192 protein-coding genes and 1 other RNA gene (2 of these 193 only partly in view) are annotated in these 230,686 nt (G+C 39.4%); 105 read left to right on the top strand and 88 right to left on the bottom strand.

Annotation, left to right across the window (positions count from 1 at the left end; genetic code table 11):
* Positions 1-467: the final stretch of an ABC transporter permease gene (locus tag AC07UV_RS03575; RefSeq protein ID WP_495182749.1), read on the top strand. 1,939 nt of this gene lie to the left of the window's left edge; the window shows 467 of its 2,406 coding nt (coding positions 1,940-2,406); the start codon falls outside the window, past its left edge; the stop codon is at positions 465-467.
* A gap of 194 nt (positions 468-661) precedes the next feature.
* On the opposite strand, the gene AC07UV_RS03580 is transcribed toward AC07UV_RS03575, so the two are convergent.
* Positions 662-1,345 carry a hypothetical protein gene (locus AC07UV_RS03580; protein ID WP_495182750.1) on the bottom strand — a complete coding sequence of 228 codons (684 nt, stop codon included), beginning with the start codon at positions 1,343-1,345 and terminating at the stop codon, positions 662-664.
* Between the two features lie 136 nt (positions 1,346-1,481).
* Between AC07UV_RS03580 and AC07UV_RS03585 the strand changes: the two genes are divergently transcribed.
* The 5 genes from AC07UV_RS03585 to AC07UV_RS03605 all read left to right on the top strand — a co-directional run bounded on the left by AC07UV_RS03585 (position 1,482) and on the right by AC07UV_RS03605 (position 8,885).
* On the top strand, positions 1,482-1,706 hold the full coding sequence (locus AC07UV_RS03585) for a helix-turn-helix domain-containing protein (RefSeq protein WP_282250221.1): 225 nt from the start codon (positions 1,482-1,484) through the stop codon (positions 1,704-1,706).
* A 418-nt stretch (positions 1,707-2,124) separates the two neighbouring features.
* Positions 2,125-4,563, top strand: coding sequence for an ABC transporter permease (locus AC07UV_RS03590; RefSeq protein WP_495182751.1), 2,439 nt, complete (start codon positions 2,125-2,127; stop codon positions 4,561-4,563).
* Between the two features lie 212 nt (positions 4,564-4,775).
* The gene (locus AC07UV_RS03595) at positions 4,776-7,178 is read left to right on the top strand and encodes an ABC transporter permease (RefSeq protein WP_495182752.1); all 2,403 of its coding nucleotides are present in this window, start codon (positions 4,776-4,778) and stop codon (positions 7,176-7,178) included.
* 99 nt (positions 7,179-7,277) lie between these two features.
* The gene (locus tag AC07UV_RS03600) at positions 7,278-7,937 is read left to right on the top strand and encodes an ABC transporter ATP-binding protein (protein ID WP_120261602.1); all 660 of its coding nucleotides are present in this window, start codon (positions 7,278-7,280) and stop codon (positions 7,935-7,937) included.
* A 96-nt stretch (positions 7,938-8,033) separates the two neighbouring features.
* Positions 8,034-8,885: a transglutaminase-like domain-containing protein gene (locus AC07UV_RS03605; protein WP_495182753.1), complete on the top strand. Its 852-nt coding sequence runs from the start codon at positions 8,034-8,036 to the stop codon at positions 8,883-8,885.
* 15 nt (positions 8,886-8,900) lie between these two features.
* Here the strand turns inward: AC07UV_RS03605 and AC07UV_RS03610 are convergent, their stop codons facing one another.
* Positions 8,901-10,055 carry a hypothetical protein gene (locus AC07UV_RS03610; RefSeq protein WP_282250225.1) on the bottom strand — a complete coding sequence of 385 codons (1,155 nt, stop codon included), beginning with the start codon at positions 10,053-10,055 and terminating at the stop codon, positions 8,901-8,903.
* A gap of 177 nt (positions 10,056-10,232) precedes the next feature.
* Between AC07UV_RS03610 and AC07UV_RS03615 the strand changes: the two genes are divergently transcribed.
* The 12 genes from AC07UV_RS03615 to AC07UV_RS03670 all read left to right on the top strand — a co-directional run bounded on the left by AC07UV_RS03615 (position 10,233) and on the right by AC07UV_RS03670 (position 20,353).
* Positions 10,233-10,883 (top strand): epoxyqueuosine reductase QueH, encoded by a 651-nt coding sequence (locus tag AC07UV_RS03615; RefSeq protein WP_282250226.1) that lies wholly within the window; start codon positions 10,233-10,235, stop codon positions 10,881-10,883.
* Positions 10,884-10,985: 102 nt separating this feature from the next.
* Positions 10,986-11,522 carry a YceD family protein gene (locus AC07UV_RS03620; RefSeq protein WP_282250227.1) on the top strand — a complete coding sequence of 179 codons (537 nt, stop codon included), beginning with the start codon at positions 10,986-10,988 and terminating at the stop codon, positions 11,520-11,522.
* 14 nt (positions 11,523-11,536) lie between these two features.
* Positions 11,537-11,728, top strand: coding sequence for a 50S ribosomal protein L32 (gene rpmF / locus AC07UV_RS03625; RefSeq protein WP_077437804.1), 192 nt, complete (start codon positions 11,537-11,539; stop codon positions 11,726-11,728).
* 106 nt (positions 11,729-11,834) lie between these two features.
* On the top strand, positions 11,835-12,773 hold the full coding sequence (gene plsX / locus AC07UV_RS03630; RefSeq protein ID WP_077437805.1) for a phosphate acyltransferase PlsX: 939 nt from the start codon (positions 11,835-11,837) through the stop codon (positions 12,771-12,773).
* 6 nt (positions 12,774-12,779) lie between these two features.
* Positions 12,780-13,769 carry a beta-ketoacyl-ACP synthase III gene (locus AC07UV_RS03635; protein ID WP_120261596.1) on the top strand — a complete coding sequence of 330 codons (990 nt, stop codon included), beginning with the start codon at positions 12,780-12,782 and terminating at the stop codon, positions 13,767-13,769.
* 75 nt (positions 13,770-13,844) lie between these two features.
* Positions 13,845-14,324, top strand: a complete 480-nt coding sequence (accB, locus tag AC07UV_RS03640) for an acetyl-CoA carboxylase biotin carboxyl carrier protein (RefSeq protein WP_282250229.1) — start codon at positions 13,845-13,847, stop codon at positions 14,322-14,324.
* Between the two features lie 71 nt (positions 14,325-14,395).
* Positions 14,396-15,751, top strand: coding sequence for an acetyl-CoA carboxylase biotin carboxylase subunit (gene accC, locus AC07UV_RS03645; protein ID WP_282250230.1), 1,356 nt, complete (start codon positions 14,396-14,398; stop codon positions 15,749-15,751).
* 76 nt (positions 15,752-15,827) lie between these two features.
* A complete protein-coding gene (tatC, locus tag AC07UV_RS03650; RefSeq protein ID WP_223583945.1) occupies positions 15,828-16,688 on the top strand; it encodes a twin-arginine translocase subunit TatC in 861 nt (286 codons plus the stop codon).
* A gap of 13 nt (positions 16,689-16,701) precedes the next feature.
* Complete coding sequence (rpiB, locus tag AC07UV_RS03655) at positions 16,702-17,148, top strand: ribose 5-phosphate isomerase B (protein WP_495182754.1); 447 nt, start codon at positions 16,702-16,704, stop codon at positions 17,146-17,148.
* Between the two features lie 272 nt (positions 17,149-17,420).
* Positions 17,421-18,995 (top strand): M28 family peptidase, encoded by a 1,575-nt coding sequence (locus AC07UV_RS03660; protein WP_495182755.1) that lies wholly within the window; start codon positions 17,421-17,423, stop codon positions 18,993-18,995.
* Between the two features lie 127 nt (positions 18,996-19,122).
* Positions 19,123-20,058 carry a DnaJ C-terminal domain-containing protein gene (locus AC07UV_RS03665; RefSeq protein ID WP_495182756.1) on the top strand — a complete coding sequence of 312 codons (936 nt, stop codon included), beginning with the start codon at positions 19,123-19,125 and terminating at the stop codon, positions 20,056-20,058.
* A gap of 4 nt (positions 20,059-20,062) precedes the next feature.
* Positions 20,063-20,353: a chaperone modulator CbpM gene (locus AC07UV_RS03670; RefSeq protein WP_495182757.1), complete on the top strand. Its 291-nt coding sequence runs from the start codon at positions 20,063-20,065 to the stop codon at positions 20,351-20,353.
* A gap of 36 nt (positions 20,354-20,389) precedes the next feature.
* On the opposite strand, the gene AC07UV_RS03675 is transcribed toward AC07UV_RS03670, so the two are convergent.
* The 5 genes from AC07UV_RS03675 to AC07UV_RS03695 form a co-directional block, all read right to left on the bottom strand.
* Positions 20,390-21,283 (bottom strand): hypothetical protein, encoded by an 894-nt coding sequence (locus AC07UV_RS03675; RefSeq protein WP_495182758.1) that lies wholly within the window; start codon positions 21,281-21,283, stop codon positions 20,390-20,392.
* A 12-nt stretch (positions 21,284-21,295) separates the two neighbouring features.
* Positions 21,296-23,350: an energy transducer TonB gene (locus tag AC07UV_RS03680; RefSeq protein WP_495182759.1), complete on the bottom strand. Its 2,055-nt coding sequence runs from the start codon at positions 23,348-23,350 to the stop codon at positions 21,296-21,298.
* Positions 23,351-23,379: 29 nt separating this feature from the next.
* Complete coding sequence (locus AC07UV_RS03685) at positions 23,380-23,748, bottom strand: BlaI/MecI/CopY family transcriptional regulator (protein ID WP_282250238.1); 369 nt, start codon at positions 23,746-23,748, stop codon at positions 23,380-23,382.
* Between the two features lie 149 nt (positions 23,749-23,897).
* Positions 23,898-24,302: an alternative ribosome rescue aminoacyl-tRNA hydrolase ArfB gene (gene arfB, locus AC07UV_RS03690; protein ID WP_282250239.1), complete on the bottom strand. Its 405-nt coding sequence runs from the start codon at positions 24,300-24,302 to the stop codon at positions 23,898-23,900.
* A complete protein-coding gene (locus AC07UV_RS03695) occupies positions 24,299-25,018 on the bottom strand; it encodes a DUF1003 domain-containing protein (RefSeq protein WP_282250240.1) in 720 nt (239 codons plus the stop codon). The genes arfB and AC07UV_RS03695 overlap by 4 nt, the downstream gene beginning before the upstream one ends.
* A 208-nt stretch (positions 25,019-25,226) precedes the next feature.
* On the opposite strand from AC07UV_RS03695, the gene bshA reads away from it, so the two are divergent.
* The 4 genes from bshA (at position 25,227) to AC07UV_RS03715 (ending at position 28,978) form a co-directional block, all read left to right on the top strand.
* Positions 25,227-26,369 carry an N-acetyl-alpha-D-glucosaminyl L-malate synthase BshA gene (bshA, locus tag AC07UV_RS03700; protein WP_495182760.1) on the top strand — a complete coding sequence of 381 codons (1,143 nt, stop codon included), beginning with the start codon at positions 25,227-25,229 and terminating at the stop codon, positions 26,367-26,369.
* Positions 26,370-26,443: 74 nt separating this feature from the next.
* Positions 26,444-27,148 (top strand): UMP kinase, encoded by a 705-nt coding sequence (pyrH, locus tag AC07UV_RS03705; RefSeq protein WP_075991132.1) that lies wholly within the window; start codon positions 26,444-26,446, stop codon positions 27,146-27,148.
* A 28-nt stretch (positions 27,149-27,176) separates the two neighbouring features.
* Positions 27,177-27,740, top strand: coding sequence for a ribosome recycling factor (gene frr, locus AC07UV_RS03710; protein ID WP_495182761.1), 564 nt, complete (start codon positions 27,177-27,179; stop codon positions 27,738-27,740).
* Positions 27,741-27,994: 254 nt separating this feature from the next.
* A complete protein-coding gene (locus AC07UV_RS03715) occupies positions 27,995-28,978 on the top strand; it encodes a sugar phosphate isomerase/epimerase family protein (protein WP_495182762.1) in 984 nt (327 codons plus the stop codon).
* 43 nt (positions 28,979-29,021) lie between these two features.
* Here the strand turns inward: AC07UV_RS03715 and purE are convergent, their stop codons facing one another.
* The 8 genes from purE to glyA form a co-directional block, all read right to left on the bottom strand.
* Positions 29,022-29,531, bottom strand: coding sequence for a 5-(carboxyamino)imidazole ribonucleotide mutase (gene purE / locus AC07UV_RS03720; RefSeq protein WP_495182763.1), 510 nt, complete (start codon positions 29,529-29,531; stop codon positions 29,022-29,024).
* 7 nt (positions 29,532-29,538) lie between these two features.
* A complete protein-coding gene (locus AC07UV_RS03725) occupies positions 29,539-30,681 on the bottom strand; it encodes a 5-(carboxyamino)imidazole ribonucleotide synthase (protein ID WP_282250247.1) in 1,143 nt (380 codons plus the stop codon).
* Between the two features lie 32 nt (positions 30,682-30,713).
* A complete protein-coding gene (locus AC07UV_RS03730) occupies positions 30,714-31,217 on the bottom strand; it encodes an NADH-quinone oxidoreductase subunit B (RefSeq protein WP_223583930.1) in 504 nt (167 codons plus the stop codon).
* 2 nt (positions 31,218-31,219) lie between these two features.
* Positions 31,220-31,807, bottom strand: coding sequence for an NADH-quinone oxidoreductase subunit A (locus tag AC07UV_RS03735; protein WP_495182764.1), 588 nt, complete (start codon positions 31,805-31,807; stop codon positions 31,220-31,222).
* A 126-nt stretch (positions 31,808-31,933) separates the two neighbouring features.
* On the bottom strand, positions 31,934-33,274 hold the full coding sequence (gene ffh, locus AC07UV_RS03740; protein ID WP_259186461.1) for a signal recognition particle protein: 1,341 nt from the start codon (positions 33,272-33,274) through the stop codon (positions 31,934-31,936).
* 135 nt (positions 33,275-33,409) lie between these two features.
* Entirely contained in the window at positions 33,410-34,105 is a 696-nt protein-coding gene (locus AC07UV_RS03745; RefSeq protein ID WP_282250250.1) for a zinc metallopeptidase, read from the bottom strand.
* A 232-nt stretch (positions 34,106-34,337) separates the two neighbouring features.
* Complete coding sequence (locus AC07UV_RS03750) at positions 34,338-34,928, bottom strand: RNA polymerase sigma factor (protein WP_077437828.1); 591 nt, start codon at positions 34,926-34,928, stop codon at positions 34,338-34,340.
* Positions 34,929-35,524: 596 nt separating this feature from the next.
* Entirely contained in the window at positions 35,525-36,796 is a 1,272-nt protein-coding gene (glyA, locus tag AC07UV_RS03755; RefSeq protein ID WP_495182765.1) for a serine hydroxymethyltransferase, read from the bottom strand.
* 297 nt (positions 36,797-37,093) lie between these two features.
* On the opposite strand from glyA, the gene AC07UV_RS03760 reads away from it, so the two are divergent.
* From AC07UV_RS03760 to AC07UV_RS03790, 7 genes are all read left to right on the top strand, one after another.
* Positions 37,094-37,444: a HesB/IscA family protein gene (locus tag AC07UV_RS03760; protein ID WP_495182766.1), complete on the top strand. Its 351-nt coding sequence runs from the start codon at positions 37,094-37,096 to the stop codon at positions 37,442-37,444.
* Positions 37,445-37,780: 336 nt separating this feature from the next.
* A complete protein-coding gene (gene ileS / locus AC07UV_RS03765) occupies positions 37,781-41,194 on the top strand; it encodes an isoleucine--tRNA ligase (protein WP_495182767.1) in 3,414 nt (1,137 codons plus the stop codon).
* A 3-nt stretch (positions 41,195-41,197) separates the two neighbouring features.
* Positions 41,198-41,584, top strand: coding sequence for a TraR/DksA family transcriptional regulator (locus AC07UV_RS03770; RefSeq protein ID WP_046674049.1), 387 nt, complete (start codon positions 41,198-41,200; stop codon positions 41,582-41,584).
* 54 nt (positions 41,585-41,638) lie between these two features.
* A complete protein-coding gene (locus AC07UV_RS03775) occupies positions 41,639-42,289 on the top strand; it encodes a lipoprotein signal peptidase (RefSeq protein ID WP_282250257.1) in 651 nt (216 codons plus the stop codon).
* A gap of 129 nt (positions 42,290-42,418) precedes the next feature.
* The gene (locus AC07UV_RS03780; protein ID WP_495182768.1) at positions 42,419-43,363 is read left to right on the top strand and encodes a M20/M25/M40 family metallo-hydrolase; all 945 of its coding nucleotides are present in this window, start codon (positions 42,419-42,421) and stop codon (positions 43,361-43,363) included.
* Positions 43,364-43,488: 125 nt separating this feature from the next.
* Positions 43,489-44,403 carry an SDR family oxidoreductase gene (locus AC07UV_RS03785; protein WP_282250259.1) on the top strand — a complete coding sequence of 305 codons (915 nt, stop codon included), beginning with the start codon at positions 43,489-43,491 and terminating at the stop codon, positions 44,401-44,403.
* Between the two features lie 14 nt (positions 44,404-44,417).
* A complete protein-coding gene (locus tag AC07UV_RS03790; protein WP_120261652.1) occupies positions 44,418-44,945 on the top strand; it encodes an acyl-CoA thioesterase in 528 nt (175 codons plus the stop codon).
* A 116-nt stretch (positions 44,946-45,061) separates the two neighbouring features.
* On the opposite strand, the gene AC07UV_RS03795 is transcribed toward AC07UV_RS03790, so the two are convergent.
* The 4 genes from AC07UV_RS03795 to AC07UV_RS03810 form a co-directional block, all read right to left on the bottom strand.
* Complete coding sequence (locus AC07UV_RS03795; protein ID WP_495182769.1) at positions 45,062-45,472, bottom strand: EVE domain-containing protein; 411 nt, start codon at positions 45,470-45,472, stop codon at positions 45,062-45,064.
* 27 nt (positions 45,473-45,499) lie between these two features.
* Positions 45,500-45,850 (bottom strand): gliding motility protein GldC, encoded by a 351-nt coding sequence (gene gldC, locus AC07UV_RS03800; RefSeq protein WP_088160288.1) that lies wholly within the window; start codon positions 45,848-45,850, stop codon positions 45,500-45,502.
* Between the two features lie 88 nt (positions 45,851-45,938).
* Positions 45,939-46,184: a hypothetical protein gene (locus AC07UV_RS03805; protein WP_495182770.1), complete on the bottom strand. Its 246-nt coding sequence runs from the start codon at positions 46,182-46,184 to the stop codon at positions 45,939-45,941.
* 8 nt (positions 46,185-46,192) lie between these two features.
* Complete coding sequence (locus tag AC07UV_RS03810) at positions 46,193-47,563, bottom strand: DEAD/DEAH box helicase (protein WP_495182771.1); 1,371 nt, start codon at positions 47,561-47,563, stop codon at positions 46,193-46,195.
* Between the two features lie 176 nt (positions 47,564-47,739).
* Here AC07UV_RS03810 and AC07UV_RS03815 point away from each other — a divergent pair, with 176 nt between their 5' ends.
* Positions 47,740-49,878, top strand: a complete 2,139-nt coding sequence (locus AC07UV_RS03815; RefSeq protein WP_495182772.1) for a S46 family peptidase — start codon at positions 47,740-47,742, stop codon at positions 49,876-49,878.
* Positions 49,879-49,996: 118 nt separating this feature from the next.
* On the top strand, positions 49,997-50,176 hold the full coding sequence (locus tag AC07UV_RS03820) for a BF3379 family histone-like protein (RefSeq protein ID WP_045753606.1): 180 nt from the start codon (positions 49,997-49,999) through the stop codon (positions 50,174-50,176).
* A gap of 75 nt (positions 50,177-50,251) precedes the next feature.
* Here the strand turns inward: AC07UV_RS03820 and AC07UV_RS03825 are convergent, their stop codons facing one another.
* The 7 genes from AC07UV_RS03825 to AC07UV_RS03855 form a co-directional block, all read right to left on the bottom strand.
* Positions 50,252-51,040, bottom strand: a complete 789-nt coding sequence (locus AC07UV_RS03825; protein ID WP_495182773.1) for a GLPGLI family protein — start codon at positions 51,038-51,040, stop codon at positions 50,252-50,254.
* A gap of 1 nt (position 51,041) precedes the next feature.
* Entirely contained in the window at positions 51,042-53,759 is a 2,718-nt protein-coding gene (locus tag AC07UV_RS03830) for an outer membrane beta-barrel protein (RefSeq protein WP_495182774.1), read from the bottom strand.
* A gap of 296 nt (positions 53,760-54,055) precedes the next feature.
* Entirely contained in the window at positions 54,056-54,844 is a 789-nt protein-coding gene (locus AC07UV_RS03835) for a GLPGLI family protein (RefSeq protein ID WP_495182775.1), read from the bottom strand.
* Positions 54,845-54,861: 17 nt separating this feature from the next.
* Positions 54,862-57,606: an outer membrane beta-barrel protein gene (locus AC07UV_RS03840; RefSeq protein ID WP_495182776.1), complete on the bottom strand. Its 2,745-nt coding sequence runs from the start codon at positions 57,604-57,606 to the stop codon at positions 54,862-54,864.
* A 185-nt stretch (positions 57,607-57,791) separates the two neighbouring features.
* Positions 57,792-58,142, bottom strand: coding sequence for a hypothetical protein (locus tag AC07UV_RS03845; protein ID WP_495182777.1), 351 nt, complete (start codon positions 58,140-58,142; stop codon positions 57,792-57,794).
* A complete protein-coding gene (locus tag AC07UV_RS03850) occupies positions 58,135-58,686 on the bottom strand; it encodes an RNA polymerase sigma factor (protein ID WP_495182778.1) in 552 nt (183 codons plus the stop codon). Before AC07UV_RS03850 ends, AC07UV_RS03845 begins: the two co-directional genes overlap by 8 nt.
* A 7-nt stretch (positions 58,687-58,693) precedes the next feature.
* Entirely contained in the window at positions 58,694-59,008 is a 315-nt protein-coding gene (locus tag AC07UV_RS03855) for a hypothetical protein (protein ID WP_282250289.1), read from the bottom strand.
* A gap of 107 nt (positions 59,009-59,115) precedes the next feature.
* On the opposite strand from AC07UV_RS03855, the gene AC07UV_RS03860 reads away from it, so the two are divergent.
* The 16 genes from AC07UV_RS03860 to AC07UV_RS03935 all read left to right on the top strand — a co-directional run bounded on the left by AC07UV_RS03860 (position 59,116) and on the right by AC07UV_RS03935 (position 76,418).
* Positions 59,116-60,486 carry a dipeptidase gene (locus AC07UV_RS03860; protein ID WP_495182779.1) on the top strand — a complete coding sequence of 457 codons (1,371 nt, stop codon included), beginning with the start codon at positions 59,116-59,118 and terminating at the stop codon, positions 60,484-60,486.
* A gap of 62 nt (positions 60,487-60,548) precedes the next feature.
* A complete protein-coding gene (locus AC07UV_RS03865; RefSeq protein WP_120261560.1) occupies positions 60,549-61,451 on the top strand; it encodes a LysR family transcriptional regulator in 903 nt (300 codons plus the stop codon).
* 80 nt (positions 61,452-61,531) lie between these two features.
* On the top strand, positions 61,532-62,512 hold the full coding sequence (locus tag AC07UV_RS03870; protein ID WP_495182780.1) for a c-type cytochrome: 981 nt from the start codon (positions 61,532-61,534) through the stop codon (positions 62,510-62,512).
* A 1-nt stretch (position 62,513) separates the two neighbouring features.
* On the top strand, positions 62,514-62,987 hold the full coding sequence (locus tag AC07UV_RS03875; RefSeq protein ID WP_282250295.1) for a DsrE family protein: 474 nt from the start codon (positions 62,514-62,516) through the stop codon (positions 62,985-62,987).
* A 4-nt stretch (positions 62,988-62,991) separates the two neighbouring features.
* Entirely contained in the window at positions 62,992-63,906 is a 915-nt protein-coding gene (locus AC07UV_RS03880; RefSeq protein ID WP_495182781.1) for a substrate-binding domain-containing protein, read from the top strand.
* Between the two features lie 66 nt (positions 63,907-63,972).
* A complete protein-coding gene (locus AC07UV_RS03885; protein WP_495182782.1) occupies positions 63,973-64,764 on the top strand; it encodes a lysophospholipid acyltransferase family protein in 792 nt (263 codons plus the stop codon).
* Positions 64,746-65,504 carry an ABC transporter ATP-binding protein gene (locus AC07UV_RS03890; protein ID WP_282250299.1) on the top strand — a complete coding sequence of 253 codons (759 nt, stop codon included), beginning with the start codon at positions 64,746-64,748 and terminating at the stop codon, positions 65,502-65,504. Before AC07UV_RS03885 ends, AC07UV_RS03890 begins: the two co-directional genes overlap by 19 nt.
* A 122-nt stretch (positions 65,505-65,626) precedes the next feature.
* On the top strand, positions 65,627-65,848 hold the full coding sequence (locus AC07UV_RS03895; protein ID WP_028072584.1) for a DUF2795 domain-containing protein: 222 nt from the start codon (positions 65,627-65,629) through the stop codon (positions 65,846-65,848).
* Positions 65,849-65,928: 80 nt separating this feature from the next.
* On the top strand, positions 65,929-66,396 hold the full coding sequence (locus AC07UV_RS03900) for a hypothetical protein (protein WP_495182783.1): 468 nt from the start codon (positions 65,929-65,931) through the stop codon (positions 66,394-66,396).
* Between the two features lie 387 nt (positions 66,397-66,783).
* A complete protein-coding gene (gene trpD, locus AC07UV_RS03905) occupies positions 66,784-67,773 on the top strand; it encodes an anthranilate phosphoribosyltransferase (RefSeq protein ID WP_495182784.1) in 990 nt (329 codons plus the stop codon).
* Between the two features lie 28 nt (positions 67,774-67,801).
* Positions 67,802-68,401: a phosphoribosylanthranilate isomerase gene (locus tag AC07UV_RS03910; RefSeq protein WP_495182785.1), complete on the top strand. Its 600-nt coding sequence runs from the start codon at positions 67,802-67,804 to the stop codon at positions 68,399-68,401.
* The gene (gene trpB, locus AC07UV_RS03915; protein ID WP_495182786.1) at positions 68,398-69,582 is read left to right on the top strand and encodes a tryptophan synthase subunit beta; all 1,185 of its coding nucleotides are present in this window, start codon (positions 68,398-68,400) and stop codon (positions 69,580-69,582) included. The genes AC07UV_RS03910 and trpB overlap by 4 nt, the downstream gene beginning before the upstream one ends.
* Positions 69,583-69,585: 3 nt before the next feature.
* Entirely contained in the window at positions 69,586-70,347 is a 762-nt protein-coding gene (gene trpA / locus AC07UV_RS03920; protein WP_495182787.1) for a tryptophan synthase subunit alpha, read from the top strand.
* A gap of 144 nt (positions 70,348-70,491) precedes the next feature.
* On the top strand, positions 70,492-72,957 hold the full coding sequence (locus tag AC07UV_RS03925; protein WP_495182788.1) for a phosphocholine-specific phospholipase C: 2,466 nt from the start codon (positions 70,492-70,494) through the stop codon (positions 72,955-72,957).
* Between the two features lie 350 nt (positions 72,958-73,307).
* Positions 73,308-73,727 carry an HYC_CC_PP family protein gene (locus tag AC07UV_RS03930; protein WP_495182789.1) on the top strand — a complete coding sequence of 140 codons (420 nt, stop codon included), beginning with the start codon at positions 73,308-73,310 and terminating at the stop codon, positions 73,725-73,727.
* A gap of 102 nt (positions 73,728-73,829) precedes the next feature.
* Positions 73,830-76,418, top strand: a complete 2,589-nt coding sequence (locus tag AC07UV_RS03935) for a TonB-dependent receptor domain-containing protein (RefSeq protein ID WP_495182790.1) — start codon at positions 73,830-73,832, stop codon at positions 76,416-76,418.
* Positions 76,419-76,457: 39 nt separating this feature from the next.
* Here AC07UV_RS03935 and AC07UV_RS03940 read toward each other — a convergent pair whose 3' ends face one another.
* On the bottom strand, positions 76,458-77,039 hold the full coding sequence (locus AC07UV_RS03940) for a Maf family protein (protein WP_495182791.1): 582 nt from the start codon (positions 77,037-77,039) through the stop codon (positions 76,458-76,460).
* Positions 77,039-77,557: a KdsC family phosphatase gene (locus tag AC07UV_RS03945; RefSeq protein WP_282250318.1), complete on the bottom strand. Its 519-nt coding sequence runs from the start codon at positions 77,555-77,557 to the stop codon at positions 77,039-77,041. Before AC07UV_RS03945 ends, AC07UV_RS03940 begins: the two co-directional genes overlap by 1 nt.
* A 603-nt stretch (positions 77,558-78,160) precedes the next feature.
* Between AC07UV_RS03945 and AC07UV_RS03950 the strand changes: the two genes are divergently transcribed.
* The 7 genes from AC07UV_RS03950 (at position 78,161) to AC07UV_RS03980 (ending at position 87,452) form a co-directional block, all read left to right on the top strand.
* Entirely contained in the window at positions 78,161-81,592 is a 3,432-nt protein-coding gene (locus AC07UV_RS03950; protein WP_495182792.1) for a GAF domain-containing hybrid sensor histidine kinase/response regulator, read from the top strand.
* Between the two features lie 17 nt (positions 81,593-81,609).
* On the top strand, positions 81,610-82,419 hold the full coding sequence (locus AC07UV_RS03955) for a CheR family methyltransferase (protein WP_336044285.1): 810 nt from the start codon (positions 81,610-81,612) through the stop codon (positions 82,417-82,419).
* Positions 82,420-82,425: 6 nt separating this feature from the next.
* The gene (locus AC07UV_RS03960; protein ID WP_282250323.1) at positions 82,426-82,986 is read left to right on the top strand and encodes a chemotaxis protein CheB; all 561 of its coding nucleotides are present in this window, start codon (positions 82,426-82,428) and stop codon (positions 82,984-82,986) included.
* Positions 82,987-83,008: 22 nt separating this feature from the next.
* Positions 83,009-84,610 carry a response regulator gene (locus AC07UV_RS03965; protein WP_495182793.1) on the top strand — a complete coding sequence of 534 codons (1,602 nt, stop codon included), beginning with the start codon at positions 83,009-83,011 and terminating at the stop codon, positions 84,608-84,610.
* Between the two features lie 55 nt (positions 84,611-84,665).
* Positions 84,666-85,199, top strand: a complete 534-nt coding sequence (locus AC07UV_RS03970; RefSeq protein WP_282250327.1) for a plastocyanin/azurin family copper-binding protein — start codon at positions 84,666-84,668, stop codon at positions 85,197-85,199.
* 374 nt (positions 85,200-85,573) lie between these two features.
* Positions 85,574-86,980, top strand: a complete 1,407-nt coding sequence (lpdA, locus tag AC07UV_RS03975; protein WP_495182794.1) for a dihydrolipoyl dehydrogenase — start codon at positions 85,574-85,576, stop codon at positions 86,978-86,980.
* Between the two features lie 67 nt (positions 86,981-87,047).
* Positions 87,048-87,452, top strand: coding sequence for an acyl-CoA thioesterase (locus AC07UV_RS03980; RefSeq protein WP_282250329.1), 405 nt, complete (start codon positions 87,048-87,050; stop codon positions 87,450-87,452).
* 152 nt (positions 87,453-87,604) lie between these two features.
* On the opposite strand, the gene AC07UV_RS03985 is transcribed toward AC07UV_RS03980, so the two are convergent.
* Entirely contained in the window at positions 87,605-87,904 is a 300-nt protein-coding gene (locus tag AC07UV_RS03985; protein ID WP_495182795.1) for a DUF3817 domain-containing protein, read from the bottom strand.
* 244 nt (positions 87,905-88,148) lie between these two features.
* On the opposite strand from AC07UV_RS03985, the gene lpdA (AC07UV_RS03990) reads away from it, so the two are divergent.
* A complete protein-coding gene (gene lpdA, locus AC07UV_RS03990) occupies positions 88,149-89,537 on the top strand; it encodes a dihydrolipoyl dehydrogenase (RefSeq protein WP_335996174.1) in 1,389 nt (462 codons plus the stop codon).
* 76 nt (positions 89,538-89,613) lie between these two features.
* On the opposite strand, the gene AC07UV_RS03995 is transcribed toward lpdA (AC07UV_RS03990), so the two are convergent.
* The 4 genes from AC07UV_RS03995 to AC07UV_RS04010 form a co-directional block, all read right to left on the bottom strand.
* Positions 89,614-90,618, bottom strand: coding sequence for a LacI family DNA-binding transcriptional regulator (locus tag AC07UV_RS03995; protein WP_282250332.1), 1,005 nt, complete (start codon positions 90,616-90,618; stop codon positions 89,614-89,616).
* 131 nt (positions 90,619-90,749) lie between these two features.
* A complete protein-coding gene (locus tag AC07UV_RS04000) occupies positions 90,750-91,280 on the bottom strand; it encodes an HAD family hydrolase (RefSeq protein WP_282250333.1) in 531 nt (176 codons plus the stop codon).
* A gap of 74 nt (positions 91,281-91,354) precedes the next feature.
* A complete protein-coding gene (locus AC07UV_RS04005; RefSeq protein WP_495182796.1) occupies positions 91,355-91,834 on the bottom strand; it encodes a hypothetical protein in 480 nt (159 codons plus the stop codon).
* A gap of 103 nt (positions 91,835-91,937) precedes the next feature.
* Entirely contained in the window at positions 91,938-92,588 is a 651-nt protein-coding gene (locus AC07UV_RS04010; RefSeq protein ID WP_282256144.1) for an ABC transporter ATP-binding protein, read from the bottom strand.
* 172 nt (positions 92,589-92,760) lie between these two features.
* Here AC07UV_RS04010 and sucC point away from each other — a divergent pair, with 172 nt between their 5' ends.
* From sucC to AC07UV_RS04025, 3 genes are all read left to right on the top strand, one after another.
* Complete coding sequence (gene sucC / locus AC07UV_RS04015; RefSeq protein ID WP_120261531.1) at positions 92,761-93,954, top strand: ADP-forming succinate--CoA ligase subunit beta; 1,194 nt, start codon at positions 92,761-92,763, stop codon at positions 93,952-93,954.
* A 249-nt stretch (positions 93,955-94,203) separates the two neighbouring features.
* Positions 94,204-95,649: an asparagine--tRNA ligase gene (asnS, locus tag AC07UV_RS04020; protein WP_495182797.1), complete on the top strand. Its 1,446-nt coding sequence runs from the start codon at positions 94,204-94,206 to the stop codon at positions 95,647-95,649.
* Between the two features lie 153 nt (positions 95,650-95,802).
* Positions 95,803-96,423, top strand: a complete 621-nt coding sequence (locus tag AC07UV_RS04025; protein WP_495182798.1) for an L-threonylcarbamoyladenylate synthase — start codon at positions 95,803-95,805, stop codon at positions 96,421-96,423.
* A 374-nt stretch (positions 96,424-96,797) separates the two neighbouring features.
* On the opposite strand, the gene AC07UV_RS04030 is transcribed toward AC07UV_RS04025, so the two are convergent.
* From AC07UV_RS04030 to tilS, 7 genes are all read right to left on the bottom strand, one after another.
* The gene (locus tag AC07UV_RS04030; RefSeq protein ID WP_495182799.1) at positions 96,798-97,232 is read right to left on the bottom strand and encodes an SRPBCC family protein; all 435 of its coding nucleotides are present in this window, start codon (positions 97,230-97,232) and stop codon (positions 96,798-96,800) included.
* A gap of 249 nt (positions 97,233-97,481) precedes the next feature.
* Positions 97,482-98,045 (bottom strand): Crp/Fnr family transcriptional regulator, encoded by a 564-nt coding sequence (locus AC07UV_RS04035; RefSeq protein ID WP_495182800.1) that lies wholly within the window; start codon positions 98,043-98,045, stop codon positions 97,482-97,484.
* 15 nt (positions 98,046-98,060) lie between these two features.
* Positions 98,061-98,390 carry a DciA family protein gene (locus AC07UV_RS04040; RefSeq protein WP_077437878.1) on the bottom strand — a complete coding sequence of 110 codons (330 nt, stop codon included), beginning with the start codon at positions 98,388-98,390 and terminating at the stop codon, positions 98,061-98,063.
* The gene (gene recF / locus AC07UV_RS04045) at positions 98,383-99,486 is read right to left on the bottom strand and encodes a DNA replication/repair protein RecF (RefSeq protein ID WP_282250338.1); all 1,104 of its coding nucleotides are present in this window, start codon (positions 99,484-99,486) and stop codon (positions 98,383-98,385) included. The genes AC07UV_RS04040 and recF overlap by 8 nt, the downstream gene beginning before the upstream one ends.
* 34 nt (positions 99,487-99,520) lie before the next feature.
* A complete protein-coding gene (locus tag AC07UV_RS04050) occupies positions 99,521-99,841 on the bottom strand; it encodes a DUF4834 family protein (protein WP_454879463.1) in 321 nt (106 codons plus the stop codon).
* An 88-nt stretch (positions 99,842-99,929) separates the two neighbouring features.
* On the bottom strand, positions 99,930-100,424 hold the full coding sequence (locus tag AC07UV_RS04055; RefSeq protein WP_282250340.1) for a hypothetical protein: 495 nt from the start codon (positions 100,422-100,424) through the stop codon (positions 99,930-99,932).
* A 35-nt stretch (positions 100,425-100,459) separates the two neighbouring features.
* A complete protein-coding gene (gene tilS / locus AC07UV_RS04060) occupies positions 100,460-101,791 on the bottom strand; it encodes a tRNA lysidine(34) synthetase TilS (RefSeq protein ID WP_495182801.1) in 1,332 nt (443 codons plus the stop codon).
* 99 nt (positions 101,792-101,890) lie between these two features.
* Between tilS and AC07UV_RS04065 the strand changes: the two genes are divergently transcribed.
* Positions 101,891-104,395, top strand: coding sequence for an OstA-like protein (locus AC07UV_RS04065; protein ID WP_495182802.1), 2,505 nt, complete (start codon positions 101,891-101,893; stop codon positions 104,393-104,395).
* 100 nt (positions 104,396-104,495) lie between these two features.
* Here the strand turns inward: AC07UV_RS04065 and AC07UV_RS04070 are convergent, their stop codons facing one another.
* On the bottom strand, positions 104,496-105,071 hold the full coding sequence (locus AC07UV_RS04070; RefSeq protein ID WP_495182803.1) for a non-canonical purine NTP diphosphatase: 576 nt from the start codon (positions 105,069-105,071) through the stop codon (positions 104,496-104,498).
* A 163-nt stretch (positions 105,072-105,234) separates the two neighbouring features.
* On the opposite strand from AC07UV_RS04070, the gene AC07UV_RS04075 reads away from it, so the two are divergent.
* Positions 105,235-105,849 carry a hypothetical protein gene (locus AC07UV_RS04075; protein ID WP_495182804.1) on the top strand — a complete coding sequence of 205 codons (615 nt, stop codon included), beginning with the start codon at positions 105,235-105,237 and terminating at the stop codon, positions 105,847-105,849.
* A gap of 78 nt (positions 105,850-105,927) precedes the next feature.
* On the opposite strand, the gene AC07UV_RS04080 is transcribed toward AC07UV_RS04075, so the two are convergent.
* The 6 genes from AC07UV_RS04080 to AC07UV_RS04105 all read right to left on the bottom strand — a co-directional run bounded on the left by AC07UV_RS04080 (position 105,928) and on the right by AC07UV_RS04105 (position 113,240).
* The gene (locus AC07UV_RS04080; protein WP_495182805.1) at positions 105,928-106,575 is read right to left on the bottom strand and encodes a hypothetical protein; all 648 of its coding nucleotides are present in this window, start codon (positions 106,573-106,575) and stop codon (positions 105,928-105,930) included.
* A gap of 128 nt (positions 106,576-106,703) precedes the next feature.
* A complete protein-coding gene (locus AC07UV_RS04085; protein WP_046674101.1) occupies positions 106,704-107,684 on the bottom strand; it encodes a deoxyhypusine synthase family protein in 981 nt (326 codons plus the stop codon).
* A gap of 142 nt (positions 107,685-107,826) precedes the next feature.
* A complete protein-coding gene (locus tag AC07UV_RS04090) occupies positions 107,827-110,043 on the bottom strand; it encodes an outer membrane beta-barrel protein (protein WP_495182806.1) in 2,217 nt (738 codons plus the stop codon).
* Between the two features lie 20 nt (positions 110,044-110,063).
* Positions 110,064-111,539: an N-acetylmuramoyl-L-alanine amidase gene (locus AC07UV_RS04095; protein WP_495182807.1), complete on the bottom strand. Its 1,476-nt coding sequence runs from the start codon at positions 111,537-111,539 to the stop codon at positions 110,064-110,066.
* Positions 111,532-111,903 carry a BlaI/MecI/CopY family transcriptional regulator gene (locus tag AC07UV_RS04100; RefSeq protein WP_495182808.1) on the bottom strand — a complete coding sequence of 124 codons (372 nt, stop codon included), beginning with the start codon at positions 111,901-111,903 and terminating at the stop codon, positions 111,532-111,534. The genes AC07UV_RS04095 and AC07UV_RS04100 overlap by 8 nt, the downstream gene beginning before the upstream one ends.
* Positions 111,904-112,142: 239 nt before the next feature.
* Complete coding sequence (locus AC07UV_RS04105; RefSeq protein WP_282250350.1) at positions 112,143-113,240, bottom strand: mandelate racemase/muconate lactonizing enzyme family protein; 1,098 nt, start codon at positions 113,238-113,240, stop codon at positions 112,143-112,145.
* 306 nt (positions 113,241-113,546) lie between these two features.
* Between AC07UV_RS04105 and gltB the strand changes: the two genes are divergently transcribed.
* Together gltB and AC07UV_RS04115 are read left to right on the top strand one after the other, a co-directional pair.
* Positions 113,547-118,061: a glutamate synthase large subunit gene (gene gltB, locus AC07UV_RS04110; RefSeq protein ID WP_282250351.1), complete on the top strand. Its 4,515-nt coding sequence runs from the start codon at positions 113,547-113,549 to the stop codon at positions 118,059-118,061.
* 17 nt (positions 118,062-118,078) lie between these two features.
* Entirely contained in the window at positions 118,079-119,542 is a 1,464-nt protein-coding gene (locus AC07UV_RS04115) for a glutamate synthase subunit beta (RefSeq protein WP_495182809.1), read from the top strand.
* Between the two features lie 170 nt (positions 119,543-119,712).
* On the opposite strand, the gene AC07UV_RS04120 is transcribed toward AC07UV_RS04115, so the two are convergent.
* Together AC07UV_RS04120 and AC07UV_RS04125 are read right to left on the bottom strand one after the other, a co-directional pair.
* On the bottom strand, positions 119,713-120,732 hold the full coding sequence (locus AC07UV_RS04120; protein WP_495182810.1) for an RNA-binding domain-containing protein: 1,020 nt from the start codon (positions 120,730-120,732) through the stop codon (positions 119,713-119,715).
* A 235-nt stretch (positions 120,733-120,967) separates the two neighbouring features.
* Complete coding sequence (locus tag AC07UV_RS04125; protein ID WP_495182811.1) at positions 120,968-121,444, bottom strand: helix-turn-helix domain-containing protein; 477 nt, start codon at positions 121,442-121,444, stop codon at positions 120,968-120,970.
* A gap of 1,016 nt (positions 121,445-122,460) precedes the next feature.
* Here AC07UV_RS04125 and AC07UV_RS04130 point away from each other — a divergent pair.
* The 3 genes from AC07UV_RS04130 (at position 122,461) to AC07UV_RS04140 (ending at position 124,381) form a co-directional block, all read left to right on the top strand.
* Positions 122,461-123,273 (top strand): RNA polymerase sigma factor, encoded by an 813-nt coding sequence (locus AC07UV_RS04130; RefSeq protein ID WP_495182812.1) that lies wholly within the window; start codon positions 122,461-122,463, stop codon positions 123,271-123,273.
* Positions 123,274-123,285: 12 nt separating this feature from the next.
* The gene (locus AC07UV_RS04135) at positions 123,286-123,816 is read left to right on the top strand and encodes a hypothetical protein (protein ID WP_495182813.1); all 531 of its coding nucleotides are present in this window, start codon (positions 123,286-123,288) and stop codon (positions 123,814-123,816) included.
* Positions 123,817-123,880: 64 nt separating this feature from the next.
* A complete protein-coding gene (locus tag AC07UV_RS04140) occupies positions 123,881-124,381 on the top strand; it encodes a hypothetical protein (protein WP_495182814.1) in 501 nt (166 codons plus the stop codon).
* A 149-nt stretch (positions 124,382-124,530) separates the two neighbouring features.
* Here AC07UV_RS04140 and AC07UV_RS04145 read toward each other — a convergent pair whose 3' ends face one another.
* Both AC07UV_RS04145 and AC07UV_RS04150 read right to left on the bottom strand, forming a co-directional pair.
* On the bottom strand, positions 124,531-126,285 hold the full coding sequence (locus tag AC07UV_RS04145) for a BSAP5a family pore-forming toxin (RefSeq protein WP_495182815.1): 1,755 nt from the start codon (positions 126,283-126,285) through the stop codon (positions 124,531-124,533).
* Between the two features lie 287 nt (positions 126,286-126,572).
* A complete protein-coding gene (locus AC07UV_RS04150; protein WP_495182816.1) occupies positions 126,573-127,871 on the bottom strand; it encodes an esterase-like activity of phytase family protein in 1,299 nt (432 codons plus the stop codon).
* Between the two features lie 245 nt (positions 127,872-128,116).
* On the opposite strand from AC07UV_RS04150, the gene AC07UV_RS04155 reads away from it, so the two are divergent.
* A complete protein-coding gene (locus AC07UV_RS04155; protein WP_495182817.1) occupies positions 128,117-131,164 on the top strand; it encodes a DUF2135 domain-containing protein in 3,048 nt (1,015 codons plus the stop codon).
* Positions 131,165-131,311: 147 nt separating this feature from the next.
* On the opposite strand, the gene AC07UV_RS04160 is transcribed toward AC07UV_RS04155, so the two are convergent.
* The 3 genes from AC07UV_RS04160 to tgt all read right to left on the bottom strand — a co-directional run bounded on the left by AC07UV_RS04160 (position 131,312) and on the right by tgt (position 134,642).
* The gene (locus AC07UV_RS04160; RefSeq protein WP_346085821.1) at positions 131,312-132,223 is read right to left on the bottom strand and encodes a DMT family transporter; all 912 of its coding nucleotides are present in this window, start codon (positions 132,221-132,223) and stop codon (positions 131,312-131,314) included.
* A gap of 109 nt (positions 132,224-132,332) precedes the next feature.
* A complete protein-coding gene (locus AC07UV_RS04165) occupies positions 132,333-133,412 on the bottom strand; it encodes an LptF/LptG family permease (RefSeq protein ID WP_282250356.1) in 1,080 nt (359 codons plus the stop codon).
* A gap of 99 nt (positions 133,413-133,511) precedes the next feature.
* The gene (gene tgt / locus AC07UV_RS04170; RefSeq protein WP_495182818.1) at positions 133,512-134,642 is read right to left on the bottom strand and encodes a tRNA guanosine(34) transglycosylase Tgt; all 1,131 of its coding nucleotides are present in this window, start codon (positions 134,640-134,642) and stop codon (positions 133,512-133,514) included.
* A 223-nt stretch (positions 134,643-134,865) separates the two neighbouring features.
* On the opposite strand from tgt, the gene AC07UV_RS04175 reads away from it, so the two are divergent.
* Positions 134,866-136,029, top strand: coding sequence for a glycosyltransferase (locus tag AC07UV_RS04175; RefSeq protein WP_495182819.1), 1,164 nt, complete (start codon positions 134,866-134,868; stop codon positions 136,027-136,029).
* Between the two features lie 22 nt (positions 136,030-136,051).
* Positions 136,052-136,687, top strand: coding sequence for a 16S rRNA (guanine(527)-N(7))-methyltransferase RsmG (gene rsmG, locus AC07UV_RS04180; RefSeq protein WP_495182820.1), 636 nt, complete (start codon positions 136,052-136,054; stop codon positions 136,685-136,687).
* On the opposite strand, the gene AC07UV_RS04185 is transcribed toward rsmG, so the two are convergent.
* Positions 136,688-137,278 carry a hypothetical protein gene (locus tag AC07UV_RS04185; protein ID WP_495182821.1) on the bottom strand — a complete coding sequence of 197 codons (591 nt, stop codon included), beginning with the start codon at positions 137,276-137,278 and terminating at the stop codon, positions 136,688-136,690. It lies immediately after the preceding gene.
* A 68-nt stretch (positions 137,279-137,346) separates the two neighbouring features.
* Entirely contained in the window at positions 137,347-137,580 is a 234-nt protein-coding gene (locus tag AC07UV_RS04190; RefSeq protein ID WP_259186365.1) for a hypothetical protein, read from the bottom strand.
* A 377-nt stretch (positions 137,581-137,957) separates the two neighbouring features.
* Between AC07UV_RS04190 and dprA the strand changes: the two genes are divergently transcribed.
* From dprA to accD, 5 genes are all read left to right on the top strand, one after another.
* Positions 137,958-139,079, top strand: coding sequence for a DNA-processing protein DprA (dprA, locus tag AC07UV_RS04195; RefSeq protein WP_495182822.1), 1,122 nt, complete (start codon positions 137,958-137,960; stop codon positions 139,077-139,079).
* 85 nt (positions 139,080-139,164) lie between these two features.
* Positions 139,165-140,667 carry an MFS transporter gene (locus tag AC07UV_RS04200; protein ID WP_495182823.1) on the top strand — a complete coding sequence of 501 codons (1,503 nt, stop codon included), beginning with the start codon at positions 139,165-139,167 and terminating at the stop codon, positions 140,665-140,667.
* A complete protein-coding gene (locus tag AC07UV_RS04205) occupies positions 140,660-140,887 on the top strand; it encodes a DUF6814 family protein (protein WP_495182824.1) in 228 nt (75 codons plus the stop codon). The genes AC07UV_RS04200 and AC07UV_RS04205 overlap by 8 nt, the downstream gene beginning before the upstream one ends.
* Before the next feature lie 150 nt (positions 140,888-141,037).
* Positions 141,038-141,135: signal recognition particle sRNA small type (gene ffs, locus AC07UV_RS04210), an RNA gene on the top strand.
* A gap of 225 nt (positions 141,136-141,360) precedes the next feature.
* Complete coding sequence (gene accD, locus AC07UV_RS04215) at positions 141,361-142,203, top strand: acetyl-CoA carboxylase, carboxyltransferase subunit beta (protein ID WP_282250364.1); 843 nt, start codon at positions 141,361-141,363, stop codon at positions 142,201-142,203.
* A 91-nt stretch (positions 142,204-142,294) separates the two neighbouring features.
* Here accD and AC07UV_RS04220 read toward each other — a convergent pair whose 3' ends face one another.
* On the bottom strand, positions 142,295-142,630 hold the full coding sequence (locus AC07UV_RS04220) for a hypothetical protein (protein WP_495182825.1): 336 nt from the start codon (positions 142,628-142,630) through the stop codon (positions 142,295-142,297).
* A 296-nt stretch (positions 142,631-142,926) separates the two neighbouring features.
* On the opposite strand from AC07UV_RS04220, the gene AC07UV_RS04225 reads away from it, so the two are divergent.
* On the top strand, positions 142,927-143,262 hold the full coding sequence (locus AC07UV_RS04225) for a MerR family transcriptional regulator (protein ID WP_077437903.1): 336 nt from the start codon (positions 142,927-142,929) through the stop codon (positions 143,260-143,262).
* Positions 143,263-143,417: 155 nt separating this feature from the next.
* Positions 143,418-143,777, top strand: coding sequence for a DUF488 domain-containing protein (locus AC07UV_RS04230; RefSeq protein WP_495182826.1), 360 nt, complete (start codon positions 143,418-143,420; stop codon positions 143,775-143,777).
* Positions 143,778-143,875: 98 nt separating this feature from the next.
* Here AC07UV_RS04230 and AC07UV_RS04235 read toward each other — a convergent pair whose 3' ends face one another.
* Entirely contained in the window at positions 143,876-144,370 is a 495-nt protein-coding gene (locus tag AC07UV_RS04235) for a metallophosphoesterase family protein (RefSeq protein ID WP_495182827.1), read from the bottom strand.
* Positions 144,371-144,373: 3 nt separating this feature from the next.
* A complete protein-coding gene (locus tag AC07UV_RS04240) occupies positions 144,374-145,081 on the bottom strand; it encodes a tRNA1(Val) (adenine(37)-N6)-methyltransferase (protein WP_495182828.1) in 708 nt (235 codons plus the stop codon).
* Between the two features lie 95 nt (positions 145,082-145,176).
* Between AC07UV_RS04240 and AC07UV_RS04245 the strand changes: the two genes are divergently transcribed.
* Entirely contained in the window at positions 145,177-146,334 is a 1,158-nt protein-coding gene (locus AC07UV_RS04245; protein WP_495182829.1) for a hypothetical protein, read from the top strand.
* 219 nt (positions 146,335-146,553) lie between these two features.
* Here AC07UV_RS04245 and mutS read toward each other — a convergent pair whose 3' ends face one another.
* A complete protein-coding gene (gene mutS / locus AC07UV_RS04250) occupies positions 146,554-149,160 on the bottom strand; it encodes a DNA mismatch repair protein MutS (protein WP_282250370.1) in 2,607 nt (868 codons plus the stop codon).
* A gap of 144 nt (positions 149,161-149,304) precedes the next feature.
* Between mutS and AC07UV_RS04255 the strand changes: the two genes are divergently transcribed.
* Positions 149,305-150,831, top strand: a complete 1,527-nt coding sequence (locus tag AC07UV_RS04255; RefSeq protein WP_495182830.1) for a TlpA family protein disulfide reductase — start codon at positions 149,305-149,307, stop codon at positions 150,829-150,831.
* A gap of 52 nt (positions 150,832-150,883) precedes the next feature.
* A complete protein-coding gene (gene mtgA / locus AC07UV_RS04260; protein ID WP_495182831.1) occupies positions 150,884-151,648 on the top strand; it encodes a monofunctional biosynthetic peptidoglycan transglycosylase in 765 nt (254 codons plus the stop codon).
* A gap of 162 nt (positions 151,649-151,810) precedes the next feature.
* Here mtgA and AC07UV_RS04265 read toward each other — a convergent pair whose 3' ends face one another.
* The 16 genes from AC07UV_RS04265 to AC07UV_RS04340 form a co-directional block, all read right to left on the bottom strand.
* Positions 151,811-152,269: an ABC transporter ATPase gene (locus tag AC07UV_RS04265; protein WP_495182832.1), complete on the bottom strand. Its 459-nt coding sequence runs from the start codon at positions 152,267-152,269 to the stop codon at positions 151,811-151,813.
* 25 nt (positions 152,270-152,294) lie between these two features.
* The gene (locus tag AC07UV_RS04270) at positions 152,295-152,840 is read right to left on the bottom strand and encodes a DUF420 domain-containing protein (protein WP_495182833.1); all 546 of its coding nucleotides are present in this window, start codon (positions 152,838-152,840) and stop codon (positions 152,295-152,297) included.
* Positions 152,841-152,844: 4 nt separating this feature from the next.
* Positions 152,845-153,576, bottom strand: coding sequence for an SCO family protein (locus tag AC07UV_RS04275; protein ID WP_495182834.1), 732 nt, complete (start codon positions 153,574-153,576; stop codon positions 152,845-152,847).
* 12 nt (positions 153,577-153,588) lie between these two features.
* Positions 153,589-153,966, bottom strand: a complete 378-nt coding sequence (locus AC07UV_RS04280) for a cytochrome C oxidase subunit IV family protein (protein WP_112373816.1) — start codon at positions 153,964-153,966, stop codon at positions 153,589-153,591.
* A 27-nt stretch (positions 153,967-153,993) separates the two neighbouring features.
* On the bottom strand, positions 153,994-154,728 hold the full coding sequence (locus AC07UV_RS04285) for a cytochrome c oxidase subunit 3 (RefSeq protein WP_120261491.1): 735 nt from the start codon (positions 154,726-154,728) through the stop codon (positions 153,994-153,996).
* A gap of 9 nt (positions 154,729-154,737) precedes the next feature.
* The gene (locus AC07UV_RS04290; RefSeq protein WP_108635990.1) at positions 154,738-155,319 is read right to left on the bottom strand and encodes a cytochrome c oxidase subunit 3; all 582 of its coding nucleotides are present in this window, start codon (positions 155,317-155,319) and stop codon (positions 154,738-154,740) included.
* Positions 155,319-156,224 (bottom strand): heme o synthase, encoded by a 906-nt coding sequence (gene cyoE / locus AC07UV_RS04295; protein WP_282250381.1) that lies wholly within the window; start codon positions 156,222-156,224, stop codon positions 155,319-155,321. Before cyoE ends, AC07UV_RS04290 begins: the two co-directional genes overlap by 1 nt.
* A gap of 73 nt (positions 156,225-156,297) precedes the next feature.
* Positions 156,298-157,341 carry a COX15/CtaA family protein gene (locus AC07UV_RS04300; RefSeq protein ID WP_495182835.1) on the bottom strand — a complete coding sequence of 348 codons (1,044 nt, stop codon included), beginning with the start codon at positions 157,339-157,341 and terminating at the stop codon, positions 156,298-156,300.
* Positions 157,342-157,421: 80 nt separating this feature from the next.
* Positions 157,422-159,293 carry a cytochrome c oxidase subunit I gene (locus tag AC07UV_RS04305; protein ID WP_181390647.1) on the bottom strand — a complete coding sequence of 624 codons (1,872 nt, stop codon included), beginning with the start codon at positions 159,291-159,293 and terminating at the stop codon, positions 157,422-157,424.
* Between the two features lie 28 nt (positions 159,294-159,321).
* Positions 159,322-160,659, bottom strand: coding sequence for a cytochrome c oxidase subunit II (locus AC07UV_RS04310; protein ID WP_282250384.1), 1,338 nt, complete (start codon positions 160,657-160,659; stop codon positions 159,322-159,324).
* A 43-nt stretch (positions 160,660-160,702) separates the two neighbouring features.
* Positions 160,703-161,938 carry a quinol:cytochrome C oxidoreductase gene (locus AC07UV_RS04315; RefSeq protein ID WP_120261486.1) on the bottom strand — a complete coding sequence of 412 codons (1,236 nt, stop codon included), beginning with the start codon at positions 161,936-161,938 and terminating at the stop codon, positions 160,703-160,705.
* Between the two features lie 19 nt (positions 161,939-161,957).
* A complete protein-coding gene (locus AC07UV_RS04320) occupies positions 161,958-162,473 on the bottom strand; it encodes a c-type cytochrome (protein ID WP_495182836.1) in 516 nt (171 codons plus the stop codon).
* A 106-nt stretch (positions 162,474-162,579) separates the two neighbouring features.
* Positions 162,580-163,116 (bottom strand): DUF3341 domain-containing protein, encoded by a 537-nt coding sequence (locus AC07UV_RS04325; RefSeq protein ID WP_120261484.1) that lies wholly within the window; start codon positions 163,114-163,116, stop codon positions 162,580-162,582.
* A gap of 6 nt (positions 163,117-163,122) precedes the next feature.
* On the bottom strand, positions 163,123-164,607 hold the full coding sequence (gene nrfD / locus AC07UV_RS04330; protein WP_077437920.1) for an NrfD/PsrC family molybdoenzyme membrane anchor subunit: 1,485 nt from the start codon (positions 164,605-164,607) through the stop codon (positions 163,123-163,125).
* Between the two features lie 29 nt (positions 164,608-164,636).
* On the bottom strand, positions 164,637-167,651 hold the full coding sequence (locus tag AC07UV_RS04335) for a TAT-variant-translocated molybdopterin oxidoreductase (RefSeq protein WP_495182837.1): 3,015 nt from the start codon (positions 167,649-167,651) through the stop codon (positions 164,637-164,639).
* Positions 167,652-167,688: 37 nt separating this feature from the next.
* Positions 167,689-168,951, bottom strand: coding sequence for a cytochrome c3 family protein (locus AC07UV_RS04340; protein ID WP_495182838.1), 1,263 nt, complete (start codon positions 168,949-168,951; stop codon positions 167,689-167,691).
* Between the two features lie 339 nt (positions 168,952-169,290).
* Between AC07UV_RS04340 and AC07UV_RS04345 the strand changes: the two genes are divergently transcribed.
* Entirely contained in the window at positions 169,291-169,761 is a 471-nt protein-coding gene (locus tag AC07UV_RS04345) for a methionine-R-sulfoxide reductase (protein WP_495182839.1), read from the top strand.
* Here the strand turns inward: AC07UV_RS04345 and AC07UV_RS04350 are convergent.
* Entirely contained in the window at positions 169,751-170,761 is a 1,011-nt protein-coding gene (locus AC07UV_RS04350; RefSeq protein WP_495182840.1) for a LacI family DNA-binding transcriptional regulator, read from the bottom strand. The genes AC07UV_RS04345 and AC07UV_RS04350 overlap by 11 nt on opposite strands.
* A gap of 143 nt (positions 170,762-170,904) precedes the next feature.
* On the opposite strand from AC07UV_RS04350, the gene AC07UV_RS04355 reads away from it, so the two are divergent.
* Together AC07UV_RS04355 and AC07UV_RS04360 are read left to right on the top strand one after the other, a co-directional pair.
* Positions 170,905-173,187, top strand: coding sequence for a GH92 family glycosyl hydrolase (locus tag AC07UV_RS04355; protein WP_495182841.1), 2,283 nt, complete (start codon positions 170,905-170,907; stop codon positions 173,185-173,187).
* A 77-nt stretch (positions 173,188-173,264) separates the two neighbouring features.
* Positions 173,265-173,591 (top strand): DUF493 domain-containing protein, encoded by a 327-nt coding sequence (locus tag AC07UV_RS04360; protein ID WP_495182842.1) that lies wholly within the window; start codon positions 173,265-173,267, stop codon positions 173,589-173,591.
* 38 nt (positions 173,592-173,629) lie between these two features.
* Here the strand turns inward: AC07UV_RS04360 and AC07UV_RS04365 are convergent, their stop codons facing one another.
* Positions 173,630-174,085: a hypothetical protein gene (locus tag AC07UV_RS04365; RefSeq protein WP_495182843.1), complete on the bottom strand. Its 456-nt coding sequence runs from the start codon at positions 174,083-174,085 to the stop codon at positions 173,630-173,632.
* Positions 174,086-174,178: 93 nt separating this feature from the next.
* Entirely contained in the window at positions 174,179-176,365 is a 2,187-nt protein-coding gene (gene pnp, locus AC07UV_RS04370) for a polyribonucleotide nucleotidyltransferase (RefSeq protein WP_495182844.1), read from the bottom strand.
* Between the two features lie 612 nt (positions 176,366-176,977).
* Here pnp and AC07UV_RS04375 point away from each other — a divergent pair.
* Positions 176,978-177,304 carry a DUF6266 family protein gene (locus AC07UV_RS04375; RefSeq protein WP_495182845.1) on the top strand — a complete coding sequence of 109 codons (327 nt, stop codon included), beginning with the start codon at positions 176,978-176,980 and terminating at the stop codon, positions 177,302-177,304.
* On the top strand, positions 177,205-177,504 hold the full coding sequence (locus tag AC07UV_RS04380; protein ID WP_495182918.1) for a hypothetical protein: 300 nt from the start codon (positions 177,205-177,207) through the stop codon (positions 177,502-177,504). The genes AC07UV_RS04375 and AC07UV_RS04380 overlap by 100 nt, the downstream gene beginning before the upstream one ends.
* Before the next feature lie 112 nt (positions 177,505-177,616).
* Here the strand turns inward: AC07UV_RS04380 and rpsO are convergent, their stop codons facing one another.
* Together rpsO and AC07UV_RS04390 are read right to left on the bottom strand one after the other, a co-directional pair.
* Positions 177,617-177,895, bottom strand: coding sequence for a 30S ribosomal protein S15 (gene rpsO, locus AC07UV_RS04385; RefSeq protein ID WP_120261475.1), 279 nt, complete (start codon positions 177,893-177,895; stop codon positions 177,617-177,619).
* 102 nt (positions 177,896-177,997) lie between these two features.
* Positions 177,998-179,212 carry an acyltransferase family protein gene (locus AC07UV_RS04390; protein ID WP_495182846.1) on the bottom strand — a complete coding sequence of 405 codons (1,215 nt, stop codon included), beginning with the start codon at positions 179,210-179,212 and terminating at the stop codon, positions 177,998-178,000.
* A gap of 319 nt (positions 179,213-179,531) precedes the next feature.
* Here AC07UV_RS04390 and AC07UV_RS04395 point away from each other — a divergent pair, with 319 nt between their 5' ends.
* The 8 genes from AC07UV_RS04395 to AC07UV_RS04430 all read left to right on the top strand — a co-directional run bounded on the left by AC07UV_RS04395 (position 179,532) and on the right by AC07UV_RS04430 (position 197,345).
* Complete coding sequence (locus AC07UV_RS04395; RefSeq protein ID WP_495182847.1) at positions 179,532-182,837, top strand: SusC/RagA family TonB-linked outer membrane protein; 3,306 nt, start codon at positions 179,532-179,534, stop codon at positions 182,835-182,837.
* 18 nt (positions 182,838-182,855) lie between these two features.
* Positions 182,856-184,610: a SusD/RagB family nutrient-binding outer membrane lipoprotein gene (locus AC07UV_RS04400; RefSeq protein ID WP_495182848.1), complete on the top strand. Its 1,755-nt coding sequence runs from the start codon at positions 182,856-182,858 to the stop codon at positions 184,608-184,610.
* A 155-nt stretch (positions 184,611-184,765) separates the two neighbouring features.
* Positions 184,766-185,929 (top strand): ROK family transcriptional regulator, encoded by a 1,164-nt coding sequence (locus tag AC07UV_RS04405; RefSeq protein ID WP_495182849.1) that lies wholly within the window; start codon positions 184,766-184,768, stop codon positions 185,927-185,929.
* Between the two features lie 26 nt (positions 185,930-185,955).
* The gene (locus AC07UV_RS04410; RefSeq protein ID WP_495182850.1) at positions 185,956-189,327 is read left to right on the top strand and encodes a SusC/RagA family TonB-linked outer membrane protein; all 3,372 of its coding nucleotides are present in this window, start codon (positions 185,956-185,958) and stop codon (positions 189,325-189,327) included.
* A gap of 12 nt (positions 189,328-189,339) precedes the next feature.
* Entirely contained in the window at positions 189,340-190,941 is a 1,602-nt protein-coding gene (locus AC07UV_RS04415; protein WP_495182851.1) for a SusD/RagB family nutrient-binding outer membrane lipoprotein, read from the top strand.
* 199 nt (positions 190,942-191,140) lie between these two features.
* Positions 191,141-192,307, top strand: coding sequence for an ROK family protein (locus tag AC07UV_RS04420; protein WP_495182852.1), 1,167 nt, complete (start codon positions 191,141-191,143; stop codon positions 192,305-192,307).
* Positions 192,308-192,331: 24 nt separating this feature from the next.
* Positions 192,332-195,427 carry a SusC/RagA family TonB-linked outer membrane protein gene (locus tag AC07UV_RS04425; protein WP_495182853.1) on the top strand — a complete coding sequence of 1,032 codons (3,096 nt, stop codon included), beginning with the start codon at positions 192,332-192,334 and terminating at the stop codon, positions 195,425-195,427.
* A 19-nt stretch (positions 195,428-195,446) separates the two neighbouring features.
* Complete coding sequence (locus AC07UV_RS04430; RefSeq protein WP_495182854.1) at positions 195,447-197,345, top strand: SusD/RagB family nutrient-binding outer membrane lipoprotein; 1,899 nt, start codon at positions 195,447-195,449, stop codon at positions 197,343-197,345.
* Positions 197,346-197,532: 187 nt separating this feature from the next.
* On the opposite strand, the gene AC07UV_RS04435 is transcribed toward AC07UV_RS04430, so the two are convergent.
* Positions 197,533-197,976: a hypothetical protein gene (locus AC07UV_RS04435; protein ID WP_495182855.1), complete on the bottom strand. Its 444-nt coding sequence runs from the start codon at positions 197,974-197,976 to the stop codon at positions 197,533-197,535.
* A gap of 463 nt (positions 197,977-198,439) precedes the next feature.
* Between AC07UV_RS04435 and AC07UV_RS04440 the strand changes: the two genes are divergently transcribed.
* From AC07UV_RS04440 to AC07UV_RS04465, 6 genes are all read left to right on the top strand, one after another.
* Entirely contained in the window at positions 198,440-199,486 is a 1,047-nt protein-coding gene (locus tag AC07UV_RS04440) for an ROK family protein (RefSeq protein ID WP_495182856.1), read from the top strand.
* 24 nt (positions 199,487-199,510) lie between these two features.
* Entirely contained in the window at positions 199,511-202,735 is a 3,225-nt protein-coding gene (locus AC07UV_RS04445) for a SusC/RagA family TonB-linked outer membrane protein (protein WP_495182857.1), read from the top strand.
* Between the two features lie 12 nt (positions 202,736-202,747).
* Entirely contained in the window at positions 202,748-204,331 is a 1,584-nt protein-coding gene (locus tag AC07UV_RS04450) for a SusD/RagB family nutrient-binding outer membrane lipoprotein (protein WP_495182858.1), read from the top strand.
* Between the two features lie 71 nt (positions 204,332-204,402).
* On the top strand, positions 204,403-205,839 hold the full coding sequence (locus tag AC07UV_RS04455; RefSeq protein WP_495182859.1) for an alpha-L-fucosidase: 1,437 nt from the start codon (positions 204,403-204,405) through the stop codon (positions 205,837-205,839).
* Between the two features lie 282 nt (positions 205,840-206,121).
* Positions 206,122-207,081: a sialidase family protein gene (locus tag AC07UV_RS04460; protein ID WP_495182860.1), complete on the top strand. Its 960-nt coding sequence runs from the start codon at positions 206,122-206,124 to the stop codon at positions 207,079-207,081.
* Positions 207,082-207,136: 55 nt separating this feature from the next.
* A complete protein-coding gene (locus tag AC07UV_RS04465; protein WP_495182861.1) occupies positions 207,137-207,547 on the top strand; it encodes a hypothetical protein in 411 nt (136 codons plus the stop codon).
* Here AC07UV_RS04465 and AC07UV_RS04470 read toward each other — a convergent pair whose 3' ends face one another.
* On the bottom strand, positions 207,548-209,911 hold the full coding sequence (locus tag AC07UV_RS04470; RefSeq protein WP_495182862.1) for a glycoside hydrolase family 3 N-terminal domain-containing protein: 2,364 nt from the start codon (positions 209,909-209,911) through the stop codon (positions 207,548-207,550).
* Positions 209,912-210,284: 373 nt separating this feature from the next.
* Entirely contained in the window at positions 210,285-210,785 is a 501-nt protein-coding gene (locus AC07UV_RS04475) for a hypothetical protein (protein WP_495182863.1), read from the bottom strand.
* A 427-nt stretch (positions 210,786-211,212) separates the two neighbouring features.
* Between AC07UV_RS04475 and AC07UV_RS04480 the strand changes: the two genes are divergently transcribed.
* The gene (locus AC07UV_RS04480; protein ID WP_495182864.1) at positions 211,213-213,603 is read left to right on the top strand and encodes a TonB-dependent receptor; all 2,391 of its coding nucleotides are present in this window, start codon (positions 211,213-211,215) and stop codon (positions 213,601-213,603) included.
* A 459-nt stretch (positions 213,604-214,062) separates the two neighbouring features.
* On the opposite strand, the gene AC07UV_RS04485 is transcribed toward AC07UV_RS04480, so the two are convergent.
* Positions 214,063-214,413, bottom strand: a complete 351-nt coding sequence (locus tag AC07UV_RS04485; RefSeq protein WP_495182865.1) for an outer membrane beta-barrel protein — start codon at positions 214,411-214,413, stop codon at positions 214,063-214,065.
* 255 nt (positions 214,414-214,668) lie between these two features.
* On the opposite strand from AC07UV_RS04485, the gene AC07UV_RS04490 reads away from it, so the two are divergent.
* The 5 genes from AC07UV_RS04490 to AC07UV_RS04510 all read left to right on the top strand — a co-directional run bounded on the left by AC07UV_RS04490 (position 214,669) and on the right by AC07UV_RS04510 (position 224,168).
* A complete protein-coding gene (locus tag AC07UV_RS04490) occupies positions 214,669-217,872 on the top strand; it encodes a SusC/RagA family TonB-linked outer membrane protein (RefSeq protein ID WP_495182866.1) in 3,204 nt (1,067 codons plus the stop codon).
* Between the two features lie 13 nt (positions 217,873-217,885).
* A complete protein-coding gene (locus AC07UV_RS04495; protein WP_495182867.1) occupies positions 217,886-219,589 on the top strand; it encodes a RagB/SusD family nutrient uptake outer membrane protein in 1,704 nt (567 codons plus the stop codon).
* Between the two features lie 2 nt (positions 219,590-219,591).
* Positions 219,592-221,514: a heparinase II/III domain-containing protein gene (locus AC07UV_RS04500; RefSeq protein ID WP_495182868.1), complete on the top strand. Its 1,923-nt coding sequence runs from the start codon at positions 219,592-219,594 to the stop codon at positions 221,512-221,514.
* Positions 221,511-222,773 (top strand): DUF2264 domain-containing protein, encoded by a 1,263-nt coding sequence (locus AC07UV_RS04505; protein ID WP_495182869.1) that lies wholly within the window; start codon positions 221,511-221,513, stop codon positions 222,771-222,773. The genes AC07UV_RS04500 and AC07UV_RS04505 overlap by 4 nt, the downstream gene beginning before the upstream one ends.
* A 138-nt stretch (positions 222,774-222,911) precedes the next feature.
* Positions 222,912-224,168 (top strand): glycoside hydrolase family 88 protein, encoded by a 1,257-nt coding sequence (locus AC07UV_RS04510; RefSeq protein WP_223583804.1) that lies wholly within the window; start codon positions 222,912-222,914, stop codon positions 224,166-224,168.
* A 152-nt stretch (positions 224,169-224,320) separates the two neighbouring features.
* Here the strand turns inward: AC07UV_RS04510 and AC07UV_RS04515 are convergent, their stop codons facing one another.
* Both AC07UV_RS04515 and AC07UV_RS04520 read right to left on the bottom strand, forming a co-directional pair.
* Entirely contained in the window at positions 224,321-226,420 is a 2,100-nt protein-coding gene (locus tag AC07UV_RS04515) for a polysaccharide lyase 8 family protein (protein WP_495182870.1), read from the bottom strand.
* A 22-nt stretch (positions 226,421-226,442) separates the two neighbouring features.
* Complete coding sequence (locus AC07UV_RS04520) at positions 226,443-227,852, bottom strand: sulfatase-like hydrolase/transferase (protein ID WP_495182871.1); 1,410 nt, start codon at positions 227,850-227,852, stop codon at positions 226,443-226,445.
* Between the two features lie 122 nt (positions 227,853-227,974).
* On the opposite strand from AC07UV_RS04520, the gene AC07UV_RS04525 reads away from it, so the two are divergent.
* Together AC07UV_RS04525 and AC07UV_RS04530 are read left to right on the top strand one after the other, a co-directional pair.
* Positions 227,975-228,586, top strand: coding sequence for a barstar family protein (locus AC07UV_RS04525; RefSeq protein WP_495182872.1), 612 nt, complete (start codon positions 227,975-227,977; stop codon positions 228,584-228,586).
* A gap of 51 nt (positions 228,587-228,637) precedes the next feature.
* Positions 228,638-229,723, top strand: coding sequence for a Gfo/Idh/MocA family protein (locus tag AC07UV_RS04530; RefSeq protein ID WP_495182873.1), 1,086 nt, complete (start codon positions 228,638-228,640; stop codon positions 229,721-229,723).
* 124 nt (positions 229,724-229,847) lie between these two features.
* Here AC07UV_RS04530 and AC07UV_RS04535 read toward each other — a convergent pair whose 3' ends face one another.
* Positions 229,848-230,686, bottom strand: the 3' portion of a protein-coding gene (locus AC07UV_RS04535; RefSeq protein ID WP_495182874.1) for a YdcF family protein. It continues 406 nt past the right edge of the window; the window shows 839 of its 1,245 coding nt (coding positions 407-1,245); its start codon lies beyond the right edge, outside the window — the gene reads right to left on this strand; it ends in the stop codon at positions 229,848-229,850.

Consider the following 230,686-nt stretch of genomic DNA (forward strand, 5'->3'; position numbering starts at 1 on the left):
GGAAAGAATTAATGCCTGATGCACCATTTAAATATCAATTTATGGATGACCGCATCAAAGGTTTATATGTAACGGAACTGCAACTGCATCGGGCAGCACAGATCGCCAGTGCTGTTTCACTTTTGATCGTTGTACTGGGATTGACCGGTCTAATCTCCTTATCGATTCATCTCCGTAACAAGGAAGTAGGTATCCGCAAAGTGCTGGGCGCCTCATTATCACATTTGATGCTGTTATTTTCAAAGGAATACTATGGCATATTTCTATTGGCGGTTTTGGTTACAGTCCCATCTAGCTATATGCTGATGCAACATTGGCTACAGAACTATATAATCCGGATAGAAATCAATGCTTCTACCTACCTTTTACCACTGGGCATACTGCTGAGCATACTTAGCCTACTGGTAGGCTTCATCGTATTTCGGGCGACCCGGTTTAATCCTGTTGAAAAATTAAGGGATGAATAATGTATTTCAAATTGCCCTTATCAATCCCATCAATAGTTTACGGGATGATAAGAAAAAATAAGCCGTAGGTTATCGAAGCTAAAAAGTGTATCTATTATTAACCGATTGGGAATGAAAGTTTATAATTGGTGTACCTACGGCTTAGGATCTTTGATGCAATTTTTAGCTGTTCACAGTGAACAGTTAAAAATTGCTTATTTATTTTCAGTCGATTTTGCGTGTGCAGTTAAAACATAGCCGAAACCGTATTCAGTTTGATGACGAACAATCCTTGCGTCCTCGCTACCTTGAAGCAATTCATCTAAAACTAACATCAGATTTTTAGGCTGCATGTATTGTTTGAGTTCAACACAACACAGTGCGTGGATTTCATACGGTTGTCTTTCTTCATTAAAAAATCCTGCACCAATTTTCTCATTCAAAAAGAGCCTTATCTTTTCAACCTCATCCGCTGTTGAAACTTTATAATGATCAATATCATGACGGATATCGATTAACTTAAATTCGATTATTTTTTGATCCTGCTCAACATCAACTTTATACATGTCGTAAATAACCCTGTCAGCCAATGTAGTCACATGTAATTCATATAAGTTTTTTTGTGATGATAGTTCTACTCCAAAAGGCATCATGGAATCCATACTATTTACCTCTAAAACACGATACATAGAAAATAAATCAAAAGCTAGAATTGATTTAATCTTAAACGTTTCAATTCCAGTCATAAAATCCAATGGTTTGCCCATTAAAAAGGAAACTTCTTCGGGTGACAGGTGTCGCGAAATACGTTGTAGCAGCATGCGATAATAGATTAGTATATCTAACTCTTCACATCTTCTCCTATACACTTTTGTTTTTTGATTTTTCGCTGTTTTCATAATTGGCACATTGAATTAATATAGATTTTCAATACAAAGAAATAGAAAATATTCTAAAAATAAAAACATTTGTATAAATAAAAATAACATTATATATATTTATCTATACAAAACGATGAAATATTAAGATAACACAATGACCAAACTAGGCGAATTTTTAGCGAAGAAGTCTGTAAATAAGTCTCAGATTGCGCGCAGAACAGGACTAAGTAAAGCCAGGATCAATGAATTAACAATGACCGAAACATCCAAATTGCGTTTGGATGAAATGTATTTAATCGCTTTGGCTATCGATACCGATCCTGCTAAAATGATGTCCGAATTATGTGAACATCTTCAATTGAAAGAGATTGAGGATTAAGTTCCGCATCTCGTAATTTTATGCACTTTTGAGCAAAAAGCTACGAGATGCTATTGTTTCGCCGTATTTCATACAAATTCAGCAGTACCTCTTATAAATTGCATCCATAAAAATCTGAAAAACCGAACCATTCGAAAAGATAAAGCCAAAGTCAATATATTGGGGAACATAATTATTGCTAGCACAAATCATCTGATGCCTATGGATATTGAAAAAAAGAAGGGATATAACATCGCACGAATAATCTGTGCGGTATTGGACGTAAAACTGTTCGATATCGTACAGAAATAAAATCCAATAAATAAATCAAAAACCTATAAACCAGCAACTTAATAAAGTGGCAATACAATTGACTTCAGTCTAATGTCTAGATTGACCGGTCGATTACGGATCAATAAGACCTTAAAAAAGTATTGTTATGATAGGAAATAGTCTTAAAATCGCTTGGCGAAATATGGCAAAAAATAAACTCTATTCTTTTATAAAGATCGGAGGATTTGCTTTTGGTATTGCAATCTGTATTCTCATCGTACTTTATATCAAACAGGAGACCAGTTACAACAAATTTTATCCAGCGATGGATCGAATTTATCGTCTGGTCGTTCAGCTTCCGATCGAAGGTAAGATACAGCGTTGGGTGTCACTTTCGGCACCCGTTGCCCCAACGCTTAAAGCTGAAATTCCAGCTATAGAACAAACGGGCCGCATTCTCCCCAATCCTTTGTTTGGCGCGGGCAGCAACCAGCTCTCCCTGAACGACAATCCGCAGAGCTTTTACGATGATGGTTTTGTATACGTTGATCAATCTATTCTGGACATGTTTCCGACACCTATGATTTCAGGAAGACTTGCTCACGCATTAGATCAACCCAACACATTGGTCATTACGAAAAGTAAAGCGGAAAAATATTTCAAAACTGATCCTATCGGACAGACCATCTATCTGAACAATAACAAATCCAAGCTATATACCATCACTGGTGTGATTGAAGACATACCTCAAAATTCTACGCTGGCCGGTTATAGCTTCTTTATCTCTCTTGCGGGTGAACCTTTCTATCCCGGCGAGCAAAACCAATGGCTCAGCAATAATTATACGGTCTACGTTAAATTAAAACCACAGGCCAACATTGAACAAACAGAAAAAGAGATCCTAAAGAACTATAAAGAGCATTATTTGCCGGAATACAAAAAATCGGGTCGAAAGCTCAATCCTTTATTCGAACAGGTAAAAATCAACTTACAAAATGCACTGGATATCCATTTAAAGTCTGCTGATATTGAAGACGATAAAGTCAGTACACTTAATAGAGGCGATATCCGTCTGGTTTGGACATTTGCCACCGTAGCGTTATTTATTCTTCTGATAGCCTGTATCAACTTTATCAACCTGTCCACGGCCAATGCCGCTACACGAGCCAAAGAAATCGGTATCCGCAAAACAATTGGTTCGACAAGGACATCATTGATCGGACAATTCTTGCTCGAAGCAATTTGCTATAGTGTATTATCTTTATTCATTGGTCTATTGCTGAGTTGGTCTTTGTTGCCTATATTCAACAATCTCGCCAATAAGTCCTTGACGATTCCCTGGACATCCATATACTTTTTTCCATCTTTATTGGTGGCGATAATTTTCATCGGCAGCTTGGCCGGAATCTACCCAGCCTTGTATCTATCCCGATTTAAACCAATTGCTGCCTTGAAAAATAAGACCACCGGAGCCAAATCCTCGTTATTCAGAAATGGTCTTGTTATTTTTCAGTTTGCAACTTCCATCATCCTTATTGTAAGCGCCCTGGTGACCAATCAGCAGATACGCTATATCCTGGAAAAAGACCTGGGCTTTAAAAAGGAACAGGTGATTGTCCTGCGTGGCGTGGGTACATTGGGAAATCAGATCCCTAGTCTTAAGAATGAATTAAAGTCCATTCCAAATGTCAGCTCCGTTTCCCTAGGTGATTTTCTCCCTGTCCCCATTGATGGTGCCAAAAGAAATGGTAATCCCTTTTGGAATGAAGGTAGACGAGAGGTCGATATGGCGACACAGGGACAGTTCTGGGAGATTGACCAGGATTATCTTTCTACCTTCGGATTACAATTGACCAAGGGTAGAAATTTCGATCCCAAAATGGCCACGGACAGTACCGCTGCGATCATCAACCAGAAATTGGCGGATGACCTGGGATTAAAAAATCCGATCGGGGCAAAAATAACCAATGGCAATACCTGGACAGTCGTTGGTGTCGTGGACAATTTTATTTTTGAGTCACTGAAGGGTAAAGGGTACGCTGGTCTATGTATGGTACTGCGGGGTTATCCATCACTCCTCTCTATTAAAGTTAAGCCCGAAAACCTACAGCAGACCCTGGACGGGATTAACACTGTATGGAATAAATTTTCACCTAATCAAAAAATCAATTACAGCTTTTTGGATGAGGGCTTTGCTTCCCTTTATCAAGATGTTGAACGGACGAAAAATATATTCAGCTGTTTTGCTATCGTCGCCATTTTTGTGGCAGCCCTTGGTCTCTTTGGACTGGCCACCTATGTGACACAACAGCGGACAAAAGAAATCGGTGTACGGAAGGTACTTGGCGCGAGTACCCTCAGATTACTGAAACTGCTGTCTGGAGACTTTATAAAATTGGTGTTTGTTGCCTTGGTCATTGCCTCACCTGTTGCGTGGTGGGCAATGAACCAATGGCTAAGAGACTTCAACTATAAAATAGATATCAACTGGATATACTTTATTCTGGCGGGTATGGGCGCTGTCCTCATCGCCTTAGGTACCATTAGTTATCAAACATGGAAGGCTATCCGAACCAATCCAGTCGATAGTCTAAGGGATGAGTAAAGTCAGAAGATCTTAAAAATTGGTGTTTGTTGCCTTGGTCATTGCCTTGCCTGTTGCGTGGTGGGCAATGAACCAATGGCTAAGAGGGGGATAAATGTTCGATTGCGAACGAAAACTGTCCGAAATCGAACATCAAAAACGAAACAAAGCCACCTAACAAACTCATAATAAAAGCATTAAAACAATGGCAAGGGGATTGTATTTTTTATTGCATGGCACAAAATGATTTCAAACTGGCTTGGCGTAAACTCTTAAAAAATAAGGGGTTCACGTTCTTGAACATTATCGGACTGACGCTTGGTTTTACCGGTTTTATCCTTTCCTATCAATACATCAATCGGGAAACAAGCTTTGATAAATGGAATCCAAACTATAAGGAAATCTATCAAATTGGTCTGGAAGTCGAAGGTGCTTTTACAGACGAAACCTCTCCTTCCCTGGCTCCGTTGCTAAAACAGAATTTACCAGATATCGTCTATGCCGGTAGAAAAATGGTCTACAACTATGGTAGCTACCCGCTCTTTGGGGAGAAGACGGTACTTATCAAAAATACCGCATTAATTGATTCTTCTTCTGCCCGGATCTTTCAGGTAGAAAATGCCAACGGACCACTCTACAAAAACAAAGATCAAAAGGATGCGACCATGGTCAAAAGTCCTATTGCGGAACTGCTTTTCAAAAAGGAGGATTTAACATTTGACAGCCCCCATTCCATTCCGTCTATGAGCCTTGATCTGGGTATGCGCGAGACGATTTATGGCACCATCAAAAAGCAAGGTCTATCCATGATTGATTACGATCTTCTTTTTATCCGTGAACTACAGGATATCTTTGCTGAAAATAATCCTTTTTTATACCAGACTTTTATTCAGGTCAGACCGGGTACAGATATCGCTAAGTTGAACGATCAGATCAACACAATCTACCACAAGGAAATCGCACCAAAAGATAAAATACGCTCTTCCGGTTATGCCAAGGGAAAGATCTACCTAGATCCATTGGCTAACTTGCACCTGCGGCCAAAAACCGGAAGTAACACCGCCTATATCATGACATGGATTATCGGTATTCTTTCCCTGTTGATACTCCTGCTCGCATCCGCCAATTTTGCTAATATGATTATGGCGCAAGCCGATCAACGTCTGAAAGAACTTGCGCTTAAAAAAATATTGGGAAGTTCGCGTTGGGCTATTGTCAGACAATTATCACTGGAAGTATTTATACTCACCAGCGGTGCGGCAGTATTGAGTTTAATTACCGTGGCGCTTACGGGCAATATATTACAGAAATGGTTCAATGATGATCTCAGAAATTATATTTTAAGTTCTGAAACCATTATCCAGCTCTGTGTCGCTGTACTATTAACAACGATCCTTTCCGCAATATACCCTGCCATAGTTCTTTCAGGTTTCAAATCCGTCAATCTGCTCAAAGGCGGATTAACTTCCATACTAAAAAAAGGAACATTCCGAAATGCCTTACTAACTTTTCAGATCAGTATGGCGATTTTGTTTATTTCAGGTATGCTGGTCATTAGGACCCAGCTTCAGTACATGCAGCATACAGATAAAGGGTTTGAGCCAGCGCAAGTGGTCAATTTCAAGGGAGTGGGCATGTATTACGACAACAAAATTGATGGCTCTTTCTACCAATTGAAACGGCGATTAGAAAATGATCCGAGCATTGCTGCAGTGGCTTCTGCAACAAATATCCCGGGAGAGGGGGAACAACCTCCCAAAATGGAGTTCTCCTATGCACAAAAGAATATTTCTTTTGCGCATGTCGGTATCGATCCAGGCTATTTCAAAACATTAAATATCCCCAATCTACAAGGGAATATCAATCTGTCAATGGATCAGTTACTCCGTGATTCCCTTTCCAACTATGCGGTCATCAATGAATCTGCTGCTAAAAGTTTGGGACTTTCGAATCCCATTGGCACGAAAATTAGTGGCTGTGACACAGACTTCGAGATCGTTGGCCTAGTCAAAGATAGTAAGGCCTATGGTTTTGAAAATGCCGTTCAACCTACCCTCTATTCTTTTAAAAATGAGTGCGGGAGCATGCGCATTCAGACGACGCTTATGGTGAAAACAAGATCTGGAATGGTTGATCAGGCAATTGAGACAGTCAAGAAAGAATGGACAAAAAATACATCTGCAAAAGATCTGCCTTTAGACTACTCTTTTATGGATCAGCAATATGCTTTGCAGCATAAGAAACAACAAGAACTACAGCTTGCTTTTAATAGCTTCACGAGCCTTTCGGTTATTATCGCCGCATTGGGCCTGTTCAGCATGGCCGCTTATCAGGCAGCATTGCGCAAAAAAGAAATGAGTATCCGGAAAGTACTCGGTGCCTCGGCACAGCTGCTCTTTGTCCAATTAAATAAACCGCTTTTCAAGCTATTTCTGATAGGTATCGGCCTTGCCCTTCCTGTAGCTTATTTACTCATGGACAAATGGCTGTCCAATTTTGCATATCATGTCAATATACAATGGTGGTCGTTTTTGATCCCGATATTTTGCATATTTATCTTAATATTGATTTCCATTAGCTTCCAATCGTTGAAAGTTGCAAGAACAAATCCGGTAGATAGCCTACGGGATGAATAAGTAAAAATTAAAAGACAAAATAAAAAAGAGATACAAGGTAAGCCCAGGCTTGTACAACCAAAATCTCAATACTCAATACTAAAATCTCAATACTAGAAAATGATACAATTAAAACATTTATTCAAGTGGTATAACGTAGGTGGTACACGCTCATTTGTTCTCAAAGATGTCAGTTTAGATATAGCAGAAGGTGATTTCATATCCATTATGGGCCCTTCGGGTTCAGGCAAATCTACCCTGTTGAATATTATCGGTATGCTGGACGAACCGGATGAAGGTGAATATATCTTTATGGATGAAAATGTATTGGAGATGAAAGCAAAAAAACGGTCGCAACTCTACCAATCTCATATTGGATATGTATTTCAGGCTTACCATTTACTGGATGAATTAACAGTATATGAAAATATAGAAACACCACTGATCTATAAAGACATTTCCAGCAAAGAGCGTAAAGCCATTGTGGCCGATATGCTTGACCGCTTTGGTATTGTGGGAAAGAAAGATCTATTTCCGGCTCAGCTGTCCGGTGGGCAACAACAGATCGTTGGTATCGCTCGCGCATTGGCGGGATCTCCGAAACTCCTGTTGGCAGATGAACCGACGGGTAACCTCAATTCCAAACAAGGCGAAGAGATCATGGAACTGTTCAAACAATTGAATGATGACGGTGTCACAATCATACAAGTTACCCACTCCGAAAAAAATGCGGAGTACGGCAAAAGAATTGTCAATATGCTGGATGGCCAGCTCAAATAATTGTATACCAATTTAACCTGAATAATCCCTACCTGGTACATGAATACTGTAGGGATTTTTTTGTATCATTTCTCAATTCATTTTTTTAACTTCGTTATGATGAATGAGAGAGAGCTGAAATCGTTAATATTCCTGTTGGACGATACTGATCAACAGATTATTCAGGAAGTGGAGCATCAGTTAAAAAGCCAAGGTCCTGAAATTGTTCCTTATTTGGAAAAATTTTGGGAGTCGAGCTTTGATCCAAGAGTCCAGGGGCGGCTGGAAAACATTATTCATGAAATTCAATTCGACCAGACCAAAAATGAATTGCAGATCTGGAATCTGAGCAATTCCTTCAATCTACTGGAAGGACTTATCATCCTCAATAACTATCAATATCCTTCTTACGAAGACCATAAAATCGTGTTGAAGATCGAAGATCTGAAAACAGAAGTGTGGCGCGGACTACAATACGATATGAGTCCATTGGAGAAGGTGAACCTGCTGAACCATGTGTTATTTGGTTCCTTTGGACTATCTGGCAACACAAAGGATTATCACCATCCGCAAAACTCCTATATCGGTCAGGTTTTGGACACGAAGCAGGGGAATCCGTTGACCTTATCCTGTATCTATAGCATTATTGCGCAAAAACTGGATATCCCGATCTATGGGATCAATTTACCCAAGCATTTTATTCTGGCTTACATGGAATCGGATGAGGAAGGAAATGAAAATGTTTTGTTTTACATCAATGCATTTAACCGTGGGCAGATCATGCAAAAAAGTGATGTTAATTCGTTCCTGAAGCAGTTAAACCTAGGTCCGGACAGGGAATTTACATTTCCCTGCGACAATGTGACTATCATGAAGCGCGCTTTGCGGAATCTCCTGTCAGCGTATGAAGCACATGAAAGTTCAGGCAAGCAACAGGAAATCAGAGAACTGTTCGAATTGCTTGCTTGACACAGTCTTTATCAATTAAAAATTTGGTCTTTCTCTGGCGTCCAAAAAGATATAATTTGGTGTCATTGTGCCATATGTTTTTGTTAATTCTGGTGCTGTATTTCCTTGATCCTCCAGTTTAAACCGGCTGATTTTCCTATTCTTCGTATCTGAAATATAAAGAAATTTACCATTTTCAATACGATCATCAATGGCAACTCCCGTAGGCTCCTCCAACCCAGTAGCGGAACCACCGATCACATAATCGGGACGGACAGTTTTTTCTCCGGTTCCAGTAAACAATTCCTTCGGATTTCTAAAGAACAGGACCTCCTTTTCTGTTGTTGCAACGGCGAATAACTTTTTGTTGGGAGCATAAGAAACAGCCCCTAAACCTGTTTTTCCTTGCACATAGACTTTCAGTGTCGGTACGAATCTTGACTCCGCAACAATCGTATCCCGAGGCCTGTCAATCAATTCTTGTTTAAGCAATGTAAAAACAGCAAAACCGTTCCCCTTACTTGTACCATCACTTTCAAATCCTACAAGTAACAGTTTGTCATTTTTATCATCTGTATTTCCCTGTAATAAGGTCAAGGAAGTTGGAACAATTTTTCCGAGACTAATCTGTTTATCAATGATCTTGGAACCTCCCGTCGATCCGCCTTTTCCTTCCGGACGGCTTACCGCATATAACATGTTTCCGCCGGTTGCCGCAAGCAGAAAATTGGTCACACTTGAACCTGTATTACCAACTTGTTGCGCATAGGTGTAATAGGCCAATCCTCTTACGTTTCTAAACCCTGTATAGCCAAGTGCACTTGCATTACCGGGGATCCCGTAAGCATCGTTGTCAAGAGAAATCCGCTGAATAAAGGTATCCTGAGCAATGGATCCCTCACTGGCCTGAAAAATTGCCTTCGCATTGGGATCAAAGATAACCGCTCCCCCGCCCTTTGTCGGAGAAAGATATTGATAGATATTATCCAGATTATTGGTATCAGCAGGATCAACAATAAAGAGATTCTTGATAGAAGAACTATTCGGTTGATAATCCCGGAAAGAAATATACAATCTTGAAACAAGTGATACTTCACCAACATCGGGTTCATCGTCCAATTTTTTACAGGAAGCAACGCCTATCAAACTGGCGAATAATACAATAACACAGGTTTGAAATGAAAATTTCATATTTTTTTATTATAAATAGCTTATTGCGTCAAACATACAAATCTACTAATATATGCAGAATATCAATGAATTTATCTCATTCTTTTAGACAGATATTATGATGTCTAAAACGGAAAAATTTGCCATTTCGCTACTTTTTGATTAAAATTGCCTTTGTTTTTGATATCACATACGATTATGGAAAAGAAGGAATTTGTACGGGAGAAGTTGACATTACCGGGAGAAGGCAAAAAATTGCTTTTACATTCCTGCTGTGCACCTTGTGCCGGAGAAGTCATGGAAGCATTAATTGCTTCGGATATCGATTTTACGATTTATTTCTACAATCCAAATATCCATCCACGCAAGGAGTATGATCTGCGCAAAGAGGAGAACATTCGATTTGCGGAGAAGCATAATATCCCTTTTATTGACGCGGATTATGATGTAGACCATTGGTTTGATCTGGCTAAAGGCATGGAACAGGAACCTGAGCGAGGAATCCGTTGCACCATGTGTTTTGATATGCGCTTTGAGAAAACAGCGGAATATGCGGCGGCTAATGGCTTTGATGTGATCTCTAGTTCATTGGGTATTTCCCGTTGGAAAAACATGGAGCAGATCAACGACTGTGGCTTACGTGCAGCTTCTCGCCATGAAGGTATGGAGTACTGGACGTTCAACTGGCGCAAGAAAGGCGGTTCGGCAAGGATGTTAGAAGTCTCCAAAAAAGAGAAATTCTACATGCAGGAATATTGCGGCTGCGCCTATTCGCTACGTGACACCAATAAATGGCGCATGGCAAATGGACGCGAAAAGATAGAGTTAGGTAAAAATTATTATGAATAAGTCGTGCGCTATGTATATATAAAGCATTCGACTGGAATATTTAAAAAAATATTTCGATCCTAATGATTTTATACATACCTTTGCAGGCTCAAATGCAAGATTGTGAAACATCTAAAACAATACAGAATTCCCTTTTCGGGGCTCAACGCTGGAAAGCACAATTTTGAATTTGACGTTAATAAAAAGTTCTTTGACTGCTACGAACATTCGATTGTAAAAGATGGCAATCTGAAAGCAGAAGTTGAATTGCAAAAACAGGAGAACCTGTTGATTTTGCATTTTGATATCCAAGGCGAGATTCAATTGACTTGTGATACCTGCTTAAAAGAGTTTATGTCACCGATTTCAATTCAAGAACGGATATTGGTCAAATTCACGGATGAAGATTGGACAGACAATACCGAAGAGGTGTTGATCTTATCAAAAAGCGACCATGAGTTGGATATAGCTGAATTATTGTACGAATACATCAATTTGGCAGTTCCCTATATCGTGAAATGTGAAGAGCAGGGAGAAGGCATACAATGCGATCCTGAGATGTTGGCTTTATTTACAAGCGAGCCGGATTCAGAGGAGCAAAAAGAAGAAGAAATTATCGACCCACGTTGGGAAGCATTAAGAAATATTAAAAATAACTAAAACAAAAATACGAGATGGCACATCCAAAACGTAAAACTTCTAAATCAAGAAGAGACAAAAGAAGAACACATTATAAAGCTGAAGCTCCTAGCTTGACAGTATGTAAAGAAACTGGCGCAGTTCATTTACCTCACCGTGCTTACAAAGTAGACGGAAACTTGTACTACAACGGTAAATTGATCATTGAAAATACAGCTGTTGTCTAAGGTAAACCTTTCATAACACCAAAACATCCCAAACAAGCAATATTTTAGAAATTTGCTTTATTTTGGGATGTTTTTTGCGTATTATTGATTTACTAAATAATAACGGATGAAGATTGGTTTAGATATTTTAGGAGGAGATTATGCTCCTAAAGCAACGATAACAGGTGCGATTGAAGCACAAAAACAGCTTACTGGAGACCAAAAAATAGTCCTTTTTGGTAAAACTGAAGAGACTAAACAATTAATCGATCAAGCCGGAGGAAATTCATCTGACTTTGAATATGTGGAAGCTCCAGAAGTCATTGCGATGGGTGAACATCCAACCAAAGCAATAACTCAAAAACCCAACTCAAGTATTGCGAAGGGATTTGAATATTTAAAAAACAAAGAAATCGACTCATTCGCATCCGCCGGTAACACCGGAGCCATGCTCGTGGGATCGATGTTCAGCGTGAAAGCTATCCCAGGCGTATTACGCCCAGCCATAGCATCAATTGTTCCAAAATTGAAATCAGGATTCGGGATCTTACTGGATGTCGGTGCAAACGCGGACTGTAAACCAGAGATGCTGAACCAATTTGCAATGTTGGGCAGCCTCTTTGCCGAGCATGTATTCAATGTATCCAACCCTAAAGTGGGATTATTGAACATCGGAGAAGAAGAAGAAAAAGGAAACATCCTGACAACCTCTACCTACCCCCTACTTAAAGCCAACGACAAGATTAATTTTATCGGAAATGCTGAAGGCCGCGACCTGTTCAGTGACCATGCCGACGTATACGTATGCGATGGATTTACAGGCAATGTGGTCTTGAAACTTGCAGAATCATTTTATGTAGTGACCCTGAAAAAAGGTTTTAAAGATGATTTCTTCGACCGATTCAACTACGAGCAGTACGGCGGTAGCCCAATCTTAGGAGTTAACGCTCCTGTCATTATTGGTCATGGTATTTCAACACCTGAGGCCATTAAAAATATGGTTTTATTTTCAAGAGATATGATCGAGTCTAAATTCATTGACAGCATCAGATCTATTTTCAATTAAATATTTATGTCAAAGATTCATGCCGCGATTACGGCTGTAAATGGTTACGTTCCGGATTACATCCTCACCAACAAAGAGTTGGAAACAATGGTCGATACCAACGACGAGTGGATTGTATCACGAACAGGAATCAAAGAAAGACGCATCTTAAAGGGCGAAGGACTTGCTACATCAGATCTTGCTGTACCTGCCGTTCAGGGTTTATTGAAAAAGAGAGGAATAGAAGCGACGGATATCGATTTAATTATCTTTTGTACCAGTACACCTGATATGCTGTTTCCCGCTACAGCAAATATTTTGGCCGATAAAATCGGAGCGACAAATGCATGGGGCTTTGATCTACAGGCAGCTTGTTCGGGCTTCTTGTTCGGACTGAATACCGGAACACAGTTTATCAAAGCAGGTACGCACAAAAAAGTGCTTGTCATCGGTGCTGATAAAATGTCATCGGTAATCAATTATCAAGACCGTAATACCTGTATCCTTTTTGGAGATGGTTGTGGTTGTGTGTTATTGGAGCCAAATGAAGAAGGATTGGGTATACAGGATGCGATTTTGAAAACAGATGGTTCTGGTGGCCAATTCCTCAATATTAAAGGTGGTGGTTCATTAAACCCTGCTTCACATGCTACTGTTGACGCAGGATTACATTATGCCTACCAAGAAGGCCGTACAGTATTCAAATTTGCAGTGACAAATATGGCTGATGTTGCTCATGATGTCATGGTGAAAAACAATTTGAAGTCAGAAGACATTGCTTGGTTGGTACCACATCAGGCCAACAAACGTATCATCGATGCAACAGCAGAACGTGTAGGTCTTCCGGAAGAAAAAGTGATGGTGAACATCCAAAAATATGGAAATACAACTAGTGGAACAATCCCTCTATGCTTGTGGGAATGGGAATCTCAATTGAAAAAAGGAGATAACCTGATCCTTGCTGCTTTCGGTGGTGGCTTCACCTGGGGATCCATCTATTTAAAATGGGCGTATTAATTGTCCATTTTATGGTATAATTTATTACTTTTGACAGTTAGAATTTTTTAAGAAACAAACAAAACCTAGAATACTATGGGTATGGATATCAAACAAATTCAAGACTTGATTAAATTCGTTTCAAAATCAGGTGTGAATGAAGTCTCGATTGAAGAGCAAGATTTTAAAATTACAATAAAGACAAATCAAGAGCCTACGTATGTAACAGCTTCTGTTCCAGCTGTAGCACCAATTGCTACTGCACCTGTTGCTCAAGCTGCAGCTCCAGCTCCGGTAGCTACACCTGCGGCACCAGCTGCTAGCGCTGATGCGAACTTGATTACAATCAAATCACCAATGATCGGTACATTCTACCGTTCAGCGGGACCTGGTAAACCATCTTTCGTTAATATTGGTGATGATATCAATACAGGTAATGTATTGTGTATTGTTGAAGCGATGAAATTGTTCAACGAAATCGAATCTGAAGTTTCTGGTAAAATCGTTAAGATTTTGGTAGAGGATGCTCAACCTGTTGAGTATGACCAACCATTATTCTTAGTTGAGCCTAAGTAATTTACAAACGTAAATGAATACTATGTAGCCTCCAAAGGGCTACATTTTTGTAAACTTCATAATTCAAGACAATGTTTAAAAAAATATTAATTGCAAATAGAGGAGAAATTGCCCTGCGCATCATCCGTACCTGCCGTGAGATGGGTATCAAAAGTGTTGCAGTGTATTCAACCGCAGATCGAGACAGCTTACACGTAAGATTTGCTGATGAAGCGGTTTGTATTGGCCCTCCACCGAGTAAAGATTCTTACTTAAACATTCCGAATATTATTTCTGCGGCTGAATTGACAAATGCAGATGCTATTCATCCAGGATATGGATTTTTGTCTGAGAACGCACGTTTTTCGGCAATTTGTGCAGAGTATGGCATCAAATTTATTGGTGCTACCGCTGAGCAGATCGAAAAAATGGGCGATAAGTCCCGTGCGAAGGATACCATGAAAAAGGCTGGTGTACCTACTGTACCGGGATCAGATGGCTTGATCTCAAACGTAAAAGAAGGTATCGTATTGGCTAATGAAATAGGTTACCCTGTTATTATCAAAGCTACGGCCGGTGGTGGTGGTCGTGGTATGCGCATCATCTGGAAAGACGAAGAGTTTGAACCAGCTTGGGACTCTGCTCGTGTTGAATCTGCTGCTGCATTTGGTAATGATGGTATCTACCTTGAAAAATATGTTGAGGAACCCCGTCACATTGAATTCCAGATTGTAGGTGATCAGTTTGGTACAGTATGTCACTTGTCAGAACGTGACTGCTCGATCCAACGCCGTCACCAAAAATTGATCGAAGAATCCCCTTCACCATTTATGACGCCTGAATTAAGAGCTGAAATGGGTGAAGCTGCTGTGAAAGGTGCAAAAGCCGTAAACTATGAAGGTGCCGGTACAATCGAATTTTTGGTTGACAAACACCGCAACTTCTACTTTATGGAAATGAATACCCGTATTCAGGTAGAGCATCCCGTAACAGAAGAAGTGATCAACTTCGATCTGATCAAAGAACAGATCAAGGTTGCTGCTGGCATTCCGATCTCCGGAAAAAATTATGAACCGGAAATGCACGCGATCGAATGTCGTATCAATGCAGAAGATCCGTTCAACAATTTTCGCCCTTCACCGGGAAGAATCACTAACTTTCACTCTCCGGGAGGTCATGGCGTGCGCGTAGATACACACGTATACTCAGGCTATACCATTCCGCCAAACTATGACTCTATGATCGCTAAGTTGATCACTGTTGCACAAACACGTGAGGAAGCGATCTGTACCATGGAGCGTGCATTGAGCGAGTTTGTGATTGAAGGCATCAAAACTACCATTCCTTTGCACCTGAGATTAATGCGTGACCCTAACTTTAGAGCAGGCAATTTCACAACAAAGTTCATGGAAACATTTGACCTAACTGAATATCCTGTAGAAGATTAAATAAAATTATCTTTACATACATAAAAAATACCATTCTTTACAATAAGAATGGTATTTTTGTTTCCAAACAATTTTTATGAGTACACCAAATTCGAAAGATCTAATACAAGCTATCAAAAATAAAGGGAAGAATATAGAAGCCGAGATGTCTTTCTTTGACCATCTTGAGGTCTTAAGATGGCATTTGGTTCGTTCGGCTATCGCCATCTGTATCTTTGCAGGTATCGCGTTCACATTCTACGATTTTGTCTTTAAAGATATTATCATGGGTCCCAAAAATCTGGATTTTTGGACCTATCGTATGATGTGTAAAGCCGCTGAGGTATTCAATTTAGCTGATTTCTGTGTCAAGAAGATACCTTTTAATATTATCAATACGGAATTGGCGGGGCAATTTATGCTCCAGATCAACTCCTGCTTGTTGATGGCTTTGATGATGGGTTTCCCTTATCTCCTTTTCGAAATTTGGTTGTTTGTAAAACCTGCATTGACAGACGTAGAAAGACGTTCTGCCCGGGGGTTTGTATTTTACGCTACAGTATTATTTGTTTTGGGCGCTCTTTTCGGATACTATATTGTCGTACCATTATCCATCAACTTCCTAGCGAATGTATCCTTAAGTGATGAAATCGTCAACCAGATTACGATAGACAACTACCTATCTACTATTGCGACATTGACATTAGGCTGTGGGATTGTATTCCTGCTGCCAATCATGGTATTTATTCTGTCTAAAATAGGTATTATGACGCCCGAATTTATGCGTGCCAGCCGTCGTTATGCAACAGTAATTATTTTGCTTATAGCAGCCGTAATTACACCTTCTGCAGATATTATCACCATGTTGACCGTTGCTGCGCCGATGTTCTTATTATATGAAATAAGTATCATGGTCTCCGCGGATGTCAAAAGAAAAAAATTAGCACAAGAAAAATAAAATAAAAATAGAAATGAGCAGTGTAAAGAAAATTGCGATTGGAAGTGACCATGCAGGTTTTGAATACAAAACAGCATTGGTTAGCTTTTTAAATGAATTGGGTTATGAAGTAACCGACTTTGGAACAAACTCCCCAGATTCAGTCGATTACCCAGATTTTGCACATCCGGTCGCAACGGCGGTAGAGAATAAAGAGGCTGATGCTGGTGTATTGATCTGTGGCAGTGCCAATGGTGTTGCGATCACAGCCAATAAACATCAAAATATCCGTGCCGCAATCTGTTGGTTGGAAGAAATTTCTGCATTAGCACGTCAACATAACGATGCCAATGTCGTATGTGTCCCAGCCCGTTTTATCGATCTTGATCTCGCTAAAAAGATCGTATCAACTTTTATGACAACCGAATTTGAAGGTGGACGTCATGCCAATCGTGTCAATAAAATAGCTTGCAGCTGTTAATAAATTAACATATTTTAAGAAGCGGATGAAGGGTAGAATATACTTTTCATCCGCTTTTTTAGTTATATTGTGTACTGATCTAAGGTGGTAAAGGTTAGCATTGCTATCACATCATATTGTTATGAACATAATAATACGCTGTGTCAATTGCTAATTGTTATTCAGTGATCATCTTATATTATTTTAAACAATAACAAAGTATTGCGTATAGCGCAGCGCCAAAGCTTACAGCACCAGGATCTCGATAGGCAATACTACATACTAAATACGAAATGAAGAAAATACATAACCTGATTTGGGTAGCGTTTTCTGTGGTGAGTTGTGCTCAGGCACAGGATGTCAATACCAAATATGCAAATGAAATCACTGTAGAATCGACACAAAAGCATCTACGAACGCTTGCTTCGGTGGACTTTGAAGGAAGAGGAACAGGACAGAAAGGCGGTCAGTTGGCCGCGGATTATATCGCAAATGAGTTCAAAAAATATGGACTTTCAGCACCTGTAAATGGATCGTATTTCCAGCCCCTACAGCTTATACATAATAGTTTTAAGGTCAAACAGTTTACGATCAATGACCGGCCTTTTCAAAATGGGAAGGATATTTTTGTCATTGGAAACAACGAAGAGAAACTTTTTGAAAGCAACGAAATAATATTCATTGGCTATGGAATTGATGATCCAAAGTATTCCGATATCACGGGCTTAGACCTGACCAATAAAGTTGTCCTGTTATTGAACGAAAGTGAACCTACGGATGATAAGGGAAATTCATGGATCACCGGGAAGAAGACTCCATCTGACTGGTCGACGAGCAGGAATAAGAAAATTAAGGAAATTCTCAAGAAGAAACCAAAATTGATATTAGCTGTCAACAGCCAGCTATCCCAATTGCTTGAAGAGGCAGGAGACCGCGCGACAGAAGGACGTTATAACTTGGCTATAGATCAGCCCGCACCCGAAAAATCGCCCATGATCCCAGTCGTCAACATAACGGATCATGCTGCGAATTATATCTTTAATCTTGCACGTACAAATCTGGCCGCTGTTGTCGGCAAAATCAACCGCTCTGGACAAGCAAATTCTTTTGCGATTAACACCAATTTCAAGGCCGACTTCGGTACAAATGCTAAACCTTTAGCTGACCCGAATATCCTGGGATACCTGGAGGGAACCGACAAAAAAGACGAAATTGTTGTCATTGGTGGACATTACGATCACGATGGCAAAGATTCCAAAGGAAACATCTTTTTTGGTGCTGACGACAACGCCTCCGGAACAACCGCTGTGCTGGAACTTGCCCGCAGTTTTTCCCGTGCAAAAGCCGCTGGTAATGGCCCAAGACGCAGTATCCTGTTTATAACCTATGCGGCTGAAGAAAAAGGTTTACTAGGTTCTAAATTCTATACCGAAAATCCAATCTTTCCACTGGCAAATACTGTTGCCTGTATCAACATCGATATGATTGGCCGTGTAGATGATAAGCACCTCAAGGGTAATCATGACTATATCCATGCGATCGGTTCAGATAAACTGAGTTCTGAACTTTATCAGATCAATAAAGATGAAAATGAAAAAAACACCAAACTGGAAATAGATTATATGTATGATAATCCAAAGGATCCAATGCGTCTGTATTACAGATCAGACCATTATAACTTTGCAAAGAAAGGTATACCGTCGATCTTCTATTTTTCGGGCCTTCATCCCGACTACCATACACCCGCCGACACCTATGACAGAATTGATTTCCCATTAATGGTCAAACGGGAGAAGTTGGTCTTTTTCACGGCATGGCAGATCGCCAATAGAGATGGGCGATTAATTATTGATAGTAATAAAGAATAACAAATCAAATTTACCGCAAAAAAGGAAGTCCCAGATATCAAACCCTGGGACTTCCTTTTTTTTGGTTGACAAGCAGAACAAACCGCTTAAAAATTTGTTATATTTATTACAAGACAGCAAAATACATATGGCTTTTGTAGATTACTATAAAGTGCTTAACATTGATAAAACAGCTTCGGCAGATGATATCAAAAAAGCATATCGCAAATTAGCGCGTAAATACCATCCTGATGTAAACCCGAATGATAATGAGGCAAAACAGCGTTTTCAGGAGATTAATGAAGCAAATGAGGTATTGTCCGATCCAGAAAAACGCAAAAAGTATGACCAATATGGCGAACATTGGCAGCATGGGGAGGAATATGAAAAAGCGCAGCAACAATACAGACAATCCCAATCTGGTGGCGGCAACCCATTTGGTGCTGGAGGTAATCCATTTGCTGGTAGTGGCGGTTCGCAAGATTATACCGGAAATTTCGATGATGGCCAATTCTCAGATTTTTTCGAACAGATGTTTGGAAGCCGACGTGGCGGTGGCAGGCAAAGTACTTTTCGCGGACAGGACTTTAATGCCGAATTGAGTTTAAGCCTTCAACAGGCCTATACAACCCATCAACAAACCTTTAATATCAATGGTAAGAGTATTCGTATTACAATCCATGCCGGCGTAGAGGATGGGCAGAAAATCAAATTAAAAGGCTATGGTAGTGACGGGATCAACGGAGGCCCTAAGGGCGATCTGTATATTACAATCAATATCACTCCCGATGCAACCTTCAAACGACAGGGAAATGACCTATATACTTCGCTGGATATCGATCTTTATACGGCTATTTTAGGGGGCGAGGCGACACTCGATACCTTTGGCGGTAAGATCAAATTAAAGGTAAAACCAGAAAGTCAAAACGGTGTAAAAATGCGGCTCAAAGGCAAAGGTTTTCCAATCTATCGGAAAGAAAGTGAATTTGGGGATCTCTACGTCAGCCTCAATATCAAAATGCCCAGCAATCTTTCCAACGAGGAAAGAGCATTGTTTCAGCAACTGAAGGATTTAAAACAATAATCTCATGAAAACGACACTCATAAAAGTTATTGATTTCTGCCAATCCAGAAAAGTTGAAACAACTTTTCTGCAGACCATGGAGGAGTATGGCCTTATTCACATTATCATACAACAAGAAGAACAATTTATTGACGAAGATGAACTCAAGAAACTCGAACGTTTCTCAAATCTATATTATGACCTGGAAGTAAATCCACAAGGAATTCAGGTGGCCAATCATCTATTGGATAAGGTAGAGCAACTTCAGCATGAAATTCTACAGCTCAAAAATAAATTTAAAGCCCTGGATTATTAATCCAAGGCTTTAATACTTGTTCATAAAATAGAATAATTAGAATACCACATCCTTCTCTGTATTGATTTTGGTCTGCCAGACGATTTTATCTTGCAGCGTTGTATAAAGAATTTCATAGTCTCCTTTACAAACGACGAAGGATCCAAAAAAATCATTTGGTTTCATTAGCCGATAGACTACCAATGTGCGCTTCCCGTCAACCTCTCCGTATGCTTTCATCAGCATATATCCAGTTTTATTAATCTTCTCTTCAGGAATCTTATAGTCCAGATGTGAACGACTGCCATCATCAGGGCATTGTATCTCCGTCCTGCTCGGCGTAAAAACATAGCGGTCCCGATACATCGCTACATTGGATTGCACAATATCCTTCGCCCAGGCTATATCATTAAAATCAGTGGGAAGCAGAAAGATCATACTGACCATCTTTTCCTTCCAAAGCCGATCATTGAACGGAATGACAAAATGCAATAACTGCTGTCCTTTAAATTCACTTATGCTGTAGAAATAGCGCCCTTCCTTGTTTTCCTCCCGTTGGAAAGTACTTAAGTCCAATAAATGACTTTTCTGACCTTTAACATTCGGATAGTTGTTCATCACAGCAAGCATATCATAGCTATACTTCCCTTTCAGTCTCCCTGTAAATAATACCTTGTAAGCTGTATCCTGGTAATTTAGATGCTTGAGTACATTTTTGTATTTGGCATTGACCTTGCTCACATTGATCGGTCCGGTATTCGCATCCCAATTTTCCTCCTTTAAAATATCATTCCCGAGAAATACAGCGAGTTCCTTATCAATATTGATAAAATATTCATCCCCTTCCACCGTATAACCATTAGGTACAACCTGATAGGACTTGCAGGACAATAAAACAAAACACAGAAACAGGACAATAAATACAAGCAATGTTCTCTCTTTTCTAAACATCCGATCGATCTCCTACGATTTAAACTTTTGCACCTTTACCCCCTCCCAACGATAAACATTATAAAGATCTGCATTCCTCTTCATTACCCTTAACGTCAGTTCATATTGATTTTTAATTGGACTACCATCAAGAATACCGGGTTTCCACTTTGCTCCACGCTGCAACAATTTAACAAGCTCCTGCCCCGCCTTTGTATCTGGTGTTTTAACTACTTTAAAGTTATTCAACGCACCATCTTTTTCAACCATAAACTGTACAACAATATTTCCATCCTCCCCTGTCGAATTAGGCGCATAATGCTTTAAGACATAATCTCGATAGTCAATCATCCCGCCCACAGGTTCCGAATTCACATCGACCCGGGTATAATTTTTCACATAGCCTCCATCAGGAGTAAACTTCATTCTGAAAAGGCCAATGGATTCCACAGATTTTCCATCTTCAAGAGCAGGAATCCATCTGGATTTTTCTAAAATTGCGACTGCCTCCTTTGCAAATGCAGGTCCTAAATCCGAATTGGCTAACACCGACTTGATGGTACCATCTGCATTAATTGTTAAATATGCTTGAATTACAGGGTCAAGATCTTCTTTGGTAACCTTTCTTGGGAACTTAAAGTTTTGGACGAACCATTTTTCAAGTCCTTCTCGTCCTAAAGCTGGACTTCCAGTTGGAGTCCCGCGCACTACCTTATTTTCTTTCCCATCACTTAGATTTAAACGGATAGGTAAAGTATAGGCAACACGAACAAGACGTCCATTTTGAATTCCCGGTTTCCATTTTTTTGCTTTTTTCATTAAGTCCAAGGCGGCTTCTTTGGTTCCATAACCTAAATCCCGCTTCACGTTGAAATCGGAAAGACTTCCATCTTTTTCTACAATAAAGGAAATTTCAATGATCCCATTCAACTTCCTATCAAGTGCTTCCTTAGAATAGGTATAATTCGTGGATACCCAATTCATAAAATTTACCATTCCACCCGTTGGTTCTGGGACAATCTCCACTGCTGTAAATATTGCATTGAAATTTGGGTTAAGCGAATCGAGGCTAGTGTCTCTATCCTTCATCTCTTTATCCGCACTAACTCGCTCAGCATCCCATTTAGCCTGTTTTCTTTCAGCAAGCTTTCTATTTTTAGTTGTATCTGATTGAAGCTCGTTATTGTTGGTAAGGAAGCCAGCCTCCTCTTTTAACATTTCCGTTGGACTTGTTAACTCCACCTGATTGATCGAACTTTCAACATCTGAAACAATATCCTTTGCACGCGTGGTATTGAATACCAGTGTAGACCCAACTACAACTAGCAGCATTGGCAATACAGCGGTATATAACAAACGCTTTTTCCGTGCTGATTTATTCTTAAATAACATCATAATTCTTTTCTTTAAAAATGAATGATTAGAAAACTCATGCGTCAGTGGTAAATGATCCACCTGCAACGCATGAGCGACCAGCATTTCAGCATAGGCCACCTTATCTGTCGAACAGATTTCGTCGGCAATACATTCATGCTGGAACTTTAACTCCTTTTGAAAGAAATATAAAATCGGATTAAACCAGTTGAAAATTTTCAACAGCTCCATCACAAGCAAATCATAAGAGTGCCCCTGATCGACATGAACACGCTCATGTGATTCAATACTACTTTTCTCCTTGATAGACTCTCCAATGATGATTTTATTGAAAAATGAGAAACTTAGATAATCATGTTCATCCCGTAATGCACGCACCAACTTTATCACCCGAAATAGCAACAACGTGAAAGCAATTGCAACACCTAGCCAATATACATAAGTCAAGATGTCTATCAAGTAAATTGTTTGCTCTTTGGGGCTATTGATGGCGATCTCCATATAGCCACTCAAATCCACCATAGGTATGGAGTACGCGATTATCTCTGCTTTCGGTAATTCTATAAATATCCCGATGGGTGCCAATAGCGAGAAAAATATCATCCCAATCAAATAGACGCGATTCCATTGAAAGAAGGTGAGTTTTCGAAAAATCAGCCTATAGAGCGCAAAGCTGATAATCAATGAAACATTGACAATCAATAAGTAAATCATAATCAAAAGTTTATAAGAGGTGGTTGTTATTATTTATTCTGTTGGATGATCGAAAGAATATCGTTTAATTCTTTGACATCCAATTTATTCTCTTCCAGAAAATAAGAAAGCATACTTTTGGGAGAATTATCAAAATAATTATTCAACAACTTACCAGTGATTCCTTTTTTATATTCCTCTTTTGAGATCTTCGGCAAATACTGATGGCTTTTACCAAAAGACTCATGCGACACAAAACCCTTGGTTTCGAGAATACGCACTATCGTTGAAACTGTATTGTAAGCAGGTTTCGGTTCAGGTAGTCGGTCAATGATATCTTTGACAAAACCACGCTCCATTTCCCAAAGCTCCTGCATGATCTGTTCTTCTGCTTTAGTCAATTCTTTAAAATCTTCCATAACTCCTTATTATTAACAGTACTGTTGTAATCGATTACAACACAAGTATATAACTAAAGAAATAGTTTTACAACTATTTCTTTAGTTATATACACAAAACATTGATTATTAATATAATAAAATTTAACCAAACACTTTTTGATAACGAATTAATCCTCAAAACTTCGTTTACGTGAAGCTTTCAATTGGGATTGTTGCTTCTTCCGATCCAATCTTTTTAGCACACTGGAATAAGGTATTTTGGTTTTCTTTCTTGGTTTGGAGGGCACAAGCGCATCTTTCAATAAGTTAAGAAAACGACCTATGGCTATTTCTTTATTTCGTACTTGTGAGCGGTCCGTATCCGATTCCAATTGCAATACTCCCTCTTTATTGATACGATTCGAAAGCTTCTCAGCCACCACAGCCTTTTCTTCTACCGAAAAAATTGCAGACTGCTCCACATTCCATTGTAGGGTAACTTTAGAGGATACCTTATTAACATGTTGTCCCCCTGCTCCTCCCGATCTTGAAAATTTAAAGGTCAGCTCCCCTATTAATCCTGTTATATTCATTTGTTTTTAAACGCTTCTTCTATTTTTTCCATTTTCTGCAACAGGAAGCCCAATTTTTCTACTTGGTCACGCTGCACATCAACGAGTTCCTGCTCTTTTCTAATAATGAGGTGATCAATTTTCTCATGTAGTTCCCTGATTTCAAGCTCGGCCTTCAGATTAACCATATAATCATTCCGCGCCCGCTCGCGATCCTTGGCTTCTTGCCTATTTTGGCTCATCATGATCACCGGGGCCTGCAGCGCAGCCACACAGGACAAGATCAGATTAAGCAAAATAAATGGATAAGGGTCAAAACCTTTATTATTTAACCAATACATATTGACCGCGATCCAGATCAGCAAAAATACAACGAAAGAAATAATGAACGTCCAACTTCCTCCAAATTCAGCGACTTTGTCTGCGACACGTTCACCTACTGAGGCTGCTGTTGCTCCATCGTTATCCATGCTAGCGCTAATGACCTTATTGTCCTTAAAGCTCTGTATAACTTGTTGATCCAGTTGGCTGAGTTGTCCCGACTCATCTTTTAAAAATTCAGTAATATAAGCTTCCTTAAACCGTGTCAGTTCTGTCGCGGCAATATATTTATCTTTCCCAAAATTTGGATATTCCTTCCGGATTAATTTAAAAATGGGTTGTCGAATAGAAGCTCCCAAAATACGTTGTTCCAAAGGGAATTGTTGCCCTGAGATAGCACTGATAAAATTGTCCATATACCGCTTAAATGTCTACTTAAAGATAATGCTTTTTAAGTAATCAAAAAATTCACAAAACTATGGCAATTGGTTTTTGTTATTTTAGGCATAAATAGTCGAAATTTGCAACACAAAAATTAGAGATGAAACCATCTTGATTTATTCCGTTCAATAAAGGCTGATTAAATCTGGTTGCTTCATCTGCTTTAAAAATCAATTCATAAAGATGAAAATAGGCATTGTTTGTTATCCCACGTTTGGTGGCAGTGGTGTTGTGGCAACGGAATTAGGAAAGGCTTTGGCAGCCAATGGACATGAGATCCATTTTATAACCTACCGACAACCTGCACGCCTAGATTTCTTTTCGGAAAACCTTTATTACCACGAAGTTGCAGTATCTCAATATCCACTTTTTGACTTTTTACCTTACGAATCAGCGCTGGCCAGTAAACTGGTTGATGTCGTACGTTTTGAGAAGCTGGATCTGATCCATGTGCATTATGCCATTCCCCATGCTTCAGCTGCATTCATGGCAAAACAAATATTACTGACGACTTATGGTATTAATATTCCTGTGGTAACCACTCTCCATGGTACAGATATTACACTGGTTGGAAAAGATAAAAGCTTTAGTCCTGTCGTCACCTTCTCTATCAATCAGTCAGACGGTGTAACCGCAGTTTCACAAAATCTAAAAGATGAGACACTCCGGTATTTTGATATCTCTAGAGATATTAAAGTGATTACCAACTTCATCGATCTCGATCGATTCAGCAACAGGGACCGCTCCCATTTCAAAAAAGCGATTGCTCCGGGCAATGAGCGTATCTTGGTTCATACTTCCAATTTTAGAAAAGTAAAAAATACAGAAGACGTCATCCGTATATTTAAGAAAGTACATGATGTCATCCCCTCCAAACTATTAATGGTTGGTGATGGTCCTGAACGTCGCAACGCGGAGGAACTGTCCAGAGAATTGGATGTATGTATGGATGTTCGTTTTTTAGGTAAACAGGATGCTGTTGAAGAAATCTTGTCCGTTTCCGACCTTTTCTTGATGCCTTCGAGCTCCGAGAGCTTTGGTTTGGCGGCCCTAGAGGCAATGGCTTGCCAGGTTCCGGTTGTTTCATCCAATACAGGTGGATTGCCCGAACTGAATGAAAACGGTGTAACGGGATTTTTGAGCAATGTGGGCGATGTGGATGATATGGCCAAGAATGCGATCTATATTTTGGAAGATGCTGACAGATTGGAGAAATTTAAAGAAGCAGCATTAAATCATGCAAAAAAATTCCAATTGTCCAATATCATGCCTTTATACGAACAATATTACCGCGAAGTGATGGATCAAACAACAAAAGCGCAATAAATATCATTTTTGACCTTAAGGGTTGAAAAAAAAATTTTATCTTTGACCTTTGGAAAATTTCCAAAAAAACAATTATGAAATACAAACGTATCTTATTAAAACTTAGCGGTGAATCCTTAATGGGTGACCAAAGCTATGGTATCGATATTAACCGTGTATCACAATACGCTAATGATATCAAAGAAATTCACGATCAAGGTTTAGAAATAGCAATTGTTATCGGTGGTGGTAACATTTACCGCGGTTTGAGTGCTGAAAAATCAGGGATGGACCGTGTTCAAGCAGACTATATGGGAATGCTTGCCACTGTAATCAACAGTATGGCACTTCAAGATGCTCTTGAAAAAGTAGGGAAAAAGACACGTTTGCTAACGGCTATCAAGATGGAGCAGATCTGTGAACCATTCATTCGCAGAAGAGCTGTACGCCACTTGGAAAAAGGCCGTATTGTTATTTTCGGAGCTGGTACCGGAAACCCATATTTCACAACGGATACAGCAGCTTCTTTGCGCGCAATTGAAATCAACGCGGATGCTGTACTAAAAGGAACACGTGTAGATGGTATCTATACTGCTGACCCAGAGAAAGATCCTAGCGCAACAAAATTCGAAGAAATCTCATTCACGGAGGTATACGAGAAAGGATTAAATGTAATGGATATGACTGCCTTTACCCTTTGTCAAGAAAACAAATTACCAATCATTGTATTTGACATGAACAAACCCGGCAATTTATTGAAACTTGCCAATGGTGAACATGTTGGAACTGTGGTAAAATAATTAATATCTGTAAAAAACGTAATCTTATATGAACGAACTAATTTCAATTGAATTGGACGATTGTAAAGACAAGATGTCCAAAGCAGTTGCTCACACGGAGTCAGAATTAACAAAAATTCGTGCCGGTAAAGCTTCTCCATCTATGTTAGATGGTATTTCAGTCGATTATTATGGTAGTGCTACTCCACTTTCACAAGTAGCTAACATCAATACTACTGACGCTCGGACTATTGTCATCCAACCTTGGGAAAAATCGCTCATCAACGCAATTGAAAAAGCAATTACGGATGCTAATCTTGGTGTCAACCCACAGAATGATGGTATTGTGATCCGTTTGAATATCCCGCCTTTGACAGAAGAAAGAAGACGTGACTTGGTGAAAAAAATAAAGGAAGAGACTGAAAGAGGCCGTATAGGTATCCGTAACATCCGCAAAGACACCAATGAGTCCATCAAAAAATTAAAAAATGATGGTGCCTCAGAAGACGAAATCAAAACCGCTGAAGGGGAGGTCCAAAAATTGACTGATGCATACATTGTAAAAGTTGATAATCTGTCTGAACTGAAAGAAAAAGATATCATGACTGTTTAAGTCCTTATTCTTAAACACACAAAACGAGGATGTTCAAAAGCTTCGACATCCTCGTTTTTTTTATTGCTGTTTGTATCCTCCCCCCTCCCTTTAGTAAATGTGCAATTTTCAGCGGGTTTGTTTTAACTTTTTACACAAGCTCTTTCTTGTTTTCTGATAATTCAATATTATCCTTTCACAAAAATATTCCACCATGTTTTATTGATTTTTGAACAAAATAATTGTACATTGTACACTAACACATAATCAGTTATATGATGAACAATTCTCGCCGTCAATTTTTAAAGCAAGCTGGAATAGGTCTTTCGGCAGCTTATCTGATGCCCAACTTGATATCTTGTCAAAATAAAACGGGTGCTGTCAGTGACAATCCATTGCAAAATATAGGGGTACAGCTGTACTCCATACGTGATTTGATGGATAAAGATCCGAAAGGTTCTTTGGAGCAGGTCGCAAAAATTGGCTACAAACATGTCGAGCTTTATGGCATAGATCCTACTGCCAAACAGTTCTGGAAATTATCCTATAAAGAGTTAAAAAAGATTCTGGATGACAATGGCCTAAAAACGCACTCAGGTCACTATGATATGTCTAAATATCTCAGTAAATCACATACCGATAAAGAAGATTTAGCAGTTTACTTTGATGCAGCAAAAGAACTCGGACAGGAATATGTGATTGCGCCAGTGACACCAATGTTCGACATTAATGCGCTTAAAAAAGATGACTATCTTTATGCCGCCGAACAGCTCAATAAGGCCGGTGAACAAGCAAAAAAGATGGGGCTAAAGGTTGCTTACCACAACCATTTTTGGGAATTTAGGGACTTAGGAAACAATGCTACAGGTGAAGATGTCATGTTGGCTTTTACGGAACCTGATCTTGTCGATTTTGAGCTTGATCTTTTCTGGGCTGAGAAAGCTGGGAAAAACCCTATATCCATATTTGAAAAATTCCCCAATAGATTTAAACTATGGCATGTGAAGGATATGGACCGTACAAAATCTAATCCGATCGAATGGCCTAAGGATGGTAAGTTACCTGTTGAACAGATCTTTAAAGATATCAAATATACCGAAGTTGGTACCGGAAGTATCCCTTTCCCCGAAATTGTCAAAGAAAAGGTTAAATCGGGTCTGAAATACGCTTTCGTAGAGCAAGACGACATCTACATGCCGAACAAGATGGAAAGTCTTAAGAAAAGCTACGATTACGTTCAGGCAAATCTTATCAAATAAAAAAGGGAAGCAAATGCTTCCCTTTTTTATTTGATAAATCCCCTTAGAATTGTGTATCCTCTACTTCGACCGCAGTTTCAATCACTTTCCGTGCTAATTCCTCTTTAAAATCAATAATGTTTTTACTTATTGTCTCATCATAAGTGCCCAGGATCTGAGCAGCTAATATACCTGCATTTTTTGCAGCATTTAGTGCGACTGTTGCTACAGGGATACCATTAGGCATCTGCAAGATGGATAGTACCGAATCCCACCCATCAATAGAGTTGGATGATTTTACAGGTACACCGATCACAGGCAAATGTGTGATTGAAGCCACCATTCCTGGTAAATGCGCAGCTCCACCAGCTCCCGCAATAATTACTTTTAAACCACGAGATGCAGCATTTTTAGCATAATCAAACATACGTTGCGGCGTACGGTGTGCCGAAACGATTGTGACCTCAAATTCTACTCCAAGGACTTTCAGGACATCGATGGCATCCTGCATAACAGGAAGATCAGATTTACTTCCCATGATAATGCCTACCTGGGCCTTATTATTGACTGACATAGTATTATTAAGCTTTAACTTTTAATATTTCTTGTACTTTTCTTGCGTTGGAGATTGCTTTATCCCGATCATCATTGATGATGCAGATATGCCCCATCTTGCGGAATGGCTTTGTATACTTCTTGCCATACAGATGTAAATAGACTCCTTCCATCGCCAACACCTCCTCTACTCCATCATATTTTGCCAAGCCCTCATAACCATCTTCACCCAGTAGATTGATCATGACAGCGTTTGTCCGACATCGTGTATCACCCAAAGGTAAATTGAATATCGCTCTTAGATGTTGTGCAAATTGAGAAACATAATTTCCTTCGATGGTTTGATGGCCGCTATTATGTGGGCGCGGTGCCAGTTCATTCACCAGAATATCACCATTTTTCGTTAGGAACATTTCCACTGCAAGCAAACCGACGATCTGCAGATCATCCGCGATTTTCTTCGCAATTGCTTCTGCACGTTGCTGGATCTCTACACCATATAATGATGGCGCGATAAGAAATTCCACTAAATTAGCTTGAGGATTAAATTCCATTTCTACCATTGGAAAAGTGGAGACATCACCTCTATCGTTACGTGCAACAATAACAGCGATTTCCTTTTCAAAATCTACCCACTCTTCAATCAAACTCGGCTCTTCAAAAGCATCCTGAATATCCGCTTCAGTAACGATCTTCTTTACGCCTTTTCCATCATACCCATCTCTACGTAGTTTTTGAATGTAGGGTAAACTCAACGAAGCATTTGTTAAATTATCTTTAGTTGATATCAACTGAAACGCAGAAGTCGGGATATCATTTTGTTTAAAAAACTGTTTCTGTAATCCCTTATCCTGGATCAGGCGAATAATACGCGACTGCGGATAAACGATTACCCCCTCTTCTTCCAGTTTCTCCAATGCATCAACATTTACTTTTTCGATCTCGATAGTAATCAAATCTAGGTCTTTACCAAAATTATATACTGTCTCAAAATCGCTCAATGAACCACATTCAAATTTATTGCACAGTTTACGACAAGGAGCATTCTTATCGGGATCCAGTACATGAACGTTTACATTGTAATTAATGGCTTCCTGGATTAACATTCTTCCGAGTTGACCACCACCAAGAATGCCTAATTGCAGTTCGCCATAAAAATCTTTTGCCATAATTGATTCTAAAATCTTATAAAATTTATCTTTTAAGCTTTTTCCTTGAACAACAGTTCGCCCAATAAGCTTTCTTTATCTATTTTTTTTTGCAGTTCAATAAAAGCACCTATCAGTGCTTCCGGACGTGGTGGGCATCCTTGCACATACACATCCACTGGGATAATTCGATCCACCCCCTTCACTACGTGATAACCATGCTGCCAATAAGGTCCTCCACAATTAGAACAGGATCCCATTGAGATTACGTATTTAGGATCAGGCATCTGTTCGTATAGTTTTTTTATACGGTCTGCCATTTTAAATGTTACAGTACCAGCAATAATAATAACATCTGATTGTCTCGGTGAAGGTCTAGGAAAAACACCCATCCGATCTAGATCATAAGTTGAAGCCATAGCTCCCATCATTTCGATCGCACAGCAGGCAATACCAAAACTCATCGGCCACATCGAGGAGAGTCTTGCCCAGTTTAGCAGATCATCCAATTTGGCAACAACGACACCATTATTTTGCAGTTGACTATCTAAACTCATGCTTACTCAGGTTTTTTAAATTGAGGTTTAAAAGCAATCTTTGGCGCAGCTGTCACCTCTTGCGCAACAGTATTCTCTACGACCGAAACCGCAGGCTCCCTGTAGTCCCGCACTTGATAGCTGCTATTGTTCAATGTTGAATAAGCACTTTGAGGAATATTTACAGGAACCTTTGGGAGAGATACATTGGGTTTCACCCATTCTAAATCACCTTTTTTCCAGACAAAAACCAATCCCAAGATTAAAATACCGATAAACATCGCCATTTCAATCATCGTAAACCATCCCCATCTGTCGTCTGCGGCAATGTATTCTGATTGTCCAAATACTGTAGCCCAAGGAAAAATAAAGATGAGCTCAACATCAAAAAGCAGGAACACTAAAGCGATGACATAAAATCGAGGATTGAATTGTACCCAAGAGGAACCGATAGGATCTTCGCCACATTCGTAAGTACCAGATTTAATGGGATTATTCTTTTTGGGAGAGATTAAACGTGCTAGAAAAATGGTCGCACAGACTAACAATGCCCCTATCAGCAGAATGATAAGGATTTTGCCGTATTCCGATAATTGTGCGGGGTCATCCATAATAATTACAAATTTAACAATTATTTCGTTTACTCTAGCGAGGAACTTGAAATTACAAATTATTTATTAAAAAAATGGGGCATTGTATGCTTACAATGCCCCACCGTATATAACAATATATTAAAATTACATTTTCCCAGGCATTTTAGGCATATTGCGCATCAACTTAGCGGCCATTGCAGGATTGGACATTTGTTTCATCACTTTACGCATGTCACCAAATTGCTTCAACAATTTGTTCACTTCATTAACGTCAGTTCCCGAACCTTTCGCAATACGCAAACGACGTTTTTGATCTATTACATCCGGATTTTCTCGCTCAAAAGGTGTCATCGAATCAATGATGGCTTCAATAGGTTTGAATGCATTATCATCGACTTCAATATCTTTCATCGCTTTTCCTACGCCAGGAATCATGCCCATCAAATCTTTCATATTACCCATTTTTTTGATCTGTTGGATCTGGGATTTGAAATCATTGAAATCAAATTTATTCTTACGGATTTTCTTTTGAAGCTCCGCAGCTTGCTTTTCGTCGAACTGTTGTTGCGCACGCTCCACCAAGGATACCACGTCACCCATGCCCAAAATACGGGACGCCATACGATCTGGATAGAAAACATCCAATGCATCCATTTTCTCTCCGGTACCGATAAACTTAATTGGTTTATTGACAACAGATTTAATCGATAGCGCAGCACCACCACGTGTATCACCATCTAATTTGGTCAATACAACACCTGTAAAATCAAGACGATCGTTGAATGTTTTCGCTGTATTCACAGCATCCTGACCAGTCATCGAGTCAACGACAAATAAGATCTCATCTGGTTTTGTCGCTTCCTTAACAGCAGTGATCTCCACCATCAAAGGCTCATCTATGGCCAGACGACCAGCGGTATCGATGATTACAACATTATGGCCATTGCGCTTTGCCTCTTCAACACCTGCTTTCGCAATAGCAATTGGATCTGTTGACGCTCTATCAACATAAACAGGAACACCAACTTGTTCAGCCAATACCTCCAATTGATCAATTGCTGCTGGACGATAAACGTCACCTGCGACCAATAATGGTTTTTTATTCTTTTTATCTTTCAGGAATAATGCCAGCTTACCAGAAAAAGTTGTTTTACCAGCACCATTCAGACCTGCGATCAAAATAACAGTAGGATTTTTACCAATCTCCAACTCTGTGACAGACCCGCCCATCAATTCTGTCAACTCATCATTCATGATTTTAGTCAACAACTGACCCGGAGAAATACTTGTCAATACATTCTGCCCTAAAGCTTTTTGTCTAACATCATCTGTAAAAGTTTTAGCAGTCTTATAATTCACATCGGCGTCCAACAATGCTTTGCGAATTTCTTTCATCGTTTCAGCAACGTTGATTTCGGTAATACTGCCTTGTCCTTTTAATACCTTAAAGGCCCTATCTAGCTTATCTTGAAGATTTGAAAACATAAAATCTGAATCTTATTCTATATAAACAGCAAAGTTAAAAAAATTGTCTGTAGTAACCTCATTAACACCCCATAAAAAATGCGACTATTAAAAATAATCGCATTTCTTTGTATACTCGAGTTATACGACTACTCATTAGTCGCTCCTACGCCCACCAAATAAGATGGAAGCATAGTATAAAAGTGTGACCAGGGCACTCAAAGCCGCGACAACATAAGTCATAGCAGCCCATTTTAACGCATCTTTTGCACCGTCATGCTCCTCACCATTGTAAGTAACACCGGCATGGTTCAACCATTCCAAAGCGCGGTTTGAAGCATCGAATTCCACAGGAAGTGTGATGAACGAGAATATTGTTGTGATCGCCAATGCACCTACACCTACCGCTAACAACCATGGATTGCCGCCTTTAGAAAATGCAAATAACATCACACCGAGCATCAATACCCATGAGGTTAGTTTGGAAGCCGCATTGACCATTGGTACCATCGCTGAACGGAAACCTAACCATTTATATGCTTTCGCGTGTTGTACAGCATGACCACATTCATGGGCCGCTACCGCTGCTGCCGCAACACTGCGACCACTATATACTTCAGGACTCAAGTTGACCGTTTTATCCGATGGATTGTAATGATCTCCCAAGCGATCAGGAATCGACAATACCTTCACATCATATATACCATTATCATTTAGCATTTTCTGCGCAATCTCACCACCAGACATTCCATTCCCCAATGGCATCTCTGAATACTTCTTAAATTTGTTTTTAAATCTCGTCTGGACAATTAGGCTTACCACCATTATTCCAATAAATAAAATCAAGTACATAGCTTTTTATATTTTTATCGTTATTCTCTTTTTAATAGTTTCAATATAATCATCAAACCTCATTCCAATTCCTATAAATTGATAAAGGCATGAACTTCTAAGATAGTAAAAAGCGCATAACTGACAAAAAGAACAATTTCTTCTGATGCCGACATGACATTGTAGCATAAAAAAGGGAGTGAAAAACTCACTCCCTTCGATTGTTATTTTCTAATTTATACTACTTATTCGATTATCCCATCTGAAAGACCAAATCAGAGCCTTCTATCATTTTACGTAAATTGCTCAATGCATAGCGCATTCTTCCTAAGGCAGTATTGATACTCACTTCTGTTATCTCAGCAATATCTTTAAAACTCATATCACAGAAGTGACGCATAATTAAAACCTCTTTCTGATCATCGGGCAGTTTCTGGATCATTTTCTTTAAGTCGACATCGACCTGTTGTTTCAGCATCTTAGATTCAGCACTTTCATCACTGAATTCCAATACTTCAAAAATGTCAAAACCATCAGCATTCACAATATTTGGGGCCCGTTTGGCTTTTCTAAAAAAGTCAACGATCATATTGTGGGCAATACGGATAGCCCAAGGCAAGAATTTCCCCTCTTCATTGTACTTGCCCGATTTTAATGTGTTGATGATTTTAATGAAAGTCTCCTGGAAAATATCTTCAGCAAGATATTCGTCTTTTACTTTCATATATATAGAGGTGTAAATTTTCGATTTATATCGATTCAACAATGCCTCTAGGCCGGACTCTTGGCCCCCGACATACATTTGGATCAATTCTTGATCACTCTTACTTTTCAAAAGTCTCATACGTCACTTACTTTTTTAGCAGTTCGCAAATAAATTATCAGTTCTGTTGTAAAATGTAAATGTTTAGCGTATAGTGTTCCTTTCTTATTGTAAAACAATCAATTAATAGTATTTCAAAGTACCGTAAAATTATTGAGTAATCAAATTATTACATTTCATTTTAAGATTTTTTAACATTTAGAAAGGTAAAAACGCCCTTCTCTTAACCAAAAAAAGCACTTGACAAAATACTTGAGGCTGACTCAATTTACGAAGTGATTAACTTTGAGACAAATTCGAAACTAACAGGGACTTTATAGGGACCTCACTCGGACCTTGTCCGGACCTCATTCGGATAAAGGCGTATAAAGTGCCTATTAATCCCCTATTATATTAGGATAAAATCCCTTTTAATTAGAAGGTTGGTATACAGTTGCCCGCAAGATAGTACGGCCTTACTTCATAGCAGATGCGGAGCATAAAACTTAAAAAACAAATGCATTAATGGTTCGCGTGTGGCAGAGCAAGTACGCGGTGGGTATCGTATAAGATCAAAAACGAAAAAAGCGGAATCACCCTAAGATGATTCCGCTTTTCTATATGATAAAGACAGCGTCTTATTTATACAACGGGAACTGGGCCATCATGGCTCTCACTTTACCATGGATTTTATCCAATTCAGCATCGTTGGAAGCATTTTTCAATGCCTCATCAATTAACTCTCCGATTTGAATAATATCATTTTCTTTGATACCACGAGTAGTGATTGCGGCAGTACCGAAACGTACACCTGAAGTTACAAAAGGAGAACGTGTATCAAAAGGAACCATATTTTTGTTGGTTGTGATACCTGCTTTACCCAATACGGCTTCAGCTTCTTTACCAGAAATATCTTTGTTACGTAGATCGACCAACATCAAGTGGTTATCTGTACCACCAGAGATAATCTTATAATCTCTCTCAACGAAGAACTGTGCCAATGCTGCTGCATTTTTCTTCACCTGAACAATGTACTCCATATACTCATCTGATAAAGCCTCACCGTAAGCAATTGCTTTTGCAGCTATTGTATGCTCCAAAGGACCTCCTTGCGTACCTGGGAAAACAGCTAAATCTAACAACTGAGTTATCGTACGGATTTCACCTTTAGGCGTTTTGATACCCCAAGGGTTTTCAAAATCCTTACCAACCATAATCATACCCCCACGTGGACCGCGTAGGGTCTTGTGTGTTGTAGTTGTAACGATATGACAATGAGGAAGTGGATCATTCAATAAACCACGAGCGATCAAACCTGCAGGATGAGAAATATCAGCCAAAACAATCGCACCGATTTCATCAGCAACTTTACGGATGCGTGCATAGTCCCAGTCACGGGAATAAGCTGAAGCACCGCAGATAATCATTTTTGGTTTTTCACGAAGTGCCGTTTCTTCCAACTGTTCGTAATCAATCAGACCTGTATCTTCTTTTACACCGTAAAATAATGGTTGATAGATCTTACCAGAAAGGTTTGCCGGTGATCCGTGAGTCAAGTGTCCACCATGAGATAAATCAAGACCTAAAATTTTGTCTCCAGGTTTGATTGTCGCCAAAAAAACAGCCGCATTTGCCTGTGCTCCAGAGTGAGGTTGAACATTTACCCATTCTGCGCCAAATAATTGCTTTGCACGATCAATTGCGATGGTTTCAATTTCATCCACAACTTCACAACCTCCATAGTAACGTTTTCCTGGGAGGCCTTCTGCATATTTATTTGTCAACACTGAACCAGCAGCTTCCATCACTTGTTTTGAAACAAAGTTTTCCGAAGCAATTAATTCAATACCTTCTTCTTGGCGTTTCAGCTCATCAGCTATTAAATTAAAAATGGCTTGATCTCTTTCCATTGTTTTTAAATGTTGTAAAGTAAATTTTGTAGTTTATTTTAATGCCTCAAAGATAGCATATTCCATAAAGAATATCGACAAAAAGCCATATTTTATTAAATGTTCCTAGAAAAATGGGCTTATTTATGCGAATTAGCTAATTAACGAGGTACTCTTGAGGCATTCTTTTAACTCCTATTTGGAGCCCCCAAATCCAATAAAAATTGAATGTTTTGTAAATGTCAAAAAATCTACGGCGGGCGATTTGCAATTAAAAATATGTATTTTTGTTAAAGAATTGGCTAAAACATTATCAAAATGAGCACAGAACATACAGCAATTGCTCCTGTTACCTTAACGCAAGGGGCAATCAAGGAACTCAATAAATTAAAAGATCAACAAGAAATTTCTAATGATTTTGGTTTACGTGTCGGTGTAGAAGGTGGAGGTTGTTCAGGTATGAGTTATATCCTTGGTTTTGACCAGAAAAAAGATGGAGACAGCGAGTACGAAATTGAAGGAATCCGCATTTTTATGAACAAAGCACATGGCTTATATCTTGCAGGCATGGAAATTGACTTCAAATCAGGACTTGACGCAAGAGGTTTTACTTTCAATAATCCAAATGCAAGTAGCACTTGTGGTTGTGGAAGTAGTTTTTCAGCATAAGTTGAAATTTACACATATTTCAATGAAAAAGGGGATTGCGGGTAGCAATCCCCTTTTTGTCCTAGCCCTCCGTAACAACAAACCTAATCAACTATTTAGGAAAATTCAATTATCCTTTATTCAACTTATTTCTGCTACGATCGCCCCACCTCCTAGCTTTCGGTTCGACTTCATCTGCCACCATTATCGTATAATCTCTGATCAGTGACAGTGATGGGGATTTTCAAAAATATTTTGCCCATCATATAATGATACTACAGCAACAAAGCCCTCTTTCTTTTTCCATCATAATTCACTAAATTAGCGACCTTTAGAAAAGAAGCATACAACAGTCTGATGTACAAAGAATATAAGCAGTTAAATTTACCGGAGATTGGTAAAGAGATTTTGACCCGTTGGGAACAGGAAAAAATATTCGAAAAAAGTATCAATAATCGCCCTGAGAGCAAGTCATATACATTTTTTGAAGGGCCACCTTCTGCGAATGGAATGCCTGGGATCCATCACGTGATGGCTCGTACGATTAAGGATATTTTCTGTCGCTACAAGACATTGAAAGGCTACCAGGTAAAACGAAAAGGAGGCTGGGATACCCATGGCCTTCCAATTGAACTTGCTGTCGAGAAAGCTCTTGGTATTACTAAGGAGGATATTGGCAAAAAGATTACCGTAGAAGAGTATAACGACGCTTGCCGCAAGGAAGTGATGAAATATACCGATGTATGGAATGACCTAACCAACAAAATGGGGTATTGGGTCGATCTAGAGCATCCTTACATCACATATAAAAATGAATACATTGAAACATTATGGTATTTGTTAAAAGAGCTATATAAAAAAGGCTTATTGTATAAGGGTTACACCATTCAACCTTATTCACCTGCTGCAGGTACAGGATTGAGTTCGCATGAGCTTAATCAACCGGGTACGTATAAAGATGTGAAGGATACAACAATTGTTGCTGAATTTAGATTGATCAAAAGCCAGCTCCATCCAGCAATTGAAAAATTAGTAGACGATGAAGCCGAAGATGTTGCATTTATCGCCTGGACAACTACGCCTTGGACCTTACCGTCCAATACAGCCTTGGTAGTTGGTAAGAAAATAAACTATGTCAAAATCAGAACTTTCAATAAATATACAGGTGCACCGATATCTGTTGTATTGGCAAAAGATCTGATCAGCAAGCATTTTAAGGCAGAGGGACAAGATGCCTCGTTCCAAGACTATAAGTTAGGTGATAAAGTTATCCCTTGGGAACTTGCAACAGAATTTGTAGGCGAAGAGCTTGTAGGCTTGCGTTATGAACAATTATTGCCTTATATCACCAATGAAGATTTACAAGAGAATGCTTTTCGTGTAATCCCTGGTGACTTTGTGACCACCGAAGATGGTACTGGTATCGTACATGCTGCGCCGACTTATGGTGCGGATGACTTTCGTGTAGCGAAAGAACACGGTGTACCGGGTATTTTGGTGAAAGACGAAAATGGAAAAGATGTTCCTACGGTAGACCGTACGGGTCGCTTTGTGAATGAAATCACCGATTTCGCAGGACGATTTGTGAAAGAGGAATACTACAGTGCAGAAGAGCGTGCGAAAGAGGACTTCAAACCTACTGACGTCTTAATCTCGATCAAACTAAAAGAGGATAATAAAGCATTTGATGTAAAAAAATACGAGCACACCTACCCACACTGTTGGCGCACAGACAAACCAGTTTTATACTATCCATTGGATAGCTGGTTTATCCGTACTACTGCGGTAAAGGAAGATTTGGTAGCTTTAAATAAAACAATCAACTGGAAACCGGAAGCAACTGGAACAGGGCGCTTTGGAAACTGGTTGGAAAACCTGGTTGATTGGAACCTTTCCCGTTCTCGTTACTGGGGAACACCACTTCCAATCTGGCGTTCAGAAGATGAGAATGAAGAGGTTTGTATCGGTTCGCTACCTGAATTAAAGTCTTTGTTAGAGGCTTCCCTGATTTCGGATGTTCTATCCGCAGATGAGAAAGCGAAAAACCAAGCCTACCTAGACAAATTTGACACAGAAAAACTGGATTTACACCGCCCATACGTTGACGACATCGTTCTTGTTTCTGACGCTGGTCAAAAATTATTCCGTGAGCCTGATTTAATTGACGTATGGTTCGATTCGGGAGCAATGCCTTATGCACAATGGGGATTGGATCACGAAAAATTGGCAAGAGGTGAAGAGTTTCCATTTAAAGATGGATTCAATCATGCATACCCAGCAGACTTCATTGCGGAAGGAGTTGATCAGACTCGTGGATGGTTCTTTACGCTACATGCTATCTCCACGATGATGTATAAATCGGTCTCTTTCAAAAACGTTGTTTCCAATGGATTGGTATTGGATAAAAACGGAAATAAGATGTCCAAACGCTTAGGCAATGGCGTTGATCCTTTCTCGACGATCGATCAATATAGTGCTGATGCTACCCGTTGGTATATGATCAGCAATGCAGCTCCTTGGGACAACTTAAAATTCAACATGGAAGGATTGGATGAGGTACGCCGCAAATTCTTTGGCACGTTATACAATACCTACGCATTTTTTGCACTTTATGCCAACATTGATAAGTTCTCCTATGCAGAACCAGATATTGCATTAGAAAACCGTCCTGAAATCGACCGCTGGATTATCTCGTTACTAAATTCACTAACGAAAGAAGTGGATGAATATCTAGCGGATTACGAACCGACAAAAGCTGCACGTGCAATCCAAAACTTTGTGGACGAACACTTGAGTAACTGGTACGTTCGTTTGTGCCGTCGTCGTTTCTGGAAAGGAGAATATACCGAAGATAAGATTTCTGCATATCAGACATTATACACTTGTTTGGATACAATTGCGAAATTAATGTCACCGATATCGCCATTCTTCTCGGATAGACTATTCCTGGATTTGAATACTGCAACCAATAAGGAACAAGTCGAGTCAGTTCATTTAGCCAACTTCCCGGTATACGATGAAAAACTAGTGGATAAAGATCTGGAAGAACGCATGGCCCTGGCGCAGGATATTTCGTCGTTGACACTTTCACTACGTAAGAAAACGTCGATCAATGTGCGTCAGCCATTAAACAAAATCCTCGTTCCTGTATTGGACAGTGCTTTTCAAGAGAAGGTAGAAAAAGTAAAAGATTTGATACTTTCGGAAACCAATATCAAAGATATTGAGTTTATTACGGATACAACTGGTATAATCAAGAAAAAAATAAAACCAAACTTCAAAGCTCTTGGCGCGAAAGTTGGTAAGGATATGAAGTTAGTTTCTTCATCTATCCAATCGTTGACTATAGATCAAATCAGTACATTGGAATCAGCAGGTGAATTGGCCTTAACGGGCACACCATATACTATTCTATTGAGCGATGTAGAAATTATAGCAGAGGATGTGGAGGGATGGCAAGTTGCTAATCTGGGTAAATTGACCGTAGCATTGGATGTCCATATTACCGAAGAATTGAAAAAGGAAGGTTTATCAAGAGAATTGATCAACCGTCTACAAAATTTACGGAAGGAAAAAGGACTTGAAGTGACTGATAGAATTAACGTAAAGTTAACAGCAGCCTCAGAAGTAGTCAATGCAGCGAAAGAAAATTTATCTTATATTTGCACCGAAATTCTAGCCGATTCATTGGTATTTGAAGATTCACTAACTGAAGGAGAGACCATCGAGATCGATGGCAAAGAACTTAAGGCATTAATCCAAAAAAATTAAATTATGGCAAACAACAACGAGAAAACACGCTATAGCGATTCAGAATTACAAGAATTTAAAGATATTATCTTGGACAAGCTTAGAATAGCAAAAGAAGAGCTTTCCTCGTTGACAGCAACGCTCAATAACAGCAATGCGAATGGTACAGACGATACTGCGGGTACATACAAGACCTTAGAAGATGGCTCTGCAACTTTGGAGAAGGAACAAACCAACCAACTGGCTGCACGTCAAAAGAAGTTTATCGACAACCTGGAAGCAGCGTTGGTGCGCATCGAGAACAAAACATATGGTATCTGTAGAGAAACCGGAAAACTGATCCAAAAAGAACGCTTGAAAGCTGTTCCGCACACGACGTTGAGCATCGAAGCGAAAAACAAACAATATTAATTTTAGGCAAAAATATATGGTCTTTGCGCGGGCAAAGACCATTTTTATAGCAAAATGAAGGGGTATACGAAACCAGTCGCACTAATTGTCGCGATTCTTTTAATAGACCAATTGTCAAAAATATGGGTTAAGCTCTCTATGACAATTGGACAAAGTCATCACATTTTAGGTAAATTCTTCCAAATCCATTTTATTGAAAACAATGGAATGGCCTACGGAATGGAATTTGGTGGTGATTACGGGAAATTGTTCCTGACCGTGTTTCGGATACTGGCCGTAGCCGGTATCGGGTATGGTCTACATTACATGATCAAGAATAAATACAACCGTGGCTTTATATTAAATGTAGCCCTGATTCTTGCCGGTGCTTTGGGAAACATCATTGATTCAGCATTTTATGGTGTGATCTTCAGTGAAAGTACCTTTTACGAAAAGGCATCTTTATTTCCGGCGGGTGGAGGATATTCATCCTTCCTGCATGGAAAAGTAGTTGACATGCTTTATTTTCCTTTAATTGAAGGTACTTTCCCTACTTGGGTACCTTTTTGGGGCGGTGAGGAGTTTCTATTCTTCCGGCCAGTATTCAACATTGCAGACTCAGCTATTTCAGTGGGTGTGGTGCTGATACTATTATTCCAAAAACGGTATTTCAAAACGGAAAAAGAAGAGAAATCGAGTATCCATAGTGAAATCGTTGAAGATTAACGAAATATCTTACAAAGCCTTGTTAATCACAAGGCTTTTCTTTTAAAACTTAAAAACGGGGATTGTAATCCGATTATCAAGCAATCTGGTAATATAGGTTATGACGATTTCCATACTAAATACCAAAAAATGAAAAACATAAATTTATTTCTAATCGTCTGCGCACTTTTTGTGACAAAATTGGCACAAGCACAACAAATTGAAATCCCGAATCTAAAAAAACATATCTACTACCTAGCGGATGACAAAATGCTAGGTCGCGGAACAGGTAGTAAAGAAGTGTTCAAAGTAGCTGACTATATCGAAAAGGAGTTTAAAAAATATAAATTACAACCCAAGGGTGAAAAAGGCTATCGCCAATCTTTCAAAGCAAAGGTATGGAAGGTAAAAGTAGCTGACAGTATTCGCAATGCTGACAATATTATTGGTTTTATCGATAATGGAGCAGCGTTGACAGTTGTGATAGGTGCGCATTACGATCACTTGGGAACAGGTCACCAAGGTAGCTCCAAAGATTCTCTAGGTGTTGGTAAAATCCACAATGGGGCCGACGACAATGCTTCGGGTACTGCAGGTTTATTGGAACTCGCCCGTTATTTTAGCAGCAATAAGGAAAAAGAACCTTATAATTTATTATTTATCGCTTTCGGGGCCGAGGAACTGGGATTGGTGGGATCCAAATATTTTACCGAACACCCTACCCTACCGTTGGAAAAAATAACGGCAATGCTTAACATGGATATGATAGGCCGCTACAATCCCGACAATGGTCTTGCCGTCATCGGATATGGAACAAGCAGTCAATGGCCGGCTATTTTCAAAGATATCCAAGCACCTATCAAGTTCAATTTAAGCAAAGACGGTAACGGAGGGTCGGATCAGACTTCATTCTACAAAAAGAATATTCCAGTATTATTCTTCCATACCGGCGGACACCCCGACTATCATATGCCAACGGATGACGCAGACAAGATCGATTACAATTCGTTAAAATCTATTCTGGATCTAGAGAAATCGGTGATTGAGAATATCATGAAACAATCGAGTAAAATGGACTTTATCTGGACCAACTAAAACGGATAAAATAAACCATCGAAGACCTTTCAAAATATAACCTAGCTCAAAGGCAAACGTGAGCGGATTTATTAAGGTACTGTAGATACCCTCGAGATTAAAACACAAAAAAAATAAGTATACGGATGAAAAAAATTCTTGTCACAGGATCCAATGGCTTTTTGGGTCAAAAGGTCGTCGACCTACTTGCTGGAAATGATCTTTATGAAGTTACAGCCATTTCGAAAGGCCCGAATAGAAACCCTAATCAAGCGGGATATATTTTCTATCAGGTCGATTTGTTGGATCGGACCCTATTAGCGGATTTTTTATCCAACCATATTTTTGATGCGATTATACACACCGCTGCCATGACCAGTGTGGAAGCATGTGAAGCCGATAAAGCGGCCTGCCAGCTGATTAATGTAGATCTGGTACAAACACTAGCAAGTTACTGCGAAAAAAATAAGACACAGTTGGTGCATCTCTCTACTGATTTTGTATTTGACGGCAAAAAAGGTACAGCCTATAATGAATTGGACGCACCCACCCCACAAAGTGAGTATGGAAAAAGCAAATATGCCTCTGAGCAAGTACTCATGCAGTCTTCCTGTCATTATGCGATCCTACGTACAATTTTGGTTTATGGTATCAACGGAGATCCGAATCGTTCCAACTTAGTCCTTTGGGCAAAGGCAAAGCTCTCCCAAAAAGAAGCTATAAAAGTGGTTAATGACCAATGGAGAATGCCTACCTTTGTAGATGATTTAGCGCATGCTTGTCAATTGGCTATTGAACGACAAGCTCAGGGAATATTTCATATCTCTGGAGCGGAGTTGATGTCCATCAATGAGGCGGTTTATAAAATCGCAGATTATTGGAAACTGGACAAAACATTGATTTCAGAAATCAGCGCGTCAAGTATTGGACAAGCGGATAACAGGCCGCGCCAGACAGGTTTTGATCTCAGTAAATCAAAAAATGAACTGGGCTATGTACCAACAGCGTTTATGAAATCTTTGGAAATAATTGATAGCCAATTCAAAGAATTTGGACGATAATGACAACAAACGATATGATAGAGAAATTTGCGAGAGAGTCATACACAGAGATGAACGAATTGGTCCTGCCTAACGATACCAACACATTTGGAAATCTAATGGGCGGCCGTTTATTATACTGGATGGATATCTGTTCAGCTATTGCTGCACAAAAGCATTGTAGCAATGTGGTCGTTACGGTATCTGTGGATAATGTATCTTTTAAGCGTTCAATCAAATTGGGTGAAGTGGTCACCATACAAGCGCAAGTGACACGTGCATTTAACAGCTCCCTGGAGGTACGCATGGAAATTTTCGCGTCTAATCTGCCCGAGGGCACACGCGTAAAAACCAATGAGGCATATTATACCTTTGTTGCTGTAGACGCCGACAACAACCCTAAAGCTGTTCCTGTATTGATACCTGAGACAGAGTCAGAACACAAAGCTTACGAAGATGCCCTGCAACGGCGAGAACTTCGCCTTATTCTTGCGGGAAAACTGAAACCGGAAAATGCAAAAAAATTAAAAGCATTGGTCAGTTTATTCAGTCAAAAGAACTGATACTATAGGCTATAATTGCAATAAATAAAAAGAGAGAACATGAACATGTTCTCTCTTTTTATTTATTGCATTAGCCAAACAATGCAGTACCTGGGCCTATCATTCGTCTGAATCAACTAGTCCTCGTTGCCTAAGGCTAAGATTCGATCAAATTCTTCAGGTTTTAGCGGCATTACTGATAAACGGCCCTGTCTTACCAAAGCGATATCCTGTAACTGCTCATCCGCCTTGATCGTCTCCAGGGTGACAGATCTCTTCAATGTTTCAACGGGAGCTAAATCTACGACAACCCAACGCTCATCATCCGTTGTTGGGTCCTGATAAAATTCTTTCACAACCTTAGCGACACCAACCACATCCTTTCCTTCGTTGCTATGATAAAAAAGAACCAAGTCCCCTTCTTTCATCGCTTTCATATTATTCCTAGCCTGGTAATTGCGTACACCATCCCAAAACGTCCGTCCATCTTTATTGAATTGTTCCCAACTATATTTAAATGGTTCAGATTTTACTAAGAAATATTGCATAGTCAAATATTTGTTAAGCGTTAAAAACTATTGTTGCGGCATTAATACTTCCATTTTATCTGCAAAATGCGCACAGTAATCACGCAAGTCGCCAATAACCTTCTCAGCCATGGGGTCCCCGCCTGAAGAACGGATAAATGAATCGCCTAAGGTTTGTAAGGTTTCGTAAAAAAAACGCTTCATCTCATCATAAGGCATATCTTTGGTCCAAAGATCAATACGCATTGAATTTTTATAATGTGAATCCCATAAGGCTAAAAACATTGCTTTAGCAGGTAATTCTTCTGCATTATTCCCATCTGTGGAGGACCACATGATGTTTTCAGGAACATTGTTTTCGTCAAGCTCTACTTGTAATTTTATTTCCGCTTTTTTCATTTTAGTATTGAGTATTGAGATATGAGTATTGAGATTTTACCTCAACAAGCCTACGGCTTATCCACCATCTCCATTTTTTAATTTTCCGCTACGCGAATGTCACTTTAACGATCAAGCTGGCAACGCAGACCACGACCAAAAATGCTAACTGCAACATCCACATTTTTTTATTCTTTTTGATAAGTACTCTAAACAAAATATCGACTGCCGTCAGTAGTACCATCAAGGCTATAAATGCTCCCCATGTAAATAGTGCCTTTTCGTCATTGGAATTTTCCATAACAAACCAAGCTACCAAGCATGCACTCGCGATATTTAATGGGGTAAACCGCATTTTTTTAACTATCGTTTCTTGAAACTACGATTTGATCCTGTTGCCTTACCGCCGCCAGACTTCCCTTTGCTCTTAGCCTTCGGCTTAAAGCCTGAGGCACGTTGTGCTTCTCGTACTTCCTTTTGTTTGATCACATATTTCTTTTCATGGAAGGCTCCTTGATAATCTGGGTTGTCTTTTTTCTTTTGATTATCAATATCACGGGCTATATCCTGTTTCTCCTGAAAAGGTGTTTTCTCTACGAATACCTCCTCTGGCATTGGATACACCGGAATACTCTGCTTAATCAATTTCTCAATTTTTCGGACATAATATTTCTCGGCTTCATTGCAAAAAGTGATTGCATCCCCTTCATTGAAAGCTCTACCAGTACGTCCGATACGATGCACATAGTCCTCTATAACAATAGGAACTTCAAAGTTGATAACATGGCTCACGTTGGAAACATCAAGTCCCCGTGCTGCGACGTCCGTTGCAACTAGGATACGGATATTTCCCTCCTTAAATGCATTGATCGAGTTTATACGGGTATTCTGCCCTTTATTGGCATGAATGACACGAACTTCATCTTTGCCATATTTACGCTCTAGAAAATGAAAAACGTTATCTGCAACTTGTTTTGTTTTACAAAAAACAATCAATCTACTAAAAGCTTCATCATCTTTCAATAGATGCTGTAGTAAATTCAGCTTCGTTTTTTGGTTAGGAACAAGATATAAAGCCTGACTGACCGTTTTTGCTGGTGTAGCTTGCTCAGACACCTCTATAACAGTAGGAAAAGCAAGAAAATCTCCAGCGATCTTACGAACAAGCTCACTCATCGTTGCTGAAAACAATAGATTTTGACGTTTGCGCGGGACGATTTCCAATACCCGGTGAATTTTGCTGATAAATCCCATATCCATCATCTTGTCCGCTTCGTCCAAAACTAAAAATTTGAGTGATTTAACAACGATATGTCCTTCTAAGTACAAATCAAGGAATCGACCCGGTGTAGCAACGATAATATCAACTCCTTTTTCAAGTGTTTCTATTTGAGTTTTTGGGCCTAAACCGCCATACAATACAACAGAACGTAAATCGAGATAAGTAGAAAATAATTTGATGTTCTCCTCGATCTGCATCGCCAACTCTCTGGTTGGTGTCAAGATCAGGGCACGCGCATCATTTCCTTGTGCATACTTCAATTTCATCAACATGGGCAATACAAATGCAGCCGTTTTTCCGGTTCCGGTCTGGGCTATTCCCATCACATCCTGCCCCGCCAATATCGGTGTAATTGCCTTTTCTTGGATCTCAGTCGGTTGTTCATACCCCGCTTCTGTGATCGCATTTAAGATCTGTTTATTGAATTTAAAATTTTCAAATGATTGCTGCATCCGACAAAGATAAGGAAAAGAGTCCATTTGACTTTCTTCGATGAACATTCCGGCACACATTTACTTTTAATTGACATAAAAATTGGGAAAAAGAACAATATAAAGTCTAATATTTTGGTTTTTAATAGAATTAAAGCATTTTTGTACGGTATAAACAAACTTTTTATCAGGTTGATATGAAAAAATTATGGATGTGTTTGTTGTTGATAACAACAAGCTTTGCTGCATTTGCCGATGAGGGAATGTGGTTTTTAATGTATCTGAAGCGTCTAAATGAGGCAGATATGCAAAAAAAGGGGCTTCGTTTGAGTGCCGAAGAGATCTACAGCATTAACAACTCTAGCTTAAAAGACGCTATCGTGCAATTCGCTGGTGGCTGTACAGCGGAAATTGTCTCAGATCAGGGCTTGGTATTCACCAATCACCACTGTGGCTACGGAGCAATTGCTGAATTGTCAACACCAGAAAACGACCACTTAACAAATGGTTTTTGGGCAAAATCGAAAAGTGAGGAATTGAAACCTAAATCGCTATCTGTACGCTTTTTTGTACGTATGGATGATGTTTCAAAACGTATCTTAGGTTTGGTTAACAATAAAATGACTGAAGATGAGCGCAACAAAATCATAGCGGCTGAGATTGCAAAAATCCAAAAGGAAAACAGCGAAAATGGTAAGTATATTGTTGAGGTAAAATCTTTCTACCAAGGAAATGAGTATTATTATTTTGTGTATCAAGATTATAATGACGTACGTTTAGTGGGAACTCCACCAAATAGTATTGGTAAATTCGGTGGCGACACGGACAACTGGGAGTGGCCTCGTCACACTGGTGACTTTTCAATTTTCCGCGTCTATGCAGACAAAAACGGGAACCCTGCCGAATATGCACAGGACAATGTTCCGTTGAAACCAAAACATTTCTTACCTGTTAGCTTAAAAGGTGTTCAGGAAGGTGATTTTGCCATGATCCTTGGTTATCCTGGTCGTACCAATCGTTGGATGCCTTCAGGAGGAATCAATCAAAACGTGAAATTTGCGTACCCTGCTTGGGTTGAAGCTTCCAAAACAGGTATGGATGCCATGAAGAAATTCATGGATCAGGATCAAGCGGTCAAATTAAACTATGCTTCGAAATATTCTCAAGTAGCCAATTACTGGAAAAATCGTCAAGGTATGATTGATGCGTTGACCTTACATAAAACGGCGGCATCTAAAGCAAAAGATGAGGTCAAATTTGACAAATGGGCAAATAGGGCTGCCAATAAAGCGGAATACGGTGATGTGATCAAAACAATCAATGCATTCTATACCGCAACCAACGAGCAAGCGAAACACGATAATTACTTGATGGGTATGATCCGTTCTAGTGCGATCGCTACTTTACCGTACTCCATCGGTTCTGGTTTAGAAGTTTATGCTACAGCTGATGAAGCGCGGAGAAAAGATATCCTTCCACGTTTAAAATCAGCGATTGATGCTGGCTACGAAAAAATGTATATGCCACTAGAAGAACAGGTATTGATCGACGAGCTGAATCTATACGCAAAAAAGGCCGGAAATATCGCACCTTATGTTGCTGAATTAGCGACTAAAAACAATAACGATTTTACAGCCTATATCAAAGAATCCGTAAAGAACAGCATTTTTGCTTCTGCAGAGCGTTTAAACAATTACTTGGAAAACCCAAATGCTGAAATTTTAGCAAATGATCCATTGTATAAGTTATCTTCGGCGTTGATCAGCAAATACCGTCAGGAAGATCCTAGCGCAAAAGCTGAGCATGACAAATTTGACGGAGCTTACCGCAAATATGTTGCTGGCGTATTGGCTTCCAATCCAAAAGGTAAATTCTATCCAGATGCAAACAGCACATTGCGTCTTTCTTATGGCACTATCAAAGGCTTACCAAAAGACCCACGTAACGACGCTGATAAGAACTTCTATACAACCCTAAAAGGTACTGTTGCGAAATACAAAAAAGGTGATGAAGAGTTCGATTTGCCACAACGTTTGATGGATTTGTACAAAAATAAGGACTATGGTCGTTACGCTGACAAAAAAGGATATTTACCAGTAAACTTCCTAAGTGACAACGATATAACTGGTGGAAACTCCGGTTCTCCAGTAATAAATGGCAATGGCGAATTAATTGGCCTAGCTTTTGATGGTAATATCGAGGCGATGGCTGGTGATGTGATCTTCGACCATAAGCTACAACGTACAATTTCAGTTGACATCCGTTATGTATTATTTATCATCGATAAATTTGCTGGCGCAACTAACATTATTGACGAACTTAAGATTGTTGAATAGTTTTTTTTAAGCTTTTTCGATAAAAAAAAACGAAATTTATTTTCAAATTGATTCGTTTTTGTATATTTAGGGAGTGTTTAGGAAAAACCATAAAAACTAAAATTATAATTATAAAAAAATGGAAAACTACGTAAAATTAAAAGAGTTAGTAGCTTCTATCGAAGCTGATGCAGACAAGTTCTTCAACAATGGTAATTCTGCTGCTGGTACACGTGTACGTAAAGGATTACAAGACATCAAAACCTTAGCACAAGAAATTCGTAACGAAGTTACTGCTAAGAAAAACGACGGAAAATAATCTTTCTTGAGTTTACATAAAAAAGGCCTTTCAAATGAAGGGCCTTTTTTATGCGTTAATACGACCTAAAACTTGTTACAAGTAGTAACAGCCCATCAAGAGGTTATACACCTTCACACCGAGATAATCACCCAATACAGCATTTAGTTTGTCGTAAACTTGCTTTCTATTCAAAGGTTTGTCTTTTTTCTTAAGAAACTCGTTAGAAGAAATCGTCACAGGACTCAGCTCTACTTTGGTGGCAAACATATTATAGTGGAGCTCTGGAACAGCCAAACCCAAAATCATCCCAGGTAGACCATTGAATGCAGATGGCCCGCCAGATACGGGAATTTGATCTGTGTAAAATGCAACAGCATAGATTGAATCAAGTACAAGACCATTTGCTCTGCGGCATTGGTATCCTGCGATCTCCCTGTACTCGTTCGTAATTTTCCACTTAATCTTAAGGGTAGAATCGGCTATCACAATCCGTTCTCCTGCCAATTCAAAAGTAGATTTGAATTCCTTTGTTTTCAAATTCTGATAACTGCTGATTCCAGACTCAAAAATTCCCATCCGCATCAGTTGCTGAACAGCCTCAGGATAATCTTCAGGAATATGTTCGCAAAGGACTTCATTTGCAGAAAATTTCAAGGTCTTTCTAAGCACCTGATTTTCTGGCGCCCCTTCCACTATTCCCTTTAATGCATTTCGGCTCTCTTCATCCTTAGAATAAGCCGCATAGCGCTTGATCAAATTTTTAAGAAATACGGTTTTCTCAAAAGTAATCGTTCCCTGATCTGGAAAATAAGCATATTGACTCTCCGCCTTTCCCAAACACAGTATTAAAAATAGGGTTATTATATTTCTGATCGTTCTCATTCTATTTTGATTTGACTAACATCTTGTTGATTTCCCAGCTCAGTTTTACCATATAATACCTACCGATCGTATTAAATCGGCGCTCGGTCAAAAGTGTTCCATTTTGATTTCGCTCAAAGCCAACATTTTGGTTCAATACGTCATTGATCATAAATGTCAGTTCCAACTTCTCATCTTTCATAAACTTTTTTGACAGCCCAGGACTCAAGACAAAACGCTCGAATTTCTTACTATAAACTGCAGTTGGTGCCTGATATCTATAATTAAAATCTGTCCGTAATACAAATTTGGCTGGCAGGAAGTATTTAAATTCTCCATTAGAAGAGAATGTAAAACCTTTACTATCTTCCATCATTCCAATTGAATTATCCTGGATGACATATCCCGGTGAAACTTCAAGTCCAAAATCCAAGCCTTTTGTGGAGGACTTTTGAAGTCCATAACTCAATGAATAGGTCTGAAACTTTGCATTGGCCAAAACATTATTCACGTAATTATAATTATTACCAATAGAAATAGTAGGTCCCCCACCGTGTCTCAATTGATACTTTTTCCATAAAATCCCATAATACATTGGTCTTATACTAATCTGATTATTGGCATTATGGTTTAAGTTATCCCAGATAAAGGTCGTTTTGCCGACAGAGTCTATTGTCGTGTTTTGTACCAAAGCATTATTCGTTCGGGAAGCATTAATGTAAATACCATAAAACTCACCTGTAAGAATTGAAAAAGATCTAAAATTTAAATTCAATTCATTCGTATAAGATGGCTTTAAATTTTCGTTTCCTAAATATTCGTTCAATGGATCAAGATTTGACCGTAGTGGCTGAATCTGATTGAGCGAAGGTAATCCATTTGTTCCTCTATAGATCACGGAAATAGATCTATTTTTTTTAATCTCATAGTTTAAATCCAAAATGGGATTATAAACAAAGAAAGATCTGGACAAATGTGCGTCGTCCACTCTGTTCAATTGTGACAAATCACTATTTTCAAACCTGTTGGCTATGTTAACAACAAATTTTTCCATCGGCTTATAGTTGATCGAAAGATTATAGGTGTTCTTCGTGGTTTTATACAGAAAGTCATTACTATATACATCATCCAAATCATCGTAGTCTCCTGTTTTTGGATTTTTATTCAGAGACTTTACCGAATTGCTATTGCGGTCAAAATTAATACCATATTCAAAAGCTAGTATGACCTTTTTTGATAACGGCTCAGAATAAGACAGTTCACCACCGACTGCAAATGTATTGTTATCGATAACTTTTTTCTGATCCAAGGTGGTATTTCCCACAGAATCTCCATTTCTATAGTAAACTAAGCTGGAATATAGCTGTTGGTCTCCATCCTGCTTACTTCCTGAGGTGAAATAATTGACTGTTAATGACCGGCCCTTTTTCTTAAATCGTTTCACATAAAGTGCTGAACCATTATACTGCTCCGACTTGGTATCATTTTGAAAATCTCGGGTATTTCCATTAACCATCTGATCAAATTGGTTGACTGTATTTGAGATCGTTCTCGAAGAACTGATATCCCGTCTCCTATTTGCGCCTGCCCATACAGTCAAATCGGATAAAGAATCAATTTTAAATTCATATTTCAGTCCAACGTTATGTCTTTTATTATCACTGGAAGCAGCTGTATTGTTATTGCTAATCAGAATGGTATCTCTTGCTGCATTTCTGCTAAATATACTTCTATCCAGATCAACATTTGACTGGCTATATTTATAGTCAATCCGCCAGGAATGCTTCTTATTTGCGGTTTTATCCGAATATAAGAAACCCGTATTGAGGGACTTAGGAATTCCTTCGCCCTCAAAATTTCCGGAACCGTCTCCATCACCGCCTATACTTGAAGCTTCCTGACCATTCAATCCTGTTTTGCCTGTATTACTCGCGATCAAATAAGTTGAAACCCGAAAAGATTGGTTAAAATAATTCAAAAATCCCTGACCAAGATAAAATTTATTGTTTCCTCCTCCAGCATCGACTTTTCCAAAAATACCACGTTTCGCTTCCTCTTTTAGCTTAACATTGATGGTCTGTGTACGTACGCCATCATCAATACCTGTTTTCTCCGCTTTATCAGATTTTTTCTCATAGACCTGAATCTTATCCACCATATCCGAACGGATATTTCGGCTTACCAATTTTGGATCGTCACCAAAAAACTCCTCCCCATCAACAAGCATCTTTTCGACTGTTTTCCCTTGTGCGGTAATCTTTCCAGAGGCATCTACAGTGATCCCCGGCAAAACTTTCAGAAGGTCCTCAACCTTCGCATTCTTTTCCACCTTGAAACTACGGGCATCGTACTCCGTTGTGTCTCCCTTTATTGTTATCGGAATCCGGCCCGTTACGATTACCTCCTGCAATAAAGTAGCACTATTTGTAAGCCCGATCGACAGGTCTGTATAATCCCTCTTTGGCAAGATATTGGCATAATATTCGCCATATTTTGGATAGGTTACGATAAGTATATATTGGCCAGTATCTGGTTGTAGTAAAGAGAACCTCCCATCTTCATCGGATCGGGTGAAGTCTGTCAGAATAGAATCTTTGGCAGTTAACAACATAATCGTCGCATTATGAAGTTTAAGCTTATCTTTTGCGTCGTTAATTTTTCCCTCGATTTTGGATTGCGCCTGAACTATTCCGCATAAGCAAAGTAGAAAAAGTAAAAGTGATAACCACACTCTTTTCATAAAATTTATTAAATGGTATTTAGTGACAAATTGTAATAGCAGGCAAAACTACTATTTTACTGGATGTTTTTTGCTTCGTCATAAAAAAAAATAACTATGTAATGAAAAAATCACCAACAAACTCAGGATAACTCAATATAAGTCAGATGATATCAACAAAATTTCATGTAAAATCATCAATAATAACATTGATTTTATTTTGCTACCATCGACAAAGGGCTACCATGGATGGCCCTTTGTCGATCAGAACAGCTAGTATTTTTAAATCACATTGTCTATTGAATAAGACGATCCTCCTATAAATTGCCTAGCTCCATAATAAATTGAACCGTTTCCTTATTCATGTGCTGTGATAATACGCCCGAAATCTGATCGGTCATTGTCTTTCTCGTCATCCGTTTCACTTTGCTTTTTTCGAATCTCTTTTTATCCATGACCACATCATTGCTTAATTCGACTTTAGTGGCAAAATAGGAAACATGCTGGCTGGGCACCACCAATCCAAGAATCATCCCGGGAAGCCCGTTGATAGACTCAGGTCCACCACTGATCGGAATCTCGTTACAATAATACCCGATCACATAAATCGAATCAGCTGTAAGACCATTGGCTCTCCGGCAACTGTAACCTGCAATTTCACGATATTCATCAGTAACTTTCCATTTGATACGTTTCATTGTATCCTCCACAATAATCTTTTCACCTACGATATCATTATACCTTAGAAAAGAGCGGGTCGTCATATTGGACAAGGTAACCCCTTCAAAATCCAGCGCAAAGGTCATAATATACTTTTTAACCATCTCATCTAGATTATCATCTTTGACAGGTTCAAACAAAGTTTCATTGGCATTGAATTTTAAGGACTTTTTCAATACGGCATTTTCAGGCAGCTTGGGTAACACCTGTTCAAAAAATATTTTTGATTTATCATCAGCCTTGGCCAAGAATTTCTTACCCACAATATTCTTCATGTACATGGTCTTATCGTAGGAAATGCTCCCGGACCTTCCGAATAGTGTGTACTGCGCCTTGAGGCTTAGAACAGTACAACAGAAACATAGGAAAACGATATATTTTAGCATGGTATTTATCTTAAATTTTATAAAAACATTTTTGTGAAGTCCCAAGATAGCTTGAGCATATAATATCTACGGATCGTATCATAACGACGTTGTGTAAAAATTGATGTTGATGCCGAACGACTGAAACCTTTATTTTGGTCAAGCACATCATTGATCATAAAATCCAACATGAGCGATTCATTCTTCAGGAATTTTTTACTTACCCCGGGGTGTAACAAAAATTGTTCAAATTTTTGATCAAAAGCCTTCGTTGCTGCTTCGTAGGTATAGCTATAGTTTGTATATACTTTAAAGGTTTTGCCAATAAAATATTCTACACTTCCATTCGATCCAAATACAAAGCCGTTACTATTTGTGTTGCGCTCCAAGCTTGATTTCATTAACCGATATTGGGGGCTGAAGTTCAAATCAAAATTCAATCCAGTCTTCGTATCTCTTTTAAAATTGTATGTAAAATTAAAATTCGTTGTATTGACTTTGTTTAGTTGCTGATTGAATAGATTATAATTGTCACTCATATTCAGATAGAACTGTGGCGAATTGGACAAGCCTAATTTTTTGCTCAATTTAAAATGATAGCCAGACCAGATGTTCACAGAGGTATTTGTTTTACCTTTTACATTATTCCAGGTATAGATATTGAGTCCTTTTACAGTATCAATATTTTGCGTGATTGGATTTTTATCCAAAGTGATATTCCCACCCGCATAGACATAACTTCCAGTCAGAATACGAAAGGAGTTATAATTGATATTTAGAGAGTTTCTAAAAGAAGGTTTTAAATTTTCATTTCCCAAATAACGGTTGATCTGATCCGAGTTATCCAGAATAGGCTGAATCTGAGTCATGGAAGGGAGCTGATTCTTTCCTGTGTAATTCAACCATAACCCCTTGGTTTTTGTAAAAGAATATCCCGCACTTACATTGGGATTATACGTAAAATAACTTCTGGACAACCCTTGCTTACTATTGTTGTTATATTGCTCCAGTTTATCGTTATTAAAATTATTGGCAACGGTAAACTTAAACTTGTCCGTCGTATGCACTATGGCTAATTTATACCTGCTGCTCCGTCTATCAAAATCGTAATTGTTACTGAAACGAGTGTCTAGGTCATTATATTTCCCTTCAGCATCTTTATTGAATGATTCAACACGGGAGGAGTTATTACTACTTTCTATGCCAGTTCCGACAACAAGATTCCAAACTTTTGACAACGGTTCTGTATACGATACCGAAGCGCCTAACACGTCATTTTTATTATTGCGTTCTTTGCGTTGATCTGTAGAGTCTATTGGTGTATAACCTGCGGTATCCTTCTTAGCTAAACTATTTTCAACAGTTGAGAATAGATAACCATCTCCTATCATTTCACTTCGTCTGAATTGACCATCAAATGTAAATGAACGTCCCTTTTTCTTAAATTTATGTGTAAAATAAGTACTAAAATTCAATTCGTTGATTGTATTCTTGATGGTCTCATGAGTTTTTTCAGCTACAGTTGTATCCATATTCTGAGTAAACTGATAGCCTTCACGTCTGTTGTCCGACCAAAGATTTTTGCGGGAAGCTCCGCCCCGGATGGTCAAAGTATTTAATGAATCAAAATTCAGATCATATTTTAAATTGGCGCGATGCTGATCGTTCTCCGTATCTATGGATTTAGTTGATTTATTATTGATCAGGCCAGTACTAATTGTCTCATCATCTCCATCACTGCTTAATCTTCCGTATTTATAGTTGATATTGACATTATGTTTATCCTTGTTGAATTTATCCGAAAAATTGACACCAGAATTGATCGCACGTGGTATACCGATAACACCTTGTCCAGAAAAAGGATCCGTAAAATTCGTCCAGGACATGGATCCGTCATCCCCATATGAAACACCCGAGTCACCACCATATTTCTGTGCATCCTGCCAGTTCATACTTGTCGTCCCATTATTTCCAAAAAGACCATAAACAGAGATCTTTTGAGATCCCTTGAATTTGTTTAACATCAACTGCCCCATGTAATAGTCACTGGTACCGCCACCCAGCAAGGCTTTTCCGAACATGCCATTTTTGGAACCATCTTTTAGTTTGACATTAATAGTCTGTTCGCGTTGACCGTCATCTACACCTGTTCGTTCTGCCTGCTCGGATTTCTTTTCATAAACCTGTACCTTATCAACCATATCCGATCGAATATTGCGGGTCACCAATGTCGGATCATCACCAAAAAACTCCTCACCATCCACGAGTACCTTTTTGACAGTTTTACCTTGTGCGGTAATTTTTCCGGACGCATCGACAGTAATCCCCGGCAAGACTTTCAACAAATCTTCAACCTTCGCATTTTTCTCTACTTTAAAACTACCAGCGTCATACTCTGTGGTATCCCCTTTTATAGTAATGGGAATTCGACCAGTAACAATAACTTCCTCTAATAAAGTGGCCGTTTTGGTCAGTCCAACAGCTAACTTGGAATAATCCCTGTCTTTAGAAATCTCTGTATAATAATCACCGTATTTGGGATAACTTACGATTAATAGATAGGATCCTGTATCTGGCTTTGATAAAGAAAAAAGTCCATTTTCGTCTGATCTCGTAAAACCTGCCAATATGGAATCTTTAGCGGTTAGCAACATGACTGTTGCATCAGATAGCTTAATCTGATCTTTTACATCACTTATTTTTCCGGCAATTTTGGACTGCCCTAGTGCTATTCCATGAACACCGAAAACGAAAAACAAGAGAATTTGCAAAACTCTTTTCATAAAATTGTTGGATAGTATATGAATATCAATATAACATTAGTATATAAAACCAATGTTTTGTTACAGTAAATTTAATTTTATTTCTCAAAAAGTATTTTTAAACGGTCTACGGCTAATTGAGACGAAATAAAAAGGCTATATAATCAGGATATAGCGATCGGATAAATTCCACAAAAGGTTCGGAATTATTGATAGCTCTTATCGCGTTGTATCTTGATCAATTTCCATAATTGATGACAGAAAGAGCAGATTAATACCACAAAAACAATTTGGGAGAGTATCATTATATAACTGCGGTATGTAGCCATCGTTTCCATCACCTCTAATCGATTCATCCAATAGTTATTGAGTAGAATACCACAGATTGATCCCAACAGAAAAAATATAATGGCATATTTTCTATCTGAAAGAGCTTTAGATTTTGCATTTTCTAAATCTGCAATCTGGCCCATAATACGTTGTTCAAAGTCATCAAAGGGCATGTTTACTTTGCTCATTTGCATGGCCTGTTTCATTTTCTTGTGTTTGTTATCCATGATATTCGGATTTTTTCATCAATTGACTCAATACTAGTTGCATATTTTTTCGTGCCCGATGTAGAATAACTTTCGTATTAGCGAGCGTCCAGCCCATTATTTCCTGGATTTCTTCCATTGATTGTTCCTCCAAATAGAATAGGCGTAGGGCGACAGATTCTTTGGGTGATAAAATAGCAAGGGCGTCATTAATCATTTCTCTTCGTTCATTGTCGATAATTTCATCAAGAATAGATTCATCATAGGCTTGGTCATGATCTGTCAGATCAAAGTCGATCAGTGTCAATTTCTTATACCTTATGCTATTAAAAGCAATATGAACAACGATACGATAAAACCAGGTACTAAATTTTGATTTACCTTTAAATGAGGACAGCGACTGATAACATTTTATAAAAGCATCTTGAACAACATCCTCAGCCAAATGTTCCTGCTTGACAATGGAAAGCGCAACAGAAAAGGCCATATCCTGATAGGTTTTTATAAAATACCGGTATGACTCTACATCCCCGGACAGTACTTTTCGAATATAGATTTCATCCATTGAATGGCTAAATATCGCGTTTTTTATCCAGTTTATTCGCTACAATCATTGCCACACCGGCAGCTATGATCAAAATTGCGACCGCGAGTGAATCAGGCAAATCGGCACTGACATAGTTTTGTATTACGCCCACGATAAACAACCCAATACCTATTCCTAATACCAGAATCCCCGGTTTTTGCCAGTCAGCAGGCTGTCTTCTTCTTTCCTCTCCCGGGATATTGATTGCGGTACTGCGATAACGCATGACAAAATAAACACAAAGTGTGATACAGGTGAATAATCCCACAGCCATAACTGCTGCCATTGTCTGTTTTTCCATAATGATTTGATTTAGTTTTAACATTAGTCACTATCACTTCCGAAAAGGTTACAACAAATTGAGTTAAATGTGTCTATTTGTGTAGATTTGTTTCAAATACAAACAATATGCAAAACATTAAAGAATATGTAGAAGCAAACAAGCAACGTTTTTTAGATGAGTTGTTTGATTTATTGCGTTTACCTTCCGTCAGTGCCGATCCTAAATTTAAGGGCGACGTACAGAAGACTGCTGAATTTGTTGCTCAAAAGTTGCGTGAAGCAGGTGCTGACAACGTAGAAGTCTGTGTCACTGCTGGTAATCCAATCGTTTATGGTGAAAAAATTATTGATCCTTCATTGCCAACTGTACTGACTTATGGTCACTACGATGTACAGCCAGCAGATCCATATGAGTTGTGGGATACCCCTCCTTTTGAACCGACTATCCGCGATGGCAAAATATATGCCCGTGGTTCGGCAGATGACAAGGGACAGTTTTATATGCATGTGAAAGCTTTCGAATATATGATGCAAAACAATGCTTTGGCATGTAACATCAAATTTATGATCGAAGGTGAAGAAGAAGTTGGTTCTGTTAACCTAGGTACATTTGTAAAAGAAAACACCGAAAGACTTAAAGCGGATGTAATCGTGATTTCGGATACGTCTATGATCAGCATGGCGCAACCGTCTTTGGAGACAGGTCTCCGTGGACTTTCTTATGTCGAAGTTGAAGTCACTGGACCAAATCGTGATTTGCACTCAGGTGTATATGGTGGTGCTGTTGCAAACCCGGCTACAATTCTCGCAAAACTCATTGCTTCTCTGCATGATGAAAACAATCATATTGCAATCCCTGGATTTTACGACGATGTCGTTGAATTAACGGTTGAAGAACGCAAAGCATTAAATGAAGCTCCATTTGATATCGAAGAATACAAATCAGATTTGGGTATTCAGAATATCTGGGGAGAGAAGGGATACACAACTTTAGAACGCACAGGAATCCGTCCTACTTTGGAGGTCAATGGTATCTGGGGTGGATATATCGGTGAAGGTGCCAAAACCGTGTTACCTTCCAAAGCAAATGCAAAAATCTCGATGCGCCTTGTTCCAAACCAAAATTCTGAACGCATTACTGAACTATTCAAAAAACATTTTGAAGGTATTGCTCCAGATTATGTTAAAGTAGAAGTAAAACCGCATCACGGCGGTGAACCAGTAGTCACACCAACAGATAGTGTTGCCTATAAAGCTGCTGAAAAAGCATTACATGAAACATTTGGCGTAAAACCAATCCCTACACGTGGTGGTGGATCTATTCCAATTGTTGCTTTATTTGAAGACGTTCTAGGACTAAAAACAGTGCTCCTTGGATTTGGACTTGACAGTGATAACCTGCATTCACCAAACGAGAAATATGGAATAGAGAATTACCTAATGGGTATCTCTACAATTCCTTTATTTCATAAATATTACGCAGAACTAAGCAAATAATTTAGTTTTTCATTAGATAAAGGGTTATTTTTAAATTTTAGAAATAACCCTTTATCGTTTTTATGGATTTTGATTTTCGTCTCATCGTTTTTTATACTGCAGCTCAGCATCTTAATTTCACCAAGACAGCTTCGGCACTTTTCATCTCACAACCTGCAGTCAGCAAAAACATTCAGGAACTGGAAAAAAAACTCGGCGTCCCTCTTTTTGAGCGGAAAGGCAATAACCTTGACCTGACTGAATCGGGGCAAATTCTCTATAAATATGCCCAACAGATTATCAATCTCTACAATCAGGCAGGACAGGAAATACAAGAACTACAAACAGGACGTAAAGGGAATCTTGTATTAGGGGCCAGCACGACAATCTCTCAATATGTACTTCCAACGTTACTGGCAGATTTCTTATCTCAATATCCAAACAACCGTATCCAATCTTTTCAATCCAATAGTCGAAGCATTGAAGAACAGCTTATTGACAAGACCTTAGACCTCGGAATCACGGAGGGATCAACTGACAATAGGGCTTTAAAGTATATCCCTTTCATGAAAGATGAACTTGTATTGGTCACCAATAGCGAAAACCCGCTATTAAAACAATTAAAAAATCCTATTCTCTCAGATATAACGCGTTTACCTTTGGTTCTTCGCGAGCAAGGTTCGGGTACCCGTACCATTATTGAGAATGCATTAAAAGAACAACGGATCAGTCTTGCTGAAATCCAGATCGAAATGATATTGCCATCAACAGAAAGTATCAAAGGATATCTGGCCCGCCGTCATAGTTTTGCCTTTCTTTCTATTCATACCGTTCAGCGGGAGGTCTTAAATAATCAATTGACCATCGTCGATATTCCTCATTTGTCTATCGAACGTTATTTCTATTTCACACATCTATATGGTGGCCTTGCGGGTACTCCCAACCAATTCCTGCAGTTCTGTCTGAGACAAAATTTCAAGATATAACATTTGGTTATGTCTCATAAAGAAACATCGTTTTAATCCTTGTCGATAGGCTGGTAGATTTGTACAAACGAATTAGAGGCATGGAATACAAAAAACTAACAAATTACCTAAAAGCGCTCAGTTGGATCATTGTCGCATTGTTTATTACCTGTACAACACTATGTGTGTTTCCGCTTAAGCATGCAACCAATGATAACTCAACGGATTCACTTCCGCTCTCCAATGATTCATTAATTACACATGTATCACAATTCAAAGCCGTTTCTTTCAAAGACAATCCTGAAGGGGAAATGGCTAGTTATGGTGAAAAGCTGATCAAAAATACCTATGACTACTTTTACGATGGTGACATAAAAATCGGAAATAAATTGGCTTGCAGTAGTTGTCACCTCAACGGTGGGACCAAGGCATTCGCGGCTCCTTATGTTGGCCTCACAAATGTTTTCCCAGTTTACATTGGACGGGAAAACAAAGTAGAATCTCTGGAGGAACGCATTAATGGTTGTTTTGAAAGAAGTATGAATGGTCGTGCTATTCCAGAAAACAGCAAAGAAATGCGCGCTATTGTTACCTATATAAAGAACATCAGTATCAATACAGTCAATAAAGGAAGATTAGCCGGCCAGGGTTTTGTCAAAATGGAGATCCCAAACCGTGCCGCAGATCCAAAACACGGTCAGTTGGTATTTGAAGGCAAATGTACAAGCTGTCATGGAAAAGATGGACAAGGCATGGCACAGCCCACTGGCAAGGGATATTTATATCCGCCACTCTGGGGGGAAGACAGCTATAACGATGGAGCCGGAATGGCACGATTGCTTACAGCAACACGTTTTATCAAAGCTAACATGCCCTTAGGAGCAAGCTACGACGCGCCTCAGCTCAGCGACGATGAAGCCTATGATGTCGCCGCCTATATCAATTCTTTTGACCGACCTAAAAAAGCAAACAAGGAGCTCGATTACCCAAATTTGGCAAAAAAACCAAAGGACAGTCCCTATCCACCGTACGCAGATAACATTAGTTTAGAACAACATAAACACGGACCCTATAATTTTTAATATGATGAAAAAACAACTGACAATCGCTTGTATCCTCTTAGCGATGACAACGATTCAAGCGAAGGCACAAAGCAATAAATTATTACTCAACAACCATCAATATACGGGTGCTGTTGCCAAGAAAAAAGTGTATAAAGCGATCTATCAATTGGATAGTAATGATCCAAAAACAATTGAGAAGGCTATTCGAAATATCAACAACGTTTTGAAAGATCCGCGATTAAAAGGGCATCTTCAAATTGAACTGGTTGCTTTTTCAGGCGGAACAGAAGCTTATTTAAAGAAGAATAGCCAGTATGAAAAACCACTTCAGGACCTCGTAGAAAAAGGAGTTATTGTCGCTCAGTGCTTAAATACATTGGAAGAAAAACATATTGCAAAAGAAGAATTATTCGATTTTATCGGGTACGTCCCCAGTGGGAATGGTGAGTTAATCTTGAGGGCTAATGAAGGTTGGGTCATTGTTAAACCATAGCACGATGAAAAAGCTAGTCCCCTTCACCCTCGCTATGGCCTTGTTCGTATCGACAAAAACTATGGCGCAAGAACATCGTTTTGATCCCCCTTGGAACACCCCACCAGAATCGGCGCTGAATTTTACAGTTCCCGGGATCGATAATATTCCAGATCTATATGGCGATATTGAAAATCCACAGCTAACAGTTTTCTTCGCTGGTAATCAGTTTATGGTCGTTGATGATTTATTAACATCTTTCAAAAAGGAATATCCGCAGTACGAACGTATTTTTGTGGAAACATTGCCTCCCGGAATTCTAGCAAAACAGATTAAAGGGGGCTCCATTACCGTCGGTAACCTACGCATTACGCATAAACCCGATATCTATACCGCAAGCAAACGCGCGATTAATGACATGGCTGATTATTTCAGTCATACCCAGACCTATTGTTACAACAATATATGTTTGATGATTCCACAGGGAAACCCTGCAAATATCAAAACATTGAACGATCTAGGCAACTCCAATGTGTGCATTAGCATGCCCAATCCGCAATGGGAAGGCATAGGAGAGCAAATCAAAGCATCGTATAAAAAAGCAGGGGGCGAACAACTGGTCAAGAAAATCATGGAAGATAAAGTAAAGGATGGAAGCACGTATTTAACAAAAATACATCATCGCGAAAGCCCGATGCGTATCCTTTATCGTCAAGCCGATGTCGCACCGGTCTGGACATCTGAGGTTGTTTATCAAAAACTTATTGGCCATCCGGTGGAAGGTATCACAATTCCGGACAGTCAAAACACCACAGCAACATATGTGGCTGCAAAACTAAAAAATGCACCACATCCACAGGCGGCAGATGATTTTCTGAAATTTATGAACTCCCCTACAGCCAAGCAGATTTACAAGAAATATGGCTTTACAATAGACTAAAAAAGAAAATGGATAATTAATTATCCATTTTCTTTTTTTACTTTAGGTCAAAATTAGTTGAATTGTATGGTACTATTGCTCAAAAAACTCCATCGTTACTGGTATTTTATTAGCGTTCTACTTGTTTTCATCGTATTATTCCCCTATATCTATTTTTTGGCCCAAAATCCAGAAAAGAACTATGCGCGGATTGCACGTATGAGGCGTTGGGTCTCAATTGGAGGATCGGCATTGGCGGGTGTATTTTTTAAAGTAACTTACGAATCAAAAATAGACTGGAACAGACCGATGGTGCTATGCCCCAATCATACTTCAGTGCTCGATATCACAGCACTGACCTATCTATGTCCTGTCCCGTTTTCATTTATTGGTAAGGCTTCACTTCTTAAAAATCCCGTTACCCGTATATTTTTCAAAACCATAGATATTCCTGTCACACGAAGGAGCAAAGTATCATCATTTAAAGCATTTCAACGGGCTAACGAGCTTGTTCAGAGTGGCCGAAGTGTCGTTATTTTTCCGGAAGGAAAGATCGATGATGGATTTCCACCTCAAATACATGCATTTAAGTCTGGTGCTTTTCGTATTGCTGTCCAAAATGATGTGCCTGTAGTACCTATTATCATTGAGAATGCATGGGACATTTTCTTTGATGACGGCGCAAAAAGAGGGTCTCATCCAGGAATTGTTAAAGTACATGTTTTTTCACCTATTGAAACAAAAGACTTTGACGACAACAATGCAACCGACTTAGAGAAAATTGTATATGACAAAATGCATTCCTATTGGATTATGAAGAATAAATCGTATTTTCATCAACCAGAGAACGTCCAAAAAATATGTCAGGAAAGATATTAATCGAAATCAAAGATATTGCGCGGGAATACCAAATAGGCTCAGAAACAATTCATGCGCTCAGTTCGGTTACCCTCAATATCAATAAAGGAGAATTTGTAGCACTTATGGGGCCCTCAGGGTCAGGGAAATCTACATTGATGAATATTCTAGGTTGCTTGGATACCCCCAGTAGAGGTGAATACATTCTCAATGGGATCAATGTAAGTGACATGTCAGAAGATGAACTCGCTGAAGTAAGAAACAAGGAGATAGGATTTGTTTTTCAAACGTTCAATCTACTTCCTAAAAGCACCGCGCTGGAAAATGTGGCACTGCCCCTAATCTACGCTGGATATAATAAAGCCAAGCGTGAAGAAAAAGCTACTGGCGCATTGGAAAGTGTTGGGTTGGGACACCGTATGGATCACAGACCCAATGAGCTATCTGGTGGACAACGTCAGCGGGTGGCTGTCGCAAGAGCACTGATCAATGATCCTTCCATTATATTAGCCGATGAGCCTACGGGAAATCTTGACACAAAGACATCCATTGAAATCATGGGCTTGCTCGAAGAGATCCACTCCAGAGGAAACACCATTATCTTGGTCACACACGAAGAGGATATTGCGCTACATGCTCATCGCATTGTACGCATGCGCGATGGACTAATTGAAAACGATTATCCCAATGCTGATATCAAATCCGTATCACCACGACTAAGTGCATTGAATGAAAAAGGGAGTGACTTTGAGAATATTTAAAAATATTATTTCATTATAAATCAAACACTTATATTATTGACACAAAAATAACAGTTGATTTACTTGTTTAAGTTAAATTAAATGATAGTTTTGCGAAAATAGAGAACTTAAATTGTTTTTATATGTATTGGACATTAGAATTAGCTTCGCATCTAGAAGATGCACCATGGCCAGCAACAAAAGATGAATTAATCGATTACGCTATTCGTTCGGGTGCACCAGTTGAGGTAATTGAAAACTTACAATCTCTTGAGGATGACGGTGAGCCATATGAAAATATTGAAGAAATTTGGCCCGACTATCCAACAAAAGATGATTTCTTCTTCAATGAAGATGAATACTAGAAAATAAAAAACGCCTTTAGTTAAAGGCGTTTTTTATTTCAGGAAATTAATCCATTGCTATGAAGTTCAGTCTTAAGCTTATGAAGATAAAAGTAAAGGTATTGTTGTTAACATTTCTAAGTTATATGCTATGTATTCCCCTATTTGCACAGGAAAAGCCGGTCACTTCCGAAAATGTTACTGTTTTAAAACAATTTGTACATCGTCTCAATGATATCAATCTCGCAACGGACATCATTTTAAGCCAGGATATATTAACAGAAAAAAATCTAGATGAAGACCAACAGGAATATCTTCTAGCTAGCATAGATGAGATGCGAATTAATGTACAGAGTAAGGATATCAGCAAATTAGAGTATATCAACTTTATACAAGCTGGTCGGAAAGAGACCTTCGATATTGACCTTGAAGGAATAGATCCAAAACAGGTCTATTTCGTTAGGCATCTCAATCGTTTTGTTTTTGCTACTGTTATTCGGGACAAAAAAATTGCCTCCTTTACTTTAGTTTCTAAAGGGAACAATAAAGCACATTTCGTATTCTATTAGTCTTTTATCAGCTTTATTGTTTGTCCGTACAAGTACCTATACCTTCTATGGTATTCAAGCAAATCTGATGGGCAATCTTTCTATTCTCGAAATAAATAAGTACAATCCAACCGTCTTATTCTCGGCTTCTACAATGGTCGGTTTGAAAGCAATTTTAAACGCAAGGAGCTTTCTTAAAAATTTTTCAATAAAAACACTTGCATTTTAAAATTCTATCAACCATATTTGTATTAATAAAAACGGAAATGATAATAACTGTATTAAATAAAGCTTGGTGGTGGCATGACGAATAACGTTGTGGCAAACTCCTATTGCATTATTTGATATACATCAAGATATGATGGGCTTGCCTGAATAAGGTAAGCCCTTTTTTATTTAAAAATAATTATGAAAGAAATTTTAGCCCATTTATTTGAATACAAGTCTTTTTCGCGAAAAGAAGCTTATGAGATCTTGACCAACATTGCCAAAGGTAAATATGACAGTCATCAAATCGCTGCTTTTATGACAGCTTACGGCATGCGTAGTATTCGGGTGGAAGAACTTGGTGGATTTAGAGATGCTATGTATGACCTATGTCTCCAATTGGATTTTGATGGCTACGATCTGATCGACCTATGTGGTACGGGTGGTGATGGCAAAAACACGTTCAATATTTCTACAATTGCTTCTTTCGTTACAGCCGGTGCGGGCTATCAAGTTGCCAAACACGGCAATATAGGTGTATCGTCGAGCTGCGGGTCTTCGAATGTAATGGAGTATTTGGGCTATCAATTTACGAATGACAAAGCTGAATTACAGCGTCAGCTTAACGAAGCCAACATATGCTTCCTACACGCACCATTGTTTCACCCAGCTATGAAAACAGTTGCGCCAATACGTCGTGCCCTGGGTGTAAAAACATTTTTTAACATGTTGGGGCCATTAACAAATCCAGCCAACCCGAAATTTCAATCTGTAGGTGTATTTAGCTTAGAGCTTGCACGCCTGTATGGTTATCTATACCAAAATACAAACAAACAGTACTCTATTATCCACGCGTTGGATGGCTATGATGAAATATCGATGACAGGAGATTTCAAGGTCATCAACAATCAGGGTGAAAATTATTATAATATGGAGGAACTAGGCTTTAGCCCTATTCTTCCCCAGGAACTTGCTGGTGGAGAAAGCGTGGCTGAAGCAGCACAGACGTTTTTATCTATCTTGAATAATGAGGGCACAGATGTACAGAACAATGTAGTGTTGACAAATGCGGCATTTGCCATAAAAACATTTCATCCTGAAAAATCTTTCGGTGACTGTTTCTATGAAGCAGAAGAGTCACTCATGACAGGAAAAGCGTTCAAAAGTTTCAAAAAAGTAACAAACCAGTAAAATGTCAATTAAGATAAAAGTTTGTGGCATGAAATACCCCGACAATATCGTCGCAACGACCGCTCTTGCTATTGATTACATCGGCTTTATATTTTATGAAAAATCCAAACGATTTGTTGGCGATGCCAACCGTGAATATATAAAAGGGCTTAAGAGCGTCAGAAAAGTTGGTGTTTTTGTGAACGCAAACCTGACGGAAATTTATGATAAAATAGACAAATTCAATTTAAATGCAGTTCAATTGCACGGAGATGAAAGCCCTCAATTTTGTGAGGAACTTAAGCAACATACGGCCGTAACTGTGATCAAAGCTTTTGGTATAGACCAATATTTCGACTGGACAGTATTGGACGCCTATGTTGGGGCAATTGATTATTTTCTATTTGACACCAAAAGTAACTCCTATGGTGGTACAGGCATACGATTCGACTGGTCTTTATTGCATCAATACAAGCTCGAGTACCCTTATTTCCTCAGTGGCGGATTAGATGCGGACAACATCAAAGACGCTTTACAAGCAAATGATCCCAGGTTATATGCCTTGGATCTCAATTCAAAATTTGAAGTAGAACCGGGGTTAAAAGATATCGATCTTTTGGCCCACAGCATAAATAGTATTAAACAATGAGTATATACCAAGTCAATGAAAAAGGGTATTACGGTCCATTTGGTGGTGCCTATATCCCCGAAATGCTCTATCCCAATGTAAAAGAGCTACGTGAAGAATATCTCAAGATAATCGGAGAAAAAAGTTTTCAGGAGGAATTCAATCAACTACTCAGTGACTACGTAGGGCGCCCCTCCCCTTTGTACCATGCGAAGCGACTGTCTGAAAAATATGGTACAACGATCTATCTCAAACGTGAAGATCTCAACCATACTGGCGCACATAAAATCAATAACACCATCGGTCAGATCCTTTTAGCTGAGCGTCTAGGAAAAAAAAGGATCATCGCAGAAACGGGTGCTGGACAACATGGTGTAGCTACAGCTACTGTTTGCGCATTAAAGGGGATACAATGTGCCGTCTATATGGGAGAAATTGACATTCAAAGACAGGCACCCAATGTTGCGCGAATGAAAATGATGGGTGCGGAAGTTATTCCTGCAACATCTGGTTCAAAAACGCTCAAAGATGCGACCAATGAAGCTTTGCGTGATTGGATCAATAATCCGGTCGATACACATTACATTATTGGATCTGTTGTGGGCCCACACCCGTACCCTGACATGGTCGCCCGCTTCCAATCCATTATCTCCGAAGAGACCAAAAAGCAGTTATTAACAAAAACCGGTAAAGAGAATCCAGACATCGTATTAGCCTGTGTGGGTGGCGGATCCAATGCCGCCGGTATGTTCTATCATTTTCTGGATGAGGAATCTGTACAGTTATATGCTGTAGAAGCTGCTGGACATGGTGTTGATTCAGGTGAATCTGCAGCGACAACAGCTTTAGGAAAAGAAGGTGTACTGCATGGTAGTCGATCCATATTAATGCAAACTGAAGATGGTCAGGTAATAGAACCTTACTCTATCTCTGCCGGACTTGATTACCCTGGCATCGGACCGCAACATGCTTGGCTGTTTAAATCCGGAAGAGGAAAATATGTTAGTATCACAGATGATGAGGCGATGCGCGCGGGACTGGAACTCACTCGACTGGAGGGTATTATCCCCGCAATCGAAAGCTCACATGCACTCGCTTATTTAGGAAAAATCCCTTTCAAGGGTGATGAAACCGTTGTCGTTTGTTTATCAGGACGCGGCGATAAGGATCTCGATAACTATATGAAATACTTTGATTTTTAACGCATGAATACGATTGAAAAAAAAGAAGGTAATCCCCTTCTATCTATATATTTTACAGCGGGATATCCCGAACTGGACAGTACAATCCGTATAGCCAAGAAATTGGAAGAAGCGGGTGCCAACTTTTTGGAAATAGGTTTTCCTTACTCTGATCCTGTTGCAGACGGACCTGTTATCCAACACAGTTCGGAAGTTGCTCTGGCCAACGGAATGACTGTCAAAAAATTATTTGAACAATTACGTGAGCTACGCCAACATGTACAAATCCCGGTCTTTTTGATGGGTTATGTAAATCCCGTAATCCAATTTGGCGTAGAGAAATTCTGTGAAGAGTGCAAAAATGTAGGTGTAGATGGGGTGATTATTCCCGACCTACCAATGTATGAATACGAGGATCTCTATAGGGAAACTTTTGAGAAAAACGGCATCGCAAATATCTTTATCGTAACGCCACAGACTTCAACTGAAAGAATCCGAAAAATAGATAGTCTATCCAATAGTTTTATCTACTTATTGTCCTCCAATGCCACAACGGGAAAAACACTAGATGTAGGCGAGGATACCAATGCTTATTTCAAGCGGATACATGATCTTCAGCTGACAAACCCTTTAATCGTTGGGTTCGGAATTTCAAACAAAGAAGCATTTCAAAAAGCAAGTCAATATACTGCTGGTGCAATTATCGGTAGTGCATTTGTAAAAAGATTGACGGAGCAAGATTATATGGATCAGATCCCTGATTTTATAAAATCAATAAAAGGGTAAAAATCCGTTTGATAATTCAGATAAGCGTTCAGTCGAAGGTAACAATTCCTTCACTGAACGCTTATTTATTTTATAATCACGCTGTAAAAGCCAATATTTGAAAAAACATACGTTTCGATAATGACCAACCAAATAAACTAAAACATGGACACAAGAAGAGATTTTCTAAAAAAAGCGGCAATGCTTGCCGGAGGAGCCTCACTTTCGCAGGTTATTCCTTCTGCTATTGCAAAAGCAATGGCCATCAACCCCGCTTTGGGGAGCACCTTTTATGATGCTGAACATGTGGTTCTACTGATGCAGGAAAATAGATCCTTTGATCATGCTTTTGGTACACTACGAGGAGTGCGGGGTTTCAATGATCCAAGGGCAATCCGCCAGCCAAACAGAAACAAAGTGTGGTTACAGACGCAGAAGACAGGTGAGACATACGCTCCTTTCCGATTGGATATTAAAGATTCAAAAATTACGTGGATGGGATGTTTACCGCATAATTGGACCGATCAAACCGATGCCCGAAACAAGGGAAAGATGGACAAATGGCTGGATGTCAAACATTCTGGATTTAAAGAGTTCGCAGACCTTCCACTGACCATGGGACATTATACACGAGAAGACATTCCATTCTACTATTCGCTGGCAGATTCTTTCACGATCTGCGATCAACATTTCTGTTCAAGTATTACAGGTACAAATCCCAACCGGCTCTATTTCTGGACAGCTAATATCCGGGAAAACCTGAACGGAAAAGCCCTCGTCTGGAACGGTGACTCAGAATTTAGTGGTAAAGCAAACTGGAAGACCTTCCCAGAACGTCTTTCGGCACTTGGCGTAGACTGGAAAATATATCAAAATGAGATTTCTTCAAGTAGTGCTGGATACAGTGGTGAAGCCAATAGCTGGTTAGCGAATTTTGGCTGTAACCCCATGGAATATTTCCCACAGTATCAAGTCAAATATAGTCCTCGCTACAGAGAGCTGCTCGCACGCAAAAAAGAAGAACTGGAAAAGAAAATAGTCACAACAACGGCGAAAGATACGCTTGAAAAGTTACATAAGGAACATCAACATGTGCTGGAAGAGCTACAACAATACACGACGGAGAACTTTGAAAAACTTGATGAACAAACGAAAGATATTCATCGTCGTGCATTTGTAAATAACAGTGCTCAGGCCGATTACATGGATCTAGAAACGATGCATTATCAGGAAGGCGACAATCAACGGGAATTACAAATCCCAAAAGGTGATGTGTTATATCAATTTAGAAAAGATGTCGAAGCAGGTAAACTACCAACGGTATCCTGGCTTGCTCCACCTCAACTTTTCTCGGATCATCCAGACTCTCCTTGGTTTGGTGCCTGGTATGTGAGCGAAATTATGGATATCCTAACACAAAATCCAGAAGTCTGGAAAAAGACAATCTTTATCCTTACCTATGATGAGAATGACGGTTATTTTGATCACTTCGCTCCTTTTACAGCTCCTAATCCTTATGAAGCAGATAGCGGTAAAGTGTCCCCAGATATTGACCCAAAATTGGAATTTGTGCGTCGCGACGAACAGTATTACCCCGAAAGTGGAAGAGAAAGCAACATCGGCTTGGGCTATCGTGTCCCTCTGATCATTGCTTCTCCCTGGACAAGAGGTGGCTGGGTAAACTCACAGGTATTTGACCATACCTCAAGCTTGCAGTTTTTAGAGAAATTCATTAGCCACAAAGTAAACAAAGAAGCAAAGGAAACCAATGTGAGCAGCTGGCGACGTGCGGTCTGCGGAGATCTCACTTCTGCTTTTAGACCTTATAATGGAGAAGTAATTAAAAAGCCATTGGTATTAGAACGTCAGCCATTTATCAAAGAGATTCACCAGGCAAAATTTAAAGGTCTTCCGATGGGATTCAAGGCATTAACTGCAGATGAGATCAAGCAGATTGAGCAAGATCCTACCCATTCACCCTATTTTCCGAAACAAGAAGAAGGGCTTCGTGACTCCTGCACTCTTCCCTATGAGCTTTATACACATGGAGAATATCTATCCGGTGGAAGATATCAACTAACATTTGAAGCTTCAAGCAAGACATTTGGAAAACATTCTGCGGGTTCACCGTTTACAGTATATCATAGTACTCCTTATAAGGGTGAGATTGGAACTTCCCGTAACTATGCCGTATCCCCAGGAGGCAGTTTGTCAGACAACTGGGCTATCAATGCGTTTGAAAATGGATTATTTCAACTTGATGTACATGGACCAAATGGATTTTATCGTATGTTTAAAGGCGACACTAAACATCCAAATATCAAAATCCGTTGTACTTATGAAAAGAGCAGAGATGAAAAATCATTTACGGGTCGTCTGTTGTTCACTTGTATAAATCAAGACAGTAAAAATCACCAGCTTTTACTTGAAGACATCAGTTATGGACAGGGCAAAAAAGAAGTCCAACTCAAAAGCGGTGAGACAACAACAATTCAGTTTGATCTTTCCAAACAAAGTTTTTGGTATGATTTCCGTATCAGCTGCAAAGATGACAATACATTCCAAGAGCAATATGCGGGCCGTATAGAAACTGGGGAAAGCGGAAAAAGTGATCCACTATTAAGCCGATAATAAAAAATTGAGTCGGGGTTATTTTCGAAAGGAGATAACCCCGTCTATCTATGATTCTTGCAACAAATAGTCAATACGTCTGAAATCGTTTATTTTCAGAAATCATCACACGACAAACCATACCTTTCGATATTATTCCTGTATGCGACGAATAACGTGGTTGAATCCTTTATACAGTAAAACTGCACCAACGATCAAAAAAACAGCCAATAAATATAAACTGATGGAGTTAATAAATAATAGACACATCATAACGGTAATTTTTGGTTTTTCATTTCTTATCTACAAGTTATAACATTTATCCAAAATATTACAAATAAAAAATACAAATTTTATCTACATTTGTGGAAATGAGGAAAATTGCATTGTTCATCGGCTTATTTTTTTATTTGCTTGCAGCAAGCGGTGCAACCCTCCATTTCCATTTCTGTCAAGGAGAAGCACAAAGTGTATCATTAAGCCAAAATCAAACGGCTCATTGTCCGATGTGTGCCAAGTCAGAAAAAAAACATCAAAACCACTGTCATCAGGAAGGTAGTTGCAAGGACGTAACCATTGCTGCCCAAAAAGTAGATGATTTCAACAGATTATCTCAGACACTTAATTTCAATAATTTTTCACCGGCGATTATTACCCTTCACTGGATACATAATTATTACCAATTTTCCACAGATGAGGATAGTTCATCCAAATTAAGTACAAATCAGAACACCTTCCTAAAGAGATACAGCCCTTCTGTATTTATTCTAAATCAGAGTTTCAGAATTTGATTTCCTAATTTTTTGATTTTTAATCAAAATAAACGTCGAAGATATTACCTTCGACCTTACATGCTATGCACGTTTTTTTAGTCCGTACATTATCAAAAAACTATGAATCAAATTTTAAAACAACTATATACTACAACCCTCTTATTGTTATTTTCCTTCGCAATTGCGCAGGCACAAAGCGACAGCACAAGAACGCTTACTGTAGCCGGTAACTGTGCGATGTGTAAAAAAAGGATCGAAACTGCTGCAAAATTACAAGGTGTCGAAAGCGCTGTATGGAACGCGAGTGATAATTTGCTACATCTTAAATACAATGCAAAAAAAGTTGAACTGGAAACAATCAAAAAGAATATTGCCCAAGTCGGACACGATGTAGACAATCTGGTTGCAAGTGACGAATCCTATGCAAAGCTTCATGAATGTTGTATGTATCCCAGATTGGAAAATGGAGAGGTTCCTGAAAAAAAGGCAGTACCTACCGAAGCTGGACATCATGATCATCCACATACCGTGACAGGTGTTGTTGTCGAAGAGAATGAAAAGGGAGATCTAAAACCTATTGTTGGAGCTAATTTACATTGGGCAAATTTGCCAAGCAGAAATACCCGAAGCAATGAGAATGGTGTATTTAAGTTAGAACACAAAGAAGGTTTTGACAAGCTTGTTGTTAGTTACGTTGGTATGAAATCCGATACGATTACAATTAAAGACTTACATGAGGTCGTCATGATTACAGCCAAAGGTAATGTGCTAATGGAGGTCGAAGTCAAAGGAACGCGTAAATCCACTTATATTGATCGTATGACACCTGCAAGACTGGAGGTTCTGACTGGGAAAGAATTATTTAAAGCGGCCTGTTGTGATTTAAGTGAGAGCTTTGAGACCAATGCCTCAGTGGATGTGATAAGTGCTGATGCTGTAACGGGTAGTAAACAGATTCAGATGCTGGGTCTAAGTGGTATATATACCCAATTGACGGTCGAAAACTTACCAGGACCGCGTGGTCTAGCTTCACCATTGGGATTAAATTCCATTGCTGGTACTTGGATCGAATCCATTCAAATTGCAAAAGGAGTTGGTTCCGTAGCTAATGGGTACGAAAGTATGGCCGGTCAGATCAACGTTGAACTGAAAAAACCTCAAAACTCCGAAAGGCTGTTTTTTAATGCCTATGCCAATAATATGGGACGTACCGATGTGAATTTGAATCTTTCACAAAAAATAGGTCAACATTGGTCCACATCAGTGTTATTGCACGACAACTTTATGTACAATAAATCCATGAATTTTAGCCACAATGGATTCCGGGATGTTCCAGTTGGTAATCTCTTCTCTGGTGTAAACAGATGGCTCTATGAGAATGGTAAAGGTTTAATGGTACAATTTGGCGTGAAGTATTTAAATGATGATCGTACCGGTGGACAGATAGATTTTAACAAAAAAACAGATAAAGGAACAACCAATCGTTATGGTCTTGGTTTTGACATCGAACGTGTTGAAGGCTTTGCTAAAATCGGTTATGTATTTCCAGAAAACAAACACCGCAGTATTGGCTTACAGTTAGCCGGTTCCAACTACAATCAAAAAAGTTATTTCGGATTAAAAAACTACAATTCTGAGCAACAGAATGGCTATGCTAACCTATTGTTCCAGGATATTATAGGTACAGTAGCCCATAAATATCGTGTAGGTGCCTCTATCAATTACGATAACTACGATGAATGGTATTTAACAGATCAAAATTTCAAACGTAAAGAAGTCGTTTCCGGTGCTTTTGCAGAATATACCTTCAGTCCATCCGAAAAATTTGATGCAGTAGTGGGTCTACGTCAAGATTACAACTCATTGTATGGATGGTTTACCACACCACGATTAAATTTACGCTATGCTCCTATTGCTGGAACTACATTTCGTGCAAGCTCAGGACGAGGTCAGCGTACAGCAAATATCTTTGCGGAGAATACAGCCGTTTTGGCTAGTAGTAGAAGACTGATCATTCAGTCCCAGGATATTTATAATAGAGCCTATGGCCTGCAACCAGAAGTCTCTTGGAACACAGGGATTGCGGTAGATCAAAACATGCGCGTATTTGGAAGAGAAGCCTCTGCCTCAGTTGAATTTTTCCATAACAGCTTTTCCAATCAGGTTGTGGTCGATTACGAGAATCCAAGAGAAATCAGTTTTTACAACTTAACAGGAAAATCATTTTCCAACAGTTTGCAGACAGAATTTAGATTTATGCCTGCCCCACATTTTGAAACGAGATTAGCTTACCGTCTATTGGATGTCCAGACCGACTTTCAGAGTGGAAGAAAAACTAAACCCTTGTTAGCTAAACACCGTGGTTTTGTCAATTTAGCCTATAATCATCATTCCGGATGGAGCTTAGATTATACATTAAATGTTGTTGGACCAAAGCGTATACCTTCAACCATGGACAACCCAGTTGAATACCAGATGCCAACCGAATCAAAAACGTATGCTACAATGAATGCGCAGATCAGCAAAACATTTGGAAAGGATAAAAACTTCACTGTTTATTTAGGAGGGGAAAATCTTTCAAACTATTTCCAGAAAACACCAATCCTTGCAGCGGATCAACCCTTCGGAAATTACTTCGATACCTCCATGCTATGGGGCCCTTTAACAGGACGAATGTTCTATACAGGTGTACGCTATTTCATAAAATAGTACTGAGTTAATATAAAAAAAGCGGCTAAGCCGCTTTTTTTATATTAACTTTTTCAGTTCCTGATATAACCGTGCTGTTGGAAGCCCCACCACATTATTATATTCACCTTCTATCTTCTCTATGCCAATTAAACCAATCCATTCCTGAATACCATAAGACCCAGCTTTATCAAGTGGAGAAAAATTAGTAACATAATAGTCTATCTCATCCCGATCCAAGACATGGAAATAGACTGTTGTCGTTTCCACAAAGGAATGTACTATACCTTGCCACTGTGTAGCGACAGCAGTGATAACCAAATGCTTCCTTCCGGATAAATTCTCTAAAGTCTGCATGGCTTCAGTCTCAGTCTTTGGTTTTCCCAAAATCTCACCAGCTGTTGAAACAACAACGGTATCTGCACAGATAACCAAACAGTCCGATTTATCCGCAAAAGCTTTCACTTTTTGCAATGCGATCTGACGAACTGCTTCAGTGGCAGAAAGACTCGGATCAACATACTCATCAGTCTCCCGAACCTCTACCTCAAACTCGATTCCTAATCCTGATAATAACTGTTTCCGTCTAGGCGATTGAGAACCCAAGATAACCGTTTTATTCTTTAAATTTTTCAACATCATTAAATGCTTTTTATCGTTTCATCCTCATACCAATTCCCTTGTATTTTAAGTACTTTTTCGATCAGTTCCCGTACGACTCCTTTTCCACCATTAAAACCAGAAATGTAATGCGATATCTTCTTAATTTCCTCCACAGCATCCGCAGGCGACACAGCCAAACCAACAGATCGCATGCAACTAAAATCAGGAATATCATCCCCGATATACATCAATTGATCAAGTCCAAGATTATACGTATTAGCCAATGCTTTCAATAGCGAAAGTTTATCTGAAACACGGGAGTGAATTTCTTTAACCCCCAACCCATGAAGACGCAGTTCCACCCCTTTTGAAGCTCCACCAGTAATGACAAAGATTGGATAGCCTTTTTTTATAGCCAATTGCATCGCATATCCATCTTTGATATTAAAAGTTCGCAGCTGTTCTCCCCTCTCGTTAACTTGTACAGTTCCATCTGTCAATACGCCGTCCACATCCAATACAAATCCTTTTATCGTTTTAAATTCAGTCAATACCATCGAAATATATTTTTGTAAAAATAAGGCATTTCAATTAAATATACGATTACACTTATATGGTCTTATTTATTGGATTTCTGTCAGAAAATTATTCAAATAAGCCAAAATATCATTTATTTGTCACAACATAGTTGTATTAGCAACTTATTATAAAAAACATTTGGATGAAACCTGTTATTTACCGTATCTTTGTAGAAGATAATTAAAGGTTATCTCGCTATGAAAACACTAACAGCGCTATTGAAACAGGTAATTCTGTTGAAAGTTGCATAAGATTAAAAAAAACAATCAACTTAGTTTTTCAAAGCAAAAAACACGGCAACTAATTTAGTTTGGTCGCCCTTAAAAAGTCTTTTCATAATTTAGGTTTATAATTGGTTAGTAACAAACCCTGGTGCCCATCATCAGGGTTTTGTTTTATTAGGACTTTTTCTTCCATTATTTACAATATTGTATCTATTCGTATTTGTGACTATTTTAGGAATAGCAAGTTTTTTTGTTATTTTACATATATCTTTTTTTCCCCAGGTAATATCAGGAAAACTACCTACAGAAAAATGAACGATAGTTGGGCGACCAAAAATTCATTAAACTCATTCTCACATGGATCAAAAAAATTATAGAAAGCAAATTACCATAGGAGTGATAATTTCTTTTTCGCTTATTTTTATTTCCGCCCTATATTTTTTTATTTCTTTGCATCACATCCTTGATAATGAACGTAATATTGTTCGAATAGCCGAAAATAGATTTAATATAATTAATGAAATTAGATCAAACATAGATGATGTCAATGACATTAAACACCATTATTTCGCCAAAAGAGATCCTGCGCTGTTTATTCCTTACCAACTCGAACGAAAACAAACAGATGAGTTATTGAGAGCTATTAGTAAAGTGGACGAAATGTATGAGGTTTCACCACATGTGATCGAAACTTTGCGCAATGAAATTGTACTTTTCTACGATTTTGATAAAGATATCGCCTATGCCAAAACTAACAATGACACTTCAGCACCATACATTCACGAACAAAAAACAGCAATTTTCAATCAGATTGATATATTATCCAGGGATCTGCTCGATCAAAGAGCAAATCGACTGGAAAACTCCAGAAACGATCTTCAGCTCGCACAAAACATTACTTATCTCTTCATTGCGATCGGTTTAAGTGGATTTTTCTATATTCTGGCTAAAATTTTCTCGATTTCAAAAGTGTTAAGGTCAACAGTCAAAAGTCAACAAGAATCAAACAACCGTCTTCAACTCCTGCAAGATCAGACCAATAATGATAACTGGATTTTAAATGCGATCAATCATATTGATGAACAGCTACGCGGTGATTATAGCGATAAAAAAATAGCAGCGATCAGCCTAAATGCTATTACGGATATGACGAAAGCATTGGGAGGTACAGTTTATGTTTTTGATGATACTTATCAGGAGTATCAATTATGCCATAAAATAGGAATTGCTTCCACACAGCAGGTAAAAAAGAGCATTAAGGAAAATGATGGTATTTTAGGCGAAGTAGCTAACAAACATGTTGTTGTGAAAATCAAGGATATTGATCATGCTCATCTCGTTTTAGAGACTTCTTTATCCAAAAGGATCGAGACTGAAATTTACATTATTCCATTTACTTATGAAAATCATTGTGTTGGGCTGATGGAAATCTGTTGCCCGCTGGTAAATGAAAAAGAGGAACAGTTGCGATTCAATTTCTTGGATAAAGTAAAAGGTAACATCGCTATTATTCTTAAAGTTGCGCAGACTCATGGCAAACTCGCCGATCTCTATGAAGAACTTCAACAGCAAACCGAGGAACTGGAGGCACAACAAGAAGAATTAAGGACGACTAACGAAGAATTAATCCATAAAACCCATTTACTAGAAGCTTCCGAAGAAGAGCTACGGGTACAACAGGAAGAGCTCATCCAGACGAACAATGAATTGGATGAGAAGGCAAAATTACTCTTTGCTCAAAATGAAGATCTAGAGAAAGCAAGACAGGCAATCGCTCAGAAAATAGAAGAAGTTGAATTATCAAGCAAGTATAAGTCTGAGTTCATGGCAAATATGAGTCACGAATTAAGGACTCCACTTAACAGTATTCTTATACTTGCCAAATTGTTGCAGGATAACAAAAAGGAAAACTTGAATGACGATCAGATAAAATATGCCTCGGTCATTCATAGTGCAGGTTCGGACCTCCTTCACTTGATCAATGAGTTGTTGGATTTAGCAAAAATAGAATCTGGAAAAGTCGAAGTTCAAAAAGAGCATATCAACACGAATTACCTGGTCAATTATATTAAAGACTTTTTTCATGATACCGCTGAATCAAAGATCATCAAATTCAATGTCGAAATTGATGGAGATACACCGCAGGAATTTATTGGTGACGAGCATCGCATACAACAGGTGCTAAAAAATTTATTGTCCAATGCTTTTAAATTTACTGGTGAAAATGGTACCGTATCACTCAAGATAAATGTCGAGGATGGAACCATATATTTCACAGTCCAAGATAATGGTATTGGGATCGCTCCAGAAAAACAAGAACTTATCTTCGACGCCTTTAAGCAGGAAGACGGTTCCACAAGCCGCAAATATGGTGGTACAGGACTTGGCTTGTCCATATGCCGTGAAATAGCAAGTCTATTAAAGGGAAGAATCACACTAAACAGTAAAGTTGACGAAGGCAGTGTGTTTATTTTCAGTTTGCCATTAGAAGCGGGCGCTCAAGATGGAAAAATCTCCGAATTACCCGTCATTGAAACAAATACAACAATTGCATATCCTCAATTAGAAGATATAACGATCGGAAAAGACCAATCAATTGACAATAGTAGTAAAAACAATAAACTGTTAATTATCGAAGACGATTTCATCTTTGCGGATATCCTCAAAGATTATGCAGTTCAAAATGGTTACGATGTCTATATTAGCTACGATGGACAGGATGGGCTCAACAAAGCACGAAACTTAATGCCTGCAGCAATCATATTAGATATTATGTTGCCAAAAATGGATGGGTGGGAGGTACTACGTAATCTTAAAAAAGCGACTTCGACAAAGGATATCCCCGTACATATGATGTCCGCAGGAACATTTCTCCATGATGAACCAATATCTGCTGGCGCTATCGGGTTTATGTCCAAACCTGTATCTGAAGAATCTCTCGCCGAAACTTTCCTGAAGATCAAAGCTTCAACAAGTCATCCTATTAAGAAAATTCTACTGGTAGAGGATCAAGAAATTCAAAGTGATTTTATCAAGCAATCTCTTGAAGAACAAAATATTCAAATATTTCAGGCATTCGATGCACAACAGGCGCTCGATCTATTGATTCAGGAAAAAATCTTCGACTGCATCATTATGGATCTAAATCTACCTGATAAATCTGGTATTGAACTGCTCAATGAGATCAAGTCGAATAGTGAATTTAAGGATCTGCCGATTATTATTAATACCGCAATGGAGTTAAGTCCTGAACAAACATCAGAAATTTTGCAACATAGTCAGGCCATGGTATTAAAATCAGCCAAATCCAACAATAGATTAATTGACGAAGTCAATTTATTCTTAAATAAAATCCGAAGTAGCAAAACGGAATATCATTCATTTAATAATAGTTCATCTGTACTTGTGGAGAACAATTTAGCTTCCAAGACAGTATTGCTGGCAGATGATGATATGCGAAATATATTTGCTTTAAGTACCGCGTTCGAGAGCTATGACATGAAAATAGAGATCGCCAATAATGGTCAGGAAGCATTGGATATCTTAGCACGCAATGAGCATATCGATCTTGTTTTAATGGACATTATGATGCCCGTTATGGACGGCTATGAAGCTATCGAAAAAATAAGGGAGAACAAGAAGTTTTCGAATCTTCCCATTATCGCTGTTACAGCAAAAGCTATGAAAGGTGACCGGGAAAAGACAATCGCAGTAGGAGCAAACGATTATATTAGCAAACCAGTTGATGTGGATAAATTGATATCTTTAATGCGTGTATGGTTGAGTTAAGCAATAAAATAGCAGCAATGATCACTTTTGAAGAGTTGGAGGAAATTATTGACATTATCAAAAACCTCCACGGCTACGATGTTTCCGGATATACAAGGTCATCCTTAAAGCGGCGTGTTACCAGAATTATGGAGCTCAATAAGCTAGATCTGGTCGAATTAAAATCCAAATTAATTAACCAACCAGGCTTCAGTACTTATCTTTTACAGGAAATTACGGTCAATGTGACTGAAATGTTTAGAGATCCGGAATTTTACAAAGCGTTAAAAAATGATGTCTTCCCTTATCTGGCCACCTATCCTCATATCAAGTTGTGGAGTGCAGGTTGTTCCACAGGGGAAGAAGTTTACTCATTGGCAATTCTACTAAAAGAAGCTGGGCTCTATCAGCGTTCGTTTATCTATGGAACGGATATCAACACAAAAGTATTGGAAAAAGCCAAAAGAGGCATTTATTCTTTAGCAAAGGTGAAAGACTACTCTGAGAATTTCATTAAAACGGATCCCAAAAGTTCTTTATCCGAGTATTATACCGCGATGTACAATGCCGCCACGATAAATAATAGCCTCAAGAAGAATGTTCTTTTTTCCCAACACAGTTTGGTTTCCGATCGGGTATTTAATGAATTTCAGTTGATCACATGCCGTAATGTGTTGATTTATTTTGACACAAACCTCCAGGAAAAGGTGTTGGATTTATTTTATAATTCACTCTGTCACCTTGGTTTTTTATGTCTGGGTTCAAAAGAATCTCTGATTAACTACAAAAATGCAGCAAAATTTAAGGTCGTAAATAAAAAGCACAACATTTATCAAAAAATAGGTTAGATCAAGATGGAACGGAAAATTCTTTTATTAGCGGGATCTGCAGGCGGGTTTAGCGTTATTTTAAACATCCTAAAAGCCTTGGAACGTCCTATTCAAATACCGGTCATCGTTATTGTGCACAGAAACCCTAAATATGCATCGAGCATCGAAGATACATTATCAAAAGCGTTATTGCAGAAAATAAAAACAGCAGATGATAAAGAAACTATAGCAGATGGAACAATCTATTTTGCCCCCGCGGGTTATCATTTGCTCATCGAGCCTGATTATAGCTTTTCTTTAGATATCTCTGAACCCGTTCAATATTCAAGACCATCAATTGATGTAACCTTCGAATCTGCAGCCGAAGTCTATAAAGAAAACTGTACCGCTATTTTATTTTCTGGAGCTAATCAGGACGGCGCGGAAGGGTTGTTGATGATTAAAAAATATGGTGGCAGCACTTTTGTACAAGATCCACTGGATGCTGAGGTCCCAATTATGCCAAAGGCGGCCATAGAATTAAATGCGCAAGATAAGATCTTAACAATAGCCGAAATAAAAGATTACATCATGCAATTAACCTAAAGTTGTATTTAGATTTGATATAATGAAGAAGATTAATATATTGATCGTCGATGATAAAATTGAAAATATTATCAGTCTCACAGCTCTGCTGGAGGATATCGAATATGTAAATATAATTAGTAGTACGGATCCCAACGAAGCCTTAAAAATCTGTTGGAAAGAGGAAATAGATCTTGCCTTAGTCGATGTACAGATGCCCGAAATCAATGGATTCGAATTTGTTACTTTTTTGAAGAAAAACCCAAAAACGAATCACATTATTCCGATCATGGTAACGGCTATTTCGAAAGAGGATAAGTACCTTATTCAAGGACTTAACAGTGGAGCTGTAGACTACCTATATAAACCTCTTAATCCAGAAGCTACCATAGCAAAAGTCAAATCTTTTGTTCAGCAACTATTGATACAACAGGAAATTAAAGAGAAAAATATCGCTTTAGAAGAATCGAAGCAAGCGATTCTTAAAGCGAAAGAGGAAGCTGAATTAGCAAGAAAATCAAAGGAAACTTTCTTAGCTAATATGAGCCATGAAATCCGTACCCCTATCAATGGCATTATGGGGATTACCCAAATGCTAAAAAACTCACAGCTTAGTCTCGAACAAGAAAACTGGATCAATAAACTCGATTCAGCATCTCAGAACCTACTAACAATTATCAATGATATATTAGACTTGTCCAAGGTCGATTCTGGCATGATGAAACTTAACATGGAATCCACTTCAGTACATGATATTACAGATGATTTGAATAATCTATTTATTGATAAGGCAAATTATAAGGGATTAAATTTTTATATAGATGTGGACGACCGGATAAACAGTTATTTTTTAACTGATCCACTTCGTTTAAAACAGATTCTAACAAACTTTATCTCCAATAGTTTCAAATTTACCTCAACGGGCTCAGTCATTTTAAAAATTCAACTTCTAACAGAAAGTGATTTGCAAATTGGTTTGCAGTTTCAAGTCATAGACACAGGCATCGGCATCGTCGAAGAAGCTTTGGAAAAAATATTCATTGCTTTTGAGCAAGGGGAAGACAGTATCACAAAAAAATTTGGTGGTACAGGTTTGGGTTTAGCAATTGTAAAACGTATCGCTGCCCTTCTCAATGGAAAAGTATTCGCATCAAGCGAATATGGTAAAGGAAGCATATTTTCTTTTGAATGTGCCTTTGACAAAATAGAAGATAAACCCCTAGAAAAAGAAACACAAGTGCTTTATACCGAGTTACCGAAATTTAATTCGCCGATGATCCTTATTGCCGAAGACAACGAATTAAACAGTTTTATGTTAGCGAATATTCTGAAAAGTTGGAACTGCGAAATTACACTGGCAACAAATGGACAGCTTGCATTAGAGGAAATAAACAGAAAAAAAATAGATTTGGTATTTATGGACGCACATATGCCCCTTATGAGTGGTTTCGAAGCAATTAAAGAAATACGTCGCCATCCTAATCCAACAATTGCGAATATGCCCATCATATCCATTTCGGCTTCGGTTTTAAAGGCCGAACAACAAGAAGCTATGGATGCAGGTGCAAACGAAGTCGTTGGGAAACCATTTGATCCTATCAAATTATATAAAACAATTGAAGCTTTATTGTCAAAATTGAAATGATTGTTTCTATTTACCAATGAAATCATTAATTTTAAAGAATTAACAAAACGTAATAATGAAAAAACTTTTTATGATACCAGCAGTTGCAGTTGCTTTGTCAATTGCATCTTGTGGCGGAAACAGTGAGAAGTCTGGCAAATCAGCTAGTACAGAATCGACAACTTCAACAGAAAATCAAGCGACAGAAACAATACCTGGAATTGAAAACGTGGCTATTTCTAACAGCTTATCTTTAGAAGGTAACGATCAGATGAAATTTGACAAGGATTTATTCCGTGTTAAAGCTGGCGAGCCAGTAGAATTATCCTTCAAAAATGCGGGTACCATGCCAAAAGAATCTATGGGACATAATGTTGTCATCCTTAAACCAGGTGTAGATCTTCCAACTTTCGGTGCTGAAGCTGCAGCAGCGGTTGCTGACGAGTATATTCCAAAATCAGCATTATCCTCTATCGTTTCCCACACAAAATTATTGGGTCCCGGTGAAACAGATAAAATTACATTTACACTTGAAAAAGGAGTATATTCTTTCATCTGTAGTTTCCCTGGTCATTACGGTGTAATGCAAGGAAAAATCGTTGCAGAATAATAAAATAAAAGTAAAAAGGATATTCAAATCTGGATATCCTTTTTGTTAACCTATCCTTTGCTCTTGTCTAGGACAGAAAAAAATCCTCTCAAGTAATCTTTCAATATCTATTATTGCCTATATCCCGTTGCTCTTCATAAGCACACCCTTTCAATATTGATGCATCAGTATACTTTACTTCTAGAAGCTTCGCCTCTATATATATTTTTCTTCCATACAAATTATCGAACTTAGATTATTTTAAAAGGGATAAGCCGCACTTCTTTTATCAAAAAAATGTAAAGTAAGTCTATTCGATTACAAATCGCAAGTTTTGATTTCCTATCCCATTAATAATCATTAAATTTGTACTACTAAAAATTAAAACGTAATCAATGCAATACGACGTAATTGTAATCGGAAGTGGTCCAGGCGGATATGTAGGAGCTATCCGTTGTGCCCAATTAGGATTAAAAACAGCTGTTATTGAAAAATATAGCACATTTGGTGGTACTTGTCTTAACGTTGGATGTATTCCTTCAAAAGCGCTTTTAGATTCTTCGGAGCATTACCACAATGCTGCCCATAATTTTGATGCATTTGGCATCAGTTTAAAAGATCTTAAGGTAGATATGGCAAAGATGATTGCTCGTAAAGACGATGTCATTGCGCAAAATACTGCCGGTATTACTTTCTTATTTAAGAAAAACAAGATTGACAGTTTCCAAGGTGTAGGTTCATTTGTGGATAAAAACACCATTAAAATAACGAAAGCAGATGGTTCTACAGAACAGATTACTGCCAAAAATGTCATCATAGCAACAGGATCAAAACCGACTTCGTTACCATTCTTGCCAGTTGACAAAAAGAGAATTATTACTTCTACTGAAGCCCTTAATTTAAAAGAGATCCCAAAACACCTTATCGTCATTGGCGGTGGTGTAATCGGTCTGGAATTAGGCTCAGTATATGCTCGTTTAGGCTCAAAAGTTTCCGTAGTTGAATTTGCGAAATCTATCATTGGCACAATGGATGGTGGCTTAGGAAAAGAATTACAACGTGTTTTGAAAAAATCATTGGGTATGGAGTTCTACTTAGGTCATAAAGTAACAGGTGCTGCAGCAAAAGGTAAAACTGTAAAAGTAACAGCTGAGGATCCAAAGGGACAAGAAATCACATTGGATGGTGACTACTGTATCGTTGCAGTTGGACGTACAGCTTATTCTGAAGCTTTAGGCTTAGAGAATATTGGCATTACATTAGAAGAAAGAGGCAAGAAAATCCCTGTAAACGCACACTTAGAAACTTCTGTTCAGGGCGTATTCGCAATTGGTGATGTTATCACTGGAGCGATGTTGGCGCACAAAGCGGAAGACGAAGGAGTATATGTTGCGGAGTATATTGCTGGACAAAAACCACATATCGACTACAACTTGATCCCTGGTGTAGTGTACACATGGCCCGAAGTAGCTTCAGTTGGAAAAACTGAAGAGCAACTTAAAGAGGCTGGCGTGAAATATAAAGCTGGATCTTTCTCTTTCAAAGCTTCTGGCCGTGCAAAAGCATCCGGTGATACAGATGGTTTCGTAAAAGTACTGGCTGACGCTACAACAGACGAGGTATTAGGCGTGCATATGATTGGTCCACGTGCAGCTGACATGATCGGTGAGGCTACTGTAGCGATGGAATATCGTGCTTCCGCAGAAGATATCGCGCGCATCTGTCATGCTCACCCAACCTATACTGAAGCTATTAAAGAGGCTGCGTTAGCTGCAACTGCAAATAGAGCAATACACGCGTAAGCGTTAAACAGAATAAACTTAAGGGGAAAAGGAAACTTTTCCCCTTTGTCATAAATACCTATATCAGATGAATTTTTATACAAGAAAATGGGTCAAACCCGAAGACCTTAACCCCAATGGAACATTGTTCGGCGGAACACTTTTACGTTGGATAGATGAAGAGGCGGTCATTTACGCCATAGTACAATTAGGGAATCCAAAGGTGGTTACAAAGTTTATATCTGAAATAAACTTTGTAAATTCCGCGAAGCAGGGAGATATTTTGGAATTAGGTATTGAAGCGATCAATTTCGGAACAACCTCTTTGACAATGCGTTGTGAAGTCAGAAATAAAATCTCAAAGAAAACAATCCTATCCATCGACAAATTGGTGTTTGTCAATTTGGACGAGGATGGAAATCCCACCCCACATGGAAAAGATAGTATAACCTATGCTTATATGGGGATCGAGAAAACAGGGCGGGAAGACTAAACATCTCCCCTGCCCCTATGGTATAAATATGTATTTTTTATAAAGCTTTATTTGGAAATTTGCGATCGCAAATTATCAAGTACGATGTGGCATGCTTAGGCATGTAAGCCTAGGGCTTACACTATTGGGATCTCTATGCGAATATCTCAATATTAGGATTTCTGTCTTTTGCCATCGATTTCCTTCTTTAGATCCAACTCTACCCAAAATCCAAGGATTGGAACCAAAGAAGCCAAAAAGTACTTTGTAGCTTTTAAAATAGGCCACTTATATTCGACAGTAGACATGATGAGCATCACAACGAATATAACGACAAAAAAGCCATGAATGGATCCTGCGATCTTAACAGCCTCTGGTATTCCAGCAAAATATTTCAGTGGCATTGCAATGAAAAACAAGCAAATCGTGGAAATAGCCTCCCACAACGCAATCTGTCTAAATATTCTTAACATAATGATAAACTGTGTATTGTGAACTTCAAAAATAAGACTCTAAATACAGTTGAGCCATTATTTTTTGCCCTTTTACCAAGACGTGACATTATCCATTATACAATGACATTGTTTTATCAAAAACCGCCAATTTTACAATAAATAGTTCATATTCATCAGAAAAAATACGTACTTTTGATTGAATATAAGGTTCGATACCTTGGTATTTGAAGCTATAACACTCAACTACAGAATATTTATTTATATGAATTACGACATCATTGTAATCGGTAGTGGTCCAGGCGGGTATGTTGCTGCCATTAGAGCCGCTCAGTTAGGGTTCAAAACAGCGATTATTGAACGCGAATCATTAGGCGGAATTTGTCTAAACTGGGGCTGTATCCCTACAAAAGCATTATTGAAAAGTGCTCAAGTATTTGAATATTTAAACCATGCCGCAGATTACGGCATCAATGTTCAAGGTGGTGAGGCTGATTTCGAAGCTATCGTCAAAAGAAGCCGCGGCGTAGCTGAAGGAATGAGTAAAGGTATTCAGTTCTTGATGAAAAAGAATAAAATTGATGTCATCAATGGAACTGCAAAAATTAAAAAAGGTGGTAAGATCGATGTGAAAGGTGCAGACGGTTCTACCAAAGAATATGCAGCAAAACACACCATCTTGGCGACAGGTGCACGTTCACGTGAATTACCTAACTTACCACAAGATGGCAAAAAGATTGTTGGCTACCGCCAAGCAATGACATTACCTAAACAACCAAAATCTTTAGTTGTTGTTGGTTCTGGTGCTATCGGTGTTGAGTTTGCTTATTTCTATAATGCAATTGGAACAAAAGTGACTATCGTTGAGTTTATGGATAGAATTGTTCCGGTTGAAGACGAAGAAATCTCAAAACAACTAGAAAAAAGCTTAAAGAAACAAGGTATTAATATCCTTACTAAATCAGAAGTTCAATCTGTTGACACATCTGGAGAATTGAGCAAGGTTTCTATTAAAACTGAAAAAGGTATTGAAGTAATCGAAGCAGAAGTTGTATTATCTGCAGTAGGTATTGCTCCTAATATCGAAAACATAGGCTTGGAAGAGGTTGGTGTAAAAACTGATCGTGGCCGTGTTGTCGTAGACGATTTCTACAAAACAAATATTGAAGGTGTATACGCTATCGGTGATATCGTTAAGGGTCAAGCTTTAGCACACGTTGCTTCGGCAGAAGGTATTACTTGTGTTGAAAAAATCAAAGGTCTTCATGTAGAACCTATTGATTATAACAACATCCCTGGATGTACTTATTGTTCTCCAGAGATTGCTTCTGTCGGTTACACTGAAAAAGCGGCAAAAGAAGCTGGATATGAAGTTAAAGTAGGTAAATTCCCATTCTCTGCTTCAGGAAAAGCTTCTGCAGCTGGAGCAAAAGACGGTTTCGTCAAAGTTATCTTCGATGCAAAATATGGTGAATTCCTAGGTGCACACCTTATTGGTGCAAATGTTACCGAAATGATCGCAGAGGTTGTTGTTGCCCGTAAATTGGAAACAACAGGACATGAAATGATCAAAACAATCCATCCGCACCCAACAATGAGTGAAGCTATCATGGAAGCATGCGCCGATGCATACGGTGAAGTGATCCACTTATAGTTACATATAATCATAAAAAAGAGGGGAAAATCATTCGATTTTCCCCTCTTTTTTATGATATTCATTTAGGTGAAAATTACATCACCAATCTCGACTTAAAAACAATTTGTTGATCCGCTACATCTGAATTCTCGATTCTTTCGAATAGAATTTCGGCTGCCTTACGCGCTTGCATACCTGGAAACTGTTCGATACGGCCCATTGGAGGATTTTCCATATACTGCCAAAGTGGATAATTAGCATAACTAATGAAGAAGATATCTTGATTTAAGACCAGTCCTTTGTTGCGCGCTGCTTTCATCAAATCCAGTGTAACAAAGTCATTGAAAGAAATAATCGCTGAAGGTCGTTCGGACATCGCAAATATGCTATCCATTGCTTTTTCATTTCCTTCCGTACTCAGGTCCGTTTCAATAATATTCTTTTCCAAGATATCCATCCCATTTCGCTTCATTGCAGATAAATAGGCTACTTTTCTATCCTCACTTGCAGGCAAAGTCTTTGGCCCGTTGACCAAAGCAATGACTCTATGACCACGGGCAACAAAAGCATCAACAGCCTCATTCATTCCTGTGGATAAATCGCTTTGAACTTTATTGATATTTGGCAAACTAGGGACACAATCAAAAAAGACAACTGGGATTCCAGATGACTCCAATTTTTCTATAAACTCCAAATTGGTCGTCTTCTTCCCGATAGACATCAAGATACCATCTACCCGATGGTTTTTAAATGTTTTTAGAATCTGTTCTTCCCGATCAGGATCATCCAACGACTGTCCCATTAAAACAGTGTACCGCTGTGCCGAAGCAACATTTTCGATTTCGCTTATTGCAAACGAAAAAAATGGTTCTGAAAGACTGGGTAAAATCACAGCTATGGTAAATGTTTTACGCTGTTTAAAAAAAATAGCTGTCTGATTGGGTTCGTAGTTCAATTCTTCGGCCATTTTTTTTACACGCATTGTTGTTACCAATCCAATACTTGGATGATCATTCAATGCTCTTGACACCGTGGAAGGACTGATTTTCAGCTTCTTGGCAATTTCCTTAATCGTGGCAGGCTTGTTCACTTTATTCATAAATCCAAGGGCTTTATATAAAAATAGGGCTTTTATATCCCTAATCATAATTTTTTTTCAACAATGTTTATTCTGTATATTTTATAGTCAAAACACTGTTAGTAGATAATACAAAGATAATCAATGCAAACTTAGTCCACAAATTGAATCGCAGTGATATCCACCGCAAATTCCTGTACTAAAAATTGAGCAGGGTCTATCTGCCGGAAAGCAAGCTCGTCCTGAAAATAAATTTTTATCCGATTGCTAAACTCACCCCAGTCTACAAATTTCACCTTGTTCAATTGCTCCAGTGGATTCCCCTTTGTCAAAACACATATTTTCTTACCTTCCGCACTCAGTTGCGAAAATAACGCAGTAATATGTTCAAAAAGATGCAATTTAAGTGGTAATACAGCGTTTACATGTAATCGTTCAAAATGCTCCTTGTACTTCATATCAAATCCAAATGTCGCTTGTGCATGTTCAAATAGGGATTCCTCCCCTTGATTTTCCAAATGGTTTTTCATAAAGTTGACCAAATCACCCTGCGGAGGAAAGGTCTCCGTGAATTCTATAAAGTTGGCAAAGAGATAATAAACTTGGAGTAAGTAGTCTTTTTTCGGAAAAAGAACATCGTCCAATTCAAAGACATATACTTTTTTTTCTTCTGGAAACATCATCACTAATAGATCTTTAAATTAAAAAAGTTGAACAGATTATGCCCAACAGATAACGAATAGAGAATCGGATCATATTACTTCGACACACAGACTAATGCAAACTCTTCAGCAGAATCCGAAGTGACCAAAAGTCCATCCAATGTATTTTCGTATATCTCCTCGCCCAATAAATTATTGCCCTTTGAAAGCAAAACATAAGGAAGATCAGCCGGAGGGTTCTCAATGATAGAAAATGTTTCAAGGATATCCTTATCTGGAACAAGAACTGAGATCTGATATTCATCAAATAAAACTTTGGCTTCGGCCAATGGTTCCAGTTCGAAACCACCTAAAGGTAACACATAATCAACCTGTTGATCTAAACTCAGTTTTAGCACCTCATGCGCAAAAGTTGGTAGCAAACCCTTTGGAATGGCTGCATAATTCCCAGATTTTAAAAGCAACTCGGGAATCTCTTCCGAACTTGCATACAAAACTTCAAAACTATCTGAAAGTTTTCTAGCAATACGCATTGCCAGAGGTCTAGTTCCGAAAGTTATCAATATTTTCTTCATCAAATAAAATGTTATTCATCGGCAATTAAGCCCTCAAAGATTCGCCCAATAAATCTTTCTTATACCCTGATCTATAAGCACAATAGCTTTCCTATGAAATAGGTTATACAACCAATCCATCACGCATATGAATTGTTCGATCCGATATACGGGCCAATTCTTCATTATGGGTGACGATGATAAATGTTTGCTGGAATTTGTTTCTAAGATCAAAAAACAACTGATGTAAGGCTGCTGCATTTTCGGAATCTAAGTTCCCAGAAGGTTCGTCAGCTAAAATGATTGAAGGATCATTCATCAGAGCCCTAGCCACAGACACACGTTGTTGTTCACCTCCAGACATCTCAGCAGGCTTATGATCAATACGATGTGAAACCCCAAGTAGCTCCAATAGTTCTTTCGCTTTCGCTTCGGCTTCGGCTCGTCCCTGTCCTCGGATAAATGCAGGAATACACACATTTTCCAATGCGGTAAATTCAGGCAATAAGTGATGAAACTGAAAAACGAAACCAATATGCTCATTACGAAATGCACTCAGCTTTTTGGCACTCAGTTTATGGATATCGACACCATCAATAAAAATCGAACCTTGGTCAGGTTTGTCCAATGTTCCGATAATATGCAAAAGTGTACTTTTACCTGCCCCCGAGGCTCCGACAATACTTACAATTTCACCTTTTTCCACGGTTATGTCGACGCCTTTCAAGATGGGCAATGCCCCATAAGCTTTGTGAATTCCTTTGGCTTGTAACATCATAGGGCAAAGATAAATAAATTTACGATATCACACCTTTGAATAAATAAGCAGTTATTTCTCTATTTCAGCCATTTTATTTTTCACAAATGTCAAAAAATAGATAAAAGAGCAATTTATCCCTTGTCTTATCCCTCAAAAAAGCATATTTTTACGCCAAATATTTTTGCAAATGAACATTCACGAATATCAAGGAAAACAAATACTAAAGAGCTTTGGTGTGCGCGTACAGGAAGGTATCGTAGCAGATACTCCAGAGCAAGCTGTGGAAGCGGCTAAAAAAATGAAAGAAGACTACAATTCCGACTGGGTTGTTGTCAAAGCTCAAATTCACGCTGGTGGCCGTGGTAAAGGTGGTGGTGTCAAGTTAGCTAAGAACTTAGATGAAGTCAAACAAAAAGCAACTGACATCATTGGTATGCAATTAGTAACGCCTCAAACTGGACCTGAAGGTAAAAAAGTAAACAAAGTTTTGGTCGCTCAAGACGTTTACTATCCAGGTGAAAGCGAAACAAAAGAATTCTACATGTCTGTATTATTAGACCGCGCTACAGGACGTAACATTGTTATGTACTCTACAGAAGGTGGTATGGACATCGAAGAAGTTGCAGAAAAAACACCGCACTTGATTTTCAAAGAAGAAATCGATCCAAAAGTAGGCTTACAAGGATTCCAAGCACGTAAAATTGCTTTTAATCTAGGTCTTTCTGGTGCTGCACACAAAGAAATGGTAAAATTCGTTGCTGCACTTTACAAAGCATACGATTCTACTGACTCTTCTATGTTCGAGATCAATCCGGTATTAAAAACTTCTGATGACAAGATCTTAGCAGTTGATGCCAAAGTAAATCTTGACGAGAATGCATTGTACCGTCACCCTGATTACGCAGCTATGCGCGATGTAACAGAAGAAGATCCAACGGAAGTTGAAGCTGGTGAATCAAACCTTAACTATGTTAAACTTGACGGTAACGTAGGTTGTATGGTAAACGGTGCTGGTCTTGCAATGGCAACAATGGATATCATCAAATTAGCTGGTGGTGAACCTGCAAACTTCTTAGATGTTGGTGGTACTGCAAATGCTGAAACTGTAAAAGCTGGTTTCAATATCATTTTGAAAGACCCTAATGTAAAAGCAATCTTGATCAACATCTTCGGTGGTATCGTTCGTTGTGACCGTGTAGCGCAAGGTGTCATTGATGCTTACAGTGAAATTGGTAATATTCCTGTTCCTATCATCGTACGTCTTCAAGGTACAAATGCCGAAGAAGCGAAAAAATTAATCGATGAATCAGGCTTACAAGTTTATTCTGCAATCTTATTGAAAGAAGCTGCTGAACTAGTAACTAAAGTATTGAAAGGTTAATTCCTTCAATCATCATAAAGCTTAAAAGCGGAACAACTGAGTTGTTCCGCTTTTTTTTGCTCCCAAGGCAGCTATTTTTTGCTGAGTTTGACGCAAATAGTGGTCGGATAAAACTAGGTTTAGAAGCTTATTGATCCTTCATTCAGCGAATTAAATCAACATTTATACCCAATAAACCAATAGAATAGCTTATTTTTGTATTGCTTTTTTAACAAAGCATCTTTTACAAGTCATTCTCCAAAAATTAAGATGGAACACACAAGAATAAAGGAACTATTGAATGCCACAGAATTCGGCAAAGAGGTCGTTGTTAAAGGTTGGGTAAGAACTTTCCGTAACAATCAATTTATAGCAATTAATGACGGTTCGTCAATCAATAATATTCAAGCAGTAGTCGATTTTGAAAATACACCTGAAGATATCCTAAAGCGTATCACTACCGGAGCTGCAGTTCGTGTAAAAGGTCAATTGATAGAATCGCTAGGTAAAGGACAAAAGGTAGAAGTTAAAGCTACTGAAGTAAGCATTATAGGAGATTCAGATCCTGAAAAATACCCTTTACAACCGAAAAAACACAGTTTGGAATTTCTACGTGAAATTGCTCACCTACGTTTTCGTACAGGCACATTCAATGCGGTATTCAAAGTACGTAACGCTTTAGCTTTCGCCGTACATAAATTTTTTCAAGAAAATGATTTTGTGTACATGCACACACCGATTATCACAGGTTCTGATGCAGAAGGTGCCGGTGAAATGTTTCAGGTGACTACCTTAGATTTGAACAACCCGCCGCGTAAAGAAAATGGCGAAATTGATTTCAAGGAAGATTTCTTCGGAAAATCGACAAATCTTACTGTATCTGGTCAATTGGAAGGTGAGCTCGGTGCAATGGCTTTTGGGAACATCTACACTTTTGGGCCAACCTTTAGAGCTGAAAACTCGAATACAACGCGTCACTTGGCTGAATTCTGGATGATTGAACCAGAAATGGCTTTCTATGAATTGGAAGACAATATGGATTTAGCCGAAGCTTTACTGAAATACGTGATTAAATACGCTTTGGAAACTTGTCCTGAGGAAATCGAATTTTTGAAAAGCCGTTTGTTAGAAGAAGAGAAATCAAAACCAGCAGCAGAACGTTCGGAATTAAATTTGGCTGAAAAACTGAACTTTGTCTTAGAAAATAATTTCGAACGTGTAACTTATACTGACGCTGTTGAAATACTAAAACGTAGTAAGCCAAACCAAAAGAAACAATTCAAGTATCTAATTGATGACTGGGGAGCTGATCTACAATCTGAACATGAACGCTATTTAGTGGAAAAACACTTCAAAAAGCCTGTTATCCTAACTGATTACCCAAGAGAGATCAAATCTTTCTACATGAAGCAGAATGAGCCTGATGCTCAGGGTCGCAATACTGTTCGTGCCATGGATATTCTTTTCCCAGGTATCGGTGAAATGGTCGGCGGTTCACAACGTGAGGAAAATCTGGACCGTCTATTAGCGCGTATGGCCGAAGTAGGTATACCAGCAGAAGAAATGGAATGGTTCTTGGATACACGCCGCTTTGGTTCGGTGCCACATTCAGGATTTGGTGTAGGCTTTGAACGCTTGGTCTTATTCACGACCGGAATGACAAATATCCGCGACGTAATACCATTTCCTCGCACACCGAAAAACGCAGAATTTTAATATAAAGAACAACAGCCAAAACAAAATATTTTGGCTGTTGTTCTTTAAGAGATATTAGATTTGAGTATTGAGATATTCGATTTTAAACACTAAACATAAGCCTTTGGCTTACGAATGTCTCTATTTTTTAATTTTGACTTTTTAATTTACTACATGCTCATCAAAATATATAACGACAATCCCAATCCAAAAGCCATAGCGCAGGCCGTTGACATCCTGAGACGTGGAGGTGTAATCATTTACCCTACAGATACCGTTTACGGTATAGGCTGTGATATCACACAACAAAAGGCAATTGAACGTGTCTGTGAGATCAGAGGCTTAAAACCCGATAAAGCCAACCTCTCTTTTATCTGTTACGACCTGACCGATATTTCACAATACACCAAATCTTTCGACACCGTCGTCTTTCGTGTCCTTAAGAAGGCATTACCCGGACCTTTTACATTTATCTTCAACGCTACCACCAAAGTTCCCAAATTATTAAGTTCGAAGAAGAAGACTGTGGGTATTCGTGTGCCAGACAATAACATCGTTCGGGAAATTGTGAAACAATTAGGTAATCCGATTGTGACGACTTCCATCCACGATGAAGACGAAATTATTGAATACTCTACGGATCCCGAATTGATCTATGAGAAATACCAAGATCTCGTGGATGCCGTTATTGACGGAGGCTATGGGGACAATGTCGCTTCAACAGTAGTAGACCTTACAGAGGGAACCTTTGATGTTATTCGTGAAGGAAAAGGTGATTTGGAACAATACTTATAGTATTTAGTATTCTTCAAATAGCGCAGGACTATTTAACATTTCAACAAACATCTTAACAAACCAACAAAGATCAGCCTAGATTAGATTGTTGGTATTTTGTGTATAAGATCTACTTTCCGATATTTCAACACTCACTTTTCCACAAAAACAACCACTTATTAACACCTGAAATGTTAATAAGTGAAACATACATATGTAACCATTGATCCAAAATGTGTACAACTCTACACTTATCAACAGCTAAATGTGAATAAGATAAATAAGCAAATCTAAAGGGTTATCAACACAAAAATGTTTATAACAAGCTTAAAAGCTCTTTGCCATCGAAATACGATGTGTATAACAGATCCAAATTCACATAACAATGTTGAAAGTTAACAATTCAACTCCACACGTTGTTTCAATGCTGCATTGAAAAGTTCAAACCCCTGCCTCGTTGTCAACAATAACTTTCCGCAGAATGGGATTAATAAACCCGAAAACAGCTCACCTTGAATAAGTCGAACCTGCCCCTCCTCCATTTGCTCCAATATAAAATAATGTTCGCCATCAAAGATTCCAGGAATAATTAGCTCACCTTTCCAACGCAGCTCACGGTTGGAGTCAATACGCAAAAAACGTGGGTTCATCTTTATTTTAAAACCATCGGGTTGTTCTAGCATGACTGAACAACGCTGTCCCAATACGGGGTCCTTTTCAAAGCTTTTAATCGTTGGACTCCACACTGGATAAGTTTTGAAATCTGTCAATACTTGCCATACTTGTGCGACTGTCGCTCTAATCATGGTACTTGTCTCAATCTTTTTCATTGTTTTATAAATTTATTATCCCTGTTTAATGATGCCCACATGCTTACCCGAATGGCCTTTATTGGTTGCTATACCCAAGATGGATTCATTGGATTGAATTACTCCAGAAAACAAGTGTGCACAAGGCATTTTCAGATTAAATACCTTATTACAGAAATTCTGGCGCAATTCAAAGCCCAAAGGCCCCTCATTTACTATTGGAGATAAAACAAAACTAGGATACGAAATGGAGACAGCTCTTGACTTTTATCAAGAACTCATTTTTGCACGGATACGACTGAGTGTTTCGGGGCTCATACCCAAAACTGAGGCAATATATTGAAGTGGTACTTGATGGAATAGGAATTTATGTTGCTCAAAATACTGTTGATAACGTTCTTCCGCTGTCAAACAAATAAAATCTGAAATTCGTTGCTCCATCGCTCCGAAACATTTTGCTAAAAATGCCTTTTCAAATTTATTCCATTCAATAACCTCAGATTCCATCTTTTGATAATCTAATTTTGATAAACGGTACAAATAACAGTCACTGATACATTGAAAATTCCATTTAGAAGGGGTATCAAAAATAAAAGAAGAGAGATCTGTAACAAAATGATTAGCAGTACCGATCCACTGTGTAAATTCTCCTTTTTTACTCCATGCGTATTGACGAATCAGTCCTGATTCAATAACAAATAAATTGGAAGAATAGTCTCCTTCTTTGATAAGATAATCTCCTCTTTTGAGTTTAATTTGTTCGAAACTTGCGAACAATTTTTCTTGAGTGGTTTTGGGAGGAGGAAATAGGTTTTCAAACAATTGATTAAACATAGCTACGAAAGCAAACTACAAGATCACGACTTCTTCGATGATGACGTGTCCTACATACTCGTTTACCCTTCCGAGGATTTGCCGACGCATTAATGCCAGTTCGTTTTTAATAACGGCAGACTCCACACGCACAAATAACTTTTTGTCTCGCACATAAAGCTGTTGCGTACGGTTGGCAATTGCTTTACCAATCAACTGAGGCCATACCGAAGCGATTGAGGTCTCATCAAATTTTCGACGCAGCTTGTAAGCTTCAAGGAGGCGTTCTACCCCCTGCTTAATGGTCATATCATCACTTGACCGAATAAATTCTAGGCTCTTTTTCGTTGGTTGCTTCTTATACATTCACTTGTCCTCCTTCGATACCAAATATACGAACAGGGCGGTTGATTTCGTTAAAGATTCGTTGAATTCTTTTCGAATCTGTATCCGTTAGAAAAATTTGCCCAAAATCATCCTCAGAGACCATCTGCATTAATTTATGGGTACGACGATCGTCGAGCTTATCAAAAATATCATCCAAGAGCAGCAAAGGTTTGAATCCCTTTTTCTGTTGTAGATAAGAATATTGAGCAAGTTTTAAAGCAATGAGAAATGATTTTTGTTGGCCCTGTGAACCAAATTTTTTCAGTGGCATTCCACCATGAATAGTAAATATCAGATCATCCTTATGAATTCCCTGACTGGTGCGTTCCAGCATACGGTCACGCTCAAGGTTCTTCTCCAAAATATTCAAGAAAGAATCTAACATTAAAGGAGATTCATACTGTAGTTGGACCGATTCAGCATCTTCGGTCAGGAATTGATAGTGTCGATCAAATTCTGGTTGGAACTCTGCCATAAATGATCTTCTCTTTTCAAAGATAATATTGCCGACTTCCTCCAGTTGAAAGTTAAGAATTTCGATTAAGCCTAGATCCAAGATATTGGTCTGACGGGCTTGCTTCAGCACGCTATTTCGTTGGGTCAGAAACTTATTGTAGATAATTAAGGTATCTAGGTATTTATTGTCAGTTTGTGAAATCACATTATCCACAAACTTTCGGCGTTCTTCGCTGCCATCTGTAACGATTACACTATCATTGGGTGATATCATGACCAAAGGGAAAAGTCCGATATGATCAGCCAATCGCGGATAATCTTTTTTATTTTTTTTAAACTGTTTTTTTTGATTCTTTTTTAGGCTGCAGGAAATAACATCACTATTCGATTCCTTATCAAATTCTCCCTGCACCATAAACCAATCATTACCGGATTTGATATGTTGCGAATCAATAGGATTAAAATAGCTCTTACAAAGTGATAAGTAGTGGATTGCATCCAATAGATTGGTTTTACCAACACCATTATTCCCTGTAAAAGCATTTACTTCAGGGAGAAATTCCAAAGAAGATTCTGAGTAATTCTTGAAATTTAGAACAGAAAGTTGCTTGAGCCACATAGCCACAAAGATACGCTATTTGGACCGCTAAAAATTATTTTATTTCCTCAAAATCGACAAACTCACCAGCTGTCTCTGTCCCCTTACGCTCGGGAGTTTCCTTCGGTGGAATATAGTCAACCTGAATTTTCCCCTCTGGTTGGGATCTTTTATTTTCTTGCTGTCCTTGACCAGTAAATTCGTAATAGAAAGTACCACCTTGTCCCTGACCGCTATATGCTCCCCCCTGTTCCTGCGCCTTTTTCATCAACTTTTCAGCTGCTTTGCGCATCGCAAACGGTAAAAATAATTTGAATAAGAATCTTACTACAAAGTAAACAGCGACTGTAATAAGTATAAATTTTAAAAATGCCATAGTTAATTCGTTGCTATTTTCTCAAATTTAACCAATAACTCGATAAACTGTTGTCTTTAAATTGTCAGATAAGAAATATTAACAAATTTTAAGACTTTCCCAATTTCCCTTTTGTGTCCATGATGGTGCGGTATAACTCTTCTTGCCGTTGAGTCCCCAACACATAAGTTAACCCATCTTTATCTGTTAGATATACAGCATTTTTCCCACCCGCAAAAAACTTAATCTTTCCTTTGGTATGCAGATTATAAACAGGATTATTAAAAAAGAATGTACTATAAGGAGCCTTTTCAACCTTCGAGATGGAGGCCAGATCAATTTTCACAACTCGCGTTGACCAAAGACCGCTGATCAAGATATGATCCTGAAATACCTCAATTCGAAACAAGACCATATACATCATCACAATAGATGTAATAATAATCCCAACTCCGACGATGAAAAACAATTGACTGGAGATCAAATGATCCAAGTTTAGATAAAATGCCGTAAAGCAGAATAGCACAAGTACCAAACGCACGCTTATCCAAACACGGTCACGTCCTAAATATTGATTTTCCGAATAGAGTACACCTTCTTTCATTTCTTTTATTAGTATTGGGATAGTAGACTTAAGCCTTAATCACATTTACAGACTAAAGTAAGGACTTTTTTTGTATTGCTGGTAATCTTATAACGATTATCCATACGATAATTGGCTAGCCAAAGGATATCGCCATTACCGTTCACCACAATGGGAATATTTTCCTTTTCGAATAAGCTGATTTTTTTATTGATGAAAAAATCGCTCAGTTTTTTCCTACCTTCCATGCCTAAAGGATAAAAACTATCCCCGACCTTCCATGAACGAATTGTTAAAGGAAAGACAAGCAGATCGTAATCGAGTTTTGCGATCTCTTTATTGTTGGTGATGGTAAGCTCGGTAGATACCCCAGCATGGAAACAATAATGCTTCCACTCTACGGTTGATGTTTCCGAAGTGATTATTGCTTCGTCCGAAGATATAAATTCCTTTTCTCTGATAAAAAGTTCATTTCTATCCAAAAGCATATTGTAACAATCGGATTGAAAAATACGACCTGATTCCTTGGCCCAAGCCTGTTGCAAATCACTTAACACTGCTTTTGAAAAATTAAAACCAGAGAACAATTCGTATAATAAAGGTAAATTATTCAAATATTCTTCCAGGTCCTCCTTACGTACTACCCAACCATCGCCCGTTGTCTGAAAAAGTTTGTTACGAATGGGTTCGACAAATTGTTGTAACAAGAGATATGATTCCTTAAAGTGTGTAATATTCTGTTCAAAAATCTGTTCAAAATCAGGTTGTAGTTTTTTGAAATGAGGAATAATATCTATTCGTATCTTATTGCGAGCATACTTTGTCGAAAAGTTAGATTGATCATCCCGATAAGCAATAGCATATTCCTGAACGTAATATTCAATTTCACTTGCTTTGAGAAATAAAAGTGGTCTAATGATACGATCTCTTAGGGGTAAAATTCCCTGAAGACCTTGTAATCCAGTTCCACGTGAAAGATTTAACAGTACGGTTTCAATGTGATCATTGAGGTGTTGGGCCACAGCAATTCGGTCAAACTGAAGTTCCTCCCTAAGCTGCTCAAACCAGGTATAACGGAGTTCACGTGCAGCCATCTGGATAGAAATTTGGTTTTCCTTGGCATAGGTCTTAGTATCAAATTGATTGACAAATATTGGAATTCCATTATCAGAAGCAAACTTTCTAACCAAGGCTTCATCCAACTCAGAGTCTTCCCCACGCAACTGAAAGTTACAGTGTGCGATAGCGATCCTAAAGCCCGCTTTTGCAAATAAATGTGCCATCAACATCGAATCTTTCCCACCACTTACTGTAAGCAATATTTTGTCATGAGGCATCATTAAATGCTCCTTTTCAATATATCCCTTTAATCTTTCCAGCACATTCATATAACAAAGTTACGGTATATTTTGTCCGAATGACAAATTCAGATCTTAAAATTTGTGAAATCCAATAAAGTAGCAATTAAAATCCATATTTTTGCCCTTGTGAGACAATACATTTTTACCCTTATTGTATTAATTTTAACTGCCTTGACGGTCCAAGCGCAGAAACAGGACGAATTAAAGTTACTTTCTTCGTCGCATATTATTACTGGAAAAAACGGTAACGTTGTTTTCTATCGTCCAGTTTATGAGCATGTTGGTTCGACGCTATCGTCTGACAGTGGGTATTTACATAATGATAAACTAGGTCGTCAATTCTTTGAAGCGTATGGAAATGTAATCATCACCCAACCTGATGGCACACAGATATTTTCCAATAAACTGCATTATGAAGCTGCCATGCAGTTAGCCACATTGACGGGAGCTGTCCGTATGGTCAGTACTAGTGGATCGATATTGACCACCGACCATCTGGTTTATAACATGCGTAGTAAAATTGGAAACTATTATAGTGGTGGACGTATTCTCTCCGGAAGTGACACCATCACCAGTCAACGCGCGACTTATTTCGAAAATACTGGCGAATCCTATTTTAATCAAAAAGTTGTTGTCCGATCAACCAATGTTAAAGTCTATACAGACTCCATGAAATACAATGGCAACACCCGCATAACGGATTTCTACGGCCCTACAAATATGAAAGGAAACAAGGGTGAAAATCTATATACTGAAAAAGGTCGTTATCATATGGCAACTGGTCAGGCTTATTTTTCAAAAAACAACCTATATACAGAAGGCACTAAATTCCTTAAGGGGGACAGCCTTTTCTATGACAGACAAGTCGGTATCGGCAAGGCCGTGAAAAACGTTGTCTTTGTAGATACGCTGGATAAATTCTATGCTTATGGTGGATATGGACTCTATAATGGAAAAAACGAATCCATCACCATGACCGATAAACCTCTGGTTGTTTCGGTGGTAAAGAAAGATTCCACCAAAAAAGATTCTGTCTCATCCTTGTCGGCGGTGCAGCAAAAGTCCGAAAAAGAGCTAAAAAAAGAAGCCAAGGAATTAAAGAAAGCTGAAAAAGAAGAGCAGAAGGACAAGGAAAAAAACAATAAAACTGAAATTGTTGCTAATAAGGATTCTAAAAAGAGCTTAACGGAAAATAAAAATATCATCGGAAAGGATGAAAATTTAAAGGAAAACGCCGAAATGGACTCTGTCTTTATGACTGCTGATACCCTATTCTCCCAAATGATCTTCCGTCGAGATTATGTTGCCCGAGATTTTAAATTAAACCGTGAAGGGGGAGCCATCGAAGAAGACGATGAGGTCGATTATGGCGATAAAGATTCCATTTCTTCGGATGTAGATTCAACCAATACCCTACAACAAGCAGCAGATAGTCTTAAGAAAGGCATAGATAGTTTGCACGATAAGGAAATCAAGAAACCAGTCCTTGACAAGGTGGGCAAGAAATTACCGGATACGGTTACAACCAACAGGCAGAATATTCCGAAAAAACAACCGGTAATAGCGGGGGATCAAAATCGCATCGAAATTGAAAGAAACCTGAAGGCCGATAGTATCTTGCGTAAAAAAGCAATCATTCCTAAAGGCGGGGAATCAGATAAGATTATGGGTGCAGCACTAAAAAATGCACAAGAAGGAAAAAGAGATTCCCTATCACAAGATACTGCTAAAACAAGGATTCTAAAAGCCTACTATAATGCGCGACTATTTAAATCCGACCTACAAGCCGTTGCTGATTCTATGTATTATGGCATGCAAGATTCGATGTTTAGGTTAATGGGAAAACCGATGATGTGGGCTGAGAATTCGCAGATATCGGGCGATACAATATTCCTACAGGTGAAAAATCAGAAACTGGATAACTCCCTATTGGTTGGAAATGCATTTATGGTCAATGCTACTAGTGATTCATTGAAATTTAATCAGATTAAAGGACGAAAAATCACCAGTTTCTTTACCAATAACCGTATGGAGCGCCTCTTTGTTGATGGGAATGCCGAAAATATCTTCTATAACATCGATGAGAAAACCAATGTAACGACAGAACTCGTTCATGACCGAAGCAGCCGTTTCAAAATTCTGATGGAGAATAATAAACTTCAAGAATATGTTTCTATCCGAAAAGTCGATGGAAAAGTCTATCCGATTGCAGAAGTTACAGCGGATAAAGAATTTTTACCAAACTTTACATGGCGCCCTGAAGACCGTCCTAAATCCAAGGATGATCTATTAAATAGGAAACGTGATCTTTCCAAATCCTCTTTTACAGCTCCAACAGAAAAGGACAGCGATGACAATGGAAAAATGAAATCCAAGCCTAAAGAGGACAAAGGAAACTCTCAAAAAAAGACCAGCGATGCTAAATCTGAGGCAGACGTTACTACAAACAAAACAAACGGTAGTGCTAAAGCAGCCAAGCCCGAAGCAACAACGACTAAATCGCCAATAAAAAAGGACATTGCTTCTACAACAGATAAAAAAACTGTTAAACAGGATTCAACGAATCTAAAACCATCAATACTACCAGCACAAGATAGTACTCAAATATCCAAAAAGAAAGAAGTAAAATAATCTGTATATAAGATAAAAGCAATCGGGGCAAAATTGATATTTTGCCCCGATTGCTTTTATCGTCAGAAATAAAGTTTATCGACCAAACCTTATCTCAGTATTATTTAGTTTTTAAATAAGTGGCAAGCTTGCCTACGGCAATCGCACGATGACTGATAGCGTTCTTTTCTTCAGCACTCATCTCCGCAAAAGTTGTATCGTACCCATTTGGAATAAAAATCGGATCATACCCAAATCCATCCACTCCTCTACGCCCTTTAGTGATCTGCCCTTCGATACTTCCCTCAAAAAAATGTTGTTGTTCATTCAGGTATAAAGAAATGACAGTTTTAAATCGAGCGGTTCGGTTGGGGTTGTCCCCAAGTCTTTCCAAGACCAGATTAATATTTTTTTCCATATCCCTAGAGCCCGAATAACGTGCCGAATACACACCTGGTTCGCCATTTAATGCATCAATTTCTAGTCCAGAATCATCCCCAAAACAATAAAGTCCATATTTGTTTACCAAATAATCCGTTTTTTGCTGTGCATTTTCCTCAAATGTAACTCCAGTTTCCGGTATATCATCCTGACAATCGATATCGTTCAAACTTTTGATAACAAAAGCATTCCCCACAATTGCTTGGACCTCTTCCAATTTATGGGCATTATTTGTTGCAAATACAAGTTCTAGCATCTTCTTCAAATTTAAAAGTTCATTTGTTATCTCCCTCCAGCTAATAGTTTGTCCCTAATTGCACTATCCGCCTGTTGAATCACAATGACCAAAAATAAGCATTAGGATATAGATAAGCATAAATAAACCTATATTTGGCAAATATTAACCCAATAAAAAAATAATGAAAAAGTTTTCTACAGTCGTAAAAGTACTGTTTATTCTAATGCTGGTGTCACCTTACACCTTATTTGCACAAAAAATGAAAGTCATTACAGGAAATTTTGATTTCTTAAAAGGACAGCAGGAATTGAATGTTATATTTGATTATGCCCCCATGACCTTTTATAATGAAAAAATGTCCGAAAACGATTATTTAGAAAAACGAAACAAAGATATCAGCTCCAATAAAGGTACAGATGAGGCTGAAAATTGGAAAAACGACTGGGATTATTCAAAATCTACGGCGTTTCCAAATAAATTTTTTGCTTCGATGAACAAAAACTGTGATATCGTCACCGGTAAGAAAGAGTTGGCTCCATATACTTTAATAGTTCAAACGACATGGATTTATCCCGGTTGGTTTGCAGGTGTAATGAAACAACATGCAAAAGTTAGTACACTATTAAAATTTATTGAAACAGCTAATCCTTCTAATGTACTTCTTGAAATCAACAGCGAAAAAGCACCGGGCGATTTTGATTTTGTTGGAATACCAAATACGAATGATCGAATAGCTGAAGGTTATGCAAAAACGGGAAAATCCCTAGCCAAGTTTCTAACAAAGAAGATTAAATAACAGGATAACTACAAGGGATTTAAGAGCCTACATTACCTCTTGAATCCCAATGTATGATCTAATCGACCATCCAATAATCTAAGAAACAATAAATGTTTTAAACTCGTTCCAGAACAGTTTCTTTTTATTGACATCGGCAAACATCTCTTCAAAACTGAAGGTATTGAACACCGTTGCTATGCGCCCCTTCATATAGGAATTATGTTCGATTGGTGGAAGTTTTAACGATGCGGGTTCCACGCCTAATAGAATAATCTTCGTCGGTTGAAAAAATTGCATAATCTGTTTAAAGTCGTTCGGATTATGAGTATTGGCCAAATTAACCACCGCAACCGTTTCCTTCGTTAATTTTAGGGCGCCAATCGTTTTTTCAAATGCTTCGAGTGCCGCCGGAGAGAAATAGGGATATTGTACATAGCGCAGGATAAAAAGTATCCCCTGATCTTTGCTACCCTGATAAATAAACTCTCCACCTAATACTTCAAGGGCATTGACAACTCCAACAGAATCTTTTTCATTACCTACAACACTTGATTCGTTGCTTTTTTCTATCATCGCTGGTTTAGCTAGCTGATCAGTAGCAGGAATTCCAACAGCGACATATTCTGTATCCTTTGCTTTAGACACAGCTTCCAGCTCTGATTGAAAATCAAAGCCATTGGCAAAAATCGTCTCATCCATCAAGGCTTGTAGGGCGACAGGATTATCTGTTGTTAAATTGCTCATTGTTTGAAAAGGAAATAGTAGAAAGTAAAGATAAGCAAGAAAAGAGTAAAAGAAAAAGGGAGTAAAGAATAAAGAAATTGCCTGAGACAAATTCTTCGTTCCTCACTCCCTTTCGTATATCGAAAAGATTAATGTCCTAAGATATAAGAGAAAATCAAAGGTGCTACGATTGTAGCATCAGATTCTACGATAAATTTAGGCGTATCAATATCCAATTTACCCCAAGTGATTTTTTCATTTGGAACTGCTCCAGAGTACGAACCATAAGAAGTAGTTGAATCAGAAATTTGACAGAAATAAGCCCAGAAAGGTACTTCTTCCCACTCCAGATCCTGATACATCATCGGAACCACACAGATTGGGAAATCACCGGAAATACCACCCGCAATCTGGAAGAAACCTACGCCTTTACCGGCGGAATTGTTACGATACCATTCAGTCAAATAAATCATGTACTCAATACCTGATTTAACGGTGCTTGCTTTCAATTTACCTTTGATCACATTTGACGCGAAGATATTACCTGTAGTCGAGTCTTCCCATCCCGGACATACAATCGGCAAATTTTTCTCAGCAGCAGCAACAATCCATGAGTCTTTTGGATCAATTTCATAATATTGTTCCAATACACCAGAATTAACTACTTGATATAAGAATTCATGTGGTAAGTAACGCTCGCCTTTCGCTTCTGCGGCATGCCACACATCTTCAAGATGTTTCTGCAAACGACGGAAAGCTTCTTCTTCGGGAATACAAGTATCTGTTACACGGTTATAGTGATTATCCAATAATTCTCTTTCTTGTTCCGCTGTCAAATCCCTATAATTCGGAATTCTTTTGTAATGTGAGTGAGCAACTAGGTTCATCACATCCTCCTCCAAATTAGCACCAGTACAAGAAATAAAATGTACTTTATCTTGACGGATCATTTCTGCCAAAGAAACACCCAATTCAGCAGTAGACATTGCTCCTCCAAGAGAGATCAACATTTTTCCACCATCCAAAAGATGTTCCTCGTAACCTTTTGCAGCATCTACTAATGCCGCTGCGTTAAAGTGACGGTAATTATGCTCAATAAATTGAGAAATAGGTCCTTTTTGAGTACTCATGATATTTTCTAACTTTTATAAAATAATAAGTACGGCAAAGGTACTGAATATTATCTATTTCAGGTTCCCTCTCCCACCAAAACAGCTATTAACTGCTTATTTTTTAACAAATGTAAAAAGAATGCTAACACCATAAATAGAATTACATTCTTGAAACTTCCGTTTCGAGCGAAGTTTTCTTAGTTCTTTGTTTCTGATAAAGCCCAAATGTATAATTGAAATTTAAACCAAAAATTCGTGAATCATTTATTGTTTTAGAACGGATGTCGAATCGCTCCCCAGCAATTTCACGCTTGATCACATTTGTATGAAACAGATCTCGTGCCGTTAAAGCCAGACTGAGATTATTGGAAAACTGCTTATTGATCGCCAGGTGCATTTGGTACAACGGCTTAATAATTGTCTGTGCATAAAGTACATTCGTCCGATACGAATTGGTCCAATTTATTGTCAATTTATGCGGTAGCTTTACCTGCATCATCAAATTACTTTGAAAAGACCAAAGATTTCGATCAATCGATAGGTCATTTAGCTCATCAGGCATATTTTTATAGTGGATATATTGGGCCTGGCCAAAACCGTACAGGGTTAAGTTCCTAAAAATTTCCTGGCCCACATTCAAGGAAATAGCAGCACTCCGAACAGCCTCAATATTTTGATAAGTCTGTGTATAATTCTTTTCATTAAGCTGATGGATCATGGATATATAATTTCGATGGTTAAGGAAAGTTACACCAATATTCCAACGCTGGCCATGCACATATTTTAGCTCCATATTATCGGTCAGTTGTGGTACCAAATGAGCATTGCCCTGGTAGCTCGTATTGGCATCAAAAAAGAATATTGCAGGATTCAGATCCTGATAGTTGGGACGCACGATCCTTCGTCCATAAGCAATTTGTATGGCTTTGTTATTTTCTTTGTTGATTTTGTAAATGCCAAACAAAGTTGGGAAAAGATATAAAGTTTGTTTACGCTTACCCTGTCCCACATACACATCGTTAATTTCAGTATGAAATTGTGAATATTCAGTCCTTAACCCCAGCTTAAATTCCCACTGTTTTAATTTCACCTGAAAATCTGTATATAGTGCTTCGAGATACTCCACTTGCCTAAATGCGCTTTCAAGTGCGTCTGCATCCCGCAGATCTTGGTCAGTTTTCCCTTTTTTGTAATATCCACGTGAGCTACGTGCCGATCGGCTTAGCTGGAACCCAGCATCCAGCGCAAATCGTTCTTCAAATTTTCGCTGGAAATCGGTCTTAAGTCCAAAAAGCTCAACAGCAAAAGGATTGTTGGAATATAGCTCATCTTTACGCTGATGTGCAGCTCTCTGCATGATCATTGTTATTAGATCTTGCCACCTATTGCTTGTATATTTTAGGTAATCGACATCCCATTGAATTGATGTCTTTTTGTTTTCAGCTGCAAAATCGTAGTGTAGGTTAGCACTATTTTTATGAACAGGATTGCGCAGGTTACTCCATGATGACGTGGATTGAAACAAGTCACCTGCGTTGGAAAAACCGGTCTTATAATCCCCTAATTCCTTATAGTTATTTTGAAGAAAATTCCAGTTCAATTCGATCGAAGAATTCTTGCTTATCCGATAATCAAGTCCGATTCGTGCATTCAATTCCAATGCATGATTACGCTCTTGGTTATGCTGAGTAATTGTATTGATCACATGGTCCTCCACTACCAATTTACGTTCGCGAGTGACATCGAAATAATTGGAAGACCGCGCAATTGAAAACCCCGAGTTGATGGTCCATTTTTTTGTGCCATATTGGATCAGCATACCATTGTTGTATTTCCACAGCTGGCCCTTTGATCCTCCCAAAAATACAGTTCCTTTCAACCCTTTTAATACATCCCTTTTTGTTCTAATATCAATTACTCCAGCATAGCCTTCAGCACTCCATTTTGCTGGCGGTATCGACATTAAATCAATGTTAGCGACTGATGTCGCCGGTATAGATTTCAGATAACTTATCAATGCTATCCCATTGAGATGAGTTTGTTTACCATCTACAGTAACTAGCACACCCATTTTGCCTAAGAAAGATAGATTCCCTAATTCATCGATCTGTAAACTCGGAATATTATTCAATACATCAAATGTATTCCCATTTAATAAAACAGGATTGCTTCTAAGGTTGATCCGTACACGATCTAGAAGTTGCTGTTCAAGTGCTGTGTTTCTCTTTACTTCAACCGTATCTATTTTTTGTGGCTCCAGACCAAGTGGTTTCAATATGACACTATCCCGCGATTGTACCTTTTTCTTCGGCTTTACCTGTGCCAATAAAAGACACGGCAAGCCCAGGGATAACCATAATAGTATCCTAAATCTCATGCTGTTTTATCCGTTAAAATTTATTGATCGAAGCTTTGATCTATTGCATTGGCTAATTTTTGGACAAAATAAAGTTTTACATTTTTATCTATTGCATTGATATTGTCCAGATCAAGTAAGAGTGCAGGTATTTTTGCATTACGTAGAACAGCGTGTTTCGTACTAATCTGAGGCCGGCTTACCTGCAATCCATTTTGTTGAAGTTTCTGATCTAGGCTAAATGCAAACCTATGATTATGCTGTTCAAGCACATTATTAGTAACCCCTGATTGGTACAAAATCCGAATCGGGAGCATCTCTTTTGTTTCTATGCGATCAAAATGAATGGAAAGAAATAAATCCCCTTCCAAATTGGATCGTTCCTTCAACGTTTTAAACTCGTCACCTGCACGCGATAGTAACACTTTATATCCTTTACGCTCTAATTCCTGTTTCAAAAGCAAACAAGTCTCCCAAGCCAACGACTTTTCCGTCAATCCAGAAAAGGCTGTGGCTCCCACATCTTTTCCTCCATGTCCTGGATCTAAGACAATAGTTTTTATAACTCCTCCTTTTTCGGAATGAAAAATGGAGTACCACGAGCTCCGCGGTGGATTGATAAACGAATAAAACAATAGTAAAAAACATAAGACTGGAACAGCCAATATGTATCTCCATTTTGATCGGGCGGAGGATGGTTTAGTCATCATTACCTGGATACGTTCAACCAACTCATGCTGGTTATTAAACAAACTGCTCTGCAATCCAATCGGCTTTTCCTCCTGCGAAAAGGCAAGTAAAAAACGAGCATACCTGCTTTGACTGTACTTATTAGCCAAAATACGATCAACTTGGTATTCATGTGTTAAGTACAATTGACTGCGCAACCAATAAACCAATGGATTCACCCAGAAAAGACAACGGAAGAATTCCATAACCCATTTATCTACCCGATGCTTGAATAGAATATGTTGGCTCTCATGTTCAAAAATTAATTGTCCCGCTGCTGTGTCGAGCAACCGCTCCTCCATGACAATAACATGTTGTACAGAACAGTTTACATATTGATCAAATGGATCTACGACAATAAATCCCTCGCGTTCATGCTGATCTAACTGCCTAATTTTCCTACTTAATGTCATGTAGCGGACAATACAACGCAGTAACAAAAAGACTGTGACGAACACATAGAAATATGCAAGCCAATGACCAAGCGAAAGTGAGCTCCACAGCGAATCAGTCATTTCTTCTTCCGCGATCAGATCTCCGTCCATTTTTGCTGTATTTAATACTGGTTCGATCTGCCCTATTCCTGAAGCCGTTGCTACCGACGAAAAGAATATTTCCCCTATACGGACCTTGCCAAAGGGCAATAGCACGCTAAACAGGCAAAGACCAATTAAAAAATAGCGGTTCCATTGGAAAAAAGAAAGACGATTGATGACAAGGAAATAGAGTGCCGCACCCAACATCAGACTACAATTGACCTCAAGCAGATAGTAAAGTAAATTATTCATGATCTTCATTCTTTTTGATGAGCTCTTCTATCTTCTGTATATCTCCAGAGGACAATTTCTTTTCCTTTACCATAAAAGACAAAAGATTTTCGACCGAGTCGTCGAAGTAGTTATCCAGTACCCTCGAAAATGAAAATTTTCTATACTGCATTTTTGAAATCAATGGATAGTATTGATAAGTCTTTCCAAAAGCCTTATAACCTACATAACCTTTCTTTTCCAGTATTCGAACAATCGAGGAGATTGTATTGTAGGGAATTGAATTAGTTGGGTCTAAATGCTCAATGATATCTTTAACAAAGACTTCTTTTAGATGCCAGATCACCTGCATGACCTCTTCTTCTTTTTTTGTTAGTTCTTCCATAACATAAAGCTATAACTTATTCTTCAGTTATACAACTTATTTTTCAGTTTAAAAACTGAAAAATAAGTTGTATAACGAATTTCAATAAAAAAAAGAATACTAAGTCTTATTTCTACTTCTTTAGCACTCTCGAAAAGAAGAAATATGCAGCCACTAAGAAAATGATAATAACAATAAGGACGGCAACCTCTTGGCCACCTATCCCCCAGTTCATACTATTCATACCTTCTTTATAAAAGTTAAATTACCCATTGCTCACAGCGATCCAAAAATACTTGGTCCATATCCGCGCCGATACCCGGTTCATCCGAAATATGGATTTTGTAGCCATCATATTGGATCCCCCCAATCACAGGGTCTTCCAGATGACCAACCATGCAGGTATCTAAATCAAAAAATTTGACATTGGGAGCCGCATAGGCGAAATGAACTTTTGCAGCCAATGCTAAACGAGACTCCAGCATCCCCCCAATCATACAGTTAATACCATACTCCGAAGCAACTTTATTGATTCTCAAGGCTTCTTGAATCCCCCCTGATTTTGAAAACTTAATATTGATGTAATCGCAAGCATCTGCTTTACAAAGTCGTTCGGCATCATGATGCGAATAGACCGACTCATCAGCCATAATTGGGACGATTGTCTCTGCGCGCAACTGAGGTAACAATTCATCATTCCAGGTCCGCATAGGCTGCTCACAAAATTGAATTTTAAACGGTTCTAACCCCTGTAAGGCTTCTACCGCATCTTCATAGGACCAACCTTGATTTGCATCGATCCGAATAGGCATCTCAAATCCTACCGCTTTACGTATTTCACGGATACGAGCCACATCTGTTTTCGGATCCTTGCCCAATTTTACTTTCAACATCACAGCCCCCCCTTCTTGCAGACGCTTAGCTTTCATAGCCATTTCCGCTGGAGACGCTATACCTAGAGTCATATCCGTTGTTATCTCACGTTTAGCTCCACGCAAAAACTGATACAGTGGAATACCCGCATGTTTGGCGGCTAAGTCATGCAATGCGATATCAAAAGCAGATTTGATCGTTCGATTTCCTGCGATATACAAATCTAGCTCAGCCAATCGTTCATCGATGGCCAGTGGATCCTTCCCTTTCCAAATCTTGGCAAAATCACGAGCCAAAACCAGACAGGTATCCTGTGTTTCTCCCACAATCATCGGAAAGGCAGAGCATTCACCGACACCGTAAATAGTTGTATCGGTAAGTACACGTATAAAGGTATTTTGCGCATAATCCATGGTTCCGGTTGCGATAACAAATGGTTCCATCGGGATGCTTAGCCGGTATATCTCAATTTCAGTTATTTTCATCTTATTGTCTATAAATTAAGTCATTTTGATAGCGCACCAACGATGTGCAATACTTTGCCTAATTTATACATATTATTGCAATCCCACGATGCTTTTTCCATATCCAATAAAAATTTATCGCCAAATGATGCATTATTCGAGGATCGAAAAAGCGTGTTTACACAATAAAACAATAAATACAATATACATAACAAAAACAACAAAAAGAAACAATAAAACCAAAACAAACACATTTTTATTAGAATATTTATAATTTTATTCATTTTTATTCCTATATTAGCAATGTATAATATTTGAAAAGGAAAGATGATTCAACAAAGACCGAAAACGGAGGGCCTTTACGACCCTAATTTTGAGCATGACGCCTGTGGAGTAGGCTTTGTCGCCCATATCAAAGGGAATAAATCACACGCACAAGTAAAAGACGCCTTGACCATGTTGGAGAACATGGAACATCGTGGTGCCTGTGGTTGTGACCCCGAAAGTGGTGACGGAGCCGGTATCATGATTCAGCTGCCACACGAATTTTTATGGGAAGAATGTATCAGCTTAGGAATACAGTTAGAGGAACCGGGTTATTATGGAACAGGAATGGTATTTCTTCCTAAAGAAGAAGGCATGAACAAAATATGTCGGGACTTGATTGAGGAAGCGGCAGCCGAAAGGGGTATGAAATTCCTTGGCTACCGTCCAGTACCAGTCAATCGTGAAGGTATTGGACCAACAGCGCTCAGTGCCGAACCTGAAATCGTCCAGTTTTTTGTTAGCAGACCGGATGGAGTTTCAAACACGGAAGAATTTGAACGCAAACTTTTTGTTCTACGTCGCCTGATCATTCAAAAAGTTAAACAACAACAAGAATACCCTCTCCCACTTTACTTTGCATCACTTTCTTGCAAAACTATCATTTACAAAGGTCAATTAACAACATACCAAGTCGGCACCTATTACCTTGATTTACGCGATCCTCGTGTGGTATCCGCATTTGGATTGGTACACTCACGCTTCTCGACCAATACTTTTCCTTCCTGGTCACTAGCACAACCGTTCCGTATGTTGGCTCATAATGGTGAAATCAACACCCTAACAGGTAACCTCAATTGGTTTTACGCTGGAATGCGTGCCCTTTCGTCACCTTATTTCACCGAAGACGAAATGGAAATCCTGCTTCCTATCGTTGATCGAGGCCAGTCGGATTCAGCCTGTCTTGACAATGTTGCCGAACTCCTTTTACACAGTGGCCGTAGCCTGACACACGTCATGTTGATGTTGGTCCCTGAGGCATGGGATGGTAATACCCAAATGGATCCATTGAAACGTGCATTCTACGAGTACCATGCAACCTTGATGGAACCTTGGGATGGACCTGCAGCACTGTGTTTTACTGATGGTAAACATATCGGGGCAACACTAGACCGTAACGGTTTACGCCCATTACGTTATGCTGTAACCTCTGATGATCGTGTTGTCGTTGCTTCCGAAGCCGGCGCACTTCCAATCGAAGAATCTACCATTATTAAAAAAGGCCGTCAGCAAGCAGGCAAGATATTTCTCGTCGATATGGAGCAAGGTCGCATCCTGACGGACGATGAAGTAAAAGATCAATTGATCAACCAACAACCTTATAGTGATTGGCTGGACAACTATAAAATCAAGTTAGAAGAACTGGAAGAACCTCGGGTCACCTATACCTATCTTTCCAAAGAATCCGTTTTCAAATATCAGAAGACATTTGGCTTCTCCAGAGAAGACCTCGAAACAATCCTGACGCCAATGGCATTGACCGGATACGAACCAACTGGTTCGATGGGTTCGGATGTTCCGCTCGCTATTCTTTCTGATCAACCACAACATATCTCAAGTTACTTTAAGCAATTTTTCGCGCAGGTAACCAACCCACCGATCGATCCGATTCGCGAGCGTTTGGTCATGAGCTTGGCGACCTTTATCGGTAATGCGGGAAACATCCTGATCGAGGACAAAAAATTCTGTCACTGCGTGACCTTACCTCATCCGATCCTCACATCCAAAGAACTTGAAAAATTACGTTCTATTGATACCGGATTGTTTCAGGCAAAAACCATTCAGTCCTATTTCCGTTCAGACGGAAAGCCGGGTTCGCTGGAAGCAGGTTTAGAGCGTCTATGCAGATATGCCGATGACGCTGTACGTGATGGTTTTCAGGTATTGATACTTTCGGATCGTGCCATAGATTCCAAACATGCGGCCATCCCTTCTTTGCTTGCCGTATCAGCAGTCCACCACCACTTGATCAAAACCGGTAACCGTGGTGCTGTCGGTCTAGTTGTCGAAGCCGGCGATGCTTGGGAAGTACACCACTTCGCTTGTCTATTGGCTTTTGGCGCTACAGCAATCAACCCATATATGGCACTGGCAAGTATTCGTACCATGAAGGAACAAAACACCTTGGATACCGAACTTACTTGGCCCGAGCTATCCAAAAACTACGTAAAAGCAGTTAACAATGGACTGTTGAAAATTTTCTCCAAAATGGGGATTTCAACATTACAATCTTATCACGGAGCACAGATTTTTGAGGTACTTGGTATCGACAAATCTGTTGTTGATAAATTCTTCTGCGGTGCAGTATCCCGTATCGGTGGCATGACACTGGATGATCTGGCTAAAGAGGCCTTATCTAAACATTGGCGTGGATTTGAAAAAAGCCGTACACCACAAAATCTTCTTCCCGAAGGTGGTATCTATCAATGGAAACGTCGTGGCGAAGGTCACTTGTGGAATCCAGATACCATTCACTTATTGCAGCAAGCATGCCGGACCGGAGACTATGCTACCTATAAAAAGTACGCGACCAAGATCAACGAGCAGAAAGAACATATGTTTACTCTTCGTGGGCTATTAGATTTTGCTAAACATCGTAATTCCATTCCATTGGAGCAAGTCGAACCAGCAAGTGAAATCTTAAAACGTTTTGCAACTGGCGCGATGTCCTTTGGATCTATCTCCCACGAAGCGCATAGTACCCTTGCCATTGCCATGAATCGCATTGGTGCAAAATCAAACACAGGTGAAGGTGGAGAAGACGAATTGCGCTATCAACCACTTCCGAATGGTGATTCCATGCGTTCGGCAATCAAGCAAGTCGCTTCTGCACGTTTTGGGGTAACATCAAATTACTTGACACAAGCGGACGAGCTACAGATCAAAATGGCACAGGGTGCAAAACCGGGTGAAGGTGGTCAATTACCAGGACCTAAGGTAGATGCCTGGATTGCGAAAACCAGACACTCTACACCTGGCGTTGGTCTGATTTCTCCGCCACCACATCATGACATCTACTCCATCGAAGATTTGGCACAGTTGATCTTCGACTTGAAAAATGCCAACCGCAAAGCTAGGATCAACGTAAAATTAGTATCTAAAGCTGGTGTAGGAACGATTGCTGCTGGTGTTGCTAAAGCACATGCTGACGTTATCCTCATCGCGGGTTTTGACGGCGGAACAGGAGCTTCACCAATTAGTTCGATCAAACATGCCGGACTACCTTGGGAACTTGGGCTTGCCGAAGCACATCAGACGCTTGTAAAAAATAAATTGCGTAGTCGTGTTGTTTTACAGGCCGATGGTCAGGTAAAGACAGGTCGAGATATCGTTATTGCAACACTATTAGGCGCCGAAGAATGGGGTGTTTCCACAGCCGCGTTGGTGGCTGGTGGCTGTATAATGATGCGCAAATGTCACTTAAATACATGCCCCGTCGGGGTAGCTACACAAGATCCTGAATTGCGCAAACTTTTCTCTGGAAAACCCGAAGATATCGTTAACCTATTCACCTTCCTCGCCGAAGAAGTACGTGAGACCATGGCATACCTTGGTTTCCGCACCATCAACGAGATGGTAGGTCGTGCGCAGTTCCTGAAAAAACGTGAAAATATCGACCATTGGAAAGCAAAGAAAATCGATTTTACAGATATCCTACATGTAGAGCGCAATGAACCAGGACAATCGCTGTACAATACAGAGGAGCAAGATCACGGCATGGCCATGATTTTAGATTGGGGATTATTGAAACAATCCAAGCTAGCGTTGGAAAGCAAGACACCTGTATTTGGAACTTTCAAAGTAAAAAATACCGACCGTACCATCGGAACAATGCTATCCAATGAGATCTCCAAATTATACGGATCTGAAGGATTACCTGATAACACCATCAATTTCAAATTTGAAGGATCTGCAGGTCAGAGCTTTGGTGCGTTTTCAACAAAAGGACTTTCCTTTGAATTGCAAGGAGAAGCCAATGACTACGTTGGTAAAGGCTTGTCGGGTGCGCAGTTGGCCATTTATCCGGTAACGGAAAGTGCCCTTGTACCTGAAGATAACATCATTATCGGCAACGTCGCACTATTCGGAGCCACTTCAGGACACCTATTTGTCAATGGCCAGGCAGGCGAGCGTTTCGCTGTGCGTAACTCCGGAGCTACTGCTGTCGTTGAGGGTGTAGGTGATCACGGTTGTGAATATATGACGGGTGGTCGAGCACTGATCCTTGGTGCAACAGGACGCAATTTTGCGGCCGGGATGAGCGGAGGTATTGCTTGGATTTACGATATCAACGATGACTTCCGCGAAAACTGCAACCTGGAGATGGTTGATCTGGATCCATTGGAAAGTGAAGATGAAACAGCGATCATAGCTTTATTGAAACGCCATGTATTGTTGACAAATAGCCGTAGAGCAGATTTTATCTTACAGAACTGGTCCCGGGAGAAAAATAAATTCATAAAAGTGTTCCCTAGGGAATACAAAAATGTCATTCGTCAAAAATTAGTTGAAGCATAAAAAAGGAAGCACAGATCATGGGAAAAATTACAGGTTTTAAAGAATTTGAGCGCGTGCTTCCAACAAAAGAAGCTGTTGAAGGCCGTGTACAGCACTTCAAAGAATTTAATAAAGGATATTCTGAGAATGAGCTGAATAAACAGGCTGCACGATGTATGGATTGCGGTATTCCATTTTGCCATTCAGGCTGTCCATTGGGCAATGTTATTCCTGAATTCAATGATGCGGTATATGACGGAAAATGGGAAGAGGCATACCAGATCCTGACCTCAACCAATAACTTTCCAGAATTTACAGGCCGGATATGTCCAGCACCATGCGAATCTGCTTGTGTGCTTGGAATCCATAGCACACCGATCACAATCGAAGAAATTGAAAAACATATCATTGAGATAGCATTCAAAAAGGGCTATGTTAAAGCCCATAAGAGCTATTTAAAAACAGGCAAACGTATTGCTGTGGTTGGTTCTGGCCCTGCCGGACTTGCCGCTGCAGCACAGCTGAATAAAGCGGGCCATGACGTCACTGTTTTTGAACGTGACGATCAGGTCGGTGGTTTGCTCCGATATGGTATTCCTGATTTCAAACTGGAAAAGTCTGTTATCGACCGCCGGATTAATTTAATGAAAGACTCAGGAATTGAATTTAAAGTAAATACAGAGGTCGGAAAAGACATAAGCTTCTACGAATTGAAAGCTTATGATGCTGTAGTATTGGCTACTGGATCTACCGTACCTTGGCACATGCAACTACCTGGACATGAAGCCAAAGGAATACACTTTGCCATGGATTTCTTGAAACAGCAGAATCAAGAAGTTAGCGGTATTGATATTGATCAAGAGCGTATCCTGGCAACAAACAAACATGTCGTCGTGATTGGCGACGGCGATACAGGTTCGGATTGCATTGGTACCTCCAACCGTCATCGTGCCAAGAGTATTACACAGATCGCCCGTAAACCGACTCCAGCAAAAGAACGTTTAAGAAACAATCCCTGGCCGATGGACAAAGTAACCTTCGGAACCTCCTCTTCGCAAGAGGAAGGCTGCGAGCGTCTTTGGGCAACGGAAACACAAGAGTTTGTTCATGACGAAAATGGCCATGTCAAAGCGGTAAAAATTAAGGAAGTTCAATACGAAGTCGATGAATTCGGACGCCGTACAAGATTGGGTGAATCCGAAATTCGGGAAATTCCAGCTGATCTGGTTTTATTGGCTATTGGCTACAAACATACCGAGCAAAGACTATTGGAGCAACTCGGCGTACGTGTGGACGAAAAAGGAAATATCCTGGCAAACGATAAAGACTACCAAACTTCAGTGGAAAATATCTTCACAGCAGGTGACTGCCGTAAAGGACAATCATTGGTGGTCTGGGCGATTTCTGAAGGCCGGGAATGTGCACGGAAAGTAGACGAATACCTCATGGGTTATTCCGAACTTGAAAGCAAGGATTTCCTAGCTACACAAGAGGTGCATTAACAATCATTCGTAGCAAGTTAGATTGGGGATCTAATCTATATTTGCATAAATAAAAGCACCCTAGGGTGCTTTTATTATAGTTATTTCTTTCGTGTTTTTATTCGTTTCCATATATTTTGAGGATTGGATTCAGAGATGTGAAAACGAAAGGAATATAGCGAATAGGTTTACTATTTATATCTTAAACCGAGAAGAATCTCTAAAGCCTTCCCTCTAATTTTTTCATACATAGAACTAATCATTTGATGACTAAAATAAATTGAAGCATCGTGTACGTCAGTAACTACATCTTCAAAAACTACCTTATTGGCATACTTAAGTATTAATAGCTTAGGTTGAGTTTCAAGCTCTTTCAAAAAAGATTCAATTTCAAAAATTGATTTACTAAAGAAAAAATCGATTTCTCTAAACTCCTCTCTGTTAGCCATATATTCGATCATCTGATCACTTGTTAGGCGCCCGAAACTGGGAATTTGAATTTCATAAGGGGTACCAGGCGCTCTTACTTTCCGATATTCAAACTTTTCTGATTCATTTTCGGTAAACGAATATCCTAAAAGCTCACTTTCTAAAAATAAATTGAGCAACTTATCATTCAAATCATGGCCTAATTGATTAGCTTTTCCGATCGTATACGACAATGGAATATTCTTATCTGAAAAGTCCGAAATCACAATATTCAATCTATTCTCCGGCGACAACGAAGAGGGATTGTCAGATAGCTTTCTCATCCATTGGTTTATAGCAATAATTTCTGATGCATTGGCAACCGAATTAGAAGAACCATTTCTAACATAAACAGTATCAACTTCTATTCCTTTCATATTTTGAGTCGCCGTTAATGGCCGCTCATAGTTGTGTACTGGGATTTTAATGATACCAAAGACCCTATCTTGGAATATAAAAGTACGAGAAGAAAAAACAGGTTTGGGCCAGATTTTGTTTTTAACTTTTTGTTGTAAAATGGCATCGTCTTGGAATTCATTTACTCCAATCAAATTATTTATGCCATGACAACTTTCTACACCAAAAATAATATAAGAATCATCTTTCCTAATTGTATTTGCAAATGACAATATATCCTTAATAAACTTTTCGTCTCCCTTTTTGAAGTCGTATGTAAGAAGTTTAAAATCAAGACTAATCCCCTCGGATTGTTTAATTAATTCCTGAAATAATTCATCATTCATTTCAAATGTAGGCTCTAAAATTTGTATTTTGTCTAACTAGAGAAAAGCCGAAAGATTTTAAATATATAAATACATTTTAGTAGATCTCTTTAACTTGACAATTAGGTATATTCCATAAACGACCATAAAGAGAATATTGAATCACTTATGCTATTTCTATCTCTGACAACATTATGCTTATTTTATAATGTGGTATTCTAATAAGTTTAAAAGAGTAAGCTAAAACAACTGATTGCTACCTCCCCTCCTTCAATTTCTTCACCTCAGCAGCAAGATCCAAAACAGCTTTGCTAAGCTCGGCAATAGATTGGGTTTTAATCCGGTCTTCCTCAATAAATTTTTCCAAGAGAGCTACTAATTTATCGGCACCATCATGATGAATTGTTGGCTGTGTATGTTGGCTCGAATTAACAGAATTATCATTGGAGTGATCATTAAACGTATTACCGTAATTCTGTATATTATATATTACATTTTCATCCTTAAAAGACTTCACAAAATCCGGAGCAACACCCAATGCAGTAGCCAGTTCCTCCAACAGCGGTTCATCAAGGGCGACCATATTTTCAAAGTCCGAGATACGCTGCTGCGAATACCTATTGCGACAGAGCTGACCAAAGGCCTCCTGTTTGATTCCTTGTATCTCACGGATACGCTTGATATTATGACCGATATGCATGCTGTTAGTTTTTTCCTTAAAAGTAGTATTCATAAGCCACGAAAATTATCATCTGGTTTTTTACCGGTAAATCGGTGAAAAACCACTGTAAAAAATAATATTGAATGAAATATCTTTGGTCTTAAAGTTACGAATTATTGTAACCAAAGGCAATAGCTGATGTTCTTTGACGTATTGGTATTGAAAGAAATTTTGTAGGATTGATATATAAAAAACAAATATAATGAGGCTGCTTGTGACGCCACAGGGTGAGGATGATTTCACTCACCAAATTCTTTTATCGAAATATACATCGTTCTTAGCGGTACCACATCAATCTTGTGGATCGACCGAGAGACAAAAAGAAGCACAGAGGTGGGCTCTATGTAAGATTGAGAATAAAACAATATCTGTTGATAAACTTGATGTATACCAGAGTTTTGAATCTCTAGGCTGATTTTGAGTTTTTGGATCAAGATATAAGAGCGTATACACAATGTTTCGCGTAAACTTTAACAAAAGGAACACAACGGCGGGCTTTCTGTTAATCTGTAGGGAAATATACTTATAAAGATAATCTATATAAAAACAACATTGAGGCTGCTTGTGACGCCGCAGAGTGAGGACAATAGTCACTCACTAAATACTATTTATTTGCAAAAGAGCGCTAGATTACCGCTTGAGTATATGCAAAGGGTGGGCCTTGCTGTGAGAAGTCTAAGGCTATTTTATACACAACTAGTTTCTCACGCGCTCAATAGCATTAAAAATATGTACAATAGGTGGGCTTTCTCTTGGTAGGTAATAATGGCAATATCCCCATACACAAACGGGATCTCGCCGTGTTAACAATAATAACTAGGCACAAATGGCGTCCGCTTACTCGTCTTCTGCAGCAGATCGATAATAAGTATATACAAAGGTTGGCGCTTGCCTTAAATCCATTCAATCAAATATATCAATACCAATTAAGTCAATGTTCTATTCACCTATCACAGTATCCCTGTTTCCCAGAAATCCGTCAGAGCCTGCCGTGATCCATCTAGGTAATTAACTAAAAAACATTGATTATGAACAAAACTTTACATCAAAAACAAACCGAAAAGTATATTGTTCTGCTTCGAAAAGGAGACGAACGAGGATTAAATTTTTTCTACAACCATTTTTACGGCTATCTTTTCGCACGAACATATCGCGCTACACAAGGCGATTGTGCCGCAGAAAGCATCGCGCAAGAAGCAATACTGCGGCTATGGCTGTTCCGTAGAGAGGTTAAAGATGTAGACCATATTTTCACTTTTTTAAAAGCACAGGTCAAAGCAGCTCTTCATGCTTTTTTTAACAAATCACGAAATAGATTCCACCGAAGCTTGCTCCGCCTGGATGCTATTGAGGATTATCAGGAATTTTTGTTAGGCTATGAAACGGAAGAAGAGGAAGAAATTGATCTGGTGTATCTGGAGAAATTGGAGGATGAAAAACAACAGCGTTTGGACCAATTGAACACTCTTTTACCAAGTCTTAACCAACAACAACAATTATTCATAAAGCTCTGTTTAAAATACAGTTTTAACTACGAACGTATAGCCTACTATCTAGGAGGGATCTCGGATTATGAAGTTAGCCTACAGGTGGAGAAAACAATTGACACCCTCCGATCGGTATTCAATAGTTCGCAAAAAATGGAGCTTATGAACAGACCAAGAAAGATTGTGCTGCAAGGCGAATTTAATGAGCACCAGGCAGAAATCTTCCATATGCGCTACGAATTACAATTATCCTTCGAACAAATCGCAGAAGCATTAAAACTTAATTCGTCCTTGGTGAAGAAGCTTTTTGTAGACGCACATACCAAAATAAAAACAGCGAAGAAAACCGCATAATAAGAAACAATTATGGAAAAGGATACGCTCATCTTAACACGCAAAGTACAGATCTATTTGGATTGCGAAGATAAAGAGCAACGCTCAGCATATTTCAAAAAATTATTTGAATGGCAGGATATGGTCTACCGTGGCGCTAACATGGTAATGACCCATCAGTATGTACAGGAGCAGATCAAAGATCTTATCTACCTACGCGATGATGTTAAGGTAAAACTGGCGGACTTCAAAAAGGATCCCGACGGCATTTTCACTTCTTCCAAGATGAACACGACCTATCGCATACTATCACTATACTTTAAAGGAAAGCTGCCGTCAAAGATTATTTCGGCCATGAATATGACCTTGAACAGGGCATATAGCACGGATCGGTCGGCTTACTGGAAAGGCGAGAAGTCTTTGCGAAATTACAAGAAAGATATGCCTATTCCATTTGGAGGAGATCAGATCAAACTAAGTAATGATGAGAAAGGCAGTGATTTTAAACTTTCACTCTTTAAGATTCCATTCCGAACCTACCTTGGCAAAAGATCGATCGGATAAAAGAGTTCTTCTACAGAGAGCCTTAGTCGGACAAATAAAGATATGTACCAGTTCCATCAAAATCGTGAAAGGGAAAATATTCCTGTTGTTAGCTCTCGAGCTTCCAAAGAAGCAACATGAACTCAAAGAACATATTATCGCCGAAGCTTCGCTTTCTGTCGAACATCCCATAACTGTAGCTATCGATAAAGACAATTATCAAATTGGTAACAAAGAAGAATTTCTGTACAGGCGCATGGCCATTCAAGCCGCAAGACATCGGATACAAAAGGCCGCTGCTTACAACAAAGGCGGACACGGAAGAAAGAAAAAGCTACAGAGTCTGGATCATTTTGAGGAGAAAGAGCGTCGCTACATTGATAGCCGACTGCATCTTTATAGCCGTCGCCTGATAGATATTTGTGTAAGATCTGAAGTTGGAACACTACTATTGGTCAATCAAACGAGCAAAGAAGAAGTCGCTAAAGAAGATGAATTCCTCCTGCGCAACTGGAGTTACTACGGACTGATTGAAAAAATAAAGTATAAGGCTAGTATGGCAGGAATAAATATCATCGTCGAATAACAATTGGTAAAAATAAAAAAGACGCAGATATTACCATCTACGTCTAATCAAAATAATTTGAAGATATAAAGAGTGCTAATAAGCTATACTAGTCATAGCGGTATACATCTAGGGATAACAAATCAATACCGAAGTATCACGCACTAATTTTACAGACCAGTTATTGTATAGTTTTTTAGCTCTCTAAAATCTGCTATTTTAAGAGCAGGCATTTTATTTACGAATTCCCTAATTCCATAAGTTCCCAATATATAATCATCATAATAACTATATCCTTTCTTCGATTCAGGATCAAGAAGATAAGTCATTTTTGTGTATGAGTTATAATACTCTTTCAATTTGGATTCATCAAACATATTAACAACTTCATCACCATATCCTCCAGCATAGAAATGAGTATACGTTCCCCTCTCCATTGTTTGATCCAAAGCAGTTACTTTTAAGTTTTTATAAAAAGGTTTCGCTACTAGAAATTGGTTAACTTCCTTTTTTAAATGATCTATCATTGCTGGTGTCAAAGTAAGATTCTCAGCTTCTATAATATCAGAAAGCCAATATCTATTAAGGTTATATTGTACCTTTCCCTCATATAGCAGTATTACATCTTTAAATCTGTTAACTAAATATATAAATGGTCTATACCCGGCTGTATAGGGACGACAACTTTCACAATACTCAGCGACTGCCACTACTTCAAGATGAGGTTCTACAAAAGCACTTTGTGGCATAGTGTTAATCGCGAGGCCCCGAGAAAGAATATTATTTATACGCACTTTGGTGTTTTTTTCAAGAATAAAATCCTCTATAGATTTCAATCCATTATCATTAATACCAATGAGCACATGTTTGCTCTTATCATTTAATGAACTAACCCATCCACTTAAGTCTACATTCACAGCATCAATTGATTTAGGAGTGGTGAATGATCCAAATCCATATGCTCCCCCAAACGTCTTCACTGATGTTGTAAATTCAGATATATTATTGCTTTCAGCGACATAACGAGAATTTGAATTGCCAATTCCGAAACTCGCTGAAATGTTATCCGTTTTTGGCAAAGGTTTAAACGAAAATGAGGCATTAATTGAAATATCCATGCCTGATTCTTTTGCTTCTATGCTCGATTCAGCATTATTTATACCGGTAAACAATGCATTGGCACGTCCACCAGAAACAAAATCTGTCACCACAAATCCACCAAAATTATTATAAAATTCTGCTGTAGGACTATTGTTCAGTTCCGCGAAGAAAATAGGCGAAAGATATTTTTCGTTGATTAAATCTGTAACATTTGAACTTGATAATAATTGATAGGATGCATCTTTAACCAAGACATTTAATTCGCCGTACATCCTTTTATACTCATTAAGAATATTCGTTGAGAATACAGATGTAAATTTTTTTGTAGATCCGAATTTAAATAACCCTAAATTTAATCCAAATCCTCCAGTCGTTGTTTTTGATTGATTCGTTTTTAATTCATACCTATCAAAATCACTAAATGAAAAGCTAGTTGCTTCAGCCGAACCAATATATTTAGCAGAATAATAAGCTGGATAATCTTTAACAAGTTTTTCTATATCAATTACGGGAAAACCTACCCCTTCTGGATTTCCTATGTCCGTCTTATGACTATTATAGGAACGACCAAGATAGTAGCGTATATCAAGAACTTCAGGAAGCTCTCCTAGAGCAGCTTTCTTTTGCAATGATCTCTTTGATAAGATCATTGGTTCATCCGATTTTCGTTCCGATAGAACAATTACGTTCGGTTTTTCCTTTTGAAACGTTTCAGTATCCATTACTTTTTCCTTTTTACAGGAAATTACATTAATACCTACGAAAATAGATAGAAGGATATATAGCATTCTACATTTCATTGACTTTGTTAAAATTGGTTTCATAATATATTTTGATATTTTTTTTTGAAAAATCTATATTTTTTTTATTAACATTTCAACACATATCACAACAACCAAATATAATACAGTAATATTACAATAAAATTAAATTTATATAAATTTAATTACATAAAGATTATTTTTTTTACACACAAAATCTAAGAAACATCATGAAATTAGCGCCGCTTATGATCATTAAAAAAAGCAAATAATTACGATGTAATCTACAAAAAACACCTGCTGATATTAATTATAAACAGGTGTTTTTGTATCTAATTTAAAATAAATAATTACTTTAACGGAGTCTTTAATTTAATGAAGTAGATGCTATTCTTATCAACGGTATTTATCGCAGGTAACATCTTCGATTTATAAGTCCCCTCTCCCGTAACGCCAAAATCATCATCATTACATACCGCGATTAAAGACGAATTAATAACAGCCAAACCCTCTGCTTTATCGTGCGGATATAATTCCTTGATATCGGTCATTAAATCAGCAACTAGAGTTTTGGTGACAGGTTTAATGTTATATTTAGCCAAAGTAGCCGCATCTTTCAGCTCTTCGACGGTCTTAGTACCTTTCCCAGGAAACAAACCATTATCACCATTATTAGGATCAGAAATATCTGTTGCTCCCGCAAGATCTATCTGATAGATTTTCTTGAACACTTTGCCCCGTGTTGCCTCCGTTGCATATTCCCCGTCACGCTCCAGCACAATAAAAGTCGAATTGGATACCGCAGCAATTTCGCTGACCGCTTGTAGATCGGCCCGTTCCATCATATAAGCGTATTGTTTGGTGTTTCCTGTTGCGATATCCATGGTGACAATGCGGATAACCAAAGAATTCTTCACCGCATCTTTTGAAGGATTATAGAGTGGAAATTGCAGAATACCGACCAAGGTCTTCCCATCTGGTGTTATGGTCAATCCCTCCATCCCTCGATTTGGGCGACGTTTGGCAAATACCAATGGTAATTTCTTTCCTGTTGTCCAAGGATTGATCCGCTCAATCTCCTTTCCAGAAGCATCAAAGTGAACGATATGTGGCCCATACTCATCACTTACCCACCAAGAGCCATCAGTACCTCTTGCCAATCCCTCTGAATCGATACCATCTTCACTTTTTCCCAAATCCTTTCCATTCGTATCCAAAGCGTTCTCTCCCGAACCACCTTTACCCTCAGGGTTCGGCAAACCATTCAATTTTACACCATTTTTATTCTTTAATTCAATTGCTGATTCAAAAACCAACACATTATCCTTTAATCGAAATTTACCGATCTGCGGTGTAAACATCGGGTTAGCAAAGACTTTGCTATTTTTTTCTGTACCGTCAATATTTGGTCCGCGATCCGTCAAAAGATAAAATACTGTTTTATCATTCGGATCCTGAACCATAGAAGATCCATACCCACCATTATACACATTGACCTCACCAACCGTACCCAATACTTTTGGATCTGTGGCTACAGCCTTATCCGGATAAGTTAAACTGACAATTGGATCAATAATCTTTGACACATCATTCTTGCTGCAGGAAGCACACAAAAGAGCAATCCCCAATACACTGTATAGTCTTTTCATAATTTATTCTATTATCCTGCAAACATAAATCTCGCATATTAGGCAATCATTAACAAATGTTTAAATAACTTACATCCACCGACCAAATCATAATGACAAATAAAAATAGATTGCCTTTATGGAATTTACTTTTTCATTGCATCAAAGAAAAAATAGGCAAAGGAATTGGGGGACGAACAGTATTGATCATTGTCAAACACCAGACCCCAATTCCGATGGAAACAAGCAGATAAACAATTATTCAAATGAAAAAGACAGTATTAGCCCTCCTCATCTTATTGGTATTTTCCAATGTGGATACAAAGTCTCAAATAAAACCCGGTCGTGAGGTACCCAGCTTAAAAATAAAAAATGAGCAACGTGTAGATGCAGCAAAACTCGTCGACCTAAAAGTGGCTGTCAGTATTTTTGGAAATATTGCAAAAACATCCATGACCATGACTTTCGAAAACACGACAAATCGGGATCTCGAAGGGGAACTTACTTTCCCGATGCCTGAAGGCGTTTCCGTTAGCGGTTATGCCTTGGATATCAATGGAAAATTACGCCAGGCGGTTCCAGTAGACAAAAACAAAGGCACCGAAGTTTTTGAAAGTATAGAAACACGACGAGTAGACCCCGGGCTACTTGAAAAAGTAGAAGGAAACAATTTCCGAAGCCGAATCTATCCCCTACCTTCAAAAGGAAGGCGTACGATCCAGATTAGTTATTCCGAGAACCTAACACCAGAATCCGATCGGGCGTTATACTATTATCTGCCTTTGAACTATAATTCCATTATTGAAAACGTCGAGCTGAACATCAACGTTTATCAAGGCAATAAAAAGCCAAGCTTTACCGAGCAGCCCGATGGTTCCTTGGCTTTTTCTGAACAAAACCATAACTACGCTGCTACATTACACAAGCAACAGTTCAAATCCTCAAAAAATCTCGCGATTAAACTCCCTTTAAACGAAAACGCCGTCTCAGGATTAAAACAATTCAACCAGGATGACAGTTTTTACTTTCTAGCCAATGCAAAATTGGAAATACCTAAACAAACGCAAAAAAAATGGGGCAACAGCATAGCCATTATTTGGGATCGTTCATTAAGTTCAAAAAATAGAGATCTGGAAAAAGAGTTCAGCCTCCTGGATCAGTTTTTCAGTGAAAATCAGAATATATCAGTGGATCTAGGCTATTTAGATATACGTTTCAGCAAAGCCCGGACATTTCAGATCAGCCAGGGAAACTGGGAAGAGTTGAGAAATCAGCTGAAACAAACAGTTTATGATGGTGGAACCGACTATAGCCAAGTAAAGAGCGGAGTGCTACATGGCGCAAATTATCTCTTTTTCAGTGACGGACTTTCTACATTTGGCCAGAGCAAAATTGTGCTTGATCAGCCTACTTATTGCATCACCTCTTCAACCAGCTCAGACTATGCTAATCTCAAACAAATTGCCCAGACTCATTATGGGAAAATGGTCAATTTGACAAATACAACAAGCACTCAAGCCTATAATACGTTAAATTCGATCGACCTCCTCTTTTTGGGAGTAAAAGAACAATATGCTTTTACGGAAATCTATCCTGAGAAAGGCTCACCTGTTCAATCCTATTTTTCTGTTTCGGGACTTGGCAAAGACAGTGGGGCAAAAGAAATCACACTTTTAGTTGGTGATGGCACACAGATAATTAAAGAAATCAAAGTTCCATTAAAGTCTGACAATGGGGAGGTCGATCTGCAACAGATCTGGGCACAAAAGAAAATAAATACATTAGACATCCAATACGAAGACCATCGGGATGAAATCGAAGCAATCGGAAAGCAATTTGGCATTGTGACACGGAATACCAGTTTAATCGTTCTGGAAAATGTAGAAGATTATATACGTTATGCAATTACACCGCCAGTAGAGCTGCTTCCCGAATTCAATCGTCTCAAAAAAGAAGAACGCATAGAAAAGGAAGAACGCGTAGCAGATTTATTGACACAGGCCCAAAGTATCACCGAGCAGCTCCAATCCTGGTGGAATACCGACTTTCAGCAAAAAACGAAATACCCACAACGGGATCGGTCAGGTCGGTCGACTCATACAACTATTGCCCAAGACGAGCCCACTGCAACTATTGTTGCTCCCCCAATGCCGTCTCGTCCTTCGGCAAGTCCAGTGGCTACACCCGCGGTCGTGGAATCCAGATCAGCAGAGGGTGCTAACAACAAGAGCGTGTCTGCGTCCGCCAATTCAAGAGCAGCTAACGCAGCAGTCAGCGAAGTAGCGCTGGAGGAGATCTCATCCACCGACGCACTTAAAGAATCCGTCACTGTAAATGCTGTTCAAGCACTAGAAGGGCGAGTCGCTGGAGTACAGGTAACGAATACCCGCGATCAGGTATCTGGAAAAATAAGTATTCCCGAAATTAAGGAAGACAACGCTTACCTAAAGGAGCTCAATCAATCCAAAGATCCTTACAAAAGCTATCTTCAGCTTCGGGATCAGTATATGGGTACACCAACGTTCTATTTTGATGTCGCCAACTTCTTTTTCAAAAGGGGAGATAAACAAAAAGCATTGCTTATCCTGAGTGCTATGGCAGACCTGCAAATTGAAAATGCTGATCTTTACAAGACCATTTCCTACAAGCTCCGGGAATGGGGAGACGTCGACAACGCGTTGTACATAACCGGTAAAGTATTAAAATGGCGACCAATGGATCCACAGAGTCATCGTGACCACGCCTTAGTATTACAGGATAAGGGCCGTTACAACGAAGCCTTGGAAGAACTTTATGGCATCTTGATACAAAGCTATTCAGCGGAAGCCGCAAATAGAGATGATGGCATTGAAGAAATCCTTGTCATGGAGATAAATAACCTCATTAAACTTCAGAAAAACGCAACGGCTAAAGTTGCCGTAGAAAAGAAACTTGTCGCTGATCTACCTGTTGACATCCGGGTAGTCATCAACTGGAATTCCCAAAATACCGATATTGACCTCTGGGTCACAGATCCAAATGGAGAAAAATGTTTTTACAGCAATCCCGCAACAGCAATTGGAGGTCGGTTAAGCAACGACTTTACGGGAGGTTATGGTCCAGAACAATTCCTATTAAAAAAAGCATTGAAAGGAAAATATAAAATAGAAGCTGATTTCTATAATGATAGCTCATTAACTCTAGCTGGTCCTGCTGCTGTCCTAGCTGAAATCTTCACCTATTATAGTTCAGGAAGACAAGAACGGAAACTCACGACAATCTACCTTGATCGTGACAAAGAAAGAAATATATTAGTGGGTGAATTTGTGTTTTAGTTCACCCGAAAGATAGGATTACTGAGAGATTCAAAAAGAAAAAGTAAGCCCGCTGCGAATTGGTTAGTTGAAATAGAAATGCAAAAGAACATAAGCAGATGGTGAAAGAAAAAAGGTGTCCGGCAACTCCGGACACCTCAGTAATCTTTAATGCAATTTACGGATGATAAGTTCTTTTTGTCTTTTCTCCAGTTTCGTTTTCACATAAGGGTAGGTAAAAACAGCACCGAGAACGATACAGGCACCAAGGTAAAATCCACCGCTCATCGTTTCTTTCTGACCAAAGATCAACATAGCTAAAAGTATACCATAGACAGGCTCCAGATTGGTAGTTAATGCAACCGTAAAAGCAGATAATTCCTTCATCACTGCTACCCCCATCACATAGGCAACCGCCGTACAAACTACGCCTAATAATAAAAGATAAATCAGATCCTGTTGTCCCAATTTCATCTCAGCATTAAAATCTCCTGTAAACAGCATGAGTATACTGATCCAAAAACATGCTCCCAGCATTTCATAAAATGTGATCAGCGTTGGGCTGGATTTCTTGACCATTCTTGCATTGGCAATGGAAAATATACTTGCACAGAAAGCGCAACCGAGACCGGCCAATAAACCGACCAAATAATGAGTCTCGAACGAAAATATAGTATAAATCCCTACAATAATCACCAGACCGACGACAATATCCAGTAATGCGATACGTTTTTTGTTTACAATAGGTTCCAATATGGCCGTAAACAATGTCACCGAAGACAAAGTAACCAGTGTTACCGAGACGGTAGATACCTTAATGGAATAGAAAAACAAAACCCAGTGTAAACCGACAACGGCCCCGACCATAAAAAACTGAAGAAACTGTTTTCGAGAAACCAATATTGATTGTTTGGTCAACAGAAAATAGACCAACAAGGAAATAGACGCAATCGCCACACGATACCACACCAGATGAATAGCAGAAACAGAAATGAGACTACCCAAGATCCCTGTAAACCCCCAAATAAGGATTGTTAAATGCAGAATTAGAATATTCCGATTTAGTTGAATTTTAGACATATTCAATAGAATATAATTTATTTTGTAATGGCAATGAAAACGATTAGGAGCAGCACTTATTTTTCCCTTTGATATAAACTGCTTAAGCTAATGATGATATGAATTGGAATTATTTTGGAGCCTTTATCGTCAGATAAATTGCCACCAAAAAGAACGTCACATTAGGAATCAATACCGCAACCAATGGTGGCAATCCTCCTTTCAGCGAAAACATAGTCGCAAATTGAATAAAAACAATATATGTAAAACTTAAGCCGATTCCGATACCCAAACTTAAACCAATCCCCCCTCTGACCTTTTTGGAAGAAAGAGCCACCCCCATTAAGGTCAAAACAAAAGCGGAGAATGGATAGACATAACGTTTATATTTCTCCAGTAACAGATCGTTCATTACCCCAGTCCCCCTTGTTTCCTCTTTATGAATACGAATATTGAGTTCACGGGTATCCATTGCAGTAAACATATTATCCCGTAATTCAAAATCCGATGGTTTCATGTCCAAGGTCGTATCTTTGACCGTTCCTTTGTCCATTCGCTCATGTAGACCATTAATAATACGATTGGTGTATCCCTCAATTTTCCATTTTGTCGCCACAGAATCCCATGTGATACGGTCTGCCATCATCTTCTCCCTCAATGTATCCCCCTTGAAAATCTCCAATACAAAACCATAGCCCGTTTTGGTGGTATTATCAAAATTATCAATATACACATAGCTGTTTTTATCCAGCTGCATATGCGTTGAGACACGAGAATTATCTTTCAACGGCTTCACATAGATATTCTCAAAATCTACCTTCATTTTATTAGTATGCGGAATAATGAAGATATTGAACACCAAAGAAACGATAAAGATCAATGTTGCAGATATCATATAAGGCCGCAACAAACGGTTGAAACTGTATCCCGCACTTAATATCGGAACAATCTCGGTCTGATCTGCCATTTTTGAGGTAAAAAAGATAACCGCAATAAAATTAATCAGTGGACAGAGAAAATTAAGATAGAATGGAATAAATCCAGCATAATACTCAAAGATAATCTTATCTAAAGGTGCCTTATATTTCAAAAAGTCATCCAATCTTTCGGACACATCAAAAACAACCATAACCACGGTGAATATGGCCATCGTGAACACAAATGTTGTCAGGTACTTTTTGATGATGTAACGATCGATTAACGAAAGCATATTGTTAGATTTGAGTATTAAGATATGAGATTTGAGACTCTACTTCTGCAAGCCCAGGGCTTACATACTTTATCTATATTTTATTTTTATGTGACTCTATTACAAACGTTGATCCAAAATTTTCACCATTTTATTTTTCCAGTCATAGAATGTACCATCTATGATTTTCTCCCGGGCTTGATTGACCAACCAAAGATAAAAATGTAAATTGTGTAATGAAGCAATTTGCGCTCCTAAAATTTCCTGTGATTTTATCAGATGTCTTAAATAAGCCTTTGAATAAAATAGATCAGTATGTAAATCACTTTCTGCTTCAATAGGCGAAAAATCATCTTTCCATTTTTCATTCTTGATGTTGATGATACCATTTTGTGTAAACAACATACCATTTCGCGCATTACGCGTTGGCATCACACAGTCAAACATATCAACCCCCAAAGCGATATTTTCCAGGATATTTACAGGAGTACCTACCCCCATTAAATAACGCGGTTTTTCTTGAGGTAGAATATCACAAACCACCTCGGTCATCGCGTACATTTCCTCTGCCGGTTCACCCACGGATAATCCACCAATTGCATTTCCATCCCGATTAAAGGATGCTATTGTCTCTGCGGATTTTATTCTTAAATCTTTATAAACCGATCCCTGCACTATAGGAAATAATGTCTGATCATATCCATAAAGGGGATCAGTGCTATCAAAACGATCTACACAGCGCTTCAACCAACGATGGGTCATATCCAAAGAACGACGTGCATAACCATAATCACATGGATAAGGTGTACATTCATCAAATGCCATAATGATATCTGCACCGATAATACGCTGCGTATCCATCACATTTTCTGGTGTAAAAAGATGTTTTGAACCATCAATATGCGAACGGAAAGTAACTCCCTCTTCTTTAATCTTACGCACCTCTGTCAATGAGTATACTTGATAACCGCCTGAATCCGTCAAGATCGGACGATCCCAACCATTAAACTTATGTAACCCTCCGGCCTTATTCAGCACATCCAATCCCGGACGCAGATAAAGATGATAGGTATTACCTAAAATAATCTGTGCTTCAATATCATTTTTCAACTCATGCTGATGAATGGCTTTCACCGTACCAGCGGTGCCAACAGGCATAAAGATTGGAGTTTGAATGGGACCGTGTGCAGTTTCGACAACACCCGCACGTGCTTTTGATAGTTTATCTTGTGCTTGTAGCGTAAATTTCATTAATATTTTCCTCTGTGACTAATTATATTCCAGTAGACAGATTCCGCGTATGTTTTTTTTCATAACGCCAGTAAGACTGTTTTTCGTAACGGAAATAAGGTTCCGCTTACGGATATGTCACGCCCGTCTTTTCCTAAAATATGTTGCAAAAATACTATAAAAAGATTTGCAAACAGGATGTTTCAGGAATAAATTATCATTTTCCTTTATAAAAAGATTACGAATGCGCTTATCTTTGTGGGCTATGCTTGACCTACATGTATTTTTGGCCAATCTTCCATATATCATATTTGGGATATTAGGTCTTTTCCTATTGGCACAATTATATTACATCTTATTTGTTTACAGCAAATTGAGCAGGTACCAAATTGAAACGAATCAAACGGAAACCGATCTTCCTCCATTATCTGTCATTATCTGTGCGCACAATGAACAGGACAATCTTAGGGAATTTCTGCCCAGCATCCTCAATCAAGATTATACCAATTTCGAGGTCATTGTCGTAAATGATTTTTCTACAGACGAAACCCCTTGGGTACTTCAAGAATTTGATAAGCAATATGCTCATTTAAAGATTGTCGATATCAAAGAGCATATCCGGTTGAAACATGGTAAAAAATTCGCTGTGAGCATGGGGATCAAAGCTTCAAAATATGAAACTTTGGTATTTACCGATGCAGATTGCGCACCTCAATCTGATCAATGGTTGAAAGAAGTTGCTTCTGCCTTTAGACCAGAGACCGAAATCGTATTAGGCTATTCGCCCTATTTTAAGAAAAGAGGTTTACTCAATCTCTTAATCCGGTTTGAAACGAGCCACACTGCCATGAGTTACCTCTCCTATGCACTCAAAGGAGATGCCTATATGGGAGTCGGTCGAAACATGGCCTACAAAAAAGAGCTCTTCTTTCGAAATAAAGGATTTGCAGCACACATGCATATTAAATCTGGTGATGATGATCTTTTTGTCAATCAAAATGCAACAGCAATAAACGTCAATATCGCCCTTGCACCAGCTGCTATTGTTTACTCAGCTCCCAAAACAACCTGGAAAAGTTATTATAAACAAAAAGCAAGACATTCCGGTGCATCCACCATCTATAAAAAACGCCATCAACGCATGTTGGGAACCCAACTGGTTTCTGCGGTATTATTTTACCTGACTCTGATTGCTGTTACTATTGCATTCCCCACTTTTTGGTATGTCCCCCTTACAGCTTATCTATTGAGACTATTCGCCCAATGGGCCGTTTTTACATCTATTTACAAGAAACTCGAAGTGAAAGAACTGATTTGGTGGCTTCCTTTGGTAGACTTCATCTACTATTTCTATATTTGCATCAATGGTTTGTTCAGCCGAAAAAAGAAAAAAATAAGCTGGAAATAATTCACCTTTAAAACATCACATTTTGAATCCTACAGTCGATATCATCTACGCCTACTTTCCGAAATTAACGGATGTACAGAAAGAACAGTTTGCCCAACTTGCAGACCTCTATACCTTATGGAATAGCCAGATCAATGTAATTTCACGTAAAGACATCGATAGTCTATACCTTCATCATGTATTACATTCATTGGGTATAGCCAAATTTGTGCAGGAATTAGCTCCAGGAACACAGGTTTTAGATGTCGGTACCGGCGGTGGTTTTCCCGGCATTCCTATGGCTATCTTATTTCCAGAAGTTAAGTTCCATTTAGTAGATTCTATCGAAAAAAAAATCAAAGTAGTTCGTGAGGTTGCAGCCGCATTAGGACTTAAAAATGTTGAAGCCGATCATATTCGTGCCGAACAATTAGACGACAAATACGACTTCGTCATATCCCGAGCTGTAACCAGGCTCGGAGATTTTACACCTTGGATCCGAAACAAATTTACAAAAAAAGACAAAAACGGAATTCCAAACGGAATTCTCTACCTCAAAGGTGGAGACCTAAGTGAGGAAATTAAAGAATCCAAATTAAAAGCTGAATTGCACCCGCTTTCGAGTTACTTTAAGGAAGACTTCTTCGATACAAAATATTTGGTATACGTACCTATGTAGTTAAAGTTTTGCATTACCCATAGGAAACTGAAGTCGCCTATGGATAATGTCTACAGAATCTAGATAATATGTTAAGCACTTATGTATATAAGCGATCTTCTCATACCGATCATGCTCACGAAACCACTTTATAGCGGGTTCATAATATATCCTAAATTTGCGCAACGAATCTCCCGACAACTTACTGTATTCCTTCGTCAGCGGATACCATTCCTCCCGAATCAGATCCTGTTGGTATTCCTTTTCAAACTGTCGCTGAAGCTTTCTCGCATTCCGCCCTTTTCGACTCAACTTATTGTAGAGCTTATTAATACTCAGCCCTATCCCACCATTCTTGGGCAAGTTAACCATCTCCTTGGTGTCTCCTAAGGCGTAAATGGATTTATAGCCTTCTTTTTTTTCGTTAAGCTTGTCCTCTGCCGGGTTATTTTTACGCTTAACCTGGATTGTATCTAATCGGAGTGTATCTTTCCCAATCTTCTTTTTTACAGTATCCTGCAAAACGAATTCTACAGGCTGAGCAAAAACAGGCAGATCAGAAGCCAAATAAACACAAAGAGCGATTAAAAATAGGAAACAAATACGTGCCATAGCTATAATTGATTACCCTAAGATAATCAACAGGAAACAGGGCCGAAATGACTTTAACGATCTTTAACTTATTGCCCCAGTTCCTTTTTGATCTCCTCACCGATTAGGTTAACCTCTTCGTCCATACCGAACATTGGCAACTCCGTTTCAGGATTCAGTTTCAACCAGGTGGTATCTGTATCCTTAATAATTTTTACATATTCCATTCCATCTTTAAAGACAACATAGGTATCCTCCTCCTCCGGAAAAACAGAATAAATCACATCACCTAACTCGATATCAAAAGGTTCTTTCATTTCCATGCTAAAAATATTATTAATCAAGCAAAGCTACCAAATCCAGCACATTTTTTCCAAACACGACCTCAATTTCTTCTCCATAAAAGAAAGTCTGCAAATGATATTGCATCAAATGCAATAAGACAAATGAGCAATCCTGCTCAAAAAATCATCAGCCAGTCACAATGATATGAAACGTTCGGTACAGAAACTCTGCACGACTTACCATTTCTATAATGGCACAAAATCCAAGGCATATCATGATCTAGTGTATTTCTGTTGCACTTTCATCCAATCAAAGATTATACATGTGTTTAAAATAACCTTCAACACGAATTGCTTATTCTAATGAAAAGTCATACAAGATTTATAATTTTTCACTATATTTAAAGTACCCAATTATGAAACTAATCTATCCCATAGCTTTGACTAAGATCAAGGGCATTGGCCCTAGAACAGCCCGTAGTATCATAGCCCATAGTGATAGCTTAGCGGATTTCTTTTCCTATTCAAAAAAAGATCTGATGCAAATCCCTGGAGTAAGGGAATCAATTGCAGATGCAATACGCAACAAAACATACCTGGAAGCCTGTGAAAAAGAACTAGCTTTTATTGATAAACATCGCATCAAAGCCTTATGGATCGAAGATAAGGACTACCCTGATCGACTCAAGCAATGTGATGATGCTCCCCTCATGTTATATTACAAGGGACATGCCGCACTCAACACAACAAAAGTGATCAGTATCGTTGGGACGAGACATGCAACATATTATGGGCAGCAGCTATGCGAAGACTTTATTCAAGGCTTAAATGAAAATCAAGATCTTCTGATCGTCAGTGGTCTAGCATATGGTATTGATGCATTGGCACATCGAAACGCCCTAAAGAACAATATACCAACAGTTGCAGTGCTCGGACATGGATTGGATCGGATATACCCTGCCTCGCACCGGGAGCTTGCGTCAAAGATGCTCGAACACGGAGGCTTATTGACCGAATTTACATCTGAAACCATACCTGAGCGGGTCAATTTCCCGATGCGTAATCGCATTATCGCAGGAATGGCAGATGTCACGATCGTCGTAGAAGCAGCAATCAAAGGCGGAGCTTTGATTACCGCCGAGATAGCAAATAGCTATAATAGAGATGTATGTGCCTTTCCGGGATCCATTTACGAAAAGAGTAGTGAAGGAACCAACTATCTGATCAAAACAAATCGGGCACATATGATCAGACATGTTCAGGATCTCGAATATCTGATGAATTGGGAAATCAGTAAAAAAAATGAGGCAAACCAACAATTAGCGCTTCCCTTTAAATTGGATAAGGATCAAGAGCGCCTTTTTAACCTCATTCATGCAACAGGACAACTGGAGCTTAATCAGATGATCGAACAGCTTCAATGGCCACAGAGTAAATTGGCGCTGGTCTTATTGGAATTGGAAATGCAATCACTGATCCATTCACTACCGGGAAAAGTCTATAAATCGCTTGGACAACCACTTGTAGCAACCAAATAAATTATCTGGAGGTTACACAACAAGATTTTAAATAATACATACAATATTTCTACAATAAGCAAACATAACACTAAACCAATTATTAATGAACGACAACAGTACAAAGAGCATCTGGAAAGTCATCGGAGCCTCTTCCATGGGGACACTTATTGAATGGTATGATTTTTTTATTTTCGGAAGTCTCTCCATCGTAATATCAACGAAGTTTTTCCCCTCCGACAATCCGACAGCAGCCTTTCTATCTACATTAGCCACTTTTGCCGCTGGATTTGTCGTACGCCCTTTCGGCGCCTTGTTTTTTGGTCGATTAGGCGATATCATAGGACGCAAATACACCTTTATGGTGACACTGATGCTCATGGGTGGTGCAACATTTTTGATCGGTTGTATCCCAAGCTATGCAAGCATCGGTTTTTGGGCGCCATTAATTGTACTGATCCTACGTCTCTTACAAGGACTCGCTTTGGGCGGTGAATATGGAGGCGCAGCCACTTATGTTGCAGAACATGCGCCAGTGGGGCAACGCGGTTATTGGACTTCCTGGATACAGACGACAGCTACATTTGGCCTATTTATATCCCTCGTGGTGATTCTTTTAACCAAAAGTTTTCTGAGTGAAACACAGTTTGACAGTTGGGGCTGGCGCGTCCCTTTTCTGCTCTCCTTAGTTATGGTTTATGTATCATATCTCATCCGTAAAAAGATGAAGGAATCACCCGAGTTTAGTAAAGCTAAAGCTGAAGGGAAAACAAGTACAAATCCATTAAAAGAAAGTTTCGGGAATCGCTATAACCTCAAGTTTGTGTTACTAGCCCTATTTGGTGCAGCGATGGGGCAAGGTGTCGTTTGGTACACCGGTCAATTCTATTCCATGAGTTTCATGAAAACAGTCATGCATCTCCAATCTGATCAGGCTGATACCATTTTAGGTATCGCATTGCTGCTAGGCACCCCCTTCTTTGTCGTCTTTGGATGGCTTAGTGATAAAGTTGGCCGTAAATGGATTATGTTGGGCGGCATGCTCCTGGCTGTGCTGACCTACCGTCCAATCTATGAATCCATGTACCAGCTATCGAATGTTCAACAGAAAACAAAATTAAATGAAACAACAACACCAAGTACCGAACAAAATTCAGCCATTGTTACCGTCACCAAAAGTCAATATAACGATGGAACAGAAATGACCAGTTCAAAAATACAACATCAGACAGGTGAGCTTAAAGGAAAAGAAACGATTAAAACAACCACCCATTTGGCCGGTAAAAATTATATCCTACTCGTTGCCCTTATATTTATTCAGGTGATCTATATTACGATGGTATATGGACCCATTGCGGCATTTTTGGTCGAACTATTTCCCGTAAAAATCAGATATACGTCCATGTCTTTGCCCTACCACGTCGGTAATGGTATATTCGGAGGGCTCCTACCTGCAGTTTCCACTTACCTCACCACAAATGCTGAAGCTTCCAATACCCCACAATTTTATTTAGCGGGATTAGGATATCCCATCATTATAGCCGCTGTCTGCTTTATCATTGGTAGCCTATATATCAACAACAAATCAACACCTCCAAACCATGAATAATCTAAAAAAGCTTCTTGGTATCGTATGGATCATTTTGGCCATATACACCGCATACTTTTCCATTTTTGAATTGGCATTACCTAAGATTTCAACAGGGCACCAAGAGGACCTGGTCTTTGGTATCATTATACTCTGTATCTTAACACCAATCATTTCTCTCGGTTTGGGGCTGTTTGGGTACTATTCTTTGTTGGGCGAGTACGACAGAGAGAAGATGTAATGCGTTAAAAAATACTTTATGGCCATCTTAATGGATTATTTATACCAGCAAGATGGCCCTCCGAACAATTTATTCTAATGAGAATCAGCACCCTAGAATAAAAAGGCATTTTTTCTTTCCTAAAACTATTTTTTTTTCTACTTTTGTGGCGGGTAAGTCTTCTACGACCAGCTCCCATTGACTCCCCCAGGTTGGGAACAAAGCAAGGGTATTTGGTTGAGCGGTGCGATAGGAGTAGCTTACCCTTTTTTTGTGCCCAAATTTTTGGTTCAATGCTCCTGCTTAACCTTAATTCAGCTCCTTTTTTAACAAAACAATTTGCGTTCTAAACTGGTCTATTATTATACATCGGAATATTAAAAATTAAGCTTTCTAGACAAATACACTGATTTACTGCCATTTACATTCAACGCAATTATAATTGTATATAAAAGCATTTTTATCTAAGTTTGTAATCGAATAAGAACTATCGTATGAGTTGGTTTAAAAGAGAAAAAGCTGGTATTAGCACAGCTACCGCTAATAAAAAAGAAGCACCAGATGGCATGTGGAACAAGTGTCCCACTTGTAAAAAGCCGTTGTTGCATCTTGAACAAGTAGAAAACGACTATGTTTGTCAATATTGTGACCATCATTTAAGAATTGGCTCCAAAGAATATTTTTCAATTTTATTTGACAATAACGAATTTACTGAACTATTCCCTAATCTAAATTCTGGTGATCCACTGGAATTCTTCGATTCAAAACCATACCCTGAACGCTTAAAAGAAAGTCAAGCAAAAACAGGTCTGAAAGATGCAATACGCTCAGGTCACGGAAAAATGAATGGCAAAGACATCGTGATCGCTTGTATGGACTTTAGCTTCATTGGTGGATCAATGGGATCTGTTGTAGGAGAAAAAATTGCACGTTCGATTGATTACTGTATTGAACATAAAATTCCATTTATGTTGATCTCAAAATCAGGTGGTGCGCGTATGATGGAAGCTGCATTCTCTTTGATGCAAATGGCAAAAACTTCAGCTAAATTAGCTTTATTGGCGCAAGCAGGACTTCCTTATGTTTGTCTATTGACGGATCCAACAACAGGCGGTGTTACTGCATCCTATGCTATGCTAGGCGATGTCAACATTGCTGAACCGGGCGCGTTGATCGGATTTGCTGGCCCTCGTGTTATTAAAGAAACAATCAAAAAAGATCTTCCAAAAGGATTCCAAACATCCGAGTTTGTCCTTGAACATGGATTTTTGGACTTCATAGTTGACCGTAGACAATTAAAAAACAAAGTAGCTACTTATCTCAAATTGGTCGGATAAAACGGACAAAAGGAAAGCTAAATAAAAAGAAGCTCTTAAAATATATTTTAAGAGCTTTTTTATGCTCTAATTAATTCCAGATTCACAATATTTATAAGTGATGCCAAAATGCCCAAATCTTCCTTTTTGACAAGTAATCGGGATCATCTTCGTGACGATAAGCTTCTCGCTCGAAAGAAATATGGAGATAGGCCTGATCAAAATCGCGCAAGCGAACAAAACGGATGACAAATTCACACAAATACCAAAGGTAGAACAACACAATCCCCAATTCCAATGCCTGGCGCAAATGGATGCGCTCATGGCGGATTAATGCCCTATTATCTTTAAAAAAGCCATATTTTAGAAATATAATAGGAAAGATAGTAATCGCATTAGCTTTACCAAAAGAGAATAAATTTGTCCAAAATTTGCTAACTATAATCATACGATCAATCAAAATAGGTTTCAAACCTAGCCAAACTTAGCTAATTTAGCCTTCATTTACAATGATAACTATAATGCATAAATAGCAACATCATAGACTCAAGGTCTGCAAGCCCTACAATAAGCCACACACCAAATGTTCATCACTTTTAAAAATCCGTTTGGAATCAGAAAACAATTCGCTATTACCGACTCATTTTCATAGCTCTATTTCCTCTTGAACTAAAATAAGAGATCGCAAAATTTCTTTTTGAACTGGAATTTTTATTAAGTTTGCTATAGATTAATTGCGAAGATATGCCGTACAAAGAGCGTGAAATAAATAAATTGTATTATACAATGGGAGAAGTGACAGAGATGTTTGATGTAAATGCATCCCAGATACGTTTTTATGAGCGTGAATTTGATATTCTTCAACCCAAGAAAAATAAAAAGGGCAACCGTCTCTTTACGCAAGAAGATATCGCAAACCTCAAAATCATCTTCAATCTTGTCAAAGAAAAAGGATATACGCTACAAGGCGCAAGAGACTATCTCCGTGACAATAAATCCGAAGCAAAAGAAAATCAACGCGTAGTAGACTCTTTAGAACGGTTAAAAAGCTTTCTCTTGGAAGTACGTGATTCCTTATAAGCAATCAAAGATACGCTGTCCTACGACTACTTTATCCCGAAAATTGGTTACTATCAAGAGAGAACACGAAATAAACGGCTTCCGCTTTTCACTTAAAATCATATATTTATAGTATTGTAATCCATCGCGTAATATAATCTATAAAAAGCAATCCCATGAAGATCGTGATAAAAAGGATTTATGATCTACCCTCACCCGATGATGGTTATCGTATGCTTATCGACAGACTTTGGCCACGTGGAATGACTAAGGAAAAAGCCAGTTTGTCAGAATGGAATAAAGACCTATCCCCCTCCTCAGAGCTCCGTGTCTGGTTTCACCAAAACCCAGATCTATGGGATGATTTCGCAAAAAAATATAGAGAAGAACTCGATCAGCAGGACTTTGGAAAAAAATGGCTGGAAGCCCATAGGCAACAAACCGTCACGACATTGCTGTATGCAGCTAACAACAAATTACGCACACATGCCACAATTTTGCAGCAATATCTAAAGGACCTTCAATTGACTATGTAATCGATATGCTTACGGATTCCTGCATTGGGCTAGCGGCAGCAATTTTTCTGGCAAATAAAATCTGATCTATAGAAGTCTTTAAATAGATCTTTTATTGGCTATCGCTCATTAAGTTCAATAACTTCTAGGTTTTCGATCTTATCTTTATTTATCTCAAAGCGCATGAGTGTTCTTACTTTATGCCAACCATGTTTTCCTGCAGCTCCGGGATTGAGATGAAGACAACTGATTTTCGGGTCAAACACAACTTTAAGAATATGGGAGTGTCCTGTGATAAACAACTTAGGTGGATTTGCCATTAACTCGGCCTTTATCCGTGCTGCATACTTGCCAGGATAACCACCAATATGGGTCATAAAAACCTCCACCTCCTCACAGGTAAATCGCAAATCCTCGGGAAAACGTAAGCGAAGATCTTTTCCGTCAATATTACCGTATACCCCACGCAAAGGCTTAAAAGCTTCCAATTGGTCCGCGACATCAGCATCGCCAAAATCTCCTGCGTGCCAAATTTCATCACAATCAGCAAAGTACTTGAATACAGATTCATCTAAATAAGAATGTGTATCCGAAAGAAGTCCAATTTTTATCATAGTCTAGAAAGCTAAAAAATAAGGTGCCAAGGCGTCCTTGTAAGATTCCGAGTAAATGCCTTTGGATTTATAAATCACAAATTCGCGCTGGTCAATCGCTGTTGTCTGCATACGCCCAAAGGTCACAATCTTTCGAATAACAGGATCCCTATCGAATGATCTTATCTGAATTTCAGCAGTACAATACAACCCATGATCAATCGCTAGTGCGGTTAGGGTTTCTGCAAGTTGAGTAGGGAGAATCAAAACGAGATTACCCCCGGAAGTTAAATGCAACGATGCAAAGTATAGCAATTCACGGAAAAAGTCCAGATCAGTGTGCCGGGCCAATTTCCTCCGCGCATCTGGGTTATGCAACGAATCTGTATAAAAAGGAGGATTCGATACAATCAGATCATAGTGTTCGCCTGTTTGCAATTGTTGAAATGACTTGGCATGCAATACAAGACGGCTCTGAAAAATCGAATTACTGAAGTTTCTACGCGCCATCTCTGCAGCCAACGCATCTATTTCCACAGCCTCTATCTGACTATCTATCAAGCGTTGAGCCAGCATAAGGGCAATCACGCCAGTACCAGTCCCCACATCCAAAACACGTTTTGCACCCTTTGTATCAACCAATGATGCCAGCAATACCCCATCCGTATTGATCTTCATCGCACAATTGGATTGATCAACTTCAAATTGTTTAAATCGAAATATTGACGCCATGAGCCAAAGATAAAACTTTTGGAATGTTTGCTGCAAAATAACGACAGCATCATACAATTAATTTGTTAATTTAGTCTCTGATAAATCCATAAGCCATGATGATCCGTCAGTTCATTTTTGCAGTATTCCTATTAATCTGTTTCCCTGCGACACAAAAGGTATGGGCACAGGAAACATGTGAAAAACACACCGCAGAAATCCTCCCCCTACTAACAGGTACACTGAACAACAATGAGTTCAACCGAATAGAACCATTATTAAATACCCTACAAGCCAGTTGTGGTGTAACGGAATTTGGCCAACGTTTGCGGATTCTTCTGCTCATAATCGAAAAAAAGAATAGTTCCGCAGAAATTGAACGTTATATCAACAATCAATTGGATAAGACATTTGTTCAACGCTTAGATGCGGCCGACCGGGATGACTTTGCGGCTCAGTATGAACAAAATAAAGAAAAGTACAATTTCTACCCCTTGCGACATCCCTTGGATAATTTAATCAAGATCAGAGCCAAGGCACTCGTGTCATCAAGCAATTATACGCTCAATAATGATGAAAGAGATATTCTTCAACTATTTGCTGACACGGACACTCCGGAAAATGGGCAAGCAGACCAGGATTATACCCAAGATGCTGAAAGACCTATTACCCCTCCTAAAACCTATGGGAACAGAAGTAAATCCAAATTAGGTTATGTCCCTTTGGTCGGTGTAATGAGTCCCTTAGGTGGTTCGAATAAGATCTTTGGCAGCAATGTCACCTTAGGGTTTATGTTGATGAGTTCTTTGGAACGTAAATTTATCTTCGAGGGAGGTTTTAAAGTACGGATCAATTCAAATGATAGAAATATCGACTATAATTATGAAGGGTCCAATGTTACGGTCAATTCTTCCGCAACGGGATTTATAGGCGGTGCTGTAGGATACAAAATTTTTGATAATGAAAAATGTATTCTGATTCCCAAGGGAATAATAGGAATAGATATTACAGATACAGGTATTACGGAAAGTATCTATTCAGACGGTTATTATGATCCAGACGGCTACTACTACGAGGGTGGTTACAACGATCGCATGGTCACCATTAACAATGTGCACCTGGGATTGGGCTTCGCCTCTCTTTTTCAGATGAAGAATAAGAAATATGTCGGTATTGAACTTGGTTATCACTATGCACCTTATGACGCAAGCAGCAAGGTCCTGACACCGATACAATCAAACTATGGGAGTGTAGAAGTCTTTTTCAGATTTTAGTTTAAAATAAAACCTTCATGCTCTCACAAGTACAAACAGCTATGAAAATCGAATGAAGGTTCTTTCTTGCAAATAAATAAAGCGAAGCGAGCTCATTGATACCTTAAAGAATACGGATCAATAAAAAATAGACCATTCAGAAAAAAAACACCATTCATTTAGCTACAACAATGGTTCATGCTAAATGAATGGTATTTTCTTAAGCGGTTATATCACTCGTTAATTTTTTAGTAAACGCTGGATTTCATCCAGTTTCATCAATGCTTCCACAGGAGTCAGCGAGTTAACATCCAGGTTATTCAACATATCGCGGATTTTATTTAAAACGGGATCATCAATAGAGAACATCTGCAATTGGTAAGCCTGTTTCTGAATCTTACGCATACTATCTTTGATCTGCTCCCCACCAGTACGTTCCTGTTCCAATCGTTTTAAAATCTGATTGGCACGGTTCAATAACTTTGGCGGCATCCCCGCCAGCTTGGCAACATGGATACCAAAACTATGCTCCGATCCCCCTGGTACCAGTTTACGCAAAAAGATCACTTTATTATTGACCTCCTTTACAGTTACATTATAATTTTTGATACGGTCAAGCGAAGTTGACAGCTCATTCAATTCATGATAATGTGTCGCAAAGAGAGTCTTCGCTTTAGCCGCAGGATGATTATGCAAATATTCTGCTATCGCCCAAGCGATTGAAATTCCATCATAAGTACTTGTTCCACGTCCAATTTCGTCCAAAAGGATCAAACTCCGATCAGACAGATTATTCATGATACTGGCCGTTTCGTTCATCTCTACCATAAATGTAGATTCACCTGAAGAAAGGTTATCTGAAGCCCCTACACGAGTAAATATCTTATCGACCAAGCCTATTTTAGCTTCCTTGGCTGGCACAAAACAACCGATCTGCGCCATCAATACAATCAAGCCAGTCTGACGGAGCAGGGCGGATTTACCGGCCATATTGGGACCAGTAATAATAATAATCTGCTGCGCTTTCGGGTCAAGATAAGTATCGTTGGTAATATAGTCCTCCCCTATAGGTAGATTTTTTTCGATAACAGGGTGACGTCCCCCCTTGATATCCAAAATCTTACTATCGCTAACTACCGGTTTAACGTAGTAGTTTTTCTCGGCGACGATAGCAAAGTTGAGTAAAACATCCAACTTCGCAATAAGTTGTGCATTTAGCTGAACCGGCTTAATATATGCTGCAATGGCAGCCATTAGCTCGGCATACAATCTATTTTCCAATGCCTGGATCTTTTCCTCCGCCCCAAGAATCTGCTCTTCATATTCTTTGAGTTCCTCTGTGATATATCGTTCGGCATTCACCAAAGTCTGCTTACGTATCCATGTTGTTGGAACCTTGTCTTTATGCGTATTGGTTACCTCCAGGTAATAACCAAAGACATTGTTAAATGCTATTTTTAAAGATGGTATACCCGTCAATTCAGATTCCCTCTTTTGAATTTCCAGCAAATAATCTTTACCGCCAAAAGAAATCTTGCGAAGGCGATCCAGTTCCGCATCCACTCCGGCAGCGATTACACTACCCTTATTGATTGCCACAGGAGGTTCTGCCTGCAATTGTTGTTCAATCCGTTCACGAATCGCCACGCAGGCATCCAATTGATCGGAAATCAGGGCCAAAGACTGCGCATCCTTACGGTCGGTCAATTCCTTGAGCTTTTCAATAGCATATAATGCGCGTTTCAATTGGACGATCTCTCTGGGATTAGCTTTTTGGAGTCCGATTTTTGATATCAACCGTTCCAGGTCACCGACTTGCTTGATCTGGCCGATCAGGTCGTCCCGCAGTTCACGGTTGTTAAAAAAGAAATCCACGACATCCAAGCGTTCCTGGATACCCTTTTTATCTTTCAATGGCATTACAATCCAGCGCTTGAGTAGACGTGCCCCCATTGGACTGGCTGTATGATCGAGGACGTCTGATAGCGTAACAGCATTTTCATTCATGGAACCGATCAGTTCCAGATTACGGATCGTAAATCGATCGAGCCACATAAACCGGTCCTCTTCGATCCGTGAAAGCGTAGAGATATGTTGTAGGTTACGGTGTTCTGTCTCATTGAGGTAGTGCAGCGCAACCCCAGCAGCAACGATGCCAGCCGGCATCCGGTCCACACCAAAGCCTTTCAGCGAAGCCACTTCAAAGTGCTTTAGCAACGCTTCGGTAGCATAATCTCCGGTATAAGGCCACTCATCCAAAAAATAAGTATAATAATGTGCCCCGAATTGTTCGATAAAATCCTTACTCTGTTTCTTTGGCAAAATAATTTCAGTCGGTTTGAAACCCTGAAGTAGTTTATCGATGTAAGATGTACTTCCCTGAGCAACCAGAAATTCACCCGTCGAAATATCCAAAAAAGCAATACCGATCTTATCCTTATCCGTAAAAATAGAAGCGAGATAGTTATTCGATTTCTGTTGAACAATATTATCATTGTAAGAGACACCCGGAGTAACCAATTCGGTGACACCGCGTTTAACGATCGTCTTGGTTGTTTTGGGATCCTCCAGCTGATCACAGATTGCTACCCGTTGACCTGCACGCACCAATTTAGGGAGATAAGTCTCCAGAGAGTGGTGCGGAAACCCCGCTAAAGCCGTTTCTGATTCAGAACCATTTCCCCGCTTGGTCAAAACGATACCCAAAATCTGAGCCGCCTTGATCGCATCCTCACCAAATGTCTCGTAAAAATCGCCAACACGGAACAACAATAACGCCCCAGGATACTTGATCTTGATCGCATTATACTGCTGCATTAACGGTGTTACTTTCTTTTCTTTTGCCAACTTCTAAAATCAAATTTGTGAAGCGTAAAAATAGGATAATATCATCGCTTTGACAAATTACAATATCGAACAAATTTTAACATTAATTAAGAGGGCATGATTTTTTTAAATTAATATATTTGACTTACATATAAACCACTTGTTATGAAAGTCTATATTATTGCCTTATTGCTTCCACTATGGCTGCCATGTATGCTTTATGCACAAAAGAATCTTGAACCACTTTCTCTAACGGATAATTCCTATGATCAATTGAGTAAAAAGCAACTGGCGAAAGTGACCGGTAAAATCCTAAATGCTAGTCAGGAAGAGTTATCCAAAATCCAAATCCAGTACAGTATCGTCAATTTGATGGGCCCGCATCAAAGTAATGCAACGATACCAGTAAACGCTGATGGCACATTCGAATTTACACAAACGCAGAACGCGCCCTATCAGCAAGTCTGGTTCAAATTGGGTGACTATGCCTATACCTGCCTTTATCTTCAAGACGGTTTAGAACTTATCTTTGATTTAGAAAAGCTGAAGAAGAAAAACGTTTACATGATCGGTGATGGCATTTCCTTTGCTGGAAAAGATGCAGAAGTAAATCGACAGATGAATGCGTACATTTTATTCGATAAGGAGCATAATCCCGATTTTTATAAACCTCTGCGAGAGCTCGAGCCCAAAGACCCGCACTTTCAGCAAAAATTAGACTCCCTATTTACAATTCAAAGAAATACAAATACTGCCTTTTATAAAGCATATAATACGACCTGCAAACCGCTAATTGATGCGATGACCAATGCGCAGTACACCTTCAAACTGTTGAATTACTATTTGACGAATAGAATCAAAAAAGAAATCGGTGATGATCTATTAATCCCAATTTACTCCATTTCCAATGAAGTTAGCGAGTATTGCCGATTTTTAAATTATTATACCAAATATGTTCTCTATCCGGACAACGAAAGTCGTGACGACGTTGTTAAAGTATCCGATTATATTACCAAAATTTTTCCAGAAAACTATGCTGATATCGTCAATCTAAAATTCGAGGATAATGATATCCAAACTCAAAATACCATGTATAGTAATTTATTGCCCAAATTAAGAAGTGCATGGGCCAGGGAAAACCTCGGTATTGAAATAAGGAATTTAACAACCAAGCAGGAAAAACTAAAAAGGATGCTCGACACTGCACCTACAAAATCCGTACAAAGCTCTTTCGGCACATTAATAAAAGAGTTCCCTTTCGATGCAGCATTATCAGTGAACAATACGAAAACTGGTGCCGAGCTTCTTCAGACCATCAAGGCAAAATATCCGAACAAACTTATCTTATTGGATATATGGGCGACCTGGTGTGGACCCTGTCTTGGTCAGATGCCCTATAGCAAAAAACTACATCACCAAGCAAAGGAGGAAAAAGTTCCGGTAGAATTTATTTACCTCTGTACGGACGCTTCCTCTGACCAACAAAAGTGGATCAACAAAGTAGCAGAACTGGAACAGCCAGGCACACATCTCTTTGTTGAAAACAATTTGATTAGCGAACTATTTTCCCTATTTAACCGTTCCGGATTTCCAACATATGTTGTTATAAAACCGAATGGCGAAATAGATACAAAAGCCATATCGTGGATGAGTGGTGTAACTTTGGAAAAATTAAAAGAAATGATGAAGTAACGCATGGAAGTATAAACTTTTGATGTTATGTTTGCACAAATATTGTAGTGATATGGCCATCAAGAGATCTGGTAAACAAAATACGACCAGCAAACAAAAAAATACCTTTAAGAAAGTTTCCTTCAATCCGTTGAAGTCTATCAAATCACCCGTTCTCCGCATCATCAGTAGAATCGTGCTTTATTTTATTGGTATTAGTCTTTTTTGGGTAATAAGCTTGCGGTTCATTAACCCGCCTATTACCTGGTTAATGATTCAACGGGGTTTTGAACTTAAGGAACAGGGAAAAGGGTTTAAGTTAGAAAAAAACTGGTTGAGTTATGATGAGCTTTCGGATAATCTAAAGCTAGCAGCGATTGCAGGTGAGGATGCACATTTTATGACACACTGGGGTTTTGACCTTAAAGGCATTCAAAATGCCATCAAGAAAAATGCACAGGGTAAAAAACTCCGTGGCGGAAGTACAATTAGTCAGCAGGTTGCCAAAAATGTCTTTCTCTGGCCGGGACGTTCCTGGTTAAGAAAAGGATTCGAGACTTACTTTACGGTCTTAATTGAAACATTTTGGAGTAAAAAACGTATTCTTGAGGTCTATCTCAATGTCATTGAAATGGGACAGGGAGTTTACGGCGCAGATGCAGCTGCTGAATATTACTTTAGCAAAACAGGAAGCAATCTGTCCAAAAAACAGGCCGCATTGATTATTGCGATCTTGCCAAATCCGCGCGAATGGGATGCCCGTAATCCTTCTGCTTATGTCAACAGAAGGGCGAATGCGATCGCCAAATATTTACATCATTACACTATTCCGGAATAATACCCCCCTATTGGATCTTAGCATTAAATATGGAGATTTCAATGATTTGACGCAACAGATGGAATGCAGAACTCTTCCTTTAGTATACAGTTCATTGCGATCTCGTAACACCATAAAAAAAAGCCATTGATGAAATGGCTTTTTTTATACATGTTATTTTCGTTATGCAAATAATCTTTTGTGCCAGCTTTCCTTAAAAGGAACCACCCAGGCATTATCCAATTGGTGCTCGTAAGTAATTGTATTATCAAACACAAGCGTGTTATCATCTATTTCACCTGCAGCCAATAACCTTTCAAAACCCGAACGACTGACTACTGCGACGACGCCGCTCGTGGACTTATACGCAAATTGCATACGATCGAAGAGTTGTACCCCGTACTTTTCTTCTATCCCTTTCAGAAAACGAACAGAGCTATCTACAGAGCAACCGGAAGCAGCAGCAATATCCTCGTCAACCTTTAGGATAATAAAAAGGTGATCGCGAAGCTCAGCGGAAGCAGACAACGGCTTTCCATGAACCTTCCATTGTTCAGCAAAAGCGGCTAGTTCCACCGAAATTTGCCCTCCTTCTTCAACCGAAAGTATACGATCAGCCTGATAAATCCAAATACGTTTCATAAGTACACTCCTTTCTTTTATTAAATTAACCTATATAATAGGGTGAAATCATCAAATAAACAATGACACCTGTCACGGCAACATAGAGCCACATGGGGTAAGTAATCCGTGCAAGCTTTTTATGTCGCGCATACGATCCCGAGATACCTCTTACAAAAGTAAAAAGTACAAACGGTATAATTATAATAGACAAGAGAATATGCGTGATCAATATAAAGAAATAGATTGGTCTCAAAATTCCCTCACCCCCATATTTTGTTTCAATAGACGTCATGTGATAAGCTACATACATCGCCAAAAAAGCCAAGGAACAGGCAATACAACATTTGATCAAACGTTCATGCAGCGCTTTGTTACCTTTCTTTATTGCAGCTACCGCCCAAAACAGCAAAATCGCAGTAATACCATTGATCGTCGCATAAATAGGCGGCAAAAACGTCAATGGCTTCACATCATAACCTAATTTTTGTAGATTGACTGTAAACAATACGGCCACGACAACTGGTATCACAACAGAAAGCACCCAAATCCACCTACTGTATTTTTTCTCTTTGATAAGACTCTCTTCCATGTTTCTAAAATCTCTTTTGTTCTATCGTAGCGGGATGATTTCGGATCTCCTCCACCAACAATAATTTAATTTCATCTTCCAACCGATCAATATCCGTCTTGACATTGATATCATAGATTCCTCTGATCCGTCCCTTTGTGTCAAGCAAAAGATAGTTGGATCCGATGATAAAAGGTTTTGCTTTGTCTTTACTTGCGATCGCATCCTGTAACAAACTCTCTTTGGCAAATTTAAAGATATCAACAGAAGGATCTGTCACAAAAAACCAAGATTTAGTCCAGGGTTTGTAAACTTTAGCATATTTCGCGAGCACCTCAGGAGTATCGTATGTGGTATCAACTGTAATGGAATACAGCTTTACCTTTTTATTATGAATAAAACGATTGGCGATCTGATCTAATCTTTTAATCATCGTTCTTGACAGCGATGCATCCCGCGAATACATCAGGTGAACGACCGAAAGTGTCGTATCATTATCCAATAAATGTACAGGCTTACTATCGTAATTAACGAAATTGACCGAAGGCACAGTATGATAGATTGTATCAGGGATATCCCGTCCCCATTTACGGTGCGTTGTTCCAGGAACTTCCTTCTTCCCAAAAATAGGTAGGGAAACGTAGCTATTGGAACCACTTTTATTTAGTATAAAATATAAAAATCCTGGCAATAAAAGAATTACTGCCAGGATCAATATAGTTTTAATACCTTTCTTTTGTCCAGTATTATTATCCATTATTCACTTTATCTATTTATTTGGAAACAATTGATGCTCCTGAAAAGCACCAGCCAAGAAACCTCCCTCAACTAACATCAGGACGATAAAATAAATAATAAAAATAAAGACTATTGCTACGGTAACGATGAAACTCGATTTTTCAAATTTCAAGTGCATAAAGAATGCAACGATATAATATGCTTTAACCAAAGTTAAAACGATATAAATAGTATTTACCAATGCACCTTTGGTTAAAATTTGCCAGTGGTGAACAAAACCTAATGCAATTAAGAACTCTAGACAAGTAAGCGCCAAAAGTACGCCAAATACTCTCCAGATGGCTTTCTTATCCATCCCACCTTCGTGAGCGTGCTCTCCGTGAGCGATATTATCTTGATATTGTGACATAGCGATCTAAAATTATTAATTCAGTGATTAGATTAAGTAGAAGAATGTAAATACGAATACCCACACCAAATCCACAAAGTGCCAATATAAACCTACTTTTTCAATCATTAAGTAAGAACCACGATTTTCGAATGTATTATTTAACGTCATGAAAAGAATGATGATGTTTAAAATAATACCAACTGTAACGTGGAAACCGTGGAAACCTGTGATCGTAAAGAACAAGTTTGCAAATTGCAACGCCGAAGTATAGGAAATATCGTGTGTAAAGTAAGGTAACAATGCCGTCTTAATTGCATCTCCCTCCAAACCAGTCGCTGGGTTTTTACCAAACCAGAATCCCATGTGGTGTAAGTGGGTCCACTCGATAGCCTGACAGCCTACGAAACAGATACCACCCAAAATCGTCCAAAGCATCCATTTAACGACTTCATTTTTTTGATTACGGTGGCCAGCTTCCACAGCCAAAACCATCGTTACCGAAGACATAATCAAAATAAACGTCATCAAACCAACGAATACCAAAGGTTGACCATGATCAGCAATACCCGGGATAGATTGGAAAATCTTATCAGGATCAGGCCATGTTGGGTGAGAAAAGCGTTGCGCGCCGTAATAAACCAAAAATGCAGAAAATGTGAAGGCATCCCCTACCAAGAAAAACCACATCATGATTTTTCCATACTCTAAGTTCCAAGGTGATTTTCCACCATTCCATGGACCAGTTTTTACCTTATCCAATTGCGATACTGTTGTACTCATTGTTTACTATTATTGATTCAAAAGTAAGAAAACATATATATAAATCCATAAAAGATCGAGAAAATGCCAAAAAATACTGGCAAGATCCATGCGGAAAAGATTGCCGTCCTTAGGAAGTTTGTTAACTCCTATAATCGCGCCAATCAAAACGATCAAACCCGCAATAATATGTGCCAAGTGCATCCAAATAAAAACGTAAATAAACGATTGGGATGCATTGTTATTCACAAAATAAACACCTCTTTCGATTAATACGTTCCAAGCATGTACCTGTAACGCAAAAAACACGATACCCAAAACAAAAGTGACCATCAACAATGCCTTTTGTTTGGAAGAATCACCATTTTTAGCCGCTTTATGCGCTAAAAACATCGTAAGACTACTTACCGCAATCACAATTGTGCTATACAATAGTGCATTTGGTAATAAGGTCTTGATCCCTTTGTCCACGCCACTCGCTGTGTATACAATGAAACCACTGGATAACGCAGCAAACATCATGAACATACCCAACATACCCAACCAAAGGTTGAATTTCTGAGCCTTTCTCTGTACTAACTTCTCGTCAGTCTGTGCTTGTATATCTAACATTATTTCAAAGGAATAAAGTTAAGCAATAATACGAGTTGTGTAACAGGTAAATAGATGAACGATGTAAACATAACTTTCTTTGCCGAAGGAATATCACAATTCTTAAAAAGCAAATAGCCATAATAACCAAACATCAATCCACCAATGACCGACACTATCGTAAACCAAATTCCACCAAAGCCAAAATAATAAGGTATAAATCCAGCAGGAATCATTAACAATCCTGTAATGAATACCATAAAGGCTGATATCTTATCACGTTTTGTAGTTGGTAACAACCTAAAACCAGCCAATTTATAGTCATCATCCACAACCCAAGCGATTGCCCAGAAATGTGGAAACTGCCATAAAAATTGAATCGCGAACAAAACAAAGGGAATAATAATAATTGCGGCTTCGTTGTGTCCACTGTAATAGGCCAGATCATCCTGTGAAAAGGCCGCATAATAACCAATTAATGGTGGAAATGCGCCCGGAAATGCCCCTACAAACACGGCTATTGGTGATTTTCTTTTTAACGGCGTATAGATGAATGCATAAAGTAGGATACAAAAAACCGACAGTAGGCCAGCGACAAAATTTAAGCGGACCAATACCAAGGTACCCAAGATGCCCATAAAGACACTCATTACCAAAGCTTGACCTGTTGTCATCCGACCAGAAGGTAGCGGTCTATCCTCTGTACGTTTCATCAACTTATCTAGATCTTTTTCGATGATTTCGTTAAAACCATTGGCAGAACCTGTTACCAGAAAACCACCTACAGTCAACAACAACCAATTGATCCAGAAAATTTCACCCTGTTGTTTTGATCCTATCAGAAAAGCAATTGACGCGGAGAATACCACCGTCAACGTAAGTCTTAACTTAACTAGCTTTTTAAAATCTGAAATAAATTCTTTCATAATTAAAAGAGACCTCCTACTACCAGTGTATTCAAACACATACTTTTTAACATAAACATCTCGAATTTCAAAATTAGTGCCTTTGCTTATTCAACAGCAACAACAGATAAAATTGAGCACCAAATAAAAGTGTCCCAACAACCAGATGCGTTGTCTGTGCAAATGCAGGTATTGCAAATCGAGCTAAGATAATTCCTGATAGCATTTGGATACCCACGAGGATCAACACGATCAAAGCAAATTTAAACTGCTTAGATCCCGTATTGAAACTAGTGCGGACCAAAAAGAATAATACAATAACTAAAATCAAAGAACAATATGCCAACCATCGATGTACTTCGAATTGTTGGCCAATAGCTGTTATAAAATCGGCACGGGCAATGTTGGAGCCAGTCAATAGATCAACTTCCTCCCGAACCCCTGTTCCGACGATCACCTGCGTTAACATCAACAAAATAGAGATCAACGCAAGACCTTTTAATACGCCTAAAGAACGATTAACCAATATGGTCTTGTCACGTAGTGTAACCGCTTTAAAGTATGTATATATACTGATACAAACAATTACAAGCGCCAAGAGCATATGTACTGTGATGATCCAGGGCATTAAATTGGTTGATACAACGATCGAACCTAACCAGGCCTGAATGACCACAACAAAAAGATTAACCACTGACCAAACAACGATCGAACTTTTTGATTTTATATACGTGAAGGAATAAATTGCGGTAAACAATAAACAAAATCCAGAAATAACTCCTACCAAGCGATTGATATACTCCGTCCAGGTCTTTGCAACATTAAATTCCTCATGCTGCAAAATACTTTTATCGGTACGAAACTTATAAGCCATTTCCTTATCACCAAAAAATTCTACGATCTTGGCGAAACGTTCATTCTTTTTTGCTCTCCCTTCAATATAATGCTGTTCGTATCCTTGTGGTAATTGGGAAATATCTGTGGGCGGAATAATACGGTTAAAACATTTTGGCCAATCTGGACATCCCATACCTGAACCTGTACTCCGCACAACACCCCCAGCAATAATGACCATAAACAGTACGATAATCGTAACAAAATTGGTCTTTATAAATCGCTTTTCAGCAGCTGGAAACATAATACTACCCCTACCTCTTAAAATACAAACTTGTATAAAATAGAGTAGGTACAAGCCCTACTCTATTCTACTAAATCTTATTAGTCTTTTCTACCATTTTGAGCATTCCATTCTGCCTGGATACGCTCAGCTTCCTCATCTCCTTCAAAATCGTGAGGCAAATTCGAGCTCATCGTTTCAGAGAAAGGAACATCTTGAGGAATGAAATCCTCACCATGACCTGGCTTACTGTAATCGTAAGGCCAACGGTGTACTGTTGGAATTTCTCCTGGCCAGTTACCATGAATATGTTCTACTGGAGTAGTCCATTCCAACGTGTTTGATTGCCAAGGATTTTGTGTTGCTTTCTTACCGAAGAAGATCGAGTAAAAGAAGTTCCATAAAAATGCAACCTGTCCCAAAGCAGCAATGATAGCAGCCCAAGTAACTAATTGATTCACAGACACCCATTTTGCCATGAAAGCAAACTCGGTAAATGCATAATAACGACGTGGCACACCATCAATACCCATAAAGTGCATTGGGAAGAATACCAGGTAAGCACCAATGAAAGTCAACCAAAAGTGTAAATAACCCAATTTCGTGTTCATCATACGACCAAACATTTTAGGATACCAGTGGTAGACACCACAAAGCATACCGAAGATGGACGCAGATCCCATTACCAAGTGGAAGTGGGCTACAACGAAATATGTATCGTGCAAGTTGATGTCCAATGCCGCGTTACCCAAGAACAATCCTGTTAAACCACCGGAGATAAAGAAAGATACCAAACCGATAGCAAACATCATTGCAGGTGTAAAACGGATATTACCTTTCCACAAAGTTGCTAGGTAGTTAAATGCCTTAACAGCAGAAGGAACGGCAATAATCAACGTTGTGATCATAAATACACCACCTAAGAACGGATTCATACCTGTCACAAACATATGGTGACCCCATACGATAAATGACAATACAGTAATACCGATCAAAGAGTAAACCATGGCATGGTAACCGAAAATTGGTTTACGTGAATTTGTAGCAATAACCTCAGAAGTCAAACCTAATGCAGGCATAACTACGATATATACCTCTGGGTGACCCAAGAACCAGAATAAGTGCTGGAACAAAATTGGAGAACCACCTTCGTTAGGTAAAATCTGTCCTTGTACTACCAAGTCAGACAAATAGAATGACGTACCAGCGGCACGGTCAAAAATCAAAAGAACCACTGCAGATACCAATACTGGGAATGACAACATACCCACGATCGCAGTTAAGAAAAACGCCCAGATTGTCAAAGGCATTTTCCATAGATCCATACCTTTTGTACGCATGTTCAAAATCGTACTTACGTAGTTGATACCACCGATCAACTGAGAAGCGACGAATAGAACCATACTAACCAACCATAAAGTCATACCTGTCGCAGATCCAGCGATTGCAGTTGGTACAGCGGATAATGGTGGATAGATTGTCCAACCAGCAGAAGCAGGTCCGCTCTCTACAAAGAAAGAAGCGATCATGATTACTGATGCAATGAAGAACAACCAGTAGGATAACATATTCATAAAAGGTGACGCCATATCGCGCGCACCGATTTGATATGGAATCAATAAGTTACTAAATGTACCCGATAGACCCGCTGTTAACACGAAGAATACCATGACAGTACCGTGGATCGTCACCAAGGAAAGGAAAAACTCCGGCTTAATACGGCCACCCTCAGCCCATTTGCCCAAGAATACTTCTAATATAGGGAATTCTTTATCCGGCCATGCTAATTGGATACGGAATAATACTGATAAAAGCATCGCAAAAACTGCCATGATGATACCAGTGATCAAGAATTGCTTGGCAATCATCTTGTGGTCACCAGAAAAGATATACTTTCTGATGAATGATTCCTCGTGATGATGTCCGTGCGAATCGTGATGTTCAGCGCTATGCGATATTACTGTACTTGACATATTCGATTTTATATTCAAAAATTCTTAATTAGTTCAAAGATGCTGTAACTTGTACGCTATCCTTTTTTACATTAGCCGTCTTACCACTGAATTCCTTTTGTAGGTCTTCAGTAAAATATTTGTTTTGTTTAGCTAACCACTCTTTATATTGTGCCTCAGTTACAACCACCACTTTCTTTTGCATGTTCCAGTGAGCAGATCCACAGATCTTGTTACATAACATCACAAAATCATAGTTGTAGTCTCCCAAACGATCACGCATTTCTTCTGTTGTTACAGTAGGTGTGAATTGGAAATAGTTGGTCATTCCTGGTACCGCATTGATCTGAACACGGAAATCTGGAATAAAGAAAGAGTGAATAATATCTTTTGAAACGATATGGAAACGAACTGGTTTGTTTACAGGTAACCAAATCTCAGAACCTTGAATATCATCCCATGAATTTTTATCATTAAAATCGATACCGTAAGGATTTGTTGGCGTCGTCATTTTGTAATTACGTTTACCAATAACGCCGTCTGTACCAGGGTAACGCACATTCCATTGGAACTGCTCGCCCAACACCTCGATTTGTAATGCAGATTTTTGAAGATCCTCAGGAACATTTGTAATTGATCTCCAAGTAAAGAAACCGAACAATACCAATACTGTCAAAACTACAGCAGGAACGATTGTCCAAAGCTTCTCAATCGCATTGTTATGCGGATAATAATACGCTTGACGTTTTGCACGCATACGGTACAAAAATGTAAAAGTCATCAACAAAATATGTGTAATAACCAATACAAATGTTGTAATTGCAGTCGTGATGATAAACATGGTATCAATACGTTCACCATGTTCAGTTACCGCAGATCTCCAATATGCGGCACCCCAATGTACGTATGACCAGTAAACACCATAAAGAAATACAACCAAGAAGATAAACAACAATGCCGATTGGAATGTGTTATTCGCAAATGGATTGTATCTACCATTCATTTTTCGTGTCAATTCGTAGATCGAAAGTACCTTGCCAATAACAGCAACGATTGTACAAATGACTAAGAACAATAACACATAGTATGTGAAGTTTTTATAAACCTGAGGGTCTATTTGCTTCACTTCTTCAACAGCAGGAGCAGCTGCGCCAGCTTCTGTAGTAGAGCTAGCAGATGCAACAGCAGCAGTACCTGCTGCCGCTGTTGTATCTTTTGCAACCGAATCCGTTGCTGCAGGGGCAGCTACTGCTGTAGTTGCCGCTTTAGCAGAATCAGATGCTACTGTATCTTGTTGACTTGCAAGAATAGGATTTGCAAAAAGCAGCCCTAGTGCAAGCACAAAACCCGAGATGGATTTGAATCTATTATTTAATTTAAAGCTCATTTCTTTTATAACGTTTTTACGTAACCTTCCTTTAAAAGTGAAACTATATTTGGTGATGCAAACTCTCATCCAAGAAAGGATGATTTTTAGGCACCAAGGCTTGTTTACTCAATTTGTTCATCACTAAGAATACAAACAAACCTAAGAAACCAAGTGCAGTTCCGATTTCAATGATACCAAATCCTCTATGTTCAGCAACAGTACCAGGCATGATCATGATGTAATAATCTAGCCAGTGACCTGCCAACAATAGAATCGCTACGAACAACATAACATTTTGTTTACGTTTAGCATCGCGATCCACTAATAGTAACAATGGTGCCACAAAGTTAATGATAATACTCAACCAAAACCAAGGTTTGTATTCAGGTTCCCAACGTTTGTAGAAATAAACTGTTTCCTCAGGAATGTTTGAATACCAAATCAACATGAATTGTGCAAACCAAACATAAGTCCAGAAGATGGAGAAACCGAACATCAATTTACCCAAATCGTGTAAATGATTTTCGTTTACCCAGTTCATATAACCTGCTTTCTTCAATACAACAACGATAATCGTGATACAACAGATACCACTTACCCACATTGCTGCAAAGTTGTACCAACCAAACATTGTAGAAAACCAGTGTGCCTCTAAGGACATGATGGTATCGAAAGACCAGATTGGTGTAGTAAAACCGAAGATAACCAAGAAGATTGCAGACAATTTGAATGATTTCTTGTAAGAAGCCAAACCGCCTTCTAAATCCTCTTTATAAGAAAGTTTCGCAAAAATAACTGCAAAAATGCTATATAGTCCCATAAATACAACTTGACGGATCAAGAAGAAAGGAACATTTAAATAAGCAGATTTACCTGCGATAATAGGGTCGTAATTTGCATTATTAGGGTCAGTAAGACCATCTGCATGCCAATGGTGATACAAGTTATGTGTAGTCAAACCTAAGCCTACAATAACCAATAAAATCAATGATGCAATTGGTAAAACACCCGCCATAGCTTGAGGTATACGTACCAGACCTGCAGACCATGCAGACTGTGTTACATATTGCAAAGCAACAAAGAATGTTCCTGCTGCACAAACACATGTAAAGTAATAACCCATCAATAACAAGTTGGCGTATGTACGCTCTACAGTAACGTGATCGCCCGAAAGCAACCCCATAGCTACAGCAGCTACGCCTAGTACAACAGCGATAATACTGAACATTTTAGCTTTGCCAGCAAACTCGTATCGCTCGTTGAAATTATAATCGTGATGATGACTGTGAGTTCCCATTTATATATCTGATGTTAGATTATTTCTTTTGTAATTCGTGAACATACATAACAACTTTCCATCTCTCTTCTGGAGACAATTGAGATGCATGCGATCCCATGGAGTTATGTCCATAATAAATCGTATGGTAAATCTTACCATCTGTCAAGTCAGCCATGAAACCACCTCTTGAAGAGTTCGCTTTATCCGTTCTGTGATAAGATGGTGGCGGCGGAAAGTTCTCTAATTGACGAGTACCTCTAGAATCAGTTACACTACGATCTTTCGTAAGAGGTCCATCCCCTTTACCTTCTACCCCGTGACATACTGAACAGTACGTAGTAAATAAAGCCTTACCTTTTTCAAGGTTTTCAGCATTAACAAGCAAAGGGTTTTTCACTTCAGCACCAGCACGTACATAATCCTCTAATGTATTGGCATACTCAAAACGAGTGAAACCAATTGGGTCTGTACCTTTAGGAGGTGCCTGTGCTGTTTTTCCATCAGCAAAATTCGCATTGGGCTGATCCGGATTGAAAGCAAGCGGATCGTACATGTTACGGGAAAATTCCAAACCTGTACTACGAGTCGTTTTGTCACCACAAGAAGAAACAAGTGCTGTCAATGCTACAGCTGCGCATACAGTTCCAAGTAAATTCTTCTTATTCATAGCTAACATATTTTCTATCATTGTACTTAACTTCAACAGCACCGGCTTCTTTCAATAAGCTATCGATCAAAGCGTGGTCTGCATTTTCTTTGGCATCTACTGCAAGGATGAAACGGTCATCTGTCGCTCTTAGGTCCATCACGCGAGGTGTACGTCCCGGGAACAAGTGGTTACGGAAGAAAAATGTAGCAACCATTCCCAAAGCACACAATAAGATCGTAACCTCAAATGTTACTGGAACAAAGTTTGGCATTGCAAATGATGGTTTACCACCGACATTCATCGGCCAATCGTATACCATGGTATAATACAACAAACTAAAACCTAATGTCGTTCCTAATGCTCCAAAGCAAAATGCTGCGATAGGCAAGCGAGAAGGTCTTACACCTAACTTCGCTTCGATGCCGTGGATAGGCATCGGAGTAAAGCAGTCATAAATACTTATATTGTTTGCTTGCAATTTGTCGATCCCATGCATCATGTCATCCGGATCCGCAAAACTACCTAATATATATTTTGTATTGCTCATTGCTGATTATTTTCTAACTGATAATTCTTTAATCTCTTCTTCTGTCACTGAATCATATTTTTCCAATGATTCTTGGAAGTACTCAACTTGCTCGGCAGGGAATGCACCTTCTTGAGCCAATTTAGTTTTGTGTTGTAATGACGATGATTTCAACAACAATTTAACTTCGGCAATTGCGATACCTGGCAAGAAACGTAAGAACAACAAGAATAAAGTAAAGAATAATCCAATTGAACCTACAAAGATACCTACGTCTGTCCAAGTTGGGTAGAACATTGCCCAAGATGAAGGCAAGTAATCACGGTGCAATGAAGTCACGATAATTACGAAACGCTCAAACCACATACCGATATTTACCACAATAGATAGAATCCATGAGATCGGAATACTTGTACGGATTTTTTTGAACCAGAATAACTGTGGAGAAATTACGTTACAAGTCATCATTGACCAGTACGCCCAAGCGTATGGACCCAACATACGGTTCTCGAAAGCATACATTTCGTATTCTGAACGAGAGTACATTGCAATAAACAACTCTGTTAAGTAAGCCACACCTACGATAGAACCAGTAGTCATGATGATAATATTCATCGACTCAATGTGGAACATCGTGATGTAGTTCTCAAAGTTCATTACTTTACGTAAGATCAACAATAAGGTCTGTACCATCGCGAAGCCTGAGAAGATCGCACCCGCCACAAAGTATGGAGGGAAGATCGTCGTGTGCCATCCAGGGATAACCGAAGTTGCAAAGTCCATGGATACGATCGTGTGTACAGAAAGTACCAGTGGCGTTGAAATACCTGCCAAGATCAATGACACGATTTCAAAACGTTGCCAAGTCTTCACAGAACCATTCCAGCCGAATGATAATACAGAATAGATCTTTTGTTTTAATCCAGTAGCACGGTCACGGATAGTCGCGATATCTGGCAACAAACCACAGTACCAGAATACCAAGGATACTGTAAAGTATGTTGAGATCGCAAATGCATCCCATACTAATGGAGAGTTGAAGTTTACCCAAAGTGATCCAAATTGATTTGGAAGAGGGAAAATCCAATATGCCAACCAAGGACGACCCATGTGAGCTACAACGTATGTAGCCGCACAGATTACCGCAAAGATCGTCATCGCCTCTGCGGAACGGTTGATTGAGTTACGCCAGTTCTGGCGGAAAATTAATAATACAGCTGAAATCAACGTACCAGCGTGACCGATACCAACCCACCATACGAAGTCGGTGATATCCCAAGCCCAGCCTACTGTTTTATTCAGACCCCAAGCGCCGATACCTGTCCAAAAGGTATAACTAACGCTAACTACCCATAATAAAGCACCTAATACAGCAACGGTAAAACCAATCCACCATGCTTTATTTGGTTTATTTTCAACCGGTAGTAAGATATCATCCGTAATTTTTGCATACGTGATGTCTTTACCGGTCATTAATGGTTCTCTTAATATTGATTCGTTATGCGATGACATAGTATTTTTATTTCAAATATTGTACAAGATTACGCCTCAAAAGTGTTTCTAACTTTTGTCATATAACCGATACCCGGTTGAACATTGATTTCCTCAAGTACGTAATAAACACGCTCATTGCGCAATGCTTTGGAAACTTCTGATTCTGGATCATTCGCATCCCCAAAAATAATTGCATTTGCCGAACATGCTTGTTGACAAGCCATTTGGATATCGCCATCTTTAACTTTGCGATTTTCAATCTTAGCTTGTAATTTACCTGATTGGATACGTTGGATACACATTGAACATTTTTCCATTACCCCACGTGAACGAGTTACTACATCTGGATTCAACACCAATTGTGTAAACTCATTGTTCAAGTAGTTGTCAAAACGTGAATCATTCCAGTATGCGAACCAGTTGAAACGACGTACTTTGAACGGACAGTTGTTCGCACAGTAACGTGTACCGAAACAACGGTTGTAAGCCATATGGTTCAGACCTTCTGAAGAGTGTACTGTTGCCAATACCGGACATACAGTTTCACAAGGTGCGTGACCACAGTGCTGACACAACATTGGTTGGTGAACAACAGTGATATCTTCGAAATCCAATTCAGCTGAAGCTTTCGCAATCTCTTTCTCTTTTGTAAGATCTTGATCTTTACCTTCGATTGTATAGTAACGGTCGATACGTAACCAATGCATCTCACGACGACGACGAACCTCGTCACGACCTACAACAGGGATGTTATTCTCTACGTTACAAGCAACGATACAAGCACCACAACCTGTACATGCGTTCAAGTCGATCGCCATCACCCATTTGTGACCCGGTTGCTCATATTTGTTCCACAAATCGTACGTTTTGTGATTATCTGTAAAGCGTCCCGCCTCAGAGTTAGGATCTTTCAAATATTTCGCAAACGTAGTCTCACGAATCACGTTACGACCTTCGATGGTGTGGTGTGTTTGTGTTTGTGCCAATTGGTAAGTTCCAGAAGCTTTCGCTACAGTTGCTTTTGCAACACCTTGAACAGTACCGTTGATGATAGAAGCAAATGGGAATGCGTTTTTACCAACTTCATTACCTGCTTTACCAACTTTAGTACGACCGTAACCTACAGCAACTGAAACAGTTCCTTGTGCTTGACCTGGTTGTTGTACAACAGGCAATTCCAATTCAACACCATTTGCTTTTACAGTTACTTTACCATCTTCACCTAAGCCTAGTTTTTCAGCATCTTTTGGATTTAGGGCAGCATAGTTGTCCCAAGTTACTTTAGAGACTGGATCAGGCAATTCCTGTAAGTAAGCGTTGTTTGCGTAACGACCATCGCGAAGAGCAGAAGGTTCGTAAAGTTTCAATTCAAACTCACCAGTGATTGCTTTACTAGAAGCTTCGATTGCAGTAGCGGCAGCAGCAGCATTTCCTGTAAATGCAGGAGCACTTGCAGCTTTAGCACCTTTATATTCAAAACCAGTTTGCAATACAGCATCCCAGTTTTTCGTAGAACCAGCTAAGATTTGTGTAGACCACAAGTTCTTAACAAAGTTGTACATATCTGTTGTGTTTCCTGCCCAAGTCAACAAGCTTTGCTCAACTTGACGCGTTTGGAAAACAGGATTGATTGTAGGTTGAACAATAGAGTACAAACCTTCTTTCGGGTTAGCATCACCCCAAGACTCCAAGAAAGTACTTGCAGGAGCGATCGCTGTCAATTCCGACGCAGTCTCATCAGCACGTTGTGCAAATGATAATGTGAAAGGAATCTGTTTCAAAGCCGCTTTTACATCATCCGCTTTGAAGTAGTCATATACAGGGTTGCTGTTCAAGAAGAACGCCACACCCACCTGACCACCTTTTGCAGCAGCTAAGAAAGCTTGGAAAGAAGAATCCGAACCTTGGTATTGTTTAGAATAGTTATCTAAATCAATGATTGTACCGTAAGCGCCCAATGCAACGTTGATTGCATTGACCAATACCTGAACATTCACATCATTAGAACCGGCAACAACCACGGCAGCGCCTTTGCTGTTCACCAATTCTTTTGCCGCTAGCGCTACACCTTTTTGTGCCTTTTTGTTTGCAGTCGCACCAGCTAATGTTTGACCGGTGATTGCATTATATAAAGCGACCAAGGTAGCACCTTCTTCCGAAGGTTTGATAGCAATACGCGCATCCGCATTTGTACCAGTCATTGAAAGACCAGACTCAAATTGCACGTGACGTGACATTTTTCCATTTTTCAATGATTTATAGTCACGATTTTTAGCGTATTGTTGTGTATGCTCTTCACCTGCCAACCAAGTTCCTAAGAAATCAGCAGCAACTGAAACGATTACATTTGCTTTATCAAAATTGTATGAAGGAACTACAGCTTTACCAAAAGAAGCTTTATTTGCTTCGATAATACCGCTGTAAGAAACAGCATCGTATTGTACATGATTCGCTGTAGGGAATTTCGTTGCGAAAGCAGCGATAGCTGCCAAAGTTGAAGGACTGTTTACAGTATTAGAAACGATCGTAATTTGTTTACCAGAAGATGCAGCAGCAGTCAATGCTTTAACAACTTCCCCATCCAATTTAGACCACTCAACATCTTGACCTTTCAATTGCGCTTGCTTCAATTTAGATTCATCATATAAATCCAATACCGAAGCAGCAGTTGTTGAATCCAAACCTTGGTTCAAACCAATTGCATTAGGGTTAGGTTCAACATTGATAGGGCGACCTTCACGCGTTTTAACTAAGATACTTTGACCATTGAATGTCGACGTATAATAGTTAGGGATACCTGGAGTTACCTCTTCAGGTTTAATCAAATAAGGAACTGCCTTATGCACAGGAGTACGGTTACAAGCCGCTAAAGAAACAGCACCCAAACCAAAACCTAATGCTTTCAAGAAGTCACGGCGAGGAGTTTTAGTACTCAAGCCAGCTTCGTTTAATACATCTTCTACAGGAATAGATTCGGCAAACTCACCCTTGCTTCCCTCAACGAAAGCAGGAGTTTGATTTAACTCTTCCAAACCTTTCCAATATTTTTTATTGCTATCCATTTAAGCTGTATATAAGATTGCGTATTTCAAATAATTATTAATAGTGACATTTACCACACTCAAGACCACCGATCATGGCTGCAGTCATTTTCTCACCTTTCTTAATTCTTTCGTGTGCCTTGATCAAATCTTCATAATATTTATTATCTGATTTGATATCTGTCTTTTTGTGACAATCAACACACCATTTCATCGTCAATGGAGAGTATTGGTATACTTCTTCCATGTTTTGGATCGGACCGTGACAAGTCTGACACTCTACTCCTGCAACCACAACGTGTTGTGAGTGATTGAAGTAAGCGAAATCAGGCAAGTTATGGATACGAACCCATTGAATTGGTTTCGGATTGTTACCATAAGTACGTGTCTCAGGATTCCAATCCAATGCACGATAGATTTTAGCAATTTCTGGAGAAATCTCACCATCATAATGCTCCGACGCAGTGACTGTATTGTGGCAGTTCATACATACGTTAGCCGATGGAATAGAAGCATTTTTAGATTTAAATGCACCACCGTGACAGTATTGACACTCTATTTTATTTACACCAGCGTGGATTTGGTGTGAGAACTTGATTGGCTGAACAGGTTTGTAACCTTCGTGAACACCGACGTTCCACATCGTCTTCCAACCACCTACTGCCAATAAAGCAACAAGCATCAACACGGTAAATCCAACCAATTTTTTGTTTTTAACGAATGCTTTCGCAAACTTCACAAAACGTTGATTATCCTCAGGTTCCTCTTGCGCAGCAATAGCTTCCTGATTCTTAGCAATTACATTTTCTAAGGTACGGATCACACGGTTCAACACCACGATCACAACAACCGCCAAAACAACAACAGCGATCAAGCCCAAAATCATGAACATTGATGCATTATCATCTTTTGCAGCAGCGCCATCTTTAGTAGGATCTTTCGGTTTCTCTACTGAGGCATCTTTGATAAACGCAATTACCGATTTAATCTGATCGTCAGATAAATCCGTAAAAGAAGTCATCACAGATTTGTTGTACTCTTCAAAGATTTTAACGGCCTCAGCATCACCTGTAGCAATTAAAGCTTGAGAGTTACGGATCCATTTAATCAACCATTCTTCAGATTTCGTATCTGGAACTCCTTTCAAAGCAGGCCCAACTACTTTTCTGTCAATGGCGTGACAGGATGTACACTTAGATTTGAAGATTTTTTCACCTTCCTTGACATCTTGCGCATGCAACGTCGTAACGGCAAATAATAGCATCAAACTCGTTGACACCACCCTCGCAAGGCTTCCCAAAACGGATGAGATAGTTCTCATATTTAGCACTTTATACTATTTATTTGTGAATGTAAAAAATTAACTCCCATGGTTAAAGGAGCCACTACCCCCCTAACAATGCCACAAAAGTATGATTTATTAACAAATCGCTGACAATTTTGTGACCTTTAATATCAATTTATAATCATTCTAAACAATTGCGTTTAAACCACATTAAATCCCTATTATGCGAACGAAGTACATCAATTGCCTTAACTTTTCATCATGGTACTCCTATCAAATATAAGACATTACCATGACAATTTAAAATACCTGAATATCAAGATCATTCCGCGCTAAAAAAACTTTTTCCCATATTAATTCCGTAACTTTATAAGTATGAAAGCGCTATTATATAGCTACTGTATCTGCTTGTTCCTAATGGGCTATTCCTGTCAGGGTCAGCAGAACATTAAACAGACTACAAAAATGGAAACGAATAAAAAACACAACCCGTTAAGCAAAGAAGAAGAATATGTGATTGTGCATAAAGGGACGGAACGTCCTTTTACGGGTGCACTTTTGGACAACAAAGTGAAAGGAACTTACATTTGTCGACGTTGCGATAGTCCACTGTACCGTTCGGAATCAAAATTTGAATCTGGCTGTGGCTGGCCAAGCTTTGACGATGAGATCCCTGAAGCAATCACGCGGATCACGGATGCAGATGGACGCCGTACGGAAATCCTCTGTACCAATTGTGGTGCGCATTTGGGGCATGTTTTTCTTGGGGAAGGTTTCACGGCAAAAAACACGCGCCATTGCGTCAATTCTATTTCAATGAAATTCGTAGCGGATACTACAAAGTAACCTTTGCTTTCGTCGACTCACGAATTTTCAATTCACAAGGCAACACCATCTTACGTGTTGCTTTTATTTTGCCCTGCAGACGGAGCAAAAGTATGTTGATCAGATTTTCTGCAATCTCCTTGATCGGCTGTGAAACAACAGTGATGGATGGCTCCAGTAATTTAAATACGGTATGATCATCGAAGGCGATCATTGCCGGCATGACAAAATTATATTTCTTCGAAGCTTTTAATCCAAAAATCGCCAGATAATTGGTCGAAAATAAAACAGCATCCAAACGGTTTTCACAAATAAAATCTTTTAGGGATTCCATTGCTTCGTCATCCGACGCATCCATCTGCACCTTCTGAATAAAACTTTGTTGCTTATTATTATCCATTGCTTTCAGATAACCTTCCGAACGCTCCTTCATCTGGGTCTGATCCGAGTATAGAGACACAAAGCCGATACGCTTAAACGCCTGTTGACATAAATGACTGGTCGCATCAAAAGCCCCCTGAAAATTGTCTGCGCCAACATAGTCTGTCTCCAGATCCGGAAAATAGCGGTCAAAAAGTACAACAGGAATATTACTTTGCTGCAATTGTTTGACTGTATCCTCCAAACCATCTGAAGGCGTAATGATAAAACCGTCAACCTGACGATCGTAAAACATCTGGATCAGTTCCTTCGCCTTCTCGACATCGTTATTCGTACTACAGTAAATAATGCGGTATCCCTGCTCGTAGACTTTGCTTTCGATCAGACGCGCGATATTGCCAAAGAAAGGATTCGAGATGTCTTCGATAATCAAACCTAAAATCTTGGTTTTTCCGGTTCGTAAGCTTTTCGCCAATTCATTTGGCTTATACCCTACTTTCTTGACATAATCCAATACGCGCTTGGTCAACGCTTCGCTGATACGCTTCTCTTTTGCCTTGTCATTCAAAATAAAGGATACTGTAGTTACAGAAATTCCCAACGCCTTTGCGATATCACTGATCAGAATACGTTTCTTCATGTAGAGTAGGTTTGTTAAGTTTTTATTTCGAAGATTACTAAAGTAAAAAATTTAACGACAATTTACTAAAATAATAATAAAATTGCGCTAAAAGGTTTTATTTACTAATTTTAAGCAGTTTCAAATACCCGAACACAAAACCTATGACAGGAAATAAACTCATCACAACAGTGTTGGGCACGCTAATTTTACCATTTTGCGTTCAAGCTCAGCAAAATTTAACACAATATGTCAATCCATTTATTGGATCAGCAGATCACGGACACGTGTTTGTCGGAGCCAATGTACCACTAGGTGCGGTACAACTTGGGCCAACCCAAATTCCACAGATCTGGGACAAATTCAATGGCTGGGATTGGTGCAGCGGCTACAATTACAAAAGCCAGGAAATATTGGGTTTTACCCACACCCATCTGAGCGGAACAGGTATAGGTGACCTCAATGATCTTATGATCGTTCCGGCGAATGGCAAGCTACAATTGACACCTGCAGAATTCAACAAAATGAATACCGGTTATGGCTCATCATTCAAAAAAGAAAATGAAGTCGCTAAGCCCGGATTTTACAGTGCCTATCTGGATGACTATAAAGTTCAGGCCAATCTCACTGCAACGGAAAGAGTTGGTTACCATCAATACCGATACGAAAAAACAGACAATGCTCATATCTTGGTTGACCTAGGTTATCACATCAATTGGGACAAACCAACCGATACCTATATCAAACAGATCAATGATTCAACATTCGTTGGTTATCGTTTCTCCACAGGCTGGGCCAGTGACCAAAAACTGTACTTTGCCATAAAAACTTCGCAACCTATCCAAAAGGTTAGGTTCTTTGATGGCAAAGACGAAAAATTCGGTCAGACGACCTTCAAAGGACAAGCGATCAAAGCAGCGCTTTTCTTTGATGCGACTAAACACAAGAACATTGAACTGAAAGTCGGTATTTCACCCGTCAGCTCGACCAATGCCTTAAATAATATCAATGCGGAGATTCCGGGTTGGAATTTTGAGAAAGTAAAACAAGAAGCCGATCAACGTTGGAATAAAACCTTGAACAAAATCCAGTTTGAAGCAGATAAGGATACAAAAACAATCTTCTATACCGCTTTATACCACACCTATTTCGCTCCTACAATTTTCAACGATGCAAACGGCGATTATTTGGGTACAGATAAACAGGTGTACGAAAAGCAAGATTTTGTAAATCATACCGTATTCTCCCTTTGGGATACCTATCGTGGGCTTCATCCACTGATGACCATCCTTGAGGACCGTAAGATCAATCAGGATTTTATCAAAACGATGCTTGCGATCTATCAACAACAAGGGAAATTACCCATGTGGCATTTACAGGGTAACGAAACCAACACTATGGTTGGCTTGCCAGCCATTCCGGTCATCGCAGATGCCTTCTTAAAAGGAATCATCGACGAGAAGGATTATCCTTTGGTGTGGGAAGCCGTCAAAACAACCGCTATGGGCAATGACCATGGATTGAAATTTGCGCGCGACCTGACTTATATTCCTATTGACAGTATGCCGAATGAATCTGTAGCTTGGGCATTAGAATATGCTATCGCCGACTTTGGCGCTTATAAAATTGCAGAGAAATTAGGAAAAACAGAAGATGCTGCTTATTTCAAAAAACGCTATAAACTATATGAGCAATATTTTGATAAAGAAGTTGGTCACTTTGTTGGTAGAAAAGCGAACGGTGAATTCCGCAGACCTTTTGATCCATTAATGGCCAAGCACCGTGAAAATGATTACTGTGAAGGAAATGCATGGCAATATACCTGGTTGGTACCACAAGATGTGACAGGTTTGATCAATCTTTTTGGCGGCGAACAGCAATTTTTAAAGAAACTGGATTACTTCACAACCATGTCTTCGGATCTCGGTGGAGAAGCTTCTCCAGATATCTCGGGGCTAATCGGCCAATACGCACAGGGCAACGAGCCCAACCACCACATCCCTTACTTATATGCATATGCAGGGCAACCTTGGAAAGGTGCAGCTTTGGCGCGTAAAGCGATGACCGATTTCTATACAAATACACCGGCAGGACTTTGTGGTAACGATGACGTCGGTCAGATGAGCGCATGGTATGTATTCTCCGCGATGGGATTCTATCCATTGAATGCCATGAGCGGTGTTTATGTATTTGGTTCGCCGATGATGGAACATGCCAACATCAATTTGCCAAATGGTAAAACGCTAGCGATTACAGTCAAAAACCAAGGTAAAGCAAACCAATACATCAAATCGATTAAATTGGACGGAAAACCTTACACCAAGACTTTCATCACACATGCGCAATTGCTACAGGGAGGTCTGATGGAAATTGAGATGAGCGCTACGCCGAACAAAAACTTCGGAAAAAATAAATCCGACAGACCCACAAGCGTTGACAATAATTAACTGAAAAATTGTCAGCAAAACATTCATGGATTAATATTTGTTAATACCTTACTATATAAAATTAAGGAGAACACAAAATGGCAGATTACAAAAACATCAATATACAAGACATCCCTGATGATGGTGAGAATCCAAAAGACTTCTATGAAAGCTTCAAAGAAAGATTAGAAGATTTGGAGACCTTCCCAAAAGACTATACCTATAAGTTTATCTTACCAAAGGATCAAGATCATTTCAACCAGATCCAACAAGTATTTGATGATACCGATGCACGGTTTGACTTCAAGGATTCCAAAACAGGAAAATACACCTCGATCACAGTCAACCTGAATGTAAAAGATGCAGATCAGGTCATTTACTTCTACAAAGAAGTTGCCAAGATAAAAGGTGTTATTATGCTATAAAAACAAAACAGGCTGTCGAAATGACAGCCTGTTTTGTTTTATTCTTTAAGATGCTCCTGCTTCACCAAATCCTCCCGAACAATCAATTCTTCTATCGCTATTTTACCGAACAATTCTTTGGGAACCTTTAGTTTCAAAAGATAACATATCGGGCGCCCGGATTGAATCCCCGGGCTCCATCTTTTTTGTATTCTTAGAAAATCAAGTAGAACCAGATCTTTAGAACCGCTTCTCCTATCCAATAGTATCCCGTCTTTTTCGACAAGTACCTCAAATATATGATCAGCATGGATCGCTTTGTCCAACCGACCTTCTCCCTTAGCTTCTTTTAGATAATGTAACCAACGGATCTTAAAGTTCTCCATCCCATCCCTTGGTTCAAGAAAGATATCAACTGTATTAAAGATCCTTCCTGTATCAGCAGGTGTTAGCACCTGTGCAACAACAGGAACGCATAATATAGACAACAAAAGAAGACTCCATAATCGAATCATAAGCTCAGATATATAGCTAAAGCTAGTCAATATTTAGCGTACAAAAAAAAGCCCGCTAATAGCGGGCTTTTTTATATTTGTTTAAGAACAAGCTTATTCTTGACCGGCACCAGCTACAGGAGCTTCGCCATTCGCGTTATCTTGTTTTGGCTTATCTTCTCTTGGAGGGCGAGGCAATAAAGCTTTACGTGAAAGTTTCATTTTACCTTGCTTGTCGATATCCAACAATTTAACTGTTACTTTATCACCTTCTTTGAAGATTCCGTCCATTGTTTCAAGACGTTTCCAGTCAATTTCAGAAATGTGTAACAAACCATCTTTACCCGGCATAATCTCAACAAATGCACCAAATGGCATAATTGATTTTACTTTACCTTCGTAAGTTTCTCCGATCTCCGGTTTAGAAGCAATCGCTTTGATACGACCTACAGCATCATCAATAGCTGCCTTGTTATCTGCGAATACCTGAACGACACCTTTATTATCAACTTCTTCGATAGAGATTGTTGCACCAGTCTCACGTTGCATTTCTTGGATGATCTTACCACCTGGGCCGATCACAGCTCCAATAAATTCTTTATCGATCAACAATTGAACGATACGAGGTGCATGTGGTTTGTAGTCTTCACGTGGAGCAGAAATGGTTTTCTTCATTTCACCTAAGATGTGTAAACGAGCTTCTTTCGCTTGATCCAAAGCCTGTGTCAACACTTCCCATTTCAAACCATTGATTTTTAAGTCCATTTGACAAGCAACGATACCTTTCTCAGTACCCGTTACTTTAAAGTCCATATCACCTAAGTGATCTTCATCACCTAAGATATCCGATAAAATTGCATATTTACCAGTTTTCTCATCAGAGATCAATCCCATTGCGATACCAGATACAGGAGCTTTCAACTTCACACCAGCATCCAAAAGAGCCAATGTACCAGCACATACAGTCGCCATGGAAGAAGAACCATTGGATTCCAAAATATCAGAAACCACACGTATTGTATATGGGTTTTCGTTATCGGCAGGTAATACTTGTTTCAATGAACGCATCGCCAAGTTACCATGACCAACTTCACGACGACCAGGACCTCTGTTTGGTCTTACTTCACCTGTAGAAAATGCGGGGAAGTTGTAGTGCAGGATAAATTTGTTATAACCGTTGATAAAAGCACCATCAATCATTTGCTCATCGTCTTTAGCACCTAAAGTAACCGAAGTCAACGCTTGTGTTTCACCACGTGTGAATACAGCAGAACCGTGTGCCGCTGGCAAGTAATCCACTTCAGACCAGATTGGGCGTACAGTACGCACGTTACGTCCATCTAAACGCATGCCTTCATCTAAAACTAGATTACGGACAGCATCATACTGAACATCGTGGAAATATTTTTTGAACAAGAATGCGGTATCGTCATCCAACTCTTCAGGCATTGTTGCTCTATATTCTTCTGCAATTTTTGCAAAGTTTTCAGAACGGTCATGTTTTGCAGAAGCTGATTTTGCAATTGCGTATACTTTATCATAAGTAGCAGCAAAAATTGAATCTCTCAATTCAAGGTTTTCAGGCTCGTGATTATATTCACGTTTCACCGTTTTACCAACCAAATTGGCCAATTCCACCTGTGCAGCAACTTGTTTTTTGATAGCCTCATGAGCAAAAGCAATTGCTTCAACCATTTCAGCTTCTGAAATTTCTTTGGCTTCACCTTCCACCATACCGATATCCTGAGCAGAACCAGCAACGATAAATTCTAAAGTTGCATTTTCAAGTTCAGATAATTTTGGATTGATGACCAATTGACCGTCGATTTTCGCTACACGAACTTCTGAGATAGGACCATTAAAAGGAATATCAGAAACTGCAATTGCAGCAGATGCTGCCAGACCAGCTAAAGCGTCAGGCATGATATCTTTGTCAGCAGAGATTAAGCTGATGGCAACTTGTGTATCTGCGTGATAGTTTTCAGGGAATAATGGACGTAATGCGCGATCTACCAAACGAGAAATCAATACTTCATAGTCTGACAATCTAGCCTCACGACGTAAGAAACCACCTGGGATACGGCCAGTAGCCGCATATTTCTCTTGATAATCTACTGAAAGTGGTAAAAAATCAACACCAGATTTAGCTTCTTTGGCAGAAACGACAGTTGCAAGCAACATCGTATCACCTTGTTTTAATACTACAGCACCATCAGCTTGTTTCGCTAATTTTCCTGTAGACAATTCGATTTGGGTGCCATTACCCATATCGATGGTTGTTTTAATTTCGTTGTAATTCATTTAATCTTGTTTTTGACACGCTTTTCATCTTGTTGGCAGCGTGCCGATATTTTAAATACGTTAGATTTCAGCACAAAGGTAAATTAAAATATTAAGATTAATGCAATTAACGGTTAGCTAAATACGCAAAGCCAGTACTAAGGCCACAGGGAGGTTATGCAACCGTCGTCATTCTTTGAAAATTTGCTTTAAAAAAGCACCCTATCAACACATCAACTTATCAAGCCAGAAATCGTGATTTTTAAATTTGGGTATTTTCGTTACACAAGTGTAGCTTTATCCCTTTTTTCCTCTTTTAATTTTTAGAGGGCAGCATTAGGATCAACTAGTGATCAAATTAGTCCTTTTCACAGTACTTGTTCAGTGCTCATTCAGTGTTTGCTCAGTGATAATTCAGTAAAGACTGAATAACCAGTGACTGATCACTGTCTAAAAATTGATTAAAAATTGTTATTAGGTATAATGTGGTATTAGGATGTTTCGGCTTTAATGCCTATCTTAACTATCCATATTATAATCAGTTAGTTATGGCAATCATCAAAAATGGCGTTAATGGAACTGTTTCTGGGAAGGCAGGTTCCGTTGTGTTTGTGTTGACGAAAACACGAAATTATGTACGTTCTCTCCCCCGCGTTAAAAAAACAAGCGCCCACTCCTGAACAGCTGCTCAGTAGAATACGCTTCAAGATTGTGAGGTCGCATATTAACCTGTTAAATTCGATCATCAAGATAGGTTATAAGGCGTATAGCTATCCAAAGCGGGCATACGATGTCGCCATGTCTTATAATCTGAACGAAGCACTTATCCAGGGAGCCCCAATCCCATCACTTCCTACACGATGGATTTCGATCAAGAAAAACAAGTGCTTCAGGTTACTTGGGAATATGATGCCTATCTGGAGAAGAAGTTTGACACAAGGTCTTACGATTCCTTCTTAATCCTGTACAGCGCAGCGGATAATGGTGTTGAATATCCACTTTTGATGAACGACTCGAAAAATAGCTTAATATCTGGAAAACAAGACGTTAATATTCCAGAGCATAGAAAGGAAGCGACTTATGAAGTGTATCTATTTTTTGTAGAGAGCTATTGTGGAGGTAATACAGACAGCCTACACTTGGGGAAGATAAAGGTGTGACTATAGCTATTAATGACACTATCATATATTTTATAATACCTAAGACGAGATATCTCATAAAAAAAGCCATCCAAAATCTGGATGGCTTTCCTAAAAACCTTTGTACAAAAGCTTATTTGATAATATCACGTAAACCTAGACCTTTGATGATCGCACGGTAACGGTTAATATCAGTTTTGTAAAGATAAGCCAATAATGAACGACGTTTACCTACCAACATTTGTAGGGCACGTTGTGTACCGAAATCTTTTCTGTTCTTTTTCAAATGCTCAGTTAAGTGAGCAATTCTCTTAGTGAATAAAGCAACTTGACCTTCTGTAGATCCAGTGTTAGTAGCTGATCCAGCAAATTCTGCGAAGATTCCAGCTTTGTACTCTTTACTTAAATACATCTCTTGAATAATATTAAAGCGTTAAAAAATTTATTAATTGCCTGCAAAGGTAGTATTTTTTTTTTGATCAGCAAATACACCTTCATAACCTCTTCGCTCTCACTATACTTTTACATATATCTTTTTCTTGTCCAGCCAGTAGCAGATCACCCACATCAGGGTCAAAAAACAGAGTGAATAGACAAAAGAACCAACTTCCGGGATTCCGGGAACCTGGGCACAGATATATTTATAAAACCAACCAAAAGCGTCAATATATTTTCGTGTTCCATCCTCAGCCAGTCCATCCGGGATCCGGAATAGCCCCAAAAAGCGAGGTAAAATTCCACTCAGTACAAATATAAATAAAGGGTTTTTGCCGAATACATCAAAAAATTGGGTCAATTTATTTTTGACACCCTGCACCTCTATAAACCAAATCATACTACCAATTGTCATTGTAGCAAGTCCTGTGGTATAAAGCACGTAGGAACTGGTCCAGATTTTTTTATTGATCGGAAAGCCGAGCGCCCAGATCCAGGCCAAAACAACAAGGATAAAGCCAGTCACAAACATCCCCGACAACAACTTAAAATGAGGTTCATTTGAAGCAGGCACCTTAGACCAGAGCCAGTCCACCTGGCCTTGTTTCTTAATAAACACCCCCACCAGATAACCAAACACAACCTGAACTACTGCCGGCAAAGTACTCATCAATCCCTCTGGATCGAATGGAACACCTTCACCTTTATAAATATGCGGCACCCCTAGAATAGCGATATCGTACTTTGTTCCAAACCATCCTTCTAAGCTATATGGATCCGCTCCCCCCGCTAATGCACAAACAGCCCAGTACAGCAATAGTATACTGGCAGAAATCCAGATAATTGCTTTTTCTTTAAAATAATAAGCTAATATAGAAGCAAAACAATAAGCGATGGCAATACGTTGCAATACCCCAAGGATACGAATACCTCGACTTGGATCATTGGGATCTACCCATTGTTTAAAAACCAGTTCCGCCCCCTCCCATTTAATAAAAGGCCACCAGTTAATAAAAAGACCAATTGCAAAAATTAAGACCGTACGCTTAAGCACTTTCTTCCAGAAAACGGCCGGACCTGCTTCTTGCAAGCGAGGAATCACAAAGGACATCGCATTCCCCACAGCGAATAGAAAAAACGGGAAAACCAGATCCGTGGGTGAGCACCCATGCCAGGCTGCATGTTTCAGCGGTGCAAACATATGCGCCCATGTCCCTGGATTATTTACCATAATCATCAGTGCCACAGTAGCCCCACGAAACACATCCAAGGAATAATAACGTTGTTTGATCATAAATTAAGTGATTAGCTAGTAAATATAGGGATTACCCAATTCATATTTATGCATTAAAAAAAATAATAATGGCACAAACAAGAGTTCTTTTTATTTTTTTTTAAAAAGTATTTGGAACTTAATAATAAATACCTAATTTTATGTAACAAGATTTATACTAACCATATATTGTTTTTTAAACATAACGATCTGGAGCAATAAGCCAGATCAGACGGATTATTAACTAGAGTACCTTAGATTAACATTTAACCAAAAGCTATAGCTGATCCCAAGGATTGATATAGTACTAAACAATTTAATTAACCTTAAATAGTAGAAAATGAGTGTCTTTTACAAAAAAAGTGCAGGCTTAGCCCTATGCACACTGTTTAGCGCAACAGCACTTTACGCGCAACAAACGGTTTCTGGCAGTGTGTCAGACAAAACAGGCCCCCTTCCTGGAGCTACTGTAGCCGTTAAAGGCTCAATTGCCAAAACACTTACCAACGAGCACGGATCATTCAAAATCAACGCTGAAAAAGGACAAACGATCCGAATTTCTATGATTGGTTACAAACCTCAGGAAATCGTTGTCGGTTCAGCGAGCACAATTAAAATCTTATTGGAAAGTGACGAATCTTCATTAGGTGAAGTTGTTGTAACAGCTTTGGGCATCAAAAGAGATAAAAAATCGTTGGGCTATGCAACAGCAACCGTTACCTCCGACGACCTACTAAAAGCGGGTGCAACTCAGAACCCTTTTCTCGCAATGTACGGAAAAGCGGCGGGTGTGGGCATCAATATCGGTTCAGGTGGTCCAACAGGCGGCGTTAATATTCGTATTCGCGGAGCCGCAGGATTGGAATCTGGGACTAATACACGACCACTATTTGTTGTAGACGGTGTACCGCTTTATGACGAAAGTACTTCCATGGAATCAAGGGGATATGATCCTTTGAATTCTTTTGATATGGGATCGGGCATTAACGATCTTAATGCTGAAGATATTGAATCCATTGAAATCTTAAAAGGCGCGAAAGCCACCGTGCTTTATGGTAGTCAGGCTTTGAATGGTGTTGTTTTAGTAACTACAAAAAGCGGACGGAAAACGAGGGGTTTAGGAATTCAGGTCAATCAGCAATTCAGTATCGACAAACCTTTTACCTATATCGATTTTCAAAATGAATATGGCTCAGGTGCTTCCACCAATGATCTTCAATATGCAACGGTCAACGGTAAAGAAGTTAGAAAGCTTCCTTTAAGCCGATTTAGTTTCGGTCCTAAGTTTGACAATTCAGACATTATGCTCTATGATAGCACAATGAGCAAATACACCGCATACCCAAATAACTTTATCGATTTTTTTGAGACCGCTGTTAACAATAGAACAAATATTGCTGTAGCTGGCGGGGGGGAAATTGGTAGTGCTCGTGCATCATACACCACAAATACCTACAACGATATCTTACCAGGTTTCAAGCAGAAACAAAATACATTTAGTTTCAACGGAAACTTTATGCCTTCGAAATTTGCCAGCTTCGAATTTGTCAACAATTTATACAGCATAAATACGACCAACAGACGCCCAAATATTCAACAATGGGTGGCAACAGGGTTAAATCGGGACTATGACTACAATTGGATCAAAGGATTTTATCATGATACTGATGGCTTCCGAAAAGATTTAGAGCCCTATGGTCTATCAGGAAGTTCTCCAGGATATTGGCCGAATGCGACATCCAATATCTTATGGGAACAAAACGACAATAAGGACCAAGATAAAAAATTCCATTTGGTCAGCTCCATAAAGACCACCTTACGATTCAGTCCGCATGTTTCTTTCATAGGACAAGCATCCATTGATTATACCAATACCGATTTCATTACAGAAAATAAAATAATTCGTTTAACACCAAGCAGAATAGGTGGCGGATATAAATGGACCAAAAGAAATACCACCGTCCAAAACTACCAAGGTCTCATGAAATATGAAAATACCTTCAAAAAGGACTGGAATCTATTTGGTTTTGTCGGTGGAGCATACCAAAAAATTACCGACAACAACATGTATACCTCAACGGGTAACATGGGTTTACTCTATCCCGATTGGTTTTCGCTACAAAATGCAAATATCACCGGATGGCCAACTGCTGGTTCACGCGACCAAGTAATGGGCAATAGCCGTGGGTCAGATGTATTATACAGTGTATTAGGTTCGGCAACATTGTCGTATAAAGAAACCCATTACCTGGAGATTCAGGCTCGGAATGACTGGAATTCGACTTTACGTTCCCCTAAAAATTCTTATTTCTACCCAGGTCTTTCCTATACCTGGAATTTCTCCAATGATTTTAAAATTCCAAAATTACAATATGGAAAGCTCCGTTTGGCCTGGGCAAATGTTGGAGGCGGTCCTTTTACCGCAACAGGAAACCGTTATTTTGCGGATAATTCATTTCGAGTTGGTCAAATACCATATTCATATGGTCCAATTTCAGTCACACCTCCGGAATCTCTATTTTTAGAAGAAATAAAACCATTCCGAAAAAGAGAAATAGAACTGGGCTTTAATACAAGGTGGTTTCAAAATAACCGTTTAGAGGTCGATTATGCATTTTATAACAACAATACCTACAACCAGATCATCCAACAGACCATATCACCCACAACGGGCTATCCCTCAGCGAGTATCAACACAGGTGACCTGCGAAATTGGGGGCACGAGATATTTATCAAAGCCGCACCAATTGCCAACGAAAAATTCAGATGGGATTTAACATTAACAGCCGCAAATCAATTTTCAAAAATCGTAGCACTTTATCCAGGACTCACCCAAAAATACATTACAGGAAATAGTGGTTTCCAAGTCTGGGGCAAAGAGGGTGAAAGAATTGGTGAAATCAGAGCATACGACTATAAACGTGATGAGAACGGAAATAAAATTGTTGGTCCAAACGGATTATACAAATTATCTGACGCGGTCTCTTACATTGGAAAAAATGTCAATCCAGATGTCTTTGGTGGATTTATGAACGACTTCTTTTTCAAGGGATTTAATTTCCACCTTGGATTGGATTACAAGTTTGGTGGATCCGTATTTTCATATACAAACAATTATTTAATGGGGACTGGTGTAATTAAACAAAGTTTACCAGGCCGCGATGAAGAACACGGTGGAGTCGCTTATTATATCGATAAAAACAACAAATTTATCCAAACGCAACATAACGCAGCTGCTCCATCGGACTCCAAAGATGGTATAATTTATCACGATGGTATAATTTTGGACGGTGTTATGGAAGCAAACGGCTCTTATGTAAAAAATAACCAAATTGTTAGCGCACCATCTTATTATGGCACATACATAAACGACCTCGGTACATCATGGCCGCCAGATCGCCTGTATAAAAACGATTATATTAAATTTAGAGAAATATCGGTTTCATATACCATTCCGCAACGATGGGCAAACAATCTCAAACTTCAGAAGTTGACTTTAACTGCTGCTGCGAGAAATCTTGGCTATCTTTATAAGAGCATTCCAAACATTGATGCAGAGGCTGCTCTAGGGGCACAGTCCTACATAGAAAATTCGTTCTATCCATCTATTAGAACTTTTACATTTGGAGTTAATGTTAGTTTTTAACCAATTAGACATTCAATTATGAAAAAAATATCAGTATTATTAGCCTCCGCTTGTATCCTATTTAGCGGATGCAAAAAAACCTTAGATAAAGAGTTTTATAATCCAGAAAATTACAACAAAACCGGAAACCTATTTAGCGGTTTGTTCTCTTCAACACTCTATAAATGGAAAACTTATGTCCAAGATTATGGTGAATGGTGGTGGGAAATTGCTGGCACGGGTGCTTTGGGAGTATCCGGGTATTCACAAGTATCACAACGTTACATCACCGATCGCTATGCTTGGTTTGGTTTATATGATGATCTCTCGGGCGCTAATGCTTTCGGTAGTGAAAATCAATTATGGCAAAATAGATTGGGGAGCTTTTATAAAAACGCGAATGCCTGGCCAGTTATTCAAGACAACCTAAGTAAGGTCTCAGGACAAGAATTAGACAATAATATAATTTACTATCATTTAATAACCGTTATCAAGGACTATGCTGCATTAATGACCGTTGATTTTTACAATGCAATTCCTTATTCAGAAGCATTTCGCGGAAAAGAACGTTTGTTTTTTCCAAAATATGATGACCCAAAAGAAATCTATATCAGTGTCTTAAACGATTTAAAGAAAATCTCTGAAGAACTGCCCAAGGTCCAAGCCAAAATGACTCCTTCTGCTATTGCCGTTTTCCAAAACCAGGATTTTGCATTCCACGGGGATATTAATAAATGGATCCAATATATGAACGCTTTACGTTTAAAATATGCGCTCCGCATTTCTGGTGTGGATGAGACGACTGCCAAGACACATATTAACGATGTATTGTCCAAAAACAATTTACCGCAGACTGATCTGATTTGGCAGATGCCCTATAAATTGGATGTAAAAGGAGGTGGAGAGTGGACAAGAGGATTATACGAAGCATGGCCCGGCACTTTTATTACCGATATCATTATGAAACGGATGAATTACGGCACAACAAAATACGAAGCCGGAACAGATGATCCTAGGTTACCTGTTATTGCATTTCCGACCAAATACAGTGATTTCACAAATAGTATTGGTGATTATAGAGGAGTCAGCATGAATGCAGACGCTCAAAAAGCGCCATATAATGCTGGAGATAAATACTATACTGGAGGATTAGACGGAGATATCAACGAACATTTCAAGCAAAACTCCAAATCATTTTATAATTTTGCGACAATTACGATGAATAACGTCTTTCCCGTCTATATGATGACCAAGGCAGAAGTTGATTTGATCCTTGCTGAAGTCTCATTAAAAAACTTAGGTAATACAGGAAAAACTGCAAGTGATCATATCAAAAATGCAATCGGCAATTCCACAGATTTTTGGTACGCGCGCAATGCAGAAAGTTCATTCGCAACGAACCAAAAAATATTACATCCGACAAAACCAGATGCAGGAACTGTATCGGCCTACGCCAATATTGTTGCTACCAAATATAATGCGAAAACAAGCACAGATGATAAGCTTGAAATCATTATGCAGCAAAAGTATATTCACCTGAATATCATGTGTCCTTACGAATTGTGGACCGAACTGCGTCGTACGAGACATCCAAAATTGGAGCCAATGACCTTCAACGGAAAAGTGATGAAACCGCTTCCCGAGCGCCTTAGATACCCTACAGGGGAACAGGAAACAAACCCAGACAATTATGCGAAAGTCAAATCTGATGACAATTTCACAAATCCAATCTTTTGGGTACCGCAAAATCTAAGAAATGTAAATCCTTATTGGAGCAATTCCAATTTCGAATAACACTTAGCTTAATATTTACCCGCACAGAAAGCCTAGAATCAAGTCTAGGCTTTCTACTTTTTAAAAATATTTAAAAAGTATTTTGAACTTATACACAAAATACTTTATCTTTATATTACAATTATAACCGATTCTTTCACAAGCCAATTATACCGATGAAAGCCGACATATTAAGATTATTATATTATAATGAGACGCAATCAATTGCGGATATCTCAAAAAATCTTTCAAAAAGTACACCAATCGTTACAAAAAACATTAACGAGCTGGTTAAACAAGGACTTATTCTTGATAACGGTTTAGGCGAATCAACCGGGGGACGCCGCGCTTCCAAATATGGTCTAAATAATACACTTCCCTACCTTATCATCAGTATCGCCATAGATCAACATTATAGCTCCTTCACGATTTCCAATTTGACCCATAACATCATTGCCCAACAAAAAGATGTACCTATTAACCTCAAGGAACAGAATGCCGGGGAAATAATTCTTCAGAAGCTAGAAGATATAGTCAAAGAGAGCGAAATCGATAAAAAAAACATTATTGGTGTGGGTATCAGTATGCCCGGATTCGTTAATCCCGAAGAAAAAATCAACGACTCTTATCCTAAAAACTCCTCCCTTCACCACCTCTATAAACAAATTGAAGAAAAACTAAACATAACGACTGTCATCGACAATGACTCCCGCTGTATCGCCTGGGCAGAAAAAGAATTCGGTCACGGTGTGGACATCGCGCATACACTCGTTATCAATTTAAACTGGGGTGTTGGTTTAGGAATCATTATAAATGGGGAGATCTTTAAAGGTGCAACAGGTTTTGCAGGCGAATTTAGCCATATCCCGCTATCTGACAAAAATACGCTCTGTTCTTGTGGGAAAAGAGGCTGCCTAGAGGTTGAAGCATCTTTGAACGCTGCAATACAAAACACGGAATCCGATATCGAGAATGGCGAATATTCAATTTATTCAACCTTTGTTAAAGTAAATTCCAACAAAGCAGATGCATTGATCGAAGCAGCAAAATTGGGCGACCAAATTGCAATTAATAACCTCGGAAAGATTGGCTATATGTTAGGGAAAGGCATTTCCACATTACTCCATATTCTCAATCCAAACAAAATAATCATTAGTGGCCGTGGAGCAGAAGTAGGTGACATCATAGCACCCCAAATTCAAGTTGCTATTAATGAATTCAGTATTCCTAAAATAGCAAAAATGACGAAAATAGAAATTTCGTCACTACACAAAGATGCGCAGCAAATGGGAACTGCAGCATTGGTTGCTGATCACTTGATTGATAATATTATTAACTAAACTATTTTCATACAAACACCTACATTATGAGTCTATTTCAAAAACGAGCTGCAGGTTTAGCGTTGTGCACCATATTTAGTGTCACATCGCTATATGCACAGCAGTCCATTACGGGTACAGTAAGGGACGCAAACGGACCAATTGCTGGGGTATCAGTCTCCGTAAAAGGAACTAATCGAGCTACCCAAACCAATGAAAACGGAAGTTTTACGATCCAAGCCAGCCAAGGAGAAACGTTACGTATATCCATAGTCGGATATAAACCTCAGGAAATTCAAGTCAATGCAACAAAGACTATCGATGTAACCCTCTCTAACGATGATTCAAGCCTGGATGAAGTTGTCGTTACAGCATTAGGAATCAAACGTGAAGCCAAATCACTGGGCTATTCAGTACAAAAAGTTGGTGGTCGTGAACTTACCCAAACAAATGCACCAACTGTTGCCACCGGATTAATGGGAAAAGTTTCAGGAATGAATATCAGCATGTCGAATGGTGTTGAAGGCGGATCTCAACGCGTAGTTATACGTGGTGCAGCTTCATTAACCGGAGCAAATCAACCGCTCTATGTCGTTGATGGCATGCCCATAGATAACAATCAAATTACTAGTAAAGGTAATGATATCACGAAAGCGAATGGATCCTATCAGGACTGGGGATCGATATTAAATTTTATCAACGCGGATGACATTGAAGACGTCAGCGTGTTAAAGGGTCCTACCGCGGCCGCACTGTATGGTGCGCGAGGTGGCAATGGTGTTGTTTTAATAACAACAAAAAAAGGAAAACTGAAAGAAGGACTTGGAATTGACTATAACTACTCATTTCGTTCCAACGACCCCGTCCGTTATCAAGAAATGCAAAATAAATATGGGTATGGTGGAGCTATCGCGCTATATTCGGCCATTCCAACCTTGCCTGTAGACGCTAAAGGTCAATTAAGATACCCAGGCGCAGACCCTTGGTCCGGAACAAATATTACCGACCAGAAATGGCTTAGTCACGGTACTGTCCCGGGAGGAAAAAATACCTGGGACTACTTTAGCTGGTACGGAACAGGTGCTTCATGGGGAGCCGAAATGAAGGGGCAAGAAATCCTATGGTGGGATGGAACAAAAAGGAATTATTCTCCACAGCCCGATAATATTAAGTCATTCTACCGTACTGGTAATACACAAACCCATAATGTTGCTTTTAGTGGTGCTAATGATCTTGGAAGTGTACGCTTATCTTATACACGCCAAAACAACACCTCTATCATTCCCAATAGTAATTTTAACAATAACACGTTCAATTTAGGGACGAACGTAAAAATATCAAAGAAAGTTACCGCAGATGTATCTGCAAGCTATATTAATTTCTACCGTCTTAATTCGCCCGATGTAGGAAATAGCAATAATTCTTGGGGTAAATTTTCAACTTATGGTATGTCCCGAGATTATAAAAATTTAGAAAAAGACATCTATCGAAATCCAGATGGCAGCAAAAACTTATTAGATGGTTCGGTGTACAATATGGGATATCCTTATGGTGGATACGGAAAGGATATTTATTGGAACATTTTCATGAACAATACTGAACTGAACCGTGATCAGCTATTAGGAACCGTAAAGTTAAATGCTGAATTAACAGATTGGTTAACTTTAATGGGTAGAGCCTCTGGAAATTTTTCTTCAGATGAATTTGACAAAAAGTCCTATCCAACCGATAAAGAAGGGCTACAAGGAAAATATGGACATGAGCTTTATAAAACGACTGATCGAAATCTCGACTTTTTGGCAACTGCACATAAAGAGAACCTCAATGGATCCAAGTTTAGCGGCAGTTTTTCGGTCGGAGCTAGTTCCTGGAAATCCAATTATCGCGGTATCCAAGGATTTAATGACGGCCCGTTTAATGATCCATTTTTATTTTATTTAGCCAATATCAATAGAAATGGTACCGTATCTGGTTTTATACCCAACGAAGAACGGATGGAGCAACAAATAAATTCTTTGTTTGGAATAGCCAATATCTCGTATGACAACTTCCTGTTCTTTGAAGGAACATTCAGAAATGACTGGGCTTCAACCCTGCCAAGCAAAACAAGAAGCTACAATTATCCTGCCGCCTCATTGAGTTATGTCTTTACCGAAAAATGGGCAGGCAAACCCAATTGGTTAGATTATGGAAAATTAAGAGCCGCATTTGCAAAAAGTGCGATCGGAACTAAACCTTATCAGACATCTTATATTTATAGTACCGGAACATTCAATGGCCAGGCCCTCCGCAAAATTTCAAATAATTTATTGCCGGTAGATTTACTGAAACCACAACGTTCAACTTCCTATGAACTCGGAACAGATCTGAGCTTTTTGAAAAACCGCCTGGGATTGACCTTTACTTACTACAAAGTCAATTCCACTGATCAAATTATTGACCTAAACGTTGCTCCTTCTTCAGGTGTTACTGGTGTACGAACAAATTCAGGAGAACTCCAAAATCAAGGGATTGAATTTACGTTAAGAGCAACACCAATAAAAACACAGGATTTTTCATGGGATCTAACACTCAACGGAGCGCAAAACAGAAATAAGCTTGTTAAATTGGCTCCAGGAATTGACGAATATTACTTAGATGAAATGTTTGGAAACGAAGGCGTAACGATGAAAGTTAAAGTTGGAGACAACTTTGGGACAATTTATGGAACAGACTTTCAATATGATGAGAAAACAGGCAAGCGGATCGTAGAACGGGTATTGGATGGACAAGGTAATCCCACAGGTACGCGTTATAAAGTTACAACGAATCAAGTACCAATCGGAAACGCAAATCCTAAATTAACAGGGGGACTAGGAACCAATCTGCGTTACAAAGATTTCTCATTTTATGCCTTAGTTGATTTCAAATGGGGTGGAGATATTTGGAGTGGAAGTTATTCCACAGCCATGGGAAATGGTTTGGCTCCTGAAACGCTGTTAGAAAGAGATGGTGGTGGCTTAGCTTATACCTACCCAGATGGATCTAAAGCAAATCATGGTGTAATTCTGGACGGCGTATTTGCCGATGGAACGGAAAATAAAGATGTCGTTCACTATATGTGGAAATATGCAGGCTCCTATGCAGCCTGGTCTAACATCCCTATGCCTAGAAGTTTGGCAGTTTTGGAAAATTCCTGGGCAAAACTCCGTGAAGTTCGGTTAACCTATCAGATTCCAAAGTCTGTAGTACAAAAGACAAAATTTTTCCAAGGAATGTCCGCCTCATTAATAGGTCGTGATTTATTTTATCTGTACACAAGTTTACCGGATAATTTAAATCCAGAAGCAGTTAACGGAATAGGTAACGCACAGGGTATTGAATTCGGAGCCCTTCCGGGTGTTCGTTCTCTAGGTTTTAGCATTAGTGCATCGTTTTAATAATTGGAAATCATGAAAAGAAAATATCTAAAAACACTCTTATATAGTTCACTATTTTTGGGAACAGCTTTAGCAACATCATGTACCAAAGATTTTGATGAAATGAATGCGCCCTGGAAAGACGCACAAACCGCAGACATAAAAAGTCTCTTTAATGGCGTTGTGGCGAGTATCGAACTTGGTGCCCAGGAACAAGCGACCGCCAATACTTGGATCTACCCCATCGCACAGCTAGGAACAACCGTTGGAAACTCTGGATATTCCATGCAAAACGCTTCAAACGAATTATGGGAAAACTATTATAGGGCACTTATTTCCATTCGATTAACCGAAAAAATGATCAATGAATCGCCGGACAAAGCTAAGTATCAAAACGTACAGGCCATGCTCACGATTCTAAAGGCCTATAAGACCTTTAAAATGACTGATGTTTTTGGCGATATCCCCTATTCTGAGGCCGGCATGGCTGACCAAGGTCCTACCAATTACAGGCCTGCATTTGATAATCAAAAAAGTATTTATGAAAGCTTATTAAATGATTTAAAAACAGCAGTAGCAAACTTAAGCAGCTCTGCCGACCAGATTAACATAGGAACATCCGAATCCATGCTAAATAGTAATATTACTCTATGGAAAAAATTTGGCAATTCACTGCGACTACGTTATGCTTTACGCATGAACGATGCAAATGGGACTGTAGCAGCCACCCATGTACAAGAGGCATTGGCCTTACCACTTCTAGAAAATATTGAAAATATCGGGTTGACACCTGCTGTGCAAAATTTCACAGGTGAATGGCGCGAATGGTCATTCCACGCCGGAATATATTTACGCATGGGGAGTACCGCTTGGGAAATGCTGAGCAACAATAATAACAAAGATGGTTCGGGGATATTTGATCCAAGAGCTAAAATATTTTTTGAAACCAATGCTAAAAATGAATGGGCACCGAAACCGCAAAACGTCGCCATGTCCGATGGTGGCGAACCCTATAACCGGAGAAGAGATGATGACTGGTCCAATAAAGGAGCAGGGAACCTGATCTCAAATTTCAATTATTATTTTGGTCGCGACAAAAATATCCCAGAATTGATTATTACCGCAGCAGAAGTCTATTTTCTAAAAGCAGAAGCAGCGGCGAAAGGAATTGGGGGGGCAGCAAGTTTATCTACAGCCAAAACAGAATATGAAAATGGGGTCAAGTCATCCATTAATTTTTGGACGACGATGGCGATGAAAAGCGTGGTCTGGAAAGAGAACAAACCGACCTCTTTACCTACCAGCACGCAATTAAATGCCATCTTATCTAATCCGAAAGTTGCTTTTTCCACTACATTGACTCCTACAAATGCGCTGAAATTAATTTATACACAGCGTTGGTTAGATAATTTTAGACAACCATACGAAGCGTGGGCTTTAACACGGCAAACGGATGCTACACCAAAGTCTTCGGTAAGCAACGATTTGTATGAAAAAGAATTTGGTGTAATAAAAAGATTAAATTATGCGGATAAGGAATATCAATATAATAGAGAAAACACATTAGAGGCTACAAAAGAAGAAGTTAATAGTACGGAATGGCAAAAAGTAAAAGTTTGGTGGGATGTAAAATAAAAACATAAATACCCATTCATTCTAAAACGCCCCAAAATTTGGGGCGTTTTTTCTTTTATACAAAATAAAATTAGGTACATAAAATATAATACTTTTTAAAAATATTCAAAAAGTTATTTTTACTTAACACAAAAATAACATATCTTTAGCGCTCACTAAATGGGAAAACACTAACGCATCCCCACATAACGTAATGGAATTGAAGGAGAAAATCCTTGTATATCTGTATTATCTGAAGGAGTTATCTATTGCTGAACTTTGCAAAAGTCTGGCAAAAAGCACCCCTATAGTTACAAAGGCAATTAATGAATTGTTAGATCAGCACATTATTGCAGACAAGGGTTTAGCCGCATCCACTGGCGGCAGAAGAGCTGCATTATATGCATTAAATGATGACGTCGATCATCTCATAGTAAGCATATCAATTGACCAATTCTATACATCCATCCATATCAGCAATCTGAGACAGGAAATCCTATATGAGCAAGTAGACATTCTAATAGACCTCAACGAGTCCGTTGCTGGCCCTAAGATTATTGAAGCGCTCAAGATGCTTATCAATAGTCACAATGTAAACAAGACCAAAATTATAGGAATAGGAATTAGCATGCCTGGTTTTGTCAATACGACCCTCGGTGTCAATGATTCATTTGCCGATCATGAACCGATCCATCATCTCAAGGATTTAATTGAAAAAGAATTAAATATTCCAACGATAATCGACAATGATTCTCGTTGCGTCGCTTGGGCCGAAAAGGAATTTGGTGGTGGAGTAGACAGTACACATACCTTAGTCATTAATCTGAATTGGGGAGTAGGTTTAGGGATTATCATTAATGGTGAAATTTTTACTGGTGCTACGGGTTTCGCTGGTGAGTTTAGTCATATCCCCCTTTCGAACACCAACAGTCTATGTTCTTGTGGAAAAAGGGGCTGCCTCGAAGTAGAAGCATCTTTAAAATCTGCCATAGAGCAAACGGAGATAGCCATCCAACAAGGAGAATACTCTATCTACAGTACGCTCATCAAAACCATGAGCAACAAAAATAACGCGCTCATTGAGGCTGCAAAAATAGGCGATCAATTGGTTATTTACAATATCGGAAAGATCGGTTTTATGATCGGAAAAGGCATCTCTACCCTGCTTCACATCCTCAATCCGAATAAAGTTATTATCAGTGGCCGAGGAGCTGAGATCGGAAATATATTAGGTCCACAGATCCAGAATGCCATCAATGAATTTAGTATCCCGAGAATAGCAAAAATGACCGAAATAGAAATTTCGGAGCTACACAAAACTGCACAACAAAAAGGGACAACTGCATTAGTTGTCGAACATTATATCAATCGCATTTTAACGAATTAAACTCTTTACTTAATTACCTAAAAAATGAGTCTATTTTACAAAAAAGCAACGGGGCTAGCATTATGCACTATATTTAGTGCTTCCGCCCTCTATGCACAACAAACTATTACGGGTAAAGTATCCGATGACAAGGGACCTGTTTCAGGGGTTACCGTAGCAGTCAAAGGAACTACAAAGGCAACACAAACAAACGCCAGCGGATCATTTACTATCGATGCTGCTCCAGGAGAAACGATCCGTCTATCAATCGTCGGATACAAAACTCAGGAGATCGTTGTTGGTTCGACTAAAACGATTAATGTTACATTGACCGCAGATGCTTCGACATTAGGCGAAGTCGTTGTGACGGCAATGGGTATAAAAAGAGAAAAGAAAACATTAGGTTATTCTTTTCAAGAGGTTAAATCCGAACAACTTACAGATGCCAAAGAAACCAACGTTGCGAATGCTTTAGTTGGTAAAGTTTCCGGACTTCAAGTGATCAAAGGTTCTGCAGGTCCAGCATCTTCGACTAAGATCACGCTTCGCGGTAACAACTCCCTTACTGGAGATAACCAACCGTTAATCATTGTTGACGGCGTGCCGATGAATAATTTCCTTGGCGGTATGAAAGGAAATGGTGATAAAAATAATGACATGTGGAATCCAGCGACCGATATGGGCGGCGGATTGGGCGATATCAACCCCGACGATATCGAGAGTATGTCTGTCCTTAAAGGCGGTGCGGCATCAGCGTTATATGGATCAAGAGCTGGTAATGGTGCCATCGTCATCACAACCAAATCAGGTAAAGCGCAAAAAGGTGCTGGTATCACATATTCTTCAACCATCGGCCTTGAAACCATCTTCATGACACCAAAGCTTCAAAATAGCTATGGCCAAGGAAAAGATGGTGTTTATAATCCAATAAGCACAACGAGCTGGGGCGATAAAGTAAGCAAGGTATATGACAATATTGGTGCATACTTCAATACGGGGGTTAATCATACACAAAACCTTGCTTTTCAACAACAGCTGGGCGAGACCAACATCTATTCTTCTGCGACCTATCTAAATGATCAAAGTAAGATCCCGGGTTCTTCATTAGAGAGAATCAATTTGATGACTAAGGTCACTTCATCATTTGGCCCTGATAAACGCTGGACTACAGATGTCAAGGTGCAGTACATGAATATGAACGCCAAAAACAGACCTATCTCTGGACAGAATAATTCAAATGTGTATAGCACATTGTTTACCATGCCTCGTTCCATGAATATTCTTGACTTTAAGAATCCATTGAATGCAGTGGGGGATATGGCTTGGTATGGAACAAGTGAGAATAAAACGATGAACCCCTATTGGTTGGAAAAATACCGTCTGAACAATGATATTCGTGACCGTTTTATCATGAATGGAAACATCAAGTACAAATTCAATGATTGGTTAGATGCGGAAGCAAGATTTGGACGTGATCAGTATACGACCAATTATGAAAACAAAACTTACGGTGGTAGCCCATTGATTACAGGCGGTAGTTATGGCGTAGGTAAAAACACTTTCTTTGAAAACAACTTCACTGTTGCGTTAAATGCGCGTAAAGATAATTTGATCGGAAAATGGGGTGGATCTGCTTCCGTATTCGGACAAATTATGAAGACGAGATCTACTGGGATAGATGCAAGTACAGGAGAACTTCAGGTTCCAAACTTGTTCTACATCAACAACAGTAAATCTTTTCCTACAATCGAACAGAGTTTATTGCAAAAGCAGATCAACTCACTATACGCTACTGCGGAAATCAATTACGACAACTACCTATTCTTTAATGTAACTGGAAGAAATGACTGGTCATCAGCGCTAGGATTGGACAACAGATCTTTCTTCTACCCTTCTGTAAGTGGATCATGGGTAATTTCGGATATGATTAACAAAACTGGGGGTTCATTACCTAGCTGGTTATCTTTTGCGAAATTGAGAGGATCCTATGCAGAGGTTGGTAACGATCTTCCATCCTTCCAATTGTATAACGTTTACAACATTGGGAAAGATCCAAATGGTAATACGACAGCTGGTATGGGGAATACCAAATATAGCCCTAGCATCCTGAGCGAGCTAATCAAAACCATCGAATTTGGTTTCGACACCCGATTATTCAACAACAGATTAGGATTGGATTTTGCCTGGTATAAAACCAATGCAACCAACCAGCTGATTGATCTTCCGATGAACCCTTATAGTGGTTATGAATATGAAAAAATCAATGCTGGAAATATTCAGAACTCAGGGTTTGAAATTGTATTGGACGGAAGGATATTAACCAATAAAGATCAATTAACCTGGAATTCAAGCCTGAACTTTTCAAGAAACAGAAATAAGATCATCAGTCTTGCTGAAGGAGTGGACATGTATCCATTAGGATCTTATGACAACGTTTCTATCCGTGCACTTGAAGGTGGATTATATGGTGATATTTATGGCACTAAATTTCTAAGAGTTGAAGATCCGAATAGTGAATTCAATGGTCAATTGATCTTAAATGGCAGCGGATTGCCACAAGCTGCAAGTGGCCTTCACAAACTTGGAAACCAAGCCCCTAAAGCACTAGTAGGCTGGAACAATAATTTTGCTTACAAAAACTTTGGATTAAGCTTCCAAGTAGACGGAAGATTTGGTGGAGAGTTCTTCTCAGGAACAAATCTCAATCTACAGGCTAATGGTAATGCGGAGATTACAGCACCAAACGGTGAGCGTAACCCATTTGTCGTGGATGGTGTGATTGCATCTAATGGATCATATACAAAAAACACCACACAAACGACCCAACAATTATATTGGACGCAAGTGACTTCCACTTCAGGAAACTACGGTATTACAGAACAAAATGTGTATGACGCAACCAATATCCGTTTGAGAAATGTGACATTAAGCTACAATTTCCCAAAAAGCATACTGGGCAACAGCATTGTACAACGCGCTAAAGTTAGCTTGACAGGAAATAATCTTTGGATGATTAAAAGTTATGCAAATGGTGTAGATCCAGAATCTGTATTCGCAATCAATTCGAATGCGACGGGTTTTGAGAACTTCTCTACGCCAACATCCAGATCATTCTTCCTTAATGTCACTTTAGGCTTCTAATCAATAAAAACGATAAATCATGAAAAATATCATATCAAAAATAGGTTTTGCAGTACTTCTGGGAGGAGTAATCAGCTCATGCTCTAAATTTGAAGAGATGAACGTCAATCCGTATAAGGCCAATGACGATCAGGTCAAAATAGAATTCTTTTTTAACAATTCACTTACTGGCGCACAGCAAGATCCCAATATCGCTGAGCGTATCTTTGTGCTCGACTGGAAAACAACCGGAAGACAGCATATGACCAATGGTTTAGCTACTGGAACAGTAAATGATGATTGGTCTAAAGAGTATTATAGATATTCAGCTGAATGGATCAAAAATGCTACCAAAGGAATTGAGGTTGCTACAAACGAAATCAATGCTGGATCCGCAAAAGATTATACCAATAATTTATTACAGATTTCCCGTATCTGGAGAGCATACCTGATCAGTGAGGTAACGGATAATTTTGGCCCTACCCCTATTGCATTTGCAGAAGGAGTCAATCCTAAATACAGTTCGGTGAAAGATGTTTACTACTATCTTTTCGATGAGCTTAAAGATGCGACATCCAAAATGAAACCTGGCATTAAGGTTCCTGATGATGTTGTCAAGTTTGACCGTGCCTATGGGTTTAATGATGAGAAGTGGATCAAATATGCTAATTCAATGCGGATGCGTTTGGCGATGCGCCTATCTGAGGTTGATGCAAACAAAGCAAAATCAGAGTTTGAAGCCGCTGTCGCTACCAATAAGTACATCAGCAATACAACTGACAACTTTACTGTTGCCGAGAAAGATGGCTGGGATCCTTTGACAGGTGTCATGAGCCGTAGTTGGAACTATCAGGCCCTTTCGGCGACATTAAATAATCTCTATCTTGGATTAGGTGGAATTCAAACAGAAAAGCAAGTTGCTCAAGATCTGAAGTCTTCAATTAAAGCCGAAAACTATATTGGCAAGCGTTACAGTAATCATTTCACGAGTAAGACTAATGACCCTTCTGCGGGTTACTGGTTGGATGGTCTACCAAATAAAATAGATCCACGTGCGTTAAAAGCATTTTTTATCCCCGGAGATTTTAACAATAGCAATTTCTTCGATAACGGCGACGATTCTAAAAAAACGGTAGACACCTTAGTGAATGGCAATACCAAAATTGCGGTAAACACAAAATATACCTGGAATGCCTTCTCATTAGGCGACTGGGCTGCAAAGGGAACAAACAACCGCTTAAGAAGCACATTAGTTGGTAAAGTTCCAGCAATCGCCGTTCAGTTCAGAAGAAGCGCAAATAGTCGCATCTTCTTTGCCAACTGGGAGACATATTTCCTTTTAGCTGAAGCATCGCTAAAAGGATGGATAACAGGAACAACAGCACAGGCAGCTTATGAAAATGGTGTCAGAGCTAATTTTGATTACTGGGGAGTGGGTCAGTTTGCTTCGGAATACCTAAGCTCTACGGATTATAACAGAGTAGGTACATCAGTTAGTTTTACACATATTGCGGAACCAGGAGATGCACATACCATGGATTATATCGATGGTTATACCAATGCTGCTGGTACAGTAAGCATTAAATATCCCGTCAATTCTCTTTACAAGAATGGTACAGTACGCAATGACTTATTGACGAAAATTATTACCCAAAAATTCATCGCCAATTTACCTTGGTTACCATTAGAGTCCTGGAATGATCAAAGAAGATTGGGTTTACCTTTCTATGAAAATCCTGCAATTGAAAATGCTTTACCAAACTTACCTGATCTTACATCAGCAAACTTTATGACAAGCAATATCAAATTCTTTCCACAACGATTAGCATTCCCTTCTTCATTTAGGGATACTGATCCTGCTGAATACCAAAATGCGGTATCGCTATTGGGTGGTGCTGATAAAGTCTTGACACCACTTTGGTGGGCAAAACAGAAATAGTTTTTTAGACGACAAGTCAAATTTAAAGGAGGTGTATCTTATGTTACACCTCCTTTTTTTATATAGCCTTTATGCCCGAATTTTTCAATACGACCATTTTGAATTTATCTGAGTAATCAATCTAATCATAATGATGCGGATATCCGATATGTTACCAATTAAATCGTCCTGAAAAAATCACTTGAGTCTACATCTTGGTAATTGTCGTATAAGCCCAATTCGTCCAAACCCCATCTTTATTTTTTACCCGCGCCGAAACTGTATATGTACCGCTATTAGAAAATTGTATCCGTACACCAGTATGGTTTTCCAAGAGACAATCCAATCCCGAATCGTATGTAATTGTTGCCGAAGGTGAAACCTGCCATTCCGTATCTATGGCATCAGTACATCTATTGGGATATAAAGCAACGAAATTCATGGCCGGCATCGGACCAGAACCTATTGTGGCCGATTCGCTCCATATCCCATTCAGTACCGTTGGCAGAGCTGCCTTAATAACCATTTTCGATTTTGAAGAAGGAGCCGTTAAATAGCGTTCAGCATTAGAATTTAAATCTGCCTTTGTGAAGCCAAAGCTTAGGATAGCTCCTAAGCATAGCAAGCTTTTGAAAATTTGATTTTTTTTCATAATTGTTTATTTATAATTGAGGTAATTGGTTTGAAATCTGATCAAACACCTGTATAAATATAAACAAATTGTTACATATAATATTTTCAATTTTACGATAAGATATAGCCATCTTATGTATTATGTGTATAATTTTAGCAATTCTTTTTAAAAAATTTAAAAAGAATTTTGAACTTAATAGAAATACTACATATCTTTATCACATCAACATAGTCTAGATCGCAACTCATTCAGTTATTCGGACTTGGAAAAGACTAACGTTGTGCATACTAACTTAGATATTAGGTAAAATAATATCTGTTTAAACTTACAAACCAAAATCACTATTCACTGAAGTTGAACTAATATGGTTGTCGATATATTAAAAAATTTGTATTACCGGCCAATACAACCGATTGCAGAGATAGCAAACGCATTGTCCCGAAGTATACCCTCAGTGACCAAGCAATTAAATGGTTTGCTTATGAAAGATATCATTATGGAGAAGGGGTATGCAGCCTCTACTGGAGGGAGGAAGGCTATTCAATATATGCTAAATGAAGACTTGAATCATATCGTTTTAAGCCTATCCATTGATCAGTTTTATACCTCAATTGCCTCATCTAATTTGAGAACTGAAGTACTTCATTCCGAAAATAATATTCCAATTGATCTGAAAGGTTCAGAGGCGTCCGCCATAATTATGGATTCTTTAGAAGATTTTCTTTCAAAACATCAAATAAGAAAACATTTAGTTATAGGTATTGGAATTAGCATGCCCGGCTTCGTTAATTCCGAAACAGGGTTAAATGAATCCTACAGCGAAGATTCGCCCCTATACAATATTCGTGAGCAAATCGAACATAGATTTGAAATTCCTGCTGTTATAGACAATGATTCACGCTGTGTCGCATGGGCTGAAAAAAAATTCGGTGAAGCTCAAGACTCCAGCCATTCACTTGTCATCAATCTTAATTGGGGGGTTGGACTTGGTATACTGATCAATGACGATATATTCAAAGGAACCTCCGGATTTGCCGGAGAATTCAGTCATATCCCACTTTCTGATACCCTGACGTTATGTTCGTGTGGGAAGAGAGGATGTCTGGAAGTAGAGGCATCAATTAGCGCTGCTATCCGAAATATCCAAAAAGATATCAAAAAGGGAGCATATTCAATCTATGAGAAATTAGAGCTAGAACAGAACAATAAAGTTGAGGCACTGATAAAATCAGTACAAATCGGGGATCAAGTAGCTATTAATAATATTGGGAAGATTGGCTATCTATTAGGGAAAGGAATCTCCACATTAATTCATATACTCAATCCTAATAAAATTATTATTAGCGGTCGAGGTGCAGAGATCGGGCATATTCTTGCTCCTCATATACAAGTTGCCGTGAATGAATATAGCATTCCAAAAATCGCCAAAAAGACTACCCTTGAAATTTCAACATTACACAAAAAAGCACAACAAATGGGCACAACAGCCTTGGTTATAGAAAAATACATTACCAACATAATTAACTAACGTTTTTAAACAAACACCTAAAACATGAGTCTATTTTACAAAAAAACTGCAGGATTGGCGTTATGTACACTCTTTAGTGCAACATCGCTCTACGCGCAGCAAAGCATTTCTGGAATAGTTTCAGATGCTAATGGACCTATCTCTGGTGCTACTGTTTCTGTAAAGGGAACAACTAGAGGTACACAAACAGGGGCTAACGGATCATTTACAATTCAAGCCGCACAGGGCGAAACCTTACGCGTAACCATCGTCGGGTACAAATCTCAAGAGATTGTCGTTGGATCCACAAAAACAATTAACATTAAATTGACTGAAGATGCTTCGGCTTTAGAAGAGGTCGTCGTCACAGCCATGGGCATCAAACGGGAGGCCAAAGCGCTCGGTTATGCAGTAAGCACAATCAAAGCCGAAGAATTGACTAAAGCAGGAAACACCAACTTTGGTTCTGCTTTATATGGTAAGGCTTCAGGGGTTAAGATCACTACAGCACCGGGAGGATCTTCAAGTGCTGTTAATGTTCAGATCCGCGGTATCAATTCCCTAAACTATCAGCGTCAACCATTATACGTTGTCGATGGGGTGATTATCCGTAATGACGAACAATATGGAAGCAAAGGATCAAACAATAATAATTACTGGGACGATCAGCGTATCCGGGGTAATGGTATGCTGGATATTAATCCAGCCGACATTGAAAGTATGTCCATTTTAAAGGGATCTGCTGCGAGTGCCCTTTATGGTTCTGATGCAGCCAGTGGCGTAATTGTAATCACGACTAAAAAGGGGATTAAAGGAAGAGGCTTAGGTGTTGATTTCAACTATACAGGATCATTAGAACGTGCTGCTTTCTTGCCTAAATTTCAGAATGTTTACGGCCCAGGCTATGATGCTGCCACAAATTTAGCGAACGGCGCTACAGAAGAAGGCTGGATAATCGATGATAAATCACCTTCTGGAAGACGCCCTTATTTCCGTTCTTATGGAAACTTCGGTCCTAAATTTACAGGAGAGGATGTTCGCTGGTGGGATGGTTCTACGAAAAAATATGAAGCCCGCGAAAATAACTATCGTGATATTTTTGACACAGGCTACAACTCCAATATAAACTTCGCGATTTCCAACCAGACAGAAAAAATAAACTATCGCTTGAGCGGAACACGTATGGACTACAAAAGTACAAGTCCGGGTTCAAAGCAAAATAGAAATACCTTTAATTTAAATAGTTCGGTAAAGATGCACGATAAGCTCTCTTTAGATCTCGTTGCAAACTATACCAATACGAATACACAAAACCGCTCACAATTGTTGGGACAGGTATTGGGTAGCTTTGGAGGCTTCTTCAGCCGTACAGAAGACATGTCCGTTTTAAAAGAAAAATATCAAACAACAGACGGTTATAAATACTCAGCCTTTGGAACGGGACGCGAAGAAGACTTTGCTTACACTGTCCGACCATATAACTTACTTGATTATTTCTGGTCACAATATCGAAATAGTTACGATGAAACCGAAAATCGATTGTTAACAAGTGCAACATTAAATTGGAATATTGTTGATCATTTGAAACTGAGAGGACGTATCGGTAATGACTTTACATCTGCTGCAATTACAAATAAAAAATACAACGAATATGCCACTCGCTATAATTCCACGGGTAGCAGTTCAGGAGGTTTTGAGACATCAAAAGGTAACTACTCTATTTTATATGGTGACGTCTTGTTAACTTATGCGAATAAGATTAGTACAGATTGGGATTACAGTGTGAGTGCAGGTTTCCAATCCCGCCAGGAAAATTATGATGATCAGTCTTCAGCAACTGCAGGTGGTTTGGTTACAGAAAACTGGTTCAGTCTAAATAATAGCTACGGACAATTAACAACCTCAAATGAACGAAAAGAGAAGTTAAAGTATGCTTATTTTGGAATGGCAAATATCGGTTACAAAGGTTTTGCCTATCTAGATGGTACCTTTAGATCTGAATATTCATCAACATTACCAATAGCGAACAATAACTATCAATACGGTTCTGTCAGTGGAAGTTTTATATTCAGTGAAGCATTCGGCCTACAGAACGATAAATTTACTTTTGGTAAATTAAGAGCTTCTTATGGTGTGGTCGGAAACGACGCTCCTATTTATGCTGCGAATATTGCCAACTCTCAATCTGCAATTGCCACTATTAATGGTTCTGTTCCCTCATTGACTTATGGTGCTTCTTATGGTAATTTGGGTTTGATGCCAGAAACTAAGTACGAATGGGAATTCGGTTTGGAGATGAAGTTTTTGAAAAACAGATTAGGATTGGATGTCAGCTATTATGACAACTATATCAAGAATCAGATTCTTGGATTAACCACTCCTGCTTCCACCGGTGCAACAACCCAGATCGTTAACGTAGGACGCGTTGCTAACAATGGTTTGGAGGTTTCATTAAATGGTACGCCTATACAACGAGAAAACTTTAGCTGGAATGCTCGCTTAAATTACTCCTTCAATAAGTCTATTTTAGAAAAGCTAGCTCCTGGCGTCAGTGAATTAACTTTTTATAGTGCAGATGAAAACTCCTTACGTATAGTAGCCAAAGAAGGTGAAAAGCTAGGCAATATATATGTTTATGACATTGCTAAAGATGAAAAGGGTAATAATCTGATTTCTGACGAGGGCTACTATGTTATCGACAAAACAAAGTATAAACATGTTGGTAATATATTGCCGAAAGCAATTGGCGGTATGACAAACACATTCAATTATAAAAACTGGTCTCTAGATTTTACAGTTGACTACCGCTTCGGGGGGAAAATGGTTTCAGAAAATCAGAAATATGCAATGGGTGCTGGTATGTACGAAAACACCTTAGAATATAGAGATACTGGTGTCACATTGGATGGCGTAAACCAAAATACAGGTGCTAAGAATGACGTACACCTCAGTGCCGCAGACTATTACATGAATACATTTAATTGGGGAGCTGATTCGTGGACTGAAAAAGGTGCTATATATGACAATTCGTACATAAAAATGCGTGAACTATCTATTAGCTACCGAATTCCTTCTTCTGTAACACAAAAACTCAAATTAAACAACGTAAGGGTATCTCTAATAGGACGAAATTTATTCTATTTCCATAGAACACTTGAAAACCTCGATCCAGAATCTCCAGTAGGAAATCAATGGTGGTCTCAAGGTGTAGATGTAGGATCAAATGCTGCAACAAGAAGTTTTGGTTTCTCACTAAATGCTAATTTTTAATCGCAATTAATCATGAAAAAATCATTTTATATAACCCTATTTTTCGCGTTATCTACCTTAGGTCTTACAGGATGTAAGACACAACTGGAAGATGCGTTTGAAAATCCTGATCAAACTACTGAAGCCAGTATATCTGGTTTCTTTACTGACATCTTGAATAATGACAGAGTTAGACCATCTTATTGGCACTATAGAACCTTCATATTGTCAAGACAATCTATCTATACACAAACATCTTCTTTTATTCCATCCAATAATATGTATCAGCCAAATGATAGCTATTCATATGATTACTGGAAAGATTTTTATTCTCCTGGTGTTCTAGGTGTTTACAGAAAGATGGAAGTCGCTTATGCTGCGTTATCAGCTGAAGAAAAAGCTAATCAGGAAATTTTCCTACAGGCGGCGAAAGTGGTAGTTTACGATGAAGCATCAAAATTAATTGATAATTTTGGTGACATCCCATTTTCTGAAGCTGGCAGCCTTCCGACAAACGGAACCATAAAAAAGGCAAAATTTGATAATCAAAAGGATCTTTATTATTCCTTTATTGAAGATCTTAAAGTAATAAACACATATTTCTCCAAAGCTACCACTACGCCATATTTCTCTAAATACGATATTTTGAGCAAAGGTGTCGCTGATAAATGGAGACGATATACCAACTCTTTGCGTTTACGTTTATTGATGCGGATTTCAAATGTCGATGAGGGTAAAGCAAGAACAGAGGTTATGGAGATGTTAAACAATCCATCCAATTATCCTTTAGTTGATGGCGGCAACGATGCAAATTATATCGCTGCTAGTGCTGACATCCTATTGCAGCCATTGACAACAAATACGACCACATTGAGAGATGCGCTGACGGAAGGAAATAATCAATATGCAACGGATTACATGCTGAATATGGTTATGAAACCAGCAAATGACCCACGTATACCTGTATTTTATGATAAATTTGGTGTAACCAAAGATGGCATTTTTACGCCTAACAAGGAATATAAAGCGATGCCTATTACATTTACGGAAAACGATATCTTAACAAATTACCAAAAATATTCAGTATTAGACTCGGCGACATTTTTCGATAACAAATTACTTCCGGGTATTGTAATGACTGCATCCGAGACGAATTTAAACAAAGCAGAAGCATACCTTCGCTGGGGAAGCGATGCAACTGCAAAAAATGCATACGAAGTGGCAATTAAACAATCTGTGTCCTTCTATTATTATTTGAATAATTTGATGGCAAATGAAGGTCTGAAAGCTGAAATAAAACCATCGGATGCTATCATAAATAACTTTGTAGAAAATTCAACGATAAAATATGCAGGAAGTTCTACGGCTAAGCTAGATTTGATTCTTACTCAAAAATGGCTTCACTATGGTTTCCTACAAGCGCAGCATGCTTGGTCGGAATATAGAAGAACTGGGTATCCTAAAATCACTATTTTAAAAGCTGGATTAGCAAACTATGCGAATCCACCAGCAAGATTCTTATACCCTACAGGTGAAATTTCCAATAATTCGGAAAATTATGAAGCTGTACGATCAAAAGATACACGTGATACCAAAATCTTCTGGGACGTCAATTAATCAACTCTACATCTCCTACAGAAAGCCACTCTCGGGTGGCTTTCTTATTATCATTTTCATTATATTTATACATGCAAAAACTGACAACCATTATATCAACCGCACTACTGGCAACAACCGCCACATTGACTTTTGGGCAGGCACACAATGTATCCGGTGGCTACCAAAAACCGACAGATCCCTTAGTGATCGAAAACCTCGAACAATGGCAGGACATGAAATTCGGTCTTTTCATGCATTGGGGAACCTACAGTCAATGGGGAATTGTTGAGAGCTGGAGTATCTGCCCCGAAGATGAAGGCTGGACACAGCGCAAACCAGAGCATGGTAAAACCTATTTTGAATACCTCAAGAATTACGAAAATCTACAGACAACATTCAACCCGACGGATTTCAATCCTCAAAAATGGGCCGACGCAGCAAAAGCAGCCGGAATGAAATATGTGGTCTTTACAACCAAACACCACGATGGTTTTGCGATGTTCGACACCAAAGAATCGGATTATAAGATCACTTCTACCAAAACGCCTTTCTCCTCCAACCCAAAGGCAAATGTGACCAAAGAAATCTTTAATACATTTCGCAACGACGGGTTCAAAATCGGAGCTTATTTCTCCAAACCGGATTGGCACTCTGAATATTATTGGTGGCCCTATTTCCCACCTAAGGACAGAAATGTAAATTATGATCCGAAAAAATATCCTGAACGTTGGCAGAAATTTAAAGATTTCACCTACAACCAGATCAATGAACTAACGTCGGAATATGGTAAAGTGGATATTCTATGGTTGGATGGTGGACAAGTACGTCCCTTAGAAACTGTAGACAAGTCAGTAGACTGGCAACAGACAATCAAGGTGGATCAAAATATTGACATGGACCGTATCGGTGGTATGGCTCGAAAAAATCAACCAGGCCTCATCGTGGTAGACCGTACTGTTCCCGGAAACTGGGAAAACTATGTGACACCCGAACAGGCTATCCCTGAGCATCCATTGGATATTCCATGGGAAAGCTGCATCACTATGGGAGACTCCTTTAGCTATGTTCCAAATGACAATTACAAACCAACAAAGAAGATTGTCGAAACGCTTGTCAAGATTATTTCCCGTGGTGGTAACTATTTACTTAATATCGCCCCTGGCCCCAAAGGTGATTATGACCAAGCAGCTTATGATCGTCTAAATGAATTATCAGCTTGGATGAAAATCAATCAAAGCGCCGTATATGCAACACGTACCGTTGCCCCTTATCATCAAGGTGATTACTATTACACCAGAAGTAAGGACAGCAAGATCGTTAATGTATTTCACCTTTCAGCGGGAGACGCTTATCAACAACCTAATGAATATGTCTTTGAGGTTCCAGCGGATTTTAAAGTGAAAAAAATCACAATTTTGGGCCACAAAGGTCGCTTGGATTGGTCACAACGTGACAATCAGATCACCCTGAGAAGTCCGGGCACCAGATTCAATTATGCTACCGCGATTCAATTGCAAAGCAAATAATAAAAAAGCAGCTGAATTACATCAGCTGCTTTTTTATTATCCGATAACGATGATCGACTTCAGGTATTTTCAAAGGCTTTCATTTGACTACTGAAAACCAGCAAATATAAATCGTCCCGACCTCTGTCCCCAATTAATACCCGAATAATTAAAGACACTAGCTATAAAAAAACAACACTGGTGAACTTAGCAGCACATACTAACAGAATGAAACAAATAACCTTATTTTTAGCATTAATACTCCTAACATTTTATTCATGTAAAAGCTATAAGCCGCAGATAATGTCGTCCCAGCAGATCTTCCAAGAGGGACGGGTCAGTTTCAAACAATGCCATGCCTCAACCATACAATCCATTGGCAAAGACAGCCTCCTGGCCTGCTGGTTTGGCGGTACACATGAATCCAATCCCGATGTGGTAATATGGAGTTCTCATTATACAAATGGCAAATGGCAATCCCCAGTCCAAATCGCTGACGGGATTCTTGCAGACAAGCGTTATCCGACCTGGAACCCTGTACTCTATCAACAATCAAAGAACGATACCCTCTATTTGTTTTATAAAATTGGCCCTAATCCACGCGAATGGAAAGGCTACGTCAAATATTCCATAGACAAAGGTCATCACTGGTCTGCAGCACAGGCATTACCTGATGGTATTTTCGGACCAATCAAAAACAAACCATTTACATTATCTAATGGGAATATACTATCTCCTTCCAGTACTGAATCAAAAGACGAAATCTGGAAAGCACATATAGAAATCAGTCACAACCACGGTAAAACCTGGTCTATTCATACAATTCGGCCTGACACAAGTATTCAAGTCATTCAGCCCAGTATTGTTCCACACAAAGATGGCCGCCTCCAGGTACTTTGTCGTAGTAAAGAAAATAAAGTAATGAGTGCTTTTTCCTCTGACCAAGGCAACAGCTGGGGACCTTGGAAGGCAACCAACCTGCTCAACCCCAACTCGGCTACTGATGCCATCCGATTGAAAAATGGACTATTTATGATCGTTTACAATCCAGCAATAGCTGGAAATGACTGGTGGGAAGGGCGAACAAAACTCCATGTCGCAACATCCCATGATGGTCTTCACTGGCATGATACACTAACCTTGGAAGATGGGGTCAAAGGAGACGAATATTCTTATCCGACCATTATACAAGATAAAACTGGTCTAATACATATCACCTATACCTGGAATAGAAAGAGTATCAAGTATATCCGATTAAAATAAATCACCCTCTTGTAGCAAAAGAAAGTTCGTTACGTTATGCTATAAAAGACAAATTATGACCTTATTAAAGAACTCCTTTCTTCTCGGCGTTTCACTCTTATTTGCAAGTTGCTCAAAGGAAGAATCCAAAAAGATAACAGCACTAGAGGGTAGCTACTCTGGAAAATTTACTGTCCACTATAAAAATCAAGACAAAACATTCACTGGAGATGTCAATGTAAAATTTAAAGCAGATAGCTTCTTTTGCTCTACAAATAAGGACAGATACCCTGCAGGTGGCTCAGGAACATTTGAAATTATTGGAAACAAGATTGTTTTCAAGGATCAAAACTTTTGGACTGCAGACTTTGACTGGGCATTGATATTGAATCGCGAATATAGCTATACCCTGGATGGCAAAGAACTTATCCTGACGAAAGATCCTTACCAGAACAATAGTTATACCTATAAACTAAAGAAGGATTAATTAATAATCCTTCTTTAGCTCCATCTCCCCTTTCAATCGGATATCATCGGATGATGTACCAACCAGCAACCTGAATTTCCCTTTTTCTGTTTTCCATGCATGAGTTGCATTCCACAGTTTAAGGTCTTCTTTGCTCAAGTGGAAAGTGTACTTCTCTTTCTTTCCTTCTGCAATAGCTTTACGTTCAAATTGTTTTAACTGCATAATGGGTGTTACCACCGAACTGACTTCATCGACAACATATAACTGTGCCACCTCATCGCCGGTCACACTACCCTTATTTTCGACATCAAAGGATACTGTACAGACAAAATCATCCGCCCCTTCGGTCAGTCCTATCTGTAGGTTGCTGTATTCAAACTTACTGTAACTTAATCCATAGCCAAAAGCATATAGAGGTTTCGCGGACATCTCCACATAATCGTGATGTTTAGGTTTTGTATGATTATAATGTACCGGAAGTTGACCCACAGAGCGTGGTACAGAAATCGGTAACCGGCCGGCTGGGTTATAATCACCAAACAAGACATCGGCAATGGCCAATCCGCCCTCCTGTCCTGGATACCAGGCATTCACAATTGCAGGAATATGTTCTGCTGCCCAATTTAGATTAAGCGGCCTTCCCATAATCGTCACCAGCACCACAGGTTTTCCTGTTGCTTGGATCGCTTTCATAAGTTTTAATTGATCACCCATCATATCCAACGAAACGCGGTCAAATCCTTCACCGCTTTCCATATCACTGACTGTATTCGGATCTACATTCGCCGCTCCCGTTGCCTGGTAGGAAGTTTTGAAATCCCGTGCACTGGAACCGCCGAGAATCAAAACCACCGCATCAGCTTGCTGTGCTGCTGCCACCGCAGCCGCAATATCAGATTTCGTCGTGTCACGGATAGCGCAACCTTTTACATAATCAACTTGCGTTTCTTTGCCTACCGCTGCGCGGATACCTGTCAATACAGTTTGAACCTTGCCATCAGCCTGTGGAGCAGTATAGTCACCCAATTGATTGTAAGCATTGTCGGCATTTGGTCCGATGACCGCGATGCGTTTCAACGATTTGCTCAATGGTAGGGTATTTTGTTCGTTTTTCAGCAAGATGATGGATTCCCGGGCAACCTGTCGCGCAACAGATTTATTCTGCGCTGTGGCAACTTTTTGAACAACGAGTTTCTCATCCACATAAGGTCGGTCAAATAGACCAAGATTGAACTTCATCCGCAATACGCGGGCTACTGCGGTATCCAATACAGCGGGCTCCACCTGGCCCTGTTGCACAGCTTTCAAAAGATTTGGACCATATCCCGATCCGCTCAGGTCAACATCCAATCCCGCATGTATACTTTGTGAAGCAGCTTCCTCCGCTGTAGCGGCTGTAGCATGCCCCCCATTAAGGCCAGAGATACTCAATAAATCTGATACCACAAATCCAGTAAAACCCCAATCTTTACGGAGAACATCCTTTAACAACCAGGGATTTGCGGAGCATGGAATTCCATCAATGCTATTATAAGCAGTCATAACCGAGCCTGCGCCAGATTTAACGGCCTTTTCAAAAGGTGGTAAAAAATACTGTCTTAGACTCCTCTCACCAAATGATACCGATTCACCGTTGTGCCCACCATCTGGTGCCGCATAAGCGACAAAGTGTTTTAATGTACCAATGATTTTATCCTGTTGTCCAAGTTTCTCGCCCTGAAAACCACGGATCATTGCAGTTCCCATCTTGCCCGTTAAATATGGATCTTCGCCATAAGTTTCTTCTGTCCGCGACCAGCGTGGGTCGCGCGCAAGATCCAGGACCGGACCGTAGCCATTTTTTCCACCTACAGCGTAGGTTTCCAGCGCTATTGTTGATGCCATGCGTTGAATCAGCGTCGGATTCCAGGTACTCGCTTGCCCTATTGCCGTTGGAAATACCGTAGCACCAATAGCCATATGTCCATGTGGAGCCTCTTCCGACAGCAGCAATGGGATTCCCAAACGGGTACTATCCAGCATATACTGTTGAATGGCATTGGTCGCACGTGCAGCCTCAATCGGATTAAGACCATTCAGGAGTGTTTTTTGCGTCCAGGGATCGGCACGCAGTGTTGCCCACAACAACCCGATGTGCTGCTCTTTGACCGCTTTCTTTAATTTGTCGCTCACCCCAACATGCTTCCCCTTCTTCTCATACATTTCCCATCCAAGCAATTTGCTCAGCTGCCCCACCTTCTCTTCCACGGTCATTCGCCCCAAAAGATCATTGACACGTTGTTCGGTGGTGAGACGGCTATCCTTATAAGGCAATTGTTGCGCCTGGAGCTGTGGATAAAGCAATGTTGACATCGCTGTCAAAAGTAATATTCGGAGTTTCATGTAGTTTAAAATTATCGGAGTTATGCAACCGGTTTCCAAAAGACTAAAATAAGGATTTAAAGATAATAATCAAGATAATTTTTCTGTTATAGAAATTTAAGTAATAGAGTCAGTAGAATCAATCAACTGCCAACATTTATGCAGTAATTAACGATAATTTTCAATATGAATATTCAATATTATGGTTAAGAAATCAGTAGCACACATGTAGAAATTATAAGGCCACTTCTGATATTGGAAATTCAGCAATGCATTAAAAAGGTTACTAACGGTTATTATACAAGTACGATCCATCGCCTGTAAAAAGAGATTGTCTATAGCCTAAAATAAAAAAGACGGCAAGCCGTCTTTCCATTCATGTGTTATAGGAATGCTACTTATTTTTTTCTTTAATTTTTCCCTTAAAATAATATGCCCTGGAAATAACAAAAGCAAGGGGATTGTTATTTCGATAGGTTAAGACCAAATAATCTCCGTCCACAAGGACACCATAGCTCTCGTACTGATCACTATCAGCAAACTTAATGCTCTTTTTCTCTTTGTCATAGGTAAAAGACCGTTCAGACTTTCCATCTAAAATAAACTGTTCAAAAGTTCCTTTATCAACCTCACAAAGCTCTTTTCCGCGCTCTAGTTTTAATTTTTGAAAATCACTGCCAAAAGAGAAAGAATAAATATTATCCTTTTCACAATCTTCCGGTTTATAATGAGACTGCTCATCTTTAGTATCACTGGTAGAAAATGTCGGAGTCCAATCATAAGCTTCCAATTGTTTTTTCACATCTTCCGGCGCGATTTTTTCCGGACTGATGGTATTCTTACTGCAACTGCAAAACAAAATCAATACTAGAATCCCGTTAAATAATTTATTCATCCTGGTTCTCATTTAGTTATAATTTTATAACGTTTCAGTGTCGAATTTCGCTACAAGATGAGAACATTTTCTAACCAAAGAGATAAAAGATTCGAACTATTCTTGAGAACGACTGACTTCCGAATGCGCGGCAATTGCTTCGGTCCAAAGATTAGGACAATCTGTTTGTACAATGCGCACATAAGGGTATTTTTCCAAAAAGGACTGATAGATTCTTGCACCTTCTCGACTCGCTTTTCATCATCATCGACCTGCGTATAAAAATGTTAATAACAATGTTAATTAACTGAATATAAGAATCATTTTTGTTAATAACATTCCATCAATTTGAAATTTTTGAGGAGGAAAAGAAACAGTTAAAAAAAATTATACTAATCACTAAGGGTAAAGTGAAAGTTAACTGTCATAGAGATAAAGCTTAATCAATATGAAACTAACATCAATCTTAATAATTGCGCTGGCGACTCAGGCCACGCAATCACTTGCCCAGGCACAAGATTCGACGAAGACAAACCGACGGGTCGTGACCGAGGCTGTTAAAGGTACTGTCGTGGACAAAAATACAAGACTTCCAATTTTTGGTGCTACTATTGTACTGTCCTCCAATGGCAATACAAAATCTGTGAGTACAGATCAGCAAGGCATATTTAGGTTGCTGCAAGTTCCTGTAGGGCGCCAAGTCCTGCAAATACGCATGGCAGGCTACCGACAGGAAGAATTATCAGAATTGCTCATTACATCCGGGCGTGAGAATATACTTAACATTGAAATGGAACCGCAGGCAAACACGCTGAACGAAGCTGTCGTCTACGCCAATACGGGAAAGCAACCTTTAAATCAAATGGCAATGACCAGTGGTCGCTCATTTTCACCTGAGGAGACCAATCGGTATGCTGGGGCTTTCTTTGACCCCGCAAGAATGGCACAGAGCTTTCCCGGAGTCGTCGCTGGTGGTGACGATAATGAGATTATTGTGCGCGGAAATTCACCTAAAAGCTTACAGTGGCGATTGGAAGGGATCGAAATTGTAAATCCCAACCACTTTGGTGCCGAGGGAGCCGCTGGTGGGGGGATAAGCATGCTTAATACCATGGTTTTGGGAAAATCTGATTTCTATACAGGTGGACTGGCCGCTGAATACAACAACGCCATATCGGGGGTGTTTGACCTTAGATTTAGAAGGGGAAATACCGATAAACGCGAATACACATTCAATGTCGGCGTGTTGGGGGTAGGTGCAACTTTAGAAGGTCCTTTCAAAAAAGGAAGCGATGCCTCGTATTTAATCAGCTACCGGTACTCCTCATTGAGTCTATTGGAAAAAGTAGGTGTAAAAGTCTCGGATACCGGTATCCCAAAATATCAGGACCTCTCCTTCAATTTTGTATTTCCAACCAAAAAGGCCGGAACATTTTCGTTGTTTGGGATAGGCGGTCTCGGAAAAATAAAGGAAACTGCCAAACGCAATTTCCAAGAATGGGAGGAACGAACAGATGCGCAAGACATGAACTTGGGATTTAACGCCGGAAGTGCTGGACTAAAACATCAATATATCGCCAATGATAGGCTGTATTTCACCAATATTATTTCGGCATCAATCAGCCGCAATTCCAATAAAACAGATACCCTGACACAGGATTATGTAACTAGCCTATATCACAAAGATAAATTTACAAATACCGCAATCCGTTATGCTGGAAGCCTCAATTATAGAGCGAGCAGCAAAAACACGATCCGTGCGGGTATCAATGCCAGCCTGCTTCGCTATGATCTCTATGCGCTAACCTACGATACCGAACTCGCGGCATTAAAAGAACGGATCAATGAAAATGGAAGTACCAGTACCTATGACGCCTTTGCACAACTCAAAACTGAACTATCCGACCGTCTGACATTAAATACGGGTGTACATGCCAACTATTTTGCCTTAAGTAAAAGCTGGACTGCAGAACCCCGATTGGGCTTAAACTGGAAGGTCGCAGCAGACCAGACGATATCCTTTGGTACCGGGCTTTACAATCGTTTAGAACCACTCAGCTATTATTTTGCCAAGAGCGGAACCGGACAAAATACAACAGACAATACCGCACTATCTCCTACCAAGTCTGCTCAGGCTGTTGTTGGGTATGAAAAGAATCTAAGCCGGACACTCCGGGTTAAGACCGAAGTCTATTATCAACATCTATATAATGTCCCGGTTTCTTCAGATCCAGCAATGAATTTCTCCCTACTCAACGTATCAGATATTTCAGCTATTGGTACATCAACCTATCGTCAACTGGTCAATAAAGGTACAGGCAGAAATTATGGTATTGAGTTAACGGTTGAAAAATCACTCAGCAAAGGCTATTATTTTATGGCTACCACTTCGGTATTTGATTCCAAATTCAAAGCACTCAATGGTAAAGAATACAATACAACATTCAATACACGCTATGTTGGTAATCTATTATTGGGAAGAGAATGGACAGTAGGAAAGAATAAAAACAACCTATTTGGTCTGAATGCAAAACTGATCTATGCCGGCGGGAGAAAATACTCACCGGTTCTGGAAGATGAATCCTTGCGTTTAGATGAGGAAATCATCGATCAAAGCCGGATTAATACGCTAACTGCCGATCCTTATATTCGACTTGATTTTTCATCGACATATCGAATAAATCGTAAAAAAGTGAGTCATCTCCTTATTCTGGATATTCAAAACATCCTCAATAGAGAGAATACTGTCGGGATGCATTACAATTTCAGCAAACGTATCATCGAGCCGCAAAAATGGACTGGTATCATACCGACCATTAACTATAGGATCGAATTCTAAACGCTACATATAATAGACTCGAATAGACTTACGATCTAAAAAGATTGATTCCTAAAATCATTTTAGGAATCAATCTTTTTAAATACAGGCTTATAGCTATAATAAAAAAATAGTTTCTAAAACTTGTAACCCAAAGAAATTCCTAATGAACGATTTCTTAGTGATCCCCCAGGTTTATAATCGCCCCATTTTGATTCCAAATTAGCAATCCCTTTTTGAAACTCCATACCAACAAGATAATGTCCCCTGAATAGATAGTTCGCCTTGGCCCGAACACCGTAATCAAACGATTTTCCAAGAATATAATCTCCATAATCCGCTATACTGGCATCATTTTGAAACTTAATATCACCTTTCTAACCTATACCGATATCATCAATATAGACTGTTTCTGGAGTTTTCCATTTCCCCCCTAATCCAAAGCCTATATAAGGCCCAAGTCCAAATTGCAGTTGATCGTTACCGATTTGGTGAATTAAAAACAACATCAATGGGTAATTCCAGATAGGAAGTATTAGCCTTAAAATTATTGCCCCAGCCTATGATTTTACCTTCATTTCGTTCGAAGCCCCGTTTGGCGAATACAACCGCCGGCTCAATAGCGAAACGCTCGCTCATTCTTATCGACGGACCAATTCCTAAATACAGACCTCCGACGGATTCCGTATTTGCTTTATTACCATCCTTGTTCTTTGCATCGATATTCGAGAAGTTCAGGCCTGCTTTCACATTCCATTTAGTTTGTGCGTGTACGAGACAGCCCCCGATCGACAAACATAACAATAACGACAGTTTTTTGATAGTCATCATAAAGAAAATAGGTTTATATAATTTTCATTGTTAACGATAAACAAATGCAAACCGCTACCATTAACCATCAATTTACGGAATAAATACAATTTCACTGCCTATATCTGGCTTCTTTTCAGCATAAATTCAGCTAGAAGCATACTGATTTCTTTACGAAAACGATTGCGACGAAATGACAGAATCGTTTATACTGAATGCTGTAAATTCACAGTACAGAAAATTCATTTTTTCATCCAATTAAATCTAACAAAGCCTATGATTAAGATCCAAAACGCATCCGTTGCGAAAAATCGCTGGGTGCAAGCGGCAATCCCATTATCCTGCCTGTTGGTCGTATCCAATCTGGCAACTTCCCACGCCGCCCCGTTGACCCCTAAATTTACCCATAGCAAGCTTTCGCTAGCCATACAACAGAGTTCCATCCAAGGTAAAGTCGTAGATAGTGAAGGTAAGGCCATAGCAAATGTGACGATCCAAATCAAAGGGACCAATCAAGCCACATCGACTAATGCAACCGGTTTTTTTGAACTCAATAGCCAACAGAAAGATGTCATCTTGGTGGTAAGAAGTATTGGTTACAAAACCATCGAAACTGTTGCCCATGCCGGTTCACCCTTAACAATCACCCTGGATAAAGAATCTAAAGGGCTTGAAGAGGTTGTCGTCGTTGGTTTCGGTACGCAGAAAAAAGAGAATGTGACAGGTTCAGTATCCTCTGTTCAAATGTCAGAAGTCCTGGAAAGCAGGCCCGTTACCTCCCTATCTGCGGGTTTAGCAGGTCAGGCACCGGGGCTATATGTCAATCAAGGTTCAGGTAGACCGGGGAGCGATGGTGGTACTCTTCGGGTACGTGGTCAGGGAACATTAAACAATTCGAATCCACTTGTTGTGATCGACGGTGTTATCGGTGATATGAATCTAATCAATCCACAGGACGTCGAAAGTATGTCGGTATTGAAAGACGCAGCTTCAGCTTCCATCTATGGTTCACGCGCAGCCAATGGTGTTATCCTCATCACGACGAAAAAGGGAAAGACCGAACAGTTTAAGGTTACCTATAATAATTATTTCTCTAGCCAGAAACCTTCCAATACCATCCAAATGGTTTCCAACTATGCCAATTATATGGAGCTGATTAATGAAGGGTACAAAAATGGCGATCCAAATGCGAAACCTACATTTTCACAGGAAAAAATAGATCTTTGGCGACAAAATTCAGGGCAAGATCCGTTGAAATATCCCAATTCAGACTGGGTGTCTGAACTATTTCAAAATAAGATCAGCCAAAACCACAATCTGTCCTTTACAGGTGGAAGTGAAAAAATTAAATTTTTCGGTTCCTATGGTCTATTAAATAATCCCGGTGTTATTGAACAAGCTACCTACAAACGTCATACTGGTCGCATCAACCTCGAAGCCGATGTAAAACCCTGGCTTACGCTTGGAGCGAATATCAATGGTGTCGTCTCAAAGACCGATATCGGCACCAATATCATTGATGATGTATTCACCTTTGCGGGAGCGAGTACCCCAGGTATGGTACTAAGAGCTCCGGACGGCCGATTCGGTTCGCCCAGCAATCCGGAAGAGAACCCACAATCCAACAATGTGCTTCACCGCCTGTATGCCCAAAAGGGTAATATTAACAAAAATCGCTTTGTATCCCGGTTTTATGGAAAGTTAAAGCCCATTGAAGGCCTTTCTATCGAAGGATCGTACACCTATACTTATGACGACGATTTTATCTATTCGCAGCCTGTGTTCAACGATCGTTGGGACTTCTTGACTAATACCGTCGCCACCGCTGGCACTGGACGTTCCTCTGTTACCAACGAGTCTGTTAAATCATACCGTTATTATATGGACGGAGTTGCCAAATACAAGAACAAGTTATTTGATAAATTAAATTATGAAGTGATGGTGGGTGCCAGCCAGGAATATTTTAAAGATGGTTGGTTTGCGGCATCCAAGCTGGATCTCGTCGATCCTTCACTTACGGTGTTAAACGCGGCGACAATGGATGCTTCCGCCTCCGGCAACACCACGGATTGGGCCATGCGCTCCTTCTTTGGGCGACTCAACCTCTCCTGGGATGATAAATACCTCTTGGAAGCCAATCTCCGTACCGACGGTTCATCGCGCTTTATGACAGGAAAAAGCAGATGGGGTACCTTCCCTTCGGCATCTTTCGGATGGAAAATCTCTTCCGAAGATTTCTACGATGTCAAATGGATGCCAAGTCTTAAATTCCGTGCCTCCTATGGTGCATTGGGCAACAATGGTACTTCAGACGCATCTTTCCGCAGAGACGCTAATATTAACAACTACGAATATCAGACACTATACAATCCGGCCAATTACATCCTGAACAATCAGCTTTATGTCGGATTTGCCCAGACTGTCTTGAGCAACCCTTTATTGACCTGGGAAAATACCTATATCCTGAATGCGGGTCTGGATTTTGACCTCTTCAATTACAAATTGAGCGGTTCAATTGATGTTTTCAATAAAGTAACAGACAATATCCTGATCGACCTACCAGCACCGTTAGTTGTCGGAAATGCAAGCATACCACGTACCAACGCAGCAAAAGTCCGCAATAATGGTATCGAACTTAACCTCAACTACCGCGACAAAATTGGGGATGATTTCAAATTCAATATCGGTGGTAACTTCACCTTCATTGACAATAAAGTGGTCAAATTTAAAGGCAACGACAAATCTATTTCAGGAGCGAATCTTTTACAAGAGGGCTATGCCATCAACACGCAGTATATTTTGTTGACCGATCGCATCTTGCAGACAGACGCAGACATCCAACTCGTACAACAAATGATCGACAATGCTCCTACTGATCCAAATACAAACCAAAAAGTAAACCCATTTGCCTCCTATGGGACACCAAAGAAAGGCGATTTACTCTATAAGGACGCCAATGGTGATGGCATCATTAACGACAATGACCGGGTACCTGTCGGGCATGGTACTGCGCCAAGGATCACTTATGGCTTTAATATGGGATTTGATTATAAGGGTTTTGACTTTTCGGTTTTTCTACAGGGTAATGCAGGCAATAAGGCTATTTGGATAGATAATTATTACACACCAACTGTACGTTGGGGCTACCAAATCAACCAGGAAATCGCAGATGGCAGATGGACAGATGGAGCTACTGATGCCAGATATCCACGACTCTTGCCATACACAGATACAAGAAACACCAGAAACAGTGATTTCTGGTTACAGAACAAAGCTTTTATCCGTGTAAAAAATATCCAACTCGGCTACACCATTCCGAATGAGATTACCAAACGGATCCAGGTTCAGAATCTACGTGTTTTTGGATCGCTGGAAAATTTCTGGACGATTACTAGTTACAAAGGATTCGACCCCGAGGTGAGTGGCACCAATTACCCAACAATGAAACAGGCTGTCTTCGGTCTTAGTTTAACATTTTAAGTTGTCAAATATCATGAAAAAGATTTCACTACTCATAGCGGGATGCATTGCATTATCATCTTGTTATAAGCTCGATACAACACCTTACAGTCAGGTCAGTGCCGATACATTCTGGCAAAATGAAGACCAGGCGCTCGCTGGCATATTAGGTTGTTATAATGATCTAAAAAAGGAAGCGACCTTCGGTTTACAATTTTCTTATGATGGGCTCAGTGATATTGGGCTGGGCTATGATCCTCCAGGCCTAGGCGAAGTCATCAGCGGTACATTTACAGACCGCTCATCCGTTATTGTGGAAAGGTGGCAGGCCGGATATGACCTGATCCAACGCTGTAACCATGCCATCGCCCATATTCAGCCGATGACCATAGATAAAGCCAAACAGGAAGGTTTTATTGCCGAAGCAAAATTTCTCCGTGCGCTAATGTATTTTCAATTGACAAATCTTTATGGAGCTTTGCCAATATATGACGAGACAGTTGATCTGAACAGAGATTTTAGTTCACTCAAAAATAGCCGTTCTTCCATTGAAGATGTCAAGAAATTCATCCTTGCGGACCTCAACTATGCTATCGATAAATTACCTGTAACGTATGACGCAAAACACTATGGTCGAATCACAAAGGGTGCAGCCTATGCTTTGAGAGGCAAAGTAGCCCTGTACAATAAAGATTGGACATCAGCAATCCGGGATTTTGAAGAAATTGTCTATAACAAAACCAACAATTACGGTTATAACCTCAGTGCTAATTATGCGGCATTGTTTACCATGGAAGGGGATCAGGCTCCTGAAATGATCTTTGCTATACAGAACATGGGCGGAACAGGATTTCCTTATGGGATGCCTATGGCTTTCTATATGGGAACGAGATCAACTTTTGGCAGTGACTGGAACAACTGTATGCCAAGCACACGGCTTGCAGACCGTTACGAAAACCGAGACGGAAGTCCGTTCAACTGGAATGACCATTTCCCAAATTATAATGCAGACAATGCCGTTAAAAAACAAGCGATGGAATCCACACAATCGGGTGGTGTGCTGACAAAGGTACCCGACACAGCCAAGCTACGTCAGATCTATGCCAACCGGGATCCACGGATGAATCAAACACTTATTGTCCCTTATTCACACTACTTGGGCTGGAACGCCAACAAAGAACGTGACATGCAGTTTATTCTTGCAACAGGGGTAAATGAAAATTTCGGGCAGATCCGTAATAATCGGGGCTGGTATACCTACCTATGGCGCAAATTCGTACCTGAAGGCAATCTGAAAGGAGCGATTACCGATCGTGCTCATACACCGATCAATTTCCCGATCCTTCGTTTGGCAGATGTGCTTCTGATGCTTTCCGAAGCCTATAATGAAACCAATCAGCTGGACAAGGCAATCACGGAACTGAATAAGGTACGTACACGTTCGAAAATGCCTGCACTGAATAGCGGCAGTTCATTCCTGGTCGTGAACAGTAAAGCGGAAATGAGTAAACGTATCCAACACGAACGTGCAGTAGAATTAGCAGGCGAAGGATGGCGCTATTTTGATCTCAAACGTTGGAATCTACTGGAAGATGTGTCGAAGGGCATTATTGAAAAAGGTGTTACTGGCGATAATCTCGTTACCAGAGGGTATCAACCACGACATAAGCTTTGGCCGGTACCGGGACAAGAAATAGAGATGAACGCGGCACTTCTGCCACAAAATCAAGATTGGTAAACATGAGAATATATCTAATCCTATTCTTCTTTCTCAGTAGTCTCTCTTTTCAGAGGCTACTGGGAAAAGAATTAAAGCTACTCACAGGCACTTTTAAACAGGAAGATCTCAAGATCAACCTGAGCCGGGACAAGTCCTGGATTCCCTATCCAAGTTATTCCGATCGTAAGGCATGGGATCAGCTGATAGCACCCTTCCGGGAGCAGGTTGTTGCGAAAGGCGACAAAGCACTCGACTATCAATGGCAGGTGGTCAAGGCAACAGATTATCTGGAATATGAACGCTCAGGCAACCGCGGCATGATGGAAAAGCCGATGAACGAAAACTGTACCGCGCTTACAAACTTGCTATTAGCTGAGCTAGCTGAGGGGAAAGGACGTTATATCGATCAGATTTTAAACGGTACCTGGCACATGACCGAGATGTCTACCTGGTCATTATCGGCACACCTACCAGCTTTCCAATCCAGCAAAAGATCCCTACCACAAGAACGGACACATGTCATTGACCTCATGGCCGGCGATGTAGGATCCTTACTTTCGTGGATACATTATTTCTTTCGGGACACCTTCAACACTATCAATCCGGAAATTAGTCTACGCTTAAAACAGCATATCCAGCAACGCATTATACAGCCTTATCTGGACCGCAATGATATGTGGTGGCAGGGCTTTGAACTCAAAGGAAACCAATTGGTCAACAACTGGAATCCCTGGTGCAATTTTAATGTGCTCACCTGCCTGCTGCTGATAGAAGACAATCCGGATGTTCAACTGACTGGCATCTATAAAACAATGACTTCGGTCGATCGCTTTATAGATTATATCAAAAAAGATGGTGCCTGTGAAGAAGGTCCATCCTATTGGGGGCACGCCGCCGGTAAATTGTACGATTACCTCAAGATCCTTTCCATGGCAACACAAAACAAGGTCAGTATCTTCGACAAGCCTCTTATCCGTGATATGGGTGAATACATCGCACAATCGTATATCGGTGGTGACAGATGGGTGGTCAATTTTGCCGATGCCTCAGCCAAAGGCGGTGGAGATCCTCTTCTCATCTATCGTTATGGGCAAGATGTACATAGTACTGAAATGATGCAATTTGCGCGATACATGACAGATCTTGGTGGTAAAGGTGCGGACTTTAGACCCTCACGGGATATCTTCCGTGCATTTGAAGATCTACGCTGTTTTCCGCAGCTTAAGCACACACAGGCAGCACTTCCACAAAATGCATTTAAGTGGTATCCGGAAACGCAGTTTCTCTATCTGAAAAAGGAAGGTTTTTTCTTCGCCGCCAAAGGTGGTTTTAATAATGAGAGCCACAACCATAACGATGTCGGGAGCTTTATTCTATACCAGGATCAGCAACCCCTTTTTATTGATGCGGGTGTGGGAACTTACACGAAGAAAACATTTAGCGACGATCGCTATAGTATCTGGACCATGCAGGGTGCCTACCACAACCTTCCACAGATCAATGGTACTGATCAGGCGTTCGGCAAAGAGTACAAGGCCGAAAATGTGGTATTCCTACCTGAACAAAATAAATTCCAGCTCGATATCGGGAAAGCCTATCCAAAAACAGCCAATATCGAACATTGGAATAGAAGTTACCGCCTTGCAGCTGACGGTCTGACCATAGCGGACGAGTTTAAGATCAGCAATCCAACACAGGCAAATATTATCCACTTTTTGGTTGCAAAAGAGCCAAAGATTACAAAGGGAGTAATAACCTTAGGTGATGGTCTGGCAGTGCTTCATTTTAGCGATGGACAGTTTGTTGCTTCCTACGAATCTATTCCGCAGGACGACCCACGTCTGAGCCAGGTATGGGGTGAGCGGCTTTACCGCATCAGCCTCAAGGCCAAAAGCATTAAATCGACAGGAAAATATAATTTTATCATTAAAAAAGCCAAATGAAAAGAAGAAATTGGATTCAAGCCGTAACATTAACTACTGCAGGAGCGCTAATGAACAGCCCCCTGCTTGGTCGTAGTCAATCCATTGGCTCAACGGCGCAACCTTCTACTGACGATCGTGCGTATTGGGTGTCTATTTTAACAAAAATGGCCAGCCCTATTCTCGATCGTATCAGCAAAGAGCGTTTTCGCGCGGAGATGCCAATTGTTAAAAGTGAAACTTATGACTACATAGATCCAAGTGTAGGATATTTAGAAGCCTTTGGCCGATTATTGTCCGGTATGGCTCCATGGTTGGCCCTGCCAGACGATAAAACCGCAGAAGGGAAGATACGCACTCAATTTAAACAACAAGCCTTACTGGGCATACAACATGGTGTAAATCCTGCTTCGGCAGATTATTTCTCCTGGCGTAGCAAATCCAAGCAACCTCTGGTTGATGCAGCACATTTAGCGCAGGCATTTATGCGTGCCCCAAAAGCATTATGGGATCCGCTGCCGCAAGTGACAAAGCAACAGGTCATTACCGAATTCAAACACTTACGCTGGATCAAACCCAACGAAAGCAACTGGCTTTTGTTTGCCGCAATGACCGAAACTTTTCTCTATAGTATCGGTGAAGACTGTGCACGTGAGAAAATAGACTATGCGGTAAACAAATTTGATCAGGAATGGTACGTCGGCGACGGATGGTATAGTGATGGTGCGCGATTTAGCTTTGATCATTACAATGGTTATGTCATCCATTGCATGCAAGTGGAGACCTTAAGAAATAATCTTAGTGCTGATGCGAAGTACCAACCCATGTATGACCGCGCCTATAAACGTATGCAACGCTATGCACATCATCTGGAGCGCATGATTTCACCTGAAGGCACCTACCCTGTTGTTGGGCGGAGTGCAACGTATAGAAATGCAGCCTTTCAACCGCTCGCTGCAGTCGCACTCGATGGAAAGCTCCCCACGGATCTCTCCAATGGGCAAGTACGCGCGGCATTGACAGCAGTCCTCAAGCACATCTATGCTGATCGCATTTTTCATGAGGATGGTTGGATGGCCCTCGGATTTCTCAATGCCGATCAGGGAAATATAGCAGACAGTTATACCAACTCGGGTTCGCTCTATACTGCTTCCCTCTCATTTCTACCCTTAGGGCTTCCGCCAACGCATGCTTTTTGGTCTGACGCTGCTGCGCAATGGAGCTCACAAAAAGCTTTTGCAGGTTTACCCTTTCCAAAAGATTATTACGTAACTTACTAGGAATATACGCTGTTATGAAACTATCGAAAGTAACATGAGCCGAGTGAACCGAAGGCAGCGTGAAACAAGTGAACCAAACGAAGAGAGCTCATGAATACCCTAATCATAAAATAATAGATGAACAAATAATTTATGCAGATGAAAAAAAGAAAAACCAGTTTAAAAACAATCCTTCTTATCGCTTCTGGGCTTTTTGCACTCAGCTTTATCGACCAAAAGCCAAACTTCATCGATGCTAGCTTCAACGCTGCAGAGAAACAATATCAATTTTTGGCCAAAGAAGCTGACAAAGACCATAAGTTCCCACGTACATTGACTCCTTCCGGACAATTGCGCGGAACCGATGAATGGGATTGGACAGGAGGTTTTTTCCCTGGCTCACTATGGTATATCTATAACCACACACACAATAAAGAAACGGAGAAAGAAGCGATAAAATGGACCGAAGCACTCGAAAAAGCGAAGGACTTGGACCAACATCACGATATTGGTTTTGTCATGTATTGTTCCTATGGCACGGCAATTAAATACCTCAAGGATCAGAAAAAAATTGCCGATTATAAAGCCATCCTTGTCCATTCGGCCAATACCGCATTAAAGCGCTTTAACCCACAGGTCGGTGTCATCAAATCATGGAATGAGAAAAAGTCATGGGATGGCAAAACACTTTGGAAATACCCGGTCATCATTGACAATATGATGAACCTAGAAATGCTGTGTTACGTTTCGGATCTGACAGGTGATCCTAAATATAAAGATGTGGCCATCAGTCATGCAACACAAACCATGAAAAACCATTTCCGCACAGACTATAGCACCTACCATGTTGTAGACTATGATGCCAGCGGAAAAGCAATCCATCAACAGACAAATCAGGGCTATGCAGATAATTCAACCTGGGCACGTGGACAGGCATGGGCTATCTACGGATTTACCATGATGTATCGGGAGACAAAAAAACCAGAGTTTCTCAAAACAGCACAGGCAGCAGCTAAATTTTACATGACCCACAAAAATCTTCCAAAAGATAAAATCCCTTACTGGGATTTCAATGCTGGACAACAGGGATATAAATCAGATGCGGATTTTTCAACGTTAAAGCTCAATTACGTCCCTCGTGATGCCTCAGCAGCAGCCATTGTCGCTTCGGCACTCGTTGAACTATCGACCTTAACTTCTGGAGCAGAAAGTAAATCCTATTTAGCTTTTGCCAAGGAAAGTCTACAGACACTATCAGGAGCAGGTTATTTTGCCAAATACGCAAGCAACGGAGGTTTCTTGCTCAAACATAGTGTCGGCAGTTTGCCCCATCACTCCGAAATTGATGTCCCTTTGACCTATGCAGATTATTATTATCTCGAAGGTCTAACTCGATTGGAACAACTCAAAAAATAATAAAAATAGGCTGTATCAAAAGCTGATTTTGGGCAAGCAACGCCAATTAATATTTTGAAACCTCAGTTTCACTGAATGAATAAGGTCCAAGTTCTGTGGAGAACTTGGACCTTACTTTTTAATATTCACGGCAATTCGAAAGAATTAAATCTTTATTTGTTACCAGTCGGGATTGTTTCTGATGAGGTACTACCCGCGTACTCAGCCTGCGGCAGCTTTATCTCAACAGTCTGATTTACTTTTGCACGTTTATTGATGAGATGAATACGTACGGCTTTTCCCTGTTGCAGTGGATCTGCCACATCCAGCTTGAAGACGCTATTTCCCTTTGTGATTTGCAGAATAACCGGCTTATCCACCTGAATAGACCAAGCTCCAATTTGATAGGTACCAGACTCATAAAACACGGCCTGAATAGCGGCCAGACCCAGATGTTCTACAGCTTGAATCGCAGGCGTATTGTGCCAAATTTTTAGCTGCTGCATAGCCCGCTTATCGATCTGATCTACACCAGGTACAACGATATAAGCGTAACTTCCATTTATAGGTTTAGCTGCGTGCTCAACCGATAACTTAAATACCTTACCATGTACAGCATCTTTTGATCGGGAACGATTGATGCGGTACCAAGAGCCCGATTGTTCTTTTGCCGTCAGAGCGATTTTCATCGCTTCTGGAAAGTAATAGCCGACCTGATTGTGCATGACATATTCACCTTGTTTGACATTTCGAACCAGTGAATCGGTTGACATCTGCTCTTTTCCATTCCATACGACAGGGCCATTCAACCAAGTTTGATTCAGTGTTGTTACGACCGGCTCCGCAGCACTACAGTTAATTCCGCTGCCCAGACAAACAATCTCCTTATCAAAAAAGAACCATGCTTTTTGTGCAGCCAGTCCATCGTATTGAACAGACATGGCCGATGCGCCGATTGTACCATTGCTGACCCCACCAGAGAAACTATTGGCAGCCAGTACACCCCACTGTTCTTTCAGTTCCTGATCACCCTGATAATCTCGGGTTGTTGTCCCCGGAATTTTGTCCCATTCCCATACTGGCATGATATTATAGTATTCTGGACCAAATACCTGAATATTGGTTACACCATCTGTCATATTTTTACCAAGCAAATTTTCACCGTTTCCTGACTCCGATTTGTTGGTTCGCTTGCTTGCCAGACGCAGGTTGAAATGAAACTGTTTTCTGAGGTGTGTTGTATAATCTCCTTTCCAATAATGTCGATGCAGAGATTGATCTTCCGCATTAAAAGCTTGTATACTATCTAACTTTGCCAATCCTTTCTTCCAGATCTCATTTTTAGCTGGATCAATCAATTGCATCTGCTGCAATATGGCGACTTCCTGATCTTTGCGCAATATATCTGGTCGTGATATCCCGCGCCCATGCACATTAAAATCAATATAACGTGAGCGTATGATCGGCAGGTAGGTTTCCAAAAGAAATTTTTCGAAGAGGGCCAATTTCTCCTTATTAACCGCATAAGGTGTCTCGCGGACATAGGCCATTACCTTAGAAATCCCCTTTAAAAACTCTTCACCATAGCCTGCAATATACAATTGTGGTCCATGTTGTAAGTAAGAGAAATCATATTGTAAGCCCTCTTTCCCATCCACCAACTGGATGGGAAAAAGCAGTTGTTCCATAGCAGCAGCCAGTAGATCGGTATCTTCGAGGATTAGTGCACGATAGAAATAATGCATGGCAATATCACTTTTGTTCGCGCCCGTTTTCTTATAGGGATCCCCTCTCTCCATCAACTTGACCAGTGCTGTTTCCACTGTAGCTGGGATTTTCTCCTGACCGAATTTCATCAGGATCAGACAGACACCTATTGCTTTAGGAGAAGCGATTTCATTGTGCCACCAGTTCGTTGATTCAAATCGGTTATTTGCCCAGTACTGTGCTGCCCGTACAATCTTGTCATAAAGCGACTTTTGCTGATAAGATTTACTCTTGGGAGATACATAAGCTACGATCAAAGCTCTCAAGCGATCCAAGTGTTCTCCTGGAGGCCAGAGTGAAATTGATTTACTCGTGTAATCTATATCAGACCAAGTACCAGCTTCAGTCAATTGATTGCTCCAGATTGTGGTTTTATCACCGTGAGCAGCCGAACTTTGCAATTCGTCCTCGTACACATGTTTTTTGATGCGATCAAATGTTTGCTTGTCCTGTGCCCTTGTCATGACCAGTCCAAATGATAATAAAAATATAAGTATAGCTTTCATTCTTTTTCCAATTATAATCCGATTAAGGGTATTTCTTTTCTGCTGCCCGTCCAATGACATCCATTCGATGTTTCATCATTTGGTTCTGATCATTATCCAAAACTCCACTCAACCATTTGGGAGCAGCCATCTTTTTTTCCCACTCAGCCAATTTATCCAACATTTTATTCACGTTATCGGGATATTTTTCGGCAAGATTATGTTCTTCTTTCAGATCGTTTTTCAAGTTAAATAACAATATCGGATCATCCTTGACAACAATCAGTTTCCATTCGGCATGACGGACCGCTTTAGCGACTCCCCGTCGCCAAAATAAATATTCATACCCATTCTTTGCCGCCTTATACGATGACAACAAGCTTAGCCCATCGATCTGCTGTCCAGGAATATTTTTCCCCTGTATGGCATCTATACTGGTTGGCAAAATGTCCATACCCGACACCATCGCATCGACTACTTTTCCCTGCGGTAGTCGTGCCGGCCATTGTATAATCATGGGCACGCGTATACCGCCTTCCCATTTCGACCCTTTTAAACCGCGTAGCTGTCCATTATCCGCGCCATTATTTGTGGCCGCACCATTATCATTCATAAAGATAATCAGGGTATTTTCATAAAGTCCATCTCTTTTCAGCTGGTCTATCAAACGGCCAATATTGCTGTCCATATTCTCCAGCATTGCCAAATAAGCGCGGCGCAAAGGATCTGCAACATGACTATATTTACTATTCTGCGTCAGTGGAGCTTCCACAGGAGTATGTATCGCATTAAAAGCCAAATACATAAAAAAAGGTTGCTGGCGATAACGATGAACATAGGAGATTGCCTTGTCGGTCAATGTTTCTGTCAGATAGCGAATAGAATCTTCGGGGACAATACGACTATCATCGACCAGCATCTGCGTGGGTTTTACCTTTCCGGGGATTGGAAAATAAGAACGATCGCCGCCAATAAAACCATAGAAATGATCAAAGCCACGCTTAAGTGGATGAAATTGGGGACCGTCCCCCTGATGCCACTTGCCGATACCTACAGTTTTATACCCATTGTATTTCATAAAATCAGCTATCGTTGCCACCGATGTATCCATCCCAATATCTTCTGGTGTCGTTCCTGCCGTCGGCCGTTTGGAAATATTGTGTTCGAACCCAAAGCGTTGTTGGTACCGCCCCGTCAGCAGACCGGCACGTGAGGGTGCGCAAACCGATGCAGATGCATAAGCACACTGAAAAAGAATCCCATGTTTAGCCAGCTCATCGATATGCGGTGTATGCACCTCCTTACCACCATAGCAACCAAAATCATCATAACCGCCATCGTCGCTCAAAATCACAATGACATTGGGCCGCTGCTGTGCAAAAACAGAAATTTCAACTAGAGAAAGTACACTCAACACCGCAAGTATACGATAGAACGTTTTCCGGTAGATCATCGCATTAGATTTATCCCTAAATGTAACCTTAAATGTATTGGATTTTTTGTAAAAAATCGAAAACGATTTCGTTAAGTCAATTTTTTTTAGTCCTTTAGATAAGTAAATCTAATGTGAAGCAGATGGAAACAAATGGCAGAAATCAACTCGCAGTTATTGCTAAAGTTTTGGTCGGAAATCTTCAGGAGCAGGCTTTAACAAAGCCCCTGGCAAGCCTACGCGAAAGTAGTCGGGAGTCCATCCTGCCAGACCTTTTTCAGTTTGTGGACAAATGGTCAAAAGCACCATTTCCAATTGTGGTAGCGGAACTTTGGGCAGACTTTACGAAGCTCATTTCTCTTCATCCCGAATTGGGTTTTGTGGTTATTGAAGGCGCATGTATTGCGGATATTCCGAGTTTTTACGCCGAAATCAATCGGGTCTATATGGCCGATGAGAATTGGCAAATTGGGAGTCTGGATGGATTTGATGATCTGCTTTATGGTGGCTTTGGAAAAGTTCAGAACGCAAAAAAACATACAATCATTTGGAAAGACATCGATCACAGCCGTGCGGCATTAGGAGTGACAACCACCCTCGCCTACTATCAGGAAAAACTCGCTGCCAATTCACCTTTCAATCAGACTTATTTCCAACAGAAATTAAGTGATTTACAGGCCGGAAAAGGACAGACCTATTTTGATATCGTAGCGGAAATAATACAATCGCATCCAAAGGTTGACTGGATTTACTAAAGGATTTAAAGATTTCAAAATGTTATCTTTATTGAACCTAAACAGAGTACCATGAAACATATAGTAAAGATATTTTTTTTGTTGACAATGCTATTTCAGCATATTGCTTATGCGGATAGTCCACTGAAAGTCGCTGTTGCGGGGCTCAATCACGACCATGTATATCTCCTGCTGAATTTATACAAAGAGAAGAAGGTCGAGATCATTGGAATAGCAGAGTCCAATAGTATCCTCGCGGACAGGATTCAGACACAATACAATCTTCCGAAATCCGTTTTTTACCCAGATCTCTCTTCATTATTAAAAAGAGTACAACCTGATGTGGTTCTTGCTTACAACCCCACCAATGAGCATATCAATGTAGCGGAAATCTGTCTGCCTCTCAAAATACCGGTCATGGTGGAGAAGCCAATGGCGACCACATTGGCTGATGCCAAACGTATCGCCACACTCTCCAGGGAAAACAAAACACTTTTTTTGGTCAATTATGAAACGACCTGGTATAAAAGCAACCAACAGCTCAAGCAATTATTGGAGCAAAATGCCGTGGGCCGTGTGACACGGATGATTGTAAAGGATGGGCATGAAGGGCCCAAAGAGATCGGTTGCAGCAGCTATTTTCTCGATTGGCTAACGGATCCGCAAAAAAATGGTGGTGGTGCATTAATGGATTTCGGCTGTTATGGGGCCAATCTCATGACATGGATCAAGAATGGCGAACGGCCTATTTCTGTCAGTGCTATTACACATCGACTGAAACCCGAGATCTATCCCAAAGTCGAAGATGATGCGACCATTATCTTAAAGTACCGCGATGGCAGTACTGGTATCATCCAGGCATCTTGGGCATGGCCTTACAGTGTAAAAGATCTTCAGGTATTTGGGACAAAGGCCCAACTCTATGCACAAAATGATAAAAGACTGGTGAAATATACACAGCATAATGAGGAGCCGACAGTTATTCCAACGGATCAGCCTTATTTTGAAAACCATATCCAATATTTGGAACATGTTTTAAACCGAAAGCAGCTAGCTGAAGGCGATCTAGGTTCCATCAGTAATAATGTGACGGTAGTTGAGATATTGGAGGCTGCGAAGCGTTCTGCGAAAGAAGGAAAGACGGTAACATTAAATTGATCTTTAATAGAAAAAGGTATATAAATAAGTAATCCACACACCTTTTTCTATATTTACTAACATCGTTGACAAAGACATGTTGGATTTGTTTTTTCTTGTTCAATCTGAGTTCTGAGGTGAACCGTTAGGGATCCAGCGGCTCATCCGGATCAATTGTGAATGCTTCTTCTTTCGCCTGAAATTCGATGATAACATCCGAAATTCGTTTTCCAAGGCTGTAGGGTACATAACCCAATTCGCGGATACAACGGTCGGCCATTTTTTCTACAGCATCGATATGTGCCTTACTGCTGTTGACAATGGCAAATTTATCTTTAGGAAATCCATAGTTCAGTAGTATACGGGCAGTATTACGCAGATTTGTTGTTGTATGGCGGGCATGCGGATCGATTAAGATCGCTTGTCCGGGAACCCCCATCACATTGATCAGGTACTTTTTCATCTCGATTGCCTCAATATAAGCCGTTTTATAAGGGTGTACCTTTCCACCGGAAAGTACAATAAAAGGGGCCAATTTTTCAAAATAACTACGGGCAGCCATGCGTGCTCGCAACATTCCGCCGGGACTGATCGGCTGTCCATAAATTTCAGGGCCCGCACCCAGGGTCAACAACAGGCTGTAAGGGTAGACTGAAAAATCTGTTTTTTTCACTTGTTCAAACGCCTTTTTATTTTCCTGTGCTATCAGTGGCTCCAATTGCGCGGCATCCCAACGTTCATTGATCTCAAGCAGCCTTACTGCTGTCATCATGGTCATAAAAAGCGCCTCCTTACCGGTCGGAATATCTTTTAGCACATCCTGACGTACATCGTCCAAAAGCTGAAGATAAGCCTTACGATTCACATCAAAAGAAATTGAATCAATCTTGGGATAATTGGGCTTCTTGCCACCGCCATAGACATCAACTACATAGTTCATGGCACCAAAGTCCTGCAACAGCGCCTTTTTAAGATACGCTTTTG

This window comes from Sphingobacterium sp. GW821-FHT03E03 (genome assembly GCF_059420745.1).

What these genes read in the sequence shown, in the direction of transcription:
- AC07UV_RS03820 (WP_045753606.1), top strand. Translation starts at nt 49,997, where the DNA reads ATGGAAAACTACGTAAAATTAAAAGAGTTAGTAGCTTCTATCGAAGCT.
- AC07UV_RS04320 (WP_495182836.1), bottom strand. Translation starts at nt 162,473, where the DNA reads ATGTACGATCCGCTTGCTTTCAATCCGGATCAGCCCAATGCGAATTTT.
- AC07UV_RS03680 (WP_495182759.1), bottom strand. Translation starts at nt 23,350, where the DNA reads ATGATTTACTTATTGATTGTCAATGTTTCATTGATTATCAGCTTTGCG.
- AC07UV_RS04355 (WP_495182841.1), top strand. Translation starts at nt 170,905, where the DNA reads ATGACAGGAAATAAACTCATCACAACAGTGTTGGGCACGCTAATTTTA.
- AC07UV_RS04325 (WP_120261484.1), bottom strand. Translation starts at nt 163,116, where the DNA reads ATGAGCAATACAAAATATATATTAGGTAGTTTTGCGGATCCGGATGAC.
- AC07UV_RS04160 (WP_346085821.1), bottom strand. Translation starts at nt 132,223, where the DNA reads ATGTCTAAAATTCAACTAAATCGGAATATTCTAATTCTGCATTTAACA.
- AC07UV_RS04135 (WP_495182813.1), top strand. Translation starts at nt 123,286, where the DNA reads ATGGAAAAGGATACGCTCATCTTAACACGCAAAGTACAGATCTATTTG.
- AC07UV_RS03935 (WP_495182790.1), top strand. Translation starts at nt 73,830, where the DNA reads ATGAATCAAATTTTAAAACAACTATATACTACAACCCTCTTATTGTTA.
- AC07UV_RS04375 (WP_495182845.1), top strand. Translation starts at nt 176,978, where the DNA reads ATGTACGTTCTCTCCCCCGCGTTAAAAAAACAAGCGCCCACTCCTGAA.
- AC07UV_RS04155 (WP_495182817.1), top strand. Translation starts at nt 128,117, where the DNA reads ATGAAAAAGACAGTATTAGCCCTCCTCATCTTATTGGTATTTTCCAAT.
- tgt (WP_495182818.1), bottom strand. Translation starts at nt 134,642, where the DNA reads ATGAAATTTACGCTACAAGCACAAGATAAACTATCAAAAGCACGTGCG.
- AC07UV_RS03790 (WP_120261652.1), top strand. Translation starts at nt 44,418, where the DNA reads ATGATAGAGAAATTTGCGAGAGAGTCATACACAGAGATGAACGAATTG.
- AC07UV_RS04000 (WP_282250333.1), bottom strand. Translation starts at nt 91,280, where the DNA reads ATGATGTTTCCAGAAGAAAAAAAAGTATATGTCTTTGAATTGGACGAT.
- AC07UV_RS04115 (WP_495182809.1), top strand. Translation starts at nt 118,079, where the DNA reads ATGGGAAAAATTACAGGTTTTAAAGAATTTGAGCGCGTGCTTCCAACA.
- AC07UV_RS04430 (WP_495182854.1), top strand. Translation starts at nt 195,447, where the DNA reads ATGAAAAATATCATATCAAAAATAGGTTTTGCAGTACTTCTGGGAGGA.
- glyA (WP_495182765.1), bottom strand. Translation starts at nt 36,796, where the DNA reads ATGGAAAGAGATCAAGCCATTTTTAATTTAATAGCTGATGAGCTGAAA.
- AC07UV_RS03815 (WP_495182772.1), top strand. Translation starts at nt 47,740, where the DNA reads ATGAAAAAATTATGGATGTGTTTGTTGTTGATAACAACAAGCTTTGCT.
- AC07UV_RS03590 (WP_495182751.1), top strand. Translation starts at nt 2,125, where the DNA reads ATGATAGGAAATAGTCTTAAAATCGCTTGGCGAAATATGGCAAAAAAT.
- AC07UV_RS03980 (WP_282250329.1), top strand. Translation starts at nt 87,048, where the DNA reads ATGAATTTTTATACAAGAAAATGGGTCAAACCCGAAGACCTTAACCCC.
- AC07UV_RS03930 (WP_495182789.1), top strand. Translation starts at nt 73,308, where the DNA reads ATGAGGAAAATTGCATTGTTCATCGGCTTATTTTTTTATTTGCTTGCA.
- AC07UV_RS03955 (WP_336044285.1), top strand. Translation starts at nt 81,610, where the DNA reads ATGATCACTTTTGAAGAGTTGGAGGAAATTATTGACATTATCAAAAAC.
- purE (WP_495182763.1), bottom strand. Translation starts at nt 29,531, where the DNA reads ATGTCAGTCAATAATAAGGCCCAGGTAGGCATTATCATGGGAAGTAAA.
- AC07UV_RS04350 (WP_495182840.1), bottom strand. Translation starts at nt 170,761, where the DNA reads ATGAAGAAACGTATTCTGATCAGTGATATCGCAAAGGCGTTGGGAATT.
- AC07UV_RS03885 (WP_495182782.1), top strand. Translation starts at nt 63,973, where the DNA reads ATGGTACTATTGCTCAAAAAACTCCATCGTTACTGGTATTTTATTAGC.
- AC07UV_RS04410 (WP_495182850.1), top strand. Translation starts at nt 185,956, where the DNA reads ATGAGTCTATTTCAAAAACGAGCTGCAGGTTTAGCGTTGTGCACCATA.
- AC07UV_RS04175 (WP_495182819.1), top strand. Translation starts at nt 134,866, where the DNA reads ATGCGCTTATCTTTGTGGGCTATGCTTGACCTACATGTATTTTTGGCC.
- AC07UV_RS04480 (WP_495182864.1), top strand. Translation starts at nt 211,213, where the DNA reads ATGAAACTAACATCAATCTTAATAATTGCGCTGGCGACTCAGGCCACG.
- accC (WP_282250230.1), top strand. Translation starts at nt 14,396, where the DNA reads ATGTTTAAAAAAATATTAATTGCAAATAGAGGAGAAATTGCCCTGCGC.
- AC07UV_RS04515 (WP_495182870.1), bottom strand. Translation starts at nt 226,420, where the DNA reads ATGAAAGCTATACTTATATTTTTATTATCATTTGGACTGGTCATGACA.
- AC07UV_RS04465 (WP_495182861.1), top strand. Translation starts at nt 207,137, where the DNA reads ATGACCTTATTAAAGAACTCCTTTCTTCTCGGCGTTTCACTCTTATTT.
- AC07UV_RS03825 (WP_495182773.1), bottom strand. Translation starts at nt 51,040, where the DNA reads ATGAGAACGATCAGAAATATAATAACCCTATTTTTAATACTGTGTTTG.
- AC07UV_RS04105 (WP_282250350.1), bottom strand. Translation starts at nt 113,240, where the DNA reads ATGAAAATAACTGAAATTGAGATATACCGGCTAAGCATCCCGATGGAA.
- AC07UV_RS04130 (WP_495182812.1), top strand. Translation starts at nt 122,461, where the DNA reads ATGAACAAAACTTTACATCAAAAACAAACCGAAAAGTATATTGTTCTG.
- AC07UV_RS03775 (WP_282250257.1), top strand. Translation starts at nt 41,639, where the DNA reads ATGAAGGGGTATACGAAACCAGTCGCACTAATTGTCGCGATTCTTTTA.
- AC07UV_RS03970 (WP_282250327.1), top strand. Translation starts at nt 84,666, where the DNA reads ATGAAAAAACTTTTTATGATACCAGCAGTTGCAGTTGCTTTGTCAATT.
- AC07UV_RS04450 (WP_495182858.1), top strand. Translation starts at nt 202,748, where the DNA reads ATGAAAAAATCATTTTATATAACCCTATTTTTCGCGTTATCTACCTTA.
- AC07UV_RS03735 (WP_495182764.1), bottom strand. Translation starts at nt 31,807, where the DNA reads ATGGATGACCCCGCACAATTATCGGAATACGGCAAAATCCTTATCATT.
- AC07UV_RS04445 (WP_495182857.1), top strand. Translation starts at nt 199,511, where the DNA reads ATGAGTCTATTTTACAAAAAAACTGCAGGATTGGCGTTATGTACACTC.
- sucC (WP_120261531.1), top strand. Translation starts at nt 92,761, where the DNA reads ATGAACATTCACGAATATCAAGGAAAACAAATACTAAAGAGCTTTGGT.
- AC07UV_RS03900 (WP_495182783.1), top strand. Translation starts at nt 65,929, where the DNA reads ATGAAGATAAAAGTAAAGGTATTGTTGTTAACATTTCTAAGTTATATG.
- AC07UV_RS03805 (WP_495182770.1), bottom strand. Translation starts at nt 46,184, where the DNA reads ATGCGGTTTACCCCATTAAATATCGCGAGTGCATGCTTGGTAGCTTGG.
- rpiB (WP_495182754.1), top strand. Translation starts at nt 16,702, where the DNA reads ATGAGCAGTGTAAAGAAAATTGCGATTGGAAGTGACCATGCAGGTTTT.
- AC07UV_RS03600 (WP_120261602.1), top strand. Translation starts at nt 7,278, where the DNA reads ATGATACAATTAAAACATTTATTCAAGTGGTATAACGTAGGTGGTACA.
- AC07UV_RS03605 (WP_495182753.1), top strand. Translation starts at nt 8,034, where the DNA reads ATGATGAATGAGAGAGAGCTGAAATCGTTAATATTCCTGTTGGACGAT.
- AC07UV_RS04225 (WP_077437903.1), top strand. Translation starts at nt 142,927, where the DNA reads ATGCCGTACAAAGAGCGTGAAATAAATAAATTGTATTATACAATGGGA.
- AC07UV_RS04315 (WP_120261486.1), bottom strand. Translation starts at nt 161,938, where the DNA reads ATGGGAACTCACAGTCATCATCACGATTATAATTTCAACGAGCGATAC.
- AC07UV_RS04500 (WP_495182868.1), top strand. Translation starts at nt 219,592, where the DNA reads ATGAGAATATATCTAATCCTATTCTTCTTTCTCAGTAGTCTCTCTTTT.
- AC07UV_RS04490 (WP_495182866.1), top strand. Translation starts at nt 214,669, where the DNA reads ATGATTAAGATCCAAAACGCATCCGTTGCGAAAAATCGCTGGGTGCAA.
- AC07UV_RS03595 (WP_495182752.1), top strand. Translation starts at nt 4,776, where the DNA reads ATGGCACAAAATGATTTCAAACTGGCTTGGCGTAAACTCTTAAAAAAT.
- AC07UV_RS04235 (WP_495182827.1), bottom strand. Translation starts at nt 144,370, where the DNA reads ATGATAAAAATTGGACTTCTTTCGGATACACATTCTTATTTAGATGAA.
- AC07UV_RS03615 (WP_282250226.1), top strand. Translation starts at nt 10,233, where the DNA reads ATGGAAAAGAAGGAATTTGTACGGGAGAAGTTGACATTACCGGGAGAA.
- AC07UV_RS04300 (WP_495182835.1), bottom strand. Translation starts at nt 157,341, where the DNA reads ATGTTTCCAGCTGCTGAAAAGCGATTTATAAAGACCAATTTTGTTACG.
- trpD (WP_495182784.1), top strand. Translation starts at nt 66,784, where the DNA reads ATGAAAGAAATTTTAGCCCATTTATTTGAATACAAGTCTTTTTCGCGA.
- AC07UV_RS04365 (WP_495182843.1), bottom strand. Translation starts at nt 174,085, where the DNA reads ATGATTCGATTATGGAGTCTTCTTTTGTTGTCTATATTATGCGTTCCT.
- AC07UV_RS04525 (WP_495182872.1), top strand. Translation starts at nt 227,975, where the DNA reads ATGGAAACAAATGGCAGAAATCAACTCGCAGTTATTGCTAAAGTTTTG.
- AC07UV_RS04090 (WP_495182806.1), bottom strand. Translation starts at nt 110,043, where the DNA reads ATGAGATTTAGGATACTATTATGGTTATCCCTGGGCTTGCCGTGTCTT.
- lpdA (WP_335996174.1), top strand. Translation starts at nt 88,149, where the DNA reads ATGAATTACGACATCATTGTAATCGGTAGTGGTCCAGGCGGGTATGTT.
- AC07UV_RS04150 (WP_495182816.1), bottom strand. Translation starts at nt 127,871, where the DNA reads ATGAAAAGACTATACAGTGTATTGGGGATTGCTCTTTTGTGTGCTTCC.
- AC07UV_RS04055 (WP_282250340.1), bottom strand. Translation starts at nt 100,424, where the DNA reads ATGAAAGAAGGTGTACTCTATTCGGAAAATCAATATTTAGGACGTGAC.
- asnS (WP_495182797.1), top strand. Translation starts at nt 94,204, where the DNA reads ATGGAACACACAAGAATAAAGGAACTATTGAATGCCACAGAATTCGGC.
- AC07UV_RS03750 (WP_077437828.1), bottom strand. Translation starts at nt 34,928, where the DNA reads ATGAGACTTTTGAAAAGTAAGAGTGATCAAGAATTGATCCAAATGTAT.
- AC07UV_RS04145 (WP_495182815.1), bottom strand. Translation starts at nt 126,285, where the DNA reads ATGAAACCAATTTTAACAAAGTCAATGAAATGTAGAATGCTATATATC.
- AC07UV_RS03725 (WP_282250247.1), bottom strand. Translation starts at nt 30,681, where the DNA reads ATGGCAAAAGATTTTTATGGCGAACTGCAATTAGGCATTCTTGGTGGT.
- AC07UV_RS04185 (WP_495182821.1), bottom strand. Translation starts at nt 137,278, where the DNA reads ATGGCACGTATTTGTTTCCTATTTTTAATCGCTCTTTGTGTTTATTTG.
- AC07UV_RS03985 (WP_495182795.1), bottom strand. Translation starts at nt 87,904, where the DNA reads ATGTTAAGAATATTTAGACAGATTGCGTTGTGGGAGGCTATTTCCACG.
- AC07UV_RS04400 (WP_495182848.1), top strand. Translation starts at nt 182,856, where the DNA reads ATGAAAAAAATATCAGTATTATTAGCCTCCGCTTGTATCCTATTTAGC.
- AC07UV_RS04100 (WP_495182808.1), bottom strand. Translation starts at nt 111,903, where the DNA reads ATGGAAGAACTAACAAAAAAAGAAGAAGAGGTCATGCAGGTGATCTGG.
- AC07UV_RS04475 (WP_495182863.1), bottom strand. Translation starts at nt 210,785, where the DNA reads ATGAATAAATTATTTAACGGGATTCTAGTATTGATTTTGTTTTGCAGT.
- AC07UV_RS04080 (WP_495182805.1), bottom strand. Translation starts at nt 106,575, where the DNA reads ATGAGCAATTTAACAACAGATAATCCTGTCGCCCTACAAGCCTTGATG.
- AC07UV_RS03910 (WP_495182785.1), top strand. Translation starts at nt 67,802, where the DNA reads ATGAAATACCCCGACAATATCGTCGCAACGACCGCTCTTGCTATTGAT.
- AC07UV_RS04085 (WP_046674101.1), bottom strand. Translation starts at nt 107,684, where the DNA reads ATGAGTACTCAAAAAGGACCTATTTCTCAATTTATTGAGCATAATTAC.
- AC07UV_RS03610 (WP_282250225.1), bottom strand. Translation starts at nt 10,055, where the DNA reads ATGAAATTTTCATTTCAAACCTGTGTTATTGTATTATTCGCCAGTTTG.
- AC07UV_RS04040 (WP_077437878.1), bottom strand. Translation starts at nt 98,390, where the DNA reads ATGTATAAGAAGCAACCAACGAAAAAGAGCCTAGAATTTATTCGGTCA.
- AC07UV_RS03855 (WP_282250289.1), bottom strand. Translation starts at nt 59,008, where the DNA reads ATGGAAAAACAGACAATGGCAGCAGTTATGGCTGTGGGATTATTCACC.
- AC07UV_RS03660 (WP_495182755.1), top strand. Translation starts at nt 17,421, where the DNA reads ATGAAGAAAATACATAACCTGATTTGGGTAGCGTTTTCTGTGGTGAGT.
- AC07UV_RS04070 (WP_495182803.1), bottom strand. Translation starts at nt 105,071, where the DNA reads ATGCTAGAACTTGTATTTGCAACAAATAATGCCCATAAATTGGAAGAG.
- AC07UV_RS03785 (WP_282250259.1), top strand. Translation starts at nt 43,489, where the DNA reads ATGAAAAAAATTCTTGTCACAGGATCCAATGGCTTTTTGGGTCAAAAG.
- AC07UV_RS04275 (WP_495182834.1), bottom strand. Translation starts at nt 153,576, where the DNA reads ATGGATAATAATACTGGACAAAAGAAAGGTATTAAAACTATATTGATC.
- trpA (WP_495182787.1), top strand. Translation starts at nt 69,586, where the DNA reads ATGAATACGATTGAAAAAAAAGAAGGTAATCCCCTTCTATCTATATAT.
- AC07UV_RS04280 (WP_112373816.1), bottom strand. Translation starts at nt 153,966, where the DNA reads ATGTCACAATATCAAGATAATATCGCTCACGGAGAGCACGCTCACGAA.
- AC07UV_RS04455 (WP_495182859.1), top strand. Translation starts at nt 204,403, where the DNA reads ATGCAAAAACTGACAACCATTATATCAACCGCACTACTGGCAACAACC.
- AC07UV_RS03685 (WP_282250238.1), bottom strand. Translation starts at nt 23,748, where the DNA reads ATGGAAGATTTTAAAGAATTGACTAAAGCAGAAGAACAGATCATGCAG.
- AC07UV_RS03695 (WP_282250240.1), bottom strand. Translation starts at nt 25,018, where the DNA reads ATGGACAATTTTATCAGTGCTATCTCAGGGCAACAATTCCCTTTGGAA.
- AC07UV_RS03895 (WP_028072584.1), top strand. Translation starts at nt 65,627, where the DNA reads ATGTATTGGACATTAGAATTAGCTTCGCATCTAGAAGATGCACCATGG.
- AC07UV_RS03995 (WP_282250332.1), bottom strand. Translation starts at nt 90,618, where the DNA reads ATGAATAAAGTGAACAAGCCTGCCACGATTAAGGAAATTGCCAAGAAG.
- rpsO (WP_120261475.1), bottom strand. Translation starts at nt 177,895, where the DNA reads ATGTATTTAAGTAAAGAGTACAAAGCTGGAATCTTCGCAGAATTTGCT.
- AC07UV_RS04285 (WP_120261491.1), bottom strand. Translation starts at nt 154,728, where the DNA reads ATGAGTACAACAGTATCGCAATTGGATAAGGTAAAAACTGGTCCATGG.
- AC07UV_RS03580 (WP_495182750.1), bottom strand. Translation starts at nt 1,345, where the DNA reads ATGAAAACAGCGAAAAATCAAAAAACAAAAGTGTATAGGAGAAGATGT.
- gltB (WP_282250351.1), top strand. Translation starts at nt 113,547, where the DNA reads ATGATTCAACAAAGACCGAAAACGGAGGGCCTTTACGACCCTAATTTT.
- AC07UV_RS03875 (WP_282250295.1), top strand. Translation starts at nt 62,514, where the DNA reads ATGATGAAAAAACAACTGACAATCGCTTGTATCCTCTTAGCGATGACA.
- AC07UV_RS04255 (WP_495182830.1), top strand. Translation starts at nt 149,305, where the DNA reads ATGAAAGTCTATATTATTGCCTTATTGCTTCCACTATGGCTGCCATGT.
- AC07UV_RS04220 (WP_495182825.1), bottom strand. Translation starts at nt 142,630, where the DNA reads ATGATTATAGTTAGCAAATTTTGGACAAATTTATTCTCTTTTGGTAAA.
- AC07UV_RS04305 (WP_181390647.1), bottom strand. Translation starts at nt 159,293, where the DNA reads ATGTCAAGTACAGTAATATCGCATAGCGCTGAACATCACGATTCGCAC.
- AC07UV_RS03675 (WP_495182758.1), bottom strand. Translation starts at nt 21,283, where the DNA reads ATGTTTAGAAAAGAGAGAACATTGCTTGTATTTATTGTCCTGTTTCTG.
- AC07UV_RS04245 (WP_495182829.1), top strand. Translation starts at nt 145,177, where the DNA reads ATGATGATCCGTCAGTTCATTTTTGCAGTATTCCTATTAATCTGTTTC.
- AC07UV_RS03585 (WP_282250221.1), top strand. Translation starts at nt 1,482, where the DNA reads ATGACCAAACTAGGCGAATTTTTAGCGAAGAAGTCTGTAAATAAGTCT.
- AC07UV_RS04005 (WP_495182796.1), bottom strand. Translation starts at nt 91,834, where the DNA reads ATGAAGAAAATATTGATAACTTTCGGAACTAGACCTCTGGCAATGCGT.
- AC07UV_RS04095 (WP_495182807.1), bottom strand. Translation starts at nt 111,539, where the DNA reads ATGAATAATTTACTTTACTATCTGCTTGAGGTCAATTGTAGTCTGATG.
- AC07UV_RS03940 (WP_495182791.1), bottom strand. Translation starts at nt 77,039, where the DNA reads ATGATGTTGAAAAATTTAAAGAATAAAACGGTTATCTTGGGTTCTCAA.
- AC07UV_RS04360 (WP_495182842.1), top strand. Translation starts at nt 173,265, where the DNA reads ATGGCAGATTACAAAAACATCAATATACAAGACATCCCTGATGATGGT.
- AC07UV_RS03810 (WP_495182771.1), bottom strand. Translation starts at nt 47,563, where the DNA reads ATGCAGCAATCATTTGAAAATTTTAAATTCAATAAACAGATCTTAAAT.
- AC07UV_RS04265 (WP_495182832.1), bottom strand. Translation starts at nt 152,269, where the DNA reads ATGAAACGTATTTGGATTTATCAGGCTGATCGTATACTTTCGGTTGAA.
- AC07UV_RS03770 (WP_046674049.1), top strand. Translation starts at nt 41,198, where the DNA reads ATGGCAAACAACAACGAGAAAACACGCTATAGCGATTCAGAATTACAA.
- AC07UV_RS04010 (WP_282256144.1), bottom strand. Translation starts at nt 92,588, where the DNA reads ATGTTACAAGCCAAAGGAATTCACAAAGCTTATGGGGCATTGCCCATC.
- AC07UV_RS04390 (WP_495182846.1), bottom strand. Translation starts at nt 179,212, where the DNA reads ATGATCAAACAACGTTATTATTCCTTGGATGTGTTTCGTGGGGCTACT.
- AC07UV_RS03880 (WP_495182781.1), top strand. Translation starts at nt 62,992, where the DNA reads ATGAAAAAGCTAGTCCCCTTCACCCTCGCTATGGCCTTGTTCGTATCG.
- AC07UV_RS03865 (WP_120261560.1), top strand. Translation starts at nt 60,549, where the DNA reads ATGGATTTTGATTTTCGTCTCATCGTTTTTTATACTGCAGCTCAGCAT.
- AC07UV_RS03925 (WP_495182788.1), top strand. Translation starts at nt 70,492, where the DNA reads ATGGACACAAGAAGAGATTTTCTAAAAAAAGCGGCAATGCTTGCCGGA.
- AC07UV_RS04415 (WP_495182851.1), top strand. Translation starts at nt 189,340, where the DNA reads ATGAAAAGAAAATATCTAAAAACACTCTTATATAGTTCACTATTTTTG.
- AC07UV_RS04120 (WP_495182810.1), bottom strand. Translation starts at nt 120,732, where the DNA reads ATGAATGATGAATTATTTCAGGAATTAATTAAACAATCCGAGGGGATT.
- mtgA (WP_495182831.1), top strand. Translation starts at nt 150,884, where the DNA reads ATGGCCATCAAGAGATCTGGTAAACAAAATACGACCAGCAAACAAAAA.
- AC07UV_RS04520 (WP_495182871.1), bottom strand. Translation starts at nt 227,852, where the DNA reads ATGATCTACCGGAAAACGTTCTATCGTATACTTGCGGTGTTGAGTGTA.
- pyrH (WP_075991132.1), top strand. Translation starts at nt 26,444, where the DNA reads ATGAAATACAAACGTATCTTATTAAAACTTAGCGGTGAATCCTTAATG.
- AC07UV_RS03830 (WP_495182774.1), bottom strand. Translation starts at nt 53,759, where the DNA reads ATGAAAAGAGTGTGGTTATCACTTTTACTTTTTCTACTTTGCTTATGC.
- ffh (WP_259186461.1), bottom strand. Translation starts at nt 33,274, where the DNA reads ATGTTTTCAAATCTTCAAGATAAGCTAGATAGGGCCTTTAAGGTATTA.
- AC07UV_RS04270 (WP_495182833.1), bottom strand. Translation starts at nt 152,840, where the DNA reads ATGGAAGAGAGTCTTATCAAAGAGAAAAAATACAGTAGGTGGATTTGG.
- pnp (WP_495182844.1), bottom strand. Translation starts at nt 176,365, where the DNA reads ATGAATTACAACGAAATTAAAACAACCATCGATATGGGTAATGGCACC.
- AC07UV_RS04345 (WP_495182839.1), top strand. Translation starts at nt 169,291, where the DNA reads ATGAAAGCGCTATTATATAGCTACTGTATCTGCTTGTTCCTAATGGGC.
- recF (WP_282250338.1), bottom strand. Translation starts at nt 99,486, where the DNA reads ATGTGGCTCAAGCAACTTTCTGTTCTAAATTTCAAGAATTACTCAGAA.
- trpB (WP_495182786.1), top strand. Translation starts at nt 68,398, where the DNA reads ATGAGTATATACCAAGTCAATGAAAAAGGGTATTACGGTCCATTTGGT.
- AC07UV_RS03670 (WP_495182757.1), top strand. Translation starts at nt 20,063, where the DNA reads ATGAAAACGACACTCATAAAAGTTATTGATTTCTGCCAATCCAGAAAA.
- AC07UV_RS03845 (WP_495182777.1), bottom strand. Translation starts at nt 58,142, where the DNA reads ATGGATAACAAACACAAGAAAATGAAACAGGCCATGCAAATGAGCAAA.
- cyoE (WP_282250381.1), bottom strand. Translation starts at nt 156,224, where the DNA reads ATGAAAGAATTTATTTCAGATTTTAAAAAGCTAGTTAAGTTAAGACTT.
- AC07UV_RS04440 (WP_495182856.1), top strand. Translation starts at nt 198,440, where the DNA reads ATGAAAGATATCATTATGGAGAAGGGGTATGCAGCCTCTACTGGAGGG.
- AC07UV_RS04050 (WP_454879463.1), bottom strand. Translation starts at nt 99,841, where the DNA reads ATGGCATTTTTAAAATTTATACTTATTACAGTCGCTGTTTACTTTGTA.
- AC07UV_RS03730 (WP_223583930.1), bottom strand. Translation starts at nt 31,217, where the DNA reads ATGAGTTTAGATAGTCAACTGCAAAATAATGGTGTCGTTGTTGCCAAA.
- AC07UV_RS04205 (WP_495182824.1), top strand. Translation starts at nt 140,660, where the DNA reads ATGAATAATCTAAAAAAGCTTCTTGGTATCGTATGGATCATTTTGGCC.
- AC07UV_RS04460 (WP_495182860.1), top strand. Translation starts at nt 206,122, where the DNA reads ATGTCGTCCCAGCAGATCTTCCAAGAGGGACGGGTCAGTTTCAAACAA.
- AC07UV_RS04510 (WP_223583804.1), top strand. Translation starts at nt 222,912, where the DNA reads ATGAAAAAAAGAAAAACCAGTTTAAAAACAATCCTTCTTATCGCTTCT.
- AC07UV_RS04025 (WP_495182798.1), top strand. Translation starts at nt 95,803, where the DNA reads ATGCTCATCAAAATATATAACGACAATCCCAATCCAAAAGCCATAGCG.
- AC07UV_RS04125 (WP_495182811.1), bottom strand. Translation starts at nt 121,444, where the DNA reads ATGAATACTACTTTTAAGGAAAAAACTAACAGCATGCATATCGGTCAT.
- AC07UV_RS03870 (WP_495182780.1), top strand. Translation starts at nt 61,532, where the DNA reads ATGGAATACAAAAAACTAACAAATTACCTAAAAGCGCTCAGTTGGATC.
- AC07UV_RS04030 (WP_495182799.1), bottom strand. Translation starts at nt 97,232, where the DNA reads ATGAAAAAGATTGAGACAAGTACCATGATTAGAGCGACAGTCGCACAA.
- AC07UV_RS04200 (WP_495182823.1), top strand. Translation starts at nt 139,165, where the DNA reads ATGAACGACAACAGTACAAAGAGCATCTGGAAAGTCATCGGAGCCTCT.
- AC07UV_RS04075 (WP_495182804.1), top strand. Translation starts at nt 105,235, where the DNA reads ATGAAAAAGTTTTCTACAGTCGTAAAAGTACTGTTTATTCTAATGCTG.
- AC07UV_RS03795 (WP_495182769.1), bottom strand. Translation starts at nt 45,472, where the DNA reads ATGCAATATTTCTTAGTAAAATCTGAACCATTTAAATATAGTTGGGAA.
- AC07UV_RS03840 (WP_495182776.1), bottom strand. Translation starts at nt 57,606, where the DNA reads ATGAAAAGAGTTTTGCAAATTCTCTTGTTTTTCGTTTTCGGTGTTCAT.
- AC07UV_RS04530 (WP_495182873.1), top strand. Translation starts at nt 228,638, where the DNA reads ATGAAACATATAGTAAAGATATTTTTTTTGTTGACAATGCTATTTCAG.
- AC07UV_RS04335 (WP_495182837.1), bottom strand. Translation starts at nt 167,651, where the DNA reads ATGGATAGCAATAAAAAATATTGGAAAGGTTTGGAAGAGTTAAATCAA.
- AC07UV_RS04290 (WP_108635990.1), bottom strand. Translation starts at nt 155,319, where the DNA reads ATGTTAGATATACAAGCACAGACTGACGAGAAGTTAGTACAGAGAAAG.
- AC07UV_RS04505 (WP_495182869.1), top strand. Translation starts at nt 221,511, where the DNA reads ATGAAAAGAAGAAATTGGATTCAAGCCGTAACATTAACTACTGCAGGA.
- arfB (WP_282250239.1), bottom strand. Translation starts at nt 24,302, where the DNA reads ATGAATATAACAGGATTAATAGGGGAGCTGACCTTTAAATTTTCAAGA.
- AC07UV_RS04165 (WP_282250356.1), bottom strand. Translation starts at nt 133,412, where the DNA reads ATGCTTTCGTTAATCGATCGTTACATCATCAAAAAGTACCTGACAACA.
- AC07UV_RS03745 (WP_282250250.1), bottom strand. Translation starts at nt 34,105, where the DNA reads ATGTACTTGATTTTATTTATTGGAATAATGGTGGTAAGCCTAATTGTC.
- dprA (WP_495182822.1), top strand. Translation starts at nt 137,958, where the DNA reads ATGAAACTAATCTATCCCATAGCTTTGACTAAGATCAAGGGCATTGGC.
- rpmF (WP_077437804.1), top strand. Translation starts at nt 11,537, where the DNA reads ATGGCACATCCAAAACGTAAAACTTCTAAATCAAGAAGAGACAAAAGA.
- AC07UV_RS03715 (WP_495182762.1), top strand. Translation starts at nt 27,995, where the DNA reads ATGATGAACAATTCTCGCCGTCAATTTTTAAAGCAAGCTGGAATAGGT.
- AC07UV_RS04310 (WP_282250384.1), bottom strand. Translation starts at nt 160,659, where the DNA reads ATGAGCTTTAAATTAAATAATAGATTCAAATCCATCTCGGGTTTTGTG.
- gldC (WP_088160288.1), bottom strand. Translation starts at nt 45,850, where the DNA reads ATGAAAAAAGCGGAAATAAAATTACAAGTAGAGCTTGACGAAAACAAT.
- AC07UV_RS04240 (WP_495182828.1), bottom strand. Translation starts at nt 145,081, where the DNA reads ATGGCGTCAATATTTCGATTTAAACAATTTGAAGTTGATCAATCCAAT.
- accD (WP_282250364.1), top strand. Translation starts at nt 141,361, where the DNA reads ATGAGTTGGTTTAAAAGAGAAAAAGCTGGTATTAGCACAGCTACCGCT.
- nrfD (WP_077437920.1), bottom strand. Translation starts at nt 164,607, where the DNA reads ATGTCATCGCATAACGAATCAATATTAAGAGAACCATTAATGACCGGT.
- plsX (WP_077437805.1), top strand. Translation starts at nt 11,835, where the DNA reads ATGAAGATTGGTTTAGATATTTTAGGAGGAGATTATGCTCCTAAAGCA.
- AC07UV_RS04190 (WP_259186365.1), bottom strand. Translation starts at nt 137,580, where the DNA reads ATGGAAATGAAAGAACCTTTTGATATCGAGTTAGGTGATGTGATTTAT.
- bshA (WP_495182760.1), top strand. Translation starts at nt 25,227, where the DNA reads ATGAAAATAGGCATTGTTTGTTATCCCACGTTTGGTGGCAGTGGTGTT.
- AC07UV_RS03665 (WP_495182756.1), top strand. Translation starts at nt 19,123, where the DNA reads ATGGCTTTTGTAGATTACTATAAAGTGCTTAACATTGATAAAACAGCT.
- AC07UV_RS04425 (WP_495182853.1), top strand. Translation starts at nt 192,332, where the DNA reads ATGAGTCTATTTTACAAAAAAGCAACGGGGCTAGCATTATGCACTATA.
- tatC (WP_223583945.1), top strand. Translation starts at nt 15,828, where the DNA reads ATGAGTACACCAAATTCGAAAGATCTAATACAAGCTATCAAAAATAAA.
- AC07UV_RS03950 (WP_495182792.1), top strand. Translation starts at nt 78,161, where the DNA reads ATGGATCAAAAAAATTATAGAAAGCAAATTACCATAGGAGTGATAATT.
- AC07UV_RS04405 (WP_495182849.1), top strand. Translation starts at nt 184,766, where the DNA reads ATGAAAGCCGACATATTAAGATTATTATATTATAATGAGACGCAATCA.
- AC07UV_RS04485 (WP_495182865.1), bottom strand. Translation starts at nt 214,413, where the DNA reads ATGATGACTATCAAAAAACTGTCGTTATTGTTATGTTTGTCGATCGGG.
- AC07UV_RS03780 (WP_495182768.1), top strand. Translation starts at nt 42,419, where the DNA reads ATGAAAAACATAAATTTATTTCTAATCGTCTGCGCACTTTTTGTGACA.
- tilS (WP_495182801.1), bottom strand. Translation starts at nt 101,791, where the DNA reads ATGAATGTGCTGGAAAGATTAAAGGGATATATTGAAAAGGAGCATTTA.
- AC07UV_RS04230 (WP_495182826.1), top strand. Translation starts at nt 143,418, where the DNA reads ATGAAGATCGTGATAAAAAGGATTTATGATCTACCCTCACCCGATGAT.
- AC07UV_RS04035 (WP_495182800.1), bottom strand. Translation starts at nt 98,045, where the DNA reads ATGTTTAATCAATTGTTTGAAAACCTATTTCCTCCTCCCAAAACCACT.
- AC07UV_RS04340 (WP_495182838.1), bottom strand. Translation starts at nt 168,951, where the DNA reads ATGAGAACTATCTCATCCGTTTTGGGAAGCCTTGCGAGGGTGGTGTCA.
- AC07UV_RS03965 (WP_495182793.1), top strand. Translation starts at nt 83,009, where the DNA reads ATGAAGAAGATTAATATATTGATCGTCGATGATAAAATTGAAAATATT.
- ileS (WP_495182767.1), top strand. Translation starts at nt 37,781, where the DNA reads ATGTACAAAGAATATAAGCAGTTAAATTTACCGGAGATTGGTAAAGAG.
- AC07UV_RS03945 (WP_282250318.1), bottom strand. Translation starts at nt 77,557, where the DNA reads ATGGTATTGACTGAATTTAAAACGATAAAAGGATTTGTATTGGATGTG.
- AC07UV_RS04470 (WP_495182862.1), bottom strand. Translation starts at nt 209,911, where the DNA reads ATGAAACTCCGAATATTACTTTTGACAGCGATGTCAACATTGCTTTAT.
- lpdA (WP_495182794.1), top strand. Translation starts at nt 85,574, where the DNA reads ATGCAATACGACGTAATTGTAATCGGAAGTGGTCCAGGCGGATATGTA.
- AC07UV_RS04495 (WP_495182867.1), top strand. Translation starts at nt 217,886, where the DNA reads ATGAAAAAGATTTCACTACTCATAGCGGGATGCATTGCATTATCATCT.
- AC07UV_RS03890 (WP_282250299.1), top strand. Translation starts at nt 64,746, where the DNA reads ATGTCAGGAAAGATATTAATCGAAATCAAAGATATTGCGCGGGAATAC.
- AC07UV_RS03835 (WP_495182775.1), bottom strand. Translation starts at nt 54,844, where the DNA reads ATGCTAAAATATATCGTTTTCCTATGTTTCTGTTGTACTGTTCTAAGC.
- AC07UV_RS04380 (WP_495182918.1), top strand. Translation starts at nt 177,205, where the DNA reads ATGGATTTCGATCAAGAAAAACAAGTGCTTCAGGTTACTTGGGAATAT.
- AC07UV_RS03860 (WP_495182779.1), top strand. Translation starts at nt 59,116, where the DNA reads ATGCAAAACATTAAAGAATATGTAGAAGCAAACAAGCAACGTTTTTTA.
- AC07UV_RS04395 (WP_495182847.1), top strand. Translation starts at nt 179,532, where the DNA reads ATGAGTGTCTTTTACAAAAAAAGTGCAGGCTTAGCCCTATGCACACTG.
- frr (WP_495182761.1), top strand. Translation starts at nt 27,177, where the DNA reads ATGAACGAACTAATTTCAATTGAATTGGACGATTGTAAAGACAAGATG.
- accB (WP_282250229.1), top strand. Translation starts at nt 13,845, where the DNA reads ATGGGTATGGATATCAAACAAATTCAAGACTTGATTAAATTCGTTTCA.
- AC07UV_RS03635 (WP_120261596.1), top strand. Translation starts at nt 12,780, where the DNA reads ATGTCAAAGATTCATGCCGCGATTACGGCTGTAAATGGTTACGTTCCG.
- AC07UV_RS03960 (WP_282250323.1), top strand. Translation starts at nt 82,426, where the DNA reads ATGGAACGGAAAATTCTTTTATTAGCGGGATCTGCAGGCGGGTTTAGC.
- AC07UV_RS04435 (WP_495182855.1), bottom strand. Translation starts at nt 197,976, where the DNA reads ATGAAAAAAAATCAAATTTTCAAAAGCTTGCTATGCTTAGGAGCTATC.
- AC07UV_RS03850 (WP_495182778.1), bottom strand. Translation starts at nt 58,686, where the DNA reads ATGGATGAAATCTATATTCGAAAAGTACTGTCCGGGGATGTAGAGTCA.
- AC07UV_RS03760 (WP_495182766.1), top strand. Translation starts at nt 37,094, where the DNA reads ATGAGCACAGAACATACAGCAATTGCTCCTGTTACCTTAACGCAAGGG.